The organism is Nocardia sp. NPDC047038 (assembly GCF_040644075.1).
Lineage (GTDB): Bacteria > Actinomycetota > Actinomycetes > Mycobacteriales > Mycobacteriaceae > Nocardia > Nocardia sichangensis.
On record NZ_JBEYVQ010000005.1, the window covers coordinates 1 to 230,686 of the forward strand.

The following is a 230,686-nucleotide window of genomic DNA, read 5'->3' on the forward strand; positions in this document are numbered from 1 at the left end:
GCCTTGTAACCCGCCACATTCGCCTGCGAGGACAACGCGTCCATCACCTGCGCACGCGAGATCCGCGGAATCGCCTCCACCGCGAACGCCTGCACCCCCGCCGACTTCAGCGCACCGATCTGATTCTCGGCATTGCGCGGCGCGAGGAAACCGATCAGTGTCTGCCCCGACGACAGCTTGCCCACCTCGGCGTCACTGGGCGGGGCGACCTTCACCACCACATCCGCCGACCACGGATCGCCGATCGACGCACCCGCCTCCACATAGGCTTCGTCGGGAATCAGCGCGCCTTTCCCGGCCCCGGGCTCGACGACAACTTCCACACCCTGTTTCACCAGGCTCGGAATGATTTTCGGCACCAAAGCGACACGTCGCTCGCCCGCGTTGGATTCGCGAACGACACCGACACGCGCGCCGCGCGGCGACAGATCGCCTACGCTCTGCGTTGTCTCCACTTGTCAGACTTCCTTCTCTTACTGAGCTTCAGGCAACGGGCAGACGACCGGACGATGTTACCGATGAGTAAGTTCGCCCAAATCTTCGCAACTGTACCTGGCCCGCCGTGAGCCTAGCTGAGATGCCCATCACACACGCCGGACGGATCGCGCTAGGACGCCGGAGTTCCTCGATCGCCACCGAGGGAGCCGCCGACCGCCGAGCGGCGTCCACCGTTTTTCCTTTTCGCTGTGTGATCGTTGTCTCCGCAGGTGAACACGGCAAGACCGTACGGAGAAGTTCGTTACCAACCTCGAGGTTGGGCACCTGGTGGGACACCCGGCCCACAGCGGCATAGTGACATGCGTCATGCCGATCGGCGATCCGGGGTGTTCCGCTCGGCTCGTACGCCGTATGGTCCAGCGTGTGAACGACTGCGTCTTCTGCCGCATCGTGGCAGGCGAGGCACCGGCGGCGAAAGTGTACGAGGACGACACGCTGTGCGCGTTTCTCGATGTCCGGCCGGTCGCCCGCGGGCACACGCTGGTCATACCGAAGCGGCACGCCGCCGAGTTGGAGGACCTCGACGCCGAGCTCGGTGCGCAGATCTTCCGGACCGGTCATCGGCTCGCCCTGGCCATCCGGCGCAGCCGCCTCGCCGCCGACGGCGCCAATCTGGTGCTCAACGACGGAACGGCGGCGTTCCAGACCGTTCCGCACGTCCACCTGCACGTGATCCCGCGCAGACACGGCGACACGCTGCGATTCGCGAAGGGCTTTCTCCTGCGCCGCCCGCACGATCCGATATCCACCGCCGCGGCCATCCGGGAAGGGATCGCGGCATTGGACAATGAGGGCACAAGCCCGGAAAAGGAAACCGAGGGATGACCGAGACGTTCGATCGGGCCACGCTGATCGACCTGCTGTCACGGCAGTGGGAGGCGATCGACGCGCTGGTCGCTCCGCTGGACGAGGATCGCTGGCGCACCCCGTCGTCGCTGCCGGGCTGGAGCGTGTTCGACGTCGTCGCCCACATCATCGGCACCGAATCCTTCCTGCTGGGTGACCGGCCGCCCGCGCACGATCCGACCAAGGCCAAGACCGACGTGCGCACGCTGCCCTACGTGCGCAACGAGACCGCGGTGCTCAACGAGATCTGGGTCGACCGGCTGCGCCCGCTGTCCGGGGCCCGCCTGCTCGCGTTCTATCGCGACGTCATCGACCGCAGGCGCGCGGCGCTCGCGGCCATGGGCGACGCCGAATGGGAGAAGGAGACGGTCACGCCGATCGGGCAGGTGACCTACGGCAGGTTCATGCGGGTGCGGTTGTTCGACTGCTGGATGCACGAACTCGACATCGCCGACGCGCTCGGGGTGCGGGTCGAGGAAGGCGGTCCCCGCGGCGAATTGGCCTTCGACGAGTTCGCGGCCGGCATTCCGCGCGTGGTGGCGAAGAAGGGCGAAGCGCCGGAGGGCGCGCGGATCGCCTTCGCGCTGACCGGTCCGCTGGCCAGAACCCTGCGTATTCAGGTGGCGGGCCGGGCGAACTACGTGGACGCGTTCGACGGACCCGCCACCGTCGAGGTCGGCTTGGACTCTCGGCTTTTCGTGCGTCTCGGCGGCGGTCGGACCAGCGCCGAGGAGCACTCGAGCGAGATCACCGTCGAGGGCGACGACGAACTCGGGCAGCGCCTCGTCCGCCACCTGGCCTTCACCATCTGAGCCGCCGGTGCGACTGTTCCTGTCCAGCTACCGGTTCGGCGCGCACTACGACCGGCTCGTCACGCTCGCGGGGCCGCCCGGCCGGGTCGCGCTGATCCCCAATGCCTGCGACGCCTGGCCGCAGGCGTGGGCGGGTGCGGTGACCAGCGACCTGGCGCCGCTGCGCAAACTCGGCTACCAGCCCGAGGTGCTCGACCTGCGCGAGTACGTCGGCCGGGAAGCCGAGCTGGAACGGAAGCTGGCGGAGTTCCCGCTCGTGTGGGTGCGCGGCGGAAACACGTTCGTGTTGCGCGCGCAGTTCGCCCGCAGCGGCGCGGATCACGTTCTGCCCCGGCTACTCGCCGCCGACGCGCTCGTCTACGCCGGTTACAGCGCCGGGGCCTGCGTGCTGACCCCGGACCTGCACGGCCTGGATGCGGTGGACGATCCGGCCGAGGTCGCTCCGGCCTGCGGCGTCGAACCGCAATGGGACGGACTGGGTTTGGTGAACCACAGGATCGTGCCGCACATCGATTCGGCCACCGACCCCGAAGGCGACTGCACTCGACTCGCGGCTCGCTACCGCGCCGAAGGCGTCGCGCACTGGGCGCTGACCGACGACGACGTGATCGTCGTCGACGGGGCGCGCACCGAAGTGCTGATCAGTCCGGTGGCGTCGTGATCTTTAGTTCGGGATCGCTGTCCGCCACCGCGATAAACATGCTCTCCTTGCAGGCGGCCGAGGGTCGAGATCGGGGTCGAGTGCCACATTCGCGGCGCTGAGATCGCCCGTAACGTCAGGCGCCAACGCCGGTTCCCTACATGAAGACGGCTCGGCGATCGTCGTCGCACGGACCCCGGGCGACCGCCAGCGGTGGCTGAAATAACCCACAGCCGTCGTCCGACAGCCGAGCGGCCATCGTCGTCACACAGACCCCGGGCGACCGCCAGCGGTGGCTGAAATAACCCACAGCCGTCGTCCGACAGCCGAGCGGCATTCGTCGTCACACAGACCCCGGGCGACCGCCAGCGGTGGCTGAAATAACCCACAGCCGTTGCCCGACAGCCGAGCGGCCATAGTCGTCACACAGACCCCGGGCGACCGCCAGCGGTGGCTGGGATAACCCACAGCCGTCGTCCGACAGCCGAGCGGCCATAGTCGTCGCACGGACCCCCGGGCGACCGGTAGCGGTGGCAACCCATGGGATGCACAACCGTTGTCCGACAGCCGACGGCGATCGATGTCCGTCGATTCAGGGCGAGTCGTGCAGACCGGCGGCCACTCAGCCGGGTCGCGGCCTCATGGAGCGATACAAGTGTCCGCAGCACATCTCCACCGCCGACACCTCACATCGCGTCGGGAGCCAGCTCCGGTTCCGGCTCGACCGCGCGGCGGAAGACCACCCAGCGCATGGCGCTGTACATGTAGACGGCCTCGCACGCGCCCGCCAGCAACCGGGCCACGTGGTACTCCACGCCGAGCGCGGTGAGCCCGCTGCCGATGCCCAGGATGAACGCGAGGTAGTTGACCACCACCACCACGACGTACACCGCGGCCTGCCTGCCGACCGGCGCGTGGGAATGGAAGTTGAACGTGCGGTTGAGCACGAAGCTGAGCCCGAACGCGCACACGTATGCCACCGTCACCGACGACCACACCGGCAGTTCGAACCAGCCGTGCAGGACGGTGAGCAGCGCCAAGTCGGCGGCGAAGGTGCCGCTGTTGATCAGCGCGAAGCCGAGGAAGGTCGGCGGGACGAGACGGTTCAGCCCGAACGGCATCCGGTGCACGACCGACTCGCACCAGCGGGTGAACCGGTCGGCGATGGTGTCGGCGGTCTCGGACAGCTCGTGCACGCGACCAGCGTGCCAGCGGCAGATGTCCGGCAGATGAGCGGGCGGCGACCGCGGGGTGGCTCAGCCGATCTGCGCCTGGCCCGGGTCGTCCGCGGCGTGGTCCAGGCTCGCCCATGCCGCCAGGCATCGCCGTCGCGCGACATCGTCCGCGTCCGCCAGCAGCGCCTCCAGCAACTCGCGGGGCTCGCGCCGCCAGAGGTCGGCCAGCTCGGCGCGGGTCTCCTTGTCGAAGACACCGGAGCGGTCCAGCGCGGTCAGCCATTCCTCGTGCTCGCCCGCGTGCACCCGGCGCAGCACGTCGGGGTCTATACCGTCCTCGACGAACTCGCTGGAGAACATCGCGGCGACCAGTTCCCGGCGACTCGGTTGCTCGCCCTGCATCCGTTCCATCCCTCCAAGTGCTCCGCGGCGAACCGCATGGACTGCCGGCGCCACGACGTGGCGGCCAGGAGAACTCGATGCCCCGAACAGTCAAGCCCCTGTCGGCATTCTGGTCTCCCGTAGGCGGTAATACCACTGTGGCGGCTGACATCACATTCCAGGCCTTCCGTTCGCCACACACGCACGGTCGACCGATCAGCAAATATCGGGCACGGGGAGCTAGCGTGAGGTGGTGGACCTGCATGACTTGATCGCCGCCCTCCCCGACGGCGCGGTGCTCACCGACGCCGACCTGCTGGCGAGCTACCGCCAGGACTGGGCGCGCGATCCCGGCGCGGGCACCGCCCTGGCCGTGGTGCGTGCCACCAGCACCGACGACGTGGCCGCGACGCTGCGGTGGGCCAGCGCGCATCGCGTCCCGGTGATTCCTCGCGGTGCCGGGTCCGGGTTGTCCGGCGGCGCGACGGCCGTCGACGGAGCGATCGTGCTGACCACCGAGCGGATGCGGGAAATCTCCGTCGACCCGGTGACCCGGACCGCCGTGGTGCAGCCCGGCCTGCTGAACGCCGAGGTCAAGCGCGCGGTCGCGGAGCACGGGCTGTGGTACCCGCCGGACCCGTCGTCGTTCGAGATCTGCTCGATCGGCGGCAACGCCGCGACCAACGCGGGTGGCCTGTGCTGTGTGAAGTACGGCGTCACCACCGACTACGTGCTCGGCATGCAGGTCGTGCTCGCCGACGGCACCGTCGTGCGGCTCGGCGGTCCGCGTTTGAAGGACTCGGCCGGGCTGTCGCTGACCAAGCTGTTCGTCGGCAGCGAGGGCACGCTGGGCGTGATCACCGAGCTGACCCTTCGGCTGCTGCCCGCCCAACCGCCGCAGAGCACGGTCGTCGCCAGTTTCGCCACGCTCACCGCCGCCACCGAGGCCATCCTGACCATCACCGGCGAACTGCGCCCGTCGATGCTCGAGTTCATGGACTCGGTGTCGATCAACGCCGTGGAGGACGAGCTGCGGATGGGGTTGGACCGGAAGGCGGCCGCGCTGCTGGTCGCGCGCTCCGACGCCCCCGGCGAATTTGCCCACCGCGAGGCCGAGATCATGGCGGCGGCCTGCGAGAAAGCAGGAGCGACAGAGGTTTTCCACACCGAGGACCCGGCCGAAGGTGAAGCGTTCACGGCCGCCCGACGTCTGGCGATCCCGGCCGTGGAGAAGCTCGGGCCGCTGCTGCTCGAGGACGTCGGCGTTCCGCTGCCCCGGCTCGGCGACTTGGTGAGCGGCGTCGCCGAAATCGCCGAGCGCAACGAGGTCACAGTGTCGGTGATCGCGCACGCGGGCGACGGCAACACCCACCCGCTGATCGTGCACGACCCCACCGACGCCGACCACACCGCGCGAGCGAACCGCGCCTTCGGCGAGATCATGGACCTCGCCATCGCCCTCGGCGGCACCATCACCGGTGAACACGGCGTCGGACGATTGAAGAAGGCATGGCTGCCCGACCAACTCGGCCCCGACGTCATGGCCCTGACCCGCCGCATCAAGGACGCCCTCGACCCCGACGGCATCCTCAACCCCGGCACGATCCTGTAACCACCGCGACGGAACATTCCCCACGCACAAGGAGTTCTACCCCGACATGACGACCAGGCTCGAACACAACGTCGCCGATACCCGTTTCGAGATCTACATCGACGACACCCTAGCCGGGTACGCCGACTACGCCGAACGCGAAAACCCCAAGGTCCGCGACTTCCACCACACCCTGACCTTCCCCGAATTCCGAGGCCGAGGCGTAGCCGCCCAAGTCGTCGAATACGCCCTCAACGACTCCCGCACAGCGGGTTTCTCGGTCATCCCCACCTGCTGGTACGTGGAGCAGTACATCACCCAACACAGCGAATACGCCGACTTGGTGAAGTAGGCGCGAGATACGCCCGCGAGTGGCACACCACCGAGAGATCTACTCGCGTTTTGCCACAGCCATGTGCCACTCGTGGCCGCGTCTCATCAGGAGAGCGGGAACGTTCGGGTACGCCTGGGGTCGGGCCGACTTCGGGCACTGACGAAGCGCAGGCACCCGCACGTCCCGGCGATTCGGGTTTCAGGTTGCGCACCTACACCCCCATCTCGTGCCGTCGAGCTACGAGCGGGCGCGGAATGCGATCGACGGAATGTTCGGGCGGCCTGTGCTCCTCGACGGCCTGGAGACGGCCTGAGATGCGTTGTCAGGCGCGCCCGAACTTCCGGCGATCTACAACAACCTCACTTGAGCAGGGCGCGGCTCATCACCAGGCGCTGGATCTGGTTGGTGCCCTCGTAGATCTGGGTGATCTTGGCGTCGCGCATCATCCGCTCCACCGGGAAGTCGGTGGTGTAGCCGGCGCCGCCGAACAGCTGGACGGCGTTGGTGGTGACTTCCATGGCGACGTCGGAGGCGAAGCACTTGGCGGCGGCGGAGATGAAGCCGAGGTTCTTCTCGCCGCGCTCGGCGCGGGCGGCCGAGGTGTACACCATGAGGCGGGCGGCCTCGATCTTCATCGCCATGTCGGCGAGCATGAACTGGGTGTTCTGGAAGTCGGCGATCGACTTGCCGAACTGCTTACGGTCCTTGGTGTAGGCGATGGCCGCGTCCAGCGCGCCCTGGGCCAGGCCGACGGCCTGCGCGCCGATGGTGGGGCGAGTGTGGTCGAGGGTCTGCAGCGCGGTCTTGAAGCCGGTGCCCGGCTCGCCGACGATGCGGTCACCCGGCACCCGGCAGTTCTCGAAGTACAGCTCGGCGGTGGGCGAGCCCTTGATACCGAGCTTGTGCTCCAGCGGGCCGACCACGAAGCCCTCGTCGTCCTTGTGCACCAGGAAGGCCGAGATGCCGTTGGCGCCCTTGTCCGCGTCGGTCACCGCCATCACGGTGTACCAGGAGGACTTGCCGCCGTTGGTGATCCAGCACTTGGAGCCGTTGATGATCCAGTCGTCACCCTCCTGCTTGGCCCGGGTGCGCATACCTGCCGCGTCGGAGCCCGCCTCGCGCTCGGACAGCGCGTAGGAGGCCATCTCGCCGTTGACGATGTCCGGCAGCACCTTCTGCTTCAGCTCCTCGGAGCCGTTCAGGATCAGGCCCATGGTGCCGAGCTTGTTGACGGCGGGGATCAGCGAGGACGAACCGCAGACGCGCGCGACCTCCTCGATCACGATGCAGGTGGCCACCGAGTCGGCGCCCTGGCCGCCGTAGGCCTCTGGCACGTGCACGGCGTTGAAGCCGGAGGCGTTGAGCGCGGTCAGCGCCTCCTCCGGGAAGCGGGAGTTGCCGTCGACGTCCTTCGCGTGCGGGGCGATCTCCTTCTCCGCGAGGGCGCGGATCGCTTCGCGTAGTTCGTCGTGGAAGTCCTCGAGCTTGAACAGGTCGAAATCGGGGTTTCCCGCCATGGGGCCTTCACTCCTGATCGTCGGTGGTCGGCGCCGCTTCCGTCGAACAAAAGCAGCATCTCGGCACTCAGTGCCATCTATGAGTCGAGTATACCCATATGGATGCGGCTTACGTGGGGAGATGACGTGGCACTCAGTGTCAGATAGGTCGCACTTCGATCCGGATTCACAGGTTGCCGAGCTTGCGGACCAGCAGGTCCGCGATCTGCTTCGGCGCGACGTCACGGGGAAACACCGCCACGACCAGCTCGTCCGCGCTCGCGGTACGCCCGGCGCCGCGCGGGATGGCGGCCAGTTCCATCCGCAGGTCCGCGGCGCCCGCGTCCGACTCGCCGCGCACCATGCGGCGCAGCAGGTAGTTGTGCGTCGCCGTCACCGCGGCGGTGAACTGCACCCGGGCCAGATCGGGAACGTCGGGCAGCCGCTCACGCAGGTAGTCGGTGAACAACCGTTCATAGCGGAACACCGTGACGATCTCGCGCTCCCGCAGCGCGGGCACCCGCCGGACCACCTGGTAACGCCGGGCCGCGATCTCCCGCCACTGCGTGAACCGCTCGAACACCTGCACCACCGCCGAGCACACCGCCTCCCAGGGGTCCTCTCGCGACGCGGCCAGAAACTCCTCCGCTTGCGCCAGCTGGGACTCGTGGTCGGCGAAGATCACGTCCTCTTTCGACCGGAACTGCCGGAAGAACGTGCGCCGGGAGATGCCCGCCGCCTCCGCGATCTCGTCGACGGTTGTCGCCTCATACCCTTTCTCGGCGAACAACCGCAGCGCCTGATCCACCACCGTGAGCCGAAAATGCGCGGTGTCGTCGCCTCCCCGCGTTCGAGCGATATCCCCTGTAGTCACGACCTCACACCGTAGTCAGCGGCCGAGAGCGCGAGTCCCCGACACCGGAAGCTTTCGCGGTCCGCCGCCGTATCACCAGGTCGACGGGGCTCGACCGCAGTTGCCGCGGCTCGGCGAGACCGACCGTGCTCCCAACCGGCGGTGCCGCGATCGTCGCGGTGACCAGGGCGTGCGACGCGCGTTGCCGCAACCGTGCCGTGCTGGATTCCCGGCCGATCGCGCGTCGTCGGGCTGCCCCTGCTTAGGTGCGAACACCCTGTTCGTCCGCGCACAGCCCGATCAGCGTGCAGAGGTATGCCCCTTCGTCCGGTCAGCTGCCGAGGGTCGCCGACATGTCGGCCGGTGTTGCGGTACCCCGAAGTCCCGCCGCGCCGGTGGCGGCACGGCGTGCGCGCAGCCCGCTGACCAGGCACAGCGTGACGCCGAGCGCGAGCCAGGCCAGCAGGACGAGGACGGCGTGGGTGGCCCCTCGACCGTCGAAGAAGGCAGTGGATCGCAGCAACCGGCCACCGGCACCGGGCGGCAGCAGCTGGCCGAGCGCGCCCGACCAGCCGGGCAGCATTTCGGGTGCGGTCGCGGTACCCGAGAGCGGGTTACCGATGAGCATCATGAGCACGGCGCCGATTCCGATCCCGGCGTATCCGAGCAGCGCCTCCAGCCCCAGGACGGCCGCAGCGGTGGCCGCGATGGACAAAGCGACGGCGCCGGAGTTGGCGAGGTAGGAGCCGCTGAGCGAGCCGAGCCAGAACTGCAGGATCGCGGCGACGGCCAGGCCGCCGGTGACCGCGAAGGCGAGCGCTCCGGTGAGCCGACGGGCGGTGCCGCGCACGAGCCGGGTCAGCAGGACCGCGGCCAGCAGACCGCCCATGACCAGGGGCAGGGCGCCTGCCGACAAGCCAGCGCCGCGCGGGTCGTCGGCGGGCAGGGCGGCGAGGTCGCGGGCCGCCGTGCCGGGCTTGCCCTCCTGCGCGAGGCCGCTCGCGATGCCCTGCAAGGTCTGGGCGACCGCGGTGCTCGCGGCGGAGGCGACGATGACCTCGGGAGCACCGGAGCCGAGGTCGATCGCCCCGTACACCCGCCGGTCGCGAATCAGCGTTTCCGCGGCCGCGGTGTCGGGGACCTCGGTGATCTCGAAGCCGCCCGGCAGCCGTTGCTCGAGTGCCGTGCGGACCTGAGCGACCGCGGTGGCCGGACCGGCGACGGCGATCGGCACATCGTGTACCGACGACCGCGCCGACGGCCAGGCGAAGGCGACGAGCAGCACGCTGACGATCGCCGTGAGCAGGGCAACCGCTCCGGCCACCGTCGGCCATCGCGACGGGAAAGTGTCGGCGAGCGGTACCAGCGTGGTCATGTCTACTCCTCGAACGGTGGGGTCGGTGTTCATCGCAGGGTGAGCGGGGTCTGCGAATCGACGTGGGTCAGTTTCTGCGGGTTGCGCACGTAGTAGAGGCCGGTGATCCGGGTGTCCTCGACGCGCATCGCGAGGACGCCGTCCAGTTCCCCGTCCATGCGCAGAGCCAGTGCGGGGCTGCCGTTGACCGTGGTCGATTCGACGGTGAGCGCGACATCGTGCTTGGTGAGGCCGCCGACGATGAAGCGCGCCACCTTTTCGGCGCCGAAGACCGGCCGTGGCGTGGCGTGTTTGATACCTCCGCCGTCGCTGATGACGACGACGTCGGGGGCGAGCACGGCGAGCAGTCCTTGCACGTCGCGAGTCTCGAGCGCGCGCCGGAACGCCTCGGCAGCCGCCTCGGCCTGGCGCGCCGTGACCGAGCGGCGTGGACGGCGAGCTTCCACGTGGCGACGGGCGCGGTGGGCGATCTGATGGACGGCGGCGGGCGTCTTGTCGACCGCGGCCGCGATCTCGTCGTAGCCGAACCCGAAAGCTTCGCGCAGCACGAACACCGCCCGTTCGGTCGGGGTCAATGTCTCGAGCACGAGCATCAGCGCCATCGACACGCTTTCGGCGAGTTCGACGTCGGCGGCCACATCCGGTGTGGTGAGCAGCGGCTCCGGCAGCCAGGAGCCCACGTATGCCTCCCTGCGGCGCTTCACCGAGCGCAGCCGGTTGAGCGCTTGCCGGGTGGTGATCCGGACCAGGTAGGCGCGCGGCTCGGTGACGTGCGCCGCGTCGACGCCGACCCAGCGCAACCAGGTCTCCTGCAAGACGTCGTCGGCGTCGGCCACCGATCCCAGCATTTCGTAGGCGACGGTGAACAGCAGGTTGCGGTGGGCGAGGAACGTCTCGGTCGCCGCCGCGGCGGTGTGGTCGCCGCCGTCCCGGCCTTCTGCCTTCTGGTCGCGTTTCTCATCGGCTCCACTGGCTGCTTCCATGAGGTCCTCTTCTGTTGCTCAGACGTTCGACCCGACTCGCTGGATCGTCGATGCCCAGTCCGGCGCACACCGGACGATGCGCTCGCATCCGGCGATGCGCCGACGGCCGGGCGGGTGCGGCGGCGACGGCAAGAACAGCGCTGCCACACCCCGTGCGGGCGAAGTAGTCGACCGGAGACCGCCGGCGCTGCTACACAGCCGGTTCGGCGGCGACCGGCGCGCCGCCGCGCTGCTCCCGCAGCAGCTGGGGCCGGTGCTTGCCGTCCTTGGGCCAGTGATGCGAGCCGGGCTTGCGCGCTTCGTTCACCAGGTGCTCGACACTGGCGGCGCAGGAGAACTCCTTCAACTTCTTGCCCGCGAGTCCGCTGAAGTAGAGCGGCATCGCGGTGTCGTCCTTGTGGCCGAGCTGGAAGATTCCCGCGCCCCGGCCGAAACTGATGCACATCGCGGGGAAAGACAGGTCGATCGGCGCAGGCCTCTCACCCGCGATCCGGTTCAGCACCGTGTCGGCGGCATGGGCGCCCAGGCACCCCGCGGCATAGGCGCTCATCCGGAACGGCAGATCGGACGGCGCCGCCGAATCCCCGGCCGCGACGATGCGCTCGTCGTCGACGCTGGTCAACGTCTCATCGGTGCGCAGCCGTCCCGTAGCGTCGGTGCTCAGTCCGCTGGTGACGGCCAGATCCGGCACACCGAACCCGGTGGCCCAGATGGTCACCCGACTCGCCAATGTGCGGCCGTCACCGAGTTCCACGGCATCCCGCGTCACCGCCGTGACCGCCGCATCAGGGCCTTCGAGCACGGTGATCCCCAACTTGGCGAGGTACTTGCGGGCAGTCCGCCTGGCCCTCGGGTGCAGGTAAGGGCCGACCACGCCGCCGCACACCAACGTGACCGCGCGACCCCGCTCCGCCAGCTCCGCAGCGGTCTCGATGCCCGTCGGACCACCCCCGACGACCGTTACCGCCGCCGTCATCGGCGTGTCGTAAAGCACCGACCGCAACCGCTGCGCCGCCTCCAAAGTGGCAATCGGATAAGCGAACTCGTCCACGCCCGGCACCCGCGAGCCCGCGCTGCCGCTACCCACCGCGTAGACCAGGTAGTCATAGCCGACCGTGCGCCCCTCGGCCAACGTCACGCTGCGCCCGGCCGCGTCGATCCGTGTCACGCTGTCGACCACCAGCCGGACCCCCTCGGCCAGCACTTCGGTGTAGTCGACGACCGCATCGTGCGTCCCGCCCACCAACTGATGCAGACGCAGCCGCGGAACGAACGCCGAGCGCGGATTGATCACGGTCACCGCGACGTCATCGCGCTGCGTCAGCCGGTTAGCCGCCATCACACCGGCGTACCCGCCACCGATCACGACCACGTCGATCTTCTTGCTCATGGTGTCTCCTTCGCTCCGAGAGGCTCGAAAACAAGACACCGCAGCCCCGAACATTCCTGACACCATGTGACGTAGATCACTATTCGAGTCACGTCGGGGTGCATCGCAGCCAGCTCCGGAGTACTTGTCCCAGATCGACCGCGTGGTCTGGGCGTGCATTCAGCAAATCGCCGACTCACGTACCAACCCAGCGGAAACCGCTGGAGACGTGGTGAACGCTTTGGAGAACGCCGGATTCGTGGAAGCGGTCACGAGTGGGGCGCGCGCGACCGCTGACCGTGCGTCGCTCAGCCCAGAAGTTTGGTGCGCAGCGCGTCGTCCTTTTCCAGCACCATCTGCTCGAGCCCGGCTTGGAACTGTTCCATGCGGGTGCGCAGGGACGGGTCGTGGGCGGCGAGGATGCGGGCGGCGAGCAGGCCCGCGTTGCGGGCGCCGCCGATGGAGACGGTGGCGACCGGCACGCCGGCGGGCATCTGGACGATGGACAGCAGCGAGTCCATGCCGTCGAGGTATTTGAGCGGCACCGGCACGCCGATCACCGGCAGCGGAGTGGCCGAGGCGACCATGCCGGGCAGGTGGGCAGCGCCGCCCGCGCCGGCGATGATGACCTTCAACCCGCGCCCCGCCGCGGAACGCGCGTAGTCGAGCATGCGCTGCGGCGTGCGGTGCGCCGAGACGACGCCCACCTCGAAACGGATCCCGAATTCGGCCAGCGCCTCCGCGGCGGCCTCCATCGTCGGCCAGTCCGAGTCGCTGCCCATGATCAGGCCGACCGCGGGGGCGATGGCCAGTTCCTCACTCATGCGGATCCCATCCGTCGGTCCAAATCGCGTGCGACATCCAGTGCGCCGCCCGCTCGGCCTTCTCCCTGACCTCGGCCACGTCGTCGCCGAGGATGTTGACGTGCCCGATCTTGCGGTCGGGACGCTCGCCCTTTCCGTACAGGTGCACCTTCGCCTCAGGGATCCTGGCGAACAGGTGGTGCAGCCGCTCGTCCATCGACATCGCCGGGGCCTGTGGCGCGCCGAGAATGTTCGCCATCACGGTCACCGGAGCCAGCGGCGCGGTGTCGCCGAGCGGGTAGTCGAGCACGGCGCGCAAATGCTGCTCGAACTGCCCGGTGCGGGCGCCGTCCATGCCCCAGTGCCCGGAGTTGTGCGGGCGCATGGCCAGCTCGTTCACCAGCAGCTCGCCGTCGGTGGTCTCGAACAGCTCCACCGCCATGACGCCGACGACGCCGAGTTCCTTGGCGAGATTCAGCGCCATCGTCTCCGCCGCGGCCGCCGTGTCCTCCGGCAACTCGGGCGCGGGCGCGATGACGACCGCGCACTGTCCCTTCCGCTGCACCGTCTCCACTACCGGCCAGGTCGCCGCCTGCCCGAACGGCGAACGGGCCACCATCGCCGACAGCTCCCGTTTCAGGTCGATCTTCGCCTCCGCCAGCAGCTGGACGCCGCGAGCGAGCTGGTCGGCGACGATCGCCGCGGCCGCGTCGGCGGACTCCGGCATCCAGACGCCGCGCCCGTCGTAGCCGCCGCGTACCGCTTTCAGCACGATCCGCCAGCCGTGCTCGTCGCCGAAGCGCACCGCGTCCTCGACCGAGGTCACCGGCGTGAACGCGGGCACGGGCAGCCCCAGCGCGCTCAGCTTGGTGCGCATCGCCAACTTGTCCTGCGCGTAGACCAGCGCCCGCGGCGGCGGCTGCACGTTGACGCCCTCGGCGACCAGCGCCTCCAGGTGCTCGGTCGGCACGTGCTCGTGGTCGAAGGTCAGCGCGTGCGAGCCGACCGCCGCTTTGCGCAGTGCGGTCAGGTCGGTATGGCTGCCGAGCACCACCTCGGGGCTGACCTGGGCGGCCGGGTCCTCGGGGTTCTCGGCGAGCACGCGCAGCCGCTGGCCCAGCGCGATCGCCGCCTGGTGGGTCATGCGCGCCAACTGGCCGCCGCCGATCATGGTGACGGTGGGCATGGCCGAAGGATCGAAGGAACGTGCGCTCACGTCGGACAATATTGTCATGTCCGGCGCAAATGACAGCTACCGGTACACTCCGGTCTTGTGTCATTCGTCGACGACGTGGTCAGCGTCCTCCCCAAGCCGCTGCAAGATATCGCGTACCGGCAGCGGGAATTGATCAAGTTCGCGATCGTCGGCGCGACCACGTTCGTGATCGACAGCGGCATCTTCTACATACTCAAGTGGACGGTGCTCGCGGAGAAACCGGTCACGGCCAAGATCATTTCCGGCGTCATCGCCGTGATCGCGTCCTACATCCTGAACCGGGAATGGTCGTTCAAGAATCGCGGCGGGCGGGAACGTCATCACGAAGCGCTGCTGTTCTTCGCCGTCAGCGGCGTCGGCGTCGTCCTCGCCTTCACCCCGCTGTGGATTTCCAGCTACGTCTTCGACCTGCGCCAGCCCAACGTGAGCTTCACGGTCGAGAACGTCGCCGACTTCATCAGCGCGTTCATCATCGGCAATCTGCTGCAGATGGCGTTCCGTTTCTGGTCGATGCGCCGCTGGGTCTTCCCCGACGAAATGAGCGAACTCGAAGCGGAATTCGTCGACCTCGTGGAAGAGGAACTCGGCCGCGGCTGAGTCACCTCGGCTCGGGCACCACCGAGTTGGCCGGACGGGCCTTCGACCCGAGGAACACCGCGAACAGCGCGGGCCTGCGCCGCTGTAATTCCAGCCGTCCGCCGTCGGCCTCGACCAGCGCCCGCGCGAGCGCCAGCCCGACACCGGTGGAACCGCCCGCGGAGAAACCGCGGTCGAAGATGTGCGGCGCCAGCTCGTCGCGCACTCCGTGGCCCTCGTCGGCCACCTCGACACAAACCAGCGGCTCGCGATCGGCTCCCGGCCGCACCGAGCGCACCGACACCGTGCAGGTCCCGCCGCCGTGCATGAGCGCGTTGTCCACCAGCACCGTCACCGCCTCACGCAACCGCGAACCCGTGATCGGGGCGCGCAACGACTCGTCGCCGGTGAGCGTCAGCGACCGTCCCGCCTCGGTGAACGGGTGTTTCCATTCGGCGACGACACCGCGCAGTTCGTCCATCACGGGCACCGGATCGCGGTCGGCCGCGTCCTCGTCGCGGGAGGCGCGGACCAGGTCGTCGATCGCGTCGGTGAGCCGGTCGACCTGAGCCATCGCCTCCTCGGCCTCGTGCACCACCTCCGGGTCGGCATGCGCGGACAACTCGTCCAGGCGCAACCGCACGGCGGTCAGCCTGCTGCGCAGCTGATGCGAGACGTCCGCCACCAGGGCGTGTTCGCGCTGGAGTCGTCCGGCGATCTCCACCGTCGCCGAGTCGAGCACGTCGGATACGCGATCCAGTTCCGCGATGCCGTGCCTGCGCGGATCGGGCCGGAAATCCCCCATCGCCAGCCGGGCCGCGCGCGCCGCCACGTCCCGCAGCGGATCGGCCACCCGCCGGGCGGTGACCACCGCGACCGAGACCGCCGCGCCGAGCGAGGCGAGCACCGCCAGCGCGACCACCGCGACCGCCTGGCGCTGCATGGCGTGCATCGGCGCGGACGGCACTTCCAGGCGGAGCGAAGCGGACTTGCCCATCGACAGCGACTCGACCAGCGGGTCGGACACGTCGGCCACCCCCACGTCGCGGCGGACGGCGTTGTCCCGCTGCGACGGGTAGACGATGGTGAGCCTGCCGTTCTCCGGCACCAACGGCGCCACCGACCGGATGTCCAGCTCGCCGGACACCGTGCCGTCGCGTTCCTGCGCGATGATCTCCGTCGCGATCCGGTCCAGCCGGTTCTGCAAGTCGTTGCGCGTGATGTCCTCTACCCACAACCACGCCGTGTAGATCAGCGGCACGCCGAGCACCACCGTGGTGAGGGTCAGCACGGTGAGCATGGAACGCAAGATCCGGCGGCGCACGTCAGTCGGTGTTCAGCCGGAATCCGACACCGCGGACGGTGACGATGCGCCGCTCGGCCATGGGGCCCTCGTCCCCGATCTTGCGGCGCAGCCAGGACATGTGCATGTCCAACGTCTTGGAACCGCGCAACTCCGCGTCGCCCCACACCTCGCGCAGGATGGTCTCGCGCGCCACCACCTGACCGGCCCGGTCGATCAGCACCTTGAGCAGCTCGTATTCCTTGTTGGCCAAACCGATTTCGACGCCGTTTACCAGTACGCGCCGGGCGGCCGGCTCCAGGCGGATGCCGCCCACCTCGACCGTGTCGTCGCCGATTCCGCTGCGCCGCAACAGCGCTCGCACCCGGGCGAGCAACTCGGCGAGCCGGAACGGCTTGCCGACGTAGTCGTCGGCGCCCGCATCCAGCCCCACCACGAAATCCACCTCGTCGGTGCGCGCGGTGAGCATCAGCACGGCCAGATCCGCGCCGCGGGCGCGCACCTGACGGCAGACCTCCAGCCCGTCCATGCCGGGTAGGCCGAGATCGAGAATGAGCAGGTCGTGCCCGCCTTCCAGAGCCCGCTGCAGCACGGCGGGGCCGAAACTCTCGACAGTCACCGAGTAGCCCTCGCGGCCGAGCGCGCGCGACAACGGGGCCGCGATGGCATCGTCGTCCTCGGCCAGCAGTACAGCGGTCATACGCCCAGGTTACGGGCTCACCGGTAGCTGGGGCGGTCGTCCCAGCGCTCGTCGCGCCCGTCCCGATGGCGTTCGACCTCGAACACCTGGTGGTACAGCAGCGAATGCACCTGCTGGACCGCGGGGATGTCGTCGTATTCCAGCGGCTCCGAGGAGGACGACTCGATGATCAACGTCCCGGTGCCGAGCAACCGATCGAACAGCCCGTGCCGGAACTGCACGCTGGAGATCCGGCTCATCGGGATGTCGATGCCGCTGTGGGTGATGACGCCCTGGCGCACCAGCACCCGCCGGTCGGTGACGATGAAATGCGTCGACTTCCAGCTGATAACCGGTACGGCGCAACGCCATAGCAGAATCGCCACATACACCACGAGCACCGTGATGAGCAGCGCCGAGGCGGTGGTGCCCGTGGCCTTCTGCGAAATGAGTCCCCCTGTGAAACCCGCGAGAGCGGTGGCGACGATCAGCGTCACGATCGGCCAGAAGAGCATCTTCCAATGCGGGTGGCGATGCAGCAGCAACCGTTCGTCGGGCGCCAGCACATCCTCGGGATAACCCATGTCAGGAACAGTACCGCGTCAAGATGCCCGAACGGCTGACACCGCAGCGCGTCATGCTGCACAATCGGCACCCTGCGTGTGACTATTTCCGCGCAGTGGCTCTCTGTATCGCGCAACGCCCGGCTCACCATCATCGCCGATTCCGACCGTGGAGGAACGCGTGACCAAAGACCTGACCCCGCTGCAGATCCTGGCCGAACTCGAACCCGTCGCCGAAGAGAACTTGAATCGGCACCTGTCCATGGCGAAAGACTGGAACCCGCACGATTATGTGCCGTGGAGCCAGGGCCGCAACTTCGCCGCCCTTGGAGGCGTGGATTGGCAACCGGAGCAATCGCACCTCAGTGAGGTCGCCCGGGTCGCGATGATCACCAACCTGCTCACCGAGGACAACCTGCCCTCCTACCACCGGGAGATCGCGCAGAACTTCTCCGAGGACGGACCGTGGGGCACCTGGGTCGACCGCTGGACCGCCGAGGAGAACCGCCACGGCATCGCCATGCGGGACTACCTGGTCGTCACCCGCGCCGTCGATCCGGTCGCCCTGGAGGAGGCCCGGATGATCCACATGAGCAACGGGGTCCGATCGCCGGACGGGTGGGGCGGGTTCCTGGCGAGCGTCGCCTACGTCACCTTCCAGGAACTGGCCACCCGTGTGTCGCATCGCAACACCGGCAAGGCATGCAACGACGCCGTCGCCGATCGCCTGCTCCAGCGCATCGCCGCCGACGAGAACCTGCACATGATCTTCTATCGCTCCCTGTGCGGCGCGGCGCTGGACCTGGTGCCCGACCAGGCGCTGCCCGCGATCACCAGGATCATCACGAACTTCCTGATGCCAGGCGCCGGGATGCCCAACTTCCGCCGCTACGGCGTGCTGATGGCCAAGCACGGCATCTACGACCTGCGCCAGCACCTGGAAGAGGTCATCGAGCCGGTGCTCAAACAGTGGAACGTCTTCGACCGCTCGGACTTCGGGCCGCGCGGCGAGCAGGCGCGCGACGAACTGGGCACGTTCGTGGAGCAGCTGGCCAAAGACGTGATCAAGTTCGAGGAGCAGCGCGATCGGGCACTCGCCCGGGACGCCGCGCGCGACGTCGCCCAGCACGTCTGAGGCCGCCGCCCGGAGAGGCGGTCAGTACTGGGCGCGCAGATGCGTGACATCGCCCGCGGACACCGCTTCGCCACCGATGAGCAGGCGGCCGTAGTCGTCGACGCCCTCGGCGATGCCGGTGAGCTGTCGGCCGCCGGGTAGTTCGGCGCGGACCTCCGTGCCGATGGTGGCGCACCGCTCGCGGTAGGCGGCGGCCAGTTCGTCGGTCGCCCAATCCGCGTCGCGCCACGCGGTGAAGCGACGGGCGAACTCGGTCAACAGCGACCGCACGAGCACCGTGCGGTCGGTCTGCCGCGCACCCGCGATGGTCAGCGACGTGGCGTGCGGCACCGGCAGTTCCTCTTCGGTCAGGCTCACGTTGAGCCCGAGCCCGATCACGACGGCGGGCGCGCCGCCCCCGCTCGCCGCGACCTCGGCCAGGATGCCCGCGACCTTGCGTCCGTCGATCAGCACGTCGTTGGGCCACTTGAGTTCCGCGGCGACGCCCGCCGTGGTCCGCAGCGCGTCGACCACGGCGACGCCGGTGAGCAGCGCCAGCCAGGCGAGCGAGGCGGGGCCGATCCCGGGCAGACGCACCAGCACCGACATCGCCAGTTGCGCCCGGGGCGGGCTGACCCAGGTCCTCGCGTGCCTGCCACGGCCCTGCACTTGGGTTTCCGCCAGCAGAACGACGTGGTCGGCGTCCGGATCGGCCGCCAGCGCGATCAGATCCGCGTTCGTGGACCCGGTCGACTCGACCACGTCGATCCGCGAGAAGAACGACAGTTCCGGCGAGTCGACGGCACTGCGCCGCAACTGCTCTGCATCCAACGGTGGCCTCTGCACACCGGCAGGCTACTCGCCGCGCGGGCGCTACCCGGCCAGGTCGTACCCGGAGACGAGCGGGTCGCGCGCCGCCATGCCCGCGCGGTCGTTCTCCGGCTCGCCCTCGGCGGTCTCGGTCCAGCACTCGGGCTCGCCGTACTTCGGAGCCGTCTCCGTGGTCCGTGTCCACGCCGCCGCGGCAGCGTATTCGGCGAAAGTCCTACCCCATTCCCACATGACGCGCTCCTCCCCTGAGCCGAAAATCTCTCGCCCTCAGGCTATCCGGACCCGACCGGTGGGCGATACTCATTTTCCGCCTCCCCAACGTCGCTACCGACCAGGAAGTTTGCCTCCGAAAATTGATCTAGCTGCGGTTTTCTACTCGCCGGTAGCCCCCGTCTGGGTTAGAGAGACGCACTGGTACTGGTTACACTCCGATGCCATGACGAGTGTCCAGCAGCAGCCCGCATCAGGTCCCGCGGGTTCCCCCGATATCCACACCACCGCCGGGAAGCTGGCTGACCTGCGGAATCGGCTGGAAGAGGCGAAGCACCCGATGGGTGAGGCCGCGGTCGACAAGGTGCACGCGAAGGGCAAGATGACCGCCCGCGAGCGCATCCTCGCCCTGCTGGACGAAGGCTCCTTCGTCGAACTCGACGCCCTGGCCCGCCACCGCAGCGTGAACTTCGGCCTGGAGCACAACCGCCCGCTCGGCGACGGCGTGGTGACCGGTTACGGCACCATCGACGGCCGCGATGTCTGCATCTTCAGCCAGGACGTCACGGTGTTCGGCGGCAGCCTCGGCGAGGTCTACGGCGAGAAGATCGTCAAGGTGATGGATCTGGCCCTGAAGACCGGCCGCCCCCTGATCGGCATCAACGAGGGCGCTGGCGCGCGCATCCAGGAGGGCGTGGTCTCGCTCGGTCTCTACGGCGAGATCTTCCACCGCAACATCCAGGCCTCCGGCGTGATCCCGCAGATCTCGCTGATCATGGGCCCGGCCGCCGGTGGCCACGTGTACTCCCCCGCGCTGACCGACTTCGTCGTGATGGTCGACGGCACCAGCCAGATGTTCGTCACCGGCCCGGACGTCATCAAGACCGTCACCGGCGAGGACGTCACCATGGAGGACCTGGGCGGCGCGCACACGCACATGACCAAGTCCGGCGTGGCGCACTACGTCGCCTCCGGCGAGCAGGACGCCCTGGACTACGTCAAGGACCTGCTGTCCTACCTGCCGAGCAACAACCGGGCCGAGGCGCCGCGCTTCCCGGCCACCGACCCGATCGACGGCGCGATCGAGGACTCGCTCACCGAAGAGGACCTCGAGCTGGACACGATCATCCCGGACTCGCCGAACCAGCCCTACGACATGCACGACGTGATCCGTCGCCTGCTCGACGACGACGAGTTCCTCGAGGTGCAGGCCGAGCGCGCGATGAACATCATCGTCGGCTTCGGCCGGATCGACGGCCGCAGCGTCGGCATCGTGGCCAACCAGCCCACCCAGTTCGCGGGCTGCCTGGACATCGACGCCTCGGAGAAGGCCGCGCGCTTCGTGCGCACCTGCGACGCGTTCAACATCCCGATCATCACCCTGGTCGACGTGCCCGGCTTCCTGCCCGGCACCGGGCAGGAGTACAACGGCATCATCCGGCGCGGCGCGAAGCTGCTCTACGCCTACGGCGAGGCCACTGTGGGCAAAATCACGATCATCACGCGCAAGGCCTACGGCGGCGCCTACGACGTCATGGGTTCCAAGCACATGGGCGCCGATGTGAACCTCGCCTGGCCGACCGCCCAGATCGCCGTCATGGGCGCTTCGGGCGCCGTCGGCTTCGTCTACCGCAAGCAGCTGCAGCAGGCCGCCAAAGACGGCGGAGACGTCGATGCGCTGCGGCTCGAGCTCCAGAACGAGTACGAGGACACGCTCGTGAACCCGTACGTCGCCGCCGAGCGAGGCTACGTGGACGCGGTCATTCCGCCGTCGCACACCCGCGGCCAGATCGTCTCCGCGCTGCGACTGCTCGAACGCAAGATGGTCACCCTGCCGCCGAAGAAACACGGCAACATCCCGCTGTGATCGAGCGATACCCTCGATAGGCCGCGCACAAAGGGTGGGGCATCGGCCTCGGTAACACTTACGCTGGCGTGTACCGGCTTGTTGCAGAGAAGCAAAGAGTGCGTCCGAGGACGATTGCTTCATCCATAACTTGTCGGAAAACGGGAACAGCCTGATCAGTTCCGCTGATAAGGGCGAAGAGAGGACCTGGCACTGTGACGACCGTGGCAGAAGAAGATGTGTTGAGCGCCGTCGAACTGGATCTCACAGTCGACCCGATCGCAGACGAGGCCGGTGCGTCCACCGGTTCGACCGCGACAGCGCAATCCGCCGAGGCCACCCCGGAGCCGTTCTTCCGTGTCGTGAAGGGCTCGCCGAGCGACGAGGAACTCGCCGCGCTGGTGTGCGTCCTGTCCGCCGCCGCGAACAGCGCCGCGCCGGGCGGGCCCGCAGGCCCGCCCGACCTGTGGGGCCACCCGACGCTGATGCATCGCGGCGCTTCCCCGTTCTCCCCGTACTCCTTCCCACAGCTGTCCCACCTGCGCGGGTGACGCGGCTGATCCTGGCCTCCGCGTCCCCGGCCCGCCGGGAGGTGCTCCGCTCGGCGGGCATCGACCCGATCGTCCGGGTCTCCGCCGTGGACGAGGACGCGGTGGCCGCCGCCCTCCCCGAGGGCACCCCTCCGCAGGGGGTCGTGGTGGAGTTGGCGCGCGCCAAAGCGGCGGCCGTCGCCACCGCGGTTCCGGAGTTCGCCGCCGACTGCGTTGTGGTGGCCTGTGATTCCATGCTGCTCGTGGACGGCGAGTTGCAGGGCAAGCCGCACACCCCCGAGGTCGCCCGCGCGCGCTGGGGCGACATGGCCGGACGCAGCGCCGATCTCGTCACCGGGCACTGCGTGCTGCGGATGCGGGACGGCGGGATCATCGCCGAAGCGGTCGACTGCAGCAGCACCACCGTGCATTTCGCCAAGCCCGAGCCGGACGAGCTGGACGCCTACATCGCGACCGGCGAGCCGCTCCAGGTGGCGGGCGCGTTCACCCTCGACGGGCTCGGCGGCTGGTTCGTCGACCGCATCGATGGCGACCCGTCCAGCGTCATCGGCATCGGGCTACCACTGCTGCGCCGACTGCTTGGCGATGTTGGGATCGGCGTTACGCAGCTGTGGGGCCACACGGCCTGACGGCGTGGTGAACGCCTCGGCGTCACCGCCGGGCACCTTCGCGGTCTCCTGGGCCTCGGCGCGCTGCGCCGCGATGAGTTCCAGACGGGCCACGCACAGCTCCGGCTCCACGAACGGATGCATCCGCACGTCGATGGTCCCCTGCGCACCGCCCCGGCGGAGGACGTCTTCGAGCAGCCCGAGGTGCACGCCGCAGACCACTTCGGAATGCGTTCGCGCGAGTTCGCGCAGCGGACACGCGGTCATCCGGATCAGCACCTTCCCCTCGTTCTCCGGGGAAGAGTCGCGCTCGGGCGCGAAACCCAGCTCCGACATCAACGTCATCGTGAGATCCTTGGCGTCCTCCAGCGACTCGACCCGATGGTCACCGACGTCGAGTCTGCTGCCCCAGGCGCGGCCCGCCGCATTCGCCGCCTCCGCCCTGCGCCGGGGATCCGGGCCGAGCTGGTCGGCGAGCACCTGGGCGAGATCCTGGTAGCCCACCGATCGCTGCACCGCGCTGTATCCGATGCGCGGTCGCCCGCGGCCACGCGGCGGCTGCTGGAACTGCCGGACGAGGGATTCCCTGGTGAGCACATCCAGATGGAACCGGACCGTGGTGACGTGCTGTCCGGTGATTCTGGCCAGTTCCTGGGCGTCGAGAGGCTCGCTGGCGCCACGTAGGATCGCGAGCAGTCGCCGCCGCGGCCAAGAATCGGACATAGCTCACCCCTCCTCCCGGGAGACTTTATCGGATGTAGGTGCCCTTTATTCGGCCCTCATCCGATTTGTGATCTGAAACGAGAGCCACTGTCGCCTCACACCTACCATCGCTGTGAGGCCTCGAACCGCTGCCACCACCGTCCACCCATGCGTGAAGGACCCAAACACCGTGCCCGTCGCTCCGGACCCTCATCCCTCGCTCGGTTCCTACGCACACCCACACCGACTAGTAACCACGGAGTGGCTGTCGGCAAACATAGGCGCGCGGGGACTCAAGATCATCGAGGCCAACGAGGACACGCTGCTCTACGACATCGGGCACGTTCCGGGCGCCACCAAACTGGATTGGCGAAGCGATCTGAACGATCCGGTCACGCGCGACTATATCGACGGAACGCGATTCACCGAACTGATGCGCGCGAAAGGTATAGATCGTGACGACACGGTTGTGATCTACGGGGATCGCGGGAACGCGCAAGCGGCGCACGCGGCATGGGTGTTCACCCTGTTCGGGCACGAGGACGTGCGCCTGCTCGACGGCGGCCGCGCGGCGTGGATCTCCGAAGGGCGCGACACGACCTTCGAACCCGACTACCCGGTGCGCAGCGGCTATCCGGCTGTGCGCAGGGACGACAGCACCTTCCGCGCCTTCCGCGAGGACGTGCTCGCCCACCTCGGCAAACCGGTGCTCGACGTGCGCTCGGCCGAGGAGTACTCCGGCGCGGACGTGCTCCCACCGGCCAACCCCGAGGACGCGGCATTGCGCGGCGGCCATATTCCCAGCGCGTCGAACATCCCGTGGTCCGAGGCGCTCACCGCCGACGGGCGTTTCCGCTCCCGCACCGAACTCGACGACGTCTACCGCGCGTTGGCAGGCGCTGACGAGGTGATCGTCTACAGTCGAGTCGGCGCGCGATCCGCTCACAGCTGGTTCGTCCTGACCTACCTGCTCGGGCGCCACGGCGTACGCAACTACGACGGGTCGTGGACCGAGTGGGGCAACTCGGTGCGCATGCCGATCGCCACGGGGGAAGAACCCGGCGAGGCGCCCGCGCGCGGCGGGTCGCGACGCACGCGGAGCAGGTAGGCGGGGCGCGGTCCCAAACACAGGACGCGTACGTTGTGATCCGCGACCTACTGTTCAGTAGGCCTAGCCGAGTTCGGCGACTGTTGGCAGACTGCCTACACTCGCCCGAGACGTAAGTTTGTCGATTATGGGAGCGGAGCCCGCACAGCGACCCCACCCCCGGCGAAGCGACCAGAAGATGCACACAGGAGGCTCAGTGCCCAGCCATGCCAGCGCGCGGATCACAAAGGTACTCGTAGCTAACCGAGGCGAGATCGCCGTGCGCGTGATCCGGGCGGCCAAGGATGCCGGTATCGGCAGCGTCGCCGTCTACGCGGAGCCGGATGCCGATGCCCCGTTCGTCAAGCTCGCCGACGAGGCGTTCGCCCTGGGCGGGCAGACCTCCGCCGAGTCGTATCTCGTCTTCGACAAGATCCTCGACGCCGCCGCCAAGTCCGGCGCCGACGCCATCCACCCTGGCTACGGCTTCCTTTCCGAGAACGCCGACTTCGCCCAGGCCGTCATCGACGCCGGGCTGATCTGGATCGGCCCCTCCCCCCAGTCCATCCGCGACCTGGGCGACAAGGTCACCGCGCGGCACATCGCCGAGCGCGCGAAGGCGCCGATGGCCGCGGGCACCAAGGACCCGGTCAAGGACGCGAGCGAGGTCGTCGAATTCGCGAAGACCTACGGCGTGCCGGTCGCCATCAAGGCGGCGTTCGGCGGCGGTGGCCGCGGCATGAAGGTCGCGCACACCATCGAGGAGATCCCGGAGCTGTACGACTCGGCCGTCCGTGAGGCGACCGCCGCCTTCGGTCGCGGCGAGTGCTTCGTCGAGCAGTACCTGGACAAGGCCCGCCACGTCGAGGCTCAGGTCATCGCCGACAAGCACGGCAACGTCGTGGTCGCGGGCACCCGCGACTGCTCGCTGCAGCGGCGCTTCCAGAAGCTCGTCGAGGAGGCCCCCGCGCCGTTCCTGTCCGACGAGGTGCGCGCGAAGATCCACGCCTCGGCCAAGGCCATCTGCAAGGAAGCCGGCTACTACGGCGCGGGCACCGTCGAGTACCTGGTGCAGGGCGAGACCGTCTCCTTCCTCGAGGTGAACACCCGTCTGCAGGTCGAACACCCGGTCACCGAGGAAACCGCGGGCCTCGATCTGGTGCGCCAGCAGTTCCGCATCGCCAACGGCGAGAAGCTGGAGATCACCGAGGACCCGACGCCGCGCGGCCACTCCTTCGAGTTCCGCATCAACGGCGAGGACGCGGGCCGCAACTTCCTGCCCGCCCCCGGCCCGGTCACCGTCTACAAGGAGCCCACCGGCCCCGGTGTCCGCGTGGACTCCGGCGTGGTCCAGGGCAGCGTGATCGGCGGGCAGTTCGACTCGATGCTGGCCAAGCTGATCGTCACCGGCGAGAACCGTACGCAGGCCCTGGAGCGGGCGCGGCGCGCGCTGGCCGAGTTCGAGGTCGACGGTCTGGCCACGGTCATCCCGTTCCACCGGGCCATCGTCGAGGACCCGGCGTTCATCGGCGACGGCGAGAAGTTCGAGGTCTACACCAAGTGGATCGAAACCGAGTGGGTCAACACCATCGAGCCCTTCACCGGCGCGGGCGCCCCGGCCGACGAGGACGAGGAAGCGCCGCGGCAGAAGGTCGTCGTCGAGGTCGGCGGACGCCGGGTCGAGGTCTCGCTGCCGGGTAACTTCACCGTTGGCGCCGGAGCGGGCGGGGCAGCGAGCAACGGCGCGGGCGTGATCCGCAAGAAGCCCAAGCCGCGCAAGCGTGGCGGCGCGGGCGGCGGCGCGGCCTCCGGTGACGCGGTCACCGCTCCGATGCAGGGCACCGTCGTCAAGGTCGCCGTGGAAGAGGGCCAGTCGGTCGAGGCGGGCGACCTGATCGTGGTGCTCGAGGCCATGAAGATGGAGAACCCGGTCAACGCGCACAAGGCGGGTGTGGTCACCGGCCTTTCCGTCGAGGCGGGCGCGGCGATCACGCAGGGCACCGTTCTGGCGGAGATCAAGTAGTACCCGGCGCAGACCGGGAAACGGGCGGGCGCGGACCTGGAGGTTCGCGCCCGCTCCTTTGTTCACGCGGCGGTCCCTCCGTCGTCACGCCGCTGGACCGATACGCATACCGTGGTGTCGTATCGTGATCCGGTGACCAGCTCGACAAGTCTCTCTCCTGTCGCGGAAGTGATCCGCGCGCGTCGTGCCACGGGCGGCCGTGCCGACGGTCACCGCCTGGCGCTGGTGGTGGAGGGAGGCGGCAGCCGGGGCGTGTACTCCAGCGGCATGGTGTCCGCGCTGGAGGAACTCGGACTCGCCGGGATATTCGATGCCGTATACGGCACGTCGGCGGGCGCGATCAACGGCGCCTGGCTGTTGTGCGGGCGCGCGATCCCCGGCATGCGCTCGTGGACCGATCCTGCCATCATGCGCCGTGCCATCGACCCAGCTCGGCTGCTGCGCGGGCGCCCCGCGTTCGATCTGCGGTATCTCGTGCATCAGGTGTACGACGGCATCGAACCGATGGACTTCGAGGCGATCCTCGCCAACTCCACGACGTTCCATCCGATCGCCACCGATATCCGGACCGGGCAGGCGGTCGACCTGCATCCGCACATCACCGACAAGCGGACGCTCATGCGCGCGCTGCGCGCGTCGGCGGGCCTGCCCATTCTGGCCGGACCTCCGGTCGCCCTGGGCGGTTCGGCCTTCTTCGACGGAGGTCTCTCCGAGACCGTGCCGATCCGCACTGCGGTCCGAGCGGGCGCCACCCTCGCCTTGGTCCTGCGTACCCGGCGCGTGGACGAACGGCGCCCGGCCGCGTCGCGCCTGCACCAGCTCGTCGGCGGCGGTTATATGCGCGCGGTGGCCCCCGGCGCGTACCGGGCGTGGCTCGAACGCCCCCGCCAACAGGACATCGAGGATCGCGCGCTCGCCGAACTCGGCGACTCGGTACTGCAAATCCACCCGCCCCTCGGCTCTCCCGACATCGACAGCGCCGCCCGCGACACCACGCTGCTGGCCGCGGGCCTGCGAATCGGCCGCCAAGCTGTCCTCACCGCGCTGTCCGCCGTCCTCCCAGCCGCCTGAGCGGGCTCGCCGCTTCCCATCCACGGCGGGCACGCCGAGAGCATCGCGGACCCGCATACAGGTGGCCGAGATCGACACCGCGCTCGCCGCGCCGTGCAGCGGAGTTACCCGGTAGCGAGGTGTTCGGGCGGAGAGCATCCGTTTCCGGATCGGCACCGGCATCGCCGCGCGAAGACGTTCAGCCGAGGGCGACTCGGACGCCGTTGGACAGAACGAAGTCGTGGAGTTCCAAATGGTCGGGAGTGACCGTCGGCGGGAGGTCGAAGACGAGTTGGGTCGTGGCGGATTGCCCGGAGCGCAGCTCGAAGGAGTAGCCCAGGCGCTGCTGGGTGTTCTGCCACATGGTGGCGGTGGCGTTGTGGTCGAACGGAGTGTTCTGCGCGTCCAGCAGGCGCTGACCCAGCGGCAGGAACCACTTCGATTCGTCGGAGATATTGCGGACGGCCAGCGTGACGATCAGAAACGAACCGGCGGCCGTCTGCAATCCGATGCGTGACACGCCCGCGTCGACCTTCGTGACGACGAATTCGAATTTGCCGTCGCGAACGGGAGTGCCCACCGGCGCCACGGCAGCCGGATCGGTCATGGGGTCGTCCCGGGACGGTCCGGGTTGTTCCACCGCCACCGCCGCGGGCGGCAGGGTCGGTGCGGGCGTGCCGGAGTCGCCGGTTCTGGTTCCCGCCGCGATCAACGCGACGCAACCGGCCGCGAACGCGAACGGCGTGAGGAACACCACGATCAGCGCGCCGATCAGCTTCGACAGCAAGCTCCGCCGACGTCGGGGGATCGCGGCGCTCGGCCGCTGGGGAACCGACCGCCGACCCGGACGCGGGACCGCCGGGAAGACCTTGCGCGCCTGCGCCCGGTACGGCGGCGAGACCGTGCCGGGCTTCGGGGACAGCACGCGTGCTTGCAGGGCGAGCAATCTGCCCTGCCAACCTGGCTGTCCGCCTCCAACGGCGTACGGCGCGTTTCGATACCCGCCTGCTGAATATGGCTGCCCCGCAGCGGGGTGACCAGGGACGACCGACCGACCGGCATATCCCCGCACCGGCGGACCCGATTGCGAAACGTCCTTGCCCGGGGTGGGAATCGGCCCAGGGGTGACCGTGGACCAGTCGAGCCTGGTCGCCACGAGCGTCGGCGTCGGGCCTGGCTGGGGCATGACTTTGGTCGGGGTAGGCGTGCGCCGTGGCGGTGCACTCGGCGCTTCCGAAAAACGCTCTGCCGCAGAGGCTCCAGCTGACGGACGCGGCGAAAGGTTCTCTTGCCCAGGGAGACCGCCGTCGCCACCAGTACGGGGCGCTGGCGGCGGCACGGCTCGCGAGTCGGGAACGCCGATCGCCGACCGCGCGGCTGCGGCGAATTCCCCAGCGGTCGCGAATCTTTCGTCCGGCTCCTTGGCCAGACCGCGGGCGATGACGGCATCCAGAGCGGCGGGGACAGCGGCGCACACCGAACCGGCTCGTGGGGGCGTCGCCATCAGATGGGCGTGCATCTGCTGTGCGGGGTCGGTGTCGCCGTAGGGCCGGGAGCCGGTCAGGCACTCGTAGAGCACGCAGGCCAGCGAGTAGACGTCGGCGCGTCCGTCCACCTTCCCGGTGAACCGCTCCGGAGCCATGTACGCCAGGGTGCCGATCGCCATGCCCGTGGTGGTCACGGCGGTCTGGCCGAGCCCGTGCGCGATGCCGAAGTCGATCAAGTAGGTGAAGCCGCTCGGGTGCACGACGATGTTCGACGGTTTGACGTCGCGGTGCACCAGTCCGCGCCGGTGCGCCACATCGAGCGCCGCGGCGACGTGGCCGATGACGCCGACCGCGATGGCCGGTGGCAGCGCTCCGTCGGCCAGCAGTTTGCCCGCCAGATCCGTGCCCTCGACGAACTGCATGTCGATGTAGAGGCGGCCGTCGATCTCGCCGAACCGGTGGATCCGGGGTACGTGCGGATCGCGCAGTTGCGCCACCGCTTCGGCTTCACGCTCGAATCGCTTGCGATATCCCGCGGCGGCAGCGAGTTCGGCAGGCAGGAGCTTCAACGCCACCCGCCGCGCGGCCACCGTGTCGTAGGCGAGCCACACTTGCCCCATACCGCCCTTGCCGAGCAGTCGCTCCAGCCGGTAGCCCCCGAATCGCACCTCCCCCATCGCGAACCTCCAGTCAGCGTTGACATCTGGCCGATCCGGCCTCCCCGCGGCGCGGAACGAAAATCAGCAGGTCACCGCGCGAATGCCGTAAGAATGGCCTTCTTCGGAGCGTAACCCCGCCCCGCGTCACACACCACTGTGGGCTCGACGACAGTCCGGCAACGGCCCCCCTACTTGCCCGGTTTGGGCTTGTCCCTGCCATGTCCTTGGTTCGCGTGATCCGGCTTGCCCCGGTCGTGCTTGTCGCCGGAATCCTGCTGCCCGGGTCCGTTCGAGTCGTCGGCGTTCCGCACGGCGACACCGCCGGACGCGGGCGACGCGGGAAGCCAGCTGGGGCGGCCCGCCGACGGAGTACAGGTGAGCACCAGGCCGTCCACAACGACGCTGTGCACGTCGACCGCCGGATCGCACGGCTGGCCCGCGCCGGGCAGGACCACGATGGGCGCCGAGATCGGCGCAGGCGCGGCCGGGGCTTGCGACGGCGGGTTCGACGGTGTCCCGTGGTCCTGGTTCGACGACGGCAGCGGCGTTGTCGCCGGTCCCGCGTCGGCCACGTCCGGCCGTCCCAGCCACAACGCCCCGGCGACCGCCGCGGCGAGCGCCCCGAACGACGCCAGCGCCAGGCGCGGTCCGAGGGACGTACGCGGACCGGACGAGACACCGGTCGTGGGCGAGACACCGGTCGTGGGCGAGACACCGGTCCGGGGCGAGACACCGGTCCGGGCCGAGACGCCGGAGGTGGCCACCGCACGGAGCGGCGGCAGTACGACGGTCGGCACCGCGGAGGCGAGTTCGACCGTGTTCACGTCCCGGCCGGTCAGCGCCACGTGCGCGGCCGAAGCCAGTTCCCCCGCACTGGACCAGCGCTGGTCCGGGTCCTTCGCCATGCCGCGCGCGATCACCGCGTCCAGTGCGGGCGGGAGGGCCGGATTCAGCTCCGATGCCGACGGCGGGGCTTGCATGAGGTGGGCGCGCAACAGGCGTGGCGGCTCGCCGTCGTCGAACGGCCGGTACCCGGTCAGGCACTCGAACAGCACACAGGCCAGCGAGTACTGATCCGAACGTGGGCCCGCAGCCCGGTCGAACCGCTCCGGCGCCATGTAGGCCAGCGTGCCCACCACGTTGCCGGTGGCGGTGATCGCGGGCTGGTCGCTGCGGTGCGCGGTGCCGAAGTCGATCAGATAGACCGTGCCGCCGGGCGTCACCATGATGTTGGACGGCTTCACGTCGCGGTGCACCAGGCCCGCACGGTGGGCGATGTCGAGCGCGGCGGCCGTCTGCGCGATGATCTCGATCGCCCGCTCTGGGTCCAGCCGCCCCGAACGCCGCAGCACCGCGGCCACGTCGGAGCCCTCGATGAACTCCATATCGATGTACAGGCGGCCGTCGAGCTCGCCGAACGAATGGATCGGCACCAGGTGCGGCCCGCGCACCTGGGCGGCGAGCCGAGCCTCCCTGGTGAACCGCTGCCGGAATTTCGGGTCCGCCGCGTACGCGGTGGTCAACAGCTTCAACGCGACCGCACGGTCGGTCGTGGTGTCGTGCGCGAGCCAGACCTCACCCATGCCGCCGCTGCCCAGCAACCGATCGAGGCGGTAATGGCCGAACCATAGCTCGCCCATATCGATAGAACCTCCCGCTAGCCTCTTCCTCATGATCGAGCTACCCCAAATCCGGTTCGTTACCGCGAAACGCGCAAAAGCGACGTGGCGGCCATCCGATCATGTCGCAGCGAGGCCGTTCGGCGTCGCGGAATTCGGCGGAGTGCCCGCCGACGACTCGCGCGGCGGAACGGCCGAACGCTGATGGAGCCGATCGAAATCAACGCGGGCGCCTGGTATCTGCGCGCCCTGCGCGCCGACGACCGCATCGACGACCGCCCCGCCCTGGCCGCGGGCGGCATCACCGAACCGGACTACGTGGCCCGGCGCGGTGCGGGCTGGGCGGAGGAAACGCACTTCTCCTGGGCGGTCTGCGAACCGACCACAGCCGAGCTGGTCGCCGAAATCGGGGTGACGCCCGAGGCCGACGGCACCGCGAAGGTGAGCGGATGGGCGCGCCCCGGCTACGAGGCCGCTTTGGACGCCGGGCTGACGTCCGTTGAGCGCTTCGTCGAAGGCGGTCTGGGGTTGCGTCCGGTCAGGTCCTGACCGCTGCGCCGGCCGGGCCGAGGTCAGCGCATGACGCCGGTGTGGCCCGTGGAGTAGCGGCCCGGCTGCGGCCAGATCGTGAGTCCGTGTGGCCCTTTCCCTACCGGGATGCGAGCCAGCAGATTCCAGTTGACGATGTCGATGGCGTACACCTCGTCGTGGTGCCGGCCGGACGCCCAGAAGACGCGACCGTCCGCGGAGATGTTGCCCATATCGGGACTGCCGCCGCCGGGCACGAACCACTTGCGCACGAGCCCGTTCGCCGCGAAGTCCCACACCGAGACGCTGCCTTCGTGCCGGTTGGTGATGAGCATCTGCGCGGAATCGCGGGTGATGTAGAGGCCGTGGGTACCCTTGCCGGTCGGCACGAATCCGGTGTTCTCGAAAGTGTGCGCGTCGAACAGGTAGATGCCGTCGGCGGTCATGTCGGCGACGAAGAAAGTGTGGCCGTCCGGGGACAGCTTCACGTCCTGCGGCATGCCCGAGCGACCGCCGGGCAGATCGACCAGCTTGACGACTTTGCGCTCGGCCACGTCGAAAACCAGCATGCGGCCGTTGAATTCGCACGAGACCAGGGCGAAACGGCCGTCGGCCGTGAAGTCCATGTGGTCGACTCCGGCGCAGTCGGGCACCGCCATGGCATGCGTCTTCTGCCAGGTTCGCGGATCGTAGAAATCCAGCGACTTGTCCGCCTCCGCGACCACGAGCGCGTACCGGCCGTCCGGCGTGTAGTACATGTTGTAGGGATCGCGCACGGGAAACGGTTCGCCCGGCTTGCCCGTCCTCGGGTCGATCGGCAACAGGCTGCCCGCGCCGATCGGCAGATCGTTGGTGACGTAGAGCGTCTGCAGGTCGTACGACGGCACGACGTGCTGTGGTTCCGAGCCGCCCGCCGCATAGGTGTCGATCACTCGAAAGGTCTCGGGATCGATCACCGAGACCGTGCTCGACTTGCTGTTGGGCACGTAGACGAGCGGGCGGTGGTCGGCCACGGTGGGGCTGAGCTCTCGGTCGGCCACGTACACGTCGGTCGCTGAGAGCGGCGGCGGCATCCCCGGCAGCGGATCGGTCATGTGCGGTGGGAGCACGCCTGCAGTGGGGGCCGCCGCGGCGGCCGGGGTCGCGACGGTGATCTGGGCGGTCCGGCTCTGCTCGGCGACCACCGTGCCGGCGTCACCGGCCGCGCAGCCGGCCGGCGCCGACAGCAGCAGCATGGAGACGACGAGGTGGGGCGCGCAACGCCGAAACATCCGCTGTCGGTTCACCTGCTGCACCTTGTCGGAGCGTGGTGAAGACGAGATGACATGGGTGCGAAGCCTAGGAGCCGAATCCGGAATTCCGGCGCACCCGCGCCGGAGTGCACCGGAATGTCCGGATCGAACCCCGTGTGCGTTATGCGAGGCTGGTCAGCACCCGATCCAGCGCGTCGACGGCCTCGTCCAGTTCGGCGCCGGTGACCGTCAGCGGAGGACGGAACCGGATGCCCCGCTCGCCGGTGCCGAGGATCAGCACGTGCTCGCGCTCACGCAGCGCGGTGAGTACCTCGTCGCGCAGCCGGGAGGACGACAGGGTGATCGCGCACATCAGGCCGCGCCCGCGCGGCTCGCTGACATCGGCGTGCCGGGCGGCGAGCGCGCCGAGCCGTTCGAGCAGGTGCGCCCCCAACGGCCGGGAGCGTTCGATCAGCGCGTCCTGCTCCAGCACCTCCAGGGTGCGCCTGCTGCGCACCATGTCGGCCAGGTTGCCGCCCCAGGTCGAGTTGAGCCGGGAGCTGACCGCGAAGACGTTGTCGGGTACCTCGTCCACTCGCCCGCCCGCCATGACGCCGCACACCTGGGTCCGCTTACCGAACGCGACGACGTCCGGCGCCAAGCCGAGTTGCTGATAGGCCCAGGCCGTTCCGGTCATGCCTACGCCGGTCTGCACCTCGTCCAGCACGAACAGCGCGTCGTTCTCGTGACACAACCGTTGCACGGCCTGCAGGAACTGTGGACGCAGATGCCGGTCGCCGCCCTCGCCCTGGATCGGCTCGGCGATGAAACACGCGATGTCGTGCGGGCTTTCCTCGAATGCCCGCCGCACCTGGGTCAGCGCGCAGGCCTCCGCCTCCTCGACGTCGAACGCGTCGGTGAGATAAGGCGACTTGACGCGCGGCCAGTCGAATTTCGGGAAACGCGCGGTCTTCACCGGATCGGTATTGGTCAGCGACATGGTGTAACCGGTGCGGCCGTGGAACGCGCCGGTCAGGTGCAGCACTTTGGCGCCGAGTTCCGCTGGGCGGCCGTGTGCTTCGTTGTGCCTGCTCTTCCAGTCGAACGCGATCTTGAGGGCATTCTCCACCGCGAGTCCGCCGCCATCGATGAAGAACAGATGCGGTAGCCGCGGGTCGCCGAGCACCCGCACGAACGTCTCGACGAAGCGGGCCATCTCGACGGTGTATATGTCGGAGTTGCTCGGCTTGTTCACCGCCGCGGTGAACAGCTCGGCCCGGAACTGGGCGTCCTCGGTCAGAGCGGGGTGGTTCATGCCCAGCGCGTTGGACGCGAAGAAGCCGAACATATCCAGGTAGGGGCTGCCGTCGCGTTCGTCGACCAGGCGGCAGCCACGGGAACGGGTGAGGTCGAGTACCAAGTCGAAGCCGTCGGCCAGGATGCTCGCCGACAAGATCTCGTGGACCCGGGCGGCGAGGGTGACCGCCGGGCGGGTGCGTTCCAGTTCGATGGTCACGCCCTGAGGGTACGTAAAAATTTACGGAACCTCTACAACATGGCGGATTAATTACACCGAATCGTCACCTGTCGTAGAATGTCTGCAGGATGATGGTGCTCCTGGTGCGCACATTGGCGGTGGCTCTGATCTCTTGGAGCAACTGCTCGAGGTGCCGCGGGGACGCCACGCGCACCAGCAGGATGTAGCTCTCCTCACCGGCCACCGAGTGGCAGGCCTCGATGCCGGGGATGTGCTGCAACACCGCCGGCGCGTCATCGGGTTGCGACGGGTCGAGAGGAGTGATCGCGACGAATGCCGACAGCAGCTGGCCGAGGGCTTCCGGATCGACGTGCGCGGTGTACCCGCGGATCACACCGCGCGCCTCTAATCGGCGGACCCGTGACTGCACCGCGGACACCGACAGACTCGCCTTTTCGGCCAGGTTCGACAGAGTGGCCCGTCCATCGGCCATCAGTTCACGAATCAGCAGGCGATCGATGTCATCGAGTACGGGTCTTGCCGGTGTATCCGCCATCAGCGAAGGCTAACTCAGGCAGCCCGCCTCGTGTCCGGAACCTGACCTCCACCCTCCCGCTATGTGGGACAGACACGCCGCGACGCGGCCGAAAGGTATGGCGGAACAACAGATGACCGATGTACTCGACGACCAGGCCACCCAGCGACTCGCCGCCCGCGCGGAAGCGGTGCTGCGCCAATTGGGCGCGCCGCCATCGGAACCCGGCGATCTGCCCGCACGCACTCCGATCACCGGAGGGCAGCTGACCACCGTGCGATCCAGCTCGCTCGACGAGGTCGACGCCGCGATCGGCCGGGCCGCTACCGCCTTCCGCGCCTGGCGCGGGGTTCCGGCGCCCGTCCGGGCCGGGGTCGTGCGCAGCCTCGGTCGGCTGCTCACCGCGCACAAGAGCGACCTGGCCGAGCTCGTCACGCTCGAGGCGGGCAAGATCCCCGCCGAGGCCGCGGGTGAGGTACAGGAGATGATCGACGTCTGCGAATTCGCCGTCGGCCTGTCCCGGCAGCTGTACGGCCACACCATGCCCTCGGAGCGTCCTGGCCACCGGTTGATGGAAACCTGGCATCCGCTCGGCGTGGTCGGGGTGATCTCGGCGTTCAACTTCCCGGTCGCGGTCTGGGCATGGAATACGGCGATCGCGCTGGTCTGCGGCGACACCGTGGTGTGGAAGCCGTCGGAGACGACGCCGCTGACCGCGCTGGCCTGTCACGCGCTGTTGCGGCGGGCGGCCCGCGAAGTGGATGCGGACCCCGAGATCCATCAATTGATCCAGGGTGCGAGCGCCGTCGGCTCCCGCCTGGTCGACGACGAGCGGGTAGCGCTGGTGAGCGCGACCGGCTCGGTGCGGATGGGCCGGCTGGTGGCGCCACGGGTGGCCGAGCGGCTCGGGCGCTGCCTGCTGGAACTGGGCGGCAACAACGGCGCGATCGTCACCGCGTCCGCCGACCTCGACCTCGCGGCGCGAGCCATCGTGTTCGCGGCGGCGGGCACGGCCGGGCAGCGCTGCACGACACTGCGCAGGCTGATCGTGCACCGAAGCGTGGCCGGCCCGCTGCTGGACCGACTCGAACGGGCGTACCGGCAACTGTCCGTCGGCGATCCGTTCGACGACGGGGTGCTGGTCGGGCCGCTGATCGACGGCAAGGCATACACCGGAATGCGCGCGGCGCTCGACAAGGCCGTGACCGACGGTGGCGAACTGGTCTGCGGCGGCGAGCGAGTCGATGGGTTCGGTGACGACGCCTACTACGTGCGGCCCGCCATCGTGCGCATGCCCGCCCAGACCGCGGTGGTGCGGGAGGAGACCTTCGCGCCGATCCTCTACGTGCTCACCTATGACGACTTCGATCGCGCGATCGCCCTGCACAACGAAGTGCCGCAGGGCCTTTCGTCCGCCGTCTTCACCACCGACCAGCGCGAGGCCGAACGCTTCCTCGCCGCCGACGGATCCGACTGCGGGATCGCCAATGTCAACATCGGTACCTCGGGCGCCGAGATCGGCGGCGCTTTCGGCGGCGAGAAGCAGACCGGCGGCGGCCGCGAATCCGGCTCGGACTCCTGGAAGTCGTACATGCGCCGAGCCACCAATACCGTGAACTACTCCACCGAACTCCCTCTCGCCCAAGGCATCGAGTTCGGCTGAACGCCACACCCCTCCCCGGCTGCCACATCTGCGGCGGCTGCCACATCCTGACCGGCTCGGCTGCCATGCGGGTGCCATAAACCGCATGGGCCGACGTCGCCAGCCCGAGATACTTGCCGAGCAGAGACTTGTTGCGCAGCACCGCGTACGAGAAGATCAACCGCCAGCCTCCTGATCAGCTCGCACCGAGTGGGCGGCCAGCAATGCGGCCGTCATGGGGATCAGGACTCCCCAGCCTTCGAGAACCACGTCGCGAAACACCGTCCAGGTATGGCCCGACCGGCCTTCTGGCGAGGCCAACGACATGGGATACAGCGGAACGGTGATGATCACAGGTACCAGGATGGCGAACCAGCCGATGAAGCCGCGACGCATCCTCGCCAGTTCTGTCGCTGTGACGTCCCACAAACTCTGCTGGTCTCGCCGTGGGCGAAGGTCGGGGCCGTAGCGTGCCACGTGGCTCGGAACTCACTCGGTGCGTGGCTGTTCGCGGCCAGCGCCGCGGCGGCGAAGTCGCGCACCTGCTGCTCGGGCGTACCGAGCCCGGGTTCGCGGATTTCCTGGATGACGGTCGAGAGTTGTTGTTCGACGCGCCGCATCACTTCGGTTATCGGGCTGCTCACCGATTGATCAGGAGGCAGCCGGTAGTCGCGCAACCACCTCCCGTTGACATGCCGGTAGAGGTCGTCCTGCGGACGGACAGTCTCGTCGAGCCCATCCGGGCCGGGCACGCCGGGTGGTGCGGCCGGACGGCAAGCAGACGGAACAGCCACGGCGGCAACCACTCCGAACGTGCGCAATGCGATACGACGGCTCACTTTTGCGGGCGAATTCGACAGCACCGTCGCTACCGATCAGCCGCGCAGCACGGTGAGCGGAAAGGACACGTCCGCTCGATGTTCCGAACCGACCAATTCTGCCCGGCTGCCCACGCCCAAGGTGTCGTACAGGCTGCGGATGCGTCGATACATCGACCGCTCCGAAAGATAGTTCAGGCGCGCGATCTCGGCGACGGTCATCGACGTGCGCAGCATGCGCAGCAGCCGGGTGTCCGACTCGGTCAGACCATCTCCGCCGGACTGATCCGCGCCGGTGGCCGGTGTAGCGGACCGGCCGCGCAGGCGTTGCCGTGCCGGTTCGTTCGGTTCGCGGCCGGTCACCGCACCGAGCACCGCCGGGAGCGGCTTCCCCGGTGCCGAGCGCGTGCGGTCGAGGAGTTGCGCGCGAACGAGGTCGGCCTGACGCTCGACGGATATCGCGACGTTGATCACGAAGTTGGCGCCGGAGCGTATCGCGGCATAGGTCGAGTAACCACCGACGTCATCGGTGACCGCGACGATGAGCCCCATGGCGTGCCGGGCGCGAACCGACCGCAGGCTTTCGGCTTGGGTTTCACTGTTGACGGGTAGCACGATCGGGGCGCCGCCGGCGTCCCTGCGCATGGCCAGTTGGTCGTAGTCGGCGAACTCCAACTCGAAATGCGGCCCGAACACGCTCCCCCACGACCCATCCGCGGGATCCAGATAGTCGCGCAAGCCCGGATGGACGAATGCGACACGCCCGGTTGCTTGTTCGGGATCCCTACTGGTTCGAACGGCGTTCAAGAAAGCCCCCTTCACTTCGATCAGCGCGCTTTCGCGCGCCTCTTACCTATCCGTCGGCGCTACGCGCAGGACGGGCAGTACTCGAGCCCCCGACCGAGCGGCAAGCCTTCGACCCTGTACCTCGGGTACCGTCACAATAGGCGCGATGGTGCTTCGGCGCAGCCACGCCGGTCGCCGGGACCACCACCACCACACCGCGGCCCATCGGCCGGATCCTGCGGCGGCGCCGCTAACGCATCACGCTCTTGCAGCGGGCCACCCGGGCTCGTGCCACCGACCGCACGCTGGACGTCATCATCCACTCCTCGTCTCGCAATCTGCGTCGGATACTTCTCGTCACATGGTTGGACGCGGCGGCGGCGCATTCGGTTCCACCTGTGCGCAACAGATTGCCCAGGCCTCGCCGAGTCACCCGCAACATGCCCTCTCACCAGCACGATTGGGCTATTCGCGCCCACCATGTGTACTGTTGGAAAAGCCGACGCGGGGTGGAGCAGCTCGGTAGCTCGCTGGGCTCATAACCCAGAGGTCGCAGGTTCAAATCCTGTCCCCGCTACTGCGGAACGGTCCGGAGCACACGCTCCGGGCCGTTTCTCTTTTGCCGGGTCGAGTCGCGACCATGGTCCACGCACAGCGGGTCGTCCGAGCACTACACCTCGCAAAACGCCGCGGCTTCCGGATCCGGCGAGGTCTCAGCGATGCACGGAGAGCCGGCGGTCCAGCGAGGTGGTCGGCGAGGATCCGACGCTGGGCGCATCGCGTAGACCCTTGCCGCTGACGTCGGGAACCCCGACAGTCGGAGTGCAGATTCTTTGACTGCTGATGTCGCATACTCCGACGTGCGCAATCCTACGATACGGTTCGACGCTTGCCTGTTCCGTAGCTCACATCCGAATCTCCGGCGGAATGACCAGCCGCCGATCGCGATTGCGAATCGGCGGTTAAAAGATGGTTACGGCACCGTCCTGGATTGGTGACGACCGAGTTGTCATGTCACGATACTTTCGAGTCACCTGGACAAATCATCCCGAAGTGTTTTCCCGCAGGCAACCCCCGGTTCCCATCACCGCACCCGCCTTGTCTCCTTCGGCGTGTTCGTAATGATTCGATCGCCAATGTCGGCCATCTCTGCGTGCAACGACAACAATCTGTGAGGAAAGTTCCGCGTGAGTGATTTCTGGAACGTGAGCTCGTCTTTGGCGTGTCTCAGCGTCGGCATTTCATTGTTTGGTGTCATCGCATACCTGGCGGGGATACTGGAAGGGGACACCCGGCCGCGCATCGCGTCGTGGGCGGCTTGGTGCACCGCGAACACGGTGTTCGCGGTGGTGGCGTACCTCGAGGGCGGCTATCTGGCCGCAGCCATCAACGCCGCCGCGGCGGCGATGAACGCGGCGGTCATCGTCGTCGGCATCACCCGCGGGTCCGGCCTGCGGCCGGAAGACAATATCGATTGGGCCTGCCTGGTCTCCTCGATCGCATGCGTGCTGGTGACGGTCGGCGTACAGGAAAAGGCATTCGGCGCGCTGTTCGCGATATGCGCCAATCTCATCGCCACCATTCCAACGCTCCGGCATGTGTGGTCCAAACCGCACGAGGAAACGTGGCAAACGTTCGCGGCGAACGCACTCGCGAACGGCCTCGGCCTGCTCGGCGTGCTCCTGGTGAGCGGGTTCGAATTCGTTTCGATCGCCGGTCCGATGATTTCCACGGCGGGCAATGCCGGTTTGGTCGCCCTTACCGTCGGTCGTGCTCGATTCGCCGCCGTCGCGGTCGTCCCGGTGAAAGTCGGCTGATCTCGCGTGCGATCGGTCACTTCCAATATCGGCGACTGCTTCACCGATCCGGGCGAACTCACCGAGGGACAAGCCCGGCGCGCTCTCGAAATCCACGTCATCTGTTCCTCGCGCTGCCTCGTCCTGCGACGGGCCAAGCGAGTGCTGGGAGTAGATGACCCGACCGACGCGCCACCAGGCGGTCGTTGACCGCCGACCGGCAGGTTGCGCCCGACGCCCGCCTTTCGGCGGACGCGTCGGGCGCAGCCGCGCAGGTACGCCAGCGCGGCGTCTCCTACCGCTATCCTTCGATCTCAGCGACCCGATGACCAGCTGATTCGTTCCGGGCAAGAGTTCTACCGACGCCGCCACGGCCGCGACGCCGAACGCTTGCCACGAAGGCGAAGGAGAGCGCTGTGCGGCGCAGGGCGATGCTCGAGGGGTGTGTGGCGGCGGTTGCCGCACCGATGTTCGCCGCCTGCGGCCTGCTGAAAAGCGACGCGCAACCGGCGGACGAGTTGGCTTTCGACCCGGACGAATTCACGGTGCGGAAGAAGACCGTCGCCACCTTCGAGCGGGACAAGAACGTGACCTACCGGTTCTACGACAGCGTTGTCTACGTGGCGAAACCGGTGAACAAGACGTATCAGAGCTTGAACGTCAGCGTTCCCGTCGAGATCGACGGGAACACCGTCGACGCGAGCAAGGCTCCGATTCTCTTGAGCAACTCCGTCGGCGGCTATCTGTCGTCGGCGGCCGAGGGCGGCAAGCCGGACGACGGCGGTGATCGGGACAGGAACCGCGAGCTCGCCCTCGCGGCGGGTTATGTCGTCGTCGAGCCCGGTGCGCGCGGGCGCGACCTGGTCGCCCCGGACGGCACGTACTACGGCGTGGCGCCCGCCGCCATCGTGGATCTCAAGGCCGCGGTCCGATACTTGCGGCACAACTCCGGCCGGGTTCCGGGAAACACCGACCGGATCGTCGCCACCGGGGTCAGCGCGGGCGGCGCGCTGTCCGCGCTGCTGGCTGCCTCCGCCGACAACCGGATGTACGACCGGTATCTCGCCGAACTCGGCGCGGCGGACGCGAGCGACGCCGTTTTCGCCGCCGCTTCTTACTGTCCCGTGACCGATCTCGACCACGCGGACATGGCCTACGAGTGGAATTGGGGCGCCAACCCGCTGCGCTCCGGCGAACTCGACGCAACGGCCTCGCGCGAACTGAGCACCGCGTTCGTGGACTATCAGGCATCGTTGGAACTGCAAGGGGCGGACGGATTCGGGCCGATCACGGCCGACAACTACGGCAACTACCTCGTGCGGACCTACCTCGAACCGGCGGCGACCAGGTATTTGACCGCTTTGCAGGACTCCGAGCGTTCGAGCTACCTGGCGGCCAACACGTGGATCACCTGGTCGGGCGACCGGGCGGAGTTCACCTGGCCGAACTTCCTCGCGCACGTGGGCGAGCGGAAGAAGGGCGTGCCCGCGTTCGACGCCTTCGACCTGTCCTCTCCGGAGAACAACCTGTTCGGTGCCGGCACCGTCAAGGCCAGGCACTTCACCCCGTTCAGCCTGCGGCGAGCGACGGGCGACCCGGGCGCGCAACTCGACAGCGACCTGCCCGAGAAGATCAGCATGATGAACCCCATGTTCTTTCTCCGCCAACGCAATCCCGCCCGGGCGAAGCACTGGTGGATTCGCGTCGGCACCAAGGACACCGATGCGTCGCTGACCATCGTGGGCAATCTCGCCGCGAGCCTGGCGAATCTGGGCGACCAGGTCGACGCCGCGATGTATTGGGACGCGGGGCACGGCAGCAACGAGGACGCCGCGGATTTCGTCGTGTGGATCGGCAAGGTGACCGGCTACACCGGCTGAGGCGTTCGCCGACGGGTGGCCTTTCCACGAGTTCGCCGGGTCACAGGTGGCACACCGGACTCGGTTCGCGGCGAAGACCTGCTGAGGCGTTGGTCCCGGCAACGCCCGCGCGGCGCTCCGACCGGCCACCGGCGTCGGAGCCCACTAACAGCGCGTCGGCTCGATACCGAGCTCCCGCAGACGTTCGATGTAGACCGCCACGCCGGCGAGTTTGATGTCCTCGTATCCGCGCACCACGTCGGCGAGCGCGGCCGCCCGCACGGCGCGGTCGTAGCCCGACCGGTCCAGCCCCTCGGCGAGGTCTGTCACCATCGCGGTGTAGTGAGTGCGCAACTCACGTTCCACGCGTCGCACGTGCGCGTATCCGAACGGGTCGAATCTCGTGCCGCGCAGCCGCTTTCCCTTGGCCAGCAAGCGCAGGGCGAAGTGGCTGCCGGGCCCCATTCCGATCTTGTCCTTCCGTCCCAGCGCACGCAGGACCGGCGGGTGCAGCCGATAGGTGAGGTTCGCCCCCTCGGGTACCTGCGCGGCGACCTCGGCCAGGAACGACGGATCGGTGAGCCGTCGTGCCACCTCGTACTCGTCCTTGTATGCCGTGAACTTGTACAGCCCGCGCGCGACCTGCTCGCTGAACTCGGTACGGTCGGTCACCTCGCGCTCGGCAGCCCAGACTCGTTGCATCGTGGCCACGTAGTCGCGCGCCATCGCAACGCTCTGGAAGCCGATCAGCTCGACGGCCCGCAGCTCGACCAGCCGCCGCGTCTCGCCCGTCGCGGTCAGCTCGTCGAACAGGTCCGCTGGCACCGGTACCGGAGTGCGTTCGGCCGTGCGACGCGTGGTGGCGGCGGCGAACTCCTCCGGCCGAGCTATCGCGACCCGGCCCCATCGGAAGGCCGCGAGGTTGGCGTCCACGGCCACGCCGTTGATCTCGATGGCCTCCTCGATCGCCGTGCCCGGCAGCCGCAGGCCACCGAGTTCGTAGGCTGCGCCCACCAGGAGGAAGTTCGCGGCGGCAGTGTTGCCGAAAAGCGCCTCCGCGGCGGCGAGAGCATCGAAGGACCGCACCGAGCGCGAGACCTGTTCCAATCGCCGCAGCAACGTCGCCTCGCCGGGGTAGGTGACGGACCGGTCGTAGACCATGTCCCCGGTCGGGGTCTCGCTGGTGGAGGCGACCGAGACGGTCGTCTCGGCGCAGCCGTAGGCCAGGTTCTTGTTGTCGGTGGCGGCCAGCAGGTCGAACGCCACGATGCAGTCGGCCGAGGCCGGGGCCAGCCGGTTGGCCGGCTCCAGCGCCCCGACGGCGAAACGCAGATGCGAGACCACCGGCCCGGCCTTCTGGCTCATGCCGATCTGGTCCAGGCTCGCCACCTCGTACCCGGCGCGCATCGCGGCGGTCGCCAGGACCTGGTTCACGGTGACGATGCCGGTGCCGCCGATACCGGCGAGAAAGACGTTCTGCGTGGTCGTCGGCGGTTCGTGCATCAGGTCCGGCAGCCGCGGCGGCTGCGGCGCGCGAACGGCTCGGCGCGGCTTCCGCGCGGCCGGGTCGGGCAGTTCGACCGTGACGAACGCGGGGCAGTCGCCCTTCAGGCAGCTGTAGTCGGTGTTGCACGAGGTCTGGTCGATCCGCGTCTTGCGCCCGAACTCGGTGTCCACCGGCTGCACCGACAGGCAGTTGCTCTGCACCCCGCAGTCGCCGCAGCCTTCGCACACCGCCTCGTTGACGACCACCCGGGTGCGGCGCACCGGCAGGGCGCCCCGCTTGCGCTGCCGCCGCGCGTCGGCCGCGCAGTGCTGGTCGTAGATCAGCACGGTGACGCCGGGGATCTCGCGCAGTGTGCGTTGCGCTTCGTCGAGGCGGTCGCGGTGCCATAGGAGGGCGCCGGGAGCGAGATCGCGCTTGCGGTAGCGCTCGGGCTCGTCCGCGCAGACGATGATCCGCCGGACGCCCTCGACGGCGAGTTTGTGGGTGAGCATCGGCACCGTGAGCGCGCCCTCGGCGTGCTGCGCGCCGGTCATCGCGACCACATCGTTGTGCAGCAGCTTGAAGGTGATGTTCACGCCAGCGGCGACGCACGCCTGCACGGCGAGCTGGCCGGAGTGGAAATACGTTCCGTCACCGATGTTCTGGAACAGGTGCGGCACGTCCGTGAACGGCGCTTGACCGATCCACTGCGCGCCTTCGCCGCCCATCTGGGTCAGCCCGGTGACCTTGCTGTCGGCGCGGCCGGACATGGTCACCAGGGTGTGGCAGCCGATGCCGCCGCCCGCCAGTGAGCCCTCCGGAACGGCGGTGGAACGATTGTGCGGGCAACCGCTGCAGAAGTAGGCCGCGCGCTTGGCGGGCAGCACCGACAGCGACAGCGGCTGCGGCAGCGGACGTTTCAGTTCGAGGTGCCCGTCGAGCACGCGGCGCAGCGGTGCGGCGACGCGCCCTGAGGTCAGTTCGCCGTCGGCCCCGAACAGCGGGCGGTCCGCCTCGTCGCGCTTGCCGAGGATTTCCGGCGCGCCCGCGACCCCGTACAGGATGTCGCGGATCTGGGTTTCGATGAAGGCGGTCTTGTCCTCGACGACGATCAGCTGGTCGAGCCCGGCGGCGAACTCGCCGACCCGGTCGGGCGCGAGGGGAAACGGCATTCCGATGCGCAGCAGGCGGATCCCCGCGCTGTACAGCGCTTCGTCGTCGGCGCCGAGGTCGATCAGCGCTTGGCGAACCGCGTCGAAGGTGGTCCCGGTGGCGGCGATGCCGATCGTGGCGCGGGCCGGGTTCACCTCGATCACGTCCAGGCCGTTGCGCGTGCTGTAGGCGCGCACCATCTCCCAGCGGGGACCGTAGAGGTCCGCTTCGGCGAGCAAGCTGTCGGCGGGCGCGGCCATCGGACGCTGCCGGTAGTGGAACCGCTGACCTTCCCAGTCGATTTCGGGCACCACGATGTCGATGTCACCCACCGAACCGTCCACGGTCCACGCGCCGTCGGCGACGTCGGCGACGATCTTCAGCGCCACGAGGCAACCCGAGGCGCGCGACAGGGCGACGCCGTGCAGGCCCATGGTGATGATCTCGCGGGCGTTGCGCGGGAACAGCACCGGAATGTTCATCGCGGCCAAGGAGCGCTCGCTCACCGCGGGCACGGTCGAGGACTTGGCCGCCGGATCGTCGCCGACCAGCAGCAGGACGCCGCCGCGCGGATGCACGCCGTACATGTTGGCGTGGCGCAGCGCGTCGGTCGCGCGGTCCAGGCCGGGGCCTTTGCCGTACCAGACACCGACGACGCCGTCGTGGGTCGCCGCGCCCGCGGGCAGCTCCGCCTGGCTTCCCCACACGGAGGTCGCGGCCAGTTCCTCGTTCAATCCCGGGACGAACGAGATGTCGTGCTCGGCGAGCACCTCCGGCATGCCGGACAGCATCTTGTCGACGCCGCCGAGCGGACTGCCCTGGTACCCGGACACGAACGTGCCCACTCGCCGCCCGGCGCGCAGATCACGCACATGCTGCTCCACCAGCTGCCGCGCGATGGCCTGCACGCCGGTGAGGACAACGGTCCCCGAGCCGACGCGGTAACGGTCGGCGAGGTCGTAGGGAGCTGCGATCAGATCGCGGTCGGCGAGCTCGGTCATCCGGATCCACCCGTCCGCTCGGCGCCGATCCGGCGCTTCGCATTGTTGAGCACTTGGTGCCGATATCGTGTCTCCGAAGATCTGAACGCACAACCTTTGAATAATAAGTTGAGCAATTTGCTCAATTTGACGAGTCACAGATGGGCACCGGCTAAGCACTGTGCGATGTCGCTGTGACGCCGCGCACACTCTCGCTTCGAGGCGTCCGGTCATTTCCGCGAGCCGCACCGGTGCCACACCGCGCATCCTCCGCCGCGCCCCCGCCTACCTGTGTGAAGGTGGAGAGGTGGCACTGCGCAGGATGGGTACGGCGATCGTCGCCGCCATCACGTTCGGAACGCTGACCGCGTGCGGGCAGCAGGCGGACCCGGCCGTGCCCGCCACTCCGGAGCGCACCGCGGAAGCGGCGGCGGGGATGCGGGCCGATCCGGGTCCCCGGCGATACGCGGGCGGGACGATGGTCGTCATCCCGCATGCCGCGGACCTGGAATCCAGTTCCGCCTTACCCTTCTCGGAGTACGACGTCGAGGACGGGACGGACAAGCTCGGGATCCACATCCCCGGCCCGGTCGGCTGCCCGAGCATAGGATTCACCGCGCGGGTGGAGGAATCGGCCGACCTGGTGAGCGTGCGATTGATCCATGGCCTGCATCGCGGCATGCCGCCGTGTCAGGGCGCGAACCCGGAGCAGAAGCGCGAGTACGGCGTGGTCGTCGTCGACCTGCAACGCCCGCTGGGCGGACGGGCGGTGCTCAGCTTCACATGAGCCGGATCGGCGCGCGACCGGGTAGGCCACCTCCGTTAGTGATCTTGTCGAATGGCGGGCCGCGGGCTTTGTGACTTGTCCGGTTCGCCTGTTCCGGAGCGGCGTCCGGAGAATGTCGGGCGCTATCTTCGCAGCGGATGGTGCCGCCTTCGCGGCTACCGGCGGTCCCGGAGTCGAAGGAGGTGCGGCAGTCCGCCATGATCGGCTCAGGGTCCCCACGGCGGCGGTTCCTTCTGCTCCGCCCCGCAGTGAAGGTTCGCTGCGGTTCTCGTGTAGTGCCGGTGCGTCCGAAGCACCGACGTCGCGGCGTGCCCGCCGCGGGTCGGTGGGTCGGTGACGGCTGACTTTCGAAGGAAACCCGTGTCCAGAGTTCCGTTCAGGATCGCGATCTTGCTGGTGAGCATCGTCTCGCTCGGCCTGCTCGGCCTGCCCGCTACTGCGCAACCCCTCTATCCCACTCCCGATCCCGATCCCTTCTACACCGCGCCGCCCGACCTGGGGGCGCTCACCCCGGGCGACGTCGTACGGAGCCGCAGGATCGACACCGGTATGTATGTCGGGACCGAGGGCTGGCAAGTCGCGTTCCGCTCCACCAATTCGCAGGGCAAGCCCGTCATGGGCATCACAACGGTCCTGATGCCCGCCGGGGTGAAGAATCCGCCGCTGGTCTCCTACCAGGCGCTGATCAATTCCCTCGGCACCCAGTGCAATCCGTCGCGCTCGCTGTTCAACGGCGAACTACAGGACGCGGTCGGCGCGATGTTGCCCATCGGACGCGGATGGGCGATCTCGCTGCCGGACTATCTGGGCCCCACCTCCGCCTACGGCGCCGCGCGCCTGGCCGGAATGATGACCCTCGACAGCGTGAAGGCCGTCCGCAAGGTCGCCGGACTGGGGCTGTCGGACTCCCCCGTCGCCATCGCGGGCTACTCCGGCGGCGGCATGGCCACCGCGTGGGCCGCCGCCATGCAACCCACCTACGCGCCGGATCTGAAACTCACCACCGCCGTGGCCGGTGGCATCCCCGCCGACCTGGAGGAGATGGCGATGGCGCTCGGCTTCGAGCCGCACCCCGGATTCGGCCTCGCCTTCGCCGCCGCCATGGGGCTGGAGCGGGAGTACCCGGACCGGCTGCCGATCTCCGATCAGCTCAACGAGAACGGTTTGTGGTTCCGGGAATTCACCCACGACGCCTGCCGCCGATTCCTGCTCTTCCACGGCGCCTTCCGCAGCGCGGAGCAGATGGCGGCGTCCAAGAGCCTGATGGACAGCCCGGAGGCGCACGCCGTTCTGCGGGAGAACAGCCTGAAGTACTTCGACGGCGTTCCGACTGTGCCGACCTACATGTGGCAGGGCCGCTTCGACACCCTCACCTTCTACAACCCGGTCGCCGAGGTCGCCGACCGGTACTGCAAGGCGGGTGCGCGGTTGACGTTCCATACCGTCGACATCTCCGAGCACCTGACCGCGGCCGCCGCCGGATTCGCGGACGCGTGGAACTACGTCGAGGCCAGGTTCCGCGGCGAACCCGCACCGACCAGCTGCTGAACCCAGAAGACAAGCGGGCCCGGGAGTGCTTCTCCCGGGCCGCTTTTCGTTGCATCAGCTGATGGAACGCACCTCTTTCTCGTACTGCGCGCGGACCTTCTCGTCGGCCGGGTGCAACGCGCGATCCCCGTCGAACAGGCCGCGGATCAGGCGCACCGCGCGTTCCGGCGCGGCGGCCAATGCGATGTCGAGCGGGCCGAGGTAATTCGGCACGGCCACCTCGGCTTTGCGAGTGACGCAGGTGCGCACGATCGCGCCGGCGACGTCTTCCGGGTCGACGGTCGGCATGCCGTGGCCGAGTGTCAATCCCGAGGAAAGGCGGGTTCGCACGGCCGACGGCAGGACGCAGCTGACACTGACGCCATGCCCGGCGAATTCCAGGCGGGTCGCCGCCGAGAGACCGACCGCGGCGAACTTGCTCGCGTTGTACACGGCCAGCCCCGGAATAGGGATCTTGCCCGCCAGCGAGGCGACGTTGACGACATGGCCGCGACCACGCTCGATCATGCCCGGCGCGACGGCGCGCATGCCGTGGATGAGACCCCAGACGTTGATGTCCAGCGTGGCCTGACCGACCACGTCGGGTTCGTCCAGGAACGCGCCCGCAGGCATGACACCGGCGTTGTTGACCAGCACGTCGATTCCGCCGACCGCAGCGGCCACCGCGTCCCATTGCCCGCGCGAACGCACGTCGAGTTCGAACGCGCTCGCCCCGATCGCGGCGGCCGCCTCCTCGGCGGCGGGTTTGTCCACGTCGGCGATTACGACCCGGGATCCTTTCGCGGCGAATAATTCCGCGGTGGCCCGGCCGATTCCCCGCCCGCCTCCGGTGATCAGGACTGTCGCCTCGCGCAGGTCGATCGCGGGGTAACCGGATCCGAGGATTCTCATACGAATGCTCCTTGTTCGAGCGTGCGGCGGGTACTGCGCAGGCTGTGTTCGAAGGTGGCGAGACGGCGGCGGCCGTCCATGAAGTTCGGTCCCGTCACCGCGAGGTCGTCGGCGGTCGCGCCAACGAACAGCACCTTCGTGCCCGCGGCGCGCAGTCGTGCGATCTCGGTGCGGAGCTTGTCGCTCATCCGGTTGCGCAGCTGCCGTTCCAGCAGGTGCCCGGGGCCGGTCGCCGGGATCCGGGCCGCGGAGGCCATCGGAGCCAGCACGAGAAGTTCGTCCAAGTTCTCGGCGACGAGCAGGTCCACCGAGGCCGTGGAGCCCGCGCCGCCGTCGACGAAGCGGCGGCCCCCGATGGTGACCGGAGGGAACCAGCCGGGCACGGCCCACGATGCCCGCAGTGCCGCGCCGATGGTCGCGGCGGGCGCACCAGGCGCGCCGAACGCGACGCGCTCGCCCGTCGCGTAGTCCATCGCCACCAGCCGGGTCGCCGGATGCGGCACCCAGTCGCGGCCGGGGTTCAGTCGTTCGGCCAGCCGTTGCAGCCAGCCCGGGTCGCCACCGCCGACCGGCAGCAGTCCGCTGCCCGCGGCCAACAGCGCCTGGCCCGGCTCCTGGCGACGCAGCGGCAGTCGGGGCGAGCCGAGCCGCGGGCGCGGCAGCGGCGGAAACCGGCCTGGCTCGGCGGCGCGGTGCTCGCGCAGGATCGGGTCGGTCGCGGTGCCGCGCTGCAACGCGACCAGGTCGTCCACCGAAACGCCACTGCCGAGCATCGTCACCGTCTCCGCACCCGCGGACGTGCCGAGCAGCACGTCCGCCTCGCGCGGATCCCAGTCGAGCACGTCCCGGGCGGCGACGAGGGCGGCGACGATCCAGGCCGCCCCCACGGTGCCACCGCATCCGATGGCCAGGCCGCGCCGCTGCGACCCTTTGTTGTTACCCATAGTCTCAGACACTAGCCCGGCTCGGCCCGAAAGCCACCCCCTTTCGAGCGGTCGGTATCCCGGCTCAGGCCGTGAAGTGCAGCGTCCATTCGCCGCGATAGTGCAGGCGGGTGACGCTGCCGGGCGGGATATCGATGCGCCAGAACGATTTCGGTGGAGCGTCCAGCGTCACCAGCAGCGCGGCCCGGACGACCGCCGGGTGGGTGACCGCGATCGTGGACACCGACCGCGCGGCGACCTCGGCCATCCAGAGCCTGGTCCGTTCGATCACGTCCAGCACGGACTCGCCGCCGTGCCCGCGGAACGCCGGGTCGGTCAACCAGGCGTACAGCTCATCCTGGGGCACCGACATCAGTTCGCCGCCGCGCCACGCGCCCGCGTCCAGGTCGCGCAGCCGGTTGTCCTCCTCATCCGGCAGCAGCCCCAGCAACGCGGCGGTCTCCACCGTCCGGCGTTCCGGGCCGGTGAGCACGCGCGCGGCGGTGAGCGGCCCGCATCCGGCCACCGCCCGCCTGCCCGCCTCGGTGAGCGATTCGTCCACCGGGAACCGTGCCTTCCGCATCGCCTCGGTCATCCCATGGCTGACCAGGTCGAGTCTGAGCACTTTTTGCACCTGTCGAAGCGTACGGCCCGGCGTCGGCGGCCGTTGTTCGATTGCTCCCGCTTCGCTCGCGAAACGGTACGGGCGTGCTTGTCGGTGGGCCGGTGCACACTTGAATCCATGGCCCCGTTCTCCCGCGCGACCCAGGAGTGGTTCGACGGCGCGTTCCCCGCGCCGACCTCCGCTCAGCTGGGGGCGTGGAAGGCGATCGCGGCGGGCGAGCACACTCTGGTCGTCGCGCCCACGGGGTCCGGCAAGACGCTCTCGGCGTTCCTGTGGGCGATAGACCAGCTGGCCGGCCGGGAACGGCGGCCCGAGCGGGCAGGCACTTCCGTGCTGTACGTGTCCCCGCTGAAGGCGCTGGCGGTGGACGTGGAACGCAATCTGCGAGCGCCGCTGGTCGGCGTCACGCAGACGGCGAAACGCCTGGGACTGGAGCCGCCGGAGATCACCGTCGGGGTCCGTTCCGGCGACACCAGCGCGTCCGATCGGCGGTCCATGCTGCGCACCCCGCCGGACATCCTGATCACCACGCCGGAGTCGCTGTTCCTCATGCTCACCTCGGCGGCCCGCGAGACGCTGCGGGACGTGCGCACGGTGATCGTGGACGAGGTGCACGCGATCGCCGGTTCCAAGCGCGGTTCGCACCTGGCGCTGTCGCTGGCCCGGCTGGATCTGCTGACCGAGCGGCCCGCCCAGCGCATCGGGCTGTCGGCGACCGTCCGGCCGCCGGAGGAAGTCGGCCGGTTCCTGGTCGGCAACGCGCCGATCACCCTGGTCGCGCCGCCCGCGCCCAAGACGTTCGACCTGTCGGTGCGCGTGCCGGTGGCGGACATGACCGAGCCCGGCGACTCCGACCAGCCTGGATCGATCTGGCCCCACGTGGACGAGGCGATCGTCGAACTCGTGCTGGAGCACCGGTCCTCGATCGTGTTCGCGAACTCCCGCAGGCTGGCCGAGCGGCTCACCGCCCGGCTGAACGAGGCCTACGCGGCGCGGCTGGGCGAGCCGGTGGAGACCGAGCACAAGCCGCCCGCCCAGCTCGGCCCGTCCACCGAGGTGATCCACGGCGCGGGGCCCCTGCTGGCGCGCGCGCACCACGGTTCGGTCAGCAAGGAGCAGCGAGCGCTGATCGAAGACGATCTCAAGAGCGGGCGGCTGCGCTGCGTCGTCGCGACCAGCAGCCTGGAACTCGGCATCGACATGGGCGCGGTCGACCTGGTGGTCCAGGTGGAGGCGCCGCCCTCGGTGGCCAGCGGATTGCAGCGGATCGGGCGGGCCGGGCACCAGGTCGGCGAGATCTCCCGCGGGGTGATCTTCCCCAAACACCGCACCGACGTCATCCATTGCGCGGTGGCGTCGCGGCGGATGACGGCCGGACAGATCGAGGCGATCCAGATCCCGGCGCATCCGTTGGACATCCTCGCGCAGCAGACCGTCGCCGCGTGCGCGCTGGACCCGATCGACGTCGACGCGTGGTTCGACGTCGTGCGCGGCACCGGCAGCTACGCGTCGCTGCCGCGCTCGGCCTACGAATCGGTGCTGGACCTGCTCTCGGGGCGGTATCCGTCCGACGAGTTCGCCGAACTGCGTCCCCGGCTGGTCTGGGATCGCGACGCGGGCACACTCACCGGGCGGCCCGGCGCGCAACGGCTGGCCGTGACCTCGGGCGGAGCGATCCCCGATCGCGGCATGTTCGCGGTGTACATGGTGGGCGAGAAGGCATCCCGGGTCGGGGAACTCGACGAGGAGATGGTCTACGAGTCCCGGGTCGGCGACGTGTTCGCGCTCGGGGCGACGAGCTGGCGGATCGAGGAGATCACCTTCGATCGGGTGCTGGTGACGCCCGCGTTCGGACAGCCGGGGCGGTTGCCGTTCTGGCACGGCGACGGGCTCGGTCGGCCCGCCGAACTCGGCGCTGCGCTCGGCGAATTCGTGCGCACGGTCGCACAGGACCTCGCCGCCGAGGCGTCCACGGGTGCCGGGAAGACCGCACGGCGCGATGCAGGCACACCTCCGAAGGCGTCGAAACAGACTCGCGCGCAGGCGGATTCGATACCCAACGGCACGGGTCGCGCGCCCGCGGTACCGGAGCGTGTCGCGGATGTCATGCTTTCCGCCGGTCTCGACGACAACGCCACCGCCAACCTGCTCACACTCCTGGACGAACAGCGCACCGCGACCGGACATCTGCCCACCGACCGCACGCTGGTAGTGGAGCGGTTCCGCGACGAACTTGGCGACTGGCGGCTGGTGCTGCACTCCCCCTACGGTCTTCCGGTCCACGCTCCCTGGGCGCTGGCCATCGGGGCGCGGCTGCGCGAACGGTTCGGTGTGGACGCCGCGCCGAACGCCTCCGACGACGGCATCGTCGTGCGGCTGCCCGATACCACCGACGATCCGCCCGGCGCCGAACTGTTCGTCTTCGAGTCCGACGAGATCGATGACATCGTCACCGAGCAGGTGGGCGGCTCGGCGCTGTTCGCCTCGAGGTTCCGCGAATGCGCCGCCCGCGCATTGTTGCTGCCGCGCCGCGACCCGGGCAAGCGAGCGCCGCTGTGGCAGCAGCGGCAGCGCTCGGCCCAGTTGCTGGACGTCGCGCGCAAGTTCCCTGAATTCCCGATCCTGTTGGAGACGGTGCGCGAATGCCTGCGCGACGTCTACGACCTGCCGTCGCTGCGCGACCTGCTCGGACAGGTCGGGCGGCGCCGGATACGACTGGTCGAGGTGGAGACCGCGACGCCGTCACCGTTCGCCAACGCCCTGCTGTTCGACTACATCGGGCAGTTCATGTACGACGGCGACAGCCCGCTGGCCGAGCGGCGCGCCGCCGCGCTCTCGCTCGATTCCGGTCTGCTCGCCGAGTTGCTCGGCCGGGTCGAGCTGCGCGAACTGCTCGACGCCGCGGTCATCGAGCAAACCGAGCGAGAACTGCAGCGGCTCACTCCCGAGCGGCACGCGCGCGACGCCGAGGGCTTGGCGGATCTGCTGCGGCTGCTCGGGCCGCTCACCGCCGCCGAAGCCGCCGAGCGCTCCGACGAGGATCCCGTCGCCTGGTTCGAAAGCCTCGTGTCCGCACGCCGTGCGCTGGAGGTCTCCTTCGCGGGGCGCAGCTGGTGGGTCGCGGTGGAGGACGCGGCCCGGCTGCGCGACGCGCTCGGGGTTCCGCTGCCGATCGGCACGCCATCGGCGTTCATCGAGCCGGTGGCCGATCCGCTCGGCGATCTGGTCGGCCGCTACGCCCGCACGCACGGCCCGTTCGGCACGGAGGCGGTGGCGGCCCGGTTCGGGCTCGGCACCGCGGTCGCCGCCACCGCACTACACCGGCTCGCCATCGAAAAACGGGTGGTCGAGGGGGAGTTCACGCCCGGAGCCGCCGGGGCGGAGTGGTGCGACGCGCAGGTGCTGCGCCGGCTGCGCCGCAGATCGCTCGCCGCCGCCAGGCACGAGGTCGAGCCGGTCTCGACCGCCGCGTTCGGGCGCTTTCTCCCGTCCTGGCAGCACGCCGGCAGCGGCGAACTGCGCGGCGTCGACGGCGTGGCGGCCGTCGTGGAACAGCTCGCGGGCGTGCCGATCCCGGCGTCCGCCTGGGAATCGCTCGTCCTGCCCGCGCGGGTGCGCGATTACACCCCGGCCATGCTCGACGAGCTCATGGCGACGGGTGAGGTGGTCTGGTCCGGGCACGGCGCCATCACCGCCAAGGACGGCTGGATCGCCCTGCATCCGGCCGAGCAGGCGCCGTTCACCCTCGCGCCGCCGGACGAGGTCGATCTCACCGATGTCCAATTACGCCTGCTCGCCGCGCTCGGCGCGACCTTCGTGCCATGGACGCCACCCGGCCCCGCGGAAACCGTGCCGGATCGACCGCCCGTGCCGTTGGACGAGCCGGACCTGCCGACCGGCAGTGCGTCCGACGGTCACGGCGCGCGCCGGCGATCCGCCGAGACGGCCGGTGGCGCCACACCGAACGAGTCGGACAACGGCCGACGCAGCCGACGATCACCGGTCGGCTCGGAAGACGCGGCCGGTGCGGGACATTCGATCTCCGACGCCCCCGCGGAACGACTGATACCCGTGCCGCAGGGCGGCGGCGCGTACTTCTTCCGGCAACTCTCGGACGCCACCGGCCTGCTCGACGACTCCGCTGCGGCCGCAGCGCTGTGGGAATTGGTTTGGGCCGGAATGGTTTCCGGTGACACGTTCGCGCCGGTACGGGCGTTGCTTTCCGGTACGGCCCGGACCACGACGGCCCACCGCACGCCCCGCCGCGCCCCGCGAGGGCGGGCCTACCTGCCCCGGCCGAGCATGCCCACCCGTTCCGGCCCGCCCTCGGTCGCCGGGAGATGGTCTCTGCTCCCGGAGCGGGTCTCGGACAACACGCTGCGCGCCCACGCGACCGCGGACCTGCTCCTGGAGCGGTACGGCGTGCTGACCAGGGGCTCGGTGCAGAACGAGGGCGTGCCGGGCGGGTTCGCGCTGATGTACCGGGTGCTCACGGAGTTCGAGGACCGAGGACGCTGCCGCCGCGGTTATTTCGTCGATTCGCTGGGCGGCGCGCAGTTCTCCACCACCGACGTGGTGGACCGGCTGCGCTCCTTCGACCCGGAACGGGCCCGTCCCGAGTCCAGGGAGCCGACCGGCACGGTACTGGCACTGGCCGCGTCCGATCCGGCGAACCCATACGGCGCCGCTCTGGCTTGGCCGAAGAGCGACGTGGAGGGCGGGCATCGCCCCGGACGTAAAGCCGGAGCGCTCGTCGTGCTCGTCGACGGTGAACTGGTGCTGTATCTGGAGCGGGGCGGCAAGACCCTGCTCACCTTCACCGAGGACCCCGACGCCCGCCGCGCCGCCGCCGCGGCGCTCGCCGACCTGGTCCACCGCCGCCGGGTGGACTCGCTGGTCATCGACCGGGTCAACGGAGACACCGTGCATGGCAACACGTTCGCCGGGTTCCTCACCGAAGCCGGCTTCTCCGCCACCCCCCGCGGCCTGCGCCTCCGGAGCCGCCTGTGAGCCCGCGATTCCGCGCCGACTCGGCGGAGCCGTCGTATGCCTGAGGGGGACACCGTCTTTCTCGCCGCGAAACGGCTTCGCACCGCGCTGGAGGGCAAAGAACTGACGCGCAGCGACTTCCGCGTACCGCGATACGCGACGGTGGATCTGCGCGGGCAGGTGGTCGAAAGCGTCGGCAGTTACGGAAAACACCTGTTCATCCGCACGCCCACCGTGAGCGTTCACACCCACCTGAAGATGGAGGGCAGCTGGCGCGTGTTCCACTGCGGACAGCGCTGGACGAAACCGCGCGTCGCCGCACGAGTCGTCTTGAGCACCGCGGACGTCGAAGCAGTCGGGTTCTCCTTGGGCACCGTCGAGGTCGTGCGGGTGGGCGACGAGCACCGCATCGTCGACCATCTCGGACCCGATCTGCTGGGCCCGGATTGGGATGCGGCGGAAGCCGTCCGGCGATTGGCGCGGTATCCGGATCAACCCATCGGCGTCGCACTGCTGGATCAGCGCAACCTCGCCGGTATCGGGAACATCTTCCGCAGCGAGGTGTGTTTTCTGCGCCGCGTCCACCCCGCGACCAGGGTCGGCGACGTCCCGGACCTGTTGGCCATGGTCAACGAAGCACACCGCATCCTCGCCGAATCGGTGGCCAAGCCGCCGCGGCGCGCTCTGGCCTACGGCCGAACACACCGTCCGTGCCAGCGCTGCGGCACCCCACTCGTCGCCGACCTACTCGGTGACACCGCACCGGATCACGACCGGGTGGTGCAGCGAGAGCGGGGCATCTTCTTCTGCCCTCGATGTCAGCCCATCCCGGCCGAATGATCCGATGCCGCGAGTCCCGGTTTCCGACACGGTTATCCGCCACGCCGCGCGGTAATTCGCTGCCTTACAGCCGATAACGGCCGACAACTCTTGACGAGCACTTCCCGCCCACCTAACTTACAATTTGTCAGTTATGGCGGGAGGCAGCATGGGCGACCCACGGCGATACGTGGTGATCGGGGGCGGCTTGGCCGGGCTCGCCTCGGCGGTCTGGCTGGCGGAAGCGGGCAAGCAGGTCACCCTGCTCGAACGCAGAGGCAGGCTCGGCGGACGCACCCACGCTATGCGCGCCGCGGCGGTGGACGATCCACCGGACAACGGCCAGCACGTGATCGCCAGCGGATACGACCACCTGTTCCGCTATCTGACCAGCGTCGGCACACGGCAGTACGTCGCTTTCCCACATGGCGGCACACTGCGCTGGCCCGACGGCCGCAGCGTCACCATGCGCACCAAAGGAATCGCCGCGCTGCGCACGCTGTCCGGCGCGCATCCCGATGCGAACCCGCTGGAGCGCGTGCGCGCGACGATCGCCACGCTCCGGCTCGGCTGGCAGTGCCTGCGTCAGCCCACCGACCTGCCCGGCCTCACCACCGAGCAATGGTTCGACCGGGTCGGCATGCCCGCCAAAGCCAGGGAAGCACTGTGGGATTGGCTGGCGCTCGGCATCGCGGCGGAGCCGGTGCAGCGGGAGTCGGCGAAGGTGTTCGCCGATGTGATGGCCACGGGCATCCGGCTGGGCCTGCGGCACCGGCAGGCCGTCGACATCGGTTATCCGACCACCGACCTGGACACGTTGTATGTCACCGGGGCGTTGCGTGTCTTCGAGAAGTACGGCGTGCAGGTGCGCTACCGAGCGGTGGCGCGCCGGATCCACATCGTGGACGGGAAGGTCAGCGGCGTCGCGTTGGCGGACGGCAGCACGATCCCGGCCGACGCGGTGGTGTGCGCCGTGCCCAACTCGAACATCGGCGGCCTGCTCGACGATCTACCCGAGCACGCCGAGATCTACGCGGCGGCCGACAAACTCGGCTACACGCCGATCGTCAGCACCAACCTCTATCTCGATCGCCCACTGGGGACCACGGCCGAGTTCGAGGCGCTGATCGGCGGCACCGGCGTCATCGACGAGGTCTTCGATCGCCAGCGGATGACCGGGCGCAGTACCGCGAAGGCCTGGCTGTACTGCCTGACCACCAGTGGCGCCTACGAACAGATCCACAAGTCCGGCGACGAGATCGTCGCCGAGCAGATGGCGCTGCTGCGCCGCTACTATCCGGCGGCGCGAGCGGCGAACGTGGTACAGGCCCAAGTCGTCCGCATGCCGAAAGCCACCTTCTCCCAAGTCGTCGGCAACCACGCGTTGCGCCCGAGCCAGCGCACCTCGGTGCCCACTTTGACCCTCGCGGGTGACTGGACCGCCACCGACTGGTCGGCGACGATGGAAAGCGCGGCGCAGAGCGCGGCGCGGGCGGTCGAGCTGCTGCTCGAGCTACCTTCGACGGCGTGACCACCGACCGCTCCACGGCCGAGCGCGGTACCAGCGAGGCGCGGCCGAAGCGCCGGATGTCCGCCGCCGACCGCCGTACCCAGCTGCTGAACGTGGCGCGCGACATCGTCGCCACCGAAGGCTTCGGCGCGGTGAGCATCGACCGGGTGGCCCGCGAAGCGCAGGTCGCCCGCGCGCTGGTGTACCAGCAGTTCACCGACCTGCCCGGGCTGACGTCGGCGCTGCTGGACCGCGAGTCGGCCATCGCCTTCGCCGGTGTGCGCAGCGTGGACTGGGACCACGGTGACGTGGACCGGGTCGGTCGCGGCATCCTCGCCTACCTGCACGCCGCGCCGACCAGTTGGCGGATCATGCTCAGCCCGTTCGACGGCGGGCCGCCGGAGCTGCGCGAGCGACTCGCGCTCGGTCGCGCTTACGCGCGGGCGATCGGCGCGCGTCATCTGTCCAGATACCTCGGGGTCACCGTGGATCCGAATGGTCCGACAGAGCGAATCCTGTTGGCCGCCGTGGAGGAACTGGCCCGGCTGCACCTCACCGACCCGAGCGCGTATCCGGACGAACTGGTGCTGCGCTACCTGCGCTCGCTGGTCGGCTGGGCCATGGCGATGGAAGCGCCCGACTGACCACACTCAGCCCTCCGACGGCACCGGCTCCAGGATCTGCGGGCGCGGCTCGGGCGCGGCGATCCGCAGGGCATCGGCGGAGGCGTCGTCCGGTTGGGTCTGCGATTGGATCTCCGCCTCGACCCGCGCCTGATAAGTGCGTACCTCCCGGTCGATCTCCTCGTCGTCCCAGCCCAGAACGGGCGCGACCAGCCGGGCCACCTGCTCTGCGCAATTGGCTCCGCGGTGCGGGTACTCGATCGAGATCCGGGTCCGCCGGGCCAGGATGTCGTCGAGATGCAGGGCGCCCTCGGCCGCCGCCGCGTAGACCGCCTCCACCTGGAGATAGGACGGCGCGTCCGTGATCGGTTGCAGCAGTTCGGGTCGGTCCTCGGCGAAGGCCATCACATCGGCGATCAGCGAGCCGTACCGATCCAGCAGGTGCTTGATCCGGTACGGATGCACCCCGTAGGTCTCGGCCAGCTGCACCGTCTGGTTGACCAGCGCGAAATAGCCGTCGGCGCCGAGCAGCGGCACCTTCGCCGTGATCGACGGTGAGACCCGGGCCGGTATGTCCTGCGCCGCTTCGTCCACCGCGTCGAGAGCCATCACGCGATAGGTGGTGTACTTGCCACCCGCGATGCCGACCAGACCGGGCGCGACCCGGGCGACGGCATGTTCACGTGAGAGCTTGGAGGTCTCGTCGCTCTCCCCGGCCAGCAACGGGCGAAGGCCCGCGTACACGCCGTCGATGTCGTCCGGCGTGAGTGGCTGAACCAGTACTTGGTTCACGCGTTCCAGCAGATAGTCGATATCGGCCTTGGTCGCGGCCGGATGCGCGAGGTCGAGATTCCACTCGGTGTCGGTGGTGCCGATGATCCAATGCGCGCCCCAGGGAATGACGAACAGCACCGATGTGGCGGTGCGCAGGATGATCGCGGTGTCGCTCACGATCCGGTCGCGTGGGACCACGATGTGCACGCCTTTGGAGGCCCGCACATGGAACCGGCCGCGCTGATGCGACAGAGCTTGGACTTCGTCGGTCCACACGCCGGTCGCGTTGATCACCACATGCCCACGGACCTCGCCCGCGCGGCCGTCCTCGGTGTCGCGCACCTTCACGCCGACCACCCGGTCGGCTTCCCGCAGGAACCCGACGACCTGGGTGGACGTGCGGATCACCGCACCGTAGTGCGCGGCCGTGCGCGCCACCATCATGGTGTGGCGTGCGTCGTCGACGACCGTGTCGTAGTAGCTGACACCGCCGATCAGCGAATCGCGCCGCAACCCGGGCGCCAGCCGCAACGCGCCCGCGCGCGTGAGATGCCGTTGCCCGGGAACGGATTTCGCCCCGCCCATGGTGTCGTACAGGACCAGGCCCGCCGCCACGTACGGACGCTCCCACACGCGGCTGGTCAGCGGGTACAGGAAGCGCAGCGGCTTGACCAGGTGCGGCGCCAGCATGGACAGCGCGAGCTCGCGCTCGCGCAGCGCCTCGCGCACCAATCCGAACTCCAGCTGCTCGAGGTAGCGCAGTCCGCCGTGGAACATCTTCGACGACCGGCTGGACGTCCCGGACGCGAAATCGCGGGCTTCGACCAAGGCGACCTGTAAGCCCCTGGTCGCCGCGTCCAACGCGATACCGGCCCCGACCACGCCCCCACCGACGACGACCACATCGAAATGATCTTTGCCGAAGCGCTCCCAGGCCGCACTGCGCTGCTCCGGCCCGAGAAGCTGCGATTCCGGTTTCTTCGCCATGCTCGACTCCTCCAGCGGATGTGTCCGATCGAGCGTTCAGATCCAGGCTAGGCGAACCGCCGCGAATCGACCGCCCGCGCCCCGGCCCGTGTCGCCCCGTCCTACTCGTCGGTAACAATCCCAACCCTAGCCGAGCGGCGACCCGTCCCCACCGCCCAGTGAGCCACACAACAGCACACTCCCGCACTCACCAACCCCGCCGCCACAACGACCGGATCGCCTCATCAGACCCAGCACAATTGCGACCGAACCGAGACCGAGCAGCCCCCCCAGGCAGAGCAAAACACCCCGGCGGACCGGCAACTACTGCGGCCTCATGCACAACGTCTCGAATCCGACCCACGAGTCGCACGCGCCCCGCCACAGCCCGAACGGCCAACACGCCTGCCCCTCCGAGCAGTCCCGGCCGAGTCACACGCGCCGGCGACCAACACAGCCGACTCGTACCCGACAACTCGCCGAACCGATCGAGCCGACACCAGAGCTACTACCAACCGCGCGCATCCGGTAGCAAGCCTCGACCCCGACGCACCCACGCCTTCAAAGCGAAGCGAGACCGAGCATCCACCCTTCGCGGCCCGGCCGCCGTCCGAGCGGCCGCCGCGTACGCGACGAAAAGAGAAACAGACCGCCAGACCCGCAGCCAGCACTACAACCGCGTGCACCTGGTAGCGAGTTCCTACACCGACGCGCCCAGCGCACCGCAACTACGTCTTTCGAGCGAAGCGAGACCGAGCGAGCCTGTTCCGTTCGCGGCCCAGCTCGGGTTTGCGCGGCCGCCGCGTCCGCGACGAAAAGAGAAACAGACCGCCGGGCCCGCAGCCAGCATTACAGCCGCGTGCACCGGTAGCCGAGCTTCGATACCGACGCGCCCAGCGCACCCCAACCACGTCTTTCGAGCGAAGCGAGACCGAGCATCCGCCGTTCGCGGCCCGCGCCGCAGGCGCTGGAAAAACAAACACAGCCGCGCCGAAGGCGCGGCCAAATACACTGCCAGCATGCGTCGCTATGTGGCCGCCATCGACCAGGGCACGACCTCGAGTCGGTGCATCGTCTTCGACCGGCAGGGGCGCGTCGTCGGCGTCGCCCAGCGGGAGCACGAGCAGATCTTCCCGCAGCCGGGTTGGGTCGAGCATGATCCCGAAACCATCTGGCGCAATACCGAATTCGTCCTCGGTGACGTTCTGGAGCGCAACGGCCTCGGCGCGGACGACATCGCCGCGGTCGGCGTCACCAATCAGCGTGAGACGACCGTGGTGTGGGACCGCGAGACCGGTCGTCCGGTGTACAACGCGATCGTCTGGCAGGACACCCGTACCGACCGGCTGTGCGCCGAATTGGGCGGCGACGCGGGACCGGGCCGCTACCAGGAGCGCACCGGCCTGCCGCTGTCCACCTATTTCGCCGGGCCGAAGCTGCGCTGGATCCTGGACAACGTGCCTGGGGTGCGGGAGCGCGCCGAGGCGGGCGAGCTGTGCTTCGGCACCGTCGACAGCTGGGTGTTGTGGAAGCTCACCGGCGAGCACATCACCGACGTGACCAATGCCTCCCGCACCATGCTGCTGGATCTGCGCTCGTTGCAATGGGATTCGGTGATCTGCCGGGAATTCGGCGTGCCGGAGTCGATGCTGCCGCAGGTGCGCAGTTCCTCGGAGGTCTACGCGCCGATCGGTTCCGGGCCGCTGGCCGGGGTGCCGGTGGCGGGCATTCTCGGCGACCAGCAGGCCGCCACTTTCGGCCAGGCGTGCCTGTCACCCGGCGAGGCCAAGAACACCTACGGCACCGGCAATTTCATGTTGCTGAACACCGGAACCACGCCGGTGTTCAGCAAACACGGCCTGCTCACCACGGTGTGTTATCGCCTGGGTGCCGCGGACGCGGTGTACGCCCTGGAGGGCTCCATCGCGGTCACCGGCTCGCTGGTGCAGTGGTTCCGCGACAATCTCGGCATCATCTCCTCCGCCGACGAGATCGAGCCGCTGGCCCGTAGCGTCGACGACAACGGCGGCGCCTACATCGTGCCCGCCTTTTCCGGGCTGTTCGCCCCCCGCTGGCGTCCGGACGCGCGCGGCGTGATCGCCGGACTCACGCGTTTCGTCACCAAAGCGCACCTGGCGCGGGCGGTGCTGGAATCCACCGCGTTCCAGACCCGCGAGGTGGTCGACGCGATGCGCGCGGACGCCGAGTCCCAGCGGCTCGGCCTGGAGCTGACCACGCTGAAGGTGGACGGCGGCATGGTCGCCAACGACCTGCTCATGCAGTTCCAGTCCGACGTCCTCGACGTGCCCGTGGTACGCCCGGTGGTCAACGAGACCACCGCGCTGGGTGCGGCGTACGCGGCCGGGCTCGCCGTCGGCTACTGGTCGGGCACCGACGACATCCGCGACAACTGGACCGCCGACAAGACATGGCACCCGACCATGCCGGAAGCGGAACGGGACGAGCGCTTCGCCGCGTGGAACAAGGCGGTCGAGCGCACCTACGGCTGGGTTGACTGACGGTCGCGCGAGCGATGCGGCGGAAATCGAAAGTCGTAACCCCCGAATCTATTCACCTATCGCGCGCGCCAACCGCGCGATCGCCTCACGCAGCGTCGCCGCGTCGGAGGTGGTGAAGCACAGGCGCATCGAATTCCGGTGGCCGCCGGACACCGCGAATGCCTCGCCGGGGACGTAGGCGACGCCGAGATCGATGGCGCGGGGCAACAAGTCCACGGCGTCGGTCCCATCGGTGAGGTCGACCCACACGAACATGCCGCCCGCCGCATCGGTGCTCACCAGACGGTCACCGAAGCGGGTGCGCAGCTCGTCGACCAGGACACGCGCCCGCGCACCGTAGACCCGCCGGATCTCCTCGACCTGCCCGGTCAGCCAGTCCGCATCGGCGAGCAGATCGGCGGCGATCTGTTGGGTCAGGGCCGACCCGCACAGGTCCGCGCCCTGCTTCAGCAGTTCCACACCCCTGCACACCGCGTTCGGCGCGGTCATCCAGCCCACCCGCAAGGTCGGCGCCAGAATCTTCGACACGCTCGACAGCCGGATCACGTTGGGTGAATACGTCGCGATCGGTTCCGGCGACGGCCGGTCGAACCACAGTTCGCCGTAGGGATCGTCCTCGATCACCCAGAATCCGAACCGGTCGGCGAGCTCGGCGAGTTCCTGCCGGCGTCGCGGGCTCATGGTGACACCGCGCGGATTGTGGAAATTGCTCACCGTGTGCACCACCGCGGGCCGCTCGCCACGGCCGAGCAGTTCGGCCAGCGCGTCGACCCGCATCCCTTCGGCGTCGAGCGGGACCGTCACGATGCGCGATCCGGCGGCCCGGAACACCTGCAACGCGCCGACGTATGCCGGATCCTCGACCACGACGAGCGCGCCCGGATCCAGCAAAACCTCGGCGAGCAGCGACAACGCCTGCTGCGAACCGTGCGTGACGAACACCTCCTCGAGCGGCACCGGCCGCCCCAGCCGCCGCGTCTCACGTGCGGCGAGCACGTCACGCAGCGGCCCCCACCCGGCCGATTCGGTGTACTGCAGTCGCGCGCGGTCCGCCAGCGCCGACTCCGCCGCCTGCGCGATCCGGTCTCGCGGCATCAATTGCTCGTCGGGCAGGCCACCGGCCAGGCTGATGACGTCGTCGCGCGCGGCTACCTTCAGCAGATCACGAATCGCCGAACTCGTCAGGCCCTCGAGACGCCGGGCCAGGGGTGGAGTGATCGCCGTCATGAAACCTCCAGAAAAGGACGCCACGGTACGCGTTGTCCTCACTGTTTCACATCCACTACCAAGATATGAAATTCTATTCTCATTATGTGAGATAGTTTCGAGGCGTGGAACGGGCCGTCGGACGCAACAAGACCGGACCGACCGACTCACTGTCCGACATGCACCCGCCGCAGCGTCCCGACGGACAGCGACCCCTGGAGTGATCCGCATCACTCGATGGAACGGTATTCGCGCCGCCACCGTCCAGATCCACGTAAGGATCATCTGACCGAAGGAACGAAAAGCAATGAAACACATCGCATCCGCGCTTGCTATCGGCGCATTGACCACCGGCGTACTGGCCTTTGTGGCGCCGTCGGCGAACGCCGCCCAGCCTGGTCAGAAGTGCACGGTTCCAGGAGCCACGGCGCAGGACTATGTGGACGTGGGCAACGGAGTCCAGCGCAAAGCGGTTCTCGGCTGCGTGCGCTCCGGCGGTGGGTACGTGTGGCAGGTCACGAACTACCTGCAGCCGGGCGTCAACGACGGCTGATCCGTCGTCCGCGGCCGCGGCGTGCGCGGTTTGCGCACACCGGCGGCCGCGGCGCACCCGTTCCACCACGCACCGCGTTCATCGCTGGAGCGAACCCCGGTAGCCCGACCTACTGCGAAGCAGACTCAATCGATCAGATAGATGAGGGTCCGTCCGTCCAGGGTCACCGTCGTGATCACCGGGAAGTACTGGGCCTCGGTGCCATCGGGATGGCGCTCGGTGATCTCGACGTTGAAGCGATCGGGAGTGATCTCCGCGATCCGCAGGCAATAGGCCGTGCCATGCGGGATGTGCTGGTCGATGGTTTTCTGCAGGTCCGCGGGTGGCTCGACGTTCGCGCCCGGCGCCACGAACGTGTGCGCGCGGGCAGCGCTGCGCTCGGAATAGTAGGCATGCTCGAAGCCGAGAATCGCCCGGATCCCGCTGCTCGTGTCACCCGAACCATTGCCGAAGGTGACCTTGCCCTCGGTGCGGGTCGGGCAGTCCATCGCCGCGGTGCTCGGGCCGCTCGCAGCCGCCGTGCCGTCCTGGTCCTCATCGCTGCCGCTGGTCACCACGATGGTCACGGTCAGCGCGATCAGCGCCACGACCGCCGCGACCGCACCGAGCACGATCCACCGCGTCGAGGAGCCCTTGCGCCGGGCGGGCGCCGGTGTCGTGGGGACGCGCAGCGCCAGCCGCATGGCGATCGGGTCCTCGGCCCAGGACAGACCCGATTCGGACGGCGCGGGAGGTTTCGGCACGCCCCCCTCGGCGGTCGGCTGGTTCCACCAGGATTCCTGCGGCTCGCCGTCCTCGGGCTGCGAGCGCTCGACGCCGGAAGAAGGCTGCTCGGGCGTGGCGGGGGCAGGTCCGGCGTAAACCGTGGAATCCGGCGCGCGGAACTGTGACGGCAGTGCGGGTGTCGTTTCCGGCTCGCCCGCGGGCCGCCAAGTCAGTTCCGGGTGATCGGTCGGCTGCTGTGGCACCTGCCAGCGCGGGCCGGTGTCGGCCCCCATCGGCGGACCGAATTCCGAAACAGGTGGACCGAATTCCGAGACGGGCGGTCCGAATTCGGACACCGGCGGCCCGAATTCCCCCAACGGCGGACCGAACTCCGAACCGGACTGGTCGGATTCGTTCTCCCTCGCGTCACCCTCGGAGGTCACACCCAATCCTTTCCCGGACACACAAGCGGGGCGGCCGCGAACGACCGCCCCACCCGTCGAAACAGCACGTGTCAGTACTGGAGTGAACCACCCCACTGGGTGGTGACACCACCCACGTCGGCGGTCTGCGGAGCGAAATCGCCCGGCTGAAGCGGAAGCTTAACCTGTGCGGCGGCATCCAGGGCGGCCGATCCGCCCGGCTGCTCCCGGATCCAGTCCTCCACCGCGGCCTTGGCCTGGTTCAGCTGGGTGGTGTCGAACACCGTGGTGGTGTTGTTCGCGGCCAGGCCCTCGCCACCGGTGTAGGTGGTCAGCTTGACCGTGTTCTTGTCGACGAACTCCACCGAGACGCCCGCTTCACCCGAGCCGGTCGGCGTGCGGTAGCCGATGGTGCCGACGTAACCGGCCTCGTTGCTGAAGTGGTGGGTGTTGGCCACGTGACCCGGCAGGACGGTGCCGCCGTCGATGTTGGCGCCGATCTCCGCGTGCGGGCCGGTCATCTCCACGACCGGCGCCGCCGGGGCCGCCTCCATACGCGGGGCCTGCCAGCGCGGCTGCGCCTGCGGCTGCACCAGCGTGGAGCTCTCCGGCTGCCGCGCCTGGGCGTTGTCGTTGTCGCTCTGCGTACCCAGCTGCGGAGTGACCTGCTGACCGGGCTGCGGCGCGGCCTGCTGCTGGCCCGGCTGCGGCGCGGCCTGATCCGGCACGACCGCGGGCAGCGGCTCGCTCGGCTTCTGCTGACCGGGAACCGGCAGCGGCGCGACGCGCGGCGGGGTCACGCCCGGCTGGGTCGGCTTGGCCAGCTTCGGGTCTTTCTGGTCCGGCGCGGCATGATCCGACTCCGGGGTGGTGACGCCTGGCTGGCTCGGCGTGGGCTTGCTCTCCGGCTTCTGCGGATCCTGCTTGGATTCCGGCTTGCCCGGCTCCGGCGCAGTGGTTTCCGGGGTGCTCGGCGACTCGTTCACGCCCGGCTGCGTCGGAGCAGGCGTCGGCGGAGTGGTCGGATCGTTGGGAGCCGCCCCCGCCGGCGCAGCGAAGAGAGTGGCCACGGCAGCCGCTGTGGCCAGTGGCAACGAGGTGCTCGCCATCGCTCGCTGCGCCCGACTCGGCTTACGATGTTTCACTTTTCGCAATTCCCTTCCCGGGTGCGGCCCGGCAGGCCGCATTCAGTTGTCCCTGGGTGAGACGCCTGACCGTCGAACGACCCGGGCCGTTCGGTCGTGCCGATTTGGAAAGGACCCATCCCCCCACACCGAACTCCGCGACCGTCCTTCGATCGCATCTCTGCCGAGAGTGAACCACATGTGCGCATATTGGGCAACGCAGCGAATAGCCAAGGGTGGCAAGAGCGCCCGCGTCCCGCGCCCGCACCGAGCTAACCGGGCCTGATGTCCGGGATCGGACACGGCACCGGATGCGCCGAACCGAGCTCAGTCCAGGTCGTCGTGTCGCATCAGCAAACGCGCCGCCTCGGTCACCGAACCGGTGAGCGACGGGTACACCGAGAAGGTCTGGGCCAAGTCGTTGACCGTCAGGTTGTTCTGCACCGCAAGGGCGATCGGCAGGATCAGTTCCGAGGCGATCGGCGCGACGACGACACCGCCGATCACCACGCCGGTCGCGGGGCGGCAGAAGATCTTGACGAAACCGCGGCGCAGCCCGGACATCTTGGCGCGCGGATTCGTGTTCAGCGGCAGCATCACCGTGCGCGCGGGCACCTCACCGTTGTCGATCGCGGTCTGGCTGACGCCGACGGTCGCGATCTCCGGCCGGGTGAACACCGCGGAGGCAACGGTCTTCAGACGGACCGGGCTGACGCCTTCCCCGAGCGCGTGGTACATCGCGATGCGTCCCTGCATCGCGGCAACCGAGGCCAGCGGCAGCAGGCCGGTGCAGTCCCCAGCGGCGTAGACGCCCGGCACCGACGTGCGCGACACGCGGTCCACCCGCAGATAGCCGCCGCGGTCGAGTTCGATGCCGACTTTCTCCAGCCCGAGGCCCGTGGTGTTCGGTGTCGAGCCGACGGTCATCAGCGCGTGCGAGCCGGACACGGTGCGCCCGTCGGAAAGCTTGACCACGATGCCGTCGGCGGTGCGCTCGACGGCGTCGGCGCGTGCGTGCTTGACCAGTTCGACGCCGCGCTCGGCGAGCGCGTCCTCCAGCACGAGCGCCGCGTCGGCGTCCTCGCCGGGCAGCACGCGGTCGCGGCTGGAGACCAGCTTCACCCGCACGCCCATCTCGGTGTAGGCGGAGACGAACTCCGCACCCGTCACGCCGGAACCGACGACCACCAGGGTCTCCGGCAGCTCTTCGAGGTCGTAGAGCTGCCGCCAGTTGAGGATCCGCTCGCCGTCCGGTTCCGCGCCCGGCAGCACCCGCGGGCTCGCGCCGGTCGCGATCAGCACGACCTCGGCCTCGATGATCTGCTGCGCGCCGTCGGCCAGCTTGGCCAGCACGCGGTGCGCGGCCACGCCGCTGCCCGGATCGATCAGCTCGCCGTATCCGGCCAGCACGGTCACCCCGACGGTCTGCAGTTTCGAGCGGATATCGGAGGACTGCGCCAGCGCCAGCGCCTTGACGCGCGCGTTCACCTCGGACAGCTGCACGTGCGCCTGGGCCGGGTCGAGGGTGATGCCCAGATCGCGAGCACGGCGCAGGTCGGTGCGCACGCCGGTCGAGGCGATGAAAGTCTTGGAGGGAACGCAGTCCCACAGCACGCACGCTCCGCCGATGCCGTCGGAATCGACCAGCGTCACCGACGCTCCGTGCTGGGCGGCTACCAGGGCCGCCTCATAGCCGGCCGGTCCGCCACCGATGATCGCGATGCGGGTCATTGATACCTCCGCTCGTGCTTCGCGCCGGGATCTCCGGCACGGGGTAAACGTTATCCGGCAACCACCTCGCACGATCGACCGCGTTACCGGTGCGCAACAGTTCCCCGCCGGGCGGCGCGCCGCAGGTGCGGCAATCGAACGCGGTCTGCGAAGGTTATTGGCTACCCTTTGCTGGTGCCGATCTATGCCGCCTATGGGTCCAACATGGACTCGACGCAGATGCTCGAGCGCTGTCCGCACTCCCCCATGTCCGGGACGGGCTGGTTGGAGGGCTGGCGGCTGACCTTCGCCGGTGACGATATCGGCTGGGAAGGGCCTCTCGCGACGGTCGTCGAGGATCCCGGTTCCCGGGTGTTCGTCGTGCTCTACGACGTGTCCCCGGAGGACGAGCAGCGGCTGGACCGCTGGGAGGGCTCGGACTTCGGCATCCACAAGAAGATCCGCCTTCGCGTGACCCGCAACGGCGACGGTGGCGACCCCACGCTGGCCTGGCTATACGTGCTGGATGCCTATGAGGGCGGCCTGCCGTCCGCCCGCTACCTGGGCGTGATCGCCGATGCCGCCGAAAAGGCCGGTGCGCCAGAGGATTACGTGCACGCTCTACGCACCCGCAACAGCCGCAACGTCGGCCCTGGCAACTTCGGCTGACCGCGCGTCACGCCGCAACGCCTGCGGTGTGGCCGTACCCTCTCGGTCGGGCCGGACCACTGTCACGCTCACGGCCTCGTCGAGTGCGAGGCCATCGAGCATCGTTCGCGGCCCGGCTCGCGTCCGAGGGGGCGAAGCGCATGCGCCGCACGCGCGAGTCTCGCCCACTCGGACGCGAGCCACAAAAAGGCCGCGAACACCCAGCGCCGAAGGCGCTGGAGGTCAGACAGAGCTCGCGCCGAGCGCGAGGTTGCTCAGCACCCGGACGCCGACCGCGAGCGCCCGCTCGTCGATGTCGAAGGTCGGCTGGTGCAGATCCAGCTGCTCCCCCTCGCCGGACCAGACGCCCAGGCGCGCCATCGCGCCCGGCACCTCCTCCAGATACCAGGAGAAGTCCTCGCCGCCGCCGGACTGCGGAGTGTCGGCCAGCGCGTCGGGGCCGAGTGCGCGAATGGCGTCCTCGAAGATGCGGGTGGAGTGCTCGTCGTTGACCACGGGCGGCACGCCGCGCCGGTAGTTCAGCTGGTAGCGCACGCCGGTCGGGGCGAGCAGGCCGTCGACGATCTCCCGCACCATCGGCTCCAGCAACGACCAGGTCGCGTGGTCTCCGGTGCGGATGGTGCCGGTGAGCATGCCGGTCTGCGGAATGGCGTTCGGCGCCTTCCCCGCGCTCACCGCGCCCCACACCATCACGGTGCTGGTGCGCGGGTCGATACGGCGGCTGAGCAGGCCGGGCAGGCCCGTGATGACCGAGCCGATGGCGTAGACCAAGTCGCTGGTCAGGTGCGGACGCGAGGTATGGCCGCCCGGCGAGTCGAGCACCAGCTCGATGGTGTCGGCGGCGGAGGTGATCGCGCCGACGCGGATGCCGATCCGGCCGACCTCCAAGCGCGGATCGCAGTGCAACGCGAAGATTCGCTCCACCCCGGCCATCGCGCCGGCGGCGACCACGTCGATCGCGCCTCCCGGCATGACCTCCTCGGCGGGCTGGAAGACCAGCCGCACGCCGACCGGCAGCTCCGGCACCTCGGCCAGCGCCAGCGCCGTGCCGAGCAGGATGGTGGTGTGCGCGTCGTGGCCGCACGCGTGCGACACGCCGGGGACCGTCGACGCGAAGGGCAGTCCGGTGAACTCCTGCAGCGGCAGCGCGTCCATGTCGGCGCGCAGGCCGACCCGCGGTCCGTCCGGTCCGAGGTCACAGATCAGGCCGGTGCCGCCGGGCAGCACCTGCGGCGTCAATCCCGCCTTGGTCAGCCACGCCGAGACGAACTCGGTGGTGCCGAACTCGGTACGGGACAGTTCCGGGTTGGCGTGGATGTGCCTGCGCCACTGGACGAGGTCGACCGTGTGATCGGCCAGCCACGACTCCACCGCTTCCCGCCCTGATCCCCCGGTTTCCGACACTGCGGAGCTGCCGGGGCCCTCCGTGGCCACACGGATGCCCGCTGCCGGGCCCGTCGCCGGCGCCGCAGAACGGCCGGTTGTGCTCACCGAATGTCCTCCTGTCGTTGAACTAGCCGTTGCAACAACCTGTCTCTATGGATGTCATCGCGGGCGACGGTGATTGCGGTACGCGTGAGCGCGAGCGCACCGTCGAGGACCGCACGATCCGCCGAGGCGTTGACGCTGGCCGCGGCGAAGCCTGGCTGATGTGTCACCGCACCACCGGCATCAATGCCGATGACCGGGTGAATGCCCGGAATGACATTGGTGACGTTTCCCATATCGGTGCTGCCCAGCGGCCGCTGCGCCTCGAACTCCGGAGCGAGCGGCACGCGTCCCAATCCGGTGAGCTGCTCGCGATAGACGAGCAACAAGTCCGGATCCGGGGTCAGCTCGGTATACGTCGGCGCGAGCGTCCGGATTTCGTGGGTGCAGCCGGTCGCGAGGGCGCCCGCCTCGAAGCAAGCCGACGCTCGTCGCATCAGATCGTCGAGGGATGCGGAGTCGACTGCGCGTAGGTAATACAGCAGTTCCGCACGTCCGGGCACGATGTTGGGAGCTACGCCACCGTCGCCGACTATACCGTGCAGTTGCTGGCCGGGCAGGAGATGTTGCCGCAGCAACCCAAGGGCCACCTGCGCGACGGTGACCGCGTCGCCCGCGTTGCGTCCCTGCTCCGGCGCCGCGCTTGCGTGCGCCTCGCGCCCGTGGAAAACCACCGACACATCGGCCAGAGCCAGCGAGCGGGCGCCGACGATGTCGAGCGGACCCGGATGCACCATCATCGCCATCGCGACGTCGTCGAACACGCCGCGTTCCAGCATGAGCACCTTGCCGCCGCCGCTCTCCTCGGCCGGTGTGCCGAACACCAGCACGGTGAGATCCAGTTCGTCCGCGACCTCGGCGAGACCGAGCGCCGCGCCCACCGCGGAGGCGGCGATGACGTTGTGTCCGCAGGCGTGGCCGATCTCGGGCAGCGCGTCGTATTCGGCGCAGATGCCGACGGTCAGCGCGCCGCTGCCGTAGCGCGCGCGGAAGGCCGTGGGCAGCTCGGCCACGCCCAGCTCGATCTCGAAACCGCGCTCGGCCAGCGGCGCGATCGTCTTGGCGACGCTGCGGGTCTCCTCGAACGCCAGCTCCGGTTCGTCGTGAATCGCGTGCGAGAGCGCGATCAGCTCGGCGGACGCGGCGCGGATCGCGGCGTCACCGCGAGCGGTGGCGTCGACCTCGCAGACTGCGTTGCCGTCGTGCTGCGCTTCCTGGCGCCCGCTGCGCGATGGTGGCATGCAACACAGTCTCGCACTGTGTTCGATTTGCCGCGCTTTCGCGCGGCGTGTTCGCGGCCCCTTTGTGGCTCGCGTGTGCGCGGACCTGGGCTGTCCGTGAAGGCGGGTCAGTTCGTGGCGAAGGCCAAATTTTCCGGAGTGGTCGGTACCGCGAGGCCGGCCAGTGCTTTTGCGTGTAGGGCGCGCTTGATCACCGACAGGTTGGGCCTGCGGTTGCCGGCCAGCGACGCCGCCCGCTGGACGGCGGTCGCGAGCAGCTCGTCGGCTTCGGCCTTGCCGTCCACAATGCCCGCTGCGATCGCCTCGTCGGCCGGGTAGCGGTGGCCGGTGGTCATCGCCTGCACGCAGACCTGGTTGCTCAGCCGCTCGGTGAGCAGGGCGTTCATCCCGATGGTGAACGGCATGCCCAGGTGCACCTCGGGCAGGCAGTAGAAGCCGCGATCGGCGCGCATCACCCGGAAATCGTGTGAGGTGGCCAGCATGGCGCCCGCGCCGAAGGCATGGCCGTTGATCGCGGCGACGGTCGGCAGCGGGAATGCGAGCAGGCGGGTGTAGAGCGAGTGCACGCGGTCGAGGTAGCCGTGCATCTTGTCCAGGTTGCCGAACAGCCAATCGGTGTCCAGACCGTTGCTGAAGAACTTCCCGGTCGCCGTCGTCACCAGCGCGGCGGGCCCAACGGAACTCTCGACCTCGTCCAGCAGCCCGTGGAACGCGTCGATCCAATCCGGGTGGAAACGGTTCTCGTTGTCCGTCTCGCCCTCGGACCCGAGGTAGACGACGAACACTTCCCCTTGGCGTTCCAGATACGGCATGCGGTGCAGCGTAACGGGCCACCGCCCGATCCCCTACTCACGGGTAGCAGTCGACTGCCGACCGCGACGATCGACCCCTCGCAGGTATCCCCCCGACCGACCTTCGGGCAAGCGAGCAGTCCGTCGGACAACCGTCCCACCCCACCGCGTGGCCTCCACTCGCGCAGACCGAGGCAACCCCGAGCAGGCGCTCTTCGCGGCCCGGCTCGCGGAAACCAAGCGCCGCAGTCATTGGAACAACCCAGCCCCGCTCACGTTTGCGGTAAGCGGGCCGAGCCGACAGCCGGCCAGCCCACTGCAGAACGCATGCGGGGTAGCGAGCTTTGCAACCGACGCGCCCAGCGCACCCCGACCACGTCTTTCGAGCGAAACGAGACCGAGCATCCGCCGTCACGGCCCGGCTCGCGTTTGCGCAGCCGCCGCGTCCGCGACGAAGGAGCAAGCGGCGGTCGCGCACACGCGAGCCATAAGAGGGCCGCGTACACCCAGCGCCGCAGGCGCTGGATATCCACTATCGTGACGATCATGCTTGCCGAACAGGCCGCCGAGGCGATCGCCGAACGTACGGGAGTGTCACGCCACCGGGTCGCGGTGGTGCTGGGGTCCGGCTGGCAGGACGCGGCAGCGGAGATCGGGGCGCCGCGGGCGTCGGTGTCGATGCCGGAGCTGCCCGGTTTCGGGAAGCCGACCGCGCAGGGCCATGTCGGCATGATCCATTCCGTCCAGGTGGACGACAACGCGGTGCTGCTGTTGATGGGCCGCCAGCATCTCTACGAGGGGTATCAGCCCGCCGATGTGGTGCACCCGGTGTCGGCGGCCGTGGCCGCGGGCGCGGAGATCATTGTGCTGACCAACGCCGCGGGCGGTATCCGCTCGGGTCTCCGGGTGGGTGAGCCGGTGCTGATCAGCGACCATCTGAACTTGACCGGCCGCACGCCGCTGGCAGGCGCGACGTTCGTCGACCTGGTCGACGCCTGGGATCCGGAGTTGCGGGCGCTGGCCAGGGAGATCGACCCGAGCCTGGCCGAGGGCGTCTACGCGGGGCTCACCGGGCCGCAGTACGAGACGCCCGCCGAGATCAGGATGTTGCGCACCATCGGCGCTGATCTGGTCGGCATGTCCACGGTGCTCGAGGCCATCGCCTGCCGCGCGCTCGGTGCGCGGCTGCTGGGCATCTCGCTGGTCACCAACTTGGCCGCGGGGGTCACGGGCGCGCATCTGTCCCATGCCGAGGTGCTCGCCGAAGGCCACGCCGCCGCGCCCCGCCTCGGCAAACTGCTGCGCGGCGTGCTGGAACGGGTGTAGATGCTGCGCTTCGGCACGGCAGGCCTGCGCGGGCCGCTGCGCGACGGCCCCGACGGCATGAATGTCACCACGGTGAGCCGGGCGACCGCCGGCCTCGTGGCGTGGTTGCGTGATCGCTGCCTCGGGGGCGGCGCGGTGGTCGTCGGCCGCGACGCCAGGCATGGTTCCGCCGAGTTCGCCGCGGCGACCGCGGAGATCTTCGCCGCCGCGGGCTTCCCGGTGACGCTGCTGCCGCGTCCGCTGCCCACGCCGGTGGTCGCGTACGCGGTGCGTGAGTTGGGCGCGGTCGCGGGCGTGCAGATCACCGCCTCGCACAATCCGGCCACCGACAACGGCTACAAGGTCTACCTCGACGGCGGGTCGCAGTTGATCGCCCCGGCCGACGCCGAGATCGAGCGCTGCATCGAGGCGGTCGCCGAGCCGATCGACCGCGTGCCGGTCACTCCCGCCGACGACGACCTCGTGCGGCGTTATCTCCACCGCGTCGCCGGACTGCCCGCCCGGATCGGCGGATCCGGCGCGCGCGCCGGAATCCGGATCGCGCTCACTCCGCTGCACGGCGTCGGCGGCGAACTCGCTGTCGAAGCGCTCCGCGCGGCGGGTTTTCCCGATGTCCATGTGGTCGATGACCAGTTCCGGCCGGACCCCGACTTCCCCACCGTCGCGTTCCCGAACCCGGAGGAACCCGGCGCGACCGATCTGCTGCTCGCGACGGCGGCACGAGTCGGCGCCGACGTGGCGATCGCGCTCGACCCGGACGCCGACCGGTGCGCGGTCGGCGTCCCGCGGCCGGACGGTGGCTGGCGGATGCTGCGCGGCGACGAGACCGGCGTGCTCCTCGGCGACTGCGTGCTGCGCACCGCCCCGGATGATGCGCTGGTGGCGACGACCATCGTGTCCTCGCGGCTGCTGTCGAAGCTGGCGCCCGCGCGCGGCGGCCGCTACGCGGAAACGCTCACGGGATTCAAATGGCTGGCTCGGGCGGGCGACGGCTTGGTGTACGCCTACGAGGAGGCGATCGGCCACTGCGTCGACCCGGCGGCGGTCCGGGACAAGGACGGCATCTCCGCGGCCGTGCTGGCCGCCGACCTGGTGGCCCGGTTGAAGGCCGCGGGCCGCGACCTGAACGACGAACTCGACGACTACGCGGTGGAATTCGGCCTGCACGCGGGCGATCAGGTGTCGTTGCGACTCGCCTCGGCCGCGGCGGCCGCCGCCGCGGTCGAGCGGTTGCGGACGGATCCGCCGCACGAGATCGCGGGCGAGCCGGTGGAGTACACCGATCAGCTCCGCGTACGTGGCCGGATGCGCACCGACGCGCTGATCTTCCAGGGTGTTTCGTCCCGCGTGGTCGTGCGCCCTTCCGGCACCGAGCCGAAGCTCAAGTGCTATCTGGAGGTGGTCGAACCGGTCGGCTCGCGCGCCGATCTTCCGGCCGCGCGAGCCGCCGCACGCGAACGCCTCTCGGCGCTGCGCGACTTCTGCCGGAAATTCTGACCCGCAGAGGTTCAGCGCGGGCCGAATTGCCTGTCGCCCGCGTCGCCGAGACCGGGCACGATATAGGCGTTCTCGTTCAGGCCCGCGTCGACGACGGCGGTGACCAGCCGCACCGGCAGGCCCGAATCAGCCAGTGTCGCAATGCCTTCCGGAGCAGCGACGACGCACACCGCGGTGATGTCGGTGGCGCCGCGTGCCGCGAGCAGCTCCAGGGTGTGCCGCATCGAGCCGCCCGTGGCCAGCATCGGATCGAGCACGAAGACCGGCAGCCCGGCCAGATCCGCGGGCAGTGATTCCATGTAGGGCACCGGCAGGTGCGTGTCCTCGTCGCGGGCGAGACCGACGAATCCGATTCTGGCGTCCGGGATCAGCTCGGCGGCCGCGTCGACCATGCCGAGTCCGGCGCGCAGCACCGGGACCAGCAGCGGCGGGTGGGCCAGCCGGACGCCTTCGGTGGGAGCGACCGGGGTGACGATCTCGAAGCGCTCCACCTCCGCGTCGCGCAGCGCCTCGTAGATCAGGATTCCGGTCAGATCACGCAGTGCGGCACGGAAAGCCGGATTCGGTGTTCGCTCGTCCCGCATGGTGGTGATCAGGGCGGCGACGAGTGGATGGTCCACGGTGTGGGTGCGCATGAGGGAACGATAAGGTCGGTCGCGGACGCCCCGCCGGACGCCACCGGACTTTTTTCCGAAGCGGCGGAACCGAAACGGAACAGCGCGCGTCGAACCAAGTGGATGACGTACTCTGCCTGGGAACAACAGATGGGGGAAGCTCTGATGCGAAAGATGTCGGCGGACACCGAAGGCATCGCGGCCTACGGTGCGACCGCGCACGTCATGGCCGGTGAGATGGCGGCGGCGGGGGTGAGCGCGGCGGCGGCCGAGCCCGCGTTGCTCGGCCCGATCATGGGGTTGATCGGCGGTGACTTCATGGCGGCCTACGCCGCGGCGCACGCCGGGCACGTGGCCTCGATCGGGCAGCTGTCGGCGGTGCTGACCAGCATGGGCGGCGCGGCCACCGGGTCCGCGGCCGTCCTCACCGAAACCGACGCCGCCCACGCCGGAGCGCTGCGGAGCGCGGCCACCGAGCTGGAGTGAGCGCGTGATCGATGTCAACGCACTGGCCCAGCCGATCCTGGACCTGCTCGCCAGCTTCGGCAGCGGTGTGCTGCCCGCGGGCGGTCCCACCGACGCGCTGCGCAGCACCTCGACCGTGGTCGACCAGATCCATCAGATGGGCCGCGACAGCATCAACGAGATGAACGCCGCGTGGGACGGCCGCGCCGCCGACGCGGCCACCGCGAAAGCGCTGCGCGTGCAGACCACCGCCGCCACCATCTCCGATCGCGGCAACGACATGGCCACGGTCGTGAACCAGGCCGCGGGCGAGGTCGAGACAGGTCAGAAGGAACTCACCGACATCGCGCAGTCGTTCGTGAACACCGCGGCGAGCATGGGTCCGGTCCTGGCGACGCCGGAGGGTCTGACGGTGCTCGTCGGCTCGGCGATCGACCACCTCAACCAGGCGCTCAACGTCGTCGGTCGGGTGCAGAACGAATTGCAGACGCACACCGCGTCGATGAACGACCTGACCCCGCCGCCGCCCACCACGTCGCTCGCCGGTGTGCCCGCCGCCGGCGTGCAGCAGGCAGCGTCCGCCGCGTCCGGCGTGCTCAACGGTGCGGGTTCGTTACTGAGCACCGTGATGGCCACACCGCTGCAGTCGCTGTCCTCGCGCAGTTCCAGTGGCACGCCCGGCACGTCGTCGGGTACGCCCCGGCCGGACACCGGTTCGTCGGGGGCGCCCGACGACGGCAAGGGCGTGAAGATCACGCTGCCCGACGGCAGCGTCGTGGAGGCCCCCAACGAACAGGCCGCCACAGCGGTCCGGTCGGCGATCGGCGCCGTCGGCACGCCCTACGTCTGGGGCGGCAACAGCCCGGGCGCCGGATTGGACTGCAGCGGGCTCACCAAATACGCCTACGGCGAGGCGGGCGTCGACCTGCCCCGGCTCGCGGCCGACCAGGGCAACGGGGCCACACCGGTGTCGGCCGGTGACCTGATGCCAGGCGACCTCGCGATCTGGGACGGCCACGTGGCCATGGTGATCGGCAACGGGCAGTTCGTCGAGGCGGGTGACCCGGTCCAGATCAGCTCGATTCGAACGGAGAACTCAGGCATGGACTTCCACGGCTTCTACAGGCCGACGGCATGACCCGACCCCAAGTCCCGAATGTCACGGTCGCGGCCAGCAGCAACCGGTCGGGCACCATCTCGGTGCGCGCCACCGACCAGGGCATGCCGGTGGAGATCAAGTTCGAGCGCAGCGAATACCGCTACGGCGCACAGTCGCTCGCGAACGAGATCCTGCGGCTCACCCAGCGTTCCGCCATCGCGGCGCGGGCGCGGCGGCGCGAACTGCTCGCCGAGGCGGGCATGCCCTCGGACATCCTCGACCGGCTCGGCCTGCCCACCCGCCAGCAGGCGGTGGACGAGCTGGACCGGATCGACGACGCGGACACGGGACCGACGAGCTGGATGAGGCCGGTATGAGTGCGGAAATGGACGCCCTGGTCACGTCGGCCACCCAGAAACTGGAGGCGCTGGAAGCCGCGCTGTACGGACTGAAGCAGGTACGAGGGCGGTTCACCTCGGAGGACGGCGCGGTGAGCGTCGAGGTGAACAGCGATGGCGCGCTGGTCGGCCTGACCTTGGCGGAAGCGGTCACCTCGCTGCCGCCCGCGGAGGTCGGACAGTTGATCGTCTGGGCGTGCAGACAGGCCGCCGAGGACGCGGGCGCACAGCGGTCCAAGGTCGTTGCGACACTGAACGAGTCGTTCGTCCCCGCGGCGGAGCCGCCCGCGGGGACGAATGGGGGCGGGCCGGATAGTGCCTGACGCGGAAGGTCGATAGGCTTCCGCACATGGCTTCTGGAGACATCGTCCCGATCGAGCTCGGCCTGACCGACGGCGATCTCGTCACCTTGTGGGCACCGCGCTGGCGAGACGGTGACGACGAGTGGGAGGCGTTCCTCGGTCACGAGGACGCCCTCTACGGTTTCGAGTCCGTGGCGGAGCTGGCCGCATTCATCCGCACCAACGCCGACAACGACCTGGTGGACCATCCGGCCTGGAAGGTCATCGCGGGTCTGTCGGCGGTCGAACTGGAGCCGGAGGAGAACTTCTCCTTCGACCTGGTCGCGGTGCCGGAGCTGGCGGCGGGCGAGCCCGACGTCGACACCGTCGCCGAGCTGGAGGACACGCTCGGCATGGTCCGCAACATCGGCGAGGTGTGCGAACTGGAGACGGTGACGAAGTTCTTCGGCTCGCATCCGGTGCTCGGCGCGCTGCCCGGCGGCGTGAGCGCGTTCGTCGGTCGCGACGGCGAGGAGCTGTGGGACCAGATCGGCGCGGCCATCGCCAAGGGCTGGGACGACGTTCTGGACGCCATCGACTCCGTGGTGCGGACGCCCGAGGTCGACGCCGAGGCGGTCGCGGTCGCCGAGGCCGAACTGCTGGCCGCCGAGGAGAACGTGGTCGACGCCGACGACGCGGCCGACAGCGACGAGGACGAGGAGTTCGAGCCCGTCGACCTCGACGAAGAGGAAGACGACGAGGACGAGGAAGACGAGGACGAATCGTTCTGGCACGAGGTCGGCATCGACCCGGTCAAGATCATCACGTCCGAGGGCAGTGTCTTCACGCTGCGCTGTTACCTCGACGACGAGCCGATCTTCCTCGGCTCCAAGGGCTCGATCACCGTGTTCTCCTCCGAACGGGCGCTGGCCCGCTACCTCGCCGACGACCACGAGCACGATCTGTCCCGCGTGAGCACCTTCGCCGATGTGCAGACCGCGGCGGTGGACGGCTCGCTGGAGGTCGAGGTCACCGACGAGAACGTCTACGTGCTGCCCGGCTTGGCCGAGGACCTGGCCGAAGGCCCGGAGGCGGTCGACATCGAGCAGCTGGACCTGGCGGTCGAACTGTTCACCGACGCCGCCGACTACGCCGACGACGACACGGTGGAACAAGCCCTGGCCCAGTCCACCCCGCTGGGCTGGTATGTCTCCTACCTGCTGAACCCGGACCCCACCCGGCTGGCGCCCAACCCGCCGTTCGCCGCCGAGTCCCAGGCCTGGCGGGAACTGGAACGCAACCTGGAGTCCCGGCTCGACAAGCAGTAATCAGGTCAAGCGGATCCACACCTGCTCGGCCTGCCCGAGCAGGCGTCCGTCGGCGCTGTAGACCGCGGTCGAGGCGAAGCATTTGCGGCCCTGCTCGCCGTGGAACTCGCCCACCACGACGCAGCGCTCGTCGACGTGCGGGATGCCGTGCACCGTGGCGGTCATCGAGCCGAGCAGCGCGGGACGTTCGAGCATGCCGGGCAGCGACCAGCCGCCAGGGCAGTCCATCGCGGCCCACAGCAGCGGCGGCCCCAGCGGCACGGTGGCGTCGGGCACCCACGGCGCGGCGACTCGGTTCTCATCGAGCCTGCCGGGTTCGATGCGCAGACCGTCCGCCCGGCAGCTACCACAGACGAAGCAGGAAGCGAACATCTCGATGCTCGTGTAGCTGCGTGTCGCCTCCACCGCGTCGTCGAACGCGACATGACGCGGTGCGTCGCGTTCGAGTTCGCCGCCCTTCGACTCGGCGATCAGCCTGTCCCCGTCATAGAGCCGTTCGTCCCGCACGTCGAGCGGCGTCTCCAAGGGCGGCGGACTCCGCAGTACCACGGTGACGGCCTGCTCGGGGCGCCGGTCGGCGAGCAGACCGGCCACGTAGCCACCGTTGCCGGAGTCGGGCGGTCCGTTGAACCGGCGGGGGATGCGCAAAGTCGCCATAGTCGCCACGCTAGCGAACCGGTTGCCGACTGTGGAACCTCGCTGCCGCGCGGTGATCCGGCGCCGCCTACCCTCGTGCGCGCCCGCAATCCGTCCTATGAACAGCGCTACCCGATGAGGACCGCGTATCCGGGCTTGATGATGTCGTCGATGATCCGCAACCGCTCGGGAAACGGGATGAACGCCGACTTCATGGCGTTGATGGTGAACCGTTCCAGGTCGCTCCAGCCGTAGCCGAACGTCTCGACCAGCTTGAGCATCTCCTGGCTCATGCTGGTGTCGCTCATCAGCCGGTTGTCGGTGTTGACCGTGACGCGGAAACGCAGGCGGGCCAGCAGGTCGAAGGGGTGCTTGTCCAGCGAGGGCACCGCGCCGGTCTGCACGTTCGACGACGGACACAGCTCCAGCGGGATGCGCAGGTCGCGGACATAGTTGGCGACCAGCCCGAGCTGTGCGTCCTCGACCGCGCCGGGCACGGTGATGTCGTCGGTGATCCGCACGCCGTGGCCGAGCCGGTCGCAGCCGCAGAACGCGAGCGCCTCGTGGATGGACGGCAGACCGAAGGCCTCGCCCGCGTGGATGGTGAAGTGCGCGCTGTTGGCGCGCATGTATTCGAACGCGTCCAGGTGCCTGCTCGGCGGGTAACCGGCCTCCGCGCCGGCGATGTCGAAACCGCCCACTCCGCGATCGCGGAAGCGCACCGCCAGCTCCGCGATCTCCCGCGAGCGCGCGGCGTGCCGCATCGCCGTGAGCAGACAGGTCATCACGATCGGGTGCCCGTCCTCGGCGGCGGCCGCCTCGCCTTCGCGGAACCCGGTCAGCGTGTGCTCGACCACCTCGTCCAGCGTGAGACCGCGCTCCAAGTGTTGTTCGGGGGCGAAACGCACCTCCGCGTACACCACGCCGTCGGCGGCGAGGTCCTCGGCGCATTCGCGGGCGACCCGGCGCAGGCCCTCGGGGGTCTGCATCACGGCGACGGTGTGCGCGAAGGTCTCCAGGTACCGTTCCAGCGATCCGCTGTCGGCCGCGTCGCGGAACCAGGCCGCCAGCGACGCCTCGTCGTCGGCGGGTAGATCCTCGTAGCCGCACTGGGCGGCGAGGTCGAGCACCGTCGCGGGCCGCAGGCCACCGTCGAGGTGGTCGTGCAGCAGCGCTTTGGGCGCTTGGCGGATCGAGGCGAGGGTCAGAGGCATCGGTCCAGTCATGTATCGACGGTAGCCGCAGCGGGCCGAAACGGCAGCCGACTTCGGCCGTAACAACCATCTCGTTGCCCGCCGGATGCTGCCCGGTCCACAACCGGACACCGACCGGTTCTGCGTCACCCGCGCGTCACGTGTGCGGCCCACGACAGGCCGGAGTACCGCAGCCCCTCGGACCGGCCACCGACGCAGGGACCATGGAGCAAGCGCGTATGTGCGCTGATTCCGGATCGGGAGCATGGTGATGCTCACCCTCACAGCGGCCGAACGGTCGAGTACGGCGGAGGCCCGGCCGGGACAGGACGTGTGGAGCAAGCAGGTGAGCCGCTGGACCGGTGTGGGCGCCGAGACGAGCATCGACATTCCCGCCGAGGTGCGACCCTGAGCCCAGGAGACGGAACGACCCCTCGACCGCCCATTGGTCAGGCCCGAGGGACACCGCGGACAGCTCAGGACGTGATCCGATCGAGAACCAGCTGGCCCGGAATGGGCGCGGCATCGGTTCCGATGGTGACGGCGTCGCGCAGAGCTTCCATAGCGCCGGGGAACGCCTCGGGAGTATCGGTGTGCAGAGTGAGCAGCGGCTGTCCCGCTGTCACGGCATCGCCCGGCTTGGCGTGCATTTCGACGCCCGCGCCGAACTGAACAGGATCGCCCTGACGCGCCCGGCCCGCCCCCAGACGCCAGGCGGCGATGCCGACACCCAGCGCATCGAGCCTGGTCAGGACGCCGTCGGCGTCGCAGCGCACGGTCTCGGTGTGTTTCGCGGTGGGCAGCTTCGCGTCCGGGTCGCCGCCTTGGGCGCGAATCATCGTCCGCCAGTGATCCATCGCCCTGCCGTCGGCCAGCGCGTCCGCGGGGTCGGTGTCCAGCCCGGCCAGCGCGACCATCTCGCGTGCCAAGGCGATGGTCAGCTCGACGACGTCGGCGGGACCGCCGCCCGCGAGCACCTCCACCGATTCGGCGACTTCCATGGCATTGCCCGCGGTGCGGCCGAGCGGGGTGTCCATGGCGGTGAGCAACGCGACCGTCCGCACACCCGCGTCGTCGCCGAGTTCGACCATCGCGGTCGCCAGCTCGCGCGCCCCGGCGAGGGTCTTCAGGAACGCGCCGGAGCCGACCTTGACGTCCAGCAACAGCGCCGCGGTGCCCTCGGCGATCTTCTTGCTCATGATGGAGCTGGCGATCAGCGGGATCGATTCGACCGTGCCGGTGACGTCGCGCAAGGCGTAGAGCCGTCGGTCCGCGGGCGCGAGGTCGGCGCCTGCCGCGCAGATCACCGCGCCGATGGCCGGATCGGTCAGGAGATCTCGCATTCGCGACGCGGGCACGTCCGCCTGCCAGCCGGGGATGGATTCCAGCTTGTCCAGGGTGCCGCCGGTGTGACCGAGACCGCGCCCGGACAACTGCGGCACCGCCGCGCCGCACGCCGCGACCAGCGGCGCCAGCGGCAGCGTGATCTTGTCACCCACGCCGCCGGTCGAGTGCTTGTCCACGGTCGGGCGCGGCAGACCGGTGAGGTCCATGCGCCGCCCGGACGCGATCATCGCGGCGGTCCACCGCGCCGTCTCGCGCCGCGTCATCCCGCGCCAGACGATCGCCATGGCCAGCGCCGACATCTGCTCGTCGGCCACCGCGCCGCGGGTGAAGCCGTCGACCACCCAGTCGATCTGCGCGTCCGACAGCTCACCCCCGTCGCGCTTGGTCGTGATGATCGAAACCGCGTCCAGTGCCGTCACGGTCGACAGTTTGGCATGGGCCGACGCACACCCGGGTTCTCGCCGATGGGACGGAACCGCGCGCGCCGCCTCGGCTGTGCGCGCCGAGTCGAGGTCGTCCGCCGATTCACGGATCCGGCCTACACCTGCCCGGCGTCCAGGTCGTCCGGGCCGAACGCATCCGGCAACAGTGTGCGCAACGGCACCGGCCCGGCCTTGTGATCCACCAAGAGATCGCCTCCACCGTGCTCGTGGAGCAGTTGGCGGCAGCGCCCGCAGGGCATCAGGATTTCGCCGCGAGAATCGGTGACGGAGATGGCCCGAAGACGCCCCCCACCCCCCGAAATCAAGTTACCGATGAGTACACATTCGGCACACAGGCCCAAACCGTATGAGACATTTTCCACATTGCAACCGCTCACTGTTCGGCCATCGACACTGAGAGCCGCGGCGCCGACCGGAAACCGCGAGTACGGCGCATAGGCGTTGTGCATGACTTGAAAAGCGTTGTCGCGCAATAATTTCCAGTCGATTTCCGACACAGAGAACCCCTTCGGGACCGAGCCGATCACGGCCGCGCAAGGACCACGACGGAACCCCGCACCCATCAAGAAAGGTAAGCCTAACCCGATCTGGTGTCGCGCAACGCACGGTACGCCGAATTAGTTCCGGGATTGCTGGAGGATTAGAGTCCAGAACAGATCGGTTCAGGTTCCCTGCGACGGGCCGGAGTACAGCCACCTGGGCATTCGCCCGCCACGCCGTCGGCGTCGGATCTGAAACCGGGTCCATCAACGACGTTGGAGGCACCGCACTCTATGACCACGATTGAAGCTCCGGCCCAGCCGAAGCGGAAGACGCTGTACCGAGGCGACCCCGGAATGTGGTCGTGGGCGCTGCACCGGATCACCGGCGTCACCATCTTCTTCTTCCTCTTCGTCCACGTGCTGGACACCGCCCTGGTGCGCGTGAGCCCGGACACCTACAACGAAGCGATCGAGACCTACAAGACGCCCATCGTGGCGTTGATGGAGATGGGCCTGGTCGTCGTCGTCCTGTTCCACGCGCTCAACGGCGTCCGCGTGATCCTGGTGGACTTCTGGTCCAAGGGCCCGAAGTACCAGCGCCTGATGCTCTGGATCATTCTCGCGATCTGGTTCCTGCTGGCCGTTCCCGCGATCGGGCGCCAGTTCTTCTACCTGTTCACGGAGCACTGAAAATGAGCGCACCTGTCATCGGAAAGTCTTACGACCGTCCGGCCAGCCTGGACCTGCCGCGTTCGCCGCGCGCGCGCTCGAACAACAACTTCGAGAAGTACGCCTGGCTGTTCATGCGTTTCTCCGGCCTGCTGCTGATCGTGCTGGTGCTCGGCCACATGGCGATCATGCTGCTGCTCGACGGCGGCGTGAAGCGACTCAACTTCGCCTTCGTCGCAGGCCGCTGGTCCAGCCCGTTCTGGCAGTTCTGGGACCTGACCATGCTGTGGCTGGCGCAGCTGCACGGCGGCAACGGCCTGCGCACGGTCATCGACGACTACTCCCGCAAGGACTCGACCCGATTCTGGCTCAAGACCCTGCTGGCCGTCTCGATGATCCTGATCATGGGCGTGGGCACCTACGTCATCTTCACCTTCGACCCCAACATCAGTTAGGAACAGGCCCCCTCGCATGAGTGAATCTCGTCCTGTCCAGGAGCACCGCTACGACGTCGTCATCGTCGGCGCGGGCGGCGCGGGCATGCGCGCCGCGATCGAGGCCGGCCCGCGTGCTCGGACGGCGGTGCTGACCAAGCTGTACCCGACCCGCAGCCACACCGGCGCGGCCCAGGGCGGCATGTGCGCCGCGCTGGCCAACGTCGAAGAGGACAACTGGGAATGGCACACCTTCGACACCGTCAAGGGTGGTGACTACCTGGTCGACCAGGACGCCGCGGAGATCATGGCCAAAGAGGCCATCGACGCGGTGCTCGACCTCGAGAAGATGGGCCTGCCGTTCAACCGGACGCCCGAGGGCAAGATCGACCAGCGGCGCTTCGGCGGGCACACTCGCGATCACGGCAAGGCCCCGGTTCGCCGCGCGTGCTACGCCGCCGACCGCACCGGCCACATGATCCTGCAGACGCTGTACCAGAACTGCGTCAAGCACGACGTGGAGTTCTTCAACGAGTTCTACGTGCTGGACCTGGTGCTCACCGACACCGATCGCGGCCCGGTCGCGACCGGCGTGGTCGCCTACGAGCTGGCCACCGGCGACATCCACGTCTTCCACGCCAAGTCGATCGTGTTCGCCACCGGCGGTTCGGGCCGGATGTACAAGACCACCTCGAACGCGCACACCCTGACCGGCGACGGCATGGCGATCGTGTTCCGCAAGGGCCTGCCGCTGGAGGACATGGAGTTCCACCAGTTCCACCCGACGGGCCTGGCCGGACTCGGCATCCTGATCTCCGAGGCCGTCCGCGGCGAGGGCGGCATCCTGCGCAACGCCGACGGCGAGCGGTTCATGGAGCGCTACGCCCCCACCATCAAGGACCTCGCGCCGCGTGACATCGTCGCCCGCTCGATGGTGCTCGAGGTGCTGGAGGGTCGCGGCGCGGGACCGAACAAGGACTACGTCTACATCGACGTGACCCACCTCGGCGAGGACGTGCTCGAGGAGAAGCTGCCCGACATCACCGAGTTCTCCCGTACCTACCTGGGTGTGGACCCGGTGAAGGAACTGGTGCCGGTGTTCCCGACCTGTCACTACGTGATGGGCGGCATCCCGACCCGCATCCGCGGCGAGGTGCTGCGCAACAACAGCGACGTCGTCCCCGGCCTCTACGCCGCGGGCGAGTGCGCGTGCGTCTCGGTGCACGGCGCCAACCGTCTGGGCACCAACTCGCTGCTGGACATCAACGTGTTCGGCCGCCGCGCCGGCATCGCCGCCGCGGAGCACGCGCAGCGCAGCGAGTTCGTCGAGCTGCCGGAGAACCCGGCGCAGATGGTGCAGGACTGGCTGACCCAGCTGCTGAGCGAGCACGGCGACGAGCGGGTCGCCGACATCCGCACCGAGCTGCAGCGGTCGATGGACAACAACGCCTCGGTGTTCCGCACCGAGGACACGCTCAAGCAGGCGCTCACCGACATCCACGCGCTCAAGGAGCGTTACGCGCGGATCACCGTGCAGGACAAGGGCAAGCGCTACAACAGCGACCTGCTCGAGGCCGTCGAACTCGGCTTCCTGCTCGAGCTGGCCGAGGTCACCGTGGTCGGCGCGCTCAACCGGAAGGAATCGCGCGGCGGCCACGCCCGCGAGGACTACCCGGACCGCGACGACGTGAACTTCATGCGCCACACGATGGCCTACAAGGAGGGCTCGGAGCTCCTTTCGGACATCCGCCTGGACTTCAAGCCGGTGGTGCAGACCCGTTACGAGCCGATGGAGCGTAAGTACTGATGACTGCTGTTGCCGAAGCACCCTCTTCGCAGACGCCCGCTCCGGTCCCCGAGGGCTCCGTGATGATCACCGTCAAGGTGGCCCGGTTCAACCCGGAGGACGACAAGGGCGCGCACTGGGAGTCCTTCCAGGTGCCCGCGCTGCCGACCGACCGCTTCCTGAACCTGCTGATCTACATCAAGTCCTACTTGGACGGCACGCTCACCTTCCGCCGGTCCTGCGCGCACGGCGTCTGCGGTTCCGACGCCATGCGGATCAACGGCGTCAACCGGCTGGCCTGCAAGGTGCTGATGAAGGACATGCTGCCCAAGAACGGCAAGTCGATCACCGTCACCGTCGAGCCGATCCGCGGCCTGCCCGTGGAGAAGGACCTCGTGGTGAACATGGAGCCGTTCTTCGACGCGTTCCGCGCGGTGAAGCCCTACCTGATCACCTCAGGAAACGAGCCCACCCGCGAACGCATCCAGAGCCAGGCCGACCGCGCCCGGTTCGACGACACCACCAAGTGCATCCTGTGCGCCTGCTGCACCACCTCCTGCCCCGTGTACTGGAGCGACGGCAGCTACTTCGGCCCGGCCGCGATCGTGAACGCCCACCGCTTCATCTTCGACAGCCGCGACGAAGCCGCCCGCGAACGCCTCGACATCCTCAACGACGTCGAAGGCGTCTGGCGCTGCCGCACCACCTTCAACTGCACCGACGCCTGCCCCCGCGGCATCGAGGTCACCAAGGCGATTCAGGAAGTCAAGCGAGCGCTTCTGTTCACCCGCTGATTTCACGGACCCAGCCGAACCGACGGCCGCCTCCATCGATGCGATAGAGGCGGCCTTCGCCATTTGTGAGGCGGACTGCTTCCATCGGCGGTCACCGGCATCCTCAGCCGAGGTCAGACCGGGTTCACGAGATGCGCCCCAGGTCCGGGTGTGCGGCGGATCGTCGAGGGTGGCAAATGGGTGTGGCCACCGGCGCATTCGAGGACGACGCGGACCGGCTTCTGGCATTCCTCGCCGCTTTCGGTCTGGTGGCGGACCACTACCGAGGGGCCCTGCGGATCTGCCAGATATTTGTCGCCCCATTCGAGTAAGGCGATCAAGGTCGGTCGCAGATCCAAGCCGCGCTGGGTGAGGCGGTACTCGTAGCGCTGGCGAGTCCCTGGTTCCCGATAAGGAATTTTTTCCAGCACGTCGGCTTCGACGAGGCTGTCGAGCCGGGCCGAGAGCAGATTGCTGGCTATGCCCAAGCGGTCGCGGAACTCGCTGAACCGTCGCGCGTCGTCGAGCGCCTCCCGCACGATCAGTAGCGACCAGCGTTCTCCGATCACCGACAGCGCACGTGCCACTGAGCAGTTGACGGGGTCGATGCGCGGTGCGGACGTCATGCGGCCACGATACCCATCTGAGTTGACTTTTTATATCCAGGGTCATACGGTGCCGCCATCTGAGTTTCATAACTAAACCTAGGAGGCGGTCGGCATGCCCATGCTCGATGTCTACATCCCTGCGGGCACCTTCACTCCCGAGCGCGAAGCAGCACTGCTGAACCGAATCACCGAAATCCTCATCCGGCATGAGGGTTTCGACCCGTCGGACCCGATCACACGCTCCGTGTCGTGGGCCTTTCTGCACCGGCCGGCCGCCGTGTTCGTCGGCGGCGCGCCCGCGGAAGCCCCACGGTACAAAGTGGTGCCGTCCGTACCGGAGGGACAACTCGACGCGATCCAACGGGCCGGTGTCGTCCGGGAGATCACCGAGGCCATCCTCGACGCCGAGGACGGCGCGTGGCCGCGCGACCCCGGCCGCATCTGGGTCTTCCCCACCGAGATTCCCGAAGGACACTGGGGCGGTTCCGGCGAAATCAAAACCTTGAAGGACATCCTGGCCCGATTGACCAGCGGCAACCTCGACCAAGCCTCGGCACTAGCCACCGAACGAATCACAGCCAGCCGACTCGAACGCGATCGGGCTCCGCGATGACGACGAGTGGCACACCAGCGAGAGCTCTACTCGACGTTTGCCACAGCCATGTGCCACTCGCGGGGGTCGGTGCGGGGGTCCCGTCGCGTCCGGGTCATCGAGCGCGCTCGTGAGCGCCACCGTCGTCTCGTCGCCGGTAGTTCGGCGAGCGCCAGGACCGCGCACAGCCGGATGTCGACGTTGTCGGAGTCCAGGCCGGCCGCCACGCTCGCCACACTGTCACCGCCCGCTCGCGCAAGCGTCCAGCGCAGCAGCGCCCACCGCACACGTTCCCGCCGACGAGAACACCAGCGCACGTCGCCTATGCTTCGGCTCGGATCGACCTGGCGCGTGGCGATTCGCCGATGCGCGGCGTCCCGTTCAGCAGCCGAAGACGGCCGGGCCGTCTCGATATCGACCTAGGGGGTTGCGTGGCCGAATCACTGTCGGTCGACCTCGCCCAGCTGCGCGAATCGGCGGCGGAGTTGCGGCGGGCGGCCGAGGACGCCGAACGGGTCGCGAACGAACTGAAGGCGGCACTCGCCGACGAGGGTGAGTTCTGGGGTGACGACGAAGCAGGCGAGACGTTCGCCCACACCTACAAGCCCGGTGCCGACCGTACGTTGGATGGGTTCGACGACCTCGTCGCGGACATACATGCGATGAGTTCCGCGATGAAGGATGCGGCCGATGCGTTCGAGGACCGGGATCACGACGGCAGGCAGAACATCCGAAACTCGGCCGACGATGGCATGCCGTACACGAACGCACCGAGCCAGAACCGGTCGGCAGGACCCGTTCCGCAGGCGACTTCTAGCGAATCCCCCAGCCCCACAGACGATTTCGTACGGCCGCCGGGCACATTCGATCGCACGGCGAACGGAGAATCCGCCCGTCCACATCCGGACGCCCCGAACGACCGCGGCAGCGTCGATACACAGCAAACCCCGGCATCCGGTCAGCAACCCTCGACATCCGGTCAGCAGCCCGCGAATCCTGGCCAGCAGCCCGCGCAGTCCGGACAGCAACCTCCGGAACCCGGACAGCAGGACGATTCGACGAGCAATTCCCGAGAAACCGGATCGCCCGAGGACAAATCCGGTGACCAACCCCCGGCGACCGAGACCGGATCGCCGACGACGCCCGGTAACGGCGCAGAGCGGCAGGGAGCGCCGGCGAATACACCGACGAGGCAGCAGGCGGGTCCACAGACGATGCCGGGCGGCCGCAAGGACGCCGGCAAGCCGCCGGCGGGTACGCCGTGGACGCGGAACGGGTCGGGCACCCCTTGGGCAAAGGCTCCGAGCCCCTCGGCCGCGCCGGCGAACGAAACCCCGCCTCGGATATCTCCTCCGCGCACCCCGGACCGCCCGCCCGCGGGCAAGAAGGCGGAGCCGGCTCGTCTCGAGCGGAAACGGGCCCCGAAACCCGCAGGCGTGCGGGCTCACCGAGCAACCGATGCCGAGGCCATGCGGATCGCTCGGGAGATGGCCGCTCGGCACAACATCGAAATCGTCGGATTCGACGCGGCGGGTATCGCCGCGGCAACGGTCCAGGACATCGCCGATGCTGTCGACACCGTCCTCCCGCGGATGCCGGTCGTGCTGCGCGGAGTCGAGATCCGGGATGTGACGGATTCGCTGTCTTCCGTCGAGGATCGCAGCACGGCAAAGCGATCCGGTGAGGTGGCGCCGTGGATCGTACTGGCTCACGCTGCTGTGATCGATCCTCGGACGTTGGCCGGCCGTTCCCGGGCGACGACTCGATCCAGTCCTCCACGTCGACCGATGTATGCCGCGATCCTGCGGGAACTCGGCGCCGCGATCGACCTCATCGGCGGGTTCCGGGCGCACAAGGAGGCGCAACGCGCGCTCATCACCGAATATGTGCGGATCAACGACCCCCGAGGCCAGACGCTGAGCCGGGTGGTCGCCGGCTACAAGCGGTGGCGGGCGCAGCTCGGCGACAACTGTTTCGAACAGGGTCTATTCGTTCCGGGCAGGGCGCTGGCCGAGGGATTCGCCGCGGTCGAATCGAGTGACGACGAGGCCAACGGCCCGCAGAAGGTGCTGGGTCGGCTGCTGGTGACGATGTCGCGTGCGGCGGTGCCGGACCGGCGATGAGACCCGCCTCGGCCCGGGCGGACGGCGTCTGGTTCTTTCTCCCTTCCCACCAGCGGTGAACCACGCACCTGTCGGTCATCATTATGGGCACGTTCGGAGGTCCGCGGTCGTCGCTGTCCGCTGAGGAATTCGAGTCGGAAGGTCGTTGGCATGGATCGATGGGAGCGCGAAGGCCTGCGCTCGGCCAACAACGGCATGCGCAACCAGCTCGAACATCTCCTCGACTCCTTCGAACGTCAGCAGAGTCGGCTCACCGATGTGTTCCGAGAACTGGAGAATGCTCGCACGCAGGCGAGTTCTCCCGACCAATCGGTAGAGGTGACGGTGGACGCCGCCGGCGTGCTGACGGACCTGCGCCTCACGGCCGCGGCGATGCGCCAGACACCGGAGCAGTTGAGCAGGGCGATCGTGGAGGTCACCCTGGCCGCGGCGCACCGGGCGAAGCAGCAGGCCGAGGCGCTCGCCGCACCCATCGACGACGACTTCGACGACCTGCCCGACCTGCCCGATATCTCCCCGGGCGCCCCCAGCCTCAACGAGATTCGCGCTTTCTTCCGCAGGGACAACGAAGGTTCCCCGAGATAGTACGGGGCCGCGTAGTGCAGATGAGGCTGCGTACCTGCCGACGACCGGAGAGGAACCTCCCGCAGGCGGAAGGGCATGGGATTCGGGTGCGACCGTGCGATAGCGGCGGCAGTAGCGTTCCCGGAGCCGCTTGCCGGATACGCATCGATGAACGCGTGCCCACATGACACTGCGGTTGCCGGCCTGGCTCCCCCCGGTCGTAGTGATGTGTGTCGCCGGGCACTTCCCTCTGGGCGACGAGGACGCGGAACGACGCGCCGCCGACGCCTGGTCGGATAAGGCCGAATGGTGTCGTGAACAGGCTGAATATCACGAAGCCAAGGCGAAGCCGCCCGAGGGCTCACACGGCGACACCGTCGCCGCGATCGCCGACAAGCACCGGCGCACGGCCGAGCGCTTCCGACAGCAGGCCACCAATTGCGACAGCCTCGCCAGGCAGCTCTACGAGAGCGCCAACGCCACCGAGCTGCAGAAGATGGTCATCATCAGCATGGCCGTGATCCTGGCCATCCAGCTGGCCCGGTGCGCCCTGATGTTCGCGGCCGGTGGTCCGATCCAGGCCGCCATTGCACAGATGGCGACCCGGACCGCGGCGCAGCGCGCGTGGATGAGGTTCGTGGCGTTCCTTTCCGGACGCGGTGCGGAACTGGCGGCGGAACGCGGCTCGATGGTGCTGCTGCGCAACGGAGTCGTGATGGGAGTAGCGCTGGGCGGCGGCACCCAAGCCGGCGCCCAGGCGATCCAGGTTGCCAAGGGCGACCGCGAACAGATGGATTGGAAATCCATCGGCGTGGCAACGGCCGCCGGCGGTGTCGGTGGCGCCCTCGGCATGCTGTTCGGACTCTGGGCGGGGCCGAAGGTCGCCACCATCGGCGCGAACGCCAACAGCACCGCGGGGCGGGTGGCCCTGCAGCTCGCCGGCACCACCATGGTCGGCGCCGGAGCCGGAGCCGTCGGCGCTCTCGGCGGCACCGCCGTCTCGCTTGTGCTGTCCGACCAGCCGTTCAGCCGCAAGGCCTTCACCGAGGGCCTGATCCCCGGTATGGGTAGCGGATTCATCGGCGCGGCAGCCTTCGCGGCACAGGGGATGCGCAGCCGGGCACCACTTCCCGACACGACTGCCGACCCCGCTGCCGCACCGGAGGTCACCAGGGCCGAGCCGTCGCCTGGTTCGCTCGTCGACGCACTGCGCTCGCATGGCATCGTCACCGCTGACTTCGATCCGAACAACCCCTCCCACACCCATCAGCAACAACAGATCGACAATCTTGTGGCGCTGCTGCGCCAAGCCGGGGCAACCGCGGACGCACCAGCCCGTCCCACACTCCCGTTGAACAATGCCGACTGGCAGCCCGCGAATGTGCCGAATGTGTCGCCCGACAACCTCAACCCGGTCAAGTCTGTCAAGCCGCCCTCCGACGCTGTTGCCACACCTGCTGATCCGGCCCCCGCAGGGACAACGCCGAAAGCTGACGGAGGCAATCAACAACCCGATGTGTCGCCGCCGAAAGAGTACAAGCCGCGTCCGGAGCAGCCGTTCTCCGTGCCGAACAACAGCATGGACTGGGAAGCACCCGCGGGCATGCCCGGCGCCCTGATCGACAACGTCAATCCCGTCAAGACCGTCACCTTCCCCGCGGCCGCCATCGCGTCCACCGTCAACCCGGTCGGCGTGCCGAGCATCGGGACGGATCCGACGTCTGCGGAGGCGCCCGGGTCACGGAACGCTCCCGCCGCACGACCGGATTCCGAGGTCGTCGGCGCCGCTGAAGCTCCTGTCGACGGTGAACTGCCTCCAGCACCGCACGACTCGGATAACAGCACCGCCGAGAACGCGGGCACAGCACGGCAGACCACCGAACATGATCGCTCTGCAGCCGGGCCGGACCACTCGGGGCGACCACACCCCGCGGACACCGGCGAAGGCAGTGCTCGACCGGCAGACGTCGCGCCCGGGTCGGCTCACGGCAACCGGGTCGGCTCCGAGAAATCGCCGGCGGCACCGCATTCGCCGGAGCACGCCGCGGAGCCGGACAACGCCGCCGCCACGGCCCGACCGCATCCCGGCGACCGGGACACGGCGGGCGAGGGGCCGGCCGGGCGAGGCCGCGCCGTCGCGGATGCCCGAGGCGACGATCCGGCGGGCGAGAGGCCGGCCGGGCGAGGCCGCGCCGTCGCGGATGCCCGAAGCGACGATCCGGCGGCCGGGCCGTCGTCATCGGCACGGCAACGAGGTGTCGCAGCGGACGAGGAAGCCGGTCCGCGCCCCGTCACGGCAGACCCGCACGACGCATCAGCGCAACAGAGCCCGGCCGTGCCTGCGACCGAGGGCCAAGGGGCGCCCCGGGTTGCCGACGGAGCCACCGACCCCGAACCGGCCGTGCCCGAGCTGGTACCGGCGGCGGCGCACAAGGAATCGGCCGACGGCCTGTCTTCGGACCACGACGTGTCCCCGAGTATGACGGTCACCATCGACCAGTCGCCCGCTCCACAACGCGGTGATTCCGGTCCGCGCTCCCCCGGCGGGGACAGGTTCGTGGACGCGGGCGGGCAGCAGCGGCAGACCGCGCAGCCGTTGGGCGGCCCGGCGCGACCTGCCGCAGGCGCCCAGCCCGGCACACCCGCTGCCGGTTCGCCCGCTGCTGCCGGAGGCAATCGGCCGCCACGTGTGTCGGCCGCGAAGGCTGCTGCCGCGGAGCGCCCTCCCGCCGTCGAACCGGTCCGAGGAGCGCGCGGGCCGGCCGAGGACGGCCATGCCCCCTCAGGGTCGGCAACCGCCCACGCCACCGACAATGACAACCGGAACACACCACCCTCGGCCGCCGAACCGGAGTCGGAGCACGGTCGCACGGCTGACGGCACCACAGGCGACGAGACCGCGCGAGCCACGCATCCGGACGAGGCGAACGCACCGGAGCACGCACGCGCCGCCGACGACAGCGCAAATGGGCAACAGGCCAAGAGTCATCCCGATGCAGACGAGGCGGGACCATCGCACCCGAGGCCCGGTGAGTCCGACACCAGCGGAGACGATGCCCCCGGCGGCCGTGCGGACGGCGATGGCGCGAGTGAGCAGCGAGCGGAGACGAAATCCGATACCCCCGACGACGCGGACACGCCACCACCCGAGTCCGAACCCACTCGCGCACCGGATGAATCGGATGTTCCGCCCAACGCTCGCGACGAAGACCCCGCCGCGGACGCGCGTGCGAGGGCGAGAGCCGAGGTAGAGCAGCGTAATGCGGCCGAGCGGCAGCAGAACGAGCTGGTGCGCGAACACCACCGGCAGCGTGTCGAAGTGGCGGCCGAGCGCGAGCGGGCCGCCCATGCCGAGATGCAACGGCAGGAGAAGGCCGTACGGGTGGCGGAGCAGCATGAGCGGGCCACCCGCGTCGGCTTCGGCGACGAGATACGCGATCTGTTCGGGCGGGGCACGGCGGAGGATCGAGTGGCCGTCGAAGCCGCGCGGGCCGCTCAGGAACAACTCCGCCAGGCTCAGGCGAGGTTGGCCGAGTGCCGGGATGCGTACGAGGCGGCGGTAGCCCAGCATGACGCTGCAGCCCATGCCAGAGCCCGTGACCTCGTCGAAATCTCGGACAACGCGGGCGTTTCGCTGATGAACGACTACAAGGCTGGGGTGCTCACCGATCGCGACGCTGTGTTCGACGTCGTTGCGCAGGAGCGAGTTCGCGCGTCCTTGGATGCCGGTCGCGCCAACGGGGCGTTGCGAGAGCCGGGCAGCACGGCGGACGGTACGAGCCCGATGGCGAACGCCGCACCGGAGTCGTTGATCGACGCGATGGTGCGGGGATCCATGGAGGAGCGCATCGCGGCGATGACCGAGTGGATTCGCCGGGGCGACGACCGGCATCGGCTGGTGCGAGAGACACAGGCTGCAGCGTTTCTGCTGCTGAAGCACGGTCCGGTCGATATGAAGACAGGCGAGGGCAAGACCATCGTGATGACGATGAAGAAGCTGGCCGATGCCATCGATCACGGCACCGCACATGCATGGACCAGCAGTGACCTGCTCGCCGGTGAGCTGGCCGCTGAGTTCGAGGCGTTCGTGGCGCGGCCGGAGGCGGATATCGGGATCGATGTGGTCCGGATGGATCAGGACGGTCCGTTGCCGGATCCGGTGCCCGGCCGTAGCCGGATCATCGTGGGCACGAAGGAGGACTACCTGTTCCGGGCGTTGAAGGTCGCGGATTCGATGATGAACGAGCTCGCGGCCAGTGGCATGTCGCCCCAAGAGGTGACGGCACTGCGGGACTTCCTCAACACGAAACCGTCGATCGATCTGATCAAGGCGAGGCTGGATACCGCGGCATCCGACCACGGCCTGGACCTCCGGTACGACCCGTTCCCGGCGGGCAAGCTCACCATCGACGAATTCGACACCATCTTCGACGGCAATTCCGAATGCGTACTTTCCCCCGGGGCGGCGGAGGAGGCCCCACCCGAGGTGGTCGCCGAACTGCAGGGGATCTGGGATCGGCTGACGACAGCAGAGCGCGAACACGGCTTGACGGCAGCGGATTTCAAGAGGCCGGAGAACACCCGGGGGATGTGGGCCGCGGAAACGACCCCGGCCGCGGTCGCCAAGCTGGAGAGGGTGGCGGGTGGACCGGTCACCGCCTCGGAGCTGAAGCTGTACGCCGATGCCGCCAACGCCCGCTGGGGGCTGGAGAAGGGCACGCACTACATCACCCGGGCGGACGAAGGCGAGGGCGCGAAGATCGGCATCCTCGCTCACGAAACCAACGACAAGGCGATGTGGGACAGGACGAAGTCGACCGAGGTGCGCTGGCAGGACGTCGGTCAGTTCGTCGACCTCAAGGAAGGGCTGCCGGTCCGGGCGAATCAGGAACATTCGCTGCGCATGTCGGATCAGCAGTTGATCGGCAGCAAGTTGCTGTTCGAGCCGTCTGGTTTGTCCGGGACCATGAAGGGCGTCGAGGGCATCACCTACGACCTGTACGGCGTGGGACCGGTGCCGGAGCTTCCGACTTTCTATACATCGCAACGGGTCGTGGAACCGCCGAAGTTCTACGAGAACACGCATTCGAAACTTACTCAGCTGGCCCGCGACATCGTCAGGGACGCACATGTTGTCGACGGGGAGCAAACGGGCCGTGCGCAGTGGGTCGTGTGCATGGACAACGGCGAAATCCGGGGCGACCCGGATGCCGGGCGGATCGGACTGATCGACCTGCTCCGCACGGCGGCGAAGGAAGAACACGGCGCGGAATTCGAGCTGAAGTTCGAGGTGGTCGATGCGGAATTCTACGCCGAGCACGGCGGTAGCAATGCCGACGCCGAGGCCCTGGTCAGGCAGAAGATCGAGGAATTCGGGGACAAGGGCACCATCTATATCACCAACAAGGACGGAGGCCGCGGCGCCGACCCGACACCGTCGCAGGAGGTGATCGATCTCGGCGGTGTCGACGTCAAGGTCAGCGGCGGGCCGTCGTACTCCGAGCGGGTGAACGACCAGGTCGATGGTCGTGGCGCCCGTGGCGGATCCGGCGACGACCGGGAGCACGGCGGCACCCCGGGTTCGGCGGTGCATTACGTCTCCCCCGAGGACTTTCTGGGCCGGGTCACCGACCACGGCGTCACACAGCAGATCGTCCAGTACACAGAAGCCGTCCAGGCCCACCGGGCCGCCCAGGAACAGCACGAAGCCCTCAACACCGAGGCGACGCGCATCGAACTCAACAGGACCGAAACGGCGCTGCGAAACGCCGAGTCCGACCTGTGGAAGCATGCCGTCCCGGCGATGAAGGACGCCGTCGAGCAGAATCAGCTCGCCTCCAAGTACGCGAGCGCCAACCATGCCAACGCCCCACCCGCGGACGCACATGGCACCGCGACCCAGCAACCCCAGCACCCCCCTCCCCAATCTGCGGGGACCGCGGCTCCGCATGCGACCGGTTCACATGCGACCTCGCACGCGCCTGCCGCCACCCACAACGGCACCCCCGTCCCGACCGCCGCAGGCCTCGCCGCCGGGGCAGCATCCAACCTGGCTTCCGGTAACCCACCGGTCGCAGCCAACCTGCGTGACGAGCACGGCGACAGCACCCTCCGCCACCTCCTGCGGGTGCTGGACGCACCCGGCGGACAGGCGGCCGCACCGTTGCTGCCGGTGGCGCAGGCCGTCCGCGACGCGGCACTCGATCAGGTCGAGTCCCAAGGGATCCCCATCGGCGCCGACGTCGCCGACCACGTGCGCGAGACCGCACGAAATCTGTTGCGCACCAGCCTGGATCAGCTCGATCCGGCGCAGCGGCAACTCGTCACCGACGCCGGGACGGTGCTGCAGCAAGGACGCCGGCTCGAAGACGCGCACACCGCAGCCGTCGCCCAGTTGGTTGCGCAAGTGCCGACCGCCCAGCCCGTCCTCGCGGCCGCTGCGAGCACCACCGTCCCGTTCGACCAACTGCCCGCCGACGACCGCACCGAGACACTGCAACGAGCGCAGCAAGGAGACCAGTCCGCCGCGCAGGCCTTGGACCGCCATTTCGGCCCCGCCACCGCCCAAGCCATGTGTGCCGTACTCAGCGGGGATGCGGAGCACGGCACCCCACCCACGCGGATCCAGCTCTTGGCGCACGCCGTCGCCCGGGCCACGCTCGGCGCCGCCGAAGCCGCCGGCTGGCAAGTCCCTCCGGGCGTCGACATCGGCGACTGGCTGCTCAGCCAGGCGCGGAACACGTGGCTCGACAGCCTCAATCACTTGAATCCCGCCGTACGCCGACTCGTCAACGAAGCGCTCGATCCCAGATCCCGCGGCGACGACCTCACCGACGCTCAGGTCACCCTGTTCGGGTGGGTCGCGCAGGAGATCGCAGTACAGGCAACCGACCCGACCGCCCGGCAACGGCAACCCTCGGCCGAGAACCGCGACCGTGCGAACTCCGCGAGGACGGCCGAGGCCGATCGAAAAACCAAACAGGCCATTGCCCGGCAGTTGTTCAAGAGGTTCGGCATCGAGGTGCTCGGACTGGACAAGCCGGAGATCTCCGTCGACACGGCTCTGTCGATCAGGAATGCGATAGTCGACGGTTTCGCGGCAGGGCAGGAGATCAAGCTCGACGTCGTACTGGTCGCCGCCATGGTCGGCAATACCGGTGCCTGTATCTGGACTCCCGAAGGCATCGAGAAGGACGCCCCGACCTTCATGGTCCTGAACGAGAACCTCTTCGGTGACCCGGAGAGATTCCGGAACACCATGCGAAAGGCGGTGCAGGCAGGCCACCTGATGGCCCCGACCGGCGATCCCGCATACGACGCCGTCAGTCACGAGATGGGCCATCTGCAGGATAGAGCCGCGCGGAAGGGGCTCTACGACGAAAAGCCGATTGCCCATCTACGAGACGGAGCCGTCGAGGGAAAGGACTACGAAGACTCCAAAGAGGCACGAGCATTCGGATTCCTGTACACGCATTTCGCCGAGTTCAAGAAGGCCGGCATGCTGGCACCGGACCTCGATTTCGACGATTGGCTGGGGCAGCTCGATTCGTACAGCACCAGCAGGAAGAAGCTGAAGAAGGGAGAGGAAAACAACCGACTACTTGCGGGCGAAGAGTCGCAGGAGACGGAAATGGGCACTTACGAGCCGAAAATGGGTGACCTCAAGGTATTCAATCCAGCAGAAGCACTGGCCGAGGCGAACAATGCGTTCGGCAGGACCGCACCGGCCGATCGCACACATCCCGCCTACGTCCTGCAAGCCCTGCTTCGCGACATTCCGTATTTCCAGGTGTTGCGGGAAGCCGAACAGCGCAATGCCTTGGTGCAGGCGAACTATCGCGGTCCGGTCCCGACTGCGTCCGATTCCGGCACGAGCATCGCATCCAACGGCCCGGCGGCATCCCTGGCCGCGAGCTGGCGCGCCATGTCCCCCACCGCCCGCGCCGATTACGCGGAACAGCAGATCGCATACTTGAATCCCGACACCGGCTTCGTGCTCGACGAGCTGGCCCGGCTTCAGGCGGAGCACCGCGCCGCGGTCGCATCGACCCCGGATCGCACCGCACAGGCGCCCGAAAGACCAGCGTCCCAGAGCAATTCATCACAGGCGGAGCCCGGACGACCTGACGCCGGGTCGGCATTCCCGCCCGAGTTCTGGCAGCAGCACAGTCAGTCCCACGCGCGCGCAGCTGTCCCGGCCCCGATCCACCTCAGCGACCCCGACGAGCCAGGCAGCGGCGGAATCGCGGAAGCCGAAATGGATACCGCTCTCCCCGAATTCAGTGGTTTGACCCGTCGAGAGCTCGACATCCTGCGCATGAGTGCGCGGGGCCTGTCGTACCGGGATATCAGTGCCGAGATGGGGATCCCGTATTCGCAGCTGTACCGCCACGCCGGAAGCGCCAGCGCCAAGCTCGGCCAGACCAGCCTGGTACGAGCCATCTTCGCAGCAGATCAGGAAGGCTGGCTCGATGACGGCGCCGACGACACCGTTCCGCACGTCGCACTGACTCCGCCGGAAGTTGCCATCCTCCACTTGGCGGCCGACGGGCTCTCCGCCCGTAACATCGCCACAAGACTCGGAATGAACAGATACCGAGTTAGAAACTTCCTGGCGGAACTGCCCGGCAGATTCGATACCACCGGACGCGTCCCGGCCATGCTGGCGGCACACCGGCAAGGATTGCTCGAGAGCGGCCACCACAACCCGTCCGCGGCACTGGATCGCGTCGTTTTGTCGCCGCGCGAACGCCAAGTCCTCGATCTGATGGTAGTGGGCCTACCGGACCGCGCGATCGGTGACGAGTTGGGGATGCCGCTAACGACGGCACGGGGGCACCGATTCCGTCTGCAGGCCAAGCTCGGCACTTCCGATCTCGAGCAGATCAAGGTTCTGGCCGGCCTGCTGCCCGCCGCCGACGAGCCGCGGCCCTCCGCCTTGCCCGGCCACTTCCAGCCCGCTCTGTACAACGCCCTGACGCACGCCGCTCAGCCCGATCCACAGCAACTGCTGGAGCGCGCGACATCGCAGCAGTTGGACCACGCGTTCCATGGACTTACCACTGACGATTGGAATGCACTGCGCTCGGTGAAAGCCGGAGCGGATACGCCCGAAGCTCGCGCGATAGCACTTGCGGCAGCTCACAGACTGGTGACTTTCGTTGGCGCCGAAGATAACTCGGAGCAGGAAAGGATGGCCGCCGCGCTGGCGGACGCGAGCCCGGGGAGCCTCCGGGAAGCACTCGACAGGCTCAACCCAACTCAAAGGGAACTCATTACCAGTCGGTATGCGCGCAACGTACCGCCTGCCCAGTTGGCACCGATACTCGGCTACGACGACGCAACGTTCGACTCCTGGGCTCTCAGCGTTGTTCGGCAGGTAGCCGTGCACATTGCGAACCGAGCCGACGAGTCCGGAGAGCATCCTCGGCCGGAATCGGCAGCCACACCGGTGTACGCGGAAAACGAATGCCTGAATGCGGTCACGCAGTGGCTGGACGACCACGCCCTGGCACGCCTCGCGGAGACCGGAACGCTCGACGACCATTCACCACAGGAACCGAGGGACACCGGTCCCTACACACCCACACAGCTGGACAGGCTGCGGAACATCCTGCATGCCGCCCTCGAGGGCACTGCGCCCGCACCGGAACAGCTGCTGAACGAAGCAGACATCGAGCAGATCGATCGCGCGATGCAGGCGCTCGCCCCCAGCGACCGGTTGAACCTGCATCAGCTCGCGTCCGGCACGAACAGCAAGTCCATCCGCGCGTCGGTTGTCATGTCGGCGCGCCGGATGGTGAATTACCTCGCGGCCGAATACGACACATCGCAGGAGATGCTGGCCGGCACGATAGCCGACGCGGGGCCCGCGGATCTCCTCGACGCGTTGAGCGTACTCAGCTCGCAGCAACGGAAACATGTCACCGGTTTGCTCGCTCGGCCGAAATCGTCTCCCACCGCGGCTTCCGCGCCCGCGAACCATGCCGACTCCGACGCCGACGCGCAGACCGGGCCAGCCGCCCAGCGAATGGCTCGGTACCTAGCGGCCCGATCCGGGACCTCCGCCCCGACGACTCCAGCCGCGGCCACGTCGACCCGTCCGTCGGCCGACAGCACCGCCGAGTACACCAGCTCCGAACTGTTGCAGATCTTCTTGCCCTGGTTGGAGGAATACAAGCGCTTGCAGGAGGAGCTACACCCCCGGTCCACTACGCGCACGAGGCCGGCGCCGGATCGCGACGCCCTGCGGAAGGTCAAGGCCGCCTTCGCCGTCGCTGTCGAGGCGGCCGAGCGAGGCGACACGAGAGAACTCGACAGGCTGCGGACGGCGATCCGGCAGCTGGACAATCACCGTCAGCAACGATGCCTCGAGCTTCGGTACCTGGAGGGTCTCTCGATTCCTGAGATTGCCGCCGTACTGGACGAAAACCTCAGCCGCGGTGCAGTCGAACAGTTGCACCGCCGCGCCGTCCGGGCACTGGCCGCAGTACTCGAGCAGGACGACACCCCGGACGCGACGCCGGACGAGCCGACACCGCCTTCAGTCACGCTCGCGCAGGCGCCGGAACGCGGAATCGAGCCCGGTGTTCGGAGATCGAACGCGCCGGAGGAATTCCCGGATCCCGACGACTTCGGATCAATAAACGACTGGTTTCGTGAACTTCGGCATCATTACAGAATGAAACAGCCAGAGTTCGCTGAATTGTGCGACAGGTCCGTCACGACGATCGTGAACTACGAAAAGGGACGCAGTAGGCCCGATATCACCCTGCTCCGGAGACTTCGTGACCGACTACGTTTCTCCAATGATTCACTGATTGCCGTACTACGACGTTTCCCGAAGCATCCGAATTCAGCGAGCCGGGAATCGGCCACACATCCGCTGATTTGGGAATTTATCGCAGCGCGAGTCGGTAGCGCGATCGAGGCCAAGGCCGAGAAGCTGATTGTGAAGGAATACGCGGGGGTCGCGGAGCAGCTGGCAAGCGGCTGGGATATCTCAGCAGAGCACCGCGCCGAGCTCATGAAGGTTGGCGAAGAGGCGATCGCGGTGGCCTTGCGGAATTTTGTCCCGCCGGGCAACTTCGCTGCCGTGGCGCGATCGTCAGCCCGATACGCCATGCTCAGATCCACCTACTACGCGCCGGCAAACCGTAACGTCGGCGAGCATCGCACTACATCTGGTAATCGCACCGATCCAGTCGCGATCGACCTCGATGATACAGACGAACCGGAAACCCCGAGTGCCGCCCGATCCGACAACGTCGAATCGCTGCGGAATCAGCACGGCGAGGTGATATTCCGGCACTTGCTCCGCGCACTGGGCGTATCCGCGGCACGGGGCATGCAGGTGCCTCCGTCCCAGGTGCGGCTGGCACAAGAGGTCAACGGCGAAGTATTCCGGTACGCCGAAGCGCAAGGCCAGCCCGTTCCAGAGGGCGCGGGTATCCGCGAATGGCTGTACGACATCGCGGAGGATATGCTGGCGCGCAGGCTTTTACAGCGCATCCGCGTGGGGGTGCTCGCCGAATTGCGAGTCGAGCCTGCGACCGAAACCGAGCCTGTTGTCCGCCGGATCGCCGCGGCACCTGCGGACCGGCTCGAGCGGGCCTTGAATCGGCTTTCCCTCAACCAAAGAGCATGGTTGTATCGCAGATTCGGACTGGAGTTGGGCCGGGCGGAGGCCGCGTCCATACCGCCGTTCAAGAGCTACGGGCCCCAGTTGTTGGTCGACTTGGACCGGGCCGCGATCCAGCGGTTGGCACAGCTGGTCGGCGACGTCGAGGCGCGCGGCGAGGAGCAACAAGGCGCGCCCTCCGAGTTCCCGTCGGCCGACGTCCACGGTACTCCGCGGGCATCGACAGAAAAGCCGCGATCGGAAACGCCGCCTCGGGGCAAACGGCGATCCCGCGTCGAACAGCTGGTGAAGGTGCTCATCGACGCGCACCGCGACAACCGGAAGGCCTTCGAAGCGGGCCTCGAGGTACTCGAGCCTGCCGATCAGGAGTTTGTCCGACTCCGGGTACAGCAGGGGCTGACCCTCGAAGAGTCCGCGGCGGCACTGGAAAAGACGCCTGCCAGAACGAGATCCATACAGTCCCGAGCCACGCGCCTACTGGCGCTGAAACTCTTCGGGCACCTCCCGTCGGCCGGAGAACGACTGAGGCCCGCAATGCCGGAAGACGACGAGCAGCGTCCGGCATCCACCGGGGCACCGGCGCAACGAGGCCGGATCGCGCGGGGTGAGCAGCTGGTGCAGGTACTGCGGATCGCCCGCCGCGACAACCGCGAACTGTTCGACGCCCGCGTACGGGAGCGTCTCTCGCCTGCGGAAGCGCGACTCGTCGAGCTCCGCGTCGGCCAACGGTTGCCGCTGTCCGAGATTGCGCCATTGATGGGCAATGCCGTCAGCACCGCGAAGAACCTGCAGTCGAGAGCCTTCCATCGATTGGCGAACCAGCTGTTCGGGCATCCTCCCGTGGTCGGGGAGAGATTGCCGGACAGCGCCGCGGCCCCGGGCCAGCAGCACGAACCAACAGCTGTTCCCGCAACGAATCCGGCGGCCGACGATGTTCGTTCGATTTCCACTGCCCCGCCGAACTCGGAATCGAACTCGGCTCGGAACGCACTGGCCGACCGGCTCGGTCTGAGGCCGGACCAGGTGAGCCGGGGATCGGTCCGTTTGGCGGTCGCCCTCCTGACGGAGCAGATACAGGCCATGAGGCCTGCCGCGGTGGGTGCCGTCGACGGACGCGCGGTCGTGCGGTGGACCGCAGCCCAACTCGAATTGCATTCCGATCAGGAGGCGGCGACCCGCCACAGTGCCGAGCTCGGGGCATCCGACGTCGAGGAGTCGCATGGCCGAGCCTCGGACGATGCACCAGCGGACCCGCTGGGACAGCGGGATTTCGACGACCGGCGCCGCAGGCTCGACCGCGACCTGCAGGAACTACTCGGGCTGCGGGAACTGAACCCTCCCCGTCCGATGAGTACCGGCGAGGTACTGGCCGAACTGCATTGGGTCGCGGGAGTGACACATTCGCCGGAGTTCGGGGATCTGGTAGACGCGATCGAATTGTTCCTGGGTACAGGCTCCGAGCAGCAGGCACCCGTCCCCCTCGACGCGGTCCAAATACACGCTCTGCGCACCCAATTGGCGCAGAACCTGGGGATCGACCCGGACGACGTGACCCCTGGGTATGCCGAAATCGTTGCTGCCGACGACGCGATCGCACCGCAAACTCGCCGACTGGCTGCCCGTTATCGGAGACTCGACCCGGACGAAGCCGCACGGAAACCCTCAGCGGCCGATGTAGCCCGGTTGGCGCGTGTGACAGCGTCAACCGTCAGCCGTGCGTTCAACGGACGATCCGACTCGAGAAAGCGGTGGCACAGCGAGTCCATGCAGGGCATCTTGGTCGCGGCCCAGCACTTGGGTGTCCTCCCCGATCGAGAAGATATGGCAGCGCTGATCGATCCGGCCTATGTCGAGCAGCGCCTGCGTCCCGCGCGGTGGGTCGGGGACGAATTCGTCCCGGCGAGCATCAAGCCACAACCGCGCCGCGACGAGGTGGCCGCGGCAGCAGGAACAGAGCTGGCCGTCGTCCGCGACGCAGAGAAGGGTGTCGGGGAGCCTGACGTCATCAGTCGGGTATGCCGGGCCGCCGACGAGGTCGGATACTGGTACCACCCGGACGGACCGATGGCAGTCGCCGCGGCGGCAGCCTCCGGCACACAGAGACCGGACGCTGATGAAAGCGCGACGGCCGCGCATACCCCCGCAGATGTCGCCACGGCCCTGCAGAACAGCCTGCCTGGCGCGGTCGAGCAGGTACTCGACCAGATCGATGTCGAACTGCGATCGATGACCGACTCCGAGCGCCGCGACGCCACCGGCCGAGCCGACCTCGCCCGGCTCCCCGGCTGGGTGGTCGACCGGCTCGCCCACGAAGCCGAAGCCCAGCGACTCGCCCGCCAGACAACCACCCCCGACCAGCGTGCTCAATGGCAAGGCCGCGCAGAACGACTCGACCACGAACTCGCGCACATCCTCGGCTTGCCCGAGCCGGGAACCGGATGGACCGACCGCATCAGCAGCGACCCGCTGCACCACCTTCGCGCCCTCACGCGCCGCCCGGACGCGCCCGCCGAACTCCTTCACCTGGTCGACACCGCCACCCGATGCCTGAATCTGCAGGAGATCGCCGCGGCCGTCGAACCGCTGCACCAGGCGCTGGCCGACTGGCCCATCGCCGAACACATCGATCGGGCCGCCGCCATCGCCTGGGAACTCGCGTCGCAAGCCCGCGCCGACGGCGGCGGGACACCCGGAATCTCCGCTGCCATCCACGGACAACCAGGCCAGCGCTGGATCGAGATCCACGTCGGCGACGACAGCCGCACCCTGCCGGCGCGCGAGAGCGGCGACCGCCCCGGGTGGCGCGCCGTCGACCTCCTCGACACACACACCGAAACCTGGGGATGGACGCTCCCCCGCAACAGCGGAAAACAAGTCTGGTTCAAGCTTTTCGAAACCGCCGACACCAGCGACCCCTCGCAACCACCCCACGACCTCATCCTCGATCTGTCCATACCGCAGGACTCCTTGCGACAGGGCCCGAGCCTCGCGCGGCGAGCAGTACGACAGCGCTTGCGGCAGGCCGGTCACCCTGATCCCTTCGACCTGACCGTCCTCATATCCGACCTCGTCCAAAACGTCTACCGCTACGCCGACCAAGGCGACGCCAGGGTACGAATCCGGATCGACGGAAACACGATTCGCGTCGGAATCACCGATACCAGCCGTGGCCTACCCGCACGACAAGAGGCAACCACCCAGGGCACCGTCAGCGCCGCCGCTTTCACCGATGACCAAGCCGCCGAATGGGACGAAACCGGGATCGCCGCCGACACCCACGGTTTCTTCCTCGGCATGCTCGAATCAATGGCCTCGGTCTGGGGCGTGATCCTGGAACGCGCCGGCGGCAAAACCATCTGGCTCGAAGTGCCGATGCCGCCATCTACGGCATCCGGCACCACGACCGATCAACCACCGAACACACCCACGTCCGATCCGGACACTCCCGGATCGATCGGCATCGACCTCAGCGCCATCGACCTGACCGGACTCGGCCCGGACCCTTCGACCGCCAGCTCGGCCCCCGATCCCACCGACGCGAACGACGAGACGCAGAACCGGTCCACCCCACCCACGGACACCGACAGTCGGCGCCCGCCGACGCCCGGCACCCGGATCGACCCGGTCGCCCTCGCCCTCGACCCCGATGAACCCAACGCGCCGGACCCCGCCACACCGGAACCGCCCGAACAGCCGGCTTCCACCCAACGAGCGTCGACGAACCCGAACGAACACGATCCGGCTGCACTGCCCACAACCCAGGAACTGGTCGCGGATCCGGAAAAACTGAAGACGTTGCGGCAGGAAGTCGACGCACTGCGGCGGCAACTCCTCGAGCTCAGCAACGGACGCGCGGATCTGTCAAGCGCGGCAGCGGTGGACAGGATGCTGGGGGCGCTGCTGCAACTCGGGCGAGAAGGCAAGCTGAACCCCCGCCAGGCCCGCGCGCTCCCGCTGGTCGATGAGTATCGCGAGAAGTCCGGTCTCCTCGACGACGCCGAACGTGTCCGCGGCGAATACCGGGAACACAAGGCGAATGCCGCTCGCCGGACGGATCAGCCGGAAGGCGCCAGGCCGACCACCTCCCACGGACCCGACCCCGTCGCTATCGACCTCGACCCCGACGAAAGCACACCCGCAGACCGGCAGCCCGACAACGCGGAATCCCGTGAAACCGAACAGTTGCGGGCACTCCGTGGTGCGATCGCCGCGAGACTGGCCGGTGCAGCGGATGTTTCGAGCGATCCCGTGCTGAATCGAGCACCCGCTCTGATCGATGAACTGGTGGCCGCGCGGCGCCGGCCGGATGCGCAGGTCCCGGCGGAACGGCTGCGGTTGCTGGAGCAGTTCGCGCATCAGATGTCGGCATGGCTGGCCTGCGCGGACGAAGCCGCCGAGGCAAACGCCGCCTACGAGCAAGGGCTGCGGGAAGGGACGCCTGCCGTCCTGCGGGGTCGGCAGGACGCCGCGGAGATCCGGCTCGGATCGGCTCTCGCCGTCGTCGCGGAGGTCTGGGCACAGACCCGCACCCGAACAGACACGCCGATCATGACACGGCCCGCGCACCACCTCGGGCCAGAAGAGACAAACCGGCTGCGCGACGTGGCCGAAAAGATCTTCGGGGAGATGGTGGCCGCGGGGGCAGCGCTCGATGCCGTGAACACCACCGACCGCCAACAGCTCGCCGAGGCCACACGACGCTATGACGCACTCCGAGATATGTCGCAGTGGCTGGAGGAACTGCTGACCTTCGCGGAGCAATTGGATACGACACGGATAGGCCGGGAGCGCCTCTCGTTCCTGCTCGACCACTTCCGCGCGATCTCAGAATTGTTGGCGGCGACCCAGATGCGCGACACCGCGGCCGCCGCCCTGGCCGGTGCGACCGATCGAGAACGACGACTCGCGCAAGCCGCCGAGAACTACGGCGTGGCCGACCGCGGGGTCCGCGCTCTCGCGGAGATGCTGGGCGAACCGCGGCATCGCGCGACGACCACTCCCCCGGCGACGCAACCCGGCGCACCCGTCATCTGGCCCGGCGCGGACGGACAACCCGACTTCATCGCACAGACGCAGCCCCGGCAGCACGGTCTAACCGAGCCAGATCCCGGCGAGTCAGCGTCGCCCGATCGAACCCCCGAGGACCGCGCAGCGCAGCCCGGATCGGACCATCCACGGGGCGACCATGTCGAGGAACCCCGCGACTCCGAGGAAACCGCACCGCGGCGCTATGTCGAACAGAACCTGATGGTGGAGGATCTGGGTACGGTCGCGGCAGCGAGCGATCGAGGCAGGCACGCGCACAACGAGGACGCCTTCGCCCTGATCCGAGTGAATGTCGGTGGCGAAGAGGCCACCGCACTGATCGTGAACGACGGTCTCTCCCGGCCGAAGGGTGGTCATCGCGCCTCGGCCGCCGCCAAGGCGGCCGCCCACGATTTCGTGGTGGCGGCGCTGCGGCGGGCCGACCGCGACGGCCGGATCGATCCGGTAGCCGTGGTCGAGGGCGCCGTGGCCGCCGCCCAGGAGGCGGTTCTCGCCTTGCCCCCGGAGTCTCCCGCGGACAAGCCGCCCGCCACCACGATCGTGGTCGCGTTGATGGAGTCGGGACGGCTCACCGTCGACTGGGTGGGCGACAGCCGCGCGTACTGGATTCCGCTGGACGGCGGCCCGCCGATACCGCTGACCAGGGACGACTCGAAGGTCCAAGATGTGCTGGATGTTTTCGACGACACCACTCGCGAAGAAGCCGAACACTCGCCGATCGGCGGCCCAGGCCTCACCCACAACCTGGGCCGGTCGCTGGACGGGCTGAAACCGCGCGAGAAGGCCCGAGACATACGCGGCGACGGTGTGGTCCTGGTGCTGACGGACGGCGTGTGGGAACCGATCAGCCCCGACGACCCCGAACCCATCGCGGCCATCGTCCGGCGGTCGCTCGCCGAGGCCCCGGGCGATCTCGGCGCCGTCACGCGCGCACTGGTACGGGCAGGCATCGAAGCGGGTACGGCCGACGACGTGACCGCCGCGGCGGGATTCCTGTCGGCCGCGAACATCGACACCCCCGCGAATACGGCGACAGACCAGGACGGGCCCGCGACCCCGACCGATCGCGGCGCCGACCCCGTCGCGATCGACCTCGATCCGGACGAAGCAGATGCCACGCCGGTCGGGTCACGACAACCCGGCACCACCGCGCCGCGGAACTCGCCGGATAACGCTGGGGCACAGCCGGGCCCACAGCACGGCACGACTGGCGAGGCGAACACCGCCGGCAGAGTCGGCACCCCGTGGGACAGCGCACTGCGGCTGCGGCAGGTCCTCGAGCAGCATGTCGCGAGCGGACGACCGGAACTCGCGAGCGCCCTGCTTCGGCAACGATTCGAGACCGCGATGCCTCGGCTCGCAACCGATTTCGGGCAGCAGGAAGCGCACCACATTGCCGACGAGGTGTGCGCGACGGCGATCGCACGCCTCAGGCAGCTCGGTAACCGGAATATCGAGCTGTGGTTGAACAACATCGCGCGAGAGGTCATCTGGAACCATCGCAGTATCGCGGACCCCTGGTACAGCATCCGGGAGTTCGTTGCCGAATGCGCACGACTCGAGCAAACCGATCCACTGGTCCGGGTGCTGGCCGAAGCCCGAACCACGGACGTGCGGCGTATCCTGGAGGGGTTGCCGAGCCACCGGCGTGACCGTTTGATCCGCGCCTTCTGGCCCACGGGTCCGGGCACATCACCTACCGCGCCTGACGGCACCGAATCCGATCGTGATGCGCTCTGGGTCGCAGCGCGCCAATTGGTCACAGCGGTGGCGACCGCGGCGAACTATCCTGCCCAGCTGCCGGTTCGGGCCGCCAGCGGCGCACCTCGGATCGGCCGATTCAGCTCCACCGCGACGACGTCCTCGCCCTGGCTCACCAGCAGGGAACTCGAGGTGCTCAACCTGATCTACCAGGGTTTGACCCCTGCGGAGATCGGGAGACGGCTGGGCGTCGACCCGAAGGCGGTCACGAACTACCAGAAGAGTGCGGCCAAGAAGTTGGGTACCACCGGCGCGATCCGGACGGTCCTGGCGGCCAAGCGGCAGGGGTTCGTCCACGACGGAAATCGACCACCAGCCGGTACGGTCCGCCTGGACCGCGAGCAACGACAACTTCTCCAGTTGATGGCCGATGGCCTCACGGATCAGGCCATCGCCGAGGTGCTGGGCGTGGCCAAGCTCACCGTCAAGCGCCGCCGGGCCCGGATCGGCGCCGTACTCGGCGAGACGAAGCGAACTCCGATGCTGATGAAAGCCGTGCGGCTGGGAGCCTTCGACGAACCTGCGAGCGAAGACACCACGCCGAGCGCACCCCGCAGACCGGGCACCGTCGCCATCGATCTCGGCGACCCCGACGAACCTGCACCCGTCACACCCCAACCGTCGCGCGCCGCTGGACCGGCGAAGCAATCAGCGCAGGGCACCGCGACGCCCGGCGCCACCCCGTGGGCTCGACCCGCACGGAGCGAGACACCACCGGGAACCGCAGCACTCGATGTGAGCGTTTCACGGCCCGGTGCTCTGCTGCGCCGAGTGCAGGAGGCGGAGCTGGCCCGGTACCTCTACGGTCGGCCGGAGGTCAAGGCCGCGGCGGTCGCGGTGCTGGACCGGCTGGAGACGGTGATCAAGGGCCTGTTCCAGGACGTGCTCGAGGATCTGCCCGCGACGGAGCGGGACAAGCGGATCCGAGCGGTTTTCGACGCGTCCGCGCGGCCGTGGTGGGGCGGCATGGTGTTGCCGTCGGTGCCGATGGACGAGCTGAAGCGCGAAGGAAACCTGCGCGAACTGATGTCGGCCATGCTCAACGCCATGATTCGCAACGCCGAGCTGGGAGAAGCAGGCGTGGGCCTGACTTTGGACCAGGGCATCGCCCGGTACATGAATCAGACGCAGGAGTGGCGACGGAGCAAAGCGCGCGAACTGGGGCTGGACTTCGACGCGCTGGAGGCCGTTCGCGCGGCCGTTCTCGAGGACAAGCAGCCCGGAGAACCGATCACCTGGAAAGACCTCAACCCGGTCGAGTACGTGCGGAGACACGACGACGTGGCCGATCGGGCCTACGCGGAGTACGAGCGGCGAAACGCGGCATTCCCCGAACGGACGTCGGAAGTGCCACATCTCATTCCCACTTCCCGGGATGCCGCCGCGCTGGGCATGCCGCTGTCTGTGCGCGAATTCGCCGCACTACCGGAGCGGCGAGTGCTGCGGATCAGCAAACTCGACCTCGAGGGCAGCGCCGCAATTCCCCGTCTCGACGACGGGCGCGTCGATACCTCCCGGTTGGAAGCCCAGCTGCGCGAACACGACGACTCTGTCGCCTACGTCGCGCCCACCTACGTGCTCGACCCGCGCGGACATCGAATCATCGATGACGAGGGTTACCGCATCGCATCGATCAGCGTCTACCACGATGAGGGCACTGTCGGTCCCGAGGAAGCCTTCGCCCTCGACCACTCCGAACGGGTCATTCAGCTCCCGTGGCGACCGGGTTACGTCTACGTCGACCCCGACGAGAGCAACGACGACATCCGCAGGCCGGCCGAGCAGGAAATCCCCTCGAACGCCGTCATTTCCGGCACCGCCACCCGGATGCTCGCCCGTTTCGACTGGCTGCGCCCGCCGGGCGTCTCCCGGCACGACTTCATTGCGGCGTTGATCGCCTTCATGCTTCCCCACCAGCACACGGTGCCCGAGATCGTGCGGGGCTTGGAGATGGCGGGCGTGCTTATGGGCGACGACCCGGAGTCGATGTATCGCACGATCATCGAACAGTTCGGCCCCCGGCAGCTACCCGACCGCACGCCGCATGCCGAGCCGAGTGATACAAAACGGCAGCCGGCACGGACACCGTGGCAGCAATCCGAATCTCCATCCACTGCTCGGCCGGATCCGGCCGCATCGGATCCTCGAACAGACGGCTGGACACCGTGGAAGGACAGAGCGTCCCTCGCCGAGGCCGTGCGCAACGCAGACAGCACTCGGAAAGAGGTCGCGCCGCACGCTCGGTCGGATCCGCAGGCACCGCCGACCACCGCGGGCACCAATTCGTTCGACGAATGGATCCAGGAGCTTCGAGACCTGGGAATCGACACCGAACAGATGACGTCGGATCTGACGGAAATCTGGGACCATCTGCGCCTGGACCCGAAAGTCCACGCGATGTTCGTGAACAAAATTCAGGAGCTCATGGATGAGTCCCCGGATGCGTCGAGGCCCAATTTCCTCCGCTACGGACCGCCGGACATGACTGGACGGGAACTCGTGTCCGCCATCGCGAACGAGGCGCGAGGACTCATCGAGACATCGGCGATGGGACACATCGCCGAGCAAGAAGTACCTCATAACGTTCGCATCGCCTACCAGAACGTGGCGGGGACGCTCGAACTCGCCCGAATCAGGTCGGCCCGACAAGAGTTCCGGGTGCTCACTCGACTTGTGCAAGGCAAGACCTATAAAGAAACCGCGGCGGAACTCGAAATAACGCCGTGGGCGGTGCAGAGACACGCCACGTCGATCTACGCCAAATTCGGCGTAGAGGGGCGCAACGAGCTGGAAGCGGCGATCCGAGCCCGCCACGCCGGCAGCACCGCCGCGGCCGCCCCGCGCAATCCGGCCGCGCCGACCGAGACCACCGATCAGGCATCGCAGACCGACAAATCAGCGCGCCGCCCGGGGGGCATCGACCCCGTAGCGATCGACCTCGACGATCCGGACGAGCCAGCGGGCAACGAGCCCGCTGAGGGGCCGGCCCCCGCCCACCGCCCCCGGCCCGATTTCCCGCACCGCGAACACCCGGTGAAGCTCCCCGGCCGAACCGAGGACGTCGGCGGGGACGCGGTATCGCGGTTGAGCCCGGCGGAGGTCGGTGTATGGCTACACGACGAACTGCGCCGACTGACGCGCAATCCCGACGTCGAGGTCCATGGATTCGACCGGCCCGATCTCGACCCGGAGACTATCCGTGAGATCGCCCGGGCTCTCGTCGACATGGCCACGCAGCACCCGCAGGTCGATATCGGCAGCATCGACATCGACTGGCTCTCGCCGAAGACGGGCGGGGCGGCGATGTCGAAGACCGATCCCATCACCGGTTTCGTCACAACCGAACGTGTGATATTCAACGTCGACTTAGCCACGAGTCCGAACAAACTCCGTCGGTGGATGCAGAACCGAATCGACTCCGGGATGGCGCATCCCAGCATGGCCGGCCGTCCCGCGTATGCGATCGTCGTGCACGAGTTCGGCCACATGCTCGACTACGCGGGACGGACCGACGCTCGATACCGTGCCGACGAGACGCTGTTCGATCATTACAAGGCAAATCGTCTGGGAGAGAGTACTTACGCGGCGTACACGGCCTGGCTGCGCCGCTACCTGACCGCCTACAGCTTCGACAAGAACGGCTATTTCAATTCGACCGAGGCGTTGGCCGAGGCCTTCGTCGATGTCGTGCTCAACGGCCGCGACAGGGTCAGCGAGCCGGTGGGGCTGCTCTATGACCTACTGGTGGACTCCGTCGCTGCACCCCGGACGACGGCCGACAGCGGCGAGGTGGACCACTCACCGGCCCCCGAGCCCGAGCAGGAGATTACACAGGTCATCGGCCAGATGCGCGACCTGGAGAGTGCGTTCGGGCAACTGGCCGACACCGCCGGAATGATCGACCTGCCCTCGCTGCTTCGTATCCGCGCGGAATTGCACGCCCTCCTGGACGACCGACTGGCAGCCCGCCCGGATACCGCGCGCCGACACGATCAGACGATTGCCAGGCTGCGGGATTTGACCTCTCGCTCGGACCTCGCCGAGAGCGATATCCGAACGCTCGCCGAGATCGTCCCGATGAAACGCAGCCGAATGTCAGGGTTGTTGCCCGGGGTGAATGATCGGTACGCCCAAGCGCTGCTCGCGGCGGCACGTTCGCTGCTCGCTGATCTCGACGCCGACCGGCCCTCGCGCGTGATCGTGGACATGGCTATCAGCGAATTCTTCTCCGGCCTCCGTGCCGCGGTCGACGATGTCGCGCGAAAGTTGCACTCCGGCAGTGGCTCCGCGTGGACCGTACAACGCTTGCTGGACAACAGCCGTTCGATGCTGTCCGCTGCCGAGGCCGCTCGGCAGGCCATCACCGACGGGTGGCGCCGCATCCCTGAGGATCGGCTGCTGCCGCTGTTGTCGGAACTCGCCCGAGGCCGGCTCATTCGAGATGACGTCATCGATGCCGTCATCGCCAGATTCCCCGCGCCGCTGGGTGTGTCGGGCGGCGCCTCGGAAGCACTGCGCCGGGCAGAGAATGCGGTGTTGCGCAGCTACACCGAAGCCGCGGTGCGCGGGTATGTGTTCGGGGAGCAAGACGCTCGGACCATAACGGCCTTCGAAGAGGCCACAGCGAGGGTGCGCGCTGCGGTGGGATTGTCAGAGACCGATCGGGACCTGTCCGCCGAGGTGCGCGACGCCGTGGTCCGGGTCCTCTCTCCGAACGGTGCCCCCACCTCCAGCACCACACAACCGTCGACGCACACAGGAACGACCCCGGGCAATAGCGCCGACCCCGTCGCAATCGACCTCGGCGACGGTGACGAGCACGAACCCACCCCCCCGATCGACAACGCCGAGTCTCCTGACCCGTCGGCCGCGCGGACGAGTAGGACAGCAACCGAGATCGTGGCCGCCCTGGAGCACGCCGACTGGCTGCCGATGGAGGTCAGGGCCGCTGTCGGTGATAACCGGCGAGCGTTGGCCCGGCGTGTGGACAGACTCCCCGATCTGCAGCGAGAATGCCTGCGTCAGAAGCTTGTCGAGGGGCACACGACCGCTGCGGCGGCCAGCCTTCTGGGCAAGAGCCGCGGGGCCGTCGCCATGGCCTACCGCCGCGCCATGGCGAGCTTGTCCGAGATGCTGCCGCCCGGTTCACTGGCTTGGCTGCAGGCCCCGCAGAAGACAGCGCAGAGTCAGGCGGTCGAGCAGGACAAGACCGCCGACGCGACCGCACCGCCCGTGATCTCCGAAGAAGACGCGGCGCTCGACGACGAAATACGTGAGCTGGAGCGTGCGCTCGGCATCGAGACCGATGCCGAGCGCACACTCGAGCTGACGTTGTATATGGACGACAAATTCCGGAACGTTGCCATCGCGGCGGGTGTGTCTCGGCCCGAGTTGCTTTTCGGACGTATGGAGTGGCTGAGCTGGCTGGAAGCTCGCCACTACGCCGAACAGCATCTCGGCGATGAGCTGAGCGTGGAGTTCATCCTGAAATTGCATGAGCTGCTCGGGCGGCGGATGGCACCGGAGTCGGCAGGAAAGCTCGGCGGCCCGGACGGGATGGCCGCGGACGTCGCAGCGATGTGCGACTGGTTCAACGCCGCAGTGAGCAACCCCGACACGGATCCCTACGAAGTAGCCACAGACCTCGAGCTGTGGAGCATTTCCGGGCATCACGAGGAGGGCGACTATCACCGTCGGCTCTCCAGGATCCTGCTGAATTGGGCGCTCGAAAAGCAAGGGAAGCCCGCCAGCGCCATTCCGGAGTTCGACGAAGATCTCATGCGGGACGACTGGGTGGACACCGTCAAGGCGGGAAGCTTGCGGTTCCGACTGCTCGAAGCCCAGGTGGAACAATCCGCGGGTATCGCGGATCCGGTGGCACTGCTCGGTCTCGTCGGTGCGCGAGAGCGCTACCGTCGCATGGGTGGAAGGCCCGCGCCGTTCGTGCCGGGAGAAGAGCACGATGCCCTCGCCTGCAAGCGACTGCTGGCCACGCTGCTGTCGGACGCGCCGCTGCCCGAAACCGACGAGCAGGTCCTGGCAATCGTCGACCGATCGCTGCGTGACGGCCCGAATGGGGGCGGCGACACAGCGCCCCAGCCGGATAGCACCCCGCACGAACCCGCAAAGCCGACATCATCCGGTAGCCGCGTCGACCCCGTCGCCATCCACCTCGGCGATAGCGATGAGTCCAAGCGAACGACAGCCTGGTCCGCAGAGCCGAGCCGGACCACCGACGAGACGGTGCCACTGCCGGAATCCCTGATCGAGCCCGCGGACGACACTCCGCCGCACGCGCCCGGTGCTCGGATGTCCGCCACCGAATTCGCCGCGCGGCTTGCCGCGGCCGAACGCTCCGGGCCGCCTGTTCGGACCAGCCCGAGCCATATGTACAGCCAGAACAGCATCACGGAGCTGCTCACCTATCCCGACGGTTTCGCGGTGGTCGAGAAGAGCTCGCTGTCGGCCCAGGCCCGTGCCGCCGAGATCCTGGTGTCAGCGATCGGCTATGCGGTCGAGGCGCCCGTACCGCCGGTGATCCCCGCTCCCGACCGTGCCGATGCCGTGCTGATGCCGTGGCTGCCGGGCGACGCCGACCTGGACATCAATGCGCTGGAGGCGTTGCGGAACCATCCGGACGCGCGCCAATTGGGTTTCCTCGATGTGCTGGTCGACAATTGGGACCGACTGGAGAACGTGTTGCGCGACGGAGACCACTACTACGGCTTGGACCACGCGTACGCCCTGGAACGGCCGCTGGACCCGAGTTCGAGCCCGCTGTCGCAGCTCTACGTCAGTGATGTCGACATCCACAGCGAAGCCGATCCGTACGAATGGGTGACCAACGACCGTAACCTGTCGGAACTCGATCGGTACCGGCGCGCCATCGCCATGCAGCAATCGCTGTTCGTGGTGTACGGATCCGTGGACGGGTATCGCCGCGTGCTCGCGCGACAGGACAAGATGTGGGAGCACTCTCGCGACATCGCCGCGCCACAGAAGAAGCCAGTCGCTCAGAGCTCGGACGAGACACCGCCGGATGCCGACCAAGCTGTGGCCGACGCTCGCAAGATCGCCGAGTTCTGGCGGAATTTCCAGGAGTTCTTGGTCCGCAGCGGGATCGTCGCGGCGTCGGACCCGGCCCTCGATGCACTGGCCCTGGCCCGTACATCGGATGTCCGGGACGCCTTGACCACCCTTACCGAACGCCAACGACGTCTCATCGAGCGGTATTGGCCGCTTCTGTCGAATGACCCGGCTACCGGGCAGCCAGAACCCGGCGGTCTGGAGACCGACCCAGCCGAAGTGCTGGATGCGACCCGCGCGCTCGCGATCGCCGCGCTGGCGGAGATCCCCACAACGGAATCCGACACCGTCGCCATCGACCTCGACGGGGATATCGGAGAAGAGTCGGCAACTGCTGAGACCAACGACGTCCAGCAAGCGATCCGTCGGCTCGAACAGGCGCTCGGAATACGCACCGACGCCGAGCGTGCACTCGAACTCGGGCTGTTCATGGAGGACAGCTACCGGGAAATCGCTCTCGTCGCCGGCCAGGACCGCCCGGAGGATATTTTCGATGGTCCTGAAGGATGGGCGAGCTGGCTCGATGCCAGGCACTTCATCGAACAGTGCCTCGTGGAGGATACCGAGCAGGATCTGACCGTTGATTTTCTGCTGGAGGTCCACCGCAGGCTTACTATTCGGCACCATCCCGAGATGGTGGGCCAGTTCCGGGTGGACCCCGGAGGCTTCGGCTGGCTGAGGTCACCGCTGACCGCGGACGAGATCTCCGCAGTCGAGCAAAACCCACAGCTGACGCACGTACCGGGACCATTCAGCCCCGGTCCGTATGGAGTCGTCCTCGAGCCCCTGCACCCCGGCCGACCCGGAGCGACGACGGTACGCCGGTTGGAGGTGCCACCGACCGAGGAAGAGTTGACAGCCATTGCGGCCGATCCGCTGCGCGCGTTCCGGGGCCCGGAACAGCAGACAGTCGAGCACGGAGCGCTCCTCTACCCAGCGTTCGGCGGTGCAGAAGGCACGCGCGCCGCGCTGGAGCAGGTGTGCCGCTGGTACAACGCTGCCATCCGAGAGCCGGACGCCGATCCTTACCTGATCTGCGCGGAGCTGCAACAGCGATTGGTCACCATTCACCCGTGGGCCCAGGACTTCAACGGCCGATTCTCCCGAATGGTGGCATTCGTGTGGGGCCTGAAAAGGGCCGGGCTGCCTCCCAGCGCCGTACCCGGGTCGTATGACAACGACATGTTCACCACGGTGCCCGAGTGGGCCGATACCGTCCGGGCCGGAAGCCGCCGATACGCCGACTGGACAGCCGAACTCGAACGACTGGGCCCCGCGGTGGATCCGGCGCGACTGCTCGGCCTCGAACAGATGCGGGAGCAGTACCGACGCATGGGTGGCCTAGCGACACCGTTCCCATCCGGACAAAGGCACGACGGTGATATCGCAATGCGACTGCACGACGCACTGCGTTCAGGGACCTGGGACCGCGCTACAGTCCCAGACATTTCGCAAGAGGGATGGGCAGCCTGGAAACCCATCACGTCGCAGCCACGGACCCGAGCCGAGAACCCCCGCTCCTCGAAGGAACCCGACAGCCGGTCCGGCCCGGAACAGAACCGGTCCGCACAGACGAACAACCCGCCGGTCGGCAACCGCATCGACCCCGTCGCCATCGACCTCGGCGACAGCACGCCCCCGTCCGACGCCGAGACCGCTCCAGCCGAACCAACTCCCGACTCCCGCTGGGCCTTCGGCACCGACGAGGGCGAGGAAGGATCCACGCTTCCAGCTGATCCACACCCCACCCCACCGGAGAACGAGCACGCGGCGCGGGCAATCGCCGCACTGCGCCATCGGTTCGGCGAGCACGCGACACTGCGGTCGTTGGTCGAGCGCGTCGACCCCGATGAGGTAGTCGATGCCGCCCGAGCACGCGCCAGAAGGAATGCGCACTGGTGGTTCTCGCTGTCCACCGAACAGCGGGCGGGAATGGTGGCGGTACACCCCGCCCTGATCGGCAATACCGACGGCATCCCGTACACCGTGCGCGATTACGCCAATCGCCGGTCGATCACCCGGCAGCTCACACAGCTGCGCCGGATCATCGGGCACCGCGGGCTCACCGCCGCGGAGAAGGCGCATCTGCTCAACCTGGAGACCACCCGGGATCAACTGGCCGAAATCGAACGCCGCGTCGAGGACTTCGGCTCGCCGCCGGTACAACTCCTCGCCTACGACGCCGAGAAATACGACGGCAACGGCCGGATCTCCGTCTCCATCGGAGACGCCGACGAAGCGACGAACGTCACCCGCCATGTCGGCGGCTTCGGGACCACGCTGCGGTCACTGCTGTACCGATACGGGTTTGCGGGTGCGCAATACGAGATGACCTCACGGTATGCACCCGAAGAGACCGTGGCGGCCATCATCGATATCGGCTACGAACACCCGACCAAACTGCTGAAGGGAACGGTGCCGGTTCTCCCGTTCGATCCCCTCTATCACCGGTTCGCCGAAGTCGGGGGCTATGTCGTGGCGCGAGATATCGTGTCCTACAACAGCACTCGCGAGTCTTTGGCAGAGCATCGGGGCACCGCGCTGCCACGACTGCACACTCTCCTCGGACACAGCTACGGCTCCACGACCGTGTGCTACGCGGGCCGGGACGCTCGGCTGGCCGGCGAGATCGACCAGGTGGTTCTGACGGCCTCCCCGGGCGCGGGTCCGATGACTCGGGCTACCGACTTCGGTATCGGGGCCGAGAACGTCTACGTGCTGACGGCGACCCGTGATCCCATCGCCTGGCTCGGCGCCACCGCTCCCGACCGGCGCGGCCGATTCCTCAACCGCGGTCTGGGACCGGATCCGGCCGGCGAGTCCTGGGGAGCGGTGCGGGTCACCGCGGAGCCACCGAAGACACCAGAGTTCCGCAAGCGCATGCAGGTCCATCAGGGTTACAACTCGTATGCCGATATCGAGGCCCGGGTGCCGACCGAGTCGCTGGACAATATCGGCCTGATCACCGCGGGTCGTGGCGCCGAAGCCACCCGCGCCGAACATCGACCGGCCCGAGGGGGCCGCGGTCCGGCGCTTCATGTCACCGATCCGGAACGCAGGCGAGCCGCCCGCACCCGCGCACTGAACGACGGCTTCGCTCCGGCGGAGGCCGCCGAAATCGAGCAGCTCATCGCTGAACTGCTGACCTTCCGCGACAAGGACGGCAATCGTCCGTTCGCCTACCTCGAGAACATGCCGATTCCCAACGCCGCCGAACCGTCCGGGCCGGATTGGGTCGCCAACCGCGGGCAGTGGCTCCGGGCGCTGCGCAAGGGCGACCGCGCCGCGCTGCGAACCGTAGAACTCACCGCCAAGGATGCCTTCGAACTGAAGCGCTTGCTGCGACGCTCCCCCATCTACCTGACACTCGCGCTGGTCGTCGCAACCGGTTTGAAAGCCGAACAGCTACTGGGTATTTCCGACCACGGCCCGCTGTTGTTCAAACAGGAGAAGAGAATACAGGGGAACGAGACGATCACCGTCTGGAAGTTCCGGACCATGCCGGAGGACGAGCCGGAAGGACCCACCAGCAGCGCCGCCGTCGATCGGGCCATGCCGTTCCAGCGGTACCTGCGTGACACATCGCTCGATGAACTGCCGCAATTGCTGTCGATCGCGACTGGAACCATGTCCTACCTGGCTGGCAGACCGATGCTCGACGGCGACCGTGTCCAGATGCGGAAAGTACTCACACCCGAGGAATACGAATTCTGGGAGCAGCACCGCAAGAACGACCTGTGGTCGGCGCTGCACTTCCCCGGCTGCCGCGGTTTCGACCGCGAGTCGCCGGAGTATCTGCGCACCAGATATCTCGCGGCCCGACTCTATTCGATGATCGGAAGCCGGTCGGTCGACGAGTACATGCTCGGGGTGATCGACCAGTACCTGCTCGGCATAGTTGGTAGCCAGGGCCGAGTACTGATACAGAAGCTCGCCGCTCACCTGCATGGCCGTTTCCTCTCCAGCACCGGTGCGAGTACGGAGACGACCGATGTCGCAGCGCAACTGTCGCCCGACACCGTACCCACGCAATCCCCCGATGGCGACACCGATCGACCGGCCGTGGACAGCGGCGCGGCGCAACCGTCACCCACCCCGGTGGAGCCCGCGCCCGACGACCCGCTGCTCGAGCGGATCCGCGGCATCAACCCACTGCGCAACTGGGACATCGGCGCCGAGTGCACCATCGCCGCCGACCTCCGGCTCAGCGGCCGACCCGACATCGTCGCCGAACCGTCGGAAACAGGACGAGTACCCGGTGACGACAGTCGATCCCACGTCCGGTTCATCCAGGCCCACTACGACACGACGTTCCAGCACGTCGAGAGCTGGACCGACCTCGAACAGCAACTGCTCGACGCCGGCCACCTGGCACGCGGCATCATCGCCTACCGCCATCAACCCTTCGGAGGTTCGCAAGGCCACACCGTCAACGTCGTCAACTACCACGGCAGCATCCGCTACGTCGACGGGCAATCCGGCCGAGACGTCACCAAGAGCATCCACGCACTGACCAACCGACTCACGGTACCCGCGAGCCACCGCAACCGACCTCCGGATATCGACGCCCACTTCCTCCGCACCGACGGCCACTACACCGGATCCCGCCCCGGCGCACCGGGTGTAGCGAGGCCCGTCCCTGGCCCGCCCACGGTTGATGAGCCCGCCCGCGGGCCTGGGGACTCCGACCGGCACCCGCGAAGTTCGCCGGAATCCGGAATTTTCCCGAGCACGTCGAGCACCCGCGGTAACACCAAGACCCCCGGCAACAGCGTCGACCCCGTCGCGATCGACCTCGGCCCCTACGACGACGACTCCACGGGCCGCAATGTCGTCGTTCCCCGGCACGCCACCGGTACCCCGGCGGGGGTTGCCGAGCTGGTGGGCGAGGATCTGTCGTTTCGCGGCGACGTCGCCGAACAGCTTTTCGCACAGCACATCCCGGAGGGCGAGCCGTCGGTGACGACGACTCGCGCCGCCTGGGAGCGGGATGTCCGCCGTGCGGTGCGCGGTGCGGAGGCGAGGCTCGCGGGCCTACGCCCCGGCCCGGGGACGGAATCGGGATCGGGCTTGCTCGGCCTGCCGCCGTTGTCCGAGATGTTCTGGTCACGAGAAGATCCGGAGGACGACGGCGCGCAGCCTGTCGGCCTGCACAGCCCGCCGATACTCGACGGCCTCGTCCGGGACAGCGCACAGGCGGGATCGCATGAGAATCCCACCGCATTCGGCCCACCCGCCTGGGTGTACGCGGCATTCGCCGTCCGCAATCCCTGGCCGCCCGAGGTACGGCCGCAGGTGCTCAACTGGTGCGTGCAGCAGATTCGGCAACGGCACTACAGCGCCGGGGAAGCCGACTTCCACCGCTACCTCGCGGTCGAAGCACGAATCGCGGCCATCCGCCAGGCACTCCACGCGCCCACGGACATCGCTACCGACCCGGGCCGGTACACCGATCTGGTGTCGGCGTTTTCCACGAACCTCACCTTCGTGCGCCGCGAAGCGGCCATCGGCCGGGCCCTCCTGAATCGTGGGAAGCTCAGCGCCGGGTCCGAGTACGTGGTCGGCCTGCGTCGGGAAACGGAACATCGACCGGTACCCGACGACGAAGGTCAGCGTGTGCTCGAAGCCTTCACGAGGCACCTGTCCCGGGGACGGCCGTCGAACCTCGACGCCTATATGACACCGGCACTCGATGAGCCGCTCCCACCGCGGCTCGGGTCTTCGATTCGAAGATTGCTGGAGAACCGACGGCAGGTCGAGTTGAGCATCGCTATCCAGCCTCCGGCGACACAGACACAGCGCAGAACACACAGACTGAATGTGACTGGCGCCGCCTACGAGCCGGACCCCGCCCGCGAGGGGGCGGTACGCCTCCGCATGCGCGCCGCGGTGATGATCGATCGAGCCGAATTCGGCGATATAGAGCTGATTTTCGAGCTAGATGCGTCCGGAATCGTCACGGCTTACGTCGAGCCCGGGCCGGCCGGCGACTTCCTACCGGAGTATCGGTCCGCTCGGGGCGGCACAGGACGAGGGTCGTTCCTCGACTTGGTTCGGCACTTCGTGCGCGGCATCGGCGCCGATGTGCTGCAGGTGAAGGTGGCCGACGACGCGGGCGCCGCGGAACTGTCCGGTCGCGACCTGCTGTCGCGCGCGGGCCTCGCACCGGTCGAGAACGCGCCGCAGTGGCTGAGCGAACGCTGTGCACCACCGGCGGTCACGGCCGAGCCCGCCCCTTCGGGCCTGGACCGACGACTCACTCGCGAGCAGGTGCTCGGATTGATGGAACAGGTCCGCGTGACCTCGCCGCACGAGTCCGAAAACCAATGCGGTGTCTGGCATCTGCCGCTGCCCGCCGGACCGGGCGCGACCTCGGCACCGATGGTGACGGTCCGGGTGTACCTGGACGAGGCGGAGCGTTTGGGCTTCGATCTCGACTCGCTGGCCGTGCCGGCGGCGGAAGCGTCGGACCTGTTCCACCAGGCCGGGGTGCGCGGCCCGCGGCTGCTCTATGACTCCGAATCGTCGCCGATGGCACTGGATTTCAAGACCCGCGTGACGATTCACGAGCACATCGCGGGCGATGAAGTCCTGCCGGACGAGGGTTGGGACCGCACAACCGAGGACGTCTTCCTCGAGTTGTCTCGACTACACGGCCTGTCCTCCACTCCCCACACGAAGCATCTATGGGACCGGAAGCAAGAACGCCGGGTGCTGGCACTGGAGCACGGCGACTTCGACCACAGGCTGGACACGCTGATCGGCGGCGTCCCGCTCTTCGTCTTGTGGCAGCCGACGCTCGTCAACGAGGGCAGCGAGCTGATGGGCTTCACGCACGGCAACCCGATCCGCCGCAAGATGCGGCGCGGCGCCGACGGCCGCATCGGGTTCACCGATTCGAAACTCGCGCAATACGCGCCCATCGCATGGGATTGGGCCCGGTACTACCTCGTGAACGACTGGGCCGACGACGCCGAACGACGTGCTGTGCACTCCGAAATCCGAACGATTCTGCAATACCGATACGGTGCCGGTGCCGGTGCCGAACTGGTAGCGGACTTCGAGCGCTACGTCCTGCTGGAGGCACGCAAGTCGATCATCGGCGACGCCTACCGGCTACCCAAGAAGATCGCCACCGGGTTCGCGACCATCGAGGAGGTGCTTCCGGACTTCTACCGGAACGTCGCCCTCGTCCGCCGCGCCGCCGGGCAGGACCCCATCTCCGAGGAGGCGGTTCACGATCTGCTGGCGGAATGGGCGCTCCGTGAGCTGGAACTGCTGGACACGTCCGCCGCCGCGGCGACTGCCTGGGAGATTCCGCCGGCTCGCGCGACGGAACCACGCCGGTGGATGCGGCGGATGCTGCACACGGCCGACAGGGAGCTCGGTGCCGGTCACCACGATGTGGACAAGTCGGCGGCACTGGCCGCCGTCCAACGCTGGGACGGACCGCGACGGCTGGAGCCGGTCAGGCTGCGGTGGCTGGGCTCCCCGGAGGGCTTCCTCACCGCGGTCGTCACGGCTGCGGTCGTGGAAGGCACACGCATCAGCGGCGAGGTCTATTTCACCTTTTTCACGGATGCCTCCGGCCGGATGGTCGCAGATTGCGTCGGCGACGTGGAAGCCCAGAAGGTCGAACCTCTCGTGCTCGACTTCGTTCGTGACGCGGGCGCGGACCGGCTCCGGGTGACGTTGATCAGCGACTGGCCGGCGGCGGCGCGGGCCGGGTTCGATTGGAACAGGGAGCATCTCGGAGAGATGGAAACGATTCGAGAGGCCCTGTGCGATGCTGTCGACGACCTCGAGCAGCGCGAGCCGACCGTCCCGCCCGGCGTCGCAGAAGTAGGCCGAAGGTTGCGGTCAGGTGACCTCCCTACACCGAGGGAACTGTTGGATGCCGGCCTGATCGACGCCGGTGTGCCGCTCGAGGAGATCGCCGCGCCGTGGGCCGGGTGCATCGACATGGCCGACGCACCCGCTGCCACGGACCTCGAATGGAGCCAACCCGAAGCGCGGCCGGTCGTAGCCATCCCCACGGACCCGCCCGCACCGGAAACGTTGCTGGACAACATCAAACGAGAAGGCCGCGGCACCCTGGACTCGAAGGTTGCCGCCAGGCAGATCCTGCGGGCCCGACTCCGAGCACCCGACTACGAGGGAAACAACAAGCGGACGTGGCGCTATCGAGACGACAACGGCAATCGGATAGTCGTGCACCAGGTACTGCCGACGACCACAGGTGAAAAAGACCTCACCCGCAACCCCGATCCGTCGCACCGGAATGTCCGCTGGTTCCATTGGCTTCCGTTCGATGCACCCGATGCCGTGCAGCTTGCCGGAACTGTGACCGATGTTCCCGCACGGGTATACCGGTGGCGCGATTACTACGTGGAGGAGTATGCCGACGGACGCACCCCGGAGCCGGATGATCCGAACTGGGATCTGATCTTGAACAAGATGTTCGAGGCGAAGCGACGTCTGCTGGATATGCGGCTACCCCCGCATCTGCAGGTGCGGCCGGTGACCGAACACCTCCACCTCTACCTGGATCAGCAGCGCCGCAACTACCGTCGCCGCGCGCCCTGGCTGGATCGGCTGTTCCGCCTCGCCCCGCATCAGGCCTGGTCGCCGGATACCGACGACGCGATTTGGCGACCGAGCCTCAATCACAACGACATGACGCTCAGCAACCTGCGAATCGACGACGAGAACGACACCGCGACGCTGATCGATTGGGACAATGCCGCCGTCACCCACCCGCTGTGGGATTACGTGACGATGCTGTGGTCGAACTGGCCGCCGGAGATCGCCGAACAGGTCGAGAACAAGATCAGAACCGAGGTTCGCGACCTCGAGGCCAACGGGCTGGTCGGACCGGGCGCCGAAGCGGAACTGGATCGGCTGCTGACAATGGGTTGCCTCGACTCGCTCTACGCCGATTCGCGCAATTTCGTCCAGCAGATCGCGGAGGATGCCGGCAAGGCCGACCGGCTCACCGGACGGTTCTACTCCGACTATCGACGGCTGTGCCGCCTGCGCGGATGGGAGCCGGAGTCGCCGAATGTCGTTCGCACGCTGATGCTGGAAGCAGTGAACGAGGTGTGCACGAGGCAGGGGCTGCCGACGCTGCCGAATGAGCCTGCGGCGCAGCCGATCCGGCAGGCACCATCATCCGCGGAACGTCCGGAGGCCGTCGCGCCCACGGCACGTCCGCATCCGGCTCTGCCGGCCGCCGAGGTCGCAGGCGACACCGAACTCCTGGCTGTCGTGAACGGTCTGCTGGATCGACGGTACGGTCCTCGCGACTACGCCGTGACACCGACCGCCGCACGGTACACCGACAACGCCGGGAATCGGTGCTTGACCGTCTCAGCCACCATTGTCACCGGGGGCACGTGGCGCGTCGGCGAATCGGGCGACATGCGTTTCCATGTCAGCCAGGGCGGAGCCGCCGAGGGCCTACCGGGCGTCGATGAAGCGGGCGATATGCGGTTCCATGTTCGCCAAGACGAAAATGGCCGGGTCACGGTGACTTTCGACCACCTGGTGGTCGACCCGGCCTTCGCGGGCGGACACTTCGCGCAGCACTTCGTTCCGCAACTGCGCCAGTGTGTCGGCACGGATGGCCGGGTCATCGTGCCCGTCAACGGCCCGACCGGCTTCACGATTGCGGCACAGCACGGTCTTCGGCTGGATTCCGATCCGGACCATCTGGCCGAATCGCGGGAGAGCACGGCGCACCTGCTGAGCACCGACCCGCGGGAACTCATCGCCGACCCGATGCTCGACCGGTTCGACCGGCCCGCCGAGGCACGACCGACCTTCACGGAGCTGGCCGCGTATCTCGAGCCGTCATCACAGCAGTGGCCGCAAGACCGCAGGTGGTGGGGCGTGCTGGACAGTGCGTCCACGGACGTTTCCGATCCACTCCCTAGTGCGGCTCCGCGACCGACAGCCCGGATGGCGTCCATCGGTGCCGAGACCGAAGATCCCGCGTTGACCGGAACCGACATCGAACTTCTCACCACGCTGTTCCGCAACCGAGCCCACTTCGCCGGGAATCATCACGGGGTCTGGATCTTCGAGCTGAACGGCCGGAAGGTTGTCATCCGGGCGTCGATCAATACGCCGAATCCCAATTTCGATCCCCGGATCGGCCTCACGTTCGGGGAATCCGCCGCGGTCCAGCTGTGCCGGAAGGCCGGTGTCCGGGTACCGGCGCTGTATCACGTCGGTGCCCAGGAGTCCTATCCCGAGCATTACCTGTTCCACGAGTACCTCGACGGGGAACACCCCACACCGGATGACCCGTGGCAAGACGTCGCGGAGACCGTGTTCCCGGCGCTCGATCGCCTGCACGCCTTGCACGCCGAGCACTGGGCCGAGGCCGAACCCGAGCAACAAGTACCCACCACCCGCGTCGAATGGGAGCAGCGACTGGTTCGCGAGGTGGCACGGATCCCCCTGGAGTTCGACACCGATGATCGGCTGCACGGCGAACTGGGTCTGCCCGGCCTGTACGAGATCTTCGCCGTGCGGCCCGCAACGAACGACGATATCCAGCTCGGTGTACTGCACGGCGATCCGACCTTCCTCAATATGAAGCTGGGCCCCGATGGGGCCGGGCTGCTCGACCTGGAACTGACCCAGCCGGGATCGCCGGTGTGGGATTACGTGGCGTTCGCGACAAGGAACCCGTGGCCTACCCCCACCGTCCGGAACAAGGTCATGAACTGGTGCCGGGCGCGGCTGCGGCGCGACCACGGCGCGGACGCTGCTGCGGACTTCGACCGATATCTGGTGCTGGAAGCATGGAAATCCGTTGCCGGAGACAGCTTCCGGTTGCCGCTGCTGATCGCCCGCGACCCGAGTTTCCTCGCCGACGCGACGGATGCGTTGCACCGCAACCTGAAGGTGGTGTTCGCGGCCGCGGGTCGACGGGCACCGGATGAGACCCAGGTGCGTAGCCTCTTGCAGCGATGGTCTCGCCAATTCGTACGGCAACGCGAAAACCACCTCACGGCGTCAGATTCGGCTACCGACCGATCGGCAGCCGTCGAACCGGCTACCCAGGCGACGCATCCGGACACATCCTGGCTGCCGCGGCTATCGGTGCGCGAGTTGCTGCTGCGGGCCACGATCGGGCACGACAGCGCCGCAGCGGAGGCCGGCCTGTCCGAAGCCATCGCCACCCTGCGGTGTGCCGACGGACCTGCCAGGCTGGAAGCTCTCGCGGCGGAATACGAGTCGCTCGATGACGCTGACCCGGGCGTGGTGAGCCGCATTCGGCTGCGCACCGTGCTGATGGACGGCACCCGCGAATACGGCGAAATCACCGTGCGTTTCGACCTCGACGAGTACGGACGAGTCACCGCACGTCCGGAACCCATCGGCGCCGACCTCGATCGCCTCGCCGCCGACTACGGCGGCCCGTACCTCCTCGGACCGGCCGAAGACCTGGCCCGGCGGATGGGCGCCGATGCGATCGAGGTCGAGGTCTCGCGCAAAGACGGCGTCCGAGCGGCGCGGTGCGGTTACAGCTGGGTCAACGAGCCCGGCGGGCAGGCCGGGCCGAGTGCGTGGTTCGCCCGGCGATGGGCGTACAAGGACCTCACCGATCCGGCGCTGCCGACCACCCCGATCACATTCCGCCCTGCCCTGCGCCGCCCGCAGGGCACCGATTACCTGCTCGACATCGCCGAACCGGTCCACGACGGCGGCTTGCAGCTCGACGATGCGGCCCGCATGCTGATCACCGTCGTGACGAATTCCCCCGATGTCGCCGGCCATTACACGGAGGTCTGGTGCGTCACCGACGGCGGCGGAAAGCCGGTGAAGGTGCGGCGCATCGTCGCCACGCCTGGAGACAAGGATCTGGCCGCCAATCCCACACATCCGAAACTGCTCGCCGGAGACCGGCTCGTCGACCAGGTCGCCCTGGACGACGAACGCGCGGAAGGTCTGGCCCGGCAGGCAGGTGTCGAAGTACCGACGACGATGGCCCACTCCGACGACTACTCGTTCCGCGAAATGGGCCCCGGCCGCGTCCCCACGACCGGTGACCCGGACTGGCCACGGACTTTGCGCGCCCTGCTCCGACAGTTGCGGCGGTTGCAGGCGGTCGAGCTGCCCGACGATCTGTCGGTCCGCACCGTAGCCGACCAGGAACAGCTGTACCTGAGCATGCAGCGGATCAAGCAGGAACAATCTCATCCGTTCCTGCACAGCATGCGAGTACCGCTTCCGCACGAGATCTGGGTGCCGGGCGACACCACCTGGACGGCCGGGCTGAGCCACGGCAACGCCACCTTCCGCAACCTGTGGGTCCGGCCCGACGGCGAAGTACGCCTCGACAACTGGAATCTCACCGGCGTCCGGCACCGGTTGTGGGACTACGTCACCGTCTTCTGGAACTCATGGCCGCCGGAGGCCCTGGCCCGGGTGACGATCATGGTGGAGGACGAAATTCGCGACCAGCACGGTGAATCCGGAGTTCGGGAGTTCCGGCGGCTGCGCGCCATGGCCGCCCTCGACTCGCTGTACACCGACTCCCGATACTTCGTGCGCAAGATCAGCGTCGACCCCGCCACAGCCGGCCCCCTGACACGTCGCTTCTACTCCGACTACCTCGCCCTGTGGAGCTACGCCGAGACGACCGGGCAGTGGCCGTCACGGGGGACGCGACTGACCTATCAGCAGGTCCGCGACCTCATGCTGCATGCAGCCGACCCGAGCAGGCCCCGCCCCGACCTGCCCAGCACCGGTCTCGACACCACGGCGCACTCGACTCGGCGGACCACCGTCGCACCGGACCCGAATCTGTCGGAGGTGCCGGCCATACCGGATCTGCTCGCCGAACCCCCTGCCGAAAGCGAGTTGCTACCGAGATTGTCCGGCCTGCAACGGGAGTACGGCCTCGAGCTCGAGCTCCGGCTGACCCGTGTCAACTATCTGCGTACCGACGACGAGTCCATCTCCGGGATACGGATCCGCGGCGTGTTCGTCAGCCGTGGCGAGAATCCGGCCGAGGCGGGCGATCTGGATCTCTCCATCGAGTTCGACGAAAACGGCTGGCTCACCGCACGATTCGACAAGCTGTGGATAGAACCATGGCAAGCCCACACCAGAGCCGGTGACCAGGTCGTCTCCCCACTCCGCGCTTACCTCCGTCGGTCCGAGGTGGAAGACGTGGCCTTCACGGTGCACGGTCGCCGCGGGGCTCGCGCCGCGATCAGGCACGACCTCGACTGGAACGGCGTCACCGATCCCGACCATCTCGCCGCAGGCATGCGGGCGCTGAGCAGCCGCATCCGTGCGGATCTCGCCCTGGAACCGGACGCTGTGATCACCCGGGAGTTGCGACAACTCCTCGACGAACTGGATTACCCACCCAACGACGCCTCACCGAACGACCGCTACCCCACCCTCGCCGAAATCGACCGCCACCTGCCGAGGGGAATGCACGCGGCCGACTTCTTGAAGGGATTCCACTGGATCGGCCACACCACGCCGTGAGAGCTGTCAGGGTTGCCCCGGCTCCTCGCCCGGTCGTGCTACGAGGGTTTCCACGAGGGCCGAGGCTATGGCCGCCACGGCGCGATCCTCATCGCAGGACAGTTGCCGCAGGGTATCCAGCGCGATGGTCCCCGGCATTTCAGCGAGCGACTGGGTCAGTCGGATTCGCACCGCCGAGTCCGCCGCATATGCGGTGAGCTGTTCCACCAGCGCACTTATGATCCGGTCGGCCCACTCCGGGTCTCGCGCCAGCGTCCCCAGGATCTCAGCCGCCTCGACATCGTTCGGACCCTCGACCACCGTGCCGACGAGCGCGGGCACGGCCAGAGTCATGCCGCGCGCGCCCAAGGAGAGAGCAGCGCGTCTGCGGACCGTCGCGTCCGGGTCATCGAGTGCGCTCGTGAGCGCCACCGTCGCCTCGTCGCCCGGTAGTTCGGCGAGCGCCAGGACCGCGCGCCGCCGGATGTCGACGTTGTCGGAGTCCAGGCCTGCCGCCACGCTCGCCACACTGTCACCGCCCGCTCGCGCGAGCGCCCACCGCAGTGCCCCGGCCACGTACGGATCGGATTCGGTGAGCACCGCCTCGGCCAGCAGCTCGGCGGGCACCGACACGTCCTCGGCCGGGGCCAGGACCGCCTGCTGGCGTTGGGCGGCGTCCGGCGAACCGAGTCCGCGCAGGAGTTCGACGATGCGCAGGGCGTCTTGCCAGCCGGAGGGTTCGGCGGCATCGACCCTGCGGAGTCGCTCGAGCAGTTCCCGCTCTCGGTTCAGTCGTTCTTCGGTTTTCCGGATGAGGTCGCCGACCAGTGCGGACGGCGTGAATCCGGCATCGTCGAGCGCACGAGCGATTTGGCTCAGCGACATTCCCAGGGACCGCAGCCCTTCCACGTGGAAGATGCGCCGGATGTCCTCCGGGGAGTATTCCCGGTAGCCGCCCACGGTGCGGCCGGTCGGTCGCACCAGCCCGAGAGAGTCGTAATGCCGGAGCATCCGCGCACTCACCCCCGAGCGGCGCGCCACCTCACCGATCAGCACGCAGTCGTCTCCTCCCGATCCGGACCGAGCGCGACGACCCGTCTCGCCGCATCGACGGCGAGGTCGAACCCGGCATCCGGGTCGCGCAGGAGCCGCTCCGTGGCACCCGCATGCGCGCGCACCACCGGGTCCTCACTCGCCGTCGCCGCCCGGAGGACCGGCTCGACCACGTCACCCAGCGCGACGAGAGCGCGGCTCAGGCTCAACCGTACGTCCCGGTCACCGCGGCCGAACTGCGCGGCCAGCTCCGCGGCCAGACTTTCCTTCTCCCCCTCGGGCGCGAGAACGACGGCGGCGCGCCAAGCGCTCCGCGCGACCTCGTCGTCGGCATCGTGCAGCAAGGGCCGCGTGATCGCAGGCCAGGCATCCTGGTCCCCGATCTTGGACAACGTGTGCAGCGCTTGACTGCGAGCCTGAGGACGCTCGGAACCCAGCTCCGCGCGAAGTTTCGGAACCGTGATCGCCGATGGCAGCCGCGTCAGCGCCCACGTGAGCATGTCACGCACGAAGAAGTCCGGTTCGATAGCGCACCGTTCTATCAGCGCGTCGACGAAGCCTGGATCGGGATGCGTGCCGATCGCCAGTGCCGCCTCGAGCCGCGTCGACGAGTTCCTCGCCGCCAAAGCGTCGAGCAGCCGGGTGTGCTGTGTATTGCTGTGTGCCGAATTGATGGGGACCACCTCCGACAGCCAGTGAAGGCCTTCACACAGTGAGAAGGTCAAGCGAACCTCGGGGCGCTCGTCCACTTCTCCCCCGCGAGCACCACGTGGTCGAGGAAGCGGAGGCCGACGGTGCGGGCCGCTTCGATGAGCAGGGTGGTGGTGTGGCGATCGTCGGAGCTGGGGGTCGGATCACCGGAGGGGTGATTGTGCACGATGGCGAAGGCGCGGCCGTCGTGCCGCAGGACGGTGTTCAGGACTTCCCGGACGGGGACGGACACCTGGTCGACAGCGCCTTCGGCGACGAAGACCTTCTGACGGAGGCGGTTCTGCGCGTCGCAGACCAGCACGAGCAGACGCTCGACCCGGCAGCCGGCGAAGAGCGGGAGGGCGGCGGCGGCCACGTCGGCGGGACTGGTGAGCCGGACCGACGTGTCCGGCCTGCCGCGTGCTCGAGCGCCGAGGTGGAAGGCGGCGATGATCGCCGTGGCCTTCGCCACGCCGATGCCCGCCCGGCGCGACAACTCCTCCGGACGCGCCGACGCCAACCCGGCGAGCCCGCCGTGCTCGACCAGCAGCTCCACCGCCAGGTCCAGCGCGCTCGCACCGCGCCTGCCGTGCCGCAGCAACAATGCGAGCAACTCCGCGTCGCTCAGTGCTTGCGGTCCGAGTGCCAGCAACCGCTCGCGCGGCCGCTGCGTAACCGGCACGTCGATTAGAGAGACCGCCATGACTCCCACCCCTCGGTCACGCCAACAGTGCCCCGAATTCTGCCAGGGACCACCGACAGTCCGCAGTCCGGCCAGCACTGGAACCGGACCGCACTCGCCTCGCCGGTTTCCTCGGCGGACCGACCCGCCGGCTCAGCAGCAGGACGTCGACCCGTGCCGAGGCACGTCCGCCCCGCGTCTTCCCGCCGGCCGTACGAACAACTCGGCAGCAGGACGCCGCACCCATATGCTGGCTGGTGTGCGGTTCGGTAGCCGAGTCGGTCGCGAGCTGGGGAGCTGATGGGCGATGTGGTACCTGAAGGCGCAATGGCACCACGATTTCGAGGACGAGCCGGTCGAGTTGCTCAGCGAGATCGGCGACGATGGTTTCGAGGTGCGCAAAGTCGAGGTGTTCCGCGACGGGCACCGCGACTGGGCCGATTCGGGCCGTGGCACCGGCACGACCGAACTCGGGCAGATCCCGGTTCCGACGCCGGACGAACTGAGTGCGCAAACCGAGTTCACCGCGCTTCGAATCGACGCCGAGGAGTTCGACGAGGTCTGGCAGCGTGCTCTCGAGGAGCGGCGGCCCACTTCTCCCAGATGACCGGTTCCAGAAGGCCTAGCGGTCCACCACCGCGACGTCCGGTAGCCCGACGAACATCTTCGCGGCGAGCCGCTGCAGATTGTGCAGCTGGCGCTCGTGCACGACGATCCGGCGCAAGGCCTCGTTGACGGTGGCGTCACTGGTCGACGTGCCCATGATGGCGGCGGCCGCGGCGAGCAGGTCCTGGTCGAGATCGATCCGCACGGATTTCATGCGCCCTCCTTCATACTTTCGCCATCTTGCGGCATAACGCCCGTTCATGTCCGGCAAATCGAGAACTCGGCCTTGCGCAAATACCCTACGGGGGTATAGTTCCAGTCATGGAACACAGGCACCACCCGTCGGCCGAACACGTCTCGCACGCCGCACCCGCCGGACAACACAGCGCGCACCACGGCCCCGCTACCTGGCGGATGGCGGCGATGGCGACCCTGCACTGCCTCACCGGCTGCGCCATCGGCGAAATCCTCGGTATGGTGATCGGCACCGCGCTGGGCTGGAACAACACCTCGACGATGGTGCTGGCCATCGTGCTGGCGTTCGTGTTCGGCTATGCGTTGACCATGCGCGGCGTGCTGCGCGCGGGCCTCCCGTTGGCGGCCGCCGTCGGCACCGCGCTTGCCGCCGACACGGTGTCCATCACGGTGATGGAGATCGTGGACAACGCCGTGATCCTCGCCGTTCCCGGCGCGATGGACGCCCACCTGGACACGGTGCTGTTCTGGACCACCCTCGCCTTCGCCTTGGCGGTGGCCTTCGTGCTGACCACGCCGGTCAACAAGTGGATGATCGGACGCGGTAAAGGCCACGCGGTGGTGCATTCGTTGCACGGCGCGCACTGATCAGCACGCCGTCCGATCCCGGCCTCCGGTTGTCAGGATGGCCCCGGGAAAGCCCGTTCAGCTAGGCAGATTGCTCAGCTGAACGGGCTTTTGTTGTCGGCGGGTGCCTGCGGTGCTTGCATCGAGTCATGTTCAGCGAGGCGCAGTTGTACTCGCCGGTGACCCGCACCGGCGACGGCGACGTGACCGTGCACCTGAGCGATGAGCACCCCGGTGTGCACGATCCGGAATATCGGGCCCGGCGCAATGCCATCGCCGCGCTGGCACTGGACCATGCACCGGGAAAGCCGACACCCCACATCGCCTACACCGACGAGGAGCAGCAGGTGTGGCGGATCGTGTCGGCCGAACTCGCGCGCAAACATCGCACCTACGCCAGCGCGGAGGTGCTGACGGCCGCCGAAGCGCTGTCGTTGCCCACCGATCACATCCCGCAATTGGACGAGGTGTCCGCGGCGCTCGCCCCGCTGACCGGATTCCGGTACGCACCGGCCGCCGGACTGGTGCCGCTGCGACAGTTCTTCGGCTCCTTCGCCGATCGGATCTTCCACTCCACGCAGTACATCCGGCATCATTCCGCACCGTTGTACACCCCGGAGCCGGATGCCATCCACGAGATCATCGGGCATGCCACCCAGATCGCCAGCCCGCGCTTCGCCGCGATCTACGCGACCGTCGGCGCGGCGGTGGCGCGCCTGAGCACCGATCGCGCGTTGAAATTCCTTGCCGACGTCTTCTGGTTCTCGATGGAATTCGGCGTCGTCCGGGAGCGCGGCGAGATTCGGTGCTACGGTGCGGGCCTGCTGTCGTCCTACGGCGAGATCGAGGAGTTCCGGCACGCCGAACTACGCCCGCTCGACATCGCCCGGATGGGTACCGCGACCTACGACATCACCCACTATCAGCCGACTCTCTACTGCGCGGACTCGATCGCCGAGATCGAGGACGTGATCGGCGGCTTCTTCGCGACCATGGACGACGACACGCCCGACCGTTTGCGGCAAGCCAGTCCGGCAGGCGCGTGATAGTACGGCCGGGGAACTTTCAGGACTCGCGCTTCGGCGCGAGCGGCATGCCCGCATCCAGGAAATCCAATGTGCGGGTGATGTTCTCGACGTTCAACGGCGTCATCGTCGCCATGCCGAGAGCCGCGCCCGCCATCGCGCCCGCCGCCACTCGCACCTCGAAATCGTCGGCGGCCCGGCCGAGATGATCGGCCAGCAGGCTCGCGATGAGGTCGATGCTGCGGATGATCTCCAGGCCGATGGCCGAGCGCAGCTCCGGCACGTGATAGAGCAGCGCCTGCCGCTCCTGCTCGAACGCCAGCTCGGCGGCGGCCAGATTGCCGAAGACCTCCAGCACCGCGTTACGAAATGCCGCCATCGGCCCGATGTCGCGCGGCTGACGCCGCAACGCCTCGATCATCGCCGGATCGAGGTCGTCGGCGAGCACCAGCTGTTCCTTGGTCGGGAAGTAGCGGAAGAAGGTGCTCGGCGAGACATCGGCGGCCGCGGCGATCTGCTCGATCGTCGTCTCGTTGTAGCCCTGCTCGCGGAACAGCCGGAAGGCCTCGAGGCGAATCGTCCGGCGGGTCCGTTCCTTCTTCCGCTCGCGCAGACCCTGCGCCGTCCCGCTCGCGGGTAGCTCAACCGACATGGATCGATTCTGCCGCACCCGGCTCCGGCGCCCGTGCGGGTTGCCGTGTGCGCACCAAGGTCGCCGTGAGCACCGCCGCCAGCACGCACAGCGCGGCGCAGGTCCACAGCATCGCGCCCATGCCGCCGAGGAAGGCCACCTGCACCTGGTGCAGCATCGACGGATCGCCCAGCTTGCCCGCCGTGGCGACGCCCGCGTTCACGCCGTCGGAGATCGGTTCGCGGTTCAGCTCGCCCAGTTCCGACCGGTACCGAGTGGACAGCACGGTGCCGAGCACCGCGACGCCGATGGTGCCGCCCGCCTGGCGCAGCGCCTGCAACAGCGCGGAGCCTGACCCGGAGCGCTCGGCATCCAGATCACCCATCGCCATGCCCATGGCCGCGGGCATCACCAGCCCCATACCGCCGCCGAGCAGCGTCAACCACAGGGCGGCGAAGCCGTAACCGCTGTCCACGGTGGTCAACGCCCCCAGTGCCAGGGAGCCGGCCAGCAGCGCGAATCCGGCGGCCACCACCACGCGCACGCCCAGTTTCGGCAGCGCTTTGTCGACCAGCCTGCTGCCGACCAGCAAACCGGCGATCAACGGAAGCAATCGCAGGCCGCTGCCGAGCGCGTCCACGCCGAGCACCGCTTGGAAGTACTGCGGAACGGTGAAGAACATGCCGAACATGGCGAAGTTCACCACGATCGAGAAGGCGGTCCCCCAGCGGAACCCGTCGGCGGCGAAGAGCCCGAGATCGACCAGCGGATGCGTGGTCCTGCGCTGCCAGAGCAGGAACGCGCCGAGCAGCAGCACACCGGCCGCGATGATCGCCCAGGCCGGGCCGTCGCCCCAGCCTTTCTCGCCGATTCGGATGAAGCCGTAGGTGAGCCCGAGCATGCCCGCGGCGGACAGCGCGACGCCGGGCAGATCGATCCGGAAGCGCTGCGCGCTGCGCGATTCGGGCACCAACGCGGCGACGGCGCACGCACCGATCACGACCATCGGCACGTTGATCAGGAACACCGAACCCCACCAGAAATTCCGCAGCAACCAACCTCCCACGATCGGGCCCAGCGGTAGGCCGATCGCGGTGGAGGTGATCCAGATGGTGAGCGCCCGCTGGAGTTCGGCCGGTTGGGGGAACATCGCGGGCAGCACCGACATCGACAGCGGCATCATCGCCGCGGCCGCGATGCCGAGCACGACGCGCGCCGCGACGAGTTCGCCGGGCGAGGTGGCCATGGCGCACGCGATGGACGCCACGCCGAACAGCACCAGCGCGGCGAGCAGGAACTTCTTGCGGCCGTAGCGATCGCCGAGCGCGCCCGCAGGCAGCATCACGGCGGCCAGCGCCAGCGTGTAGGCGCTGCTGAACCATTGCAGCGCGGCGGTATTCGCGTTCAGGTCGACGGCGAGCGTGGGCAGCGCCACGGTCAGCACGGTGACATCGAGCCCGATCGTCAGCATCGCCACGGCCAGCGCGCCGAGGGCGAGCCAGCGACGGGACGAGTCGTTCTTCATGACGCCTCCAGAAATGGTAGCTACATCTTTTTGATAGTAGCTCTCACTTAGTAGATACTGTCAATACCGTCGCGGGGATGGACTGCCCGATCACCGGACCGCTCGCTAGGCTCATCGGCGATGAAGATCACTCGCCGTGCCTTGCTCTGCTCAGGCGCCGTCCTCGCCGTCGCCGTGATCGGAGCGACGGCCACGCCGTCCCTCGCAGCGCCGAGCACCACCACGCCGTTCACCACCCCGAACACCGACGGGTGCCCGCAGAAGACATCGCCGCCCGCACCGATCGACACCTCCGAGGTGCCCGCGCCCGGACAGCCGACCCCCACGCCGCTGCCGATCCCTTCCCCGCCGATCGGGGGAACCCGCCTCGGCGAGTGCGGAGTCGTACTTCCCAAAGCCGCGCCGCCCGCTCCCCAGGACATTTCGGCGACGGCCTGGCTGGTAGCGGATCTGGATACCGGAGAGGTGCTGGCCGCGAAGGACCCGCACGGTCGCTACCGGCCCGCGAGCACGATCAAGGTGCTGCTGGCCACCCTGGCGCTGCGCACGCTGAATCTGGACAAGGTGGTCGTCGGCACGCAGGCCGACGCCGACGCCGACGGCACCCGGGTCGGCATCGGCCCCGGCGGCCGTTACACCAACCGACAGCTCATGCAGGCGTTGATCATGGCTTCGGGCAACGACGCGGCGCATGCCATCGCGGCGCAGCTCGGCGGCGACGCCGCGACCGTCGCGAAGATGAACGACCTGGCGAAGTCGTTGCGCGCCATGGATACTCGCACGGCCACTCCATCCGGGCTGGACGGCCCCGGCATGAGCACCTCGGCCTACGACCTCGCCGTGCTGTTCCGCGAGGCCATGACGGTCCCGCTGTTCGCCGAGCTGATCCATACCGAGCAGGTCGACTTCCCCGGCTACCCCGCCGACCCTGCCGTTCCGGGCGACACCGACCGCCCCGGCTACCCGATCGGCAACGACAACCAGCTGCTCTACAACTACGACGGCGCCCTCGGCGGCAAGACCGGCTTCACCGATGACGCGCGCCAGACCTTCGTCGCCGCCGCCCAGCGGGGCGGCCGCAGGCTCGCCGTCACTCTCCTCAAGGCCGACGTGCAGCCGGTGCGCCCATGGGAGCAGGCGGCCCGCCTGCTCGACTACGGATTCGCGCTGCCCCGCGGCGCCTCGATCGGCAATCTGCCCGGCGCGGTGGTACCCCAGCGCGACCAGAGCGGAGCCACCCTCGCCGCGCCGCCCACATCGGGAAACGACCCGGCGATGTCCTCGTCGCCGGGCAGCGACCCGTCCGCCATGCCACACACCGGAGATCGCCGCACCGGCGCGCGCACCGTACTGATCATCGGCGGTGTCCTCGTGATCGCCGCGCTCGTCCTAGGGGCACGGCGGGCCACCCGGCGACGCTGAATCGATCACCGCCGGTCCGACCTGCGTAATCCGGAAAGAGTCAGGGCGGCAAGCGCGCCCGCGCCGAAGAAGGCGGCGCCCACCCCCATCGAGACGTCACGCGCGCCGACCCGCGGCGCGATCACGGCCGGCCCGGGGGCGGGAATCTCGGCTTCCGGCTCGTTCTCCGCGGCGGTGGCGGCCCAGGCCGTGGCGAACAGGACGATGCGGTAGGTGACGTAACTGAACACCATCAGACCGATGATCGAGCCGAAGGTGGCGCCCGCCGGGCTGCTGAGCACCGATTGCAGGTAGATCGAGGCGACGATCTTGAACACCTCGAAGACCAGCGCGGCCAGACCGGCCGCCTTGGCGGCACTGGCCAGCGTCACCGGTTCCCGGGGCAACCGCGCGATGACCCAGGCGAACACCGCCCAGGAGGCGAGGAAGCCGAGCGCGATCGACAACAGCGACAACAGCAGGTCCGCGCCCGGCAAATCGCCGAGGCCCAGATTGTCCAGCAGTTGACTGCCGAGCGAACTCGACGCCAAGGCGGACAAGCCCAGCGAGACCGTGAACGCGAGGCCGAGACCGACCAGCGCACCCAGATCGGAGAGCTTGGTCATCAGCCAGTTGCCGTCCGGAGACTTCTGGTCCCATTGCTCGGTGAGCGCAGCGCGCAGGTTGGCCATCCAGCCGAGGCCGCTGTAGACGCCGGTGATCAGGCCCAGCGCGCCGACCGTGCGCCGGGAGTCGACCGCCTGCTCGATCAAATCGTTCAGCTGGGTGCCGAACGAGCCGGGAATGTTCTCGACGATCTTGGCCTGCAACTCCCCGAGCAGGTCCGGATTGCTGGACAAGATCACGCCCGCGACCGCGAAAGCGATCATGAGCAGCGGAAACAACGACAGCACAGTGAAATACGTGATGCCCGCCGCGTAGTAGTCGCCCCGCTGCCGCTGATAGCGCCCCGCCGCGCGAACCAGATGGTCCAGCCACGGCTGCGCCTGGATCCGTCGTTGGATCCCGGCTTTGACGTTGTCGATCACCTGCACCATTCGCCCCTTCGACCGAGAGACCTCACACCGGTGGTACCCGGTCGGGCGCGCGACAACCGTCCAGGCGGCGGCCGCCTAGCGACTCAGCAAGCCCACCCGGTCGTAGACCTGCGCGAGGGTGTTGCCCGCGATCTCTCGCGCACGCTCGGCGCCGGCCGCGAGTACGCGGTCGAGTTCACCCTGATCCGACATGTACTCTTGCACCTTGGCCTGCAACGGCGTGACAAATTCGACCAGCGCGTCGGCCACGTCGGCTTTCAGCTCGCCGTAACCCTTACCCTCGAAATCCTTTTCCAAGGTGACGATCGGCGCACCGGTCAGCGAACTCAGGATCACCAACAGGTTGCTGACGCCCGGCTTGAGTTCCGGGTCGTAGCGGATCTCGCGTTCGGTGTCGGTGACCGCGGATTTCACCTTCTTCGCGGTGACCTTCGGGTCGTCGAGCAGGTTGATCAGACCCGCGTCGGTGGAGGCCGACTTGCTCATCTTCGCGGTCGGGTCCTGCAGGTCGTAGATCTTCGCCGTGCCCTTGACGATGTGCGCCTCCGGCACCACGAACGTCTTCTTGAACCGAGAGTTGAAGCGCTGGGCCAGGTTACGGGTCAGTTCCAAGTGTTGACGCTGGTCCTCGCCGACGGGCACCTGATGGGCGCGATAGAGCAGGATGTCCGCGGCCATCAGTATCGGGTAGGTGAACAGGCCTGCGGTCGCGTTCTCCGCGCCCTGCTTCACCGACTTGTCCTTGAACTGGGTCATCCGGCTGGCCTCGCCGAAACCGGTGAGACAGCTGAGCACCCAGGTCAGCTCCGCGTGCTCGGGTACCTGGCTCTGCACGAACAGGGTCGACTTCTTGGGGTCGATGCCCAGCGCGAGCAACTGGGCGGCGGCGGCGTTGGTGCGGAGCTTCAGTTCCTTGGGGTCCTGCGGCACCGTGATCGCGTGCATGTTCGGGATGAAATACAGCGCGTCGTAGTCGTCCTGCATGGTCACCCAGTACTGCAGCGCGCCAAGGTAGTTCCCTAGATGGAACGAGGAGCTGGTCGGCTGGATCCCGGACAGAACCCGCTGTTTGCGTTCGGCGGCCGGGCTGGGCGCAGGACTCGACATACTCCGATTTTCGCATGCGGCTCAAGCCGAATTTCGCTGCACCCAGTTGCGCGGGTCGACCCCGGGCATGCTCGGCCGTCCGCCGCTGACCAGTTCGTGTTCCCGCTTGGACAGCATCTTGTAGACCGGCGCGCTCGGCCCGGCGAGCGTGCCACGCAGCACCGGGGGCACCAGCGGAACCGACACGTGCGCGGTGCGGACCGCTCGGGACAGTCCCTGGTAGGCGACCTCCTCCGCCACACCCCAGCGCATCCCGTACATCCGGCGGATGCGTGTCGGCAGGCTGCCCTGCACCAGCAGGTAGAACGCGGAGGTGACCTGCTGCAACGGCACACCCTGCGAGTAGGGGACGCGCTGTCCGGCCAGGTAGGAGCCGACCAGCCGCGCCTCTTCGGTGAGGAACAGTTCGCCGGAGGCGAGGTAGCCGTCGAAGAAGGCACGGAACTCCGGATAACTGGCGGGCGCCGCGTCCGCGGGCATGCCGAACAGCTCGCCCCAGCGCACGTAGTCCTGGTAGAGCCCTTCGCGCTCACCGCCGGTCATGGTGCGCACCAGCAGGTCGTACATCACCTCGGCCGAGTCGAACGTGAAGGCCATGGTCATGAACATGAGGTGCGGGTCGAGCGCGGAGTATCCCGTCCCCGCCGGGTGCTGGTCACCGGCGTCCTCCGGCAGCGTCCCACGCACCTTGACGTGCCGTTTCCTGGTGAACGCCAGCGCGCGGTCGGCCTCGGCTCTGCTCCCGAGGAACACCGCCTCGAACAGGCGGCCGGTCAGCGCGAGCCGGGTGTAGGGGGTCATGCGGTGCTCGGTGTTCTCCGCCGTGCCGACAAAGAGCAGCGGGTGCACCGCCCCGATCACCAGCGCGCGCAAGCCGTAGGTCAGTCCCACCGCCCGCCTGCTCATCACCCGCCGGACCATCGAGTGGTCACTGAAATAGCCGGGCTCGGACATCGCCGCCTCCTCATCGAGCACATCTGGCAATAGCATCCACCAGAACCCACCTTTCTGGCAATACTCCATGCCAGAATGTTGCGCGCGGGCCGATCGGGCGACAACCACGGTGTTCAGCGGACCTGTAAGAATCGAAGGGTGACGGCGCAGCGGACTTACGGGGGCATCTCCGCCGAGGAGCGCCGGGCGCAGCGGCGTGCGGCGTTGCTGGAGGCCGCGCTGGAGATCATCGGCACGGAGGGGCTGGCGAAACTGACCGTGTCGGGGTTGTGCGCGCGGGCGGGTCTCAACGAGCGGTACTACTACGAGAACTTCGACAGCCGCGACGCCGTGCTCACCGCCCTGATCGACGGGATCGCCGCGGAACTGGCGGCGGCCATCCTCGCGGCCGTGCGCACCGCCGCGCCGGACACGCGCGCCACCGCGCACGCCGCGATCACCGCGGGCGTGCACCTGCTCACCGATGACCCACGCAAGGCGAAAGCCGCCCTGATCGCGGGCATGGCGACGCCGGAACTGCGCGCCCGCACCACCGAGACGGTGCGAACGTTCGCGCGGATGGTGGCCACCGAGGGCACGGACTTCTACCGGATCCCGGATTCCGGCCCGGCCGCGGTGGTCGAGTTCCGGGCCCTCTATCTGGTCGGGGGGCTGGTGCAGACGCTGACCGCCTGGCTCCAAGGCGACCTGGATCTCACGCGCGACGAATTGATCGAGCAGACAGTCGACGTGTTCGTCCTGCTCGGCGAGGACATGGCCGGCAAACTGCGGTAACAGCCCTGGTCACAGCCGCAGGGACACGTCCTCCAGATCGGGCGCTTCGCCTTGCAGGACGACCCGGAAGAGCACGTCCCGCCGCGACCAGTAGGCCGCGCAATCGCGCATGGCCTCGGCGAACCAGTCACGCTCGACGGGCTCGTCGGCGAGCAATCCGGCCGAGTCGCGCACCACGGCAACGTATCCGGCCCCTTCGCCGAGGAAATCGTCCAGATCACGCAGGCACTCGTCGAACGCGTCCTTGTTCTCCCCGAAGTAGTACGGAAACTGGAACGCGGCGGCGAACTCGTCGAACAGGCGCGCGGTGGTGGTCATCTTCGCGCCGCGCAGTTCACGCACCAGGTAGCCCGAAGGCGCTTTGTCCCGCACCCCGCTGAAGTCGGCGGCGTCCACCGCGAGCGTGCCGAACGTGACACGCGGCGGGGTGAGTGCGGCGCCGGGCGGCGCGTCGTCGGCGTCGGAGCGGGCAAGGAACTGCGACAGCGTGACGGTCTTTGTCATCAGCGCATCCTCGTGAAGGTCTTGTAGTGATCGCCGGTGTACCAGGCCGAACCGTCGCTACCGGTGACGATGCGTTCGGCGTCGCGGGATCGGCCGGACTGCTTGGGATTGACGTCCCATTCCTGATAGATGATCGGCTTACCGGAGCCATCGGCGGCGGGCAAGTCCCCGCCGCGGTTCTGCCATCGCTCGCCCCCTTTGGTGCCGGGGGCGTTCGCCGAGCCCGGCCACCGGCCTGCGTCGATCTCCCGCAGCGTGGCGTACGCGCGCTCCGGGACACCGGACGCCTGAGTGACCGGCGACGCGCTGTCCGCACCGCGCGGCGCGGCGGCGGTCGGGGTGGCCGCGCTCGTCGCGACGGTGGTCGCGCGACTCGCCGGGGTAGATGTGGTGGTAGCGCCACCGTCGTACAGCGCGAGCACCGCGGCGAGCACCACCAGGGCCACCGCCACCAGCAGGCCGACACCGCGCTTGATCAGTCGCGCCCGGTTCATCGGTACTGCACCGTGACGGGCGCGTGGTCCGACCAGCGTTGATCATAGGTAGCGGCGCGCTCGACCACCGCGTCCTTGGCTCGGGTGGCCAGCTCCCCTCGGGCGAGGTGATAGTCGATGCGCCAGCCGCTGTCGTTGTCGAACGCGCGGCCCCGGTAGGACCACCAGCTGTACGGACCGTCGACCTCGGGATGCAGGTGGCGCACCACGTCGACGTACCCCGCGGCCAGCAGCTCATCGATCCACGCCCGCTCCTGCGGCAGGAACCCGGCCGACTTCAGATTGCCCTTCCAGTTCTTCAGGTCGCGCTCGGTGTGGGCGATGTTCCAGTCCCCGGCGACCACGAAATCACCGGTTCGCGCGGCGAGGTAGGCGCCGAGTTCGGCCATGAAGCGATACTTCTCGTCTTGACGCACCGTGCCCGCGTCACCGGAGTGCACGTAGACGCTGGCCACGGTGACATCGTCGAAATCGGCCTCGAGATAGCGGCCCGCCGCCGCGAACTCACTGCTGCCGAAGCCGGCTCGCACGGCGCTGGGCGCCCGCCGGGACAGGATGCCGACACCGGCGCGGCCCTTGGACTCCGGTTCGGCGTGCGACAGCTGCCATCCCGCGTCCAGCGCGGGCGCCAGCGCGGCCCGGACCTGCTCGTCGGTGGCGCGAGTCTCCTGCACGCAGACGATGTCCGCCTCGGTGGCCGCGAGCCAGGCGAGCAGCCCCTTGCCCGCGGCCGCGCGGACACCGTTCACGTTCACTGTCGAGATATACGGCACACCACGACCGTACAATGCTGGTCAGATGAAGTCCCTTGGACACTGCCGTCCAGGAAGGGGTGATGACGATGTCGTCCGACACCTCCCAGTCCTCCTCCGCCCCCGCGCGCGGATCCACCCGGGCGAAACAGCCCCAGCCGATCAAGGCATTGCACGTGGGATCCGGCGATCCCCTGCTGTTGCTGCACGGATTCATGATGTCGCCGCACTGCTGGGAGCAGACGGCGGCGCGGCTGTCGACGCACTGCGAGGTGTTCGCGCCCGCGTTCGCGGGCCACTGGGGCGGCGCGCCGACCGGAGGCCCGTCGGTGGACGTGGGTTCGCTGGCCGACCGGATCTGCGAGCAGCTCGATGAACTGGGTTGGCGGACTTGCCATATCGCGGGCAACTCGCTCGGCGGACTGGTCGGCGTCGAACTCGCCCGCCGCGGACGTGCCCGCACTCTGACGCTGATCGCGCCCGCGGGCGGCTGGCACGCGCCCTCGCTGACCCAATGGCGGGTCAACCTGAAATTCCTCTCCCTGATACCGCTCGTCGAAATCGGCAAGCGCATGGGCGGATTCGTGATCGGCAACCCACTCGCCCAGCGGGTCGCATTGCTCGCGTTGAGCAAACAGGCCTCCGCGGTGTCCCGGCGCGACGCCGCGGCCGCGCTCGCCGCAGCGCTGCATTGCCCGGCGATGGTGCCGATGATTCTCGGCGCGATGCGGGCGCCGACACAGGACGACCTGTCCACCCTGCGGACGCCGGTCCGGCTGCTGCTGTCGGAGTACGACCGGGTCATCCCCAACCGCGTCTACGCACGGCGCTACCTGAAGGAACTGCCCGAATCCGCCGACCGCATCCTGGTCAACGGCGTCGGCCACGTGCCGATGCTGGAAGCGCCCGACCGCATCGCCACCCTCATCGCCGAACACGTCTACGCCAGCCGCACCCGGCTTCGGGCTGTGTAGTTCGGCCGCGACTTCGTCGCGGCGTGTTCGCGGCCCTTTTATGGCTCGCGTCCGAGCGACCACCGCTGGCGACTACGTCGCGGACGCGGCGGCCGCTCGGACGCGAGCCGGACCGCGAACGGCGCATGCTCGGTCTCGCTTCGCTCGAAAGACGTAGTTTTCGTGCGCTGGGCGCGTCGGGGTTCGAGCTCCAGGCTTAGAGCACGTGGCTTGGGGCGCTGATGAGAAACTATTGCGCGAGCAGCCCTTTCGCGATGTGGGTCACCTGGATCTCGTTGCTGCCCGCGTAGATCATCAGTGACTTGGCGTCGCGGGCGAGTTGCTCCACGCGGTACTCGGTCATGTAGCCGTTGCCGCCGAACAGCTGCACCGCTTCCATGGCCACCTCGGTGGCGGCCTCGGAGGCGTACAGCTTCATCGCGGAGGCCTCGGCCAGGGTCGGGGGTTTGCCCGCCCGTCCCCGCTCCAGCGTGTTGAACACCATGTTCTGCACGTTGATCCGCGCGATCTCCATCTTCGCCAGTTTCAGCTGGACCAGCTGGAACCGTCCGATCTCCTGGCCCCAGAGCTTGCGGTTCTTGGCGTACTCCACGCACAGCCGATGACACTCGTTGATGATGCCCAGCGCCATGAAGGCCACGCCGACGCGCTCGGCGGTGAAGCTGGATCGGGCGCTGTCCCTGCCGTCGCCGCCCTTGTGTTCTTCGGTTTCGCCGAGCAGGCGGTCCCGGCCGAGGCGCACGTTGTCGAAGAACAGCTCGCCGGTCGGTGAGGAGTGCAGGCCCATCTTCTTGAACGGCTTGCCCTGGGTGAGGCCGGGCATGCCCTTGTCCAGCACGAAGGCGAGCACCTTGCGGTCGCGCTTGTCGCCGCCCGCGCCGTCGTCGAGCTTCGCGTAGACGATCATCACGTCGGCGAAGGGGCCGTTGGTGATGAACGTCTTCTGGCCGTTGAGCAGGTAATCCTCGCCGTCGCGCTTGACGTAGGTCTTCATGCCGCCGAACGCGTCGGAACCGGAGTCCGGTTCGGTGATCGCCCAGGACGCGACCTTCCGCATGGTGACGATGTCCTCCAGCCAGCGCTGCTTCTGCGCCAGCGTGCCCCGCGACATGATCGTGGTCGCGCCGAGACCGATGCTCACGCCCATCGCCGAGACCAGACCCATGCACACTCCGGACAGCTCGCCGATGAGCACCGCCATCAGCGATTCCTGCCCGGCGAACGGGCTCGAGCCGGATGACTTAGGCTTCCGTTCCGCTTCGGCGGGAGCGCTCTCCCGCGCCGCCTGCCTGGCCAGCATCTTCTGCACGGCCTCCCCGCCCATCACATCGATCCCGAACTCGCGGAACAACTTCCGGATCACGGGGTACGGCGGCAGTGCACCGCTGTCGAGCGCGTCCAGATTCGGGCGGATCTCCTTGTCGATGAACGCCCGGACGGCATCGCGGATCATGACATCGGTCTCGGACCATTCGAACATCGTCGTTCTCCTCACATTCCCCGAGGTCAGGGCAGCCGGGCGGCGATGTCGTCGATCAGCCAGGGCCCCTCGGTCTCGATGGTCTTCACATCGTGCCAACCGGCCAGCTCGGAGATCGCGCCGCCCTGCACCGCGAACACCTTGCCGGTGATCGGGCAGTCTTCGGCGGCCAGGTAGGCGACCAGCGGCGCGATATTGGCCGGGGCGAAGGCGTCGAACCCGCCGTCGGACTCCTCCGCTTCGGCCGCCAGCATCTCGCCCATGCCGGGTGTGGCCAGGGTGAGCCGGGTGCGCGCGATCGGCGCGATCGCGTTGACCCGCACGCCGTAGCGCGCCAGTTCGTCGGCGGCCACCAGGGTCAGCGCGGCGATCCCGGCCTTGGCCGCGCCGTAATTGGCCTGTCCCGGGTTGGGCAAGGTGGTGCCCGACGCCGATGCCGTGTTGATCACGGCCGCGTTCGGCTGATTGCCCGCCTTGGACTGCTGCTTCCAATATGCGGCGGCATGGTGCAGCACCGCGGCGTGGCCTTTGAGGTGCACGGCGATCACCGCGTCCCATTGCGACTCGTCCATGCCCGCGATAAACGCGTCACGCAGGATGCCCGCGTTGTTGACGACGACGTCCAGGCCGCCGAACTCTCTGACCGCTTGCTCGACCAGTTTCTGCGCACCGTCCCAGGTGGCGACGTCGTCGGTGTTGGCCACCGCCTTCCCGCCCGCGGCGACGATCTCGCGCACCACCTCCTGGGCGGGACCGGCATCGGTCCCCTCGCCCGCGTTGCTGCCGCCGAGATCGTTGACGACCACGGCGGCGCCCTCCTTCGCGAACAGCAACGCGTGCTCGCGGCCGATGCCGCGACCCGCGCCGGTGATGACGGCGACCCGCCCGGCCAGTACGCCCATGTGTTGTCTCCTGTAGTCGTGCCCGAAGGGAAGCGGCGGACATCGTGCCGCCGCGCGATGGTCAGTCGGCGATCTCGGCCAGTCCGTCGCTGAGCACGACATCGTCGCCGCGCACGGTCTCGAAGGCGTAGCGGGTGACGCCGTCGGCGGAGCCCGCCTTCCAGATGCGGGTCTCCAGGTCGTCGCCGGGAAAGACCAGCTTGGCGAAGCGCACCGCGAAGCGCCTGAGCCGGTGCACATCCGACTCCGCGACTTCGGTCAGCACCGCCCAGGACGCGAACGCCATGGTGCACAGCCCGTGCGCGATGATGCCGGGCAGTCCGGCGTCCTTGGCGACCTGCTCGTCCAGGTGCAGCGGCACGGGATCGCCGGACGCCGGTGCGTAGCGGAAGGTTTGGTCGTGGTCCACGTGCTGCGCCACGACGGCGACCGGGTCCTGCTCGCGCAGCCGTTCGTCGAACTTGTGCGCCGGAGCGGCCGCGCCGACCGTCTTGCCCGCATCGACGTTGCGGAAGAAAGCGGTGAGGTACTGGTCGTTGACCGGTTCTCCCGCCTCGGTACGGCATTCGATGCGAATGGTGATGGCCGTGCCGTTGGGGCGGCTGGCGTAGCCGATCGCCTTGGCGCGCGACACCAGCCGGTCGCCGGGGCGGATCGCGCGGTGGAAGTGGAAGTCCTGCTCCCCGTGCACGACCCGGCCGAAGATGTCCATCGGCGCGACGTCGATGACGGGCATCATCATGGCCTCGAAGACCGGGACGATGGCGAAGACCGGTCCGGCCACCGTACCGGCCAGGTGCGCCGCGATCGGATCGTTCGTCGCGGCGGCGTACTCCGCGACCCGCTCGGCGGTGACCGCGAACCGGTCCTCGTCGGACCACGTCTCCAAGCCGCTGTCGTCGAACTCGACTGTGCGGGCGCTTGTTTCGGCGCTCATGCCGCATCCTTTCCGGCACGAGCGTGGCCCTGCGTGGTCACGCTCCGCTGCCGCCTCCGGGCCTGACCGCTCATGCCGCCGAGGCCAACGTGTCGAGTTGGTCGAGCGAACGGTCGAGCTGTTTGATGCCGTCCTTCTCCACCGCTTTGCCGAGCGCGCCCTTGATCAACGCGCCCTCGAAGTCACCCGACACAAGGATGGTGCTGCCCTCGCCGTTGGGCCGGATGTCGAAGGTGAACTCGGTCCGCACGCCGGCCATGCCGGTGCCGCCGAGTGTCAGCTTGTTCGGCGCGTCCACCGCGACGATGGTCCATTCCAGTTTGTTCGCCATGCCGAGCATCACGATCTTGGCGACCAGCTTGGCGCCCGCGCTGAGCACGGCGGGCGGCTCCTCCATGAAGCGTTCGTGGATGGTGAACCACTTGTCCCAGGTCTGCGGATCGGAGACGACCGCCCACAGGGCTTCGGGGGCGGCGTTGACGTCCTTGGTGGCTTCGATATGTCCCATGTGTCGCACACTCCTCGTCGAGTTGGTCGGCGGTCAGCGGTCGGCGCGCCGGTAGGCGGTGACGACGGCCGCGCCGCCGAGGCCGATGTTGTGTTGCAGGGCGGCGGTGACGCCGTCCACCTGCCGCTTGTCCGCCGCTCCGCGCAGCTGCCAGGTCAACTCGGAGCACTGCGCGAGACCGGTCGCGCCGAGCGGATGCCCTTTGGAGATCAACCCGCCGGAGGGATTGACCACCCATTTGCCTCCGTAGGTGGTCTTGCCGTCGTCGATCAGCTGCCCCGCCTCGCCCGCGTCGCACAGGCCGAGCGCCTCGTAGAGCAGCAGTTCGTTGGCCGAGAAGCAGTCGTGCAACTCGATGACCTGGAAGTCCTCCGGGCCCAGCCCGGACTGCTGATAGACCTTCCTCGCGGCATGCACGTTCATGTCGTAGCCGATCAGGTTCTTGGCGGTGTCGTCGAAAGTCGAGGCGAAGTCGGTGGTCATCGCCTGGCCGACGATCTCCACCGCTTGCCCGGCGAGATCGTGGGCGTCGACGAAGTCCTCGCTCGCGAGGATCACCGCGCCGGACCCGTCGGAAGTCGGCGAGCACTGCAGTTTGGTCAGCGGGTCGTAGATCATCCGTGAGGCGAGGATGTCTTCGAGGGTGTATTCGTCCTGGAACTGCGAATACGGGTTGTGCACCGAGTGCTTGTGGTTCTTGTGGCCGATCTTGGCGAAGTGCTCGGCGGTGGTGCCGTACTGCTTCATGTGCTCGCGCCCGGCCGCGCCGAACATCCACGGCGCCACGGGGAACAGCACCTCGGAGATCTCGGCCAGCGCCATCACGTGCTTGGCCATCGGCTGCTCGCGATCGTCCCAGGTGGACCCGAGCGAACCGGGTTGCATCTTCTCGAAGCCCAGCGCCAGCGTGCATTCGGCCAGCCCGCCCCGGATCGCCTGGGCCGCGAGATACAGCGCCGTCGAACCGGTGGAGCAATTGTTGTTCACGTTGACCACCGGGATGCCGGTCATGCCGAGTTCGTAGACGGCGCGCTGGCCCGAGGTGGATTCGCCGTACACATAGCCGACGTAGGCCTGTTCCACCAGGTCGTAGGTGATGCCCGCGTCCGCGAGCGCCTTGGTGCCCGATTCCCTGGCCATGTCCGGGTAGTCCCAGGCGCGAGTAGTGCCGTCGGCTTGCTCGACCAGGCGGCGGCCCGGCTTCTCGAACTTCGTCATGCCGACACCGACGACGTAGACCTTGTTCGCCATCGAACTCCTCAGATTGTGCGTACGCCGCGAGCGGCTGAACGAATGAAAACAAACATACAAGGTTGTATGTAAATGAACAAGATGTCCGCGCGGAAGCAGGACCACAACCCTTGGTAACCAGCGGATTGCATCTCACTTGCTACGTACAGTGAGACATGCATGTTTTCTTCAACGCCGCCTCCGGAGGCGCGCTCGGCCGCAGTCCGCCCCGGCAGCCTCGATATCGCCCATTTCCCCACCGAAACGGCGGAACATACAGCACTGTATGTAAGTGTAGGATCGGACGGTGGCCAGGAGCGTAGTCGTGAAGCAGCAGCGCCGGACGCAGGAACAGCGCAGCACCGAGATGCGCACCCGGCTGCTGGACGCGACGGTGGACTGTCTGGTCGAGTACGGATACTCGGGCACCACGACGCCGCGGGTGGCCGAGCGCGCCGGGGTGACCCGTGGGGCGCAGGTTCATCACTTCGGCTCGAAGACCGATCTGGTGGTGGCCGCGATCAGCCACCTGGCGCAACTGCGCGCCGAGACCGCCATGCGGGAGATGTCGCGGGTCGAAACCGGCGACGATCCGGTGGCCGCGGCGCTGGAGTTCCTGTGGGACCTGCACCAGGGTCCGCTGTTCATCGCGACCGTCGAACTGTGGGTGGCGGGGCGGACCGACCCGGTGCTGGCCGCGGCGATGGAGAAGGTCGAGCCGTTCGTCAACAACGCCGTCTTGCTTGCGGTCGCCCGCTTCGTGCCGGACGACGTGCGCCGCAAGGAAGCGCGCGACTTCATCTACACGGCCATGGACGCGCTGCGCGGAATCCTGATCTCGAATTTCATCGACCCGGATGACGAGCGCGCCCGCCGCCGGTGGCGACGCGCCTCGGCGCACCTGCACGACATCGCGGGCCGCGCCCTGGCCGCCCGCCCCGCCGGATAGTCCGCGCCCGACCCGGCGAGTCCGAAAGCCGCCGACAACCTCGGGGCCCGCTTCGACATCGCTACCGCGTCGCTCGCTGCGGGCGTGATCTCCGCGCGGTCCAAGCGGTCACTGTGAACAACGCGACGCCGATCGCCGCGAGGGCCGCCCCGACCACGGCCGGAGCCGTGTAACCGAGACCCGCGGCGATGACCAAGCCGCCGAGCCAGGCGCCCGCGGCGTTGGCGATGTTCAAGGCGGCGTGGTTGAGGGCGGCGGCGAGGGTCTGGGCGTCGGCCGCGACGTCCATCAGACGGGTTTGCAGTGCCGGCGCCAAGGCAGCTCCGGACGCGCCGACCAGCAACGCGCTGAAGGCCGCGGTGTACGGGTTGTGCGCGGCGGCGACGAAGCCACCGAGGATGACGGTCATCGCGACCATCGACACCAGGATGGCGCGGTCCACGCCGCGATCGGCGAGCACGCCGCCGACGATGTTCCCGATCACCATGCCCACGCCGAACAGCATCAACACCAAGGGAACCGCGCCGGCCCGCAGACCCGCCACGTCGGTGAGTGTTGTCGCGATGTAGGTGTAGACGGCGAACATGCCGCCGAACCCGACGGCGCCGACCAGCAGCGTCAGCAGTACCTGCGGGCGACGCAGCGCGCCGAGTTCGGTCATGGGGTTGGTCACCGTGATGCCGGTGAGTTCCGGCACGAAGCGCAGCAGCGCCGCCACGGTGGTCACTCCGATGAGCGCGACGACCACGAACGCATCGCGCCAGCCGAGATGCTGGCCGAGCCATGTAGCGGCGGGAACGCCGACAACATTGGCGGCGCTCAATCCCAGCATAACCGCGGCAACCGCCTTTGCCCGCTGCCCTACCGGGGCGAGAGTGGCGGCGGCCAACGAGGCGACACCGAAGTAGGCACCATGTGGCAAACCTGAGACGAATCGCGCGAGAACCAGCGTCTCGAACGAGGGCGCCAGGACGGTCGCCGCATTTCCCAGGGTGAACGCCACCATGAGCGCGACGAGCAGGCGCTTGCGCGGCATCCGCGCGCACAGCGCCGCGATCAGTGGCGCGCCGATCACCACACCGAGCGCGTAGGCCGATACCGCGTGCCCCGCGGTCGGCTCGGAGACCCGCATGGCCGACGCGATGTCCGGCAGCAAACCCATGGTGACGAATTCGGTGGTCCCGATCCCGAATCCGCCGAGGGCCAGGGCGAGCATCGCGGGCACGTGCCAATCGGTTCGTCCGGGCGGCGCGGAGGTGCTGGTGGTCAGGGCGCTGGTCACGTGTTCATGTAACCGGCCTCGGCCTGCGATCGCTTCCCCAGCGAACGTGAGTTCGCCCACGTGCCGCCGACGAACTACGCAGTTGAACAGGAGCATTCGCCCAATACGGACGGACGACCGTAGTCGGCCCGCCACCTTCGAGCATCGTCGCGGTGCCAGCTATCGGCTCGGGCCATGCCCGCGCCGGAAGATTGCCGCGCCCCGGCGATGCGCATCCGCCGATCGGTCCTGCTGTGCCGGATTGGGAACGAAGACCGTGGCGGAGTCCGGGCGGTCTCGCCGAACGCGCGCGGGAGCAGTCGCTTCCGACCGGGCAGGACGCGCGTTCACCGCTGCCTGAAGGTGCGCCGATACTCGGCGGGCGACACGCCGACCACACCCGAAAAGTGGCGGCGCAGGTTGGTCGCGGTGCCCAGGCCGGACCTCCGGCTGATCCGCTCGATGCCGTAATCGGTCTATTCCAGCAGGGATTGGGCATGGGCGAGGCGCTGGCCGAGCAGCCACTGCATCGGCGTCGCGCCCACCGACCGTCGCAGTCGGCGGTGGAAGGTGCGCTCACTCATATTCGCCTTGGCCGCCAGGCTTTCCACCGTGAGCGGTTCGTCGAGGTGGCCGATGGCCCCGACGCCCCCAGCGAATCGGTCGAGAAACAGTCCGGGCACCCGTTCCACCGAGGGTGGGGCGGGTGCCCGATGTTCAGCCCGGCGCTGGGTGACCACCCAGCGCCGGAGTCGGCCGAGCGACGCGGCTCGGCCCCGGGATCAGCGCAGCGCGCGAGCCAGGTTGGCGTCCAGCGCGCCGAGGAACTCCTCGGTGCTCAGATAGCCCTGGTCACCGCCGACGAGCAGCGCGAGATCCTTGGTCATCTGGCCGCCCTCGACGGTCTTGATGACGACGTCCTCCAAGGTCTGCGCGAAGCCGATGACCTCGGGGGTGTTGTCCAGCTTGCCGCGATGCTCGAGCCCGCGGGTCCAGGCGAAGATGGACGCGATCGGGTTGGTCGAGGTCGGCTTGCCCTGCTGGTGCTGGCGGTAGTGCCGGGTGACGGTGCCGTGGGCGGCCTCGGCCTCACAGGTGCGGCCGTCCGGGGTCAGCAGCACCGAGGTCATCAGGCCGAGCGAGCCGAAGCCCTGCGCCACCGTGTCGGACTGCACGTCGCCGTCGTAGTTCTTGCACGCCCAGACGTAGCCGCCCTCCCACTTCATCGAGGAGGCGACCATGTCGTCGATCAGCCGGTGCTCGTAGGTCAGGCCCGCGGCGTCGAACTGGCTCTTGAACTCGGCGTCGAAGATGTCCTGGAACGTGTCCTTGAACATGCCGTCATAGGCCTTGAGGATGGTGTTCTTCGTCGACATGTACACCGGGTAGTTCTGCTGCAGGCCGTAGTTGAACGACGCCCGCGCGAAGTCCTCGATGGACTTGCGGAAGTTGTACATGCCCAGGACGACACCGCCCTCCTCGGGCATCTTCACGACCTCGTGCACGATCGGCTCGCTGCCGTCGTCCGGGGTGAAGGTCACGGTGACGGTACCGCCCTGGAACACCTTGAAGTCGGTGGCGCGGTACTGATCGCCGAAGGCGTGACGGCCGATGATGATCGGCTTGGTCCAGCCCGGCACCAGCCGCGGAACGTTCGAGATGATGATCGGTGCCCGGAAGATGGTGCCACCCAGGATGTTGCGGATGGTGCCGTTGGGCGACCGCCACATCTTCTTGAGGCCGAATTCCTTGACTCGCGCCTCGTCCGGGGTGATAGTGGCGCACTTCACACCGACGCCGTGCTTCTTTATGGCTTCGGCGGCGTCGACGGTGACCTGATCATCGGTCTTGTCGCGGTATTCGATGCCGAGGTCGTAGTACTCGAGGTTCACGTCGAGATAGGGGTGGATCAGCTTGTCCTTGATGAACTGCCAGATGATCCGGGTCATCTCGTCGCCGTCGAGTTCTACGACGGTGCCTTCAACCTTGATCTTGGACATGGATCTTCGTGTCCTCCTAGGATGGTGCCCTCATTGCACGGCCAGGCGAACACGCTTGTGAGCGGACCCCAGCTGTTCCAACAGACAACGTATATGTCCCGCGTTGTCGGCGGGACATGTGGTGCAAACAAGACAAGCGTACTGCTGCCGAAGTCCTCACCGCACGGGCAGCCCCCGGAGTGAGCTGGACCACCTTTGCTACCGATTGGTAGGCAATGCCTTCCAGCGCCTCGGCGGGCACCCGCGCAACCGCCGTCGCCGCCATGATCCGCCTTCCGTTCCAGCACGGCAACCGCCTGGCACACGACGAGGCCCGCGCGGCGTCAGCACGCCGCGCGGACCTCGTTCCGGTGGATCAGACCGCGACCGGAAGCCGTGCCCCGTCCTCGGAACCTTCGATCAGGTTCTCCGGCCGGTCCCGGATCATCAGCGCGATGATCGGGACGGCCGCCAAGAAGAACCCGGCGCCGACGTAGAAGGCCACGTCGTAACTGTGGATCGCGGCCCGCGCGGCCAAGTTGTCGATGCCAGGGTTGTCATGCGCGAAGGTCTTGGCGACCTGCACCGAGATGGTGGTCAGCAACGCCGTGCCGACCGCCCCGCCGACCTGCTGCGCCGCGTTCAGCAGCGCGGAGGCGACGCCGGAGTCCTCTTCCTCCACCTGATGCAGCGCGACCGTCTGCATGCCGACGAACAGCGGACCCATCCCGAGCGCGATGAGCACCTGAGCGGGCAGCACACCGGCGAGGAAGCTGTCACCGAAGCTCAGTTGAGCCAGCAGCACCAGGCCGACGACGCCCAGCACGGCCCCGGCCAGCATCAGCGGACGGGGGCCGAGCTTCGGCAGCAGAGCGCTGGTGACACCCGCCGAGATCGCGATGCCCGCCGGGAAGGGCAGGAACGCGAAGCCCGCCTTCAGGGCGGAGTAGCCCAGCGTGATCTGGAAGTAGAAGCTCAGGAACAGGAACATCGCGAACATCGCGATCGGGATGAGCAGCGCGGCGAGGAACGCGCCGCCCCGGTTGATCTCACCCGGGATGTGCAACGGCAGCAGCGGGTTCGCCGAGCGCCGTTCGATCGCGACGAAGGCGACGAGCAAGGCCAGCCCGGCGACCAGCAGCGCCAGCGTGCTGCCCGCCAGCCAGCCGTCGTCGGCGGCACGACTGAAGCCGTACACGATGGAGATCAGACCGAGCGTCACGGTGACGGCTCCTGGCACGTCGTAACCCCCGCTGCGCGGCGCGGGCACGTCCTTCGCCACCCAGGCCAGCGCGCCGAGCAGCGCGATCAGCGCGATCGGCGTGTTGACCAGCAGGCACCAGCGCCAGGAGGCGTATTCGGTGAGCGCGCCACCGGCGATCAGCCCCAGCGCCGCGCCACCGGCGGAGATGCCCGCGAACACACCGAACGCGGTGGCCCGCTCGCCGGGCTCGGTGAAGGTCACCGACAGCAGCGAGAGCGCGGCCGGAGCCAGCAGTGCGGCGAACGCGCCCTGCAACGCGCGTCCGGCGAACAGTTCCGCGCCGGTCTGCGCGAGACCGGCCAGCGCCGACGCACTCGCGAAGCCGATCAGGCCGACGATGAAGATCCGGCGTCGGCCGAGGTAGTCGGCCAGCCTGCCGCCGAGCAGCAGCAGGCCACCGAAGATCAGCGTGTAGGCGGTGAGCATCCATTGCCGGTTGCCGTCGCTGATGTCGAGATCCCGCTGCGCGAACGGCAGCGAGATCGTCACGATGGTGGCGTCCAGCACCACCATGAGCTGGGCTAACGCGATCACTCCCAGCGCGAGCCAACGCGCTGAACCGCTCGCCCGCTGCGGCGCGTGCACCGCTGTCGCGGTCTCGGTCACGGTCTTCTCCTCGTCCTCGATGTCCGGAGCAATCCTGTCATCTAGCGACATTTGTCGTCAAGCGCAAAATGTCGTGTTACGACATTTGACCGTTACGGACAGGAAAACGGCAGGTTGCGTTAACATGGGGGCATGCTCGAGTTATCGGCGCCGACGGGCGCGGGCGCAGCGGCCGACCGCGCCGCCGGCGGCCCGGCGACCCAGGGCCTGCGCGAACGCAAGAAGCAACAGACCAGGCTGCGGATCATCGCCGCGGCCCTCGATCTGTGCGACACACAGGGCTTCGACGCGACCACGATCGAGCAGATCGCCAACGCCGCGGACGTCTCGCCGCGCACGATCAACCGCTATTTCGACAGCAAAGAAGACATCGTCCTGGGGCCCGTGCAGGATTTCGGGCAGACCATCGCCGAGACGCTGCGCGAGTTGCCCCGCACGGGCAACGAACTCGGGGCGCTGCGCCAGGCCTTCCTGCACGTGGTCGATGAAGCCGCCGCGGCGGGCGAGGCGGATCCGCTGTCGTTCCGGCAGTTCCAGAAGATGCAGCGGATTCTGCGCAGCAGCCCGTCGGTCAGCGCGCGCAGCATGGAGCACGCCGACGACAAGAACCACGCGATCGCCGCGGTGGTCGCCGAGCGCCTCGGCACCACGCCGGACGCGCGCCCGGTGCGGCTGATCGTCGGCACCTGGCAACTGATCGGCCACATCGGCATGGAGTGCTCCGACGATGTGTTCCTCGACGACGACCTGGCGGTCGCGGCCAGGGCGGGGCGGGCGGCGTTCACCGAGGCCTACGACGAGTTCGTGCGCACCTGCTGCGGGGCACCGACCGCTGCGGACCAGTGAGTTCGACGGAGGATTTCGGGCGCTGACCGCCCGCCGGTTATGATGCCGGGCAGGTCATGAGTACCAGCGTCAAGCCCCGGCTCGCTGGTCGGCAACCCTCCAGCCGCGGTGGGGTGCTCCGGGTGATGACCTGGCTCCCGAGAGCCGGGAGCAAGCGCGTAACAGGAGGTCGCCGGCATGTGTTGTTGTTCGTTACCCACACACCGCTAACCCCTGCTGTACCGGCGAACACCTGCTTGGGAGCAAACCATGAGTGAATTCACCGCGCCCGGGGCCGAGCGAGGCCCGGCGCAGTCGGCCCCGCACAGCCGTGGTGCCGAGTTCGGGGTCGTGCGCTTCCTCCCGGATCCTCCGCCCGCCGGTTTCGCGGGGGCGGCGACATGACCGTGAACACCGAACCGAGCGCGCGGACCTCCGGCATCGCCCTGCCGCCCCCGGATGGACAGCTCGGCACCATCGCCATCGGGGACGTGCGGCTGGAGAACGGCGCGGTCATCCCGGACGTCCACCTCGCGGTACAACGCTGGGGTGAGCTCTCCCCCGGCATGGACAACATCGTGCTGGTCGAACACGCGCTGACCGGCGACTCGCACGTCGTCGGCAAGCCCGACGGCGTGCACCCGCTGCCCGGCTGGTGGGACGGCATGGTCGGTCCCGGCGCGCCGCTGGACACCGACGAATGGTGTGTGCTCGCGACGAACGTGCTCGGCGGCTGCAAGGGCAGCACCGGGCCGTCCACTGCCGCTCCGGACGGAAAGCCGTGGGGCTCGCGTTTTCCCGAGATCTCCATCCGCGATCAGGTGACCGCCGAAGCCGCTCTGCTCGACCTGCTCGGTGTCGAGCGGCTCGCGGCCGTGGTCGGCGGGTCGATGGGCGGTATGCGGGTGCTCGAGTGGATGGTCGGCGCACCGGATCGGGTCGCCGCGGCGCTGGTGCTCGCGGTCGGAGCCCGCGCCACCGCCGATCAGATCGGCACGCAGGTCACCCAGATCGCGGCGATCACGTCCGATCCGGACTGGCAGGGCGGCGACTATCACGGCACCGGCCGCGCCCCGACGACGGGGATGGCGCTGGCCCGGCGGATCGCGCACCTGACCTACCGCACCGAATTCGAGCTGGATCACCGGTTCGAGAACAAGCCGCAGGGCGACGAGGACCCGTGGAACGGCGGACGCTACGCGGTGCAGAGCTACCTGGACCATCAGGCCGAAAAGCTCTGCAAGCGTTTCGATCCCGCCACCTATGTGCTGCTGACCGAGGCGATGAACCGCCACGACGTCGGCCGCGGCCGGGGCGGCATCGAGGCGGCGCTCTCGGCGACGCCGGTGCCGTGCGTGGTCGGCGGCGTCGACTCCGACCGGCTCTATCCGCTGCGGACCCAGCAGGAACTCGCCGATCTGCTGCCCGGATGCGACGGACTGGAGATCGTGCACTCCCGCGACGGGCACGACGGATTCCTCACCGAGGCGGCGGCGGTGTCCAAACTGCTGACCGAGACCATGCGCCTGGCCCGCGCAGGTGTGCGCCCCGAACGCTGACAAGGGTCCGCTTCCCCTCGCGCCCGCACTGATCGGTACCTCGCGCCGTGATGCCGTCCACTCTCAGAGCGCCGCGGCTCGCCGCGCCGCTTCGATGCGGTTGATGTTGGTTTCGATCCACTCCCGCAGCGCCGCTATCGGCGTGCGCAGACTGTGCCCCAGCTCTGTCAGCGTGTAGTCGACTCGTGGCGGGATCGTGGGATGCACTGTGCGCGTGACGAAACCGTCGCTCTCCAGTTGCCGCAACGTCTGCGTCAGCATCTTCTGGGAGATGCCATCGATACGGTGGCGCAGGTCGGTGTAGCGCATGGTGCCGTCGGCGAGCGCGTCGATGATCAGGACCGTCCATTTCCCCGCGATGTGGTCGAGGATCTCCCGCGTGGGGCACTTCGCGGAGTACACGTCGGCGGGTAGGCCGGAACCTTCGATATAAGTGAGCACCTATTGGAGTGTAGCACACCAAATAGTGCCTTCTTCCCATTGGGGTGTGACTCTCCGATAGTTAGAAATATGGAGACAAAGACACTTTCGGTAGCCGATGCGATCCGTGGACGTCGCACGGTGCGGCACTATCGCCCCGACCCGGTGGCGCCCGAACTGATCGAAGAGTTGCTCGAGCTGACGATGCAAGCGCCGAGCGCATGGAATATGCAGGACCGGTCGATCGTGGTGGTGACCAGCGAATCCGGCCGCGCCGCGCTGTCGGAGGCGGCGTTCGGCCAGCCGCAGCCGAGGGAGGCGCCGGTGGTGCTGGTCTTCGTCGCCGACGCCGCCGCCTGGCGAGACCGCAACGCCGACATCGCCGAACTAGCGGGTCGCAACGGCGCGTGGAACGCCGAGTTCACCGCCATGTTCGACACACGCGCCGAATATTTGGCGCTGGAACAGCGCGGACTGCTGCGGGAGAACGCCGTCAAGAACGCGATGATCGCGGCCACCTACGCGATGCTCGCGGCTACCGGGCTCGGCTTGGCCTCGGCACCGATGAACGGCTGGGACGCGGAGTCGGTGAAGCAAGCCATCGGTATCGGCGACCGGGCAGATCTCGCCATCGCGGTACTGGTCACCATCGGCTACAGCGACGCCGCCCCTCCGCACCCGGGGCGTCGTCCGCGCGAGCGGACGGTCTTCGCCGAGCGATTCGCCGCTGCCCGCTGAGCACAAGGGCGACCCGGCCATCGCTGGGTCGCCCGCCCTCAGCCGACGCCGAGCGTGTTGATCGTGGCCGCGAGGAACAGGATGCTCGACCCCAGCAGCGTCAGCGCGCCGACGTCGAACGGCTTGCTGCGCACCGCCAGCAGCCCCACCCGGGTAGTCGGCAGGCACAGCCGGAATGCCGCCGCCAGCAGCGTCGCACCGCCGAAGAAGAACGTCCCGCGCCGCCAACGATCGGACGCCACGAACACCACCGCCACCACGATGACCAGCGTCACGACGACCATCGGCAGATGAGAACGCAAGAACTCCGCTCCCGAACCGCGGCGTCCGGCCCGGGCGATAGGCGTATCGGCATCGGTCACCTGCCCGATTCTTGCAGACCGGTCCGGTGGTCGACGAGTGGCGCATGGCTGCGGCGAATCGCGAGTACTCCCCGCGGCGGTGTGCCACTCGTGTGGGGTGCGGGCCGACGGCTCCGGTGACCTGGTTGACTGATGCGTCGTGTTCCATCTGATGTTCCATGAGCCGCGCATTCCGCCGAATACCGGCAACGCGATCCGGTTGGTCGCGGGGACCGGGTGTCATCTGCATCTGATCGAGCCGTTGGGATTCGATCTGTCGGAGCCGAAGTTGCGCAGGGCCGGGTTGGACTACCACGATCTGGCGTCGGTGACGGTGCACCCGAATCTGGCGGCGGCATGGGAGGTACTGCGCCCGGAGCGGGTTTTCGCGTTCACCACCCAGGGCACCACTCGGTTCACGGACGTGGCCTATCGCGAGAACGACGTGCTGCTGTTCGGCACCGAACCCACCGGCCTGCCCGCGGAGGTGCTGGCCGATCCGCGCATCACCGACCGGCTGCGCATCCCGATGCTGCCCGGCCGCCGCTCCATGAACCTTTCCAACGCGGCCGCGGTGACCGTCTACGAAGCATGGCGCCAACTCGGCTTCCCCGGCGGCATTTGAGCTGCGGCGGCGACATCAAGGCACGTCGATTTCGAATCGTTTGAAGCGGGAGGTCGCGCCCGCCGTCAGCCGGACGGCGGACTTGGGGACTCCGTAGTGGCCTGCGAGCAACTCGATGGCGGCCTTGTTGGCCTTGCCTTCGACGGCGGGAGCCCGCACGTACAGTTGCAGGCTTCCGTCGTCGAGGGTCTCCACCAGCGGTCCCTTACGGCTGTTCGGCTTGATCGTCGCCCTTACCACCGTCGGCACTCTTGCCTCCTGCGCTGGTCTCCGCGCCATCCGAGGCGCTGCTCACCGGCTCCGGTGCCGATTCTCCCGCACCAGGCGTGGGCTTGCGCCGCCGCACCAGGCGCACGATCCCCCACAGCACGGCGGCTACCACCGCGAGGAAGCCCAGCCACGGAATCGCTTTGCCGCTGAACACGATCGCGTCCTGCAGCCAGTCCACCAGCGAGTTCCAGCCGGAGACGATGCCGTCCCAGAAGTTGTCGGGGTCGTCGCCGGAGTTCTTGTGATCGGTGGTGACGTCGATGGTCAGCGTGGACAGGGCGACCTGGTCGTCGAGCCTGCGCTTCTGCGCGGTGAGGCTGTCCAGCTCACCCTGGCGGCTGGACAGCGCCTGCTCGGCGGCGATCAGGTCGGAGGTGGTGGTGGCGCCCGCGATGAGTCCGCGCAGCCGGTCGACCGAGGCTTGCAGTGCCTTGATCCGCGCGTCCAGGTCCTCCCAGTGCATGGTGACGTCGTCGCGGTTGGTGGTGACCCGGGTGATCTGTCCGACCCCGCCGAGGCCCGCGATGAACGCGTCGGTCTTGTCCGCGGGCAGCCGGACGACGAGCGTGGCGCTCGGCTCGGTGTCGTCGGTGCCGGGCTGCTCGGTGCGGCTGTCGACTCGGCCGCCCGCGGCGCGCACCTGGTCGATGATCGTGCCCGCCGCGGTGACCGGCGCGTCCGCGGTGATCTCGACGCTGCCGGTGACCACCTCCTTGCGGGTGGACGTCGGTTCGGCGCCGGAGTTGTCCTCCCGCTTGGGCGGCGCCTGCTCGTGCAGCCCCGGCGGCACGAGCGCGGGAGCCGCGGGTCCCGGCCCGGTGACGATCGTCGGCGTCCGATCCCGGGCGGGTGCCGCGTTGTCGTCACCGCAGCCGGTGAGCAAGATCAACCCCAGCGCGCCGACGCACAGCACAGCAAGCTTCCTCATGCCTGGCACAGTAGCCGTTCGCACTGCGCGAAAAGCCGCGCATAACGGTTCTCTAGAACGCTTCTAACACTTCCTTAAAGCAACCGGCTCAACGGAAGTCGCGCGATTTGGACGTCATCCGCAGATCCATGCGCTGCAGATGTTCGGCGACCACGCTGACCACGCCCTCGGCATTCTGCACCCGCCCGCGGATGAGCAGCGCGGCCGCGCCTTGGGCCAGTCGCCGGTAGCGCCGCCACAGCCCCAGCGAGCAGACGATGTTCACCATGCCGGTTTCGTCTTCCAGATTGAGAAAGGTGATGCCCTCCGCGGTCGCGGGACGCTGCCGATGCGTCACCGCGCCGCCCACCAGGACCCGCGAGCCGTCGGGCACGGTGCGCAGGCCGGAGGCGGGTATGACGCCGAGGGCGTCCAGGCGGGAGCGCAGGAACTGCGTCGGGTAACTGCCCGGCGAAACGCCCGTGGCCCAGACGTCGGCGGCGGCCGTCTCCAGATCGCTCATCCCGGGCAGAACGGGCGCGGTGGTGGACGCGCCGGTGCCGGGCAACCGGTCCGGGCGCTCACCCGCGGCGGCGCCCGCCGCCCAGAGCGCTTCCCGGCGGGCGCTGCCCAGGCTGCCGAGCGCGCCCGCCGTGGCGAGCGATTCCGCTTGCGCGACAGTGAGTTCCACCCGGCCGGTCAGGTCGAGGAAAGACGTGTAGGGTCGCTCGCCCCTGGCGGCGACGATGCGCTCGGCGAGGTCGTCGCCGATCTGGCGGATCGCGGCGAGCCCGAGGCGTACCTCGGTGCCCTTCGCCTCGAGGGTGGGCTCGGCGCGGCTGGCGTTGACGTCGGGACCGTGCACCACGACCCCGTGCCTGCGCGCGTCGGCGACCAGTGATTGCGGCGAGTAGAACCCCATCGGCTGGGCGCGCAGCAGACCCGCGCAGAAGGCGGCGGGATGATGCAGTTTGAACCAGGCCGAGTAGTAGACGATCGAGGCGAAGCTCTGCGAATGACTCTCGGGAAAGCCGAAATTCGCGAAGGCGTAGAGCTTCTCGTAGATACGGTCGGCGACCTCGCCGGTGATGCCGTGCCGCTCCCGCATGCCCTGGTAGAGCCGCGCTTTGAGACGTTCCATGCGCTCCGGTGACCGCTTGGAGCCCATGGCGCGGCGCAGCTGATCGGCCTCCACGGCGGTGAATCCGGCGACGTCGACGGCCATCTGCATGAGCTGCTCTTGGAACAGCGGCACGCCGAGCGTGCGTTCCAGCGAATTCTTCAGCGCCGGATGGTCGTAGACGACGTCCTCGGCCCCGTTGCGCCTGCGGATATAGGGATGCACCGATCCGCCCTGGATCGGGCCGGGGCGGATCAGCGCCACCTCGACCACCAGGTCGTAGAAGCTGCGCGGGCGCAGCCGGGGCAGGGTGGCCATCTGCGCACGCGACTCCACCTGGAAGACACCGACCGAGTCCGCGCGCGAAAGCATCTCGTAGACCTCGGGTTCGGCCAGGTCGAGCGCGTGCAGCTCGACGGTCTCGCCTTCGTGCTCGCGCACCAGGTCGATCATGTAGTGCAGCGCGGAGAGCATGCCGAGGCCGAGCATGTCGAACTTCACCAGATCGATGGCCGCGCAATCGTCCTTGTCCCACTGCAGGACGCTGCGGCCGGACATGCGCGCCCATTCCACCGGGCAGACGTCGGCGATCGGCCGGTCGCAGATCACCATGCCGCCGGAATGGATGCCGAGATGCCGCGGCAGCCCCTCGATATCGGCGGCCAGTTCCAGCACCTCGGCGGGGATGTCGGTGTTCGTCTCCGCGCCCACGCCGGTCCAGCGGCTCACCTGCTTGCTCCACGCGTCCTGCTGGCCCGGCGAGAAGCCCAGCGCCCGTGCGGCATCGCGCACCGCGGACTTGCCGCGATAGGTGATCACATTGGCCACCTGCGCGGCGTATTCGCGGCCGTACTTGCGGTAGACGTGCTGGATCGCCTCTTCTCTGCGATCGGATTCGATGTCGACGTCGATGTCCGGCGGGCCGTCGCGCTCCGGGGAGAGGAAACGCTCGAACAGCAAGTGATTGCGCACCGGGTCGACATTGGTGATGCCGATCGCGTAGCAGACCGCGGAGTTGGCCGCCGACCCGCGGCCCTGGCAGAGGATGTCGTTGTCCTTGCAGAAGCTGACGATGTCGTGCACCACCAGGAAGTAACCGGGGAATTCCAGGTCGTTGATCACCGCGAGCTCGTGCTCGATCTGCCGGTAGGCCTCCGGGTTCTCCTGGGGAGTCCCGTAGCGCGCCGCGGCGCCCGCCATGGCGAGTTCGCGCAGCCAGGACTGCTCGTCGTGTCCGGCGGGCACGTCGAAGGGCGGCAGGTTCGGAGCGATCAACTGCAGGTCGAAGGCGCATTCGCGAGCCAGGGCCGCCGCGTTCGCCACCGCCTGCGGGCAGTCGGCGAACAACCGCGCCATCTCCGCCCCGGACCGCAGGTGCGCACCGCCCGCAGGGGCCAGCCAGCCCGCTATCTCGTCCAAGCTCTGCCTGGCCCGGATCGCCGCGAGCGCCATGGCTCGGCGACGCCCGCTCGGTGCGGCGAAATGCGCTCCGGTGGTGGCGAGCACCGGGAGACCGAGACGATCGGCCAGGGCGATGAGATGAGCGTTGCGCTCGTCGTCCTCCGGGATGCCGTGATGGGTGAGTTCCACGCTCACCCGATCGGCGCCGAAGCGGTCGGTGAGTTCCCGCAACGCGGCTTCCGAACGCTCGAGCCGGGTGCTGCCCGCGCGCGAGTCGAGTTCGAGCGCCTGGCGCAGGTGACCCTTTCGGCATCCGGTCAGGATGTGCCAGTGCCCCTCGGCCGCCGCGGTGAGCGTGTCGAGGTCGTAGCGCAGGATGCCCTTCTCCCCTGCGGCCATGTGCGCGGCGGCGATCTCTCGGGAAAGCCTGCGGTAGCCCTCTTGGCCGCGGGCCAGCACCAGCAGGTGCGGCCCGGCCGGGTCCGGCGCGCCGGTGCGCGGCGCCGAGTCGGGGGCGGCGGCGTGCCCGCGCACGGCGCCCGGCACGTGTGGTTCGAGCGCCGTGCCGAGCGACAGTTCGGCTCCGAAGACGGTGGGCATGCCCCATTCCTTGGCCGCCTCGGCGAAACGGACGGTGCCGTAGAAGCCGTCGTGGTCGGTGAGCGCGATCGCCGTCAGGCCGAGCCGCACCGCCTCCTCCACCAGTTCCTCCGGCTGGCTCGCACCGTCCAGGAAACTGTAGGCCGAATGCGCGTGCAGCTCCGCGTACGGGACCGTCGGTTCATCGACAGGGCGCACCGGCTCGGGCCGGTACTCGCCGCGCTTACGCGACCACGCCGGACTGTCGCCGCCGTCGCCCGGATACGTCACATCGGGGCTCGGCCGCCCGGACAGCACCCGCTCCATCTCCGCCCAGCTGGGCGGACCGTTTCCCCAGCCCACGACTCACCTCCTCGACTCGAACATACATTCGAAGGCGGGCGATGTACAGGCAGGTCAGGACGCCCGGAGACGCTCCACGGAACCGGCGGACAGAGCGGCCTCGACACCTTTCAGGCGAGTCCGGATGAGCGCGCCGTAGGCATCGGAGGCGAGGACGTCGAGATGCCCGCGCGCGATGGCCAACTGCATCCTGGCCACTTCGAACTCGCCGACCCGGCGATGACTGTCGGCCAGGTTCAAATAGAGCGACGGCAAGAAGCCGCGCAGGCCTTCATCGAGCGGCACACCGGGCCCGAACACCGCGGCCAGCGCGCGCTGATCCCAGCGCAGCGCCTCGGCGGGCTCCTCCTGGAGATCGGCGAGATGATGTGCGACCACGCAGCGCTGCAACACTCCGCCGTGTTCGCCGAGTTCGTCCCAGAGCTTTTCCAACGCCCGTCGCCCCGCCGCGGGGTCGACGCCACCGAGCCGCACCGCGGCAAACACCTCCGCCATCCGATCGTCCGACATGCGCTGAGTATCGCACATATGTTCGAACGTTTCGAGAGTTGTTCGATCCGTTTCGCGCATTCGCAAATCCCCAGGCCGCGTGCGGTTCTCGAACCGGCAGGCCGCACCGGCGCGACACGCCGCGACGACCGGGGGCGGCCGATCCCGGACGCGACCGAGAGCACTTGGCAGGGAACTTACTTTGGAGTAAGTTCATGGCCACCAGACCTGCAAAGGAGCAGCAGCGATGACCGACGCCCCCGCTGAGCCCGCCCGCCGCCGGCGCCACAACCGCGACCTCACCGGGCGGCATGTCCTCATCACCGGGGCATCCTCCGGGATCGGGCGGGCGGCCGCGCTCGCGGTCGCAGGCAAGGGCGCCACCGTGTTCCTGCTCGCGCGCCGTGGTGAGGAACTCGCCGCGGTCGTCGACGAGATCAGGGCGGCGGGCGGCTCGGCCTACGGGTATTCCTGCGACATCACCGATTCCGATTCCGTCGACCAGGTGATCAAAACCGTCCTGGACGAACACGGTCACGTGGACATGCTGGTGAACAACGCCGGCCGCTCCATCCGCCGCGCCATCCACCGCTCCACCGACCGGTTGCACGACTTCGAACGCACCATGGCCGTCAACTACTTCGGCGCGCTGCGGCTGACGCTGGCCCTGCTGCCGCAGATGCGGGAACGCAAGTTCGGGCACGTCGTCAACATCAGCAGCGCGGGCGTGCAGGTGGCCACGCCGCGGTTCTCGGCATATCTGGCCAGCAAGGCGGCACTGGACAAGTTCACCGAGGTGGCAGCCGTCGAGACTATGGCGGACGGCGTCACGTTCACCACCATCCACATGCCGCTGGTGCGCACGCCCATGATCACCCCGAGCGGCGACCAGGGCCCCGCCGAGTCGCCCGAGTGGGCGGCCGCGACCATCGTGCGCGCCCTGACCGAACGGCCCAAGCGCATCGACGTGCCTTTGGGCACCATCGCCGAATACGGCGCGCTGCTCACCCCGAAGATCCGCGACCGCGTCCTACACCGCTACTACCGCGCGCTACCCGACTCCCCCGCAGCCAAGGGCGAGTCGACCACCCCCGAAGAACCGGCCGGACCACACCCCCAGCCCCGCCCCCGATCAACCACACGCCGTCTCACCGGCACGGCCCTACGCCGCGCTGCCCGCTGGGTCCCCGGCACGCACTGGTAAGGCGTCCGTGACCGGCACGACCATGTGCCACTCGCGGTTCAACCCGCCAGGAATGGGCGGACGGTTGCGGCGAAGTCGAAGTAGCGGTCGCGGTGGATGCTGTGGCCGCAGGTGAAGGTGGTCACCGTGCAGTCGGTGATGCTTTCTTGCAGGATGGCGAGTTTCTCCGGATCGACCATGCCGCCCGGTCCGCCGCACAACACCAAGGTGGGCGCGGTGATGTCGGAGAGTCGGTCCCACCACTCCGGGTTCGGCTTACGGAACTGCTCCAGCGCGGTCTTCGTCATGGAGCGGTCGAAGGCGAGCACCGCACGCGGGTGCCGGACCAGGCTGGAAGTGGCGTGCCACAGTTCGGGCGCGGTGGGAAACCGGCGGGTCAGGCGCAATTCCTCGGCGCCGGACCGCAGCGGGAGCGGGCATTCCTCGATGACCAGCCTGCGCACCAGTTCGGGGCGCTCCTGCGCGACGCGCGACACCGCGTAACCGCCGAGCGAATGCCCGACCAGATCCACCACGGGCAGTTCCATGTGGTCGCACAGGCGCAGCAGATCGTCGCCGAACTCGTCGAAGAGATAGGAATCGGTGTGTGAGCTACGGCCGTGTCCGCGGAGATCGGGGATGATCACGCGGCGTCCGGATCGCACGAGAACACGCGCGAACCGGTCCCAGGTGTATCCGTCGCCGCCCATGCCGTGCACGAGCAGCACAGGGATGTCGCTGACCGCGCCCATCCCCGAATCCCGATAGGCGATCCGCACGTCTCCGAATGTCACCTGGCCAAGCGTCAGATCCACGACATAGGAGGATACCGGCAGTCATGCCATGCCCCGGCGTGGTGTAGCGCTGATCACCCAACGGCGAAAACGCAGTTCGAACGGCACTTACCAGGCCCGATACCCGCGCCATCGCGAAGTTCGTTGCCCACATTGGTGTTTCGACTGGCGCGAAAAATCCCTGGCGCGTGGGCGAACTCGGAGCAATACTCGCCGCATGCCCTCCTTCGCCGATTTCGATCGCCGCGACTACCGCACCGTCGACGTGGCCACGGGGTACGACGGTTGGGCCCCCACCTACGAACAGACCGTCCTGGACGAGATGGATCTTGCTCTGCTCGGGCGACTGCGGCTGGACCTCGGCCGGGTGCGGCGCGCGGCCGACCTCGGCTGCGGCACCGGGCGAACCGGAACCTGGTTGCGAGACCGCGGAATACCGCACATCGACGGCGTCGACGTGAGCCAGGGGATGCTGGCGTTGGCGGCCGAACGCGGCGCCCACACCACGCTGACCCGAGCGGACGTGCGAGCCACCGGTCTGCCGGAAGGCGCCTACGACCTGGTGATCGCGTCGCTGATCGATGAGCACCTACCGGAGCTGGCGCCGTTCTACGCGGAGGCGTGGCGGCTGGCCGCACCGGGCGCGCGCTGCGTACTGGTCAGCTACCACCCGCAATTCATCATGGTTTCCGGAATGCCGACGCATTACACCGACCCTTCCGGCGAACCGGTGGCGATCAGCACCCACCTGCACTTGATCAGCGAGCACCTGTCGGCCGGTTTGGCCGCGGGCTGGGTCCTCACCGAGGTAGCCGAGGCACTGGTCGACGACGCGTGGCTGGCCCGCAAACCGAAATGGGCCGCCCTGCGCGGACATCCGTTCACGTTGGCGACCGTGTGGTCGTGCCCGGAATGAAGCCTCTCAGCCGTAAATCCCTTCGGCGTGCCAGGTTTCGTCGTGATAGACCAGAAGCAGCACCCGGCTGGCGGCGGGGGCGTCGTCGAGTTGGACCTGTGCGCGGGCAGTGAATTCCGCGTCGTCCACATCGGGGGCCCACCAGCGTTCGTCCACCGGCCACGGGCCGGCCCAGCCGGTGAGCCGCCACTGTTTGCTCCCCCAGCGCAACAGCGCGGGGTCGGCGTCGAACAGGGCGCGGTCGGTGACCTTGACGGGCGCGCCGTCGGCGGCTTCCAGTCGCACCAGCGGACGGTTCATCAGGATCACGGCGGGGGCGGGCTCGGGCAGCCGGCCCGGCCATGGCAGCGCGGGGTCGGCGGCGGGGACGAGTTCGTCGCCCAGCGTGACCATGGTGATTCGTTCGGCGGGGCCGCGTCCGCCGCTCAGCACGCCGACACGCACCGCTTCCCCGCCGAGCAGACCCTGCACTCGGATGAGCGCGCGGCGGGCGCGTTCGTTCTCTTCCCCGTCCCCGCCCCACAAGCCGAGCTGCAGCGCGCCCGCCGTGACCACCTCGACCGGTTCCAGCCGCAGCACGGTGATCGGCGCGGTGGGCCGCGCACCGTCGCGCCGGGTGAGCCAGCCGTCCAGCTGCCAGCGCACCCGATCCGCCGTGCCCTCCGGCGTGAGCGGCTCGGCGCAGCGCCAGATTCGCGAAAGATGTTCCCCCGCCGCGGTTTCCGCGTACACCGAAAGCCTGGTGCAGGCCAGCCCGGCATCCGCGAGCGCGCTGTGCAGCCGGGTGGCGAGCAGGCGACCGGCGAAGGCGGCCGCGTCTACCCGCTCGATCGGCGGATCACAGCGGTACTCCACCACCAGATCCGGCGGTGGCTGCCGCGCGGACGGCGGACGCTCCGGCTCGGCCCTGGCACAGCGATGCGCGAGCACGGCGTCTGTGCCGAACCGGGAGGCGACCTCCGCCGCGGAGAGCACGGCGAAATCGCCGATCCTGCGTAGCCCCAAGCGGTGCAGCAGATCGACCAGATCGGCGCGTTCCGGGGCGGCCAGGCTCGGTTCGACCGCGAGTTCCCCCACCGGTAGCGGTGCGAGAAACCGTGCCCCCTCCCCCGCGGGCACGATCGCGGCGCGGCGGGCGGCGATCACCGCCGTGGACAGCTCGTCGGCGATCCCGATCTGCGCTTCCGCCCCGGCTGCTGCCACCGCGTCGACCAGGCGCTCGGCCGCCGCCTCCTCGGATCCGAAGAACCGCGCCGCGCCGCGCGCGCCGAGCACGAGCAGGCCGGGGCGCAGCACCTCCACACCGGGCACCGTCGCGGCCACCGCGGCGACCAGCGGTTCGAACAGTCGCGCGTCCCGATCCTGATCCTGTTGCGCGAGGAACAGCTCGGGGCAGCGTGCCTGCGCCTCCCTGCGCTTCAAACCGCGGCGCACCCCTTCGGCTCGCGCGATCGCCGAACAGGCCACCACCCGGTTGGCGAACAGCACCGCCACCGGCCGTGTCGCGGGCAGGCCTGCCACCGCCGCCGCGGCGACCGCGGGCCAGTCCGGGCACCACAGGGCGAGCACCCGCTTGGCTCCCGGCCGGATCACGGCGCCGCACCGCGGGCCGCGGCACTCACGACACCGCCTCCTGTGTGTCGACGGCTTCGACCGGCGGAGCCGCCTTTTCGCGCAGCACCCATTCCACGCGCCCCGCATTCGGGCACAAATCCAGCCGCCCACGCCGTGGCGGTCCCGCCTTGCCGCGCACTTCGACCGTCAAACCGAGCGAACGCAAGCGTCCGCGCCCGCGGCCGAGACCGGCATACCCCGCGATGCGGGCATCGAGCTGGAGGGACGCGCCGGGCCAGCGACCGTCGGCGACCACCAGGGTGGCGCCCTTGTTGCGGGCGCGGGCGGCGATCACCCGGCTGCGAGCGGGCGCGACGGCGGCGCCCCCGAGTCCGAGTACGACCAGATCGAGCCCGTCGAGCAGCACCGCGGCCACTTCCACCGGGTCGGGGCCGGGATCGGCGATCACGGCCAGCCGCCGCAACTGCGCCCCCATCTCCACCGCGGCGAGCAGACCGAGCCGGGGCATGCCCACCACCGCGGCGTGCCCACCGCCCTCGGTCACCGCGGCGAGCAGACCGGCCAGCAACGAACTCGCTCCCGTGTACGCCACCACGGAGCCCTTGACCAAGCCACCATCCGGCAACAACGGTGCGAGAGCCGTGGGCACCGGCAATGCCGCTCGGCGCGCCCCGTCTCCGAGCGGAGCCCGCTGTGCTGCCGATTCACCGCGACCCGGCACCGCAGCCATGCGGCTACGCAGCTCAGTGAGGGATGGGGCACCTTCCCGCCCACCACCGCGTCGCGCCGGCGCGCCCCGATTCACCCCTCCCTGCGAGATCGCATCCGAACCCATCTCAACCACCTACTTCCCGCGATGGACCCGAGGCGAAGCATGCGGAGCGACCCTCCATTCGAGCGCCAGCACCGATTCAGCTATCGATTCGTATCGAATATACGTTCGATACCGACACAGTAGAAACCGACCCCCGGGTTTCCGTCAAGGGTTCGGCAGCCTCGTGTCGCGGTCACGCGGGTCCGATCCGGCTTCGAGTGGAATCTGTGCAGGTCCAGCACGCGGGTGTCGACACGAGATGGAGTGCGAGCGATCCGCGACAGCCCTCGTTTCGCACCCGCGGCGCCCTCCGCGGGCGAGGCCGCCCGGCCGTCGGTTCCGCCCGGCGACCGCCGCCGGGCAACCTCGCCGCAGCTTCCCCCTGCCCCGCCGCAAGACGCATCGGGACCGGATCCGGCGCGCGCCCGGCTACCACGCCCGGCACCGGTTCATCGGTATGGTGTGGGGCACACATTCGAACCGAGAGCGGGCGTGACACATACCAGTGCCTCATGTCCGCCTATGCGCGAACACGAATCAGGCCAGCTAGCCCCATTTTCCGCTACCCTGCACCCGTGACCGAACGCGCTCGTCCTACTGTCGGCCCCCAATATCTCGTCGCAGGCCGCTACCGCCTCCAGTCGAAGCTGGGTGGCGGCGGCATGGGCGCGGTATGGCTGGCGCACGACCGCCTGCTCGACCGGGACGTCGCGATCAAGCAGGTGCTCACCACGGCCGGGCTCGATGAGGCCGAAGCCGAGGCGGTCCGCAACCAGATCATGCACGAGGGCCGGGTCGCCGCGAAACTCTCGCACGACCACGCGATCGCCGTGTACGACGTGGTGCTCGAGGCCGGTGAGCCCTGGCTGGTGATGGAGCACCTGCCGTCGCGCAGTGTCGCGAAGGCGCTCGCGCTGGTCGATACGCTGCCGCCGATCGAGGTCGCGCAGATCGGCGCCCAGGTCGCCGACGCGCTGGCCGCCGCGCACGCGGTCGGCATCGTGCACCGGGATATCAAGCCGGGCAACATCCTCGTCGCCGACCGTGGCACCGGCGTGGGCATGGCGAAACTCAGCGACTTCGGCATCTCCAGCGGCGCGGGCGACCTGCTCGACGAACCGGACGGCGTGATCACCGGCACCCCCTCCTACCTGCCCCCCGAGGTCGCGCGCGGAGCGCAACCGACCAAGGCCAGCGACGTGTTCTCCCTGGGCGCCACGCTCTACACCGCGATCGAAGGACAGCCGCCGTACGGCTTCGACGAGGACAGCGACGTCATCGTGCACCGCGCCGCCATGGCGCAGATCATCCCGCCGACCCGCAGCGGCATGCTCACCCAGGCGCTGCTGCACATGATGGAGCCCGCGCCGCAGCGCCGCCCAACCATGGCCGAGGCGCGCGACGAAATCCTCACCGCCGCTTTCGGTCCCGGCACCGGACCGTACATTCTGGGCGCGCCCGTCCGCACCGAGGACGGAACCATCCCGTTCTGGGCCGCGCGCAATTCGGCATCCGGGATCCGCAGCCAGCACTCCACGCCGCTCCCCCGCCCGCACCGCAACCTCGCGGGAGCGGCCGCGGCCACGCCCCCGCAGCGCACCAGGAATTCTCAGCCCGGCAACGCCCCCCTGGCCATCGCCGTCGGCCTGCTGATCGGCCTGGTCATCATCATCGGGATCATCGTCGCAGTCCTCTGACGTCCGGGCACCCGGAGCCGAACGGCAGTCAGTCGATGCGGCGGCGGTGGGCCCATCGGGTCAGGGCGTTGCGGTTGGACTGCTGGGTCTTGCGCAGGACGTTGGAGGCGTGCGTCTCCACGGTTTTGACCGAGATGAAGAGTGATTCGGCGATCTCGCGGTACGTGTAGCCGCGCGCGAGCAGGCGCAGGACCTCGAGCTCACGCGGGGTCAGGGAGTCCAGTTCGGGATCCAAGGGCGGCTCGGGTACCGGGGACCTCCCGGTGAACGAGTCCAGGACGAAACCGGCCAGGCGCGGGCTGAAGACCGCATCGCCGCCCGCCACCCGGCGGATGCCGTCGGCCAGCTCGGCTCCCGAAATCGTCTTGGTGACATACCCTCTGGCCCCGGCCCGGATCACCGCGATCACGTCCTCGGCCGCGTCGGACACGCTCAGCGCCAGGCACACCGGCCCCGGCTCGATACCCGCCAGCACCGCCACCCCACCGCCGTCGGGCATGTGCACGTCGAGCAGGACGACGTCCGGTCGCTCGGCATTGATCCCGGCTACCGCCTCCGCGACCCCGCCGGCCTCACCGACCACCTCCATGTCCGCCTCCCGGCTCAATTCAGCACGCACACCCGACCGAAAAACGGCGTGATCATCGACGAGAAAGACCCGCACGGTCACCTACTTCTCCTAACCGACCCTTGACCCCCAACCCGTACCACACTCGTCCCCCACACGCCTGTCTCGTCCTGGCAGGTGCGGAACGCGTGCCTAGTGGGCGGCCGGAGCGGGCTCTTCGTCCAAGGGGGCGCAGCCGGAATCGGTCCGCGGCATGGCGATTCGGACCTCGGTGCCGCGACCCGGCGTCGACAGGATGTCCACCTGGCCGCCGCGGCGCTCGATCCGGCCGCGAATGGACTTCGCCAGGCCGCGACGATCCTCCGGCACGGACGCGAGGTCGAAGCCGGAGCCGCGGTCACGGACGAAGATGCTCACCTGATGCGGCTCGACCTCGGCGAACAGATCGATCTCCGGGACACCCGCGTGCTTCGCGGCGTTGACCAGCGCTTCCCTGCTCGCGCCGAGCAGGGCGGTGAAGTGTTCCTTCGGCAGACCCGATCCGGAGCCGTCGACGTCCATCGATACGTCGCCGACGGTCACCGGCGCCACCTTCACGCCGTGCTGGTCCTCCACCTCGCCCGCGATGGTCCGCAGGGCCGCGGCCAAGCTCGACTGCGCGGGCCCGGAATCCTCGAACAGCCATTTCCGCAGTTCCCGCTCCTGGCTGCGGGCCAACCGCAGCACTTCCTGCGGGTCGTCGGCCTGACGCTGGATGAGCGCGAGTGTCTGGAGCACGGAATCGTGCAGGTGCGAGGCGATCTCCTCGCGTTCCTCGTTGCGGATGCGGGCGGCGCGCTCGGCGTTCAGCGCGCGCATCATGCGCAGCCACAGCGGAACCGTCAGCAGTCCCGCACCGATCAGCGTGACCGCCACCGCCAGCAGCGCCGATCCGATCGAGCTCAAATTGATCCTGGCCAGCACCACCACACCCAGACCGGCCACGATCAGCGTCGCACCGGCGACGATGCGCGACCAGGTGACCACCGATGGACGCGCGGGCAGCCCGAGCAGCGAACGCGGCCCGTCGACGTCGTACTCCCGCCACACCAGCGCCGCGCCGACCGCCACCACGATGATCGGCGCGATCACCTTCGCCGCGGTCCCGCTGAACACCCAGGACACGGCGATCGCGAGCCCGAGCCCGAGCATCGCGAGCCCGATCGCCTGCCGCCGCTCCGTACCGGAGGGTTTCGCCTGATCCGACCCACCGGGCGTGAAGATCCACAGCAGCCCGTACGCGACGATGCCCGCCCCGGCCAGCGCGGACAGCAGCACGAACGCCATCCGCACCTTGAACACGTCGACACCGAGATGGTCGGCCAGACCGCCCGCCACTCCGCCGACGACCCGGCCGCCCGACCGGCGGAAGATCCGCGCCTGCGGCGGCCATGGGACCGGCGCGGGCGCGGGACCCAGCCCACGTGCAGCGTCGAACCCCCGGGTGTCGAACGCGGGAACAGACGGGTACATGTCTTCGATACTGGCACGGCGACGAAGCTGCCAGCATCGGGATTCACCCTGATCTCGCTTGCTCGACCACACCCGCGCCGACCAGGGCGGACGCGGCCGGGCCCGGTCGAACCCGTGCATAGCTGAAAGTTTGCTGCATCGGTGGATCGGTCCAAAGTGTTCAGGCTGTTTTCAGGGTTCCCCCCGATGCGCCGATTCACGGATCGGCACACCATGGGAAACATGACGAAAACGAGCTTCGGCGACCAGGTCCAGCAGATATGGCAGACCCGGCCGATCCGATTGCCGCAGCAGGGGCCCGTCGCGGGCGTCGTGGCGGGGTTCGCGCGCCGCTACGAGATCGATCCGGTGCTGGTCCGGGTCGCGTTCGTCGTCTCGACGATCTTCGGCGGCGCGGGCATCGTGCTCTACCTGCTGGCCTGGCTACTGCTGAGCGCGGCGGGCGACCAGGCATCCGCGGCCGAGTCGCTGGTCGGCAAAGGCCACAGCTCGCAGTCGCAGACCAAGACCATCGTGTTGATCGTGGCGCTGGCCATCGCGGTCAGCACGATGGGACCGGTCGGTGTCGGTCTCGGCGGATCCGGCCTGATCAGCCTCGCCCTGATGCTGGCGGGCTGGTGGATGCTGCACCTGCGCACCCCCAACCCGCCACCCGGGACCACCGAAGTGCTCGGCGGATTCGCCCCGGAGAGCGGAATCAACGCCACCGGCTACCCCGGCGCGGTCTTCCCGCAAGGAGCGACCCGGACGGTCGGCGATCTGTACGTGCCGCCGACCGCCGTGTACACGCCGTACACCAAACTGCCGGATTCCTACGTCCCCGAGGCGCCCGCGCCTGCCGTGGACGGCGCGACGGTCCCGCTGCACAAGCCCGCCGTCGATGACGCGACCGTGGTACCGGACAACGTCGCCGTGCCCGCTGCCGGATCAGCGACGAGTTCGGTCGCCGACGAGAGAGAAACGGACGCGCAGGTCACCGATCAGACCGATTCGCCCGCCACGGTCGGCGATCAAGACGGCCCGGCGGCGGTCGGCAGCGGCCGGATCGATTCGGTCGGCGGAGCCGGATCGGATACGACTCACACCGACCGAGCCGATTCGGCCGGATCGGACTCGACTCATGACGATCGAGCCGAAAGCGGACCAGGCACGAGACCGTCATCGTCCGGCGCTTCGATCTCACTCGGCAAAGACGTTCCGGCCCCGGGCCGCGCTCCGAGCTCGCGTGGCTCCGCGGCCGCTCACCCCGCGATCATCGGCGGCCCGACCCCGCCGTCCTGGGATCCGCTCGGCGTAGCTCCACTCGCCTGGGACCTGCCGGAGCCCACCCCGGCCCGCACCGTCGTCGCCCCGCCGCAGAAGCGTCCGCGCTCGCGCCTCACGCCGGTGGTGATCGGCCTGGCCATCCTCGCGGCGGCGGGTGCCGGTGCGGCGGCGGCCTCGGGCGCGGAATGGATGACCCCCGGCCGGATCGCCGCGGCGGCGCTGGCCGTGATCGGCCTCGGCCTGGTGGTCGGCGCGTTCCTGCGGCGCGGCTACGGCTTGCTCGTGCTCACCGCGCCGCTCGCCGGGTTCGTCCTGCTCGCCTCCGCGATCGGTCCGATCGAATCCGATCAACTGGGCGACCGCACCTGGGCGCCCGCCTCCGCCGCCGATCTGGCCCAGAACTACAAGCTCACCATGGGCACCGGCACGCTGGACCTGCGGTCGCTGAAACTGACCGAGAACCGCACCGTGGACATCGACGTCCGGATGGGCGAAGCCCACATCCTGCTGCCCGCCGACATGACCGTCCGCACCACGTGCACGGCGACGATGGCCGAGGCCCTCTGCCCCGAGGGCATCAGTGGTCCCGGTACTCCCGGCGCGCCGGTGCTCGATCTGAACGTCGACGTCCGCGTCGGCAACGTGGAGGTGCAGCGTGGCTGAGAACGAGAAGAAGGAGACGACCGACTCCCGCCGCGGCCCCGCCGCCTCGCTGCTCATCGCGGGACTGCTGTCCCTCGCGATCAGCGTGTGGGCTTTCGTCGGCCCGGCGTCCTGGCCCGCGGCCGGCATGATCTCGATCGGTTGGATCGTCGTGCTCGCCGCCATCGTCATCGGCATCGTGCTGGTGATCTCCCCCCGCAGACGACGATGAGCGTGCGGCCCGTCCACCTGGACGGGCCGTTTCGCGTTCAGCCCCGAGCCACCGCCGCCGTAGCCGGGCCGCATTCCTACGACAGGACAACCGCATGAAGCGCGACGAACCCGCCGATCAGACGCCACCCACCACCCGGACCACACCGCCCGATCCCAGACCCGGCATCACGAACGGCGTACTTCTGGGCCGCGTGATCCTGTACAGCGCTTTCCACCGCCCCCGCTGATCTCGCACGCGATGACGGCGGCGAGTAGTCACCGCCCGCTGGGCGGCAGGGAGTTCACTCCCACTCGATGGTGCCCGGCGGCTTGCTGGTCACGTCCAAGACCACGCGATTGACCTCCGCCACCTCGTTGGTGATGCGGGTGGAGATGCGTTCCAGCACCTCGTAGGGCAACCGGGTCCAGTCGGCGGTCATGGCGTCCTCGCTGGAGACCGGGCGCAGCACGATCGGGTGTCCGTAGGTGCGGCCGTCGCCCTGCACGCCGACGCTGCGGACCTCCGCGAGCAGCACGACCGGGCACTGCCAGATCTGGGCGTCCAGACCGGCCGCCGTCAGTTCCTCGCGGGCGATGGCGTCGGCCTTGCGCAGCGTCTCCAACCGGTCGGCGGTGACTTCACCGACGATGCGGATGGCGAGACCGGGACCGGGGAAGGGCTGGCGAGCGACGATTTCCTCCGGCAGCCCGAGCTCGCGTCCGACCGCGCGGACCTCGTCCTTGAACAGCAACCGCAGCGGTTCGACGAGTTCGAACTCCAGATCGTCGGGCAGACCGCCGACATTGTGATGACTCTTGATGTTCGCGGTGCCGCTGCCGCCGCCGGACTCCACGACGTCCGGGTAGAGCGTGCCCTGCACCAGGAACTCGACCTTCGGCGTCTCGCCGTCGGCCGCACCGTGCTCGAGTACCGCCTCGCCCACCGCGTCCTCGAAGGAACGGATGAACTCCCGCCCGATGATCTTGCGCTTCTCCTCGGGATCGGTCACACCCTTCAACTCGCCGAGGAACTTGTCCACCGCGTCGACGGTCACCAGTTTGGCGCCGGTCGCGGCGACGAAATCCTGCTGCACCTGCTCCCGCTCGCCCGCCCGCAGCAGGCCGTGGTCGACGAACACACACGTCAACCGGTCACCGATGGCGCGCTGCACCAGGGCGGCGGCGACGGCGCTGTCCACCCCACCGGACAGTCCGCAGATCGCGTGTTTGTCACCGATTTGCTCGCGTACCGAGGCGATCAGCGAATCGGCGATGTTCGCCGGAGTCCAGGTGGAGGGGATGCCTGCGAGTTCGTGCAGGAACCGGCTCAGTACCTGCTGCCCGTGCGGCGAATGCAGCACTTCCGGGTGGTACTGCACACCGGCCAGCCTGCGCGCGCGGTCCTCGAAGGCGGCGACCGGCGCGCCCGCGCTGGTGCCGGTGACCTCGAAGCCCTCCGGCGCGTCGGTGACCGCGTCGCCGTGGCTCATCCACACCGGCTGGATGGTGGGAAGGCCGCCGTGCAGCAAACCACCGTCGATGTTGAGTTCGGTGCGTCCGTACTCACGGGTGCCGGTGTGCGCGACCGTTCCACCCAGCGCCTGGGCCATCGCCTGGAAGCCGTAGCAGATGCCGAAGACCGGCAGCCCCAGATCGAACAACCGCGGATCCAGCCGCGGCGCGCCCTCGGCATACACGCTGGCCGGACCACCGGACAGGATCACCGCGAGCGGCTGCTTGTCGGCGATCTCCTCCACCGTCGCGGTGTGCGGAACCACCTCCGAGTACACGCTCGACTCGCGAACCCGCCGCGCGATCAGCTGGGCGTACTGTGCTCCGAAGTCGACGACGAGGACCGGTCTCTGGGTTTGTGCCACTCGCCCAGTTTAGTGAGCGGCGAAACGAGCGAATCATCGGCACAGCGGCACCGTGTGGGAGGCGAGCCGACCGCCCGAATCGTCACCCGCGGCCCGGCTCGCTGGTTATCCTTCTGCTCGTGCCCTTCGCCCGCGCGATCGATGCCGACATCCACTACGAGGACAGCGGCGGGGACGGCCCGGTGGTACTGCTGGCGCACGAGTTCCTCATGGACCGCACCATGTTCGCCGCCCAAACGGCCGCTCTCGCACCGGAATTCCGGATCGTCTCCTGGGATGCCCGCGGCCACGGCCGCACCAGGGACGAGGGCCTACCCTTCACCTATTGGACCGCGGCCAGGGACGCGCTGACCGTCCTGGATCATCTCGGCGCCGAGCGGGCCGTCGTCGGCGGCACCGCGCAGGGGGGTTTCACGGCGCTGCGCACCGCGTTGATCGCACCGGAACGCGTCTCCGCGCTGATCCTGATCAGCACCGAAGCACACGGTCCCACCCCGGAGCAGTCCACCGCGACGCAGAAATTCCTCGACGAGTGGTACGACGACGGCTCCCGCGAGCGAGCCGTGCACCAGCTGGCTTCCTGGCTGATCGGCGACGACGAGTGGTACCGCTCGATCTGGACCCAACGCTGGCTGGTGCGCGACCGCCGCGGCATCGAGGTGGCGGCGGGCTGCCTGCTCAGCCGGGATTCGGTACTGGACCGCCTCCGCGAAATCGCTTGCCCCGCTTTGGTGATCCACCCCACCCACAGCGGCATGGACCGCGAGCGCGCCCAGGAACTGGCCCACGGGCTGTCCGGCGCCACCTTCATCGAAATCGCCGAAGCCCGACTCGCGGTGACGATGACCCACCCCGAGCCGGTGAACCACGCGATCCAGCAGTTCCTGCGCGCACGAACGAAACCGACCCGCGTGCGCTGAACGCTGTGTCGATTTGCAGCGCCTGCGGCGCTGCGTGTTCGCGGCCCCTCATGGCTCGCGTTCCAGCGGTCGAGACTCGCGCCTGCGGCGCATGCGCTTCGACCGCTGGAACGCGAGCCGGGCCGCGAACGGCGCTCGTAAGACTCGCTTCTCGGTGGCTGGGAGGGTGCGCCGCAGTACGCTCAGGCCTACCTTCAAGCGCGTACGCTCAGACCCACCTTCTGGAACTCCTTGAGGTCCGAGTAACCGGCCTTGGCCATCGAACGACGCAGGCCGCCGACGAGATTCAGCGAACCGAACGGATCGTCGGACGGGCCGAAGAGCACCCGCTCCAGGCTGGGGCGCACCGTGTCGCCGACCGGCTCGCCACCGAGATCCCACGGATCGTCGACGTGCAGCATCGACCCGCGCGGCACCGACGGGTGCGCGGCCGCCGACGGCCAGTACCAGCCGCGGCCCGGCGCCTCCGCGGCCACGGCGAGCGGGACGCCGAGCATGGCCGCGTCCGCGCCACACGCGATCGCCTTGGCCAGCTGCCCGGAGGTGGAGATGTCGCCGTCCGCGATGACGTGCACATAGCGACCGCCGGTCTCGTCCAGGTAATCGCGGCGGGCGGCGGCGGCATCCGCGATCGCGGTGGCCATCGGCACGCCGATGCCGAGTACCTCGCCGGTGGTGGTCGCGCCGGGGTAGGAGCCGTAGCCGACGATCACGCCCGCCGCTCCGGTGCGCATCAGGTGCAGCGCGGTGCGGTGATCGCTCACGCCGCCTGCGACCACGGGCACGTCCAGGTCGGCGATGAAGGTCTTGAGGTTCAGCGGCTCACCGTCGCCGACATGTTCGGCGGAGATGATCGTGCCATGCACCACGAGCAGGTCGATGCCCGCCTGCAGCAGCGCCGGGGTGAGCGTGCGCGCGTTCTGCGGGCTCACCCGCACCGCCACGGTGACGCCGGCGGCGCGGACCTGCGCCACCGCGGCGGCGAGCAGATCCGGCTGCATCGGCGCGGCGTGCAACTCCTGCAGCAACGCCACGGCGCGCTCGTAACCGCCCTTGCCGACCAGCTCCAGCAACTGGTCGATCTTCGCGCCGACATCCGCGTGCCGCGCCCACAGTCCCTCGCCGTTGATCACGCCGAGCCCGCCGAGGCGGCCGAGTTCGACGGCGAACTCCGGGGACACCAGGGCGTCGGTGGGGTGCGCGAGAAACGGGATCTCGAAGCGGTAGGCGTCCAGCTGCCAGGACAGCGAGACCTGCTTCGACGAGCGGGTCCGGCGCGAGGGGACGATGTCGACGTCGTCCAGCTCGTAAGTACGCCGGGCGGTCCGGCCCATGCCGATCTCCACCATGTCGCGCACGCGAAATCTCCTTGTCTGATTTGCAGCGCCTGCGGCGCTGCGTGTTCGCGGCCCCTTATGGCTCGCGTTCCAGCGGTCGAGACTCGCGCCTGCCGCGCATGCGCTTCGACCGCTGGAACGCGAGCCGGGCCGCGAACGGGCGCTCGTAAGACTCGCGCCTCCAGTGGTTACTTGTGGGGGCAGGTGGGCAGCACGAAACCGCCAACTCGCCGCAGGTCGCTCACCGCCACAGCCGGTGGGCAAGCTCCATCATGCACGGACCGGTTGGTCCTGTACATGAACCTAGTGGGCTAACCCCGTCCGGTGTAGTTAGGGGCCTCGACGGTCATGGTGATGTCGTGCGGGTGGCTCTCCTTGAGACCCGCCGCGGTGATCTGCACGAACTGGGCTTCCTGCAGATGCGCGATCGACTGCGAGCCGGTGTAACCCATGGCCGCGCGCAGACCGCCGACCAACTGGTGGATCACCTGGTTGACCGGGCCGCGGAACGGCACTCTGCCCTCGATGCCCTCGGGGACCAGCTTGTCCTCGGCGAGCACGTCGTCCTGGAAATAACGGTCCTTGGAGAACGACTTCGCCTGGCCGCGGCCCTGCATGGCGCCCAGCGAGCCCATACCGCGATAGCTCTTGAACTGCTTACCGCCGACCAGGATCAGCTCGCCCGGCGACTCGGCCGTGCCCGCGAGCAGCGACCCGAGCATCACCGTGGACGCGCCCGCCGCGATGGCCTTGGCGATGTCGCCGGAGAACTGGATGCCGCCATCGGCGATCACCGGGACACCTGCAGGCTTGCACACGGCGACCGCCTCCAGGATCGCGGTGATCTGCGGCGCGCCGACACCGGCGACCACGCGGGTGGTGCAGATCGAGCCGGGGCCGACGCCCACCTTGACCGCGTCCGCGCCCGCCTCGACGAGCGCGGCCGCGCCCTGGCGGGTGGCCACGTTGCCGCCGACCACCTGGATCCGGTCGCCGACCTCGGCCTTGACCTTGGTCACCATCTGCAGCACCTGCACCTGGTGACCGTGCGCGGTGTCCACCACGAGCACGTCGACGCCCGCGTCGGCCAGTGTCATGGCCCGCGACCAGGCGTCCTCGCCGACACCAACCGCGGCGCCGACCAGCAGGCGGCCGTCACGGTCCTTGGTGGCGTTGGGGTACTGGTCGGTCTTGACGAAGTCCTTGACGGTGATCAGGCCGCGCAGGCGCCCGTTGCCGTCGACGATCGGCAGCTTCTCCACCTTGTGCCTGCGCAGCAGTCCGAGCGCGGCTTCCGCGGTGACGCCCTCCTGCGCGGTGATCAAGGGGGCTTTGGTCATGACGTCGGCGACGCGGCGGTTCTGATCCACCTCGAAACGCATGTCGCGATTGGTGATGATGCCCACAAGCGCACCGGTCTCGTCCACCACGGGAAGACCCGAGATGCGGAACCTGGCGCACATCGCGTCGACCTCGGCGAGAGTGTCGGTCGGACGACAGGTCACCGGGTCGGTGACCATACCGGCCTCGGACCGCTTGACCGTCTCCACCTGGGCGGCCTGGTCGGCCGTCGAGAGGTTGCGGTGCAACACGCCCATGCCGCCCGCGCGCGCCATCGCGATGGCCATCCGCGCCTCGGTGACCGTGTCCATGGCCGAGCTGACCAACGGCGTGCGCAGGCGGATCTCCCTGGTCAGCACGCTGGAGGTTTCCACAGAACTGGGGATGAGATCCGAGGCGGCAGGCAGCAGCAGCACATCGTCGAACGTGAGGCCGAGCATGGCGATCTTGTTCGGATCGTCGCCACCCGTAGGAGGGCGGACTGCGATTCGTTCGCCCGATACGGGATTACTCATTCGGATCGACCCCTCCTGGACGTCGATAGCGACCGGCGCCGGTGTCACCGGCGCCGTGACGGCTGATGGGATGGACGTGGTTCGGCGGCGGTGCGATCGGGACCCGCCGTAGCCTGTGCTCCATCGTATCTGTCCGGTGAACTCGCCGACGAAGTGAGCCCACCACCGAAACTGGCAGGCCGCATAGCTGGCGCAGACCACCCTGTTCTGCGTACCGTGGGGATGTGCGTGACCATCTACCACCTGGCTTGCCGCCGGATCCGTTCGCCGGAGACCCCTCCGACCCGTCCGCCGCGCTCGATGCCATCGAGCCCGGCGAACCGCTGGATCCCCACGAGCGCCTTGCGGTCGAGGAGGATCTCGCCGACCTCGCGGTGTACGAGGCACTGCTGGCCCACCGCGGCATCCGCGGACTCGTGGTCAGCTGCGAAGACTGTAGGCAGGACCACTACCACGACTGGGACATGTTGCGCGCCAACTTGCTTCAGTTGCTGGTCGACGGCACGGTCCGCCCGCACGAGCCCGCCTACGACCCGACGCCGGAAGCGTACGTCACCTGGGACTACTGCCGGGGCTACGCGGACGCGTCGATGAACGAGGCCTTCCACGGCGACGGGTTCGACGGATTCGACGGCTGATTCGGGCTCGATCGAACCGCACGCGGGCCTTTCGAGGCTCGCGTACCCCGCCTTTGCCGCTGTGATTTTCGACGCACACGATCACTTCGGCAGACGCACCGCGAGGTTCCGTCGCGGGCGGAGACGCCCATGAGTTACCACCCTATGGTCAGCCGTTGGCTAGACCGACTTCTCCCGGAAAGACAAAAAGCCGACCGCCTGGCTGGCGATCGGTTCTTGCCTGGACCGTTTTCTTCTGTCAGCGGCCGGGCGGCACGAACGAGCCCGGGTTGGGGATGCCGGGGACGCTGAACGTCGGCGGCGGCTGATTGTTGCTGTTGTGGGTATTGGTGTTGCCCGGCGCCGGAGCTGTCGGCGGCTGCTGCTGCGGCGCCGTCGGATTACCGGTGTCTCCCGTAGGTCCGCCCGCAGGCGGCTTGACCTCGGTGACCGGCGGCTCCTGCGGAGCCGTCGGTTCCACGGTGGCCGGCGGCTGGGTGGTCACGGGCGGCGGTGTCGTCACCGGCGGCACCGTGGTCGGCGCGCCACCGCCGTTCGTCGTTCCGCCGCTGTTCGACGTTCCACCACCATTGGGCGCGGTGGCGTCGGCCGAGGGCGAAGGCTTGTTCGTCGGCTGACCCGGCTGCTGCACGATCGTCGAGGTCCCGCTACCTGGCGTCGGGCTGGGCTTCGTGGTCGCGTTGCCCGGGGTGGCACGCGGGTCGGTGGTCTTGGGCACCGTCGCACCCAGCTGATCGGCCAACTCCGGATTGACCTCGCGCAGCTTCGCGAGCAACTGTTCCCACTCGGTCATCAGCTCGGCGCGCTTGTCCGGATCGCTGACCTGCGCAGCATTCTCCTTGGCCCGCTCCAGGCGCACCTTGGCCTGCGTCGGGTTCTGCGTGACCAGCGTGGAAGCCTCGTTCAGGTCGTCGCCCGCCCGCTGGACCACGGTCGTCTGGGCCTGTTCGCTGAACACGACCTCTTTGACCCGCCACAGCGGATCGCCCGGCTCGGCGTTGTACGAGAACGCCGTCATGCCGCCGATGACCAGGGCCAGCGCGGCCGCCGTGCCCATGATCGGACGTAGTAGCCGCAGTCGCCCGCCGCCGCCGTGCGCCCCGATGCGAACCTGCCGCGCGCCGATCTCCTGGTTGACCGCGGCCACGATCGCGTCCAGGTCCGGCTCGGCCGGCATCGGAGGCGCGATCAACTCCGCTCGCCAGTCCGCGAGCAACGTCGCGAGCTGATACTCCTCGGCGCTGTCGGTGTGCACCGGACCATCGCTGGCGATGGCATCGATCAGAGCATCGTCGCGGCGTACCGCGGCGATGTCGACCGGGCCGGTGTCACCGGACGCCTCGGCGTAGGGACCGCTGTTCCGCGATCCAAGCCGCGCCTTCCAGTCACCCCGACCGCGCTCGCCATCCCTAGCCATACATTTCACCTGCCCTCGCCACTTGTGACTTGAGTTTCGCGAGTGCCCTGTGTTGGGCGACCCGTACCGCGCCCGCCGTACTGCCCACGGCGACCGCGGTTTCTTCCGCTGACAAACCCATGACCAAGCGCAGGATCAAGATCTCTCGATGCTTCTCGGGAAGCGTCGCGAGCAGACGGTTCATCTGCCTGCTCGTCTCGGACTCGAGAGCTCGTTGTTCCGGTCCCTGGTCGGTGGATATGACATCTGGTACTTCGGCCATCGCCTCCGCCTTGTTACGGGCGGCGTTGCGATGCGCGTCGGCGACCTTGTGCGAAGCGATTCCGTAAACGAAGGCCATGAAGGGCCTGCCCTGGTCTTGATACCTGGGCAAGGCTGTCATCACAGCCAGGCAAACCTCCTGCGCAACGTCGTCCGCGGAGAGCTGCCCACGCTCCGCGGCTCCGATCCGCGCGCGGCAGTAGCGCACCACCAGCGGGCGGATCATCTCCAGTACCTGAGCTAAAGCGGATCTGTCGCCCTGCGCAGCGGCAGCGACGGCGAGGTCCAACTCTTCGCCCGTGTGCGTCATCGTCAGAGATATTCCCGGCGTTACAAAGTGGCATGGTCAGGTGACGACCAATGCTTCCACCGAAGGGGCGGAACGGATCTAACAATAGCGACCCGTTGGCCGGAACTGGTCAACACGGTGGACTCCGTGATCACCTACCACCCCGCCATGGGGCGCAACACGCCGCCGGAGCGGGCGATGGCCGCGGCACATTCGGCCGCCTCCGCCGCCGCGTCCCGCGCGCCCGATCCGGCGCGGAGCATGGCACAAGCCCAGCGCAACGGCAGCAGGCCGTGCTCGCGGCACTGCTCGGCGACATCCTCGGCCGAGACGCCCGATCTTCCCCGCGCGTCGAGCGCCACGTCGGCGGCGGCGACCAGCAAGCGTGACTTGACCCGGTGGCGCACCGACGGGGATCGCTCGGCCAGCTCCAGCGCGGCCGCCGCGTGCGCCGCCGCCACCTCGAAATCACCTGCCGCCAGCGCCGTTTCCGCGGACACCCAGCGCAAGCGGATCGCGGGACGCCAACCGGCCCGATACTGCTGTGCCGCCGACGCGCTGCGCCGCAGCAAGCGGTCGGCCAGCGCGAGGCGCCCGGTTCCGAGCGCGTCGGCGGCGAGTCCGGTGAGCGCGTCGCAGATCGCGTCGGCGCGGCTGGGACGGTAGCCGCCGAACTCCTCGGCGCTGTCCGGCTCCGCTCCGGCGCCGGCGGTGAGGATCAACGCGGCCGCCCGCCCGTCGAACGCCGCGGCGCGCTCGTGCCAGCCGAGCTGCCGAAGAAAAGAACCCTCGGTACTTCCCGCCAGTGAGAGGAGTACGGGGTCGTTGCTGTGGTTGCATACCCTTCGCAATTCGGCGCGCGCCGCCGCATAACGGCCCTGGCCGCCGAGAACCACAGCGCGATACCACCGGCCGAGTGCGTCCGACGCGGACGGAAGGTCGGCGGCGGCGCGACCCGGAGCGGCGCCGAAGGCGGCCTCGGCGAGGACCGCGAGGTGAGGATCTCCGAGCGGAGCGGGCGCGAACACGGGCGCACTCTATCCCGTGCGGCACCCGGGCTCCGGCGAGGAAAGGTCAGCGACGGCCGACCGGCGACACTCGGGATTTCCGTCGCCGAGCGGATGTTGCCATTAGGTAAATCTCGTCCTGGCTATCGCCGAGCGGCCACGCCGGGAATTCATGCGTGTTTCGCGTAATTAACCTGCCCGCCCCGTTACCGCCATCTTCGGATCCACACCCCACGAACCCCCTCGGCCGCGGCAGTGACCGACATCATCGGCACGAGATCGGCGTCGCGTCGGCGCTACGACCATGAAATCGCCTCTACCAGCGGAAATTGGATCAGTTGCGGCACATGCGGCAGCCACGGACCTCCGGCCAACCGAACAGTATCGCCGGAACCAGCACGAAAAGTAAACAGTTCGGAGGTTAAATTTGGCAGCGCGAGATTTGGAAAAGTGCTGCGCCGAACTATTGACGGAATTTCGCGGCTGGACCTAACGTAGCTCATCGCCACGGACGGCGCCGCGCGAAATTGCAGCGACCACGAAGGGCGAGCCCCCCGGGTACCCCCGCCGACACGGCGTCGTGGCCCACAACTGTTGCAGAACAACTGCTCGACAACGCTGACGAGCTCGCACCACGAGGAGTTCACCATGCCCATGCCGACCCACCTCCCGGGACCCAACGCCGATGTCTGGGATTGGCAGATGCGAGGATCGTGCCGCGGGCAGGATTCCGCGGTGTTCTTCCATCCCGATGGTGAGCGTGGCCGGGCCCGCACGGCCCGTGAGATGCGCGCCAAGGAGATCTGCCGCACCTGCCCGGTGCTCATGCAGTGCCGCGCGCACGCGCTGAAAGTCAGCGAGCCCTACGGCATCTGGGGCGGCATGTCGGAGACCGAGCGCGAGATGCACGCGCGGCGCAGCCGCCGCCGCATGGCCGTCTGAATCAATCCCCTCCCATCCGCACGCCGCCGGGCGTCGAATTCCTAGCAAACAACGGGCCACTGCAACATGCTTCGGCCGAGCCGCTCACATGACACGGTGACCGGTTCCGCGCCGAAGGTCGGCGCGTGGGTTCCGATCGTCACCATCGATCGGCCGGCCGCCGAGCGAGGCCGGAGGCCGTGCACCCGGCGTTCCGGCACGGTGCGACGGTTCGGCGTGTCACGGCGTGTCGCTCCCGAGATGTCCGGCGTATCGGCGCTTTCCGCAACGCGGCGCCGGTCCACGACGAGCCTTGTGGCCACCCCACCCGAAGGGAGGTCATAGCGGCCCGCTACGGTAGTGACCGATGACACAGAATGGAGCGTTGTGACAACGCGGCCGTCGGCCGCAGAGGGCGACTCGTTCCGAAGAGCAGCCTTCCCACCCACGGTGGATTCTGCGGTTACGGCACGCGCAGCCGAAAGTATCGAGCTCGCCGCGCTTTTGCATCGATGCGGTCGAGCCGACCAGGAAGCATTCGCCGAGTTGTACGACCGGACGTGTGCGCGCGTCTTCGGTTTGGTTTTGCGCGTTCTGCACGATCCGGGCTACGCGGAGGAGACCACGCAAGAGGTTTATCTGCAGGTCTGGCGCATGGCATCGAGTTTCGATCCGGCGAAAGGTTCCGCGGTCACCTGGTTGATGACGCTCGCCCACCGGCGCGCCGTGGACCGGGTCCGCGCCGAGCAAGCCCACACCCAGCGCGAGGTCGCGTACGGGATCCGGGTGCTCGGCAACGAATTCGACGAGGTCACCGAAGAGGTCGAGCGCAGGCTCGAACAACAGGCCGTCCTGGCCGGTCTGGCCACACTCACCGAAACCCAGCGGGAAGCCATCTCGCTCGCCTACTACGGCGGACGCACCTATGCGGAGGTAGCCACCTACCTCGACGTAGGGTTACCTACGGTTAAGTCCCGGATTCGGGACGGATTGACACGACTGAAGAAAAGTTTGGGGGTGACGTGAGATGAACGAACGCCGTATCGATCTCGCGCACACCGTCGCGCTCGGATCGATCGACGACGAAGACCATCAGGAAGTGCAGGAGCTGTTCGACAGCGAGGACCCCGTGCTACGCGCGGAGTTCATCCAGGAAGTCAGAGACACGAAAGAAGCGCTCGCCGTTCTCGCTACAGCCACGGCGGCCACTCCACCGCCGTCGCTGCGTGCTCGCCTACTCGCGGCCATCGCCGCCGAGCAGCCACCGGTCGCCAGCTGAATCCGGCGTCCCGCCAGGCATTCCCGCCCCGCGCGTACCGACCCCAGCGGTCCTGAGCCTCCCGCGGCCTCCCTCCGATCACGCGGCAGACAGCGTGTCGCGCTTCGGAACTCTCTCGGTCCAACCGATAGTCGAGACCGCATCCGGCAAGGCCCCCGAACCGCGTGGTTCGGGGGCCTTGTCCGTGCGTTGTCCCGAGAAAACCGGGCTCAGTGCGCGTGGCCGTGGTGGCCGTGGTCGTTCTGCTCCTCGGCGGGCTTGTCCACCACGGCGCTCTCGGTGGTGAGCACCATGCGCGCGACCGACGCCGCGTTGACGACGGCCGAACGGGTCACCTTCACGGGGTCGACGACGCCGTCGGTGAGCAGGTCGCCGTAGGTGAGCGTGGCGGCGTTGAAGCCATCCTTGCCCTCGGCGACCTTGCTGACCACCACGGCGCCGTCCAGGCCCGCGTTGGTGGCGATCCAGTACAGCGGCGCACGCAGCGCGGTGCGGACCACCTCGACGCCGACGGCCTCGTCACCGGACAGCGAATCGCGCAGCTCGACGAGCTTGCTGCTCGCCTGCACCAGCGCGGTGCCGCCACCGGGCACGATGCCCTCTTCCACGGCGGCCTTGGCGGCGCTCACCGCGTCCTCGACGCGGTACTTGCGCTCCTTGAGCGCGGTCTCGGTGGCCGCGCCGACCTTGATCACCGCGACGCCGCCTGCCAGCTTGGCCAGCCGCTCCTCCAGCTTCTCGCGATCCCAGTCGGAATCGGTGGCCTCGATCTCGCGGCGCAGCTGCGCGACGCGCGCCTCCACGTCCGCCGCGGAACCGGCGCCATCGATGATCGTGGTGTCGTCCTTGGTGACGACGACACGGCGCACCTTGCCGAGCACGTCGAGGCCTGCCTCGCGCAGGGTGATGCCCAGATCGGGGTTCACCACGGTGCCGCCGGTGACCACGGCCAAGTCGTCGAGGAACGCCTTGCGGCGGTCGCCGAAGAACGGCGCCTTGACCGCGACGGCCTTGATCGTCTTGCGGATGGCGTTGACCACCAGGGTCGACAACGCCTCGCCTTCGACGTCCTCGGCGATGATCAGGACGGGCTTGCCGCTTTCGGCGATCTTCTCCAGCAGCGGCAGGAAGTCCGGCAGCGAGCTGATCTTCTCGCGGTGCAGCAGGACGAACACGTCCTCCAGGATGGCCTGCTGGCTGTCGGGGTCGGTGACGAAGTAGGGCGACAGGTAGCCCTTGTCGAACTGCACGCCCTCGGTGACGACGAGTTCGGTCTGCAGCGTCGAGGACTCCTCGACGGTGACGACGCCGTCCTTGCCGACGGTGGTCAGCGCCTTGCCGACCATCTCGCCGATCTCCTCGTCCCGCGAGGACACGGTCGCGACCTGCGCGATGGCCTGCTCGCCGGAGACCGGGGTGGCCAGCGCGAGCAGCGCCTCGGAGACCGCGTCGGCGGCCTTGGCGATGCCGGAGCCGACCACGATCGGGTTCGCCCCGGCCGCGACGTTCTTCAGCCCGGCGCGGACCAGCGCCTGGGCCAGCACGGTGGCGGTGGTGGTGCCGTCGCCCGCGACGTCGTTGGTCTTGGTGGCGACGCTCTTGACCAGCTGCGCGCCGAGGTTCTCGAACGGGTCTTCCAGCTCGATGTCGCGCGCGATGGTGACGCCGTCGTTGGTGACGGTCGGGCCGCCGAAGGACTTCGCGAGTACGACGTGCCGTCCGCGCGGGCCCAGGGTGACCTTCACGGCGTCGGCGAGCTTGTCGACGCCGCGTTCCAGAGCCCGGCGAGCCTTCTCGTCGAACTCGATCTGCTTTGCCATGGGGATTCGCTCCTGTAGTGGATTGCGGCGCTCCCGGGTCCCGTCGTCACGCAGGCTGCCGCCTCAGGGCCCGTCGCTCGCACCGCGTGTTTCAGTGCCGTGGTGTCGGCGCCGAACGCACTCCGCCCCGGGTCACGAAAGACACCGGGGCGGAACGCATGCGTGCCTGATCGGCTACTTGGTGACGACGGCCAGCACGTCGCGCGCCGACAGGATGAGGTACTCCTCGCCCTGGTACTTGATCTCGGTGCCGCCGTACTTGCTGTAGATGACGGTGTCACCCTCCTGGACATCCAGCGGGATGCGCTTCTCGCCCTCGTCGTCCCACCGGCCGGGACCGACGGCGACAACGGTGCCCTCCTGCGGCTTCTCCTTCGCCGTGTCAGGGATGACCAGGCCGGAGGCCGTCGTCGTCTCGGCCTCGTTGGCCTGGACGAGGATCTTGTCCTCGAGCGGCTTGATGTTCACGCTCGCCACGTTGAGCCCTCCACTTTCAGGGGATTCGGTCGTCCGGAACTCGTCGCTCCGAACTCGTCGGTTGGTCACGATGCTGACCCTGCGCATAGCCCCGTCGTCGCGGGTGCCGGGACCCCTGCCCAGTGGTCAAGCTGCTGGCACAAGCACTACACACAGTGCCGACTAGCACTCTATACATGAGAGTGCCAGCGCTCAAGGCTGGGCGGTGCCAACTTTGCGCGGCGCGCCCGGCGACACTGCGAGCTTGGCTATAAGTTCGGGAAAACAGTAACGTTCGGATAACGGATTGTGACACTATTGACGACGGTTGCGGTCCGGCCGCCGGTTCGTCGCTCCTCCGAGCGGCGGCCAGGCGGCACAGAGGTACCACAGCGTCGCCGAACCCGCAGCGCCGCAGCACGATCGTTGCACCACCAGCTTCACCAGAGAGCAAGACACACGTGATCCATGGCCGGTCCCCGCGACCCACCCGGACGAGGGGCCGGTTCGTTTCCCGGTCCGGGTCGCGCGTCATCCATACGGCGGTCCGGCAGTCCATTCGAGATGGTCGGCGACACCATGACCATCCGCTCGAAGGGAGGTGAACATGCGAACATCCCTCGGCATCTCGGCCGGGGCAGAGGTCGTGTGCTCGGCGTTGGTCTCCACCGCGCCGAACGGCACGCAGAGCTTCGATTACCGCGTCGTGTCCGCCGACGCGGCTCATTCCGATCTCGGTGACCTGGTGTCGTCCTCGATCGAGCTGATGACGACCCAGCTGCCGACCACGCAGCCGCCACGCGAGATCATCCGCCCGGTCGGCGGCCGTTTCGCGGGCGGGCCACGCGACTTCGAGCCGGCGACGGGTCACCCGCCCACCAGCGTCGCGGTCGCCTACCGCACCAAGGAGCAGGCCCAGATCATCCGCTCGGCCACCGGAAAACAGCGCGACCTGCGGCTGATCCCGGAGGGCACCGCCGCGCTGACCTACCTGCGGCACACCGGCCTGCTGGACCGCTACGACACGGTCGCCATCGTCGATCTCGGCGCCTCCGGGCTCGGCGTCACCGTCGCCGACCGCGCCGACGGCTCCCTGCTCCGTTCCGATCGCACCGCGACCGTCAGCGGCAAGGCGATCGACGATCTCATCTACCACCATCTGGTGGACCTGCACTTCGCCCGGCGCGGTACCCGCCCGAACCGCGGCATGCTCACCAACCGGGGCCGCGCGGCCAAGGAGCACCTGTCCATCGCGCCCGCGGTCACCATCGACCACGTCGCCGGTCGTCCGCTGAAGCTGACCAGGGCCGACTTCGAAGAGTTGATCGCCGACCTGCTGCGCGACCTGGCGCGGTTCGTCACGATGTCGTTCGCCCGGGCGCCCAGGCAGCCGCAGGCGGTCACGGTCATCGGCGGCGGCGCCAACATCCCCGCGGTGCTCGATACGCTCACCGCCGCCCTCGACATCCCCGTGTTCACCGTGCCGGATCCCGAGGCGGTGACCGCCAAAGGCGCGGCGCTGGTCGCCGATTCGATGCAGCCGTCGGTGTTCCCGGTCGCCGGGCTCGGCGGCGACGCGCCCGCGGGGACGGTAACCAAGGTGTTCGGCACGCTCGCCGGTGCGATCGTGGTCGTCGGACTGATCGTCGGCTACGGGGTCAAGACGTTCGCGCCGACCTCGGATGACGAGGTCTCTCCCGCGGGGACCACGAGCAGCGCGTCGCAACTGCCCAACCCGACATCCGCGCCGCCCGCGACCACGGCTGCCGCCACGCCGCACAACCGCACGCCGGACAACACCGGCATCGCACCGACGACCACGGAACGCGGACCGCAGAGCACGACCGGCGGGCCGTCGTCCACGCAGGTGATCACACCCACGCAGCCCACGCTGCGCCCGGATCCGAACCTTCCGCCGATTCCGTTCCCCGAACTGCTCGGCCCCCTGTTCGGGAATCCGAATGCGGCACCGAACGGTTCGCCCGAATCGCCATCGAGCCGGACGTGGTACCCGGCGGCGCCGACCGCTCCGGCGCCCGGCACGAGCCCGACGCCCACCCAGGCACCCGCGCGGTCGAGCCTGCCGCTCCTCCGGGGGAATTCGGGGTCGGCGTCGCATCCCGGACTGCTCGCACCGAACTGATCCGGCCGCACGACGGCCCTTCGCGGCGATCTCACCGGAAAGAAACCGGTGCGGCCGCCGCCGCTTCGTGCGCTGAATCCGAGCCGGTCAGCGAACCATACTGACCGACACCGGCAGACCCGGATCGGTGGCGACCGTCAGCGGCGAAGCAGCCGCGCCACCAGCGATGACATGCGCGCCGAGCGCGGCGATCATCACCCCGTTGTCCGTGCACAGCCGAGGCTTGGGCACCCGCAAGGTCAAACCGGCCGCGGCGCAGCGTTCCTCGGCCATCGAGCGGATCCGCGAGTTGGCGGTCGCGCCGCCGCCGAGCACCAGCGTGCCGACGCCGACATCCTGGGCCGCGCGAACCGCCTTCATCGTGAGCACATCCGCGACCGACTCCTGGAAAGACGCCGCGATATCGGGGATGGGCAGATCCTCCGCGGCGACGCCGTCGCGCTGGGCCGCCTCCACGTAACGGGCGACCGCGGTCTTGAGACCCGAGAAGGAGAAGTCGTAGCGCGGGTCGCGCGGCCCGGTCATGCCGCGAGGGAAGGCGATAGCGCGCGGATCACCGGCCGTCGCGGCGGCATCCAGCGCCGGACCGCCGGGAAAGCCCAACCCGAGCAGCCGCGCCACCTTGTCGAACGCCTCGCCCGCCGCGTCGTCGACGGTGCTGCCCAGCTCGACGATCGGCTCGGCCAGATCCGTGACGTGCAGCAGATGCGTGTGCCCGCCCGACACCAGCAGCGCGACGCACGGCGGCATCGGCCCGTGCTCCAGAGTGTCCACCGCGACGTGCCCGCCGAGATGGTTGAGCGCGTAGAAGGGCACATCCCACGCCGCCGCATACGCTTTCGCCGCGGCGACACCGACCAGCAGCGCACCGGCCAAGCCCGGGCCGATGGTCACCGCCAACGCGTCCGGTTTCGCGATGCCCGCGGCCGACAGCGCGCGGCGCATCGCGGGCACGATCGCCTCGAGATGCGCGCGCGAGGCGATCTCGGGGACGACGCCGCCGAAGCGCGCGTGCTGGTCGACGCTGGAAGCGACCTCGTCGGCGAGCAGTACGCAGGTGCCGTCGGGGTGCCTGCGGACGATGCCGACTCCGGTTTCGTCGCAGGAGCTTTCGATGCCCATGACGATCACGACAACACCTCGTCCCGTGTGCGCCAGCGCTCCCCGCTGGTCAGCGCGGGGCGACGCATCGTGTACGCGTCCGCGCCACTGGGGTGGTAGTAGTTCTTGCGCAACCCGATGATGTGGAACCCGTGCTTGGCGTACAGCGCGATCGCCGGCGCGTTGTCGGTGCGGACCTCCAGGAACACCGGTCCACCGCGCCGGTCCGCCTCGGCGAGCAGCGCCTCCAGCAGGAGCGTGCCGACACCTGTGCGGTGGCAGCCGGGGTCGACGCCGATGGTGTGGACCTCGGCCTCGGGGTGTTCGGCATCACCCAGCAGGGCGATACCCGCGTAGCCGACCATTCGCCCGCCGTCGTCGCGCGCGGTGATGTAGCGGTTGTGCCGCCCGGCCAGCTCGGACTGGAACGCCACGGCGGCCCACGGGTCGTCCTCCGGAAAAAGCAATTGCTCCAGCTCGACGCAGCGCGTGATGTCGGCGGCCACCATCGGCGCGATTCGGAAAGTCACCGGCTTCACGCCCCCGTCCGGTCGAGTCGGCGGTAGGCGTTCTCGACCGCGTCCGGCCTGCGCAAGTACAGCGGAACCAGCGGCTCCGGCACGCTGCGAGACAGCACCTCGGCGGCAACGACGCGGACCAACCCGGCGGGCGAGGGCGTCTCGGCGGGGAGCACGGGCAGATCGAAGAAGTCGACGTGCGAAGCTGATCCGGCGATCGCCGTGGCCTCGCCCGCGTCCAAGTCGGAGGGCTTGCACACCTCGGGTCCGGCTACGCGCGCGCCCTCCCGGTACCGCGCCCAATACACCTCGCGCCGCCGGGCATCGGTCACCACGAGCAGTTCGGCTTCGGGCGGGAGCTCGACGGGGGGCGGCACCGCGGGGTCGACAGCGGCGTCGGCTGCGATCGCGTCGAGGCTGCACGCGCCGTACACCGGGATCCCGAGCGCGTCGCCGAACGCGGCCGCGGTGGCCATGCCGACGCGCAGGCCGGTGAACGGACCCGGACCGACCCCGACCACGATCGCGTCGATCTCGGTCCTGGAACGACCTGCCTCGGTGAGGCATTCGAGGATCTGCGGAGTGAGTACCTCGGCATGGGCGCGGGGGTCGACCCGCACCCGGGATGCGACGGTGCGTACCCGGACCGGATTCGCCGCGTCGGCGCCCTGCTCCAAGTCCACCAGTCCCGCTGTGACGGCGGGTGTCGCGGTGTCGACGGCTAGTACAAGCATGATTGGGCCAACGATACCGGGTGGTAGGTGAGGCCGACGCAGAGCTACCCGGTAGCTAATTGACCCATTCCCAGCTGGCGGTGCGCACATCCGAGTCCGGCGCCCGCGACAGCACCACCCGCAGATGCCGATCCGCGAGGTGCTCCACCACGCCGCGGCCCCACTCCACCACGACGACCGCCTGATGCAGATCGGTGTCCAGGTCCAGCGCGTCCAGCTCGTCCAGGTCGCCGCCGAGCCGGTAGGCGTCCACGTGCACCATGGGCACCGACGGGCCGCCTGCGCGCTGCCCCGCGCGGTGCTGGCGGGCGATGATGAACGTCGGCGAACTGACCCGCCCCTGCACGCCAAGACCTTCGGCGATGCCGCGGGTCAGTGCGGTCTTGCCCGCGCCGAGCGGACCGTCCAGCACCACGAGATCCCCGGCACGCAGATCGGTGGCCAGTTCCCGGCCCAGCGCCTCGGTGTCGGCGACGGTGGGCAGCACTCGATGCCCCGGATCAGCCACGGGCTACCTCCGAGGCCTCCCCCGGCGCCGGGTCGACCACGCCCGCGCGCACCAGCAAGCGATCCAGCGCGGCGTTGACTATGTCCGGGTATTGCAGATGCGGCATGTGCGCCGCGCCTTCCAACCGGATGAGTTCGCTGCCCGGCAGAGCGGCGGCGAGCGCACGCGAATTCCGGAACGGGATCACCAGATCGTGCCCGCCGCCGAGTACCAGGATCGGTGTGCCCGCCAGCGCGGGCAACGCCGCCGACTCGTCGTGCAGCTCGTTGGCCTGCAGGAACTTCACTACGGTCGCCACGGGCGTCTGGTCGATCATCAGCGTCGTGAAGCGCGACAGCGTCGGGCTCACCGGTCCGTGGAACGAGCTGACGTGCAGGATCGGCGTGATCACCCGCCGAGCGGTGACGCGGCCCGCCTGCACCAGCGCGGGCGCGGTGTATACGGCCACCCGGAACCCGTCGATCGCAGGATTGCGCAACAGTTGCCCGATTCCCGCCGCGGTGACCTCGGCGGCCGCGGTCGACAGCAGTGCGATCCCGATCACTCTGGCCGCGAACAATTCCGGGAATCGCGCGGCCGCGGCCAGGATCGCCATCCCGCCCAGCGAATGCCCGACCAGCACCACCGGCCCGGCCGGTGCGGTGGCGTTCAGCACGGCCGCGAGGTCGCTCCCGAGCTGTGCGACGGTACAACTCGCGGCGCTCGGCACACCGGAACGGCCGTGTCCGCGCAGATCGAACAGCACCATGCGAAGTCCTGCGCCGTAGCGCTTTTCCAGGTCACGACGCTGAAAGTGGAAGGAAGCCATGCTGTTGCAGAAGCCGTGCACGAAGATCACCGTCACCGGTGCGTCGTCGGGGCCGCAGATCCGCGTGGCCAACGGCACGCCGTCGTCGGCGAGCACCGTCCCCGCGCGGTCGGCATCGATCAGCGCGAAATTCTCGTCGCGGTAGTCGTCACCCCGCGCGGGCCACAACACCCGCGCACCGGCGCGACGCAAGGCGTGGGCGCCTGCCAGCGCACCGACGAATCCAGCCGTGGCCAGCCCGCCGCGCAGCGGGGTCACCCGGAAGCGGCTCATCGAACGCCACCGACATAGCGCCGGGTGACCCGGCCGCGCGGTGAACACACCACTTCGTAGTGGATGGTGTCGAGCAGGTCCGCCCACTCCTGGGCGTGCGGTCGCGCACCGAAGAGAATCGCGGTGTCGCCTTCCTGAACGCCCGCGGCGTTGTCTCCGAGGTCGACGACGAACTGGTCCATGCACACCCGCCCCACGTTCCTGCGCGGCGCCCCGCCGAGCCAGACATCGAAACGTCCGCTCAGGGGGCGGAAAACGCCGTCGGCGTAACCGGCGGGGATCAGCGCGACGGTGGTGTCGCGCGGCGCGATCCACTGGTGCCCATAGGAAACGCCTTCGCCCGCGGCCACTCGTTTGACCAGGGCGACCTCTGCCTGGAACGTCATCGCGGGCCGCAGGCCGAAATCGTCGTCCGGTATCGGGGACAGGCCGTACATGGCGATGCCCGGCCGGACCAAGTCGAAGGCCAGGTCAGGGCGGGTCAGGGTAGCGGCGGAGTTGGCGATGTGCGCCAGCTCCGGTTCCAGGCCGTGCTCCTTGGCCGTGGCGATGGCCTCCAGGAACCGGGCGCGTTGCGCGTCGTTGTTGGGATGCTCGGGTTCGTCGGCGTGCGCGAGGTGGGAGAAGATCGCGCGAAACCGCACCACACCCTCGTCGACCAGAGCGCGCAGCGCCGTCAGGACTTCCGGGTACGCGACCGGCGACACGCCGTTGCGGTTCAGGCCGGTGTCCACCTTCAGGGTGACCGTCGCCGGACGGCCCAGCTCGCGCGCCGCGGCCTCGACCGCTCGCAGATGAGCCGCCGAAGAGATCCCGATCTCGACGTCGGCGGCCACCGCAGGCGCGAAGTCGGTGTCCGTGCTGTGCAACCAGCACAGGATGGGCGCGGTGATCCCGGCCGCACGCAACTGCACGGCCTCGCCCACCGTCGTGACACCCAGTTCCGCCGCGCCCGCAGCCAGAGCGGCCCGGCCCACCTCGACCGCGCCGTGGTTGTAGCCGTCGGCCTTCACCACCGCCATCACCGCGGCGCCACCCGCGTGCTCCCGCAAAATCCGCACGTTGTGGGCGATGGCGTCCAGGTCGATGACCGTTTCCACTTGCGCTGTGCCGCCTCTCCGCATATTCGGGGCGGACCAGTCGGGCACGCAAGACTCACGTCCGGATCCTGCGTTTGATGCCGCCTTGATTTCGGGCGTGCCCGACGAGTTACCCATGTGCTCTCGAGATCAGTCGTTGCGTCGATTCCGGTCGAGTCTATTGGCGTGCTCGGTGCTGCTTCCAATCGGTTTGTGTGGCGCGTGGGCGAGGCCACGGAGAACGCCGATGGCGGGGCGGAGGTGAGCTCCCAGCAGGCTTGCCGAGATGGGGGTTCCCGCGGGGGCGGCGTCATGTGCGGCGAGGTTCGCGGACAGCGCGTGCACGCGCGCGGCCGCCGCGGCCGACCATGCGGGTTCCCGCCCCGCCGCGAGCAGCGCCCCGATGATGCCGGAGAGCACGTCGCCCGCGCCCGCGGTCGCCGCCCAGGAACCGCCCGCCTCGTTGACCAGCACGGGACCGCCCGGGGCGGCGACGAGCGTGGCGCGACCCTTCAGCAGCACCGTGACCTGCCAGGAAGCGGCGAAGTCGCGGACCGCCGCCACCCGGTCGGGACCGACCTCGTGGCCGGTGAGGCGGGCGAACTCGCCCGCGTGCGGAGTCAGAACGGTCGGGGCCGCACGACCGCGCACCAAGTCCGGCTCCGCGGCCAGCATGGTCAGGCCGTCCGCGTCGATCACCACCGGGAGGTCGGTGGCCAGGATCTCGCGCAGGCGTTGCCTGGCGGCGGAGTCGGTGCCCGCGCCGGGACCGAAGACCCAGGCCTGGACGCGACCGGTCGCGGCGACCTCCTCGGCGGCGATCACTTCGGGGAAGTGGTTCAACACCTCGGCCGCCGCGGTCCCGGCATACCGCACCATGCCCGATGTCGCCGCGACGGCGGCGCCCGCGCACAGCACCGCGGCGCCCGGATACGTGGCGCTACCCGCGCATACGCCCGTCACACCCTGCGTGTACTTGTCGTCGACCGGGCCGGGGACCGGCCACGCGGCCCCGATCGCCGCGGGCTCCAGCGCGAGGAGACCCGGCTCCGGGAGACGTAAACCGATGGGCACCAATTCGATTCGCCCGCACTGCGGCGCGGCGAGCGCGTGCACCGGCTTGTACGCGCCGAACGCGACCGTGACGTCCGCGCGAACCGCCGGGCCTTCGATCGCGCCGGTGCCCGGGTCGACGCCGCTGGGCAGGTCTGCCGAGACGACCGGAGCCTCCAGCGCCGCAACGATTTCGGCGGCACGCGGCCGCAACGCCCCGCGACCGGAGATGCCGACGATGCCGTCGATCACCAGATCCGGGCGGCCCATGTCGTCGGCGACTCGACCGCCCGCTTCGCGCAGCGCCGCGAGTCCTCCGGCGTGCGCCCGCTCCGGGCTGAGCAACACCGCGGTGACCGCGACACCGCGGCGGCGCAGCCGCGCTCCGGCCCAGAGCGCGTCGCCGCCGTTGTCCCCGGAACCGACCAGCAGGGTCACCGCCCGCCCCGCGATACCGCCGGTACGCTCCCTGAGTTCACCCGCCACCACCGTGGCCAGGCCGTGCGCCGCCCGGCGCATGGGCACGCCGTCCGGCACCCGGGTGAACAGCTCGGCCTCCGCCGCGCGCACTTCGTCCACCGTGAAATAGCCCCGCTGCGTGGACATCGCCGCTCCCTCCGTCGGTGTGGCCTACTACGCTTGGCCATCATGCCAAGCGTCCGCCGCATCGGGATCGTCCGCGTCGTCACGGGAGTCGCCTTGGCCTGCGCGCTCCTACTGTCCGGTTGCGGCGGCGACGAATCCGGTTCGGCCGCCACCACGACGAGGAAACCGGCTCGGCCGACCACCACCGCACAGCAGACCGGTGACCGCAAGCCCGCCGCAGCCACCGTCGTGGCGCATGACATGAAATTCTCCCCCGCCGAGGTCACCGTCGCGGTCGGCGACACGGTCACCTGGAAATTCGACGATAAGGTCCCGCACACCGTGCAGGGCATCGGCGACAAGGCCATGGGCATCAACAGCCCGATCTTCGACAAAGGCGAGTGGAGCTACACCTTCACCGCGCCGGGCACCTACCGCTATCTCTGCTCGCTGCACCCGGAGATGCGCGGCTCGGTCACCGTGCAGTAAAGGACCCTTCGGGCTTACCGGGGGCATTCCACCGGCGAAGCGCTCCGGACGACGCCTCGGCGAGGTCCAGCCGAGAAACCGCGAAAACCTCCGACGAAGCATCCCGGAGAAAAGCCCGGACCTCGACTCCGCACTCATTGATCGCCGAGCCGTCCCGCACTCACACCGGACGGTAGTCGCGGTGCCGTGCGCCGTGGGTGTTCAGTGCTTCGACCGCGGCCACGAGCGGAGCGAGTTCGGGATCGGCGGCCGCCTGCCCGAGTGCTCCGGCCAGGGCGGCGTCATGCGTGGGCCGCGCCTGTTCCAGCAGGTCCAAGCCCGCCGGGGTGACATCGGTGTAGATGCCGCGACGGTCGTCGGGGCAGAGGTAACGCTGGAGCAGGCCGCGATCTTCCAGCCGGGAAACCAGTCGGGTGGTCGCGCTCTGGCTCAGCACCACGGCCTCGGCCACCTGGTTCATCCGCAGGTGCCCGCCCGGCCCGTCGTGCTGGCGGCTCAGCACGACCAGCAGGGAGTACTCGCGAACGCTCAGGTCGTGGCCGGATTGCAGGGCCCGCTCGATGTGCGCCTCGATCCGGTCGTGCAGCAGCGAGAGTGCGTACCAACCATCGGCGAGGCCGGTCAAGGCGGCATCCGCGGTCATCGGCGTTCCTTCGGCGTCGGGGTTCGTGTCTCCAGGATAGCCAGGGATCACAATAGCCCGCGCTTGCAATTAAAGAGCGTATACAATTATTGTTGACGCCTGTAATAGTTTGAAGCAAACGTCACGTGGAGGCTTCGTTCATGCCCCTCGCACTCCTCGCCCTGACCCTCGGGGCATTCGGAATCGGGACGACGGAATTCGTCGTCGTCGGACTGCTACCAGACATCGCGAGCAGCTACTCGGTGTCCATCCCCACCGCGGGCCTGCTGGTCACCGGCTACGCGCTCGGCGTCGTGGCGGGTGCGCCGCTGATGACCGGGCTGGGTACCCGGCTGTCGCGCAAACGGATGCTGCTCGGCATGCTGACGCTGCTCGTCGTCGGCAACCTCCTGTCCGCCGCGGCACCGACCTTCGCGCTGATGCTGGCCGGACGGATCGTCGCGTCGCTGGCCCATGGCGCGTTCTTCGGGATCGGAGCGGTCGTCGCCGGAACCCTGGTCAGCGCCGATCGGCGCGCCGGTGCGATCGCGATCATGTTCACCGGGCTCACCGTCGCCACGGTGGTCGGCGTACCGCTGGGAACGCTGCTCGGCCAGCACTTCGGCTGGCGGCTGACCTTCGTGTTCGTCGCACTGGTCGGGTTGATCGGCCTACTCGGCGTCGCGGCGCTGGTCCCGGAACAGCCCGCCGCGGCGAACGCCGCGCTGCGCACCGAACTGGCGGTGTTCCGCAACCACCAGGTGCTGCTGGCGATGGCGATGACGGTGCTCGGCTTCGGCGGGGTCTTCGCCGCGATCACCTATCTCGCGCCGATGATGACCGAGGTCACCGGCTATGCGGAGAGTTCGGTCACCTGGCTGCTGGTGCTCTTCGGCCTCGGCTTCTTCGCGGGCAATCTGATCGGCGGCAAGTTCGCCGACCGCCATCTGATGCCGATGCTGTATCTCACACTCGGCGGGCTCGCGCTCGTTCTCGCGCTGTTCACCGTCACCGCGCACGACAAGACAGCCGCCGCCGTCACGGTGGTGTTGATCGGCGCACTGGGCTTCGCGACCGTGCCGCCGTTGCAGAAGCGCGTCCTCGACCAGGCCGCGGGCGCACCGACCCTCGCGTCGGCGGTGAACATCGGCGCGTTCAACCTCGGCAACGCGGTGTCGGCCTGGCTCGGTGGCGTGGTGATCGCCGCAGGCTACGGCTACACCGCACCCAACTGGGTCGGCGTCGGTCTGGTGCTGGTGGCGCTACTGCTCGCGATCCTGTCCGGGCAGCTCGAGCGTCGCGGGACACCCACCGTCCCGGCGGAGCCCCTGGCTACCGTGCCGGCATAGCCGCCGGTCGTCCCGGCGGAACAGCGGCCGCGCACTGCGAAGTGCGCGGCCGCCGAACTATTCCACGGTGACGGATTTGGCCAGGTTGCGCGGCTTGTCGACGTCGTAGCCGCGCGCCTGCGCCACCTCGGCGGCGAAGATCTGCAACGGGACCGTCGACAACAGCGGCTGGAACAGCGTCGGTGCGCTCGGGATCTCGATGAGGTCGTCGGCGAACGGACGCACCGTGTCGTCGCCCTCCTCCGCGATCACGATGGTGCGCGCGCCGCGAGCCTGGATCTCCCGGATGTTGCTCAGCAGCTTCGAGTGCAATACCGCGCGCCCCTTCGGCGACGGCATCACCACGATCACCGGAAGGCCGTCCTCGATCAGGGCGATCGGACCATGCTTGAGCTCACCCGCCGCGAACCCCTCGGCGTGCATGTAGGCCAGTTCCTTGAGCTTGAGCGCGCCCTCCAAGGCCACCGGGTAACCGACGTGCCTGCCCAGGAACAACACGGTCGGCACCTGCGCCAGCTCCCGCGCGATGGCCCGCACCTGCGGCGCGGTCTCGAGCACGCGCTCCACCAGCTTCGGCATCGCCTCGAGTTCGGTGAATTCGCGGGCCACCTCGTCCGGGTACTTGGTGCCGCGCGCCTGCGCCAAGGCGAGCCCGACCAGGTAATTCGCCGTCACCTGGGCCAGGAACGCCTTGGTGGATGCGACGCCGATCTCCGGCCCGGCCCTGGTGTAGAGCACCGCGTCGGACTCGCGAGGGATCTGCGCGCCGTTGGTGTTGCAGATCGCGAGGACGCGCGCCTTCTGTTCCTTCGCGTGCCGCACCGCCTCCAGCGTGTCGGCGGTCTCGCCGGACTGGGAGATCGCCACCACCAGCGTGGAGCGGTCCAGCACCGGATCGCGGTAGCGGAACTCGCTGGCCAGCTCCACCTCGACGGGCAGCCGCGTCCAGTGCTCGATGGCGTACTTCGCCAGCAGGCCGGAGTGATAGGCGCTGCCGCACGCCACGACGAAAACCTTGTCGAAATCGCGCAGTTCCTGGTCGGCGAGGCGCTGCTCGTCCAGCACGATCCGGCCCGCGCCGTCGTGGTCGGTGCTGAAATGCCCCATCAAGGTGTCCGCGACCGCGGCGGGCTGCTCCTCGATCTCCTTGAGCATGAAGTAGTCGTGGCCGCCCTTCTCGGCGGCGGCCAGGTCCCAGTCGATCGTGAACGGGCGGGTGCGCGAGCTCGCGTCCTCGCCGGCGAAGTCGGTGACCCGGTAGCTGTCCAGGGTGATCACCACGGCTTGGTCCTGACCGAGCTCGACCGCCTCGCGGGTGTGCTCGATGAACGCCGTGACATCCGAGGCGATGAACATCTCGCCCTTGCCCACGCCCACCACCAGCGGGGTGGAGCGGCGCGCCGCCACGATCGTGTCCGGATGGTCGGCATGCGTGAAGACCAGCGTGAACGCGCCCTCCAGACGGCGCAGGACGGACAGCGCGCTGGCCGCGAAGTCGCCTGCGGTCGGGCCATGGGCGTACGCGCGGGCCACCAGGTGCACCGCGACCTCGGTGTCGGTGTCGCTGTTCAGCTCGACCCCGGCGTCCTCCAGTTCGCGACGCAGCGGGGCGAAGTTCTCGATGATGCCGTTGTGTACGACGGCGACCTTGCCGGTGTGGTCCCGATGCGGGTGTGCGTTGCGGTCGGTCGGCGCGCCGTGCGTGGCCCAGCGGGTGTGCCCGATGCCCGTGGTGCCCACGAAGCGATCGATCCCGGTTTCGGCGAGCTGGGCCTCCAGATTGGCCAGGCGGCCCGCCTTGCGTTCCACCGCCAGCGTGCCCGCGCCATCCAGGATCGCCACACCCGCGGAGTCGTATCCGCGATATTCCATGCGGCGCAACGCGTCAACGACGACGCCGAGCGCGTCTCGGTACCCGACGTACCCCACGATTCCGCACATGGCTCACCACACTACTTATCGGATAACGTTCACGTCGTGTCGGCGTCTGTGAAATCGCTATTGAGCACCCTGACCAGCCGGGGACCACACCGCGTGTTGCGTGGCAATCTGGCCATCGCCGGCCAGCCGGGGGTGGTGTTCACGCCCGAGACCGGGCGGAACCTACCTGCCGTCGCGTTCGGACATGGCTGGTTGACCGGGGCGAACCACTACCGCATGCTGCTCGAACACCTCGCTTCCTGGGGAATAGTGGCCGCCGCGCCCGACACCGAGCGCGGACCGATTCCGTCACATCTGGGGTTGGCCGCCGATTTGCTCACCACGCTCGACATCTGCACCGGTGTGCGGCTCGGGGACGGCGAGATCAGCGTGCATCCGGAGCGCCTGGCTCTGGCCGGGCACGGCATGGGAGCGGGCGCCGCGGTCATCGCCGCAGGCCGCCGCGACGTCGCCACGGTCGCGGCGTTGTTCCCCGCGCCGACGGCGCCAGCCGCCGAAGCCGTCGCCCCGGAGCTGGACGTTCCGGCGTTGATCCTGGCCGGCGCGACCGACATCACCTCGGTCAGCTCGAACGCCATCCCACTGGCCACCGCCTGGGGCGGCACGGCGACCTTGCGCGCCATCGACAAGGCCTCGCACAACGGCATCATCGAGGGGCGGCGCGTCCTCGCCGCCGTGGGTGCGGGCAAGCACGAATCGAAGACCTCCCGCACCACGCGCGCCCTGCTGGCCGGTTACCTGCTCGCCACGCTGGCGGGCGACAAGACCTATCGCGCCTTCGCTGATCCCGACGCGGTCATCCCGCACACCACCGTCGTCGACCCCGCGGCGCCGCAGGAGAAGGAGCCGCCGAAGCTGAAGGTCGGCCAGCTCGCCGCGCTGCTGCGGCGGTAGCCGACCGACCGGCCCGCGGAGCGTCGGTCAGATCAGCCAGCTCTTGCGTTGGTAGAACTTGGCCTCCTCGTCCTCTTCATCGACCGGCGTCACCGTGTGATTGGCCCGGCGGGCGGCCATCGACCGTGCGATGGCCGCGCGCTGCTCTTGTGCTTCCTCTTGCAGTCGCTGCCGCTCCTCCGCCTCGGCGGCGGCCTTGTCCAGGTCGGCGGCGTGCGTCACCCAGAACTCGTCCATCTCGGCGGTCAGCCGGTCGGCGATTTCCCGGCCGGTCGCCGCGGTCTGCTCGTTGATCGCCTGGATCTCGTCGAGCAACAGCGACATGCGGCGCTGGTTCTCGGCGGCGAGTTGCCTCGCTTCCTCGGCGTAGTCGACCATGCTGCGCCTCCTCGCTCATGCGGTGTGCGACCTCGTCCCGGACGGGCTCACAGTGGACCCGCCTCGGCGAACCCCGCGTCCAGCGGCCCGGCTTCGGCGAGTTCCGCGCCACTGTCCACTGGAACGTCCGGTTCCCGCTCGCCCTGCTCCGGTATCGGCTTCGGGTAGTGCTCGCCGTCCTCTTCGCGCCGGGTGCGCGGCAAGGTTCCGCTCGGCAGCCCGGGCCGATCGTCCTCGGTGTCCGGTTCCGAACCTGGAGCGGGCGTTTTCTCTTCTTCCTGAGGTTCCGGTGCCGGAGACTCCTCGTTCCGAGACTCCGGCATAAGAGGCTCAGGCGCCGGGGGCTGCGCGTTGTCGGCGTCCGGCTCGATCGTCGAGATGACCGGTATGCCGTGCTCGTTCAGCTCGACGGTGAACTCCTGCTCCGCACCGGTGGGATCGGAGAGGACGAGTTTCAACCGGCCGTCCGGCCCCCTCTCGAACTGCACATGCTTACCGCCGATATCGAATTCCGCCTCAGCGCGCGGCTTTCGGTCCCGACCTTCGTCGTCCCGGTCGTCGGCTTCGGCCTTCTGCGGATCGATGCTGTGCATGAGCTTTTCGATCGCGTCGTCGACTCCGCTTTTGATGATTCCGCTCAACGCGGACACGCCCTGCTCCACCGCTTGACCGAGGCCGGTTGCCAGCGGCGCGAATTCCCGCGCCACTTGGCTGAGCGCGGCAAGTCCGTCCAGTGCGGGCATCCTGGGCGCGGGGGCGGTCGGGATACTTGGTGTGGTCGGAATACTCGGCGTGGACGGGGTACTCGGCGTGGACGGGGTACTCGGCGTGGACGGGTTGTCCGGCGTGGTCGGTGTGGTCGACGCGGGGACTGTGCTCGGTGTCGTGCTCGCCGGGACCGTGGCGGCGGGCAGGCCTGGCGGGCCGGGAGCACTGGTCACCTCGGGTTTGTCCTGGTCGACCGGTGTCCCCGGTTGTGGTTCCGACGGACCTTCCGGGCGCGGGTAGCCATGCTCGGCCACCTGCGTCAGCGCATCGGCCAGGTTCTTGTACTGGTCTTTGAACAGTCGATCGACCTCGGTACAGACGTCGATATAGGACGACAGTTTGCGGTCGAAGTCCGGCTTGAACGTCTTGGTCAGCCACTCATCAGTGACGCTGCGCACTCGGTCGCCGTACGCGCCGGTGAGCATGTTCTCGCTGTCGGAGTTGATGAAGCCGAGCACGCTTGTGTTGATCTTGTCCTCCGGCACGGCGAGTGCGGGGAAGATGCGGCCCAGCTCGCGGACTTGGTCGGCGTCGATCCATTCCCGCGCGTTGTGCACGTCGACGATGACCTTCACCTCCGCCGGGGTCTTACCGTCGATCTCGACGACCTTCCTGCCGCCCACCGGTCCCGCGAGCAACTCTCGGGTGGCGAACGCCTTCGCGGCCACCGCCGACCGCAGCGAACCCGCCATATCGGCGATCACGGTGACGGCGGTCCTGACGTGCTGCCGGTCCTCGTCGGCCAGGACCGACTGTTTGCCGAGCATGTCGAGCGCGGCGGCGGCCGCCGTACCCTGCCACAGGCCGGGCAGCCGACGGGTGTAGCCCTGCTGCGCGTCCCATTGCCGATCCACTTCCGACAGTGCGGCTTTCAGCGCCTCGCCCGTCTGCTCCAGTCTGTCCAACCGGGTGCCGCGCTGCTCGTCGTACATCGCCAGCAGCTTGCCGACGCCGACGCGTCTCTCGTTGTCGCCGAACGCCGCCTCGTACAGCGGCGTGAACTCGATCCAGTACTGCAACCCCGCGCTGCCCTCGTCCAAGAGGGTGTCGATCGCCTTGCCCTGCCAAGAAACCGTCATGATTCCGACTCCTCGAATGTCTGGCGTCGCCGGTGCGAGCACGGGTCATTCGGCGGTCTCATGTCTTGTTCGTCTCGGAAGCGCGCTGCTGGTCGGTTTCGGCGTAGGCCACCACGGCGGCCCCGAGCGCGTCGGCGGTCGCGGTGGTGGCCTCACTCCAGTTCCGCAGCCATGCACCGACCCGTTCGAGGCCCTGATGCACCGCGATCCCCTGCGGCGCGTAATTCCGGCCCGCCTCGTCACCGCTGCCGAACAGGTGATCGGCGACTCCCTTCGCCTGGTCGCGGACGACGTCCGCCGATCTGCGATAGTCGCTGCCGAGCGCACCGAGCTCCCCCGTCCGCACACCGACCATTTCCGACCCGCCCATGACTCCCCTCCGTCCTCGTAGTGTCGTTGCGCCGACGCGAATCGCGTTCGCGCCGAATGCCGCCCTACTTCCTTCGACGCAACACGCCGACACTCGGTTCCCTCGAATTTCGCCCCCCGCGGATTCGGTCAGCTTCCGATTCTGCCTCGGTCGGTGCGGACCCATTCGGAGGTGCCGTCGGGGTGGCGCTGGAATTCCCATGCGGCGTAGTCGCCGTCCTTCTCCACCACGGTGACGTGGTCGGCGAAGCCGTCGTGGTCGTAGTCGGTCCAGACCTGCATCGCGTCGTCGCCCGTGGTGGTGATGGTGTCGAGCGAGCCGTCGCCGTCGATGCCCTGCGTCGGGTGGTGCAATTCGATCGCGCCCAGGCCGTCGAGCGACGAAGACGCGTCGATACCGGGTATATCCAGGCCTGGGAATTCGCTCGAGGTGATCATGACCCCTCCTCAGCAGGACTCGTACCGGTGGTGCGATGCCGCTCGAGCGGCATCGTTCCATCCTGTCACCCGCGCGGGCTCGACGCAGCCCCGCGAGTTCACTTCTTCGGCATCAACAGCCACAGCACCAAGTAGATGACGAACTGCGGGCCGGGCAGCAGGCACGACACCACGAACAGCAGACGGACGACGTTGGCGTTCCAGCCGAGATACTCGGCGATGCCACCGCAGACGCCTGCGATCCACTTGTCGTGGGTGGAGCGGGTGAAACGGCGGGTGGGGGCGGCGGTCATTGGTCTTCCCTCTCGTGCGGTGATCGCTACGTCCTCCACTGTGCCCGTCGTCGCGGGCCCCGCCATCGGCCCGGCGGCCGATACCGACCCTGATTTCTCCCGGGGTCGCCCTCAGGGTCCGACCCCGAGCACGGCAGACTCGTGCTGGTGAGCACCACTCTGCATGCCCGCGGCCTGTCGGCCGGTCACGGCGAGCGCACGCTGTTCGCCGACTTGGATCTGACCCTCGCGCCGGGCGACGTGATCGGACTGGTCGGTGTGAACGGCGCGGGCAAGTCGACGCTGCTGCGCATGCTCGCCGACCGGCACGCACCGACGGGCAGCATCACGCTCAGTCCCCCGGACGCGACAGTCGGTTATCTGGCCCAGGAGGCACAACGGGTCGAAGGCGAGACCGTCTTCGAATTCCTCGGCCGCCGAACGGGAGTCACCGAGGCGCAGCGAGTGATGGACGCCGCGGCCGAGCGCCTCGCCGACGGCGGGCCGGACGAGTACTCCCCCGCGCTGGAACGCTGGCTCGCCCTCGGTGGGGCCGATCTGGACCAGCGCGCCCACGAGGTCGCCGCGGATCTCGGCCTCGCGGACAGTCTGCCCAGCGGCCTGGACACACCCATGACCGGTTTGTCCGGCGGTCAGGCCGCGCGGGCCGGGCTGGCCTCGGTCCTGCTGTCCCGCTTCGACATCCTGCTGCTGGACGAGCCGACCAACGACCTGGACCTGGACGGCCTGGCCCGGCTGGAACAGTTCGTCGCCGGTGTGCGGGTCCCGTTGATGGTGATCAGCCACGACCGGGAGTTCCTGGCGCGCACGGTGAACCGCGTCGTGGAGCTGGATCTCGCGCAGCAACAGGTCGGGTCGTACGACGGCGGCTACGAGTCGTACCTGATGGAGCGCGAGATCGCCCGGCAGCACGCGCGCGAGGCGTACGAGGACTACTCCGACACCAAGGCGGGCTTGGAGGCCCGCGCGCAGATGCAGCGCAACTGGCTCGAACACGGTGTCCGCACCGCCCGCCGCAAGGCGCGTGATCCCAGGAAGGTGGACTCGGACAAGGCGGGCCGCAAGATGCGGGCCGAATCCACCGAGAAGCAGGCCGCCAAGGCCAGGCAGACGCAGCGCCGCATCGAACGGCTCGAGGTGGTGGAAGAACCCCGCAAAGAATGGGAACTGCGCATGAGCATCGCCGCGGCCCCGCGCAGCGGCTCGGTGGTGGCGACCCTGTCCCAGGCGGCCGTCACCCGTGGCGACTTCACGCTCGGCCCGATCACCACCCAGGTCGACTGGGCCGACCGCATCGTGCTGACCGGGGCGAACGGCTCCGGGAAGTCGACGCTGCTCGCCCTGTTGCTGGGACAGCTCCAGCCCGACACCGGGACGGCGAGCCTGGGCTCCGGCGTCGAGGTCGGCGAGGTCGACCAAGCGCGCGGCCTGTTCCGCGGGACCGCGGCCCTGGCCGCCACTTTCGGCGGCGAACTGCCGGACTGGCCGGAGGCCGAAGTGCGCACGCTACTGGCGAAATTCGGCCTGCGTGGCCCACACGTGCTGCGGCCGTGCGACACGCTGTCCCCCGGCGAACGCACCCGCGCCGCCCTCGCGCTGCTGCAAGCCCGGGGCGTGAATCTGCTCGTGCTCGACGAGCCGACCAATCACTTGGACCTCCCCGCCATCGAACAACTGGAGCAGGCCGTCGAGTCCTTCACCGGCACACTCCTGCTCGTCACTCACGACCGCCGCATGCTCGACACCGTCCGCGCGACCCGCCGCTGGCACATGAACGCGGGCGTACTCACCGAAACCCACTGACCTACGGCCGCGGCACGACCTCAACCCTCTATACCCCTGCGACCCGCTTCGCCAGATCGTCCGCCAGCTGGCGCGCCTGCGCCGGGTCGGTGGCCTCCACCATCACCCGCACCAATTCCTCCGTGCCGCTGGGTCGAAGCAGCACGCGCCCGGAGTCGCCGAGTATCCGCTCCGCCTCCAGCACGGCTTCGCGGATCTCGGGTGCGCGCGCGACCACGGATTTGTCGTTGACCGGCACGTTCACCAGAATCTGCGGCACGGTGCTCAGCACGCTCGCCAAGTCGGCCAGGCTGCGCCGGGACTGCGCCATCCGCGCCATCAAGCGCAGGCCGGTGAGAATGCCGTCGCCGGTGGTGCCGTGTCGCGGGAACACCACATGCCCCGACTGCTCGCCGCCCAGCGTGAAGCCGCCGCGCCGCAACTCCTCGAGCACATAACGGTCGCCGACGGCGGTGGTGCGCACGGTGATTCCGGCCGTCCGCATCGCGATGTGCAGGCCGAGGTTGCTCATCACGGTGGCGACCAAAGTGTCTTCGGCCAGCTCGCCCGCCTCGTGCATGGCGAGGGCCAGGATCGCGAGGATCGCGTCCCCGTCCACCACATTGCCGTAGGCGTCCACGGCCAGGCAGCGGTCGGCGTCGCCGTCGTGCGCGAGACCGAGGTCGGCGCCGTGCTCCACCACCGCGGCCCGTACCTGCTCGAGATGGGTCGAGCCGCAGCCGTCGTTGATGTTCAGCCCGTCCGGCTCGGCGTTGATGGCGATCACCGTCGCACCGGCCTCACGGTAGGCGGCGGGTCCGACTTCCGCGGCGGCGCCGTGCGCGCAGTCGACCACGACGGTCAGCCCGGATAGGTCCTGGCCCGTCGCCTCCACAAGATGTTCCACATAGCGTTCGTGGGTGCCCGCGAGGCTGTATTGATCCGGGACGGCCGGCCCGTGATCGCGCGCGCCCGCCGCGCTGCGGACCCGGCCGATGCCCGCGCCGGTCGGCCGGAACTGCGTCTCCGCGGCCATGAGCGCCTCGATCCGGTCCTCGATCGCGTCGTCGAGTTTGTGCCCGCCCGCGGCGAAGATCTTGATCCCGTTGTCGGGCATCGGGTTGTGCGAGGCGGAGATCATCACGCCCAGACAGGCGTCGTACAAACCGGTGAGGTAGGCCACGGCCGGTGTCGGCAGCACCCCCACCGACAGCACGTCCACTCCCGCCGCGGTCAGCCCCGCGGTCACCGCGGCCTCGAGCATCTCCCCGCTGGCCCGCGGGTCGCGCCCGACCACCGCGAGCGCGCGCTTCTTGCCCCGGCTCAGGATCTGCGCGGCCGCGCCGGAAACGCGCAACGCCAGCTCCGGACTCAGTGACTCGTTGGCAAGCCCGCGGACTCCGTCGGTGCCGAACAACCGTCCCATACCTCGCCCCTCATTGGTGATCTGTGGCGTGGGCGCGCCGGCCCGGGAGGCACCGGCCCGTGCACCACGAAGGCCCCGCTAACGCCGCATCTTCATACAGCGCGAGAGCAGGCGACCAGCTGTTCGCTGGAGCCTGCTCTCGTACAGCTGCCGCGTCGACCGTACCGCGTCCGGCACCGAGAGGGTGCCGGATGCGGTGGGCCGACGTTGCCGAATCAGCGCTTCGAGTACTGCGGCGCCTTGCGCGCCTTCTTCAGACCGTACTTCTTGCGCTCGGTGGCGCGCGGGTCACGGGTCAGGAAGCCGGCCCGCTTGAGGGCGGGACGATCCTCCGGGGTGACCTCGATCAGCGCACGGGCGATGGCCAGCCGCAGAGCGCCTGCCTGGCCGGACGGTCCGCCGCCGACCAGGCGGGCGTGCACGTCGAAGGACTCGGTGCGCTCGACGGTCACCAGCGGCGACTTGACCAGCTGCTGGTGCACCTTGTTCGGGAAGTAGTCCTCGATGGTGCGGCCGTTGAGCACGAAGTTGCCGGAGCCGGGCAGCAGGCGCACGCGCACGACGGCCTCCTTGCGGCGGCCGACGGTCTGCACCGGGCGGTCGATCACGATCGGAGCGTAGGACGCCGAGGCCTCGGAGTCCTCGTAGCCCGCACCGTCCTCGACAGCCTCGGCGGCGTCGAATTCCTCGACGTATTCCTCGTTGAATTCCTCGGGAGCGGTCACTGGGCCACCTGCTTGATCTCGAACGGAATGGGCTGCTGGGCGGCGTGCGGGTGCGTCGGGCCCGCGTACACCTTCAGCTTGCCCGCGATCGCGTTGCCGAGCTTGTTCTTCGGGATCATGCCCTTGACGGCCTTCTCCACGAGCCGATCGGGGCGGCTCTCCAACACCTGACCGACGGTCCGCGACTTGAGGCCGCCCGGGTGCCCGGAGTGGTGGTGGATCAGCTTGTCCTGCCGCTTGTTGCCGCTGATGGCGACCTTGTCGGCGTTGATGATGATGACGAAATCGCCACCATCGACGTTCGGGGCGTAGGTCGGCTTCGTCTTGCCACGCAGCAGATTCGCTGCCTGGACGGCGAGACGGCCGAGCACTACGTCAGTGGCGTCGATGACGTACCACTTACGGGTCACGTCACCCGCCTTGGGGCTGTACGTAGGCACAGTGCTTCCCTGTCTGTCGTCGGTGTTGCCAGCCGAGCGTGCGGTCGAGGTGTTCCCGGCGGCCGGTGGAGACCCGGGACTCGGTGGACATCCGGACGATCACCAGGAGTCGGCCGGACGTTCCACACGCCAGCGAGCAACGATACCAGTGGGGTATCGCGGGAAGAAATCGCGTCAGATCTCGATCGGCGGGCCCAGGTCGATGGCGCCCGGCGGGCCGGGGACCAGATAGCGCAGAGTATCGACATCGGGCCGTCCGCACTCGGCGGCCCGTTCCCGCGCTTCCCGCTGGTTGCCCCGTGCGGCGGTGACCCCTGGTTTGGGCTGGATGATCGCATCGGGCGCGGTCGGACAGCCGACCGGCTCGCCATCGACCCCTTCCTCCGCGACGACCGATGCCGTGTCGAGGACGACCGGCTGCGCGGTCAGCTCCACGCCATGATTCCCGGAGGGAAGCGCGACCACGGCCAGCGCCACCGCCCCGACGACGGTGTTGGCCCCGAACAAGTTGCCCTTCATCTTGTTCCACAGCTTGCCCTTGGGGTGCCGGTCCTCGTCGTCGGAGTCGGCGCCCGAGTCCTGCCATGGCCCCTGGCGCTGCTGACCGGGGTACGACTCCGGCCCGCCCGGATAGGGCGGACGCGGGTCGAGGGGCGGCACCGGCCCACCGGGCGGACGACCGCCGTCTTGCTGCTCGTCCGGCGCGCTCGGCGGCCGGGTGAAGCGGCTACCCAGCTCGGCGAGATTCGGCGGCAGGCCACGCGGCACTTCGTCGCGACCGATCCTGGTCGTCGCCTCTTCGGGTCGGGTCGGGTATCCCGGGCCGTACTGCACACCGGGCACCGGCCGCGCCGACCGCTGACCCGCGTCCGCCTGCTGCGGGGGGTACTGCGCGTCCACCGGGCGCTGCGGAGCGGGCGCGGGTTCGGTGTACCTGCCCGCGGGCTCCGGCTCGTCCGCCTCCGGATCGCTCACCAGCAGGTGCGCCGCGCCGAGGACGAGGGCGTGCATCGGATGATCGGCCACGTGCAGGCGGTGTCCGAGATGGTTCTGGAAGGCCAGGCGCAACGCGTCGTTGAAGCGCACGTTGCCCGACAGCAGGACCGTCGAGGTGTCCGCGCCGATCGAACGGGCCGCCGCCATGACCTCGATCACGACGTCGTCCGCCGACCTGGCGTCACGCATGGCCTCCGCGTCCACCGGAACGTCGACCGACTCGGTGGGCTGCTCGTCGTCGCCGTGCACCGCGACCACCAGCATGCCGCGGCCGTCGGAGTACACACCCGTCGCGCCGACGCCGTTCGGCCTGGACCGGTCCGGCGGGTGCACCAGTCCGAGGGCGCGGACGTAGCCGGACAGCGCGACGCTCTCCGGCAGCGGTTCCACGACGACATCGAGCTGTTCCACCATCGAGGCGTAGACATCGATCTTCTCGTCCGGCCAGCTGTCCGGGTAGGGCAAGGCCACCAGATCCGGTTTGCCGCGCAAGTGCTTGCCGATCTCGGCGAGCGGGTTGTACAGGCGCGCGCGGAACACCAATTCCGCGGGCCATGTCGCGCCAGCGACCACGATCTGCGGATGCCCGAGGATGTCGCGCACGTCGGCGATCGCCATCCCGAGATCGGGTCTGTTGCGCTCCACGCCTGCCGTGTGCAACCGGCCCGACGAATCCGCCAGCAGATAGGCCGGCGGCGTCCACATGCCCTCCACCTGCACGGGGCGGATGGGAACGCCACCGCCACCGGCCGCCACGGACACCACATCCCAGCCGAGATGCACTGCCCCTACTCGCACCGTCACAGGCATAAGTGTGCCCGGTTCGCGGCCGAGATGCTCGTCGTTGCCGTCCCACGCCGCTGGGCGCCGCCTCCGCGCACCGGGGCGTAGCCGGACCGTCCGGACCGCGTCACGCGGCCGACTTCTTCAGTCGCAACCGGCGCCAGGTCATGACCGCGAGCACCACGGTGATCAGCAACAGCACGCCGACGTCCAACGCCCAGATCTCCGCCTTGTGCTGCCAGAGCGTGTCGGCCTGCGCGTTCAGGAACAGTTCGCGGATGTTCACCGTCGACGCGCCCGTCGCGTATCCCCAGCGAGCGGGGAACAGCCAGGACACCTGCTCGAGCACCACCCGGCCGGTGACCGGGATCAGGCCGCCCGCCATCACCAGCTGGCACATGATGGCCACCACCAGCAGCGGCATCACCTGCTCGTTCGACTTGGCCAGCGACGAGAGCAGCAATCCGACGACCACACAGCAGATCGCGGTCAGTGCGATATCGATGTACAGCTCCGCGCTGCCGGACGCCAGCACCGCGCCCTGACCAGGACGCTTCTTGCCCGCGAGGACGATGCCGACCAGCACCGCCGATTGCAGCAGCGCGGTGAAGCTGAACACCGCGATCTTCGCCATCAGATACGCAGAGGGCAGCAACCCCACGGCGCGCTCGCGATGGAAGATCGTCCGTTCGCCGACCAGGTCGCGCACCGTGAGCGTGGAACCCATGAAGCAGGCGCCCAGGATCAGCACCACGAGCAACTGCTGTGTCTCACTTCCGCCTTCGGGCACGAATGTGCCGTCCGGCAGCGCTCTCAGCGCACCGCGCTGGAAACCGTTCTTCCCCGGCACCACCAGCGACAGGCCGCCGAGAATGAACGGCAGCAACACCAGGAACGTCAGATATCCGCGGTCGGCCAGGATCAGGCGGACCTGCCTGCGCGCCAGGGTCGAGAACTGTTTGCCGCGGCTGGATTGCGGCGGACTGCCCGCGGGCCCGTACGGTTGCGCAGGCGGCGGGGGTGGCGCCGCGAACGCCTGCCGGGAGCGATACGCGGCGAACGCCTGATCCGGGTTGGCCGCGACCTCGGCGAAGATCTCCGCCCAGTCGCTGGTGCCCAGCGTCGCGCCGACACCGGCCGGATTGCCGCAGTAGGCGGTCTTCCCGCCGGGGGCGAGCAGCAGCACCTGATCGCACATGTCCAAGTGCGCCACCGAGTGGGTCACCACGATCACCACGCGGCCCGCGTCGGCCAGTTCGCGCAGCATCACCATGACCTGGCGGTCCAATGCCGGGTCCAGGCCCGAGGTCGGTTCGTCCAGGATGAGCAGCGACGGGCCGGTCAGCAGTTCCAGCGCCACCGAGGCGCGCTTGCGCTGACCGCCGGAAAGGCGGTCGACCCTGGTGTCGGCGTGCTCGGTGAGCGAGAGCTCTTGCAGCACACCGTCGATGACCTGCTGCCGGTCCTGCTTGCTGTTGTCCCTCGGCAGCCGCAGCTCGGCCGCGAAACCGAGTGCCTGGCGCACTGTGAGCTGGCGGTGCAGCACGTCGTCCTGCGGCACCATGCCGATCCGGGAACGCAGCGCCTCGTACTCGGCGTGCAGGTTGCGGCCTTCGAAGGTGACCACGCCGCCCGAAGGCCGGGTGGTGCCCGCGATCAGGCGCGACAGCGTGGATTTGCCCGCTCCGGACGGGCCGATCAGCGCGGTCAGGGTGCCGCGGCTGGCCGACATGTTCACGTCGACGAGCAGTTGCTTGTTGCCCTCGACGGTGAAGCCGACCCCGTGCACCGCGAGGCCCTGCTCGGCGACCGGCTTCTGCCGGTGCACCAGTGTGCCCTGCTGGACGACGAAGTCGACGTTGCCGATGGTGATGATGTCCCGCTCGCGCAGCACCGCCCGTTGCTGGCGGTGCCCGTTGACGAACGTGCCGTTCGCCGAGCCGAGGTCCTCGATGGCCAGCCCCTCGGCGGAGGCAACCAGGCGGGCGTGCTTGCGCGAGGCCAGCGGATCGTTGACGACGATCTGGTTGTCGGTGGTGCGGCCGATGCTCAGGCCGGTCTGCGGGATCCGGTCGGCGCGGGCGATGGGCGCGGTGCTCGCCCTGGCCCGGACCGGCGGCATGTTCGAGGTGTCCGCCCTGGTCGTCATGTTGATGTTCACCGCGGGTGCCGGTGCGTCCTGGGGCGGCGGATAGTGCGGATGCTGGAACTGCTGCACGGGCCGCCGGCCCCCGTGCGGCGGCGGTCCCGGCTGCGGCACCGGAGCCGGTTGCGGCGGGCGCGCGGAAGGACGTTGCGGGGGTTGCGGGTTCGCGGGCAGCAGGTGCAACAGCGGGCCGCTGATCGCGTCACCCAGCCGGACCTGCGTGGGGCGGTCGATCGACACCGGCTGGGTCAGCCTGCGCGCGTCCACGAAAACCCCGTTGGTGCTCTTGTTGTCGGTCAACACCCAGGCGCTGCCCTGCCAGGCCAGCGTCGCGTGCACTCGCGAGACGAGCGGGCTGTCGACGAAAAGCGTCACCTCCGGCGCGCGGCCCATCGTGACCTGCTGGCTCGAATCGAATACTCGTTCGTTTCCATCATGGCGCACGGTGATGGTCTGCGCCCCCGGTGAAGACATGCAGCGGATACTATTCCATCGCCCGGACATCGGCGGTGCCCCCGATGCGCCAAATGCCCCGATCCGGCGACCGATGTGAACGATCTAGCGGCCGACTAGGGGGAGCCTTGCCGAGAGTCCGAGCGACCGCGCTGGTTGCGACGCTGCTCAGCATTCTGGTGCTGGTCGGCGGCTGTATTCGAGTGGTCGACGGTCGGGCCGTCTCCGTCTACGACGATCCGTTCAAGGTTGCCGGGCTGCCCACCACGAGCGGCCCCAGCGGCCCCCGCGCCGGTGTCCCGGACAGCACGCTGACCGCGACCAACGGCGACGGCGGCGCCGTGGACACCCTGGCGCTCAACGCCGTCGACGACATCCAGACCTACTGGCGCGGCGAATTCGGCAAGGAGTTCCAAGGCGAGTTCAAGCCGGTCGAGAAGCTGCTGTCCTGGAGCGCGAAGGCCGGGCGTCCCGAGTCGGTCGAGTTCTGCAAGGAGAGCACCTACCGCTTGGTGAACGCCGCCTTCTGCCGCCTGGACAATTCCATCGGCTGGGATCGGTCGGTGCTGCTTCCCACCATGGAGGAGACCTTCGGGAAGATGTCGGTGGTGATGGTGCTCGCGCACGAGTACGGGCACGCGGTGCAGACCATGGCCAAGATCGTCGGCGCCAAGGACCCGGTGATCGTCAAGGAGCAGCAGGCGGATTGCTTCGCGGGCGCGTTCATGCGGCACGTGGCAGAGGGCAAGGCAAAGCACTTCACGATCAACACCTCCGACGGCCTCAACACCGTGCTCGCCGCCACCGTCGCCATCCGCGACTCCGACCCGGACGATCCGGAGAGCGTGCACGGCTCCGCCTTCGAACGGGTCACCGCCGTGCAGATCGGTTTCACCGACGGTCCCAAGGCATGCAAGGGCATCGACCAGGACGAGATCGACCAGCGCCGCGCCAATCTGCCGCAGAGCTTCAGCGACGACAACGGGCGCGGCGAGTACCCCATCACGAAACAGACCCTGGTCGAACTCACCAAAGCACTCAAAGCCATTCTGCCGATCGACCACGAGCCGACATACGACTACTCACGGGCGAAGATCAATTGCCCCGACGGCGTCGTGACCGAACCGGTGTCGTACTGCCCCGCCGCGAACACGATCGCCACCGATATTCCCGGACTCGCCGAGCGCGGTACCTCGACGTCCGGCGCGGACGACCCGCTGCCGCTCAAGGTAACCGGCGACTACAACGGCTACATCGTGTTCATCTCCCGATACACCTTGGCCGTCCAGCAGAGCCGCGGTCAGAGTCTGGTCGGGGCCAAGACCGGCCTGCGCGCGGCCTGTCTGTCCGGAGTGGTCACCGGCAAACTCGCTGAGTCCGGGCGGCCGGTGGATCAGGGCGATATCAAGCTCGCCGCAGGCGATCTGGACGAGGCGGTCTCGGGGCTGCTCACCGATGGCCTGGCCGCGAGCGACGCCCAGGGCAAGACCGTCCCGAGTGGTTTCTCACGAGTCGAGGCCTTCCGCGCCGGTGTCCTGAACGGCGAAAGCGTGTGCGCCGCGCGCTATTCGTAGCGCGGGCTCAGCGGCCGAACGGCGGCGGCGCGGCCAGTTCGAAGCGCAGCACGCGGTTGCCGAGCATGATCTCGGTGCCCGGCATGAGCGCCATGGACTGGCGCGGCGCCAGGCGCACCCAGTCGCGGTAGCCCGGCAGGCGAGTGCGGGTTCCGTTGGTCGAGCCGCAGTCCACCACCGTCACATCCCAGTTCACCAAACGGATTTCGGCGTGCGCCCTGGACATGCCACCGGAGGCGTCGTCGACCCGCAGCGGGACGAGCCCGCTCTCCGCGGCGGGCGAGCGCTCCGGATCGCGACCGATCACCGCGTCTGCGGCGAGCATGTAGGTCATGCCGTCGTCGAGGATCAGCATGCCCAGCGGCGGGCGGACCACTTCGATCAGCGCTTGGGTCTGGTCGACCGGCATACCGCAGACGGTGCAGAACGCCGCCCGAGGATCGCTGGGATGCGCTCGCGCGCATTTGAATCCCATCACCTTGACCGTCAGCGCGGTGGCCTTCGCGGTCGCCTCGAGCCGGCGCTGCAGCTCCGGGTCGGGCCGCGGCGCGGGATTGGTGCCGCCCAGCTGCGTCGGCGCGTGGTGCGGGTCGATCGGCGTCTGCTCGGTCTGGGCATCGAGCATCGCGGTCGACGGCGCCGTCGGGTATCGCGGCGGTCGCGGCTCCTGCCGTTGCGATTCGGCGGACGGCTCGTATTCGACGCGCGCCGTCGGCACCGGATGCGTCTCCGGGCGGTGGTGCGCGCCAGCGGAGCCGGAGTCTCCGCCGTTCGTCGGCAGGCCCGTGCGGGAGCCATCCGTCCAGACGATCGCGCCACCTGCCTGCGCGATGCCCTCGACCAGCCTGCCGATGCCGCGCTCGGGTGGCAGATCCGGGATGCGGCCCTTCGCGTCGTCGACGAACAGCGCCGCCGCCCGCGCCGGAACCGCCGCGACCCGATCCACCGTGAAGGCGGCGTCGCTGCCGCGGTATCGCTCGAGCACGCCGTCACCGGCCAGCACGGCGGTGATCGCCCCGTGCAAGAAGATCGCCACGCCCCCGTGCTCGGCGGTGGACAGAATGCCGAAGTCGATCGGCTCGCCCGGGCTGATCTGCTCGGCCTGTTTCATCAGCCAGCGCGTCGCGTGCCGGGCAACCAGAGCGCCGGGGCCACCCGGCTCCCGATCGGTCGCGTCGCGCACCAGTTCGGCCAGTGATTCCAAAGCGACGACGGCGGTCGAGTCCGGGGTGGGCCTGCCCGGCCTGCGGTGCGCGACGACGACGACCGCGCCCGCGACCCTGGCCACGGCGTGGCTGCCGACGACGACCTCGACCTGCCGATCCATCACCGGTATCGGCCTCCACCGGGATTGCAGTGCAAGGTCGTCGCCACACCGACAAGGGTATTGCAATACGACGACCATCGGTCCCCCTACCCGGCGTCCGTCGGGTAACTTCAGTGTCAGCAACGGGAGGAACGAGGGGCCTGGGATGGTTCGGACGCAACGGATCGCGCTCACCGCGTCTTGCCTGGCACTGGCGGGGATGCTGGCCGGTTGCGCGGGTGTGCACGGCACGCCGACCGCAGGTGAGATCGATGTGCGCAAGCTGGAAGTCGGCACCTATCCCGTCGACAAGCACGAGTACAACCAGGATTCGGCGGGCAAAGGCGCGCTGCTGGAAGGCATGCGGATGTCCGACGCCGTGGCTCCGACCGTGCGCATCGACTCCACGCTGAAATTCGGCCGCGGCAGCACCGTCGTCAAGGACGCCGAGCAGGCGCTCGACTTCGTGGCCAAGGTGTCCAGGCCGGTCTTCGACAATCGCAAGCTGGTCGTGGGATACGCCGCCAGCGGCGCCGACCGTCCCGATCCGGCCGGCCAGTCCAATCCGGCGCCGCAGGCCACCGCGGTCACGAACGCGTTGTTCCGCTTCCCCGACGAGGCCACCGCGAAGCTCGCCGCCCGTGAACTCGAGGACGTCGACATCGCCGTTTCGCCGGACAATCGCAAACTGTCGTCCACGAAGTATCCCGACTCCTACATCCACTGGCGGCCCGGCGTTCCCAACGTCGGCACCTTCATGGCGTACAAGGAATTCGTCATCTCCTTGTTCATCCAGCGTCCGACGGCGGATGGCGACGACCTGGTGAAGTGGGTCGACAAGACCTTGGCCGCCCAGGTCGCGCAGCTGGACAAATTCACCCCGACCCCGGTGAACAAGCTCGACACCCTGAAGGCCGATCCCGACGGCCTGCTCGCCCGCGTCGCGGTCGCCGACCGCAAGAACCGCGTGCCGGATCCGGCGACCTTCGCCGTCTACGGCGGCTTTCACACGGTGCACCGCGCCGATGACGAGTCGGTCCACCTGCACCTGGTCGAGGAAGCCGGCGTGGACCACATCGGCCTGCTCGACGACAGTTACGTCGCTCGCACCCGAGACGCGGCCGCCGCCCAGAAACTGGTCACCGGCCTGTTGGACAGCGAAGGCGCGCACTACGACCAGCTGGGCGCTCCCAAGGATGTCCCCGGCGCCAAGTGCCTGCAACTCAACAGCAAGGGCGACCCGGACCGCGAGTACAAATACCGGTGCTACGTCGCGTACAAACGGTACGTCGGAGTCGTCACCAGTGATAAGGAACCGGACGTGCGACAGAAGGTCGCCGCGGAGTACGCGCTGCTGGCGAACAGTTTCTGAGATCGACGGCGGTAAGCGTCCAGCGCTTTCGCGATCCTCGGCCGCGGGTGGGCCGAAGTAGGATCCGGCGCAACTACCGCAGTCAGGGGAGGGAAGAGTGCAGCACGGCGCGATGTCGAGACCGATCCGAACCGCCGGTGCCCTGGTGCTGGCCTGCGCCGTAGCCCTCGGGGGCGGCGCGTGCGGCGGCCCGGCGGCCGGAACGGACAAGTCCGCGCAGCCCGTCGATCTGGCGCAGCTCGACGTGGGCAATTACGCGACGACGCCGCGCGCGTACGGAACAGCGAAGAATCCCGAGCAGGCGCGCATGATCGAGGCGGAGCGGCTCGCGAACTTCCTCCCGCCGCCCTCGGACATCGACCCCGGGTTCGTCTTCCAGAATCCGTCCTTGTCCAAGGTGTTCATCGAGCCGAAGAACGCGCTCGGGCGGATCATGGACGTCTCCCGGTTCGCCGAGGCGGCGCCGGATTTCGTCGCGGGATTCTTCAGCAACGCGGGCAATGCGCCGGACAACCGGGGCACCGACCTGGTCAACGCCGTCATGATCTTCCCGGACGAGCAGAAGGCGGCGGCCGCGGCGGCGGCCCTGGAACGCGTCGACTTCGAGGCCAACAACCGCAACACGCCCGTCCAGGTCGCGAAGTACCCAGCGGCGCACGCGCATTGGCAACCCACGGATCAGTCGATCGGATCGTGGTTCGCCACGGGTAAATTCGTCGTCTACACCTGGGTCTACGACTATGTGAAGGTCTACCTGGAGAAAGTCGATCTCGCCGAACTGCTCGCCCTGGTCGAGAAGAGCCTGGACACCGTGGTCCCGGCGATCGGCCGGTTCACGCCCACGCCCGTCGACCAGCTGATGACATTGCCGGTCGATATCGACGGCATGCTGAACCGGGCGCTGCCGCGCCCCAGGGAAGACTCCTGGATCGACCCGCCCGGCGCGTACACCGAGCGCGGCGCGCTGCACTTCACCATCGATTCGGCCGACGACCGCCGGATCATCGAAGCGGCGGGAGTGGATCGGTACGCCGCCGACGGAACCCATCTGTTCCGCGCGCGCGACGCCGACTCGGCCGCACGACTACGCGAGGAACTCGGCGGACTCACGAAGAAATTCCGCGGAGCCGAGTCACCGAAGGGCCTTCCCGCTGCCCAGTGCAAGGAGTACATCGGCAACGAGACGGTCGTCGTCCGGTTCTATTGTTCGGTGTCCTACGACCGCTACGCCGCGTTCGCTTGGTCGCATCAGCTGCTCGACGCACAGCAACGCATCTCCGCCCAGTACGCATTGTTGGTGAATGCCGCATGACAGGATTCCGCACCGCCGCTGTCGCTCTCGCGTGCACGCTGGCCGCCACGATCGTCACCGGCTGTGGTTCGACGCTCGCGGGAACCGCGCGGCCGGGTGAGATCGATATTCGCGGTCTCGACACCGGCAACTACCCCACCGAGCCGCCGAACGCGCACGACGACGACTATCAACCACTGTTCATCGACATGGGAAAGGTCGCCGCCATGCGGCTGGCCGATCACGTCGCCTCGGCCTACGACATCGATCCCAGGATGAAGTACAGCTGGACGCCGTCGAGTATCAGCAAGGGAACGCTGCCCGGTGAACTCGGTCGCCAGGAGGACATGCGACCGATCGCGGAACGCAACCGCATGATGTACGGGTTCCACACCAACGGATCGGATCAGAATGTCAGCCTGATCGCCTCCGGGTGGCCGGCCAAGCCCCGGCCCAATTCCACCACGATCGGCACGATCGTCATGCAGTTTCCCGACCCGGACCGCGCCCGTCAGGCCGCGAACGAGTTCTACGACGCCGACCTCGGCGCCTACCGCGACCAGAACGAGCCGGTCACGCTGCCGCGGCAGCCGCAGGCGCGAGCGCACTGGCGCCCCGGCTCGCCCTTCCTGCGCGCGACGCTCGCGCACGGCTCCTACGTGGTGGCGTTCCTCGTCTCGGCCAACGCTCCCGACCGCAACGCCCTCGTCACTCTCGCGGAAAAGGCGTACGACGTTCAGCTTCCACTGCTCGATCAGCTGGCTCCGCTGACCGAGGAGGAGATGCTGCGGTTGCCTTGGGATCCCGATCATCTGCTGAGCCGCACCCTGAATCCGGCCGGCGTCCAATCGCCCAGCTACGACGATTCGCACGCCTTGTTCGGCCTGCGCGGCATCATACAATACGCCGAAGACCTCGATTACGCGAAACAACGTTTCACGGCGATGGGGGCCGAGAAATTCGCCGTCTCCGGAGACACATTGGTGATCCGCACGCCGAACCAGGAAACGGCCCGGCGGATCGCCGCGGAACGCATCACCCCCACAGTGGTTGCGGGTCCGGCCGATCCCCCGCAGCACCTGCCCGATTCGGCGTGCGTGGAGAACCGGAGCGGACTTTTCGACGACAGGCGATTCACCTGCGTCGTCGCGTATAAGGAATACGTCGGATTCGTCGCGGCGAATCAACTGCTGGACGCGCAACAACGCGCCGCCGCACAGTATTCCGTTTTCGCGAACAGCCGATAATGCCGCACTTTCGTCGCGAATTCGGTCGAGTATGCTGCGTGGCGAACGCCAGCGGCCCGCGTGGAGTCAGGAGATCGTGCACATGGCGATGAGCCCCGGGACCATTGTCGGCGGGTACCGCATCATGCGGGTGCTCGGCGCGGGCGGCATGGGCACGGTGTATCTGGCCAAACATCCCAGCCTGCCCAGGACCGACGCGCTGAAGGTGCTCGGCGGCGAACTCAGCCGCGACTACGAGTTCCGTACCCGCTTCGAGCGTGAAGCCAATCTCGCCGCCGGACTGGATCATCCGAACATCGTCTCGGTCTACAACCGCGGTGAAGAACACGGCCAGTTGTGGATCGCCATGCAATACGTGGACGGCACCGATGCCGCCGCCGAACTGGCCCGCGACCCGCATGCGATGAATCCGCTTCGCGCACTGCGTATCACGACCGAAGTCGGCAAAGGACTCGACTACGCGCACCGCAAGGGCTTGCTGCACCGCGATGTGAAACCGGCGAATTTCCTGCTGTCCGCGCCCGCCGACGGCGAGGAAGAGCGCGTGCTGCTCACCGATTTCGGCGTGGCGAAAGCCAATGACGACACCACCGAACTCACGCAGACCGGTAGTTTCGTCGCGACCATCGCCTACGCCCCGCCCGAGCAGCTCACCGGCAGCCCGCTCGACCACCGCGCCGACGTCTACAGCCTCGCGTGCTCGTTCTTCAAATTGCTCACCGCGCGCAACCCTTACCCGGGAACCCAACCCGCGCTGGTGATGATGGGGCATCTTCACGAGCCCCCGCCGCTGGCCACCGCCGTCAACCCCGGCCTGCCGCCCGCCATCGACCACGTTTTCGCCCGCGCCATGGCGAAGAACCCGGCCGAAAGATTCAACAGCTGCCGCGGATTCACCGATGCGGCGGCGAGCGCCCTCATTCCCGGCTACAACCCCGTCGCCACCAACACCTCCCCGACCTATCCCATCCAGGTATTCGATCCGCGGCCGGGGACCGACCCCCGAGTGGCCGTCTCCGGTCAAGGGAGCGCCGCCGCACGACCCGCGCGCAAGAACTGGCTGCTCGCGGCGGCCGCGGGCGTAGTGGCCGTCGCACTCGCCGCGGGGATCGGCATTTGGGCGTCTAATCGCGAGGAGCAAGCACCCGATCCCGCTGTCGCCACGCCGAGCAGCACGGCAGCGCTGTCGCCGCTGGACCGGGCGCGAGCGGACAACCCGGTATTCCGGGGCAAGACGATCACGATGGTCGACGTGCCGCGCGGCTCGCAGGTCTCGATCTTCCTCGGCGGCACCCCGCAAACCGAGTTCCTGCAGAATCTCGGATTCGTCTACAACCTCAACTACCGGCGCGCGGGCGACGAGGCATCGCCTCGCGAACTGACCGGAACCAACCGGCTGGAAGTAGCGGCGGACGGCTACGTGCTGGCCGTGCGCAGCGACGAAAAGGCCGGCGGCGGTGGACTGCTCGGCCTTCCGTACCAAGTGGCGGGCACCCGTGCCACGGTGATTCCGCTGGACGATCCCGCGGCCGTCGCCGCGGTCCGCGACTGGAGCGAGTCGTCCCAGCAGACGTTGCTCGACCGTCTGGTGCCGGTGCTGCGCAATCGCGTGAAGTGATTCGGTCGCGTCCGCTGAATCCAAGCCTTCGTAGGGTTTTCGGTTCGCGCGACCACCGGATTTCGTCATTCTGCTGGTAGCGGCGGACTTAGGCGTTCGGTAAGGTGTACCGCAGCCAGCCCACTCGCCGATCATTACAGCAGCGAGCAGGGGGAAGGAGGGGAGCCGAGCGCTGGCGTTACAAGTCATGCAGACCCGGATCGCATCGTGGTCTTCCGAGCAGGCCCGTGCGCGGCCGCCGAAACTACGGACGAGCCGGGCTGAGGGGCGCAGGGCCCTGATCCCGTGGGGCGAATGCCGAACTTTCTCGAGTCGGATGGAACCGATCAGACCCGCACCGCGTCCAATCAGATGTACAGGCCAACTGAGGCTTCCGCCGTTGGCCGAGACGGGAACCGAAAGGAGCCGAAATGGCAGGACAGCTCGAAGCGAGCGAAGAGGCGATCTCGAAGTTTGTGGACAACTGCCGGCAGCGGCACCAGGATCTGCAAACCGCGATCACCGCACTGAACAGCAAGTCGGATCAGACCACCGCCACCTGGAGCGGTGCGGCTCGTCAGGCGTTCGACACGTTCATGGACAGCTACTTCGCCCAGGCGCGGAAGCTGAACGACCAGCTGGACCAGACGTCGGACAAGCTCGCCCACGCCGGACGGAAGTTCGCCGATCAGGACCAGCAGTTCGCCCAGCAGGTGGCCGCGCAGGCCTCCAGCCTGGACCTTCCCTGATCCGATAGCCGAACCACAGACAACAAGGAGCTCCCCATGGTAGCGAACGATCCCGGTCGGATTGCTTCGAACTTCGGCGAGGTCGAGGCGGGCGCCCAGGCCATCGTGTCCGAAGCGCGCAGCGTCATGACCATGCTCGAAGATTTCCACAAGCAGGTCACCGACTTCGTGACCAACTACTGGAAGGGTGACGCGAACGACGCGTTCGCCTCGCTGCAGGCCCAGTGGAACACGCAGGTCACCCAGCTGAACACCACGCTGGAAAGCGCGGGCAAGCTGGTCAGCAGTGGCAACTCTGACCTGCAGGGTACCGACACCGCGCTGGCGGGCCTCTTCTGAGATCCCGTCTCGGCTGATTCGAGCCCCCGGTACTTCGGTGCCGGGGGCTCGAATCGTTTTGCGCCGCGGTGGGGTCCGCTAGGTATGCGTGCCCGCGCCCATCACGGCACCACGCGGACCGTATCCCCGAAATGCGAGCACGGGGCTTCCAATTGCCCCCATTCGTCTCCTGCGTACTGGCAACCGATACTCAGCTGAATTCCGAACTCCAACAGAACATGCCAGCGAACGGTTGATCCGTCTCCGGGATGTTCCAGGTAGGCCAAGCCGGAACGGCCACCGAACATCACATCCTGCTGCAAGTCGGTCAGCACCCCTGGCGGACGCTGCGCGATCTGCGCTTCCAGCCTCGCCGCGACCTGCGCGTAACTGGAGGACGCCGTCAGCGGCGCCTGCATTACCGTAATTCGCTGCCGCGCAGCATCATCGGGTACCAAATCGACACGAGCGCGGCCCGTGTCAGACGACTGGGCAATACGCCAGCCGGGAGGGACACGGAATCGGATTCGGCCGAAGGCCTCCGGTGCCGCCTCGGCCGGCGGGCCGACCGGCGGCGGTGCGGCGGTCGGCGACGCCGCTTCCGTGCTGGGCGCCGCTACCGTCTCTTCGGCGCGGCGACCGGACAAGACAACCGCACCGACGATCGTCAACGCGACGACCACCACGGCCGCGATCGCGGCGATCGCGATACGCGCGGCGCCATATCGAGGCTGTCGTGTCGCGGCACGCTCGCGAAGCGGTCGCATCCACTGTGTCTGCGCGGCGTGGACTTCGCGTGCCTCGGTCCGCCGCCCCCGGACGAGATCGGGACCGGCGACCGCACGCAGCTCGACATCGGCACCTATGGACTGCTGGACCGCCTCACGGAGCAAGTCCAGTTTTCTGGTATCACTGAGAGCCGCCACTTGCACGAGGTCGATCGGGCCGCTGTCGAGCAACCGAGTGATCAGGCTGCACAGAGCGGCGAAGCCCGCGGATCCGCTCTCGATCTCGGCCAACGCGAGTGTCGGCTCGTGCTCACAGGATTCGATATGCACGCCGCGATGGCTTCGGATGACCGCCGACGCCGTGGTGGCCAGCGTGCCGAACTCCAGTACCAGCGTTCGCCGACTGTGGCTGGTGCCCTCGTCCGACGCGACCGAACGGACCGCGATGTCCTCGAACACGACATCCGAGGCCACACGGCGCGCCGCCTGAGCCAGCACGCCACGACGGGCCGCGCCCCATTCGGTCGGGCAGACCAACGTCATCCGGGCACACGGAGTATCGACACGAAGATGCTCGAGCGCACTCGCGAAAACGGCGCTCATCGCGTCCACCACCGAGGGTGTGCGGGGTGGCAAAGCTATGGCATCGGCGGGCACGAATTGCACCACCGAACCGACGTGGGTAGGCGGGCTCAGCGATTGCCCCACGACGAGGTCGAAGCCATTGCTGCCCAGGACCACCGACGGCGGCGCGTCCCAGTGCGTGTCGGCGCCACGCGCCCAGATACGCGCCTCGGTGACGACGAGCTCGACCTCGGACATCAGGGCAACGGCATCCACGCCGTCTGGACCAGGCCCTCGACATTACGGGTGACGTAGGTGCCTCGGCCCGGCGGCATCGGGCTCGGTCGCTTGGTGCCCATCAGGACGCCCTCGTCCTTGCTGCAGCTCAGGATCAGGCCCGCCGAGCCCAGATCACGCATTCGAGCCAACGTCGCCTCGAACATCGCCCTGCTCGCACCACCCGAGCGCCGGGCGATGATCACGTGGAAGCCGAGGTCTCGGGCGTGTGGCAGATGTTCGAGCAGCGCTTGGACCGGGTTGCCCGCGGAGGTGGCGACCAGATCGTAATCGTCGATGATGACGTACAACTCCGGCCCACTCCACCACGAACGATCCCGCAACTGCTGCGGCGTGACGTCCGATCCCGGCGTGCGCTTGCCGACATACGCGGCCAGGTCGTTCATGTTCTGGGTGAACTGCGGCGCCGTGGAACCATAGCCCGCGAGATAGCCCTCCGGAACCAGTCCGAGCATGCCGCGGCGGTAGTCGCCGATGATGAAGCGAGCCTGATCGGGGGTGTTCGACGCGGCGATGCCCTCGATCAGCGAACGCAGCAGCGTCGTCTTTCCCGATTCGGTGTCGCCGATGATGATGAAGTGCGGGCTCTCCACGAAGTCGATGTAGACCGGCGCGAGCTCGGACTCGTTGATGCCGAACGGGATTCGCAGGCACTTCGCATTCGGGTCGACCTGGGCGGGCCAATCGCCCGCCAGATACAGCAGTTGCTCGCGCGGGAGCTGTTCGGGCAGCATGCGGACCTGCGGCGCGTGCCGGCCCGGCGTCAGCCTGGCGATGGCGGCGACCGCGTCCGCGACGGCCTGGGTGAGGTCGGTCGGGTCGGAGCTGCCGTCGATGCGGGGCAAGCCGGTCAGCATGTGCAGGCACTCCGGGGTCATACCGCGGCCCGGCCGCCCCTGGGGAACCAGTGAGGCGAACTTGCGGCCCAGATCGGAGTCCATCGGATCACCGAGGCGCAACTCGATCCTGGTGCCGATCTGATCCTTGAGCGCGGGCCGCGCCTCCGCCCAGCGGTTCAGCGCGATGACCACGTGCACACCGTAGGACAGACCCTGCACGGCGAGGTTCATGATGGTCTGCTCGAGCATCTCGAAGTCCTGGCGGATCGAGCTGAAACCGTCGATCACCAGGAAGACGTCGCCGAACGGATCCTCGTGCGCGCCCGCGGCGCCTGGGCTAGCGGCCGGGTCCATCGCGCGCAGCCTGCGGAAATCGGTCATCGATTCGATGCCGAGCTGGCGGAAGCGCGCCTCGCGCTGCCGGACGATGGTGGTCATCTCCGCGATGGTGCGGCGGACCTGGTCCTCGTCCAACCGGCTGGCCACCGAGCCGACGTGCGGCAGCCCTTGCAGGCTCGCCAGGGTGCCGCCACCGAAGTCGAGGCAGTAGAACTGCACCTGTTCGGCGGTGTGCGTCAACGACATCGCCATGATGAGTGTGCGCAGCGCCGTCGACTTGCCGGACTGCGGGCCACCGACGATGGCGACATTGCCGCGGGCGCCGGACAGGTCGATGACCATCGGGTCGCGACGCTGGTCGTATGGGCGGTCGACGATGCCGATCGGGGCACGCAGCGTGGACACCGGGGAGTATTCGCCGGTGAGAACGGAGCGCGGGACGAGCTGGTCGAGCGTCGGCGCCTCGTCCAGCGGCGGCAGCCAGATCTCGTGCGCCGGGCGGCCGTGGCCGCGGATCCGCGCGACCAGCATGTTCAGGTTGGACAGCTGCTCACCGTCCTCGTCCTGTTCCGGTTCCAGGCTCGGTTCGGGCGGCAGCGGAACGCGGTCCGCCGCCCGGAAGTCGACATGGGTAGCGGTGAACGCGCGTGCCCTGACATCGATTTCACCGGACTGCGTGGCAACGGTCATGTCGCGCTGCGAGCCACCGCCGACATACGCGCCGGAGACATAGGAAGCCTGGAAACGCTGGATCTCTCCGGAGTCGGCCTTCAGGTAGCCGCCACCGGGATTGTTCGGCAGGTTGTAGGCGTCCGGCACACCGAGCACCTGACGAGATTCGTTGGCGGAGAACGTCTTCAGGCCGATCCGATAGGACAGGTGGGATTCCAGGCCCTTGAGCTTGCCTTCCTCCAGTCGCTGCGAGGCGAGCAGCAGATGCACGTGCAGCGAGCGGCCGAGGCGGCCGATCATGACGAACAACTCTGCGAAATCCGGGTGCTGAGTGAGCAGTTCGGAGAACTCGTCGAGCACCACGAACAGTGCGGGCAGCGGGTCCAGGTCGGCGCCCGCGGCCCTGGCCTTCTCGTA

Annotated in this window: 179 protein-coding genes, 1 tRNA gene, 1 pseudogene and 1 riboswitch (1 of these 182 cut by a window edge); of the genes and pseudogenes, 77 read left to right on the forward strand and 104 right to left on the reverse strand. The window is 68.6% G+C overall.

Annotation, left to right across the window (positions count from 1 at the left end):
* A pseudogene (locus ABZ824_RS19500) lies at positions 1 to 455 on the reverse strand (NAD(P)(+) transhydrogenase (Re/Si-specific) subunit alpha); the annotation flags it as partial.
* Between the two features lie 406 nt (positions 456 to 861).
* Here ABZ824_RS19500 and ABZ824_RS19505 point away from each other — a divergent pair.
* Genes ABZ824_RS19505 through ABZ824_RS19515 form a run of 3 tightly spaced genes read left to right on the forward strand, consistent with a single transcriptional unit; the run spans position 862 to position 2,817 of the window.
* Positions 862 to 1,323, forward strand: coding sequence for an HIT family protein (locus ABZ824_RS19505; protein ID WP_355073595.1), 462 nt, complete (start codon positions 862 to 864; stop codon positions 1,321 to 1,323).
* Positions 1,320 to 2,156, forward strand: a complete 837-nt coding sequence (locus ABZ824_RS19510) for a maleylpyruvate isomerase family mycothiol-dependent enzyme (protein WP_356964585.1) — start codon at positions 1,320 to 1,322, stop codon at positions 2,154 to 2,156. The genes ABZ824_RS19505 and ABZ824_RS19510 overlap by 4 nt, the downstream gene beginning before the upstream one ends.
* A gap of 7 nt (positions 2,157 to 2,163) precedes the next feature.
* A complete protein-coding gene (locus tag ABZ824_RS19515) occupies positions 2,164 to 2,817 on the forward strand; it encodes a Type 1 glutamine amidotransferase-like domain-containing protein (protein WP_356964586.1) in 654 nt (217 codons plus the stop codon).
* Positions 2,818 to 3,482: 665 nt separating this feature from the next.
* Here the strand turns inward: ABZ824_RS19515 and ABZ824_RS19520 are convergent.
* Positions 3,483 to 3,992, reverse strand: coding sequence for a GtrA family protein (locus ABZ824_RS19520; protein WP_356964588.1), 510 nt, complete (start codon positions 3,990 to 3,992; stop codon positions 3,483 to 3,485).
* 60 nt (positions 3,993 to 4,052) lie between these two features.
* Positions 4,053 to 4,382 (reverse strand): hypothetical protein, encoded by a 330-nt coding sequence (locus tag ABZ824_RS19525; protein ID WP_356964590.1) that lies wholly within the window; start codon positions 4,380 to 4,382, stop codon positions 4,053 to 4,055.
* A 223-nt stretch (positions 4,383 to 4,605) separates the two neighbouring features.
* On the opposite strand from ABZ824_RS19525, the gene ABZ824_RS19530 reads away from it, so the two are divergent.
* Positions 4,606 to 5,964, forward strand: a complete 1,359-nt coding sequence (locus ABZ824_RS19530; protein ID WP_356964591.1) for an FAD-linked oxidase C-terminal domain-containing protein — start codon at positions 4,606 to 4,608, stop codon at positions 5,962 to 5,964.
* A 46-nt stretch (positions 5,965 to 6,010) separates the two neighbouring features.
* Positions 6,011 to 6,295 carry a GNAT family N-acetyltransferase gene (locus ABZ824_RS19535; protein ID WP_356964592.1) on the forward strand — a complete coding sequence of 95 codons (285 nt, stop codon included), beginning with the start codon at positions 6,011 to 6,013 and terminating at the stop codon, positions 6,293 to 6,295.
* A gap of 341 nt (positions 6,296 to 6,636) precedes the next feature.
* On the opposite strand, the gene ABZ824_RS19540 is transcribed toward ABZ824_RS19535, so the two are convergent.
* The 7 genes from ABZ824_RS19540 to ABZ824_RS19570 all read right to left on the reverse strand — a co-directional run bounded on the left by ABZ824_RS19540 (position 6,637) and on the right by ABZ824_RS19570 (position 14,342).
* The gene (locus ABZ824_RS19540) at positions 6,637 to 7,794 is read right to left on the reverse strand and encodes an acyl-CoA dehydrogenase (protein ID WP_355073573.1); all 1,158 of its coding nucleotides are present in this window, start codon (positions 7,792 to 7,794) and stop codon (positions 6,637 to 6,639) included.
* Positions 7,795 to 7,960: 166 nt separating this feature from the next.
* Entirely contained in the window at positions 7,961 to 8,647 is a 687-nt protein-coding gene (locus tag ABZ824_RS19545; RefSeq protein WP_355073571.1) for a TetR family transcriptional regulator, read from the reverse strand.
* A gap of 310 nt (positions 8,648 to 8,957) precedes the next feature.
* Positions 8,958 to 10,001: a hypothetical protein gene (locus ABZ824_RS19550; RefSeq protein WP_356964594.1), complete on the reverse strand. Its 1,044-nt coding sequence runs from the start codon at positions 9,999 to 10,001 to the stop codon at positions 8,958 to 8,960.
* A 29-nt stretch (positions 10,002 to 10,030) separates the two neighbouring features.
* Positions 10,031 to 10,984 (reverse strand): RNA polymerase sigma-70 factor, encoded by a 954-nt coding sequence (locus ABZ824_RS19555; RefSeq protein ID WP_356964596.1) that lies wholly within the window; start codon positions 10,982 to 10,984, stop codon positions 10,031 to 10,033.
* 190 nt (positions 10,985 to 11,174) lie between these two features.
* Positions 11,175 to 12,374 (reverse strand): FAD-dependent oxidoreductase, encoded by a 1,200-nt coding sequence (locus ABZ824_RS19560; protein WP_356964597.1) that lies wholly within the window; start codon positions 12,372 to 12,374, stop codon positions 11,175 to 11,177.
* Between the two features lie 287 nt (positions 12,375 to 12,661).
* Entirely contained in the window at positions 12,662 to 13,177 is a 516-nt protein-coding gene (gene purE, locus ABZ824_RS19565) for a 5-(carboxyamino)imidazole ribonucleotide mutase (RefSeq protein WP_195045335.1), read from the reverse strand.
* The gene (locus ABZ824_RS19570) at positions 13,170 to 14,342 is read right to left on the reverse strand and encodes a 5-(carboxyamino)imidazole ribonucleotide synthase (protein WP_355073771.1); all 1,173 of its coding nucleotides are present in this window, start codon (positions 14,340 to 14,342) and stop codon (positions 13,170 to 13,172) included. The genes purE and ABZ824_RS19570 overlap by 8 nt, the downstream gene beginning before the upstream one ends.
* 87 nt (positions 14,343 to 14,429) lie before the next feature.
* Between ABZ824_RS19570 and ABZ824_RS19575 the strand changes: the two genes are divergently transcribed.
* Complete coding sequence (locus ABZ824_RS19575; protein WP_355073560.1) at positions 14,430 to 14,969, forward strand: GtrA family protein; 540 nt, start codon at positions 14,430 to 14,432, stop codon at positions 14,967 to 14,969.
* Between the two features lies 1 nt (position 14,970).
* On the opposite strand, the gene ABZ824_RS19580 is transcribed toward ABZ824_RS19575, so the two are convergent.
* Genes ABZ824_RS19580 through ABZ824_RS19590 form a run of 3 tightly spaced genes read right to left on the reverse strand, consistent with a single transcriptional unit; the run spans position 14,971 to position 17,514 of the window.
* Positions 14,971 to 16,272: a HAMP domain-containing sensor histidine kinase gene (locus ABZ824_RS19580; protein WP_355073558.1), complete on the reverse strand. Its 1,302-nt coding sequence runs from the start codon at positions 16,270 to 16,272 to the stop codon at positions 14,971 to 14,973.
* 1 nt (position 16,273) lies between these two features.
* Complete coding sequence (locus tag ABZ824_RS19585; protein WP_040865082.1) at positions 16,274 to 16,951, reverse strand: response regulator transcription factor; 678 nt, start codon at positions 16,949 to 16,951, stop codon at positions 16,274 to 16,276.
* 17 nt (positions 16,952 to 16,968) lie between these two features.
* Positions 16,969 to 17,514 carry a PH domain-containing protein gene (locus ABZ824_RS19590; protein ID WP_356964599.1) on the reverse strand — a complete coding sequence of 182 codons (546 nt, stop codon included), beginning with the start codon at positions 17,512 to 17,514 and terminating at the stop codon, positions 16,969 to 16,971.
* A 160-nt stretch (positions 17,515 to 17,674) separates the two neighbouring features.
* On the opposite strand from ABZ824_RS19590, the gene ABZ824_RS19595 reads away from it, so the two are divergent.
* A complete protein-coding gene (locus ABZ824_RS19595; RefSeq protein ID WP_355073552.1) occupies positions 17,675 to 18,628 on the forward strand; it encodes an acyl-ACP desaturase in 954 nt (317 codons plus the stop codon).
* A 21-nt stretch (positions 18,629 to 18,649) separates the two neighbouring features.
* On the opposite strand, the gene ABZ824_RS19600 is transcribed toward ABZ824_RS19595, so the two are convergent.
* Both ABZ824_RS19600 and ABZ824_RS19605 read right to left on the reverse strand, forming a co-directional pair.
* On the reverse strand, positions 18,650 to 19,453 hold the full coding sequence (locus ABZ824_RS19600; protein ID WP_355073550.1) for a biotin--[acetyl-CoA-carboxylase] ligase: 804 nt from the start codon (positions 19,451 to 19,453) through the stop codon (positions 18,650 to 18,652).
* A gap of 27 nt (positions 19,454 to 19,480) precedes the next feature.
* Positions 19,481 to 19,669 carry a hypothetical protein gene (locus ABZ824_RS19605; RefSeq protein ID WP_356964601.1) on the reverse strand — a complete coding sequence of 63 codons (189 nt, stop codon included), beginning with the start codon at positions 19,667 to 19,669 and terminating at the stop codon, positions 19,481 to 19,483.
* A gap of 205 nt (positions 19,670 to 19,874) precedes the next feature.
* On the opposite strand from ABZ824_RS19605, the gene ABZ824_RS19610 reads away from it, so the two are divergent.
* The 3 genes from ABZ824_RS19610 (at position 19,875) to ABZ824_RS19620 (ending at position 22,674) form a co-directional block, all read left to right on the forward strand.
* Positions 19,875 to 21,515 carry an acyl-CoA carboxylase subunit beta gene (locus ABZ824_RS19610; RefSeq protein WP_356964603.1) on the forward strand — a complete coding sequence of 547 codons (1,641 nt, stop codon included), beginning with the start codon at positions 19,875 to 19,877 and terminating at the stop codon, positions 21,513 to 21,515.
* A 194-nt stretch (positions 21,516 to 21,709) separates the two neighbouring features.
* Positions 21,710 to 22,045: an acyl-CoA carboxylase subunit epsilon gene (locus tag ABZ824_RS19615; RefSeq protein WP_356964605.1), complete on the forward strand. Its 336-nt coding sequence runs from the start codon at positions 21,710 to 21,712 to the stop codon at positions 22,043 to 22,045.
* The gene (locus tag ABZ824_RS19620; protein ID WP_355073542.1) at positions 22,042 to 22,674 is read left to right on the forward strand and encodes a Maf family nucleotide pyrophosphatase; all 633 of its coding nucleotides are present in this window, start codon (positions 22,042 to 22,044) and stop codon (positions 22,672 to 22,674) included. The genes ABZ824_RS19615 and ABZ824_RS19620 overlap by 4 nt, the downstream gene beginning before the upstream one ends.
* On the opposite strand, the gene ABZ824_RS19625 is transcribed toward ABZ824_RS19620, so the two are convergent.
* The gene (locus ABZ824_RS19625) at positions 22,603 to 23,376 is read right to left on the reverse strand and encodes a transcriptional regulator (RefSeq protein ID WP_355073540.1); all 774 of its coding nucleotides are present in this window, start codon (positions 23,374 to 23,376) and stop codon (positions 22,603 to 22,605) included. The genes ABZ824_RS19620 and ABZ824_RS19625 overlap by 72 nt on opposite strands.
* 169 nt (positions 23,377 to 23,545) lie before the next feature.
* Between ABZ824_RS19625 and ABZ824_RS19630 the strand changes: the two genes are divergently transcribed.
* The 3 genes from ABZ824_RS19630 to ABZ824_RS19640 all read left to right on the forward strand — a co-directional run bounded on the left by ABZ824_RS19630 (position 23,546) and on the right by ABZ824_RS19640 (position 27,536).
* Positions 23,546 to 24,463 (forward strand): sulfurtransferase, encoded by a 918-nt coding sequence (locus ABZ824_RS19630; RefSeq protein WP_356964607.1) that lies wholly within the window; start codon positions 23,546 to 23,548, stop codon positions 24,461 to 24,463.
* 196 nt (positions 24,464 to 24,659) lie between these two features.
* Positions 24,660 to 26,465 (forward strand): acetyl/propionyl/methylcrotonyl-CoA carboxylase subunit alpha, encoded by a 1,806-nt coding sequence (locus tag ABZ824_RS19635; protein ID WP_356964609.1) that lies wholly within the window; start codon positions 24,660 to 24,662, stop codon positions 26,463 to 26,465.
* 132 nt (positions 26,466 to 26,597) lie between these two features.
* Positions 26,598 to 27,536: a patatin family protein gene (locus ABZ824_RS19640; RefSeq protein ID WP_355073534.1), complete on the forward strand. Its 939-nt coding sequence runs from the start codon at positions 26,598 to 26,600 to the stop codon at positions 27,534 to 27,536.
* 178 nt (positions 27,537 to 27,714) lie between these two features.
* Here ABZ824_RS19640 and ABZ824_RS19645 read toward each other — a convergent pair whose 3' ends face one another.
* Both ABZ824_RS19645 and ABZ824_RS19650 read right to left on the reverse strand, forming a co-directional pair.
* The gene (locus ABZ824_RS19645) at positions 27,715 to 29,679 is read right to left on the reverse strand and encodes a protein kinase (RefSeq protein ID WP_356964611.1); all 1,965 of its coding nucleotides are present in this window, start codon (positions 29,677 to 29,679) and stop codon (positions 27,715 to 27,717) included.
* A 170-nt stretch (positions 29,680 to 29,849) separates the two neighbouring features.
* The gene (locus tag ABZ824_RS19650; protein ID WP_356964613.1) at positions 29,850 to 31,301 is read right to left on the reverse strand and encodes a serine/threonine-protein kinase; all 1,452 of its coding nucleotides are present in this window, start codon (positions 31,299 to 31,301) and stop codon (positions 29,850 to 29,852) included.
* Positions 31,302 to 31,484: 183 nt separating this feature from the next.
* Here ABZ824_RS19650 and ABZ824_RS19655 point away from each other — a divergent pair, with 183 nt between their 5' ends.
* Entirely contained in the window at positions 31,485 to 31,829 is a 345-nt protein-coding gene (locus ABZ824_RS19655; RefSeq protein WP_356964614.1) for a hypothetical protein, read from the forward strand.
* Positions 31,830 to 31,852: 23 nt separating this feature from the next.
* On the opposite strand, the gene ABZ824_RS19660 is transcribed toward ABZ824_RS19655, so the two are convergent.
* From ABZ824_RS19660 to ABZ824_RS19670, 3 genes are all read right to left on the reverse strand, one after another.
* The gene (locus ABZ824_RS19660; protein ID WP_356964615.1) at positions 31,853 to 33,094 is read right to left on the reverse strand and encodes a YncE family protein; all 1,242 of its coding nucleotides are present in this window, start codon (positions 33,092 to 33,094) and stop codon (positions 31,853 to 31,855) included.
* Between the two features lie 127 nt (positions 33,095 to 33,221).
* The gene (gene lat, locus ABZ824_RS19665) at positions 33,222 to 34,556 is read right to left on the reverse strand and encodes an L-lysine 6-transaminase (protein ID WP_356964617.1); all 1,335 of its coding nucleotides are present in this window, start codon (positions 34,554 to 34,556) and stop codon (positions 33,222 to 33,224) included.
* Positions 34,557 to 34,620: 64 nt separating this feature from the next.
* Positions 34,621 to 35,073 carry an Lrp/AsnC family transcriptional regulator gene (locus ABZ824_RS19670; protein WP_039796222.1) on the reverse strand — a complete coding sequence of 151 codons (453 nt, stop codon included), beginning with the start codon at positions 35,071 to 35,073 and terminating at the stop codon, positions 34,621 to 34,623.
* Positions 35,074 to 35,185: 112 nt separating this feature from the next.
* Between ABZ824_RS19670 and ABZ824_RS19675 the strand changes: the two genes are divergently transcribed.
* The gene (locus tag ABZ824_RS19675) at positions 35,186 to 36,715 is read left to right on the forward strand and encodes an aldehyde dehydrogenase family protein (RefSeq protein ID WP_356964620.1); all 1,530 of its coding nucleotides are present in this window, start codon (positions 35,186 to 35,188) and stop codon (positions 36,713 to 36,715) included.
* A gap of 156 nt (positions 36,716 to 36,871) precedes the next feature.
* Here ABZ824_RS19675 and ABZ824_RS19680 read toward each other — a convergent pair whose 3' ends face one another.
* The 3 genes from ABZ824_RS19680 to ABZ824_RS19690 form a co-directional block, all read right to left on the reverse strand.
* Positions 36,872 to 37,048 carry a hypothetical protein gene (locus ABZ824_RS19680; protein ID WP_356964622.1) on the reverse strand — a complete coding sequence of 59 codons (177 nt, stop codon included), beginning with the start codon at positions 37,046 to 37,048 and terminating at the stop codon, positions 36,872 to 36,874.
* Entirely contained in the window at positions 37,045 to 37,488 is a 444-nt protein-coding gene (locus ABZ824_RS19685) for a hypothetical protein (RefSeq protein ID WP_356964624.1), read from the reverse strand. Before ABZ824_RS19685 ends, ABZ824_RS19680 begins: the two co-directional genes overlap by 4 nt.
* Positions 37,489 to 37,569: 81 nt before the next feature.
* The gene (locus ABZ824_RS19690; RefSeq protein WP_356964626.1) at positions 37,570 to 38,319 is read right to left on the reverse strand and encodes a hypothetical protein; all 750 of its coding nucleotides are present in this window, start codon (positions 38,317 to 38,319) and stop codon (positions 37,570 to 37,572) included.
* 482 nt (positions 38,320 to 38,801) lie between these two features.
* Here ABZ824_RS19690 and ABZ824_RS19695 point away from each other — a divergent pair.
* The 3 genes from ABZ824_RS19695 to ABZ824_RS19705 all read left to right on the forward strand — a co-directional run bounded on the left by ABZ824_RS19695 (position 38,802) and on the right by ABZ824_RS19705 (position 41,974).
* Positions 38,802 to 38,875, forward strand: a tRNA-Met gene (locus ABZ824_RS19695).
* Positions 38,876 to 39,485: 610 nt separating this feature from the next.
* Entirely contained in the window at positions 39,486 to 40,115 is a 630-nt protein-coding gene (locus ABZ824_RS19700; RefSeq protein ID WP_355073472.1) for a hypothetical protein, read from the forward strand.
* Positions 40,116 to 40,510: 395 nt separating this feature from the next.
* Positions 40,511 to 41,974 (forward strand): subtype B tannase, encoded by a 1,464-nt coding sequence (locus ABZ824_RS19705; protein WP_356964628.1) that lies wholly within the window; start codon positions 40,511 to 40,513, stop codon positions 41,972 to 41,974.
* Positions 41,975 to 42,118: 144 nt separating this feature from the next.
* Here ABZ824_RS19705 and ABZ824_RS19710 read toward each other — a convergent pair whose 3' ends face one another.
* A complete protein-coding gene (locus ABZ824_RS19710; RefSeq protein ID WP_356964882.1) occupies positions 42,119 to 45,592 on the reverse strand; it encodes an indolepyruvate ferredoxin oxidoreductase family protein in 3,474 nt (1,157 codons plus the stop codon).
* 286 nt (positions 45,593 to 45,878) lie between these two features.
* Here ABZ824_RS19710 and ABZ824_RS19715 point away from each other — a divergent pair, with 286 nt between their 5' ends.
* Positions 45,879 to 46,358 carry a hypothetical protein gene (locus tag ABZ824_RS19715; RefSeq protein ID WP_355073468.1) on the forward strand — a complete coding sequence of 160 codons (480 nt, stop codon included), beginning with the start codon at positions 45,879 to 45,881 and terminating at the stop codon, positions 46,356 to 46,358.
* Positions 46,359 to 46,748: 390 nt separating this feature from the next.
* The gene (locus ABZ824_RS19720; protein WP_356964883.1) at positions 46,749 to 47,906 is read left to right on the forward strand and encodes a lipase family protein; all 1,158 of its coding nucleotides are present in this window, start codon (positions 46,749 to 46,751) and stop codon (positions 47,904 to 47,906) included.
* Between the two features lie 54 nt (positions 47,907 to 47,960).
* On the opposite strand, the gene ABZ824_RS19725 is transcribed toward ABZ824_RS19720, so the two are convergent.
* The 3 genes from ABZ824_RS19725 to ABZ824_RS19735 all read right to left on the reverse strand — a co-directional run bounded on the left by ABZ824_RS19725 (position 47,961) and on the right by ABZ824_RS19735 (position 50,354).
* A complete protein-coding gene (locus ABZ824_RS19725; RefSeq protein ID WP_356964630.1) occupies positions 47,961 to 48,797 on the reverse strand; it encodes an SDR family NAD(P)-dependent oxidoreductase in 837 nt (278 codons plus the stop codon).
* Positions 48,794 to 49,741: a patatin-like phospholipase family protein gene (locus ABZ824_RS19730; RefSeq protein WP_356964631.1), complete on the reverse strand. Its 948-nt coding sequence runs from the start codon at positions 49,739 to 49,741 to the stop codon at positions 48,794 to 48,796. Before ABZ824_RS19730 ends, ABZ824_RS19725 begins: the two co-directional genes overlap by 4 nt.
* Positions 49,742 to 49,805: 64 nt before the next feature.
* On the reverse strand, positions 49,806 to 50,354 hold the full coding sequence (locus tag ABZ824_RS19735) for a histidine phosphatase family protein (RefSeq protein ID WP_039796212.1): 549 nt from the start codon (positions 50,352 to 50,354) through the stop codon (positions 49,806 to 49,808).
* 108 nt (positions 50,355 to 50,462) lie between these two features.
* Between ABZ824_RS19735 and ABZ824_RS19740 the strand changes: the two genes are divergently transcribed.
* The 4 genes from ABZ824_RS19740 to ABZ824_RS19755 all read left to right on the forward strand — a co-directional run bounded on the left by ABZ824_RS19740 (position 50,463) and on the right by ABZ824_RS19755 (position 58,307).
* Positions 50,463 to 55,355, forward strand: coding sequence for an ATP-dependent helicase (locus ABZ824_RS19740; protein ID WP_356964633.1), 4,893 nt, complete (start codon positions 50,463 to 50,465; stop codon positions 55,353 to 55,355).
* Positions 55,356 to 55,391: 36 nt separating this feature from the next.
* A complete protein-coding gene (locus ABZ824_RS19745; protein WP_356964634.1) occupies positions 55,392 to 56,174 on the forward strand; it encodes a DNA-formamidopyrimidine glycosylase family protein in 783 nt (260 codons plus the stop codon).
* A 148-nt stretch (positions 56,175 to 56,322) separates the two neighbouring features.
* Positions 56,323 to 57,684, forward strand: coding sequence for a hydroxysqualene dehydroxylase HpnE (gene hpnE / locus ABZ824_RS19750; RefSeq protein ID WP_356964636.1), 1,362 nt, complete (start codon positions 56,323 to 56,325; stop codon positions 57,682 to 57,684).
* A gap of 56 nt (positions 57,685 to 57,740) precedes the next feature.
* The gene (locus ABZ824_RS19755; RefSeq protein WP_356964884.1) at positions 57,741 to 58,307 is read left to right on the forward strand and encodes a TetR family transcriptional regulator; all 567 of its coding nucleotides are present in this window, start codon (positions 57,741 to 57,743) and stop codon (positions 58,305 to 58,307) included.
* Positions 58,308 to 58,313: 6 nt separating this feature from the next.
* Here ABZ824_RS19755 and ABZ824_RS19760 read toward each other — a convergent pair whose 3' ends face one another.
* Positions 58,314 to 60,047, reverse strand: a complete 1,734-nt coding sequence (locus ABZ824_RS19760; protein WP_356964638.1) for a glycerol-3-phosphate dehydrogenase/oxidase — start codon at positions 60,045 to 60,047, stop codon at positions 58,314 to 58,316.
* A 998-nt stretch (positions 60,048 to 61,045) separates the two neighbouring features.
* On the opposite strand from ABZ824_RS19760, the gene glpK reads away from it, so the two are divergent.
* Complete coding sequence (gene glpK / locus ABZ824_RS19765; protein ID WP_356964640.1) at positions 61,046 to 62,545, forward strand: glycerol kinase GlpK; 1,500 nt, start codon at positions 61,046 to 61,048, stop codon at positions 62,543 to 62,545.
* A 48-nt stretch (positions 62,546 to 62,593) separates the two neighbouring features.
* Here glpK and ABZ824_RS19770 read toward each other — a convergent pair whose 3' ends face one another.
* A complete protein-coding gene (locus tag ABZ824_RS19770) occupies positions 62,594 to 63,772 on the reverse strand; it encodes a PLP-dependent aminotransferase family protein (protein ID WP_356964642.1) in 1,179 nt (392 codons plus the stop codon).
* Positions 63,773 to 64,058: 286 nt separating this feature from the next.
* Here ABZ824_RS19770 and ABZ824_RS19775 point away from each other — a divergent pair, with 286 nt between their 5' ends.
* Positions 64,059 to 64,304, forward strand: a complete 246-nt coding sequence (locus ABZ824_RS19775) for a hypothetical protein (protein WP_355081363.1) — start codon at positions 64,059 to 64,061, stop codon at positions 64,302 to 64,304.
* A 125-nt stretch (positions 64,305 to 64,429) separates the two neighbouring features.
* On the opposite strand, the gene ABZ824_RS19780 is transcribed toward ABZ824_RS19775, so the two are convergent.
* From ABZ824_RS19780 to ABZ824_RS19790, 3 genes are all read right to left on the reverse strand, one after another.
* Entirely contained in the window at positions 64,430 to 65,452 is a 1,023-nt protein-coding gene (locus tag ABZ824_RS19780; protein ID WP_356964644.1) for a hypothetical protein, read from the reverse strand.
* Positions 65,453 to 65,523: 71 nt separating this feature from the next.
* Positions 65,524 to 66,417, reverse strand: coding sequence for a hypothetical protein (locus ABZ824_RS19785; protein ID WP_356964646.1), 894 nt, complete (start codon positions 66,415 to 66,417; stop codon positions 65,524 to 65,526).
* 465 nt (positions 66,418 to 66,882) lie between these two features.
* Positions 66,883 to 68,286: an NAD(P)H-quinone dehydrogenase gene (locus ABZ824_RS19790; protein ID WP_355081358.1), complete on the reverse strand. Its 1,404-nt coding sequence runs from the start codon at positions 68,284 to 68,286 to the stop codon at positions 66,883 to 66,885.
* Between the two features lie 174 nt (positions 68,287 to 68,460).
* Between ABZ824_RS19790 and ABZ824_RS19795 the strand changes: the two genes are divergently transcribed.
* A complete protein-coding gene (locus ABZ824_RS19795) occupies positions 68,461 to 68,934 on the forward strand; it encodes a gamma-glutamylcyclotransferase (protein WP_195088143.1) in 474 nt (157 codons plus the stop codon).
* Positions 68,935 to 69,156: 222 nt separating this feature from the next.
* Here ABZ824_RS19795 and ABZ824_RS19800 read toward each other — a convergent pair whose 3' ends face one another.
* From ABZ824_RS19800 to ABZ824_RS19810, 3 genes are all read right to left on the reverse strand, one after another.
* Entirely contained in the window at positions 69,157 to 70,338 is a 1,182-nt protein-coding gene (locus ABZ824_RS19800; RefSeq protein WP_356964885.1) for a M20 family metallopeptidase, read from the reverse strand.
* 83 nt (positions 70,339 to 70,421) lie between these two features.
* Entirely contained in the window at positions 70,422 to 71,663 is a 1,242-nt protein-coding gene (locus ABZ824_RS19805; RefSeq protein WP_356964648.1) for a M20 family metallopeptidase, read from the reverse strand.
* Between the two features lie 107 nt (positions 71,664 to 71,770).
* Positions 71,771 to 72,475 carry an enoyl-CoA hydratase-related protein gene (locus ABZ824_RS19810; protein ID WP_356964650.1) on the reverse strand — a complete coding sequence of 235 codons (705 nt, stop codon included), beginning with the start codon at positions 72,473 to 72,475 and terminating at the stop codon, positions 71,771 to 71,773.
* Between the two features lie 525 nt (positions 72,476 to 73,000).
* Here ABZ824_RS19810 and ABZ824_RS19815 point away from each other — a divergent pair.
* Positions 73,001 to 73,780, forward strand: coding sequence for a purine-nucleoside phosphorylase (locus tag ABZ824_RS19815; protein ID WP_355079110.1), 780 nt, complete (start codon positions 73,001 to 73,003; stop codon positions 73,778 to 73,780).
* Positions 73,781 to 75,277, forward strand: coding sequence for a phospho-sugar mutase (locus ABZ824_RS19820; RefSeq protein WP_356964651.1), 1,497 nt, complete (start codon positions 73,781 to 73,783; stop codon positions 75,275 to 75,277).
* Between the two features lie 11 nt (positions 75,278 to 75,288).
* Here the strand turns inward: ABZ824_RS19820 and upp are convergent, their stop codons facing one another.
* Positions 75,289 to 75,912: a uracil phosphoribosyltransferase gene (upp, locus tag ABZ824_RS19825; protein ID WP_355079106.1), complete on the reverse strand. Its 624-nt coding sequence runs from the start codon at positions 75,910 to 75,912 to the stop codon at positions 75,289 to 75,291.
* Positions 75,913 to 76,056: 144 nt separating this feature from the next.
* Between upp and ABZ824_RS19830 the strand changes: the two genes are divergently transcribed.
* The 5 genes from ABZ824_RS19830 to ABZ824_RS19850 are packed head-to-tail and all read left to right on the forward strand — an operon-like array spanning position 76,057 to position 79,462.
* The gene (locus ABZ824_RS19830; protein ID WP_355079104.1) at positions 76,057 to 76,377 is read left to right on the forward strand and encodes a hypothetical protein; all 321 of its coding nucleotides are present in this window, start codon (positions 76,057 to 76,059) and stop codon (positions 76,375 to 76,377) included.
* 4 nt (positions 76,378 to 76,381) lie between these two features.
* Complete coding sequence (locus ABZ824_RS19835; RefSeq protein ID WP_355079102.1) at positions 76,382 to 77,494, forward strand: C40 family peptidase; 1,113 nt, start codon at positions 76,382 to 76,384, stop codon at positions 77,492 to 77,494.
* Entirely contained in the window at positions 77,491 to 77,832 is a 342-nt protein-coding gene (locus ABZ824_RS19840; protein WP_067803443.1) for a hypothetical protein, read from the forward strand. The genes ABZ824_RS19835 and ABZ824_RS19840 overlap by 4 nt, the downstream gene beginning before the upstream one ends.
* Entirely contained in the window at positions 77,829 to 78,176 is a 348-nt protein-coding gene (locus ABZ824_RS19845) for a YbaB/EbfC family nucleoid-associated protein (RefSeq protein WP_356964653.1), read from the forward strand. The genes ABZ824_RS19840 and ABZ824_RS19845 overlap by 4 nt, the downstream gene beginning before the upstream one ends.
* A 26-nt stretch (positions 78,177 to 78,202) precedes the next feature.
* Positions 78,203 to 79,462 carry a primosomal protein gene (locus ABZ824_RS19850; protein ID WP_355079098.1) on the forward strand — a complete coding sequence of 420 codons (1,260 nt, stop codon included), beginning with the start codon at positions 78,203 to 78,205 and terminating at the stop codon, positions 79,460 to 79,462.
* Here the strand turns inward: ABZ824_RS19850 and ABZ824_RS19855 are convergent, their stop codons facing one another.
* Positions 79,463 to 80,119, reverse strand: coding sequence for a hypothetical protein (locus tag ABZ824_RS19855; protein WP_356964655.1), 657 nt, complete (start codon positions 80,117 to 80,119; stop codon positions 79,463 to 79,465).
* Between the two features lie 107 nt (positions 80,120 to 80,226).
* Positions 80,227 to 81,324, reverse strand: a complete 1,098-nt coding sequence (locus ABZ824_RS19860; RefSeq protein WP_356964657.1) for an adenosine deaminase — start codon at positions 81,322 to 81,324, stop codon at positions 80,227 to 80,229.
* Positions 81,325 to 81,562: 238 nt separating this feature from the next.
* Here ABZ824_RS19860 and ABZ824_RS19865 point away from each other — a divergent pair, with 238 nt between their 5' ends.
* Positions 81,563 to 81,703 (forward strand): hypothetical protein, encoded by a 141-nt coding sequence (locus ABZ824_RS19865; protein ID WP_356964659.1) that lies wholly within the window; start codon positions 81,563 to 81,565, stop codon positions 81,701 to 81,703.
* Between the two features lie 64 nt (positions 81,704 to 81,767).
* Here ABZ824_RS19865 and ABZ824_RS19870 read toward each other — a convergent pair whose 3' ends face one another.
* Positions 81,768 to 83,057: a thymidine phosphorylase gene (locus ABZ824_RS19870; protein WP_356964660.1), complete on the reverse strand. Its 1,290-nt coding sequence runs from the start codon at positions 83,055 to 83,057 to the stop codon at positions 81,768 to 81,770.
* A gap of 119 nt (positions 83,058 to 83,176) precedes the next feature.
* Complete coding sequence (locus ABZ824_RS19875; RefSeq protein WP_356964662.1) at positions 83,177 to 83,578, reverse strand: cytidine deaminase; 402 nt, start codon at positions 83,576 to 83,578, stop codon at positions 83,177 to 83,179.
* Between the two features lie 276 nt (positions 83,579 to 83,854).
* Here ABZ824_RS19875 and sdhC point away from each other — a divergent pair, with 276 nt between their 5' ends.
* From sdhC to ABZ824_RS19895, 4 genes are read left to right on the forward strand one after another with little or no spacing between them, the layout of a single operon-like run.
* Entirely contained in the window at positions 83,855 to 84,253 is a 399-nt protein-coding gene (gene sdhC, locus ABZ824_RS19880; protein ID WP_083863252.1) for a succinate dehydrogenase, cytochrome b556 subunit, read from the forward strand.
* 2 nt (positions 84,254 to 84,255) lie between these two features.
* On the forward strand, positions 84,256 to 84,687 hold the full coding sequence (locus ABZ824_RS19885) for a succinate dehydrogenase hydrophobic membrane anchor subunit (protein ID WP_039796191.1): 432 nt from the start codon (positions 84,256 to 84,258) through the stop codon (positions 84,685 to 84,687).
* Between the two features lie 16 nt (positions 84,688 to 84,703).
* Entirely contained in the window at positions 84,704 to 86,473 is a 1,770-nt protein-coding gene (gene sdhA, locus ABZ824_RS19890; protein ID WP_355079085.1) for a succinate dehydrogenase flavoprotein subunit, read from the forward strand.
* Complete coding sequence (locus tag ABZ824_RS19895) at positions 86,473 to 87,246, forward strand: succinate dehydrogenase iron-sulfur subunit (RefSeq protein WP_355079083.1); 774 nt, start codon at positions 86,473 to 86,475, stop codon at positions 87,244 to 87,246. Before sdhA ends, ABZ824_RS19895 begins: the two co-directional genes overlap by 1 nt.
* A gap of 113 nt (positions 87,247 to 87,359) precedes the next feature.
* Here ABZ824_RS19895 and ABZ824_RS19900 read toward each other — a convergent pair whose 3' ends face one another.
* Positions 87,360 to 87,851, reverse strand: coding sequence for a helix-turn-helix domain-containing protein (locus ABZ824_RS19900; protein WP_356964664.1), 492 nt, complete (start codon positions 87,849 to 87,851; stop codon positions 87,360 to 87,362).
* Between the two features lie 94 nt (positions 87,852 to 87,945).
* Between ABZ824_RS19900 and ABZ824_RS19905 the strand changes: the two genes are divergently transcribed.
* The 4 genes from ABZ824_RS19905 (at position 87,946) to ABZ824_RS19920 (ending at position 130,161) form a co-directional block, all read left to right on the forward strand.
* Complete coding sequence (locus ABZ824_RS19905) at positions 87,946 to 88,446, forward strand: hypothetical protein (protein ID WP_356964665.1); 501 nt, start codon at positions 87,946 to 87,948, stop codon at positions 88,444 to 88,446.
* A 410-nt stretch (positions 88,447 to 88,856) separates the two neighbouring features.
* Positions 88,857 to 90,548, forward strand: coding sequence for a hypothetical protein (locus tag ABZ824_RS19910; protein ID WP_356964667.1), 1,692 nt, complete (start codon positions 88,857 to 88,859; stop codon positions 90,546 to 90,548).
* Between the two features lie 150 nt (positions 90,549 to 90,698).
* A complete protein-coding gene (locus ABZ824_RS19915; RefSeq protein WP_356964668.1) occupies positions 90,699 to 91,133 on the forward strand; it encodes a YbaB/EbfC family nucleoid-associated protein in 435 nt (144 codons plus the stop codon).
* Between the two features lie 163 nt (positions 91,134 to 91,296).
* Entirely contained in the window at positions 91,297 to 130,161 is a 38,865-nt protein-coding gene (locus ABZ824_RS19920; RefSeq protein ID WP_356964669.1) for a LuxR C-terminal-related transcriptional regulator, read from the forward strand.
* A gap of 6 nt (positions 130,162 to 130,167) precedes the next feature.
* Here the strand turns inward: ABZ824_RS19920 and ABZ824_RS19925 are convergent, their stop codons facing one another.
* Genes ABZ824_RS19925 through radC form a run of 3 tightly spaced genes read right to left on the reverse strand, consistent with a single transcriptional unit; the run spans position 130,168 to position 132,586 of the window.
* A complete protein-coding gene (locus ABZ824_RS19925) occupies positions 130,168 to 131,196 on the reverse strand; it encodes a MerR family transcriptional regulator (protein ID WP_356964671.1) in 1,029 nt (342 codons plus the stop codon).
* Positions 131,190 to 131,867 (reverse strand): HEAT repeat domain-containing protein, encoded by a 678-nt coding sequence (locus ABZ824_RS19930; RefSeq protein ID WP_356964886.1) that lies wholly within the window; start codon positions 131,865 to 131,867, stop codon positions 131,190 to 131,192. Before ABZ824_RS19930 ends, ABZ824_RS19925 begins: the two co-directional genes overlap by 7 nt.
* A 47-nt stretch (positions 131,868 to 131,914) precedes the next feature.
* Complete coding sequence (gene radC / locus ABZ824_RS19935) at positions 131,915 to 132,586, reverse strand: DNA repair protein RadC (RefSeq protein ID WP_356964673.1); 672 nt, start codon at positions 132,584 to 132,586, stop codon at positions 131,915 to 131,917.
* Positions 132,587 to 132,872: 286 nt separating this feature from the next.
* On the opposite strand from radC, the gene ABZ824_RS19940 reads away from it, so the two are divergent.
* Positions 132,873 to 133,172, forward strand: a complete 300-nt coding sequence (locus tag ABZ824_RS19940) for a hypothetical protein (RefSeq protein WP_356964674.1) — start codon at positions 132,873 to 132,875, stop codon at positions 133,170 to 133,172.
* A gap of 15 nt (positions 133,173 to 133,187) precedes the next feature.
* On the opposite strand, the gene ABZ824_RS19945 is transcribed toward ABZ824_RS19940, so the two are convergent.
* Positions 133,188 to 133,385 (reverse strand): type II toxin-antitoxin system VapB family antitoxin, encoded by a 198-nt coding sequence (locus ABZ824_RS19945; RefSeq protein WP_355079063.1) that lies wholly within the window; start codon positions 133,383 to 133,385, stop codon positions 133,188 to 133,190.
* 107 nt (positions 133,386 to 133,492) lie between these two features.
* On the opposite strand from ABZ824_RS19945, the gene ABZ824_RS19950 reads away from it, so the two are divergent.
* On the forward strand, positions 133,493 to 134,014 hold the full coding sequence (locus tag ABZ824_RS19950) for a DUF4396 domain-containing protein (RefSeq protein ID WP_355079061.1): 522 nt from the start codon (positions 133,493 to 133,495) through the stop codon (positions 134,012 to 134,014).
* A gap of 128 nt (positions 134,015 to 134,142) precedes the next feature.
* A complete protein-coding gene (locus ABZ824_RS19955; RefSeq protein WP_355079059.1) occupies positions 134,143 to 135,039 on the forward strand; it encodes a phenylalanine 4-monooxygenase in 897 nt (298 codons plus the stop codon).
* 19 nt (positions 135,040 to 135,058) lie between these two features.
* On the opposite strand, the gene ABZ824_RS19960 is transcribed toward ABZ824_RS19955, so the two are convergent.
* Positions 135,059 to 135,670: a TetR family transcriptional regulator gene (locus ABZ824_RS19960; RefSeq protein ID WP_355079057.1), complete on the reverse strand. Its 612-nt coding sequence runs from the start codon at positions 135,668 to 135,670 to the stop codon at positions 135,059 to 135,061.
* The gene (locus tag ABZ824_RS19965; protein ID WP_356964676.1) at positions 135,660 to 137,174 is read right to left on the reverse strand and encodes an MFS transporter; all 1,515 of its coding nucleotides are present in this window, start codon (positions 137,172 to 137,174) and stop codon (positions 135,660 to 135,662) included. The genes ABZ824_RS19960 and ABZ824_RS19965 overlap by 11 nt, the downstream gene beginning before the upstream one ends.
* Before the next feature lie 120 nt (positions 137,175 to 137,294).
* Here ABZ824_RS19965 and ABZ824_RS19970 point away from each other — a divergent pair, with 120 nt between their 5' ends.
* Positions 137,295 to 138,596 (forward strand): D-alanyl-D-alanine carboxypeptidase family protein, encoded by a 1,302-nt coding sequence (locus ABZ824_RS19970; protein ID WP_356964678.1) that lies wholly within the window; start codon positions 137,295 to 137,297, stop codon positions 138,594 to 138,596.
* Between the two features lie 5 nt (positions 138,597 to 138,601).
* Here ABZ824_RS19970 and yhjD read toward each other — a convergent pair whose 3' ends face one another.
* The 3 genes from yhjD to ABZ824_RS19985 form a co-directional block, all read right to left on the reverse strand.
* Positions 138,602 to 139,630: an inner membrane protein YhjD gene (gene yhjD, locus ABZ824_RS19975; RefSeq protein WP_355079118.1), complete on the reverse strand. Its 1,029-nt coding sequence runs from the start codon at positions 139,628 to 139,630 to the stop codon at positions 138,602 to 138,604.
* Between the two features lie 78 nt (positions 139,631 to 139,708).
* Entirely contained in the window at positions 139,709 to 140,740 is a 1,032-nt protein-coding gene (gene trpS / locus ABZ824_RS19980) for a tryptophan--tRNA ligase (RefSeq protein WP_355079051.1), read from the reverse strand.
* 21 nt (positions 140,741 to 140,761) lie between these two features.
* Positions 140,762 to 141,730 carry an oxygenase MpaB family protein gene (locus tag ABZ824_RS19985; RefSeq protein ID WP_356964680.1) on the reverse strand — a complete coding sequence of 323 codons (969 nt, stop codon included), beginning with the start codon at positions 141,728 to 141,730 and terminating at the stop codon, positions 140,762 to 140,764.
* A 102-nt stretch (positions 141,731 to 141,832) separates the two neighbouring features.
* Here ABZ824_RS19985 and ABZ824_RS19990 point away from each other — a divergent pair, with 102 nt between their 5' ends.
* Positions 141,833 to 142,468, forward strand: a complete 636-nt coding sequence (locus ABZ824_RS19990; protein WP_355079047.1) for a TetR/AcrR family transcriptional regulator — start codon at positions 141,833 to 141,835, stop codon at positions 142,466 to 142,468.
* 9 nt (positions 142,469 to 142,477) lie between these two features.
* On the opposite strand, the gene ABZ824_RS19995 is transcribed toward ABZ824_RS19990, so the two are convergent.
* Genes ABZ824_RS19995 through ABZ824_RS20005 form a run of 3 tightly spaced genes read right to left on the reverse strand, consistent with a single transcriptional unit; the run spans position 142,478 to position 144,239 of the window.
* Positions 142,478 to 142,972 (reverse strand): barstar family protein, encoded by a 495-nt coding sequence (locus tag ABZ824_RS19995; RefSeq protein WP_355079045.1) that lies wholly within the window; start codon positions 142,970 to 142,972, stop codon positions 142,478 to 142,480.
* Complete coding sequence (locus tag ABZ824_RS20000; RefSeq protein WP_356964681.1) at positions 142,972 to 143,466, reverse strand: ribonuclease domain-containing protein; 495 nt, start codon at positions 143,464 to 143,466, stop codon at positions 142,972 to 142,974. The genes ABZ824_RS19995 and ABZ824_RS20000 overlap by 1 nt, the downstream gene beginning before the upstream one ends.
* Complete coding sequence (locus tag ABZ824_RS20005) at positions 143,463 to 144,239, reverse strand: exodeoxyribonuclease III (protein WP_356964682.1); 777 nt, start codon at positions 144,237 to 144,239, stop codon at positions 143,463 to 143,465. Before ABZ824_RS20005 ends, ABZ824_RS20000 begins: the two co-directional genes overlap by 4 nt.
* Positions 144,240 to 144,301: 62 nt before the next feature.
* Here ABZ824_RS20005 and ABZ824_RS20010 point away from each other — a divergent pair, with 62 nt between their 5' ends.
* Positions 144,302 to 145,192, forward strand: coding sequence for an alpha/beta hydrolase (locus ABZ824_RS20010; RefSeq protein WP_356964683.1), 891 nt, complete (start codon positions 144,302 to 144,304; stop codon positions 145,190 to 145,192).
* A gap of 229 nt (positions 145,193 to 145,421) precedes the next feature.
* On the opposite strand, the gene ABZ824_RS20015 is transcribed toward ABZ824_RS20010, so the two are convergent.
* From ABZ824_RS20015 to ABZ824_RS20035, 5 genes are all read right to left on the reverse strand, one after another.
* Positions 145,422 to 146,672 (reverse strand): acyl-CoA dehydrogenase family protein, encoded by a 1,251-nt coding sequence (locus tag ABZ824_RS20015; RefSeq protein ID WP_356964685.1) that lies wholly within the window; start codon positions 146,670 to 146,672, stop codon positions 145,422 to 145,424.
* Between the two features lie 26 nt (positions 146,673 to 146,698).
* Positions 146,699 to 147,574, reverse strand: a complete 876-nt coding sequence (locus ABZ824_RS20020; RefSeq protein ID WP_356964686.1) for an SDR family oxidoreductase — start codon at positions 147,572 to 147,574, stop codon at positions 146,699 to 146,701.
* A 61-nt stretch (positions 147,575 to 147,635) separates the two neighbouring features.
* The gene (locus ABZ824_RS20025) at positions 147,636 to 148,511 is read right to left on the reverse strand and encodes a MaoC/PaaZ C-terminal domain-containing protein (protein ID WP_356964687.1); all 876 of its coding nucleotides are present in this window, start codon (positions 148,509 to 148,511) and stop codon (positions 147,636 to 147,638) included.
* 70 nt (positions 148,512 to 148,581) lie between these two features.
* The gene (locus tag ABZ824_RS20030) at positions 148,582 to 149,019 is read right to left on the reverse strand and encodes an SRPBCC family protein (RefSeq protein ID WP_356964688.1); all 438 of its coding nucleotides are present in this window, start codon (positions 149,017 to 149,019) and stop codon (positions 148,582 to 148,584) included.
* A 33-nt stretch (positions 149,020 to 149,052) separates the two neighbouring features.
* Complete coding sequence (locus ABZ824_RS20035; RefSeq protein WP_356964690.1) at positions 149,053 to 150,270, reverse strand: lipid-transfer protein; 1,218 nt, start codon at positions 150,268 to 150,270, stop codon at positions 149,053 to 149,055.
* 346 nt (positions 150,271 to 150,616) lie between these two features.
* Here ABZ824_RS20035 and ABZ824_RS20040 point away from each other — a divergent pair, with 346 nt between their 5' ends.
* Positions 150,617 to 151,198 carry a helix-turn-helix domain-containing protein gene (locus ABZ824_RS20040; protein ID WP_356964887.1) on the forward strand — a complete coding sequence of 194 codons (582 nt, stop codon included), beginning with the start codon at positions 150,617 to 150,619 and terminating at the stop codon, positions 151,196 to 151,198.
* 61 nt (positions 151,199 to 151,259) lie between these two features.
* Here ABZ824_RS20040 and ABZ824_RS20045 read toward each other — a convergent pair whose 3' ends face one another.
* The 4 genes from ABZ824_RS20045 to ABZ824_RS20060 all read right to left on the reverse strand — a co-directional run bounded on the left by ABZ824_RS20045 (position 151,260) and on the right by ABZ824_RS20060 (position 156,308).
* Positions 151,260 to 152,414, reverse strand: a complete 1,155-nt coding sequence (locus tag ABZ824_RS20045) for an MFS transporter (RefSeq protein ID WP_356964889.1) — start codon at positions 152,412 to 152,414, stop codon at positions 151,260 to 151,262.
* Positions 152,415 to 152,935: 521 nt separating this feature from the next.
* Positions 152,936 to 153,142 (reverse strand): helix-turn-helix domain-containing protein, encoded by a 207-nt coding sequence (locus ABZ824_RS20050; RefSeq protein WP_356964691.1) that lies wholly within the window; start codon positions 153,140 to 153,142, stop codon positions 152,936 to 152,938.
* A 99-nt stretch (positions 153,143 to 153,241) separates the two neighbouring features.
* A complete protein-coding gene (locus ABZ824_RS20055) occupies positions 153,242 to 154,459 on the reverse strand; it encodes an NADP-dependent isocitrate dehydrogenase (protein ID WP_355079025.1) in 1,218 nt (405 codons plus the stop codon).
* A gap of 355 nt (positions 154,460 to 154,814) precedes the next feature.
* Complete coding sequence (locus tag ABZ824_RS20060) at positions 154,815 to 156,308, reverse strand: MFS transporter (RefSeq protein WP_355079023.1); 1,494 nt, start codon at positions 156,306 to 156,308, stop codon at positions 154,815 to 154,817.
* A 132-nt stretch (positions 156,309 to 156,440) separates the two neighbouring features.
* Between ABZ824_RS20060 and ABZ824_RS20065 the strand changes: the two genes are divergently transcribed.
* Both ABZ824_RS20065 and ABZ824_RS20070 read left to right on the forward strand, forming a co-directional pair.
* Complete coding sequence (locus tag ABZ824_RS20065; RefSeq protein WP_355079021.1) at positions 156,441 to 157,154, forward strand: TetR family transcriptional regulator; 714 nt, start codon at positions 156,441 to 156,443, stop codon at positions 157,152 to 157,154.
* Positions 157,155 to 157,206: 52 nt separating this feature from the next.
* A riboswitch (SAM riboswitch) is annotated at positions 157,207 to 157,317 on the forward strand.
* A 217-nt stretch (positions 157,318 to 157,534) separates the two neighbouring features.
* Positions 157,535 to 158,692, forward strand: a complete 1,158-nt coding sequence (locus ABZ824_RS20070; protein WP_356964692.1) for a homoserine O-acetyltransferase — start codon at positions 157,535 to 157,537, stop codon at positions 158,690 to 158,692.
* Positions 158,693 to 158,755: 63 nt separating this feature from the next.
* On the opposite strand, the gene ABZ824_RS20075 is transcribed toward ABZ824_RS20070, so the two are convergent.
* Complete coding sequence (locus tag ABZ824_RS20075) at positions 158,756 to 159,133, reverse strand: helix-turn-helix domain-containing protein (protein WP_356964693.1); 378 nt, start codon at positions 159,131 to 159,133, stop codon at positions 158,756 to 158,758.
* Positions 159,134 to 159,202: 69 nt separating this feature from the next.
* On the opposite strand from ABZ824_RS20075, the gene ABZ824_RS20080 reads away from it, so the two are divergent.
* Positions 159,203 to 159,850 (forward strand): nitroreductase family protein, encoded by a 648-nt coding sequence (locus tag ABZ824_RS20080; protein WP_355079015.1) that lies wholly within the window; start codon positions 159,203 to 159,205, stop codon positions 159,848 to 159,850.
* A gap of 38 nt (positions 159,851 to 159,888) precedes the next feature.
* On the opposite strand, the gene ABZ824_RS20085 is transcribed toward ABZ824_RS20080, so the two are convergent.
* Positions 159,889 to 160,134 carry a DUF3017 domain-containing protein gene (locus ABZ824_RS20085; protein ID WP_355079114.1) on the reverse strand — a complete coding sequence of 82 codons (246 nt, stop codon included), beginning with the start codon at positions 160,132 to 160,134 and terminating at the stop codon, positions 159,889 to 159,891.
* 217 nt (positions 160,135 to 160,351) lie between these two features.
* Here ABZ824_RS20085 and ABZ824_RS20090 point away from each other — a divergent pair, with 217 nt between their 5' ends.
* Positions 160,352 to 160,816 carry a tRNA (cytidine(34)-2'-O)-methyltransferase gene (locus ABZ824_RS20090; RefSeq protein ID WP_356964694.1) on the forward strand — a complete coding sequence of 155 codons (465 nt, stop codon included), beginning with the start codon at positions 160,352 to 160,354 and terminating at the stop codon, positions 160,814 to 160,816.
* A 15-nt stretch (positions 160,817 to 160,831) separates the two neighbouring features.
* Here the strand turns inward: ABZ824_RS20090 and ABZ824_RS20095 are convergent, their stop codons facing one another.
* From ABZ824_RS20095 to ABZ824_RS20110, 4 genes are all read right to left on the reverse strand, one after another.
* A complete protein-coding gene (locus tag ABZ824_RS20095) occupies positions 160,832 to 161,065 on the reverse strand; it encodes a DUF167 domain-containing protein (protein ID WP_355079011.1) in 234 nt (77 codons plus the stop codon).
* On the reverse strand, positions 161,022 to 162,014 hold the full coding sequence (locus tag ABZ824_RS20100; RefSeq protein ID WP_356964695.1) for a DUF4349 domain-containing protein: 993 nt from the start codon (positions 162,012 to 162,014) through the stop codon (positions 161,022 to 161,024). The genes ABZ824_RS20095 and ABZ824_RS20100 overlap by 44 nt, the downstream gene beginning before the upstream one ends.
* An 88-nt stretch (positions 162,015 to 162,102) precedes the next feature.
* Positions 162,103 to 165,456 (reverse strand): error-prone DNA polymerase, encoded by a 3,354-nt coding sequence (locus tag ABZ824_RS20105; protein WP_356964697.1) that lies wholly within the window; start codon positions 165,454 to 165,456, stop codon positions 162,103 to 162,105.
* 54 nt (positions 165,457 to 165,510) lie between these two features.
* A complete protein-coding gene (locus ABZ824_RS20110; protein ID WP_356964698.1) occupies positions 165,511 to 165,966 on the reverse strand; it encodes a hypothetical protein in 456 nt (151 codons plus the stop codon).
* A 226-nt stretch (positions 165,967 to 166,192) separates the two neighbouring features.
* On the opposite strand from ABZ824_RS20110, the gene ABZ824_RS20115 reads away from it, so the two are divergent.
* Entirely contained in the window at positions 166,193 to 167,149 is a 957-nt protein-coding gene (locus ABZ824_RS20115; RefSeq protein WP_356964699.1) for an SDR family NAD(P)-dependent oxidoreductase, read from the forward strand.
* A 38-nt stretch (positions 167,150 to 167,187) separates the two neighbouring features.
* On the opposite strand, the gene ABZ824_RS20120 is transcribed toward ABZ824_RS20115, so the two are convergent.
* The gene (locus ABZ824_RS20120) at positions 167,188 to 167,943 is read right to left on the reverse strand and encodes an alpha/beta hydrolase (RefSeq protein ID WP_356964701.1); all 756 of its coding nucleotides are present in this window, start codon (positions 167,941 to 167,943) and stop codon (positions 167,188 to 167,190) included.
* Positions 167,944 to 168,139: 196 nt separating this feature from the next.
* Between ABZ824_RS20120 and ABZ824_RS20125 the strand changes: the two genes are divergently transcribed.
* Entirely contained in the window at positions 168,140 to 168,838 is a 699-nt protein-coding gene (locus ABZ824_RS20125) for a class I SAM-dependent methyltransferase (protein WP_356964702.1), read from the forward strand.
* 6 nt (positions 168,839 to 168,844) lie between these two features.
* On the opposite strand, the gene ABZ824_RS20130 is transcribed toward ABZ824_RS20125, so the two are convergent.
* Together ABZ824_RS20130 and ABZ824_RS20135 are read right to left on the reverse strand one after the other, a co-directional pair.
* Entirely contained in the window at positions 168,845 to 170,431 is a 1,587-nt protein-coding gene (locus ABZ824_RS20130; protein WP_356964704.1) for a DNA polymerase Y family protein, read from the reverse strand.
* Between the two features lie 25 nt (positions 170,432 to 170,456).
* The gene (locus ABZ824_RS20135) at positions 170,457 to 171,143 is read right to left on the reverse strand and encodes a hypothetical protein (protein WP_355078996.1); all 687 of its coding nucleotides are present in this window, start codon (positions 171,141 to 171,143) and stop codon (positions 170,457 to 170,459) included.
* A gap of 659 nt (positions 171,144 to 171,802) precedes the next feature.
* On the opposite strand from ABZ824_RS20135, the gene ABZ824_RS20140 reads away from it, so the two are divergent.
* Positions 171,803 to 172,924, forward strand: coding sequence for a serine/threonine-protein kinase (locus ABZ824_RS20140; protein WP_355078994.1), 1,122 nt, complete (start codon positions 171,803 to 171,805; stop codon positions 172,922 to 172,924).
* Between the two features lie 28 nt (positions 172,925 to 172,952).
* Here ABZ824_RS20140 and ABZ824_RS20145 read toward each other — a convergent pair whose 3' ends face one another.
* Together ABZ824_RS20145 and ABZ824_RS20150 are read right to left on the reverse strand one after the other, a co-directional pair.
* Complete coding sequence (locus ABZ824_RS20145) at positions 172,953 to 173,588, reverse strand: response regulator transcription factor (protein WP_157111826.1); 636 nt, start codon at positions 173,586 to 173,588, stop codon at positions 172,953 to 172,955.
* 96 nt (positions 173,589 to 173,684) lie between these two features.
* The gene (locus ABZ824_RS20150) at positions 173,685 to 175,004 is read right to left on the reverse strand and encodes a PspC domain-containing protein (protein WP_356964705.1); all 1,320 of its coding nucleotides are present in this window, start codon (positions 175,002 to 175,004) and stop codon (positions 173,685 to 173,687) included.
* A gap of 213 nt (positions 175,005 to 175,217) precedes the next feature.
* Between ABZ824_RS20150 and ABZ824_RS20155 the strand changes: the two genes are divergently transcribed.
* From ABZ824_RS20155 to ABZ824_RS20165, 3 genes are all read left to right on the forward strand, one after another.
* Positions 175,218 to 176,933 carry a PspC domain-containing protein gene (locus ABZ824_RS20155; protein ID WP_356964706.1) on the forward strand — a complete coding sequence of 572 codons (1,716 nt, stop codon included), beginning with the start codon at positions 175,218 to 175,220 and terminating at the stop codon, positions 176,931 to 176,933.
* A complete protein-coding gene (locus ABZ824_RS20160) occupies positions 176,926 to 177,144 on the forward strand; it encodes a hypothetical protein (RefSeq protein ID WP_355078988.1) in 219 nt (72 codons plus the stop codon). The genes ABZ824_RS20155 and ABZ824_RS20160 overlap by 8 nt, the downstream gene beginning before the upstream one ends.
* A gap of 94 nt (positions 177,145 to 177,238) precedes the next feature.
* Positions 177,239 to 177,373 (forward strand): hypothetical protein, encoded by a 135-nt coding sequence (locus ABZ824_RS20165; RefSeq protein ID WP_355078986.1) that lies wholly within the window; start codon positions 177,239 to 177,241, stop codon positions 177,371 to 177,373.
* A gap of 54 nt (positions 177,374 to 177,427) precedes the next feature.
* Here ABZ824_RS20165 and guaA read toward each other — a convergent pair whose 3' ends face one another.
* On the reverse strand, positions 177,428 to 179,002 hold the full coding sequence (gene guaA / locus ABZ824_RS20170) for a glutamine-hydrolyzing GMP synthase (protein WP_355078984.1): 1,575 nt from the start codon (positions 179,000 to 179,002) through the stop codon (positions 177,428 to 177,430).
* 119 nt (positions 179,003 to 179,121) lie between these two features.
* Here guaA and ABZ824_RS20175 point away from each other — a divergent pair, with 119 nt between their 5' ends.
* Positions 179,122 to 179,922, forward strand: a complete 801-nt coding sequence (locus ABZ824_RS20175) for an alpha/beta fold hydrolase (protein WP_355078982.1) — start codon at positions 179,122 to 179,124, stop codon at positions 179,920 to 179,922.
* A 194-nt stretch (positions 179,923 to 180,116) separates the two neighbouring features.
* Here ABZ824_RS20175 and ABZ824_RS20180 read toward each other — a convergent pair whose 3' ends face one another.
* Positions 180,117 to 181,280: a GuaB3 family IMP dehydrogenase-related protein gene (locus ABZ824_RS20180; protein WP_355081654.1), complete on the reverse strand. Its 1,164-nt coding sequence runs from the start codon at positions 181,278 to 181,280 to the stop codon at positions 180,117 to 180,119.
* Between the two features lie 290 nt (positions 181,281 to 181,570).
* On the reverse strand, positions 181,571 to 183,115 hold the full coding sequence (gene guaB / locus ABZ824_RS20185; protein WP_355076308.1) for an IMP dehydrogenase: 1,545 nt from the start codon (positions 183,113 to 183,115) through the stop codon (positions 181,571 to 181,573).
* A 224-nt stretch (positions 183,116 to 183,339) separates the two neighbouring features.
* On the opposite strand from guaB, the gene ABZ824_RS20190 reads away from it, so the two are divergent.
* Positions 183,340 to 183,753, forward strand: a complete 414-nt coding sequence (locus ABZ824_RS20190; protein ID WP_039795739.1) for a DUF5319 domain-containing protein — start codon at positions 183,340 to 183,342, stop codon at positions 183,751 to 183,753.
* Between the two features lie 238 nt (positions 183,754 to 183,991).
* Here ABZ824_RS20190 and ABZ824_RS20195 read toward each other — a convergent pair whose 3' ends face one another.
* From ABZ824_RS20195 to ABZ824_RS20205, 3 genes are all read right to left on the reverse strand, one after another.
* Positions 183,992 to 185,170, reverse strand: coding sequence for an anti-sigma-D factor RsdA (locus ABZ824_RS20195; RefSeq protein WP_355076306.1), 1,179 nt, complete (start codon positions 185,168 to 185,170; stop codon positions 183,992 to 183,994).
* Positions 185,163 to 185,741 (reverse strand): sigma-70 family RNA polymerase sigma factor, encoded by a 579-nt coding sequence (locus ABZ824_RS20200; RefSeq protein ID WP_039795737.1) that lies wholly within the window; start codon positions 185,739 to 185,741, stop codon positions 185,163 to 185,165. Before ABZ824_RS20200 ends, ABZ824_RS20195 begins: the two co-directional genes overlap by 8 nt.
* A gap of 134 nt (positions 185,742 to 185,875) precedes the next feature.
* Positions 185,876 to 186,748, reverse strand: a complete 873-nt coding sequence (locus tag ABZ824_RS20205) for a hypothetical protein (protein WP_356964709.1) — start codon at positions 186,746 to 186,748, stop codon at positions 185,876 to 185,878.
* Positions 186,749 to 187,375: 627 nt separating this feature from the next.
* Between ABZ824_RS20205 and ABZ824_RS20210 the strand changes: the two genes are divergently transcribed.
* From ABZ824_RS20210 to ABZ824_RS20220, 3 genes are all read left to right on the forward strand, one after another.
* Positions 187,376 to 187,669 (forward strand): WhiB family transcriptional regulator, encoded by a 294-nt coding sequence (locus ABZ824_RS20210; protein ID WP_355076302.1) that lies wholly within the window; start codon positions 187,376 to 187,378, stop codon positions 187,667 to 187,669.
* 429 nt (positions 187,670 to 188,098) lie between these two features.
* Positions 188,099 to 188,674, forward strand: a complete 576-nt coding sequence (locus ABZ824_RS20215; RefSeq protein WP_355076300.1) for a sigma-70 family RNA polymerase sigma factor — start codon at positions 188,099 to 188,101, stop codon at positions 188,672 to 188,674.
* Position 188,675: 1 nt separating this feature from the next.
* The gene (locus ABZ824_RS20220; RefSeq protein ID WP_355076299.1) at positions 188,676 to 188,927 is read left to right on the forward strand and encodes a hypothetical protein; all 252 of its coding nucleotides are present in this window, start codon (positions 188,676 to 188,678) and stop codon (positions 188,925 to 188,927) included.
* 209 nt (positions 188,928 to 189,136) lie between these two features.
* Here the strand turns inward: ABZ824_RS20220 and groL are convergent, their stop codons facing one another.
* Both groL and groES read right to left on the reverse strand, forming a co-directional pair.
* Entirely contained in the window at positions 189,137 to 190,747 is a 1,611-nt protein-coding gene (gene groL, locus ABZ824_RS20225) for a chaperonin GroEL (RefSeq protein WP_356964710.1), read from the reverse strand.
* 174 nt (positions 190,748 to 190,921) lie between these two features.
* Complete coding sequence (gene groES, locus ABZ824_RS20230) at positions 190,922 to 191,224, reverse strand: co-chaperone GroES (protein ID WP_028479292.1); 303 nt, start codon at positions 191,222 to 191,224, stop codon at positions 190,922 to 190,924.
* 586 nt (positions 191,225 to 191,810) lie between these two features.
* On the opposite strand from groES, the gene ABZ824_RS20235 reads away from it, so the two are divergent.
* Positions 191,811 to 193,346: an Hsp70 family protein gene (locus ABZ824_RS20235; protein ID WP_356964712.1), complete on the forward strand. Its 1,536-nt coding sequence runs from the start codon at positions 191,811 to 191,813 to the stop codon at positions 193,344 to 193,346.
* An 87-nt stretch (positions 193,347 to 193,433) separates the two neighbouring features.
* Here ABZ824_RS20235 and tsaD read toward each other — a convergent pair whose 3' ends face one another.
* The 7 genes from tsaD to ABZ824_RS20270 form a co-directional block, all read right to left on the reverse strand.
* Positions 193,434 to 194,477, reverse strand: coding sequence for a tRNA (adenosine(37)-N6)-threonylcarbamoyltransferase complex transferase subunit TsaD (gene tsaD / locus ABZ824_RS20240; RefSeq protein WP_355076294.1), 1,044 nt, complete (start codon positions 194,475 to 194,477; stop codon positions 193,434 to 193,436).
* Complete coding sequence (gene rimI / locus ABZ824_RS20245) at positions 194,474 to 194,977, reverse strand: ribosomal protein S18-alanine N-acetyltransferase (protein WP_356964713.1); 504 nt, start codon at positions 194,975 to 194,977, stop codon at positions 194,474 to 194,476. Before rimI ends, tsaD begins: the two co-directional genes overlap by 4 nt.
* 5 nt (positions 194,978 to 194,982) lie before the next feature.
* Positions 194,983 to 195,699: a tRNA (adenosine(37)-N6)-threonylcarbamoyltransferase complex dimerization subunit type 1 TsaB gene (tsaB, locus tag ABZ824_RS20250; RefSeq protein WP_356964715.1), complete on the reverse strand. Its 717-nt coding sequence runs from the start codon at positions 195,697 to 195,699 to the stop codon at positions 194,983 to 194,985.
* A 55-nt stretch (positions 195,700 to 195,754) separates the two neighbouring features.
* Positions 195,755 to 196,207, reverse strand: coding sequence for a tRNA (adenosine(37)-N6)-threonylcarbamoyltransferase complex ATPase subunit type 1 TsaE (tsaE, locus tag ABZ824_RS20255; protein WP_355076288.1), 453 nt, complete (start codon positions 196,205 to 196,207; stop codon positions 195,755 to 195,757).
* Positions 196,200 to 197,288, reverse strand: coding sequence for an alpha/beta hydrolase (locus ABZ824_RS20260; protein ID WP_356964717.1), 1,089 nt, complete (start codon positions 197,286 to 197,288; stop codon positions 196,200 to 196,202). Before ABZ824_RS20260 ends, tsaE begins: the two co-directional genes overlap by 8 nt.
* The gene (alr, locus tag ABZ824_RS20265) at positions 197,285 to 198,412 is read right to left on the reverse strand and encodes an alanine racemase (protein ID WP_356964890.1); all 1,128 of its coding nucleotides are present in this window, start codon (positions 198,410 to 198,412) and stop codon (positions 197,285 to 197,287) included. The genes ABZ824_RS20260 and alr overlap by 4 nt, the downstream gene beginning before the upstream one ends.
* Before the next feature lie 105 nt (positions 198,413 to 198,517).
* On the reverse strand, positions 198,518 to 200,026 hold the full coding sequence (locus ABZ824_RS20270; protein WP_356964718.1) for an NAD(P)H-hydrate dehydratase: 1,509 nt from the start codon (positions 200,024 to 200,026) through the stop codon (positions 198,518 to 198,520).
* Positions 200,027 to 200,068: 42 nt separating this feature from the next.
* Here ABZ824_RS20270 and ABZ824_RS20275 point away from each other — a divergent pair, with 42 nt between their 5' ends.
* Positions 200,069 to 200,494, forward strand: coding sequence for a cupredoxin family copper-binding protein (locus ABZ824_RS20275; protein ID WP_355076281.1), 426 nt, complete (start codon positions 200,069 to 200,071; stop codon positions 200,492 to 200,494).
* 160 nt (positions 200,495 to 200,654) lie between these two features.
* Here the strand turns inward: ABZ824_RS20275 and ABZ824_RS20280 are convergent, their stop codons facing one another.
* Entirely contained in the window at positions 200,655 to 201,137 is a 483-nt protein-coding gene (locus ABZ824_RS20280) for a MarR family transcriptional regulator (RefSeq protein ID WP_356964719.1), read from the reverse strand.
* 140 nt (positions 201,138 to 201,277) lie between these two features.
* On the opposite strand from ABZ824_RS20280, the gene ABZ824_RS20285 reads away from it, so the two are divergent.
* Positions 201,278 to 202,465, forward strand: coding sequence for an MFS transporter (locus ABZ824_RS20285; protein ID WP_356964720.1), 1,188 nt, complete (start codon positions 201,278 to 201,280; stop codon positions 202,463 to 202,465).
* Between the two features lie 57 nt (positions 202,466 to 202,522).
* Here ABZ824_RS20285 and glmS read toward each other — a convergent pair whose 3' ends face one another.
* Entirely contained in the window at positions 202,523 to 204,406 is a 1,884-nt protein-coding gene (gene glmS, locus ABZ824_RS20290) for a glutamine--fructose-6-phosphate transaminase (isomerizing) (RefSeq protein ID WP_356964722.1), read from the reverse strand.
* A gap of 36 nt (positions 204,407 to 204,442) precedes the next feature.
* Between glmS and ABZ824_RS20295 the strand changes: the two genes are divergently transcribed.
* Complete coding sequence (locus ABZ824_RS20295) at positions 204,443 to 205,300, forward strand: hypothetical protein (RefSeq protein WP_356964723.1); 858 nt, start codon at positions 204,443 to 204,445, stop codon at positions 205,298 to 205,300.
* A gap of 27 nt (positions 205,301 to 205,327) precedes the next feature.
* Here ABZ824_RS20295 and ABZ824_RS20300 read toward each other — a convergent pair whose 3' ends face one another.
* From ABZ824_RS20300 to ABZ824_RS20320, 5 genes are all read right to left on the reverse strand, one after another.
* The gene (locus tag ABZ824_RS20300) at positions 205,328 to 205,678 is read right to left on the reverse strand and encodes a hypothetical protein (protein WP_355076272.1); all 351 of its coding nucleotides are present in this window, start codon (positions 205,676 to 205,678) and stop codon (positions 205,328 to 205,330) included.
* Positions 205,679 to 205,725: 47 nt separating this feature from the next.
* Positions 205,726 to 207,525 (reverse strand): hypothetical protein, encoded by a 1,800-nt coding sequence (locus ABZ824_RS20305; protein ID WP_356964725.1) that lies wholly within the window; start codon positions 207,523 to 207,525, stop codon positions 205,726 to 205,728.
* A gap of 58 nt (positions 207,526 to 207,583) precedes the next feature.
* Positions 207,584 to 207,895: a hypothetical protein gene (locus ABZ824_RS20310; protein ID WP_355076269.1), complete on the reverse strand. Its 312-nt coding sequence runs from the start codon at positions 207,893 to 207,895 to the stop codon at positions 207,584 to 207,586.
* A gap of 128 nt (positions 207,896 to 208,023) precedes the next feature.
* The gene (locus ABZ824_RS20315) at positions 208,024 to 208,332 is read right to left on the reverse strand and encodes a DUF6802 family protein (protein ID WP_356964726.1); all 309 of its coding nucleotides are present in this window, start codon (positions 208,330 to 208,332) and stop codon (positions 208,024 to 208,026) included.
* Between the two features lie 98 nt (positions 208,333 to 208,430).
* On the reverse strand, positions 208,431 to 208,625 hold the full coding sequence (locus ABZ824_RS20320) for a PspC domain-containing protein (protein ID WP_356964727.1): 195 nt from the start codon (positions 208,623 to 208,625) through the stop codon (positions 208,431 to 208,433).
* A gap of 147 nt (positions 208,626 to 208,772) precedes the next feature.
* On the opposite strand from ABZ824_RS20320, the gene ABZ824_RS20325 reads away from it, so the two are divergent.
* Positions 208,773 to 210,428, forward strand: a complete 1,656-nt coding sequence (locus ABZ824_RS20325; protein WP_356964728.1) for an ABC-F family ATP-binding cassette domain-containing protein — start codon at positions 208,773 to 208,775, stop codon at positions 210,426 to 210,428.
* A 28-nt stretch (positions 210,429 to 210,456) separates the two neighbouring features.
* Here the strand turns inward: ABZ824_RS20325 and glmM are convergent, their stop codons facing one another.
* From glmM to ABZ824_RS20350, 5 genes are all read right to left on the reverse strand, one after another.
* Entirely contained in the window at positions 210,457 to 211,833 is a 1,377-nt protein-coding gene (gene glmM, locus ABZ824_RS20330) for a phosphoglucosamine mutase (RefSeq protein ID WP_356964729.1), read from the reverse strand.
* Positions 211,834 to 212,048: 215 nt separating this feature from the next.
* Complete coding sequence (gene rpsI / locus ABZ824_RS20335; RefSeq protein ID WP_195080437.1) at positions 212,049 to 212,558, reverse strand: 30S ribosomal protein S9; 510 nt, start codon at positions 212,556 to 212,558, stop codon at positions 212,049 to 212,051.
* Complete coding sequence (gene rplM / locus ABZ824_RS20340; RefSeq protein ID WP_067803768.1) at positions 212,555 to 212,998, reverse strand: 50S ribosomal protein L13; 444 nt, start codon at positions 212,996 to 212,998, stop codon at positions 212,555 to 212,557. The genes rpsI and rplM overlap by 4 nt, the downstream gene beginning before the upstream one ends.
* Before the next feature lie 174 nt (positions 212,999 to 213,172).
* Complete coding sequence (locus tag ABZ824_RS20345; RefSeq protein ID WP_356964731.1) at positions 213,173 to 214,804, reverse strand: hypothetical protein; 1,632 nt, start codon at positions 214,802 to 214,804, stop codon at positions 213,173 to 213,175.
* Positions 214,805 to 214,904: 100 nt separating this feature from the next.
* Entirely contained in the window at positions 214,905 to 217,397 is a 2,493-nt protein-coding gene (locus ABZ824_RS20350; RefSeq protein ID WP_356964733.1) for an FHA domain-containing protein, read from the reverse strand.
* A gap of 107 nt (positions 217,398 to 217,504) precedes the next feature.
* On the opposite strand from ABZ824_RS20350, the gene ABZ824_RS20355 reads away from it, so the two are divergent.
* A complete protein-coding gene (locus ABZ824_RS20355) occupies positions 217,505 to 218,950 on the forward strand; it encodes a metallopeptidase (RefSeq protein ID WP_356964735.1) in 1,446 nt (481 codons plus the stop codon).
* 7 nt (positions 218,951 to 218,957) lie between these two features.
* On the opposite strand, the gene ABZ824_RS20360 is transcribed toward ABZ824_RS20355, so the two are convergent.
* Positions 218,958 to 220,277, reverse strand: coding sequence for an FHA domain-containing protein (locus ABZ824_RS20360; RefSeq protein WP_356964891.1), 1,320 nt, complete (start codon positions 220,275 to 220,277; stop codon positions 218,958 to 218,960).
* A 145-nt stretch (positions 220,278 to 220,422) separates the two neighbouring features.
* Between ABZ824_RS20360 and ABZ824_RS20365 the strand changes: the two genes are divergently transcribed.
* From ABZ824_RS20365 to ABZ824_RS20390, 6 genes are all read left to right on the forward strand, one after another.
* Complete coding sequence (locus ABZ824_RS20365) at positions 220,423 to 221,628, forward strand: hypothetical protein (RefSeq protein WP_356964736.1); 1,206 nt, start codon at positions 220,423 to 220,425, stop codon at positions 221,626 to 221,628.
* A 112-nt stretch (positions 221,629 to 221,740) separates the two neighbouring features.
* A complete protein-coding gene (locus ABZ824_RS20370) occupies positions 221,741 to 222,940 on the forward strand; it encodes a hypothetical protein (protein ID WP_356964738.1) in 1,200 nt (399 codons plus the stop codon).
* Positions 222,937 to 224,166 carry a hypothetical protein gene (locus tag ABZ824_RS20375; RefSeq protein WP_356964739.1) on the forward strand — a complete coding sequence of 410 codons (1,230 nt, stop codon included), beginning with the start codon at positions 222,937 to 222,939 and terminating at the stop codon, positions 224,164 to 224,166. Before ABZ824_RS20370 ends, ABZ824_RS20375 begins: the two co-directional genes overlap by 4 nt.
* Before the next feature lie 82 nt (positions 224,167 to 224,248).
* On the forward strand, positions 224,249 to 225,784 hold the full coding sequence (locus ABZ824_RS20380) for a serine/threonine-protein kinase (RefSeq protein WP_356964741.1): 1,536 nt from the start codon (positions 224,249 to 224,251) through the stop codon (positions 225,782 to 225,784).
* 410 nt (positions 225,785 to 226,194) lie between these two features.
* Positions 226,195 to 226,512: a WXG100 family type VII secretion target gene (locus ABZ824_RS20385; RefSeq protein WP_039795679.1), complete on the forward strand. Its 318-nt coding sequence runs from the start codon at positions 226,195 to 226,197 to the stop codon at positions 226,510 to 226,512.
* Between the two features lie 36 nt (positions 226,513 to 226,548).
* Entirely contained in the window at positions 226,549 to 226,851 is a 303-nt protein-coding gene (locus ABZ824_RS20390) for a WXG100 family type VII secretion target (RefSeq protein ID WP_355076245.1), read from the forward strand.
* A gap of 101 nt (positions 226,852 to 226,952) precedes the next feature.
* Here ABZ824_RS20390 and ABZ824_RS20395 read toward each other — a convergent pair whose 3' ends face one another.
* Together ABZ824_RS20395 and eccCa are read right to left on the reverse strand one after the other, a co-directional pair.
* Positions 226,953 to 228,380 (reverse strand): type VII secretion-associated protein, encoded by a 1,428-nt coding sequence (locus ABZ824_RS20395; protein WP_356964743.1) that lies wholly within the window; start codon positions 228,378 to 228,380, stop codon positions 226,953 to 226,955.
* Positions 228,380 to 230,686, reverse strand: the 3' portion of a protein-coding gene (eccCa, locus tag ABZ824_RS20400; protein ID WP_355076241.1) for a type VII secretion protein EccCa. 1,725 nt of this gene lie beyond the right edge of the window; the window shows 2,307 of its 4,032 coding nt (coding positions 1,726-4,032); its start codon lies beyond the right edge, outside the window; it ends in the stop codon at positions 228,380 to 228,382. The genes ABZ824_RS20395 and eccCa overlap by 1 nt, the downstream gene beginning before the upstream one ends.

Bases quoted from the DNA above. Each gene is read 5' to 3' on its own strand.
- ABZ824_RS19510 (WP_356964585.1), top strand. From the start codon at position 1,320: ATGACCGAGACGTTCGATCGGGCCACGCTGATCGACCTGCTGTCACGG.
- ABZ824_RS19525 (WP_356964590.1), bottom strand. From the start codon at position 4,382: ATGGAACGGATGCAGGGCGAGCAACCGAGTCGCCGGGAACTGGTCGCC.
- ABZ824_RS19535 (WP_356964592.1), top strand. From the start codon at position 6,011: ATGACGACCAGGCTCGAACACAACGTCGCCGATACCCGTTTCGAGATC.
- ABZ824_RS19540 (WP_355073573.1), bottom strand. From the start codon at position 7,794: ATGGCGGGAAACCCCGATTTCGACCTGTTCAAGCTCGAGGACTTCCAC.
- ABZ824_RS19550 (WP_356964594.1), bottom strand. From the start codon at position 10,001: ATGACCACGCTGGTACCGCTCGCCGACACTTTCCCGTCGCGATGGCCG.
- ABZ824_RS19555 (WP_356964596.1), bottom strand. From the start codon at position 10,984: ATGGAAGCAGCCAGTGGAGCCGATGAGAAACGCGACCAGAAGGCAGAA.
- ABZ824_RS19560 (WP_356964597.1), bottom strand. From the start codon at position 12,374: ATGAGCAAGAAGATCGACGTGGTCGTGATCGGTGGCGGGTACGCCGGT.
- purE (WP_195045335.1), bottom strand. From the start codon at position 13,177: ATGAGTGAGGAACTGGCCATCGCCCCCGCGGTCGGCCTGATCATGGGC.
- ABZ824_RS19570 (WP_355073771.1), bottom strand. From the start codon at position 14,342: ATGCCCACCGTCACCATGATCGGCGGCGGCCAGTTGGCGCGCATGACC.
- ABZ824_RS19585 (WP_040865082.1), bottom strand. From the start codon at position 16,951: ATGACCGCTGTACTGCTGGCCGAGGACGACGATGCCATCGCGGCCCCG.
- ABZ824_RS19590 (WP_356964599.1), bottom strand. From the start codon at position 17,514: ATGGGTTATCCCGAGGATGTGCTGGCGCCCGACGAACGGTTGCTGCTG.
- ABZ824_RS19605 (WP_356964601.1), bottom strand. From the start codon at position 19,669: ATGTGGGAATGGGGTAGGACTTTCGCCGAATACGCTGCCGCGGCGGCG.
- ABZ824_RS19610 (WP_356964603.1), top strand. From the start codon at position 19,875: ATGACGAGTGTCCAGCAGCAGCCCGCATCAGGTCCCGCGGGTTCCCCC.
- ABZ824_RS19625 (WP_355073540.1), bottom strand. From the start codon at position 23,376: ATGTCCGATTCTTGGCCGCGGCGGCGACTGCTCGCGATCCTACGTGGC.
- ABZ824_RS19645 (WP_356964611.1), bottom strand. From the start codon at position 29,679: ATGGGGGAGGTGCGATTCGGGGGCTACCGGCTGGAGCGACTGCTCGGC.
- ABZ824_RS19650 (WP_356964613.1), bottom strand. From the start codon at position 31,301: ATGGGCGAGCTATGGTTCGGCCATTACCGCCTCGATCGGTTGCTGGGC.
- ABZ824_RS19655 (WP_356964614.1), top strand. From the start codon at position 31,485: ATGGAGCCGATCGAAATCAACGCGGGCGCCTGGTATCTGCGCGCCCTG.
- ABZ824_RS19670 (WP_039796222.1), bottom strand. From the start codon at position 35,073: ATGGCGGATACACCGGCAAGACCCGTACTCGATGACATCGATCGCCTG.
- ABZ824_RS19675 (WP_356964620.1), top strand. From the start codon at position 35,186: ATGACCGATGTACTCGACGACCAGGCCACCCAGCGACTCGCCGCCCGC.
- ABZ824_RS19710 (WP_356964882.1), bottom strand. From the start codon at position 45,592: ATGACCGAGCTCGCCGACCGCGATCTGATCGCAGCTCCCTACGACCTC.
- ABZ824_RS19725 (WP_356964630.1), bottom strand. From the start codon at position 48,797: ATGAGAATCCTCGGATCCGGTTACCCCGCGATCGACCTGCGCGAGGCG.
- ABZ824_RS19730 (WP_356964631.1), bottom strand. From the start codon at position 49,741: ATGGGTAACAACAAAGGGTCGCAGCGGCGCGGCCTGGCCATCGGATGC.
- ABZ824_RS19740 (WP_356964633.1), top strand. From the start codon at position 50,463: ATGGCCCCGTTCTCCCGCGCGACCCAGGAGTGGTTCGACGGCGCGTTC.
- ABZ824_RS19745 (WP_356964634.1), top strand. From the start codon at position 55,392: ATGCCTGAGGGGGACACCGTCTTTCTCGCCGCGAAACGGCTTCGCACC.
- hpnE (WP_356964636.1), top strand. From the start codon at position 56,323: ATGGGCGACCCACGGCGATACGTGGTGATCGGGGGCGGCTTGGCCGGG.
- ABZ824_RS19755 (WP_356964884.1), top strand. From the start codon at position 57,741: ATGTCCGCCGCCGACCGCCGTACCCAGCTGCTGAACGTGGCGCGCGAC.
- ABZ824_RS19760 (WP_356964638.1), bottom strand. From the start codon at position 60,047: ATGGCGAAGAAACCGGAATCGCAGCTTCTCGGGCCGGAGCAGCGCAGT.
- glpK (WP_356964640.1), top strand. From the start codon at position 61,046: ATGCGTCGCTATGTGGCCGCCATCGACCAGGGCACGACCTCGAGTCGG.
- ABZ824_RS19770 (WP_356964642.1), bottom strand. From the start codon at position 63,772: ATGACGGCGATCACTCCACCCCTGGCCCGGCGTCTCGAGGGCCTGACG.
- ABZ824_RS19775 (WP_355081363.1), top strand. From the start codon at position 64,059: ATGAAACACATCGCATCCGCGCTTGCTATCGGCGCATTGACCACCGGC.
- ABZ824_RS19790 (WP_355081358.1), bottom strand. From the start codon at position 68,286: ATGACCCGCATCGCGATCATCGGTGGCGGACCGGCCGGCTATGAGGCG.
- ABZ824_RS19805 (WP_356964648.1), bottom strand. From the start codon at position 71,663: ATGCCACCATCGCGCAGCGGGCGCCAGGAAGCGCAGCACGACGGCAAC.
- ABZ824_RS19810 (WP_356964650.1), bottom strand. From the start codon at position 72,475: ATGCCGTATCTGGAACGCCAAGGGGAAGTGTTCGTCGTCTACCTCGGG.
- ABZ824_RS19815 (WP_355079110.1), top strand. From the start codon at position 73,001: ATGCTTGCCGAACAGGCCGCCGAGGCGATCGCCGAACGTACGGGAGTG.
- ABZ824_RS19820 (WP_356964651.1), top strand. From the start codon at position 73,781: ATGCTGCGCTTCGGCACGGCAGGCCTGCGCGGGCCGCTGCGCGACGGC.
- upp (WP_355079106.1), bottom strand. From the start codon at position 75,912: ATGCGCACCCACACCGTGGACCATCCACTCGTCGCCGCCCTGATCACC.
- ABZ824_RS19830 (WP_355079104.1), top strand. From the start codon at position 76,057: ATGCGAAAGATGTCGGCGGACACCGAAGGCATCGCGGCCTACGGTGCG.
- ABZ824_RS19840 (WP_067803443.1), top strand. From the start codon at position 77,491: ATGACCCGACCCCAAGTCCCGAATGTCACGGTCGCGGCCAGCAGCAAC.
- ABZ824_RS19845 (WP_356964653.1), top strand. From the start codon at position 77,829: ATGAGTGCGGAAATGGACGCCCTGGTCACGTCGGCCACCCAGAAACTG.
- ABZ824_RS19850 (WP_355079098.1), top strand. From the start codon at position 78,203: ATGGCTTCTGGAGACATCGTCCCGATCGAGCTCGGCCTGACCGACGGC.
- ABZ824_RS19855 (WP_356964655.1), bottom strand. From the start codon at position 80,119: ATGGCGACTTTGCGCATCCCCCGCCGGTTCAACGGACCGCCCGACTCC.
- ABZ824_RS19860 (WP_356964657.1), bottom strand. From the start codon at position 81,324: ATGACTGGACCGATGCCTCTGACCCTCGCCTCGATCCGCCAAGCGCCC.
- ABZ824_RS19865 (WP_356964659.1), top strand. From the start codon at position 81,563: ATGCTCACCCTCACAGCGGCCGAACGGTCGAGTACGGCGGAGGCCCGG.
- sdhC (WP_083863252.1), top strand. From the start codon at position 83,855: ATGACCACGATTGAAGCTCCGGCCCAGCCGAAGCGGAAGACGCTGTAC.
- ABZ824_RS19885 (WP_039796191.1), top strand. From the start codon at position 84,256: ATGAGCGCACCTGTCATCGGAAAGTCTTACGACCGTCCGGCCAGCCTG.
- sdhA (WP_355079085.1), top strand. From the start codon at position 84,704: ATGAGTGAATCTCGTCCTGTCCAGGAGCACCGCTACGACGTCGTCATC.
- ABZ824_RS19895 (WP_355079083.1), top strand. From the start codon at position 86,473: ATGACTGCTGTTGCCGAAGCACCCTCTTCGCAGACGCCCGCTCCGGTC.
- ABZ824_RS19900 (WP_356964664.1), bottom strand. From the start codon at position 87,851: ATGACGTCCGCACCGCGCATCGACCCCGTCAACTGCTCAGTGGCACGT.
- ABZ824_RS19905 (WP_356964665.1), top strand. From the start codon at position 87,946: ATGCCCATGCTCGATGTCTACATCCCTGCGGGCACCTTCACTCCCGAG.
- ABZ824_RS19915 (WP_356964668.1), top strand. From the start codon at position 90,699: ATGGATCGATGGGAGCGCGAAGGCCTGCGCTCGGCCAACAACGGCATG.
- ABZ824_RS19920 (WP_356964669.1), top strand. From the start codon at position 91,297: ATGACACTGCGGTTGCCGGCCTGGCTCCCCCCGGTCGTAGTGATGTGT.
- radC (WP_356964673.1), bottom strand. From the start codon at position 132,586: ATGGCGGTCTCTCTAATCGACGTGCCGGTTACGCAGCGGCCGCGCGAG.
- ABZ824_RS19940 (WP_356964674.1), top strand. From the start codon at position 132,873: ATGTGGTACCTGAAGGCGCAATGGCACCACGATTTCGAGGACGAGCCG.
- ABZ824_RS19945 (WP_355079063.1), bottom strand. From the start codon at position 133,385: ATGAAATCCGTGCGGATCGATCTCGACCAGGACCTGCTCGCCGCGGCC.
- ABZ824_RS19950 (WP_355079061.1), top strand. From the start codon at position 133,493: ATGGAACACAGGCACCACCCGTCGGCCGAACACGTCTCGCACGCCGCA.
- ABZ824_RS19955 (WP_355079059.1), top strand. From the start codon at position 134,143: ATGTTCAGCGAGGCGCAGTTGTACTCGCCGGTGACCCGCACCGGCGAC.
- ABZ824_RS19960 (WP_355079057.1), bottom strand. From the start codon at position 135,670: ATGTCGGTTGAGCTACCCGCGAGCGGGACGGCGCAGGGTCTGCGCGAG.
- ABZ824_RS19965 (WP_356964676.1), bottom strand. From the start codon at position 137,174: ATGAAGAACGACTCGTCCCGTCGCTGGCTCGCCCTCGGCGCGCTGGCC.
- ABZ824_RS19970 (WP_356964678.1), top strand. From the start codon at position 137,295: ATGAAGATCACTCGCCGTGCCTTGCTCTGCTCAGGCGCCGTCCTCGCC.
- trpS (WP_355079051.1), bottom strand. From the start codon at position 140,740: ATGTCGAGTCCTGCGCCCAGCCCGGCCGCCGAACGCAAACAGCGGGTT.
- ABZ824_RS19985 (WP_356964680.1), bottom strand. From the start codon at position 141,730: ATGCTATTGCCAGATGTGCTCGATGAGGAGGCGGCGATGTCCGAGCCC.
- ABZ824_RS19995 (WP_355079045.1), bottom strand. From the start codon at position 142,972: ATGACAAAGACCGTCACGCTGTCGCAGTTCCTTGCCCGCTCCGACGCC.
- ABZ824_RS20000 (WP_356964681.1), bottom strand. From the start codon at position 143,466: ATGAACCGGGCGCGACTGATCAAGCGCGGTGTCGGCCTGCTGGTGGCG.
- ABZ824_RS20010 (WP_356964683.1), top strand. From the start codon at position 144,302: ATGACGATGTCGTCCGACACCTCCCAGTCCTCCTCCGCCCCCGCGCGC.
- ABZ824_RS20015 (WP_356964685.1), bottom strand. From the start codon at position 146,672: ATGTTCGAATGGTCCGAGACCGATGTCATGATCCGCGATGCCGTCCGG.
- ABZ824_RS20020 (WP_356964686.1), bottom strand. From the start codon at position 147,574: ATGGGCGTACTGGCCGGGCGGGTCGCCGTCATCACCGGCGCGGGTCGC.
- ABZ824_RS20025 (WP_356964687.1), bottom strand. From the start codon at position 148,511: ATGAGCGCCGAAACAAGCGCCCGCACAGTCGAGTTCGACGACAGCGGC.
- ABZ824_RS20030 (WP_356964688.1), bottom strand. From the start codon at position 149,019: ATGGGACATATCGAAGCCACCAAGGACGTCAACGCCGCCCCCGAAGCC.
- ABZ824_RS20035 (WP_356964690.1), bottom strand. From the start codon at position 150,270: ATGGCGAACAAGGTCTACGTCGTCGGTGTCGGCATGACGAAGTTCGAG.
- ABZ824_RS20040 (WP_356964887.1), top strand. From the start codon at position 150,617: ATGCGCACCCGGCTGCTGGACGCGACGGTGGACTGTCTGGTCGAGTAC.
- ABZ824_RS20045 (WP_356964889.1), bottom strand. From the start codon at position 152,414: ATGCTCGCCCTGGCCCTCGGCGGATTCGGGATCGGGACCACCGAATTC.
- ABZ824_RS20055 (WP_355079025.1), bottom strand. From the start codon at position 154,459: ATGTCCAAGATCAAGGTTGAAGGCACCGTCGTAGAACTCGACGGCGAC.
- ABZ824_RS20065 (WP_355079021.1), top strand. From the start codon at position 156,441: ATGCTCGAGTTATCGGCGCCGACGGGCGCGGGCGCAGCGGCCGACCGC.
- ABZ824_RS20070 (WP_356964692.1), top strand. From the start codon at position 157,535: ATGACCGTGAACACCGAACCGAGCGCGCGGACCTCCGGCATCGCCCTG.
- ABZ824_RS20080 (WP_355079015.1), top strand. From the start codon at position 159,203: ATGGAGACAAAGACACTTTCGGTAGCCGATGCGATCCGTGGACGTCGC.
- ABZ824_RS20085 (WP_355079114.1), bottom strand. From the start codon at position 160,134: ATGGTCGTCGTGACGCTGGTCATCGTGGTGGCGGTGGTGTTCGTGGCG.
- ABZ824_RS20100 (WP_356964695.1), bottom strand. From the start codon at position 162,014: ATGAGGAAGCTTGCTGTGCTGTGCGTCGGCGCGCTGGGGTTGATCTTG.
- ABZ824_RS20110 (WP_356964698.1), bottom strand. From the start codon at position 165,966: ATGTCGGACGATCGGATGGCGGAGGTGTTTGCCGCGGTGCGGCTCGGT.
- ABZ824_RS20115 (WP_356964699.1), top strand. From the start codon at position 166,193: ATGACCGACGCCCCCGCTGAGCCCGCCCGCCGCCGGCGCCACAACCGC.
- ABZ824_RS20125 (WP_356964702.1), top strand. From the start codon at position 168,140: ATGCCCTCCTTCGCCGATTTCGATCGCCGCGACTACCGCACCGTCGAC.
- ABZ824_RS20135 (WP_355078996.1), bottom strand. From the start codon at position 171,143: ATGGCTGCGGTGCCGGGTCGCGGTGAATCGGCAGCACAGCGGGCTCCG.
- ABZ824_RS20150 (WP_356964705.1), bottom strand. From the start codon at position 175,004: ATGTACCCGTCTGTTCCCGCGTTCGACACCCGGGGGTTCGACGCTGCA.
- ABZ824_RS20155 (WP_356964706.1), top strand. From the start codon at position 175,218: ATGGGAAACATGACGAAAACGAGCTTCGGCGACCAGGTCCAGCAGATA.
- ABZ824_RS20165 (WP_355078986.1), top strand. From the start codon at position 177,239: ATGAAGCGCGACGAACCCGCCGATCAGACGCCACCCACCACCCGGACC.
- guaB (WP_355076308.1), bottom strand. From the start codon at position 183,115: ATGAGTAATCCCGTATCGGGCGAACGAATCGCAGTCCGCCCTCCTACG.
- ABZ824_RS20195 (WP_355076306.1), bottom strand. From the start codon at position 185,170: ATGGCTAGGGATGGCGAGCGCGGTCGGGGTGACTGGAAGGCGCGGCTT.
- ABZ824_RS20200 (WP_039795737.1), bottom strand. From the start codon at position 185,741: ATGACGCACACGGGCGAAGAGTTGGACCTCGCCGTCGCTGCCGCTGCG.
- ABZ824_RS20210 (WP_355076302.1), top strand. From the start codon at position 187,376: ATGCCCATGCCGACCCACCTCCCGGGACCCAACGCCGATGTCTGGGAT.
- ABZ824_RS20220 (WP_355076299.1), top strand. From the start codon at position 188,676: ATGAACGAACGCCGTATCGATCTCGCGCACACCGTCGCGCTCGGATCG.
- groL (WP_356964710.1), bottom strand. From the start codon at position 190,747: ATGGCAAAGCAGATCGAGTTCGACGAGAAGGCTCGCCGGGCTCTGGAA.
- ABZ824_RS20235 (WP_356964712.1), top strand. From the start codon at position 191,811: ATGCGAACATCCCTCGGCATCTCGGCCGGGGCAGAGGTCGTGTGCTCG.
- tsaB (WP_356964715.1), bottom strand. From the start codon at position 195,699: ATGCTTGTACTAGCCGTCGACACCGCGACACCCGCCGTCACAGCGGGA.
- ABZ824_RS20260 (WP_356964717.1), bottom strand. From the start codon at position 197,288: ATGAGCCGCTTCCGGGTGACCCCGCTGCGCGGCGGGCTGGCCACGGCT.
- alr (WP_356964890.1), bottom strand. From the start codon at position 198,412: ATGCGGAGAGGCGGCACAGCGCAAGTGGAAACGGTCATCGACCTGGAC.
- ABZ824_RS20270 (WP_356964718.1), bottom strand. From the start codon at position 200,026: ATGTCCACGCAGCGGGGCTATTTCACGGTGGACGAAGTGCGCGCGGCG.
- ABZ824_RS20275 (WP_355076281.1), top strand. From the start codon at position 200,069: ATGCCAAGCGTCCGCCGCATCGGGATCGTCCGCGTCGTCACGGGAGTC.
- ABZ824_RS20280 (WP_356964719.1), bottom strand. From the start codon at position 201,137: ATGACCGCGGATGCCGCCTTGACCGGCCTCGCCGATGGTTGGTACGCA.
- ABZ824_RS20285 (WP_356964720.1), top strand. From the start codon at position 201,278: ATGCCCCTCGCACTCCTCGCCCTGACCCTCGGGGCATTCGGAATCGGG.
- glmS (WP_356964722.1), bottom strand. From the start codon at position 204,406: ATGTGCGGAATCGTGGGGTACGTCGGGTACCGAGACGCGCTCGGCGTC.
- ABZ824_RS20300 (WP_355076272.1), bottom strand. From the start codon at position 205,678: ATGGTCGACTACGCCGAGGAAGCGAGGCAACTCGCCGCCGAGAACCAG.
- ABZ824_RS20305 (WP_356964725.1), bottom strand. From the start codon at position 207,525: ATGACGGTTTCTTGGCAGGGCAAGGCGATCGACACCCTCTTGGACGAG.
- ABZ824_RS20310 (WP_355076269.1), bottom strand. From the start codon at position 207,895: ATGGGCGGGTCGGAAATGGTCGGTGTGCGGACGGGGGAGCTCGGTGCG.
- ABZ824_RS20315 (WP_356964726.1), bottom strand. From the start codon at position 208,332: ATGATCACCTCGAGCGAATTCCCAGGCCTGGATATACCCGGTATCGAC.
- ABZ824_RS20320 (WP_356964727.1), bottom strand. From the start codon at position 208,625: ATGACCGCCGCCCCCACCCGCCGTTTCACCCGCTCCACCCACGACAAG.
- glmM (WP_356964729.1), bottom strand. From the start codon at position 211,833: ATGGGACGGTTGTTCGGCACCGACGGAGTCCGCGGGCTTGCCAACGAG.
- ABZ824_RS20345 (WP_356964731.1), bottom strand. From the start codon at position 214,804: ATGCCTGTGACGGTGCGAGTAGGGGCAGTGCATCTCGGCTGGGATGTG.
- ABZ824_RS20350 (WP_356964733.1), bottom strand. From the start codon at position 217,397: ATGTCTTCACCGGGGGCGCAGACCATCACCGTGCGCCATGATGGAAAC.
- ABZ824_RS20360 (WP_356964891.1), bottom strand. From the start codon at position 220,277: ATGGATCGGCAGGTCGAGGTCGTCGTCGGCAGCCACGCCGTGGCCAGG.
- ABZ824_RS20365 (WP_356964736.1), top strand. From the start codon at position 220,423: ATGGTTCGGACGCAACGGATCGCGCTCACCGCGTCTTGCCTGGCACTG.
- ABZ824_RS20370 (WP_356964738.1), top strand. From the start codon at position 221,741: ATGTCGAGACCGATCCGAACCGCCGGTGCCCTGGTGCTGGCCTGCGCC.
- ABZ824_RS20375 (WP_356964739.1), top strand. From the start codon at position 222,937: ATGACAGGATTCCGCACCGCCGCTGTCGCTCTCGCGTGCACGCTGGCC.
- ABZ824_RS20380 (WP_356964741.1), top strand. From the start codon at position 224,249: ATGGCGATGAGCCCCGGGACCATTGTCGGCGGGTACCGCATCATGCGG.
- ABZ824_RS20385 (WP_039795679.1), top strand. From the start codon at position 226,195: ATGGCAGGACAGCTCGAAGCGAGCGAAGAGGCGATCTCGAAGTTTGTG.
- ABZ824_RS20390 (WP_355076245.1), top strand. From the start codon at position 226,549: ATGGTAGCGAACGATCCCGGTCGGATTGCTTCGAACTTCGGCGAGGTC.
- ABZ824_RS20395 (WP_356964743.1), bottom strand. From the start codon at position 228,380: ATGTCCGAGGTCGAGCTCGTCGTCACCGAGGCGCGTATCTGGGCGCGT.